The following is a 223,084-nucleotide window of genomic DNA, read 5'->3' as shown; positions in this document are numbered from 1 at the left end:
GCCACCGCCGCCGTGAGCGGCAGCGGTACCCGTTGCTGTAACCAGCAGCGGAACGCCGAGCATCACGATTCGACGAGTCGTCCGTTCGAGAGCGTTGGTGTCGTGTGTCATTGTGATCGTTTGTTGGATGGTTCGTGAGTCTGTCGTGCCGAACGAGTGTCCCGGACGGGGATCGTTAGCAACCGTGCCTCCGTCCGTACATCCCGACCGTGGTGTGATCGTCCTCCGTCATGTCCTGGGCCGTTTCATCGACAGTCACACCCATGTGCGATTCCATCTCGTCAACGGCATCCGGTCCCATGTGGTCGGTCATGTGACCGTCCATCCAGGCCGCCCAGTCCGTCGTATCACCATCGACTGGCATCCCTTCAGCTGCCGTCTCGTTCCCCTGGGCCGGGTCGTCACCGTGTGCGCTAACTACCGGGGCGGCGAACGCGAGGCCGACGATCGCGAGCGCCACCAGCAGCCATCGTCCGAGGTTTCGGTTGGTCATCGTCTTTCGCCTCAGGTAGTCATACGGTGGGTTCGGGGTTATCTCCGAGGGTGAAAACTCAACGATTAGACCGTTCTAGAACGTCTATGGCCTCTTCTAACCGTTTCGTTCCACGGAGATCGTTCATACCTCTCGAATTCGAGAGGACGGGTGTCCAACAGCTGGCGGCCGTCGTCTCGGCTACTGCTGTTGAAGGTCCTCACTCGGATACACGCGGTAGGTCCGGCCCTGTCGTTCTCGGTACAGCAGCCCACGCTTTTCGAGTGAACTCACGGTCTGACTCACCTTACTCTTCGAGAAATCGGACCGGTCCCGGAGTTCGATCTGTGTGATACCGGGGGAGTCCAGGACGGGCTCGAGGACGCGTCGTTCGTCATCCGGCAAGAGATCGAGAACGCGCGCCCGCGGGTCCGATTCGGGATCGAGCGACTTCGCTCGTGAGTCCTCGCCATCCATCGACGCAGTCGTCTCCGTCGACGTCGGATCGGGACCGATACGCTCCGCCGAGTCGGTCGCTTCCGAGTCGGTGAGCTCTCCTCGAACCGCGAGATAGACGCCGCCGATACCGCCCGCAACCAGCAGGGTTCCAACCGCGTACCAGAGTGGGTCCGGTCCGTGCATCGTCCCCATGGACGAATCCATCATCGAACCCATCGACTGCTCGAAGGCGCGACGTCGTCGATAGGCCCGCCAACCGAGCGCCCCGCCGGCCGAGAGGACGAACCCGAGGAACACGCCGACGACCGTGTCCGCGCGACGTCGATTCACGTGACGGCCCCCCGCTGCGAGATCTGACTGCTCATACCCCCGATTCGGACGCGGCGGGTGTGACGATTGCGGATCGAAACTGCGATGCGAGTCGTCCACGGCGAACGAACCGCGGGACGACATGAGCGGTCACGGTCGTGATCGCCGCGTGAATCCTGTGGATTTCGTTCGACATACCGGAGAGGGGGTCACCGAGACGTGGTATACTACTCACCTGCCGCCGCGAGCCGCGCGTCCAGCTCCGCGTCGATCCGCTCGACGAGGTCGCCCATCGGCTCGTCGAGGTACGTGACCCACTGGTCGAGAAAGCCCGAGCGTCCGAGGACGCGGACCACCCGGTAGACGGGGCGTCGCTCCGTGAACCCCTCGGGGAGGTCGCCGGCGCGGTCGCGGTACCCTCGGTACACCGCCTCGCCGAACCGTTCCGGGCCCTCGTAGTCGAAGCCGTTACAGAGCTGGTCGCGCGCGCGGACCAGGTCGCGGGCGGGGTCCCCGACGTGCGCGAGCTCCCAGTCGAGAAGGCCCACACCGGGATCGCCGGCCGCGCCGGCCGCGCCGGCCGCAGCCGCCGCACTCGCCGCGCCGCCGTCGTCCTCCGCGAGGAACGCGTTCGGCGGCGCGATATCGCCGTGGAGCAGCGCCGCGGGGGCGACGTCGAGGAGCGCCCGGTTCGACTCGACACAGTCGATGACGGCGTCGAAGTGGCGGGCGAGCCGATCGGTCGTGCCGATCTCGCGGGTGTACTCGATCGTCGAGAGCAGCGTGTCGGTCCACGAGGCCGTCGCCACGTCGAGTTCGGGAGGATCCCCGGAACCCCCCGCGTCCCCACCTCCTCCACGGATCTCGCCGTGGTTCTCGAACCGCTCCGCGTGGAGGATCGCGAGCGTCTCGCCGACGCGATACGACAGCGCCTCGCGTCGGTCGTCGTCCGCTTCCTCGAGGACCTCGTGGAGGTCACGTCCCGGGGCCGGCGCGGTCGCGAGGTACGGTACCTGCGCGTTCGGATCGGCGGCGACGACCGCTGGAACCGGGATCGGTCGTCGCGTGGAGACGTACTCCAGAACGGCGCGTTCGCGGGCGATCCGGCTCCCGTCGCCGTCGAGCGCGACCTTGAGGTACGCGCGGCCGCCGTCGGTGAAATCGACGCCGACGGTCTCGTTGCCGCCGTTCCAGGAGGGGCCGACGTCGACGAGTTCTTCGACCGATCGGTCCGGGAAGGCGGCGGCGAGGGCCGTCTCGACGGACGCGTCCATGCCATCGCTGGTCGGGCACCGAGAAAAAGCGTTCCGCCCGGGTCCGGGAGGCGAGTCCGATCGTCGCGAACTCGCGACCCCGGATCGACCGACAGCGTCATACGCGTCGCGCGAGTCTCGCGTTCGATGACTGGCTCGGACGACGGTCGGCGGGTGACCTTCGAGATGGCGGGCGAGACGCTGTACGTCCGCGACGCGCTCGAGGACGAACGGCTCGCGCTCCGGTTCGACCGGGAGCCGGACCCGCGGCCCGCGCTCGTCGACCTGTTCGCGCTCCCCGTCGACCGGGCGGTGAGCCTCGAGGCCGAGTCGGTGTCGATCCCGAAGTACGCGACGGTGAGCGTCCGCGAGTCGGGTGGGGAGTTCGTCGCCGAACTCTCCGACGACCTCACGCTTCCGCGCGGGTCCTACTGCTTCGACGTCGTCGGGGTGACGAAGGCGTTCGTCCGCGCGGTCGACGTCGAGGTCTCGGCGACCGGGATGGCCGACGGCGGGGCCGTCGAGATCGAGTTCGACGGACCGACGACCGTGACCGTCGGCGGGCGGTCGCTTCACACCCGCCCGGAGGCGACGATGACGGTCCCCGACGACCCGCACGCGCTGATGACGGCGGTGTCGGCGCTCGGCTCGTCGATCGCCGAGCCGTCGCCGGAGCGGTCCTGGCCGACGCTCCGCGGGTACCCGCCCCGAATCGCGCGCGGAGACGAACTCGAGATCCCCGCGCCCCTCGAGACGCCCGACACTGGGGTCGAGATCGCGGTTCCGGCGACGTACGCGGACGTCTACCGGGTCGCGCCGCTGGCGTACTACCTCGGCGCGACCGTCGTCGCCGGCGCGGATCCGGCGCTTCGGCTCGAGACCGGGTACGTCGAACCGCTGCCGACCGAGGGGGTCGCGCTCGAACGCCGGGTCTCGGAGATCCTCGGGACGACGCTGTTTCTGGACTCGCTGGCGCGGACGGAGGGGTACGTCCCCTCCGAGCGGTACGAGTACGAGGCGGTCGGCGGGGAGCTACCGTTCTACCCGCCGGGCCTGGCCGACCGCTCGATGAGCGACCGACTGATGGAGTACCTCGAGGTCGACCCGGAGACCGTCGATCCGTATCTCCCGGACTGGCCGACGACGGCGGTCCTCCGACCGGGACCGTCCGGGATGGAACTGCTCGGCCACCTCGCGCATCTGCTCGCGCCGATCCGGGTTCGCGGATCGCCGGCGACGACGGAACCGAGGTCGGGATCCGGCGACCGGGGACGTACGGCGGTCTCCGATTCACCGGTCGCGGTGGCGACCTCGCCGTCGCTCGCGATCGCGGAGGGAACGCCGAGCCCGGACGACGCCCCGCTCCCCTCCGGTACCGCCGCCCTGAGCGTCGCCGCGTACGAGAACGGCCTCTCCCGATCCCGACCGACGAAGGGCGACCTCCGGGTGGCGTTCGTGGCGGACTCGGACGAGCGAGCCCGAGTCATCGAGCGGGCCATGACGGAGCCGGAGCCGCCCGACGGCGTCGACGCGTGGGAGGCGGCCGTCCGCCCGACTCGCGAGGAGTTCCGCGGTCTGCTCGCCGACCCGGGCGTCGGCCTGTGTCTGTGTTCGCTCCCGACCGACGGGAGCCGCGTCGCCTGCGCCGACGGCGTCGTCGACGTCGCGGATCTCGAGACCGTGCCGACGACGACGGCGTTCGAGCACGCCGGTCGCGTCGCGCCGGCCGCCGCGTCGGTGGAGGTCGGGTCGCTCGGGTCGATCGCCGTCGACGGCGCGCTCGGAGCGACCCGGATCCGGACGCTCGTCGGGCTGCTCGCGACCGCGACGCCGCTCGCGGCGAGCGTCGCGCTCGCGCGGGTCCGCGAGATCGCGGGCGTCCGTCTCGCCGGGGATCCGTCGGCCATCGCGGTCACGCCGGAACGGGCGGGCGCACAGGGGCTGGTCCGGGTACGGTCCGTCTCCGAGACGGAACACGCCGTTTCGTGGCGGTCGCTCCCGTCGGTCGACGCTCGGGTCGGAACGGAGTACCATCCACTCTTCGAGTGGGCGGACACCGTCCCGGAGCTCATCGGCGCGGACCGCGAGGGGCCGCGACCGCTGTCGACCGCCGAGATCCTCGATCTGATCCCCGAGCCCGACAGCGTCGTCGACCTCAACGGCGCGATCGTCTTCGAGCGCGACGGGATCGGCGAGGCCGACGTGCGACGGTCTGCCCGCCGGTCGATCGCGGAGCGGTCGACGTCGCGTGACGAAGGGACGTCCGTCCGGTTCGGCGGGAAGTGACGCCGAGCGCGGAGGCGAACCGTTCGACGGTCGCGCTTCCGCCTCCGCGAACACGACCGTGCGCTTTTGAACCCGAGCGACGAACTCCCCCGACGTGCCCCAGATACACCTCGACGAGTCGACCGTCGAACGGCTCGACGCGCTCCGGCGGGACGACGAGGAGTATGACGAGATCGTGACCGAACTCATCGACGTCTACGAGGCCGAGGAGCTGACGCTGTTCCACGGCGGCGACGTGGAGTAGCGGCCCCGCTCGGAACCGACGGGCCGGGCTCGACCCTCTCCGACGCCCCGACCGTCCCCGCCGAGTCGGCCGTCCCCGACGCCTCGACCGTCGAACGCGCGGTTTAACCGTCCAGACCCACGATCCGATCGACATGAGCGGGTCCACGGAGGGCGACCTCACCAAGACGGGGATGTCGCTGAAACACGACCGAGAGTGGGACTACGAACTCGACCGGATCGTCGAGGCCATCGAGGAGCGGGACGCGAGCAAGGTCGGCCTCCAGTTCCCGGAGGGGCTCAAACGCCGCGGCCCGCAGGTCGCCGACGACCTCCGCGAGGTCGCCCCCGACGACGTGACGTTCATGCTGTCGGGGCAGCCGTGTTACGGCGCCTGCGACCTCGACACCTACCTGATGCGCCGGACGGACGTCTTCGTCCACTTCGGCCACACGCCGATGAAGGAGTCAGACAGCATCGTCTACGTGCCCCTGTTCTCCAACGTCGACCCCTTCCCGATCATGGAGGAGTCGCTCGAGGAGCTGCCCGACCCCGAGGAGGACCCCGACGTGGGGCTCGTCACGACCGCCCAGCACATGAACCGCTTCGAGGAGATGACCGACTGGCTTGAGGAGCGCGGCTACGAGGTCCACACCCGCCGCGGCGACGACCGGCTCACGAAGGAGGGGCAGGTGCTGGGCTGTAACTACGCCTCCGCGGACATCCCCGCCGACCAGGTGCTGTACGTCGGCGGCGGGAAGTTCCACCCGGTCGGTCTCGCGATGGAACACCCGGAGAAGACCGTCGTCATCGCCGATCCCGTCAATAACGCGGTGTCGATCGCCGAACACGACCAGTTCCTCAAACAGCGGTACGCCTCGGTCCACAAGGCGATGGACGCGGAGAAGTGGGGCGTCATCTTCTGTACGAAGATCGGCCAGGGACGCTGGGAGACGGCACAGGAGATCGTCGAGAACAACGAGAACGCCTACCTGATCACGATGGACGAGGTGACCCCCGACCGCCTCCGCAACTTCGACATGGACGCGTTCGTCAACACCGGCTGTCCTCGGATCACGACAGACGACGGCCCGCGGTTCCACAAGCCCATGTTGACCCCCGGCGAGTACGAGGCCGCGATCGGCGAGCGCCCGCTCGACCAGATCGAGTTCGACACGTTCCACGACACCTGGTAGGCGGCCGACCCGACCGCCCCGTCACTCGAACTCCGGCGGGTCGTGGTCGTCGTCGAGGAAGTAGCTGTCCGCGTCGGGTCGAAGTACACCTGGAGCGCCCGTATCGACCCGACGAACGCGGCGAACGAGACCAGACCGAACCCGACGAGGCCGTAGAGGAGGACGATCGCGAGCGACATCGGACCGACTTCTCGGCCGATCCGGTTACCGTTTTCGCCGATGTCGGTCAGGGACTCGAGACCGTCCCCACCGCAGCCTCGACGTGGTCGACCGCGGCGGCCGGCGACGCGACCGCCTCGACGCCGGCCACGTCGTGGGTGTCGAGCCCCGCGACCGCCCGGCCGTGCGCGAGCGCGAGTCCGATCTCCGAGAGCGTCCCCGGGCCGCCGTTCACCGCGATCGCGGCGTCGCCGTTCATCACCACGAGCGCGTTGCGGGCGTGGCCGAGCCCGGTCGCGATGGGGGTCGTGACGTACGGATTCGCATCGGCGCGCCGATCGGTCGGGAGGATCCCGATCGTCTCGGCCCCGTCCCCCGTTTCATCCCTCCTTCTCGTTTCGTCCCCGTCTCTCGCCTCGTGAGCGCCCCGACAGACCGCCTCCATCACGCCGCCGAGGCCGCCGCAGACGACGGCGTGGCCGCGCTCCGCGAGTTCGGCTCCGAGCTCCTCCGCGACCGCCGCCGTGTCCGGCGGGATCGAACCCCCGCCGATGACGCTCACGCGCATGCCGGACCTCCTCCGCGGTAGCACAAAAACCGGCGGTTTCACCGAAGCGGTTCGATCGGTGTCGGTCGCGTCGAGCCGCCCCGATCCACGTCGAATTCTCGACCGGACGCGCGCCGCGACTACGAGTCGACTTCCCTGATCTCGACGTCGTGGACGCCGTCGCGGAGCGTCGCCCGTTCGATCTCGCGGAGCTCCTCCGCGGTCGCGTCGACCGTCGCGAAGTGGTTGCCGGCGAGCTCGCCCGCGGGACTCTTGAAGCAGGTCGGTCCGCAGGGGAGGAGGATCTCCTGTTCGTTCCGATACCCCGGGTACAACAGGAGGTCGCCGCGCGACGGATAGACCGTGTGGTTCTCCCGGGGGATCTCCGGGAGGTCGATCTCGTCGATGTCGATCCAGGTGGCGATCCCGCTCCAACGAACGTGCATGAGCTCCGACTCCAGCGGCAGGAACTCGCGAACCGCCGCGACCGACTCGGGCGCTCGGTCCTCGTGGAGTTCGGCCGTGAACGTGGTTCCGTCGATGTCGATTGCTATCATGGGTAGTGTTCGCGTCGTGTGTGCCGTCATCGCCGGCGATTGTAACCGTGTCGTCGCCGTCGGTCGCGGATCGTCAGGGTCGAAGGGGTGCCGTCGCCGTCAGCGGTGGCGACGAACGTCCCGATATCGGCCCGTTTCCCGGTCGACGCGGCCTTGAACGGCACGCATCTCCGAGGTGAAACGTTTTTACGCGTCGGGCGAGGACGAATCGTATGAGATACGATACCGTCGTCTTCGACAACGACGGTGTTCTCGTCGGCCGCACGCGCTTCGACGTGCTCCGGGAGGCTACCCGGGACGCGTTCGAGGAGTGCGGCGTCGACGACCCCGACCCCGACGACGTAGAGCGGATGACGATCGGCGCTACCCCCGGCAGCGTGGGGACCGTCTGTCAAACGTACGACCTCGATCCCGGATCGTTCTGGCGGACGCGCGACGACGTGGTCTCGAGAGCACAACAGCAGGAGGCGCGCGCGGGCCGCAAGACCCCGTACAACGACCTCGACACCCTCGGCGACCTCGACGTGAAGATGGGGATCGTCTCCTCGAACCAGCAGGCGACCGTCGACTTCCTCGTCGATCACTTCGACGGCTTCGAGGAGTTCGGCGCGGCCTACGGGCGTGAGCCCACGATCCACAGCCTCCAACTCCGGAAACCCAACCCGCACTACCTCGAGCAGGCGCTCGGCGATCTGGACGCCGACTCGGCGCTCTTCGTCGGCGACAACGAGTCCGACGTGAAAGCCGCACAGAACGCGGGAGTCGACTCCGCGTTCATCCGCCGTCCGCACCGCCGCGACTGGGAACTCAACGTCTGGCCGACCTGGGAGATCGAGACGCTGGACGACCTCTTCGACGTCTGTGGCGTGTGACGGCCGAGAGGTCGTTCCGCCGGCGCTGACCGGCCCGTCCGACTGCGGGACCGCCCGACACCGACCGGTATGACCCGGCGGGCCTTCGGCACGCTCTGCGGGCTCGTCTTTCTCATCAACCTCGGACGCGTCGCGTTCGCGCCGCTCGTCCCCACGATCGGTTCCGAGTTCGGGGCGAGCCCCGCGGTCGTCGGCTCCGTCACGACGCTGGTGTGGGTGGGCTCGGCGCTCCCGCGGATCCCGGTCGGTTACCTCCTCACGCGGGTCCCCAGACACTACGTGGTGTTGGGCTCCGGGATCGCGCTCTCCGCGGCGGCGACGTTCACCGGGAGCGCCGGATCCATCCGGGCGCTCCAAGCGGGGGCGCTCTCCATCGGACTCGCCTCCGGGGCGTACTTCGTCGCCGCGGTGCCGCTCGTCGCCGAGCTGTTCCCGAGCGGTCGCGGTCGTGCCATCGGTATCCACGGGGCCGCGAGCCAGCTCGCGGCCGTTATCGCTCCCGGCGTCGTGGTCGGTATCCTCGTCGTCGCGGGGTGGAACGACGTGTTTCGAATACTCGCGACGGCGGCGATCGCCGTCACCGCCGTCCTGTTCGTCGTGCTCCGACGGGAGCCGCTCCCCGAGAGCGCGGGCGCGGACCGGGACTTCCGGTCCGCGTTGCGCCACTGGCGGGTCATCCTCCTCGTGGTCGTCGTCGTGGCCGCCCCCGGATTCGTCTGGCAGGGCGTGTTCAACTTCTACGTCACGTACCTGACCGGGACCAAGGGGCTCTCGACGGGACTCGCGAACACGCTCCTCACGGTCGTCTTCGCGGCCGGACTGCCGGCGTTCTGGTTCGGCGGCCAGCTCGCCGACAGGCTCCCGCAGATCCCGTATCTCCTCGGTATTCTCGTCTCCTTCGGCGGTTCGATCCTCGCGCTCGTCGTCGTCGAATCCGCCGTCATGCTGGTGGTCGCCACCGTCGCGATCGGCTTCGTCGCCCACGCGATGTTTCCCGCTGCCGACACGTTCCTGCTCGACTCGCTTCCCGCCGACAACCGCGCGAGCGCGTACGCCGTCTTCAGCGGGATCGCACTGCTCTTCGAATCGACGGGCAGCGGCACCCTCGGTGTCGCGGCCGAGCGGATCGGGTTCGACGCCGCGTTCGTCGCCGGCGGGGTCGGGGTCCTCGCGGTCGCCGCCGTCCTCGGCGCGCTCCACGTCGGCAGGGGGCTTCCCGGAGGGCGCGGGACCGCGACCGAGTGACCGTGGGGACGTGCCGGTGCGTGAGCGAGTGAGTGACCGTGTTGGTGCGCGGGCGAGCGGTTCCGGTCCGACCGACACGCCTCTGAAGGTTTAACCGGGATGGGGCGTAACCCCGGCGTAGTGACCGACGATCCGCGGTGGGCCGACGTCTTTGGCCACGAGGAGCCGTACCCCGAACAGGCGGACGGCATCGACGCAGCGATCGACGCCGCCGAGGACGGCGGCTTCCTCGCGCTCGAGGGCGCGTGCGGGACCGGCAAGACGATGCTGGCGCTGACCGCCGGGATCGACCGCGTCCGCGATCCGAATTCCGAGTTTGAGCGCGTGTTCGTGCTCACGAGCGTCAAACAGCAGCTCCGCCAGTTCGAGACGGATCTCGAGACGATCAACGCGAACCTCCCGGACGGCTACGACTCCGTCTCCGGGTTGACTCTCGTCGGCAAGGCGGACGTCTGTCCGTACGCCCGCGAGAACCGCGGCGGGATCGACCGCGAGAACGTCTACGAGCGCTGTGAGGGGCTCCGCGAGCGCACTCGGAACCTCGTCGGCGAGGGCGGCGAGACGACCGCCGGCGCTCTCGCGAGCGAGGCGCGGAGCCAACAGGTCGGCCTGCTGGACTCGAGGAACGGGAGCGGCGCGGCCGGAGGCGGATCGACCGACGGCCCCGCCGCCGACTACCTGACCGTCGACGGCGAGCCGACGCCGTACCCCCCGGACACCGAGACGTTCGGCGAGACCGAGTTCTGTCCCTTCTACGCGGGGTTTCTCGACGACGTCCCCGACGACGGCGGCGACCCGGCGGAGGCGGTCCCGTTCGACGCCACCGAGCTCGGCCACGTCGACGCCGAGGAACTCGTCCGCCTCTCGGCGGGCCACGGCTCGTGTCCACACTCGGTGATGGGCGCGCTCGTACCCGAGGTCGAGGTCGTGATCGGCAACTACTACCACGCGTTCGACCCGACCACGGCCGCGACGTTCACGGGCGCGCTGATGGACGACGAGACGTTCCTCGTCTGTGACGAAGCGCACATGCTGGAGCCGCGCGTGCGGGACCTCGTCAGCGACGCGGTCGCCGACGCGAGCCTCCGTGACGCGGTTTCGGAGATCACCCGCATCGTCCAGCCGCTCTCCTTCGAGCGGGAGGGCGCCGAATCCGAGGACGCGGACCTCGTCCGCGGGGAACTCGAGGAGAGCGACGTGACGATCGAGGAACTGGAGGCGGTTCGGGAGTTCTACGGTGACCTCCGGGAGGAGCTGGATCGCCGGGTCACCGCCCATCTCGACCGCGAGCGTCCGGACTGGCGGGCGTCGATGCGCGACCTCGAGGACGACGAGATCCCGCTACGGGACCCCGAGGAGCCCGCCGAGGACGAGATCACGACGTGGGCGGAGGAGGCCGGATACCGCGACCGCGTCTGGTCGCGCGCGCCCGCCGTCGGCGCGACGGTCAAGCGCGTGCTCGACACGCTCGAAGACGAGGACAAACGGCGCGCCGCACCCGGCGTCGGCCGCACCCTCAACGCGTGGTACCGCGAGGGCCACACCGACTTCTTCCGGGCCATCGACCTCGAGCGCACCCGCGACGAGACGGAGCCGCCGGACTCCTGGCGGCGCGCGTACAACGCGAGCCTCGCGCTGTACAACTGCCTCCCGAGCGGGCCGATCGGCGAGCGACTTGGGGAGTTCGGCGGTGGCGTGGTGATGAGCGCGACGCTCGAACCGATGGACGTGTTTCGAGAGGTAACGGGACTCGATCACCTCGCCGAGCGGGGCCGGCCGGTCGTCGAACGGACGTACGGGCTCTCGTTTCCCCCCGAGAACCGCGCGAGCTTCGCGGTCGACGCGCCGAAGTTCACGCACGCCAACCGCGGCGCGCCGGGCGAGCGGACCGAGACCCGGCTCGCCCACCTCGATGCGGTCGAGACGGTCGCGAGTCGCGAGGGGAACGTGCTGGTCGGCGCGCCGAACTACGCCGAGGCGGCGTGGTTCGCCGACGAGCTGGACGTCCGTCTCGAGAAATCGGTGCTGCTCGACGAGTCCTCGGGCGACCGCGAGACCGAGTCGCTCAAGCACGCCTTCTTCGAGGGCGAAGGGAAGGTCCTCGTCACCAGCCTCAGAGGAACGCTCACGGAAGGGGTCGACTACCGCGGGGACCGGCTCGCCGCGGCCGTCGTCTGCGGCGTCCCCATCATCAACACCGCCAGACCCCGAACGCGGGCGGTGATCGCGGCCTACGATAGGCGCTTCGAGTCGGGGTTCGAGACCGCACTCACCGTCCCCGCCGTCAGGAAGGCCCGACAGGCCGTCGGAAGGGTCGTTCGCGGATCCGACGAGCGCGGCCTTCGAGTCCTGCTCGATGCGCGCTACGCCCGGGAGTCCTGGAACGGCGTTCGAAAGTACCTCCCTGACCACGAGCGCGAGGAGTTCCAGCCGGTCAGCACGGACATGCTTTCGCTCGCAATCGACCGGTTCGAGACGGGGAGATAGGGTCGGTCTACCGAACCGATAACGGCCGCTTAACTAACCGCTTCGGAGCCGAGAGGAGCGTATGGCTTCACAGAATCGTTCGCGACTGTATCACGCCGTCTGCCGTGAGTGCCCGTCCGAACAGGTCTTCGAGTCCGCCGACGCGGCCGACGCGTTCGTCACTCGTCACGTCGAGGAGACCGCACACACGGCGCTCGCGGAGCGCGTCGATTGAAACCGACGGACGAGATCGAGTTCGGCGGGCGCGAGCACGGTCAGTTCTCTCGGCGAGCGAACGCGAGGTTGCCCGAGACGTTCTTGATGTACGCTCGGACGGTCTCTCCCTCCTGCGCGCCGGGAACGAAGACGGTGTACTCACCGCGCTCGGCGACGCCGTCGCCCTTGCGGCCCGTACCGACGATCTCCAGCTCGTAGGTGTTGCCCTCCTCGATGGCCTCCTCCTGGCGCTGGGTGTTCGACGTCGTCTGCTTCGCGACCGGTCGGAACGCCCCGCAGGCCTCACAGCGGAGCATGGGCGTCCGATTCTCCGTCTCCAGTCGGGTGTCGGGCAGGCCGCACTCCGAGCAGGTGACGAACGACTCGATGTACGAGTCGATCGCCGCCTGGAAGTCGCGCTCGCGGAAGTTCCCGCTGTATCGCGCGCGGCCGTCCTCGTACTGGCCGGCCGTCCCGAGTTCCTGTTGGATCTTCGAGTGGACGTGCTCGGGGTCGCGGCTCAACGCGTCGGCGATGGCCGAGAGGTTCGTCAGTCGGGTGAACGCGCCGTCCTTCTGTGCTTCGGGGTCGGGGACCGACAGCCGCTCGTCGGACCCGTCGAAGTCCGGGACCGCGTCCATCGCGCGGTCGAGGCTCGATTCGTATTCCATACCCGGACGATGGACTGGACGACGGAAATCGCTTCCGGGTTGAATCGAAACGAGACCATCGACCGTCTCCGGTCGGAACGTCGAAGAGAAGTAGCGGGAGGTAGATTTGAACTACCGATCTCCGGGTTATGAGCCCGGCGGAATCTCCTGGCTATCCCATCCCGCTATCGTGATCAAACCGCGGTGAACTGTTAAGGGTTCTGATCCCGTCGCCGGTGTGCGGTTCGCTCCCGCACACTTTATAAGCGAACGCACAGTCCCGCGAGGGGACCGGCGACCCTACTCCTCGCCGAGCAGGCTGTCGACGAGCGCCTCGGGATCGAATCGCGCCAAGTCGTCGTAGCCCTGGCCGGTCCCTAAAAAGAGGATCGGCTTGCCGGTGACGTACGCGACCGAGATCGCCGCGCCGCCGGAGGAGTCGGCGTCCGCCTTCGTCAACACCGCGCCGTCGATCTCGGCGGCCTCGTTGAACTCCTTGGCGCGGTTGACGGCGTCCTGTCCCGCGACCGCCTCGTCGACGAACAGCGTCATGTCCGGGTCGACGACGCGGTCGATCTTCTCCAGTTGCGCCATCAGGTCGTCGCTCGTGTGGAGCCGGCCCGCGGTGTCGCCGAGGACGACGTCGACGTCGTTCGCCCGCGCGTACTCGACGCCGTCGTAGATCACGGCCGCCGGGTCGCCGCCCTGGTCGTGGGAGATCAGCTCGCGGTCGAGCCGATCGGCGTGTTCCGCGATCTGCTCGTTCGCGCCCGCGCGGTAGGTGTCGCCGTTCGCCAGCACCGAGGAGTAGCCGCGATCCTCGAGCCACTCCGAGAGCTTGGCGATCGTCGTCGTCTTGCCGACGCCGTTGACGCCGGTGAAGACGATCGTCAGCGGCTTCTCGGCCTCCGCGACGCGTTCCTCGAAGTCGAACTGCCCGACCGCGATCACGTCGAGGAGGGCGTCGTGAAGCGCCCGTTCGACCAGCTCGCCGGTCGTCTCGACCTGCTTTCGCGACTCGCCGAGCATCGTCTCGCGCACCGTCTCGAGGATCCGCTCCGCGACGCTCATCTCGACGTCGCTCTCGAGCAACGCCATCTCGAGGTCCCAGAGCGGCTCCTCGAGGTCCTCCTCCTCGATGATTATGCGACCGGTCGCGAAGGCCTTCGCTCGCTGGAAGGTGCTCGGTTCCGCCGAATCGTCCGCGTCCGCCGTCTCCTCGTCGTCGGTCGAGTCCGTCGCGGGCGTCGAGTCGACGGAACCGGTCGCCTCGTCGGCGGTCGCGGACTCCGGCTCCGCGGCCGCGTCGGCTTCGGTTCCGGCCTCGCTCTCGGCAGGTTCCTCGGCGTCCGTGGACTCCTCTACGTCCTCACGGAAGCTGCTCAGCTTGTCCTTCAGTCCGTCGAACACGGTCCGTTACCTCACTCGTCGTCGGCCTGCCCTTGCATCTGCTGCATCTGCTGTTGTTGCATCTGCTGTTGCATCTGCTGGGCCTGCTGTTCGAGCTCCTGGCTCTCGTCTTCCAGCTCGTCGATCTCCGCTTCGGTCTCCTCGATGCGGTCGTCGAGCGCGTCCTGTTTGCGTCGGAGCACGTCGATGGCGTCGTCCTGCTCCTGCTCGGCCGAGTAGTTGCCGCCGAGCGAGACGACGATCTCGTCGATGTCCTGGACCTCCGCGCGGACGTACGCGCCGCCGCCGAGCGGCACCTGGACCGTCGCGCCGGTCTCGAGCGTCTCGATCGCCTCGACGGCGTCGTCGATGTCGCTCTTCTCCTGACGGTACTCCTCGACTTCCGTCTCGAGTACCTCGATCTCCTCGTCGAGCGCCTGAAGCTCCTGGGAGAGCTGCTGGAGCTGCTGTTGTCCGCCGCCCATCATGCCGCGGACACCTCCTCGATCTCGATCTGGGTGCGCTTCCGGTTGTGCTGGCTGCCCACCTGCGTGTAGATGCGCTCGCGCGCGAGGTCCTCGTTCTCCGCGTCGACGTCCTTGGTGAACGGCTGGAAGCCGTCTCTGCTCTGGAACCGTCCGCTCACGGTGTAAGTACTCATGTCCCGTCATGCGATAGGGACAGGGAAGTATCTTCCTAAAAACGGACGACGGAACGGAACCGGAAGAAGCGTCGAAAACGAAGGGAGAGAGCGGGTCCGTCCGCGATCAGTCGATGAACCCGAGCGTCTCCTCGATGCGCCCCAACTCGGGGCCGGTCGTGTCCTCGCCGACGACGTAGCCGTCGTCGCTCGCGACGAGGCCGGATCCGACGAGCGGCGCACCGTAGTTGACCGTCCCGAGGTCCGCCCGGACGTCGAGGGCCTCCTCGACGGCCTGGAGCTCCGACTCGCGGGACTTCGGGTGACAGAGCACGCCGGTGTCGTTCGCGACCGCCGCCGTGCCGACGGTCCGCACGTCCGCGAGGTCGCCGCGCTCGACCGGGACCGAGAGCGTCTCCTTGATCGTCGTGATCGCCTCGCGCGGCAGGTCCGGGTGGACGTACGCGCCGTAGTCGTTGGCTAACACGACGTTGCCGGCGGCGTTGATCCGGCCGGGCAGCTCGTTCACCTCGCGGTCGGCGGCCTCGGCGATCCGCTCCCTCTCCCGATCGGTCGCGCGCTCGGAGACGAGCACGCCGTTCTCGTTGCCGGCCGCGAGCGACCCGACGGTGTTGGAGCCGCCGACGGTGGTCGCGAGCACGTCCGCGCCGAGCTCCGCGCCGAGGTCCTCGGCGAGGTCGTCGTCGACGTCCGGCCTGACCAGGAGGAGGTCGTCGACGACGCGGGCGAAGACCCCCACGTACGACGAGCCGGTGAAGGTCGCCCGTAACACGTTACTCGGCGTGCTCGGCTTCGACGACCGGCTCGCCGTCCTCGACGAACCGGGCCGCGCGGACGCGGAGCTTGCTCGGCGGGTTCTGCCGACCGTTCGCCCAGACGGCCTCGTTGACGGAGGCGTCGAGGATCACGTCCTCGCCGTCGACCGAGAAGTGTTTCGCGAGGTGCTCGCGGACGATCTTCACGGCGTAGTCGGCGCGCTGCTGGACCGGCTTCTCCTTGGCGTCGCGGAGCGGGACGGTGACGACGCGCTCCTCGAAATCACTCGTGCTCATTTACTCGTCGAGGTCGTTCCGGCGCCAGTTGCGCCGCTTGGGGTTTCGCGTGACGTTCATGTCGGTCTTCATCATGACCCACGCGGGGACGCGGGTGTTCTGGCGCTCCGCCTTCGCCAGACGCTTCTTTTTGGCCTTCGATTTGTCTCCCATAGTGGGCCTCACTTCCGCAGGGCCGCATAAAACCCCTTCCATACGACCCCGACGAGCGGCGCGTCGCGGCGGCCGTTCGACCGAAACGCCACGGCGACGGTCCGGTCGCTCGTCGCAGCCGCGCCGCCGTTCGATCACCACTCGCGTTCCGCGAGCGACGCGTACAGCTCCCGACAGCGCTCCAGCACGTCGATCGAGACGCTCTCCGTCTCCGTGTGCGCCTCGCCGGGTTCGGAGGGTCCACAGACGAGACACTCCGTGCCGGCCTCCGAGAGCCACCCCGCGTCCGTGGCGTGCGGTTTGATGACGTGTTCCGGGTGCTCGAGCCCGCGCTCCTCGTGGACTCCGCGTGCGACCGACAGCGCCGCGTCCGCGAACGCGTCGTCGCCACAGCCCATCGGCGGGAGGTCCTGTCCGACCGTCCACTCGACGCCGGGTACCTCCTCCGTGCGCGCGAGGTCCGCCCGCTCGCCCGGGACGGTGCGCTCGTCGATCGTCACCTCACAGCGGTCGGGGATCACGTTCCAGGTGTCGCCGCCGTGGAAGCCCGTGACGACGACGGAGCCCGTCACGTCCTCGCCGAACACCGTCGTCTCGGGCGCGTCGAGGTCGCGGACGACGTCGACCGCGTCGCAGGCGCGGTAGACCGCGTTCTCGCCCGCCTCGGGCTCGGAGGCGTGTGCCGCGTCGCCCGAGGCGACGAGCGTCGACGCCCGCCGGCCCTTGTGGGCGACGGCGACGTCGGTCACGCCCGGCTTCGAGTAGTTCGTCGACCCCTCGGCGACGAGCGCGTGGTCGGGAACGAACCCATCGTCTATCGCGTGTCGAGCGCCCTCGCCGCCCGTCTCCTCGCCGACGAGGGAGGCGACGGCGAGCTCGCGGCCGGCGGGCGGCGTCGCGTCCCGGAACGCGAGCAGGCAGGCGGCGACCGCGCCCTTCATGTCCGCGGATCCGCGGCCGTAGATCCGGCCGTCGCGGCGCTCGACGACGTACTCGCCGTCCGCCCCCTCACCGTTCGTCTGTCGTTCGGCGGGCGGGACCACGTCGTGGTGGCCGACGAGCGCGAGCGTCTCCGCGTCGGGGTCTGTTCCGGCCCCGTGGTCGGCGGGGACGTCGCTCCCGTCGGCTCGCTTGTACGCGATGGCGTTGCCGGCGGCGTCGCGCTCGACGTCGGCGTCGGTCTCCATCCGGAGCCACTCCTCGATGGCGTCGCCGGCGGCGGTCTCGTCCTCGTGGGAGGGGATCGAGACCAGCCGTTCGGTCAGGTCCGCGAGTTCGCTCATACACGCGAATCGGCGGACGGATACATAAATGCGCGCGGGACGGGGCGGTCGGCGAGCGTCACGTCGTGAGCCGGTCGGCGGGGGTCGCGGCGCTCACGTCGTGAACAGCTCGGTGTCCTCAGGGACCGCGAACAGCCCCATCCTGACGCCGGCGTCGAGCCAGCCGTAGCCGTACGAGTAGGACGCGAGCGCGTTGACCGGGTCGTCGTCCGCGCGAAAGTGACGGCCGTCCTCCAGGTACGACTTCGCCATCTCGACGATCTCCGCGGCCGCGACGCCGAGCGGCGTCTCTGCCGGCGGGCGGGGCTCCGCGGCGTCCAGCGCGTCGGCGAGCATCCGCTCGTAGCGGTCCGTCTTCTCCGCGAGGTCGGCGGGCATACCCTCCCGTCCGCGGGGACGACCAAAAGTCATCCACACTCGTTTCCTCGACACGCTCGCCTCCTCCGTCGCTTCGACACGCTCGTCTCCCTCGTCGCTTCGACGTGGAACCGAGTCCCGGTGACACGAGGATATACGCACCTCCGGCGTGTAGCCGTCCGCATGTCGGAACCCGACGACGTTCGGTGGGAGTACGAGACGCTCCGGCCGCCCCGCGACGAGACGCGAAAGGAGGCGACGGACCCGGAGGCGGAGCTGAACGAGCTGGGAGCCGAGGGGTGGGAACTCGTGACGACGATCGACTACGAGGGCGGCGGGAGCAAGTACCTCGTGTTCAAACGACCGGTCGTGCCGAACGGACGGGCATGACCGGCAGGTCGTCCCGTCCGGCGCGCTGGTTCCTGCTGGACGCGAACCGGCTGCTCGTCGCCGGCGTCTCGACGCTCGCCGTGTTCGTGGCGTTCGTCGCGGTCGCCTCCGCCGTCTCGCCGTCGTTCGTCACGCAGCTCGAGTCGGGCGACCCGATCGAGACGATGTTCGGGGCGATGATCACGGTCGTCGTGACCGGCACGACGCTCGTCGTCACGATCGGTCAGCTCGTGCTCACCCAGGAGAACGGCCCGCTTGGCGACCAGCGCGACCGAATGAGCAACTCGATGGACGTTAGGGAGTTCACCGCGGACCTGACCGGCTCGCCGGCCGCGACCGACCCGGCCGCCTTCCTCGACGACCTCGTCCGGACCGCGGCGGACCGAGCCGAGGCCCTTCGCGAATCCGTCTCCGGAAGCGCGGACGCGTCGCTCGAGTCCGACGTGGAGGAGCTCACCGGGGACGTCCGTCGGAACGCCGAACCCGTGAGCGAGCGGCTCGACGGGGCGCGGTTCGGGTCCTTTTCCGTCGTCTCCGCCGCGCTCGGGTTCGAGTACGGGCGACTGATCGGGCGAGTCGAACGGGTGTCGTCGGTACACGCGGCGTCGCTCTCCGATCGCGACCGGGAACTCCTCGGGGAGCTGAAGGGGTCGCTGTCGCTCTTCGGCCCGGCCCGCGAACACGTGAAGACGCTCTACTTCCAGTGGGCGCTCATCGAGCTCTCCCAGCTGATCCTCTACGCGGCGGTGCCCGCGCTGGTCGTCGCGGGCGTCACGCTCGCGGTCGTCGACGCCGCGGCGGTTCCCGGCGCGACGCTCGGGGTCGCCAACGTCGTGCTCGTCGTCGGCGGCGCGTTCGCGGTGACGGTCCTGCCGTTCATGCTGTTCGTCTCGTACGTCCTCCGGATCCTGACGGTCGCGAAGCGGACGCTCGCCATCGAACCGCTGGTCTTGCGCGGGGAGTGACTGGCGGTCGACGCCCGCTTCGGAGGGTCGGCGCCCGCTCCGGACGGTCGCCGTTCCGATCCCGACTCGAAAGCCGACGTTTTATATCCCGGCTGAGCGATGGCTCTCGCATGAGCATCGGCAAGATCCTCAGCGGGGAAGAACTCACCATGCGACGCGCGGGGATCATCATGGTCGGCTGGATCGCGTTCGTCTGTATCGTCTCGGTTCTGCTCCTCCTCTTTACCGCGTTCCGGATCTGAGACGCCGCGGTGCCCGCGTTCGGACACCTCGACCGACGGGAGACACGTCGAGGGGCCGGAGACGTCGTCTATTTGTTTCCCGCGCCCGTACCGTTCCCATGAGCACCGGATCGACGGCGGCGCTTCACACGGCCCCGCGATCGACGGTCGAACAGGATCAGGGGTCGTTCCGAACGCGGTTCAACTTCCCCGGCCGGCTCCGTCCCGACCACGACGACCACGGGTACGGTCCCCTCTCGACCGTCGTCGAGTCGTTCATGGACCCCGGCACCCTGATCCCGATGCACCAGCATCGAAACGAGGAGATCGTCTCGTGGGTGCCCGCGGGCGTGATGCGCCACGACGACCGCGAGGGCAACGAGCTCGTCACCGACGCCGACCACCTCATGGTCATGAACGCCGGCGAGGGGTTCTGGCACGCGGAACGCACCCTCGCCGACGACCCGCCCCTCCGCATGCTCCAGATCTTCGTCCGCCCGCGCGAACTCGACCTCCCCTCCGGGATCCAACACGAACCGCTCCCCGAACCGGTCGCGGGCGAGTGGCGACACCTGTTCGGTCCCGAAAGTTCCGACGCGCCCCTCTCGGTCCGAAACCGTGTCCACCTCCACGACGTCCGCCTCGAGGCGGGCCAACGGGTCGACGTTCCGGCCGGGGACGGTCTCGACACGTACTTCTACGCGTTCGACGGGACCGTCTCCGGCGGCGGGGAGACGTTCGAACCGACCGAGAGCGGCCTGCTCGTCGGCGAAGGGGCCGATCTCACGCTGGTCGCCGACACCGACGCGACCCTGGTCGCGTTCCGCATCGACCCCGACGCACCGGTCACCCGCCAGGGGACGATCGGCCGCTGAACTGGCACGGGACGATCGACGGATCGGGGAGCGGTACGGTTTTGTCGATCCGCCGGTTCGACCGACCATGGATACGGGCGCCGTCCGCTCCGTGCTCGTCGGATCGAAGGTCAGGATCGCGCTCCTCGGGCTGCTGGTCGTCGTCGGGAGCGTCGGCGGGGCGTTCGCGCTCGGGGTACTCGGAACGCCGAGCGTCGCGGCCGTCGACAACACCTTCGGCGAGGTAACGAACGAGACGACGACGGTCGAGACGGACATCGTCGTCGCCAACCCGAACCCGATCGGGGTCGGGCTCGACGGCGTGGCCGTGAACTACACCGTCTCGATGAATGACGTCGAGATGGCACGGGGCGGTCGTGAAGGGATCCGGATCGGGACCGGGAACTCCACGCTCGGGTTCGAAACCCGGATGCGAAACGACGCGATCCCGCCGTGGTGGACCAGTCACGTTCGAAACGACGAGCAAACGGACGTCGTCATCGACGCGACCGTCACCTCCGACCGCCTCGGGCGGGGCGTGGAGTTCAGCCGGACGCGCGAGATAGAGACGGACCTCCTCGGCGCGTTCAACTCGGGGGAGACGCGGCCGGTCAACGCCGACAGCGCCCTCGTCGACGACCCGGTGTTGTACGTCAACGAGACCCGCGGGCAGTGGGGATCGGTCTCGGAGACCGAAACGCCGATCGACATGGCGTTCGTTGTCTACAACCCGAACCTCGAGCCGTACGCGGTCACCGAGATCGGGTACGACGTCACGATGAACGGCGTCGAGATGGCGTCCGGTCGGACCGACGAGGGGTACGTGATCCCCTCGCGGGCCTCCGAGACCGTCGAATTCACCACGGCGCTCGATAACCGGCGGCTCGACGAGTGGTGGGTCACCCACCTCGACGAGGAGGTCAACGGCCATCAGGTGAGCGACCTCCGGATCGAGTTCTACGCCGTGATCGAGTTCCCCTCCGGCGAGGAGGTCACCGTCCCCTTAGACCAACTCACCTACGAGGAGACGATAGAGACCGATATCTTCGGCGAGGGCGAGGACGTCCGCGACTCCTCCGGGAGCGACGGAGGGACCGAAGCCGACCGCGACGACTCCGACTCCACCGACGGGTCTTCCGACGGTGACACCGACGGCGGCACCGACGACACGACCGACGGTGGAACTGACGACACGACCGATGGCGGCACCGACGACACGACCGACGGTGGAACTGACGACACGACCGACGGTGGAACTGACGACACGACCGATGGCGGCACCGACGACACGACCGACGGCACAACTGATGACGGCGTTCTCCCGCTGTGACGAGCGCGGGACCTCGTCGATTCAGTCTCGGTCGCTCCGTCCCAAGAGAAGCGTCGCGACGCCGAAAGCGAGGCCGCCGAACGTCCCCGTGACGACCGCGTCGACCGGGCGCCCGCCGGCGACCGTGAACTCGACGACGCCGGTGACGACGATCCAGACGGCGACGGTCGCGAAGAGGTACCTCAGCGGGTTCGAGCGGTCGAGATCGATCGAGGGGGTCATCCCGAGAATTCCGCCTCGCTCACCCGGACCACGAGCGTCTCCTCGACGTCGCGGAGGTCGTACTCGGGGACCTCTCCCTGCGTCCGCCGGACGAAGAGCGGCTCGACCGGCTCGCCGTCGACGAGTCCGAACACCTTGAGCCGCTGGTCGGTCTCCTCGGGTGGGACCTCGCCGTCGCGGACCTCGCGTGCGAGGTCACGGGAGAGCCACTCGGTTCGGGAGACGGACGGTTCCAGGACGATCGCCTCGGCGACGAAGCGGACGAGGTACCACTCGAGGTCGTTGAGAAGCGACACCGCCGTCCCGAGGCTCACGGTGTCGACGGCGACGCTGTTCGCGAACGGCTCGGCGATCTCGTAGGTCGCGAGCGCCTCCCGCGCGGTCTCGCGGGACAGCAGCTCGTAGCTCAGGTTCGCGTCGGACTCGCCGAGGAGACACACCCGCGTCACGGTCGGTGAGTCGCGGGGACCCGCCAAATCGGTTCCGGTCGACGCACCCAACTGATTTATGCCCCTCTTCGGATGGTTACCCGTGTCGTCCCCACGCGAGCAGCTCCGTCCACAGCACGCCGTCTACCTGTTGGGAATCCTCGCCCTCGGGCTCGGGATCCTCCACCTCCTCACGGAGGGCGAGGGACTCGGGACCGTCCTCGAGGCGTTCGTGATCTGTAGCCTCTCGTCGCTCGTTCTCTTGACGGGGTACGAGTTTCCGGATCGGGAGATCTCCGAGTCCGGCCGGTGGCGTGCGGTTCGGTTGGCGGCCGGCGTGACGGTGTCGTTCGCACTGTTGGCGCTCGCCGTCTGGACGATCTGGTTGCTGGAGGGCCACCCGAACCAGTTCTCGTTTCTCCTCTCGTTCGCGACCGCCCTCGGGACGATGGTCGGGATCCGGGGCGGGATCCACGCGGTCGAGTCCGAAGAGCGGCTCGAGGAGGCCGAGGACCTGACGAAGCTCCTGACCATCAATCAGCGCGTCCTCCGGCACAACCTCCGAAACGAGCTCTCGATCGCGCTCGGACACCTGGACAACGTCGAGTCCGCCGACCACTCGGCCGACACGAGCGAGGACGTCCGCGTCATTCGGGATCACCTGGAGCGGCTGCTCGAGACGACCGATCGAACCCGGGAGATCGTGTCGATATGGAACGCCCATCGGACGGTGGAACACCGCCTCACGTCGCTGGTCGAGGAACGGATCGCTCGGGTTCGGGAGACGCACCCGGACGTCGAGATCGCGACGCGCTTCGAGGCCGACCCCCGCGTTCGCTCGCATCCCGCGCTCGGAAGGGCGGTCGAGGAGGCGCTGCGGAACGCGATCGAGCACACGCCCCCTGAGGCGTCGATCTCCGTCACCGTCCGTACGGACTCGAACGGGGCGGCAGTCCTGGAGGTCGCCGACACGGGCGAGGGCATCCCGAGATACGACCTCGACGCGATCGGGAGCCCGGGCGAGACGCCGCTCGTCCACACCCGAGGACTCGGCCTCTGGATACTCTACTGGACCCTGAAAACGTCCGACGGGACGCTCGAGCTGGTTGAGAACCGGCCCACCGGAACGATCGTCCGGATGACGTTCCCGAGGAAGGGATAGACGGTGGAGGAGCGGAAGGGCGGAGAGGAAGGCGTACGGCGGAAGGAGAGGGCGGGCGGCGGCCGAATCTCGCAAAGCAGCGACGGAAGCGCGAACCGCGAACTCAGAAGGTCGAGACGTCGCCGTCGATGACCCGGCGGGTGACGCCGGTCACGTCCGCCAGCTCGTCGTCGACGATCGCGACGACGTCCTCCTCTATCGCCGACAGCTCGACACCCTCCTCGGTGACGATCTGCGCGTCGGCGACGTGCGGCTCGTCGATCGGGCGACCGATCTGCGAGAGCAACCGGACCTGGAGGTCTCGGATCCCGTCCACCTCGTCGGTGACCTTCTCCGCGATGTGCGTCGACAGCAGGTTGTAGATCTTTCCGATGTGGTTGACCGGGTTCTTCCCGGAGGTGGCTTCCATCGACATGGGACGGTTGGGAGTGATGAGCCCGTTCGCGCGGTTTCCGCGGCCGACGGAGCCGTCGTCACCCTGTTCGGCGGAGGTGCCGGTGACGGTGAGGTAGATGGAACCCTCCTCGTAGTCGTCGGCCGTGTTGACGTCGACGTTGACCTCCCGGTCCGTGTAGTCCTCGGCGAGGTCGGTCACGAACTCTCGAACGCCGCTCACGGCGGCGTCGTACTCCTCGAGGTCCGCGACGTGGGCGTCGACCATCGCGGCCGCGACCGTGATGTCGATGCGGTCGCCCTCGCGTTTTCCCATCACCTTCACGTCGGGGCCGAGTTCCGGGTGATCGGCGAAGTAGGTCGTGTTGAGCTCGCGTTCGGTCTCGTGGACGATCGTCTCGGTCTCGGTCAGCGGGGCGTGACCCACGCCGAAGGAGGTGTCGTTGGCCATCGGGACCTCCTGGGTCTCCTCGCCGAAGACGTCCTGGAGGTCGCCGGACCCCTCGCCGAGTCTGACGTCGACGATGACGTCCGTGCCGTACTCGAGCTCCGGGAGCGCCTCCGCGAGGTACTCGCGGGCGGCCGCGAGCGCGGTGGAGTCGACCGGGAGCTGTCGCCCCTCGTACTCCTTCGTGGCGCGGCCGACGATCAGGACGTAGATCGGCTCGATCACCTCTCCGCCGCCGAACGCGGGGGCGGCGCGACCGGCGACCAGTTGGGTCTCGTCCGTGTTGTAGTGGAGGACCTTTCCGACGCGGTCGAGGTAGAGCTGCGAGAGCGCGCGAGAGACCGACTCCGCGAGGCCGTCACAGATCGAGTCCGGGTGTCCGATACCCTTCCGCTCGACGATCTCGACCTCCTGGTCCTCGACGGCCCGTCGGTCGAGGCGGCTGACTTGGATGTTCCGGCTCATGTCGACACCGTCGTATCCCGGCCGCAGTATAACTTGCGGAAACCACTCGAGGCCGAATAATGTCTCCAGGTAATCCCTACGAGACCGCCTCGTACGCCTCCGCCATGACCGAGATCGCCTCCCGGAGGTCCTCCTCGTCGGTCGCGTACGAGATGCGCGCGTGGCCTCGTCCGCCCTCGCCGAACGCCTCGCCGGGGACGACGATCACGCCGCGCTCGAGACACTCCTCGACGAATCCCTCGGGAACCCGCGGCATCGCGTAGAAGGCACCCTGCGGGACCGGACACTCGATGCCGGCGTCCGTGAACCCCTCGAGGAGGATATCGCGGCGGCGCTCGAAGGAATCGGTCATCTCCTCGACGACGTCGCGGTCGCCCCGAAGCGCGGCCTCGGCCGCGTACTGGGCGGGCGCCGAGGCGCACGCCTGCGCGTACTGGTGGACGCGGACCATGCGGTCGATCCGCGCCTCGGAGCCGTACACCCAGCCCAGCCGCCAGCCGGTCATCGAGAACAGCTTCGAAGCGGAGTTCACGACGACGACGCTGTCGGTCTCGGCGAACTCCATCGGCGAGCGATGTTCGCCGTCGAAGACGGTGTACTCGTACACCTCGTCGGAGACGCAGAGCACGTCGTGCTCGTCGGCGATCCGCGCGAACTCCCGAATATCGGCCTCGGGGGAAACCGCTCCGGTCGGGTTGCCGGGCGAGTTGACGACGAACGCGACGGTGTCGTCGGTGATCGCGTCCTCGACCGCGGCGGGATCGAGCGTGAGGTCCTCCCGGAGCGACACCGGGACCGGATCTCCGCCCGCCAGTTTCGTCAAGGCGTCGTACGAGACGAAGCCCGGATCCGGGATTATCACCTCGTCGCCGGCGCTCACGTGCGCCTCCATCACGAGATGGAGCGCCTCGCTGCCGCCCGCGGTGGCGATCACGTTCGCCGGATCGAGATCGATGCCCTGGTCCGCGCGGTGCTTCTCGGCTATCGCCTCCCGGAGCGGGGCGATCCCCTTGTTCCCGGTGTAGGCGTCGGCCTTCCCCGCCTCGATGGCGTCGACGGCCGCCCGCCGGGCGTGTTCCGGCGTCGGGAAGTCCGGCTGGCCGATCCCGAGGTTGATCGCGTCGTCGCCGGCCGCCTCGAACACCTCGCGGATCCCGCTCACCGCGACCCGCTCGATCCTGTCGGAGAATGTCGGCATGGCGTACCGAGGGATCCGCCCGGAGTTAGTTCTTGCCACGTCGCTCGCGGCCGCCGGCGGAGCGTCCCGGACCACCGACAGTTCCTTGCCGTCCGGTCGTGATCGACTCCCATGGACACGCTCGTCACGGACACGCTGCTCGTCACCATGGACCCGGACGTACCGGGGGCGACGGGCGACCTCGGGATCGTCGACGACGGCGCGGTCGGCTGGACCGACGGGGAGCTGACCTACGTCGGCCCCGCCGACGGCGTCGAGACCGAGGACGCGGAACGCACCGTCGACGGGGGCGGCTGCCTCACGCTTCCGGGGCTCGTGAACGCCCACGTCCACGGCCACCACACCGTGTTGCGGGGAGCCGCCCAGGACGTCCCGGAGATCGAGTGGATGACCCGCTCGCTGGGACCGATCTCCGCGCACGCGACGCCCGAGGATGGGATCGTCGGCGCGAAACTCACCGCGATCGAGGCGCTCGCGTCCGGCACGACGACCGTCGGCGAGTACGCCCGCGGCGTCGGCGACCTCGTGAGCGAGGTGTACCGGCCGCTGGGACTTCGGGTCGTCGCCACCGAGATGATAAACGAAGTCCCCGAGGACCGCTCCGACGTCGGGCCGGACGAGCCCTACCCGTTCGACCGCGACGGCGGCGAGGCCGGACTCGCGCGCGCGAACGACCTCGTCGCGGAGTTCGACGACGACCCGCTCGTCGAGCCGGCGTACGGCCCGCAGGCGCTCGACATGGTCTCCCTCGACCTCCTCGAGACGATCACCGAGCGGGCCCGCGCGGCGGACCGAACCGTCCACATGCACGTCGCGCAGGGGGACCGGGAGCGGAGACAGATCGCCGCCCGGTACGGCGAGGGCGAGACCACCGTCGGGGTTCTCGACCGCGAGGGGCTGCTCGGCGACCACCTGCTCGCGGCGCACCTCCACGGTGCGACCCCGGCGGAACGCGGCCGGCTCGCAGACGCCGGCGTCCGGATGGTTGGCTGTCCCTCCTCCATCACCGCGATCGACGGGATCGTCCCGCCGGTCGTCGAGTACCTCGAACACGGGGGTTGCGTGGGGATCGGCACCGACCAGGCGCCCGGTCCCGGCGGACACGACGCGCTTCGGGAGGCCCGCACGGCGGCGATGCTTGCGAAGGCCGATCGGACCGACCCGACCGCGCTCGACGCGAGCGGCGTCCTCGAACTGCTGACGGTCGGCGGCGCTCGCGCGCTCGGGATCGCCGACAGCGTCGGGTCGCTCTCGCCCGGCAAACGCGCGGACGTGGTCGTCTGCGACCTGGAACGCCCCGAGATCGCGCCGACCGTCACGGAACCGTTCCACACCGCGATCCCGAACCTCGTGTACGGCGGCGGCAGCGACGTCGTTCGCGACGTGTTCGTCGACGGGGTCCAGCTCGTCTCTGCGGGCGGGATCGTCGGCGTCGACGTCGACGCGGTCATCACGGAGGCGGTCGAGCGTGCCGAGCGGATCTTCGGCGAGTCCGAGGACGACTGGCGCGCCGCCGGATCCGCCCTCGTCGACGCCGTCGACGAGGGACGGCTCTAGGTCCCGAGCCGGTGAGGGTCTCGGGGTGCTCGGGAGTTCAGGGGACTCGCCGGCTACCGGCGCCTGTCCCACACCGGCCGGTCGTCGATCCGTGCGCCCCCGGCGCCGGCCGCGCCGGCTCCCGCCGCCTCGAACAGCTCGCGGATCGCGGGCAGGAACCGCTCGGCGTCGACGCGGTAGATCGTCTCGTCGACGGCGCGGAGCCGGTAGTTCGGTCTACCGATCCCCATCGGGACCTTGATCGACTCGATCAGCCCGCGCTTTTCGAGCGCGCGTCGCGCGGCCGAGAACGTCTGTTTCGGCGCGATCTCGACGTCGTCGGCCCACTCGCGCACGTCGGCGAAGAGGTGGTCGTGCCGGGCCGCCAGCGCGACGAGCAGCGCCCGGTCGTCGAGCGGTCCGGACCGGTCGAGCGTCGTCGGATCCGCGTCGAGCGTGGAGAGGACGACCGCCAGGTCGTCCGCGAACCGGTCGTCGAGCGTCTCGCGGGCCGCGGACAGCAACCGCGTCCGCGAGGGCATTCGGACCGAGATCGGATCGGCCGCCTCGAACCGCGCCCGGACGGCTTCCGCGGCAGCGGGGACGCGGTCCGGATCGGCGTCGGTCAGGATCGTTCGGTCGTCCGCGGGCCCCACGACGGCGTCGATCCGATCGGGACTCGCGAACAGCGGTCGGTCCGGTCGCGGACCGGTGCCGGTGCGCAACGCGAGCGTTTCACGCGCGCAGGCCTCGGCCGCGGCGCTTCCGAGTACGAACGTTCGACCGAGATCGTCGACGACCTCCGGCGGACACGCCACTCGCCAGCGACCCCCCTCGTGTGCGCGACGCGCCGAGAGGATCGCGGCGAGGAGTTCGACCCCGACGCCGACGGCGACCACGTCGTCCCGCCCGGCGAGCGCGGTCTCCACGTCGTCGACGAGGGACATACCCGTTCTGGCGTTCGCGGTGGAATGAAGCTTCCCCCGATCTCGAGGGCGACACGGCTGAACCGCTGGCGGCGGGTACCCGTTGGTTCACGTGTCCGTTCGGTTCGGACGTCCGCTCGGGTGTCCGTTCGCTCAGGGTGCCCTGGCGATCACCAGGTAGCCGGTGTGGCCGACGCCGCGGGTGGAGGGGCGGGAGCCGCGGTCGGAGAAGTCCATCTCGCGCTGGATCGTCTCCAGCGTCTCGATCTCCGCGAGTCCGGCCTCCCGCGCGGCCGTCACCGCCTCGCGGGTCCCCTCGACGAACGGGGAGTAGACCGCGAGGAAGCCGCCGGAGACGAGCAGGTCGGGCGCGTGGGAGACGATCGCCGGGGCATCGCCGGTGTCGAGCGTGAGCACGTCGAAGGGGCGGTGCGTGGTTCCGGTCGCCTCGTCGCTCTCGTCGCCCCCGTCGAGGAGCGCGTCGACTTCCTCGACGAGGTCGCCGGTCCGGACCTCGACGCGCTCCTCGACGCCCGCGACGCGCATGTTCTCGCGCGCCACGTCGGCGAACTCCGGGTCGACCTCGTAGGTGGTCACGTCCGCGCCGACCCGGCCGAGGTGCGCCGCGAGGATGCCGGTTCCCGTGCCGGCGTCGAGGACGCGGTCGCCCGCGGCGACGCCGGTCAGCCCCATGACGAGCCCCACGTCCCGGGGCATCATCGGCGCGCCGGTGCGCTCGAGGTGGTCGAACAGGTCCGGGCCGCGAAGCTCGCGGACCTCGAAGGCGGTACCGAGGTGGCTCTCGACCGTGTCGCCGGCGGCGACGTTCTCGGGGACCTCGAGCACGCCGAGGTCGGTCCCGAACTCCTCGCCGGGTTCGAGCAGGTACTCGCGGTCCTCGTGAACCAAGAGGTACGCGGCGTCGGTCACTCGAGCTCGGCGATCGCGGCCGCGAGGTCGCCGTCGTGTGCCTCCAGCGTCTCGCGGGCGAGCGACTCGGGGACGCCAGCGCGCTCCGCGACGAGGGCAACGTCGTCGTCGGGGATTCCGCCCGCGTCTCCGGCGTCCTCGTCGGTATCGGCGGCCTCGACCGCTCCCGCGCTCCCCGCGCCTGCGTCGGCGACCTCGTCGGGATCGCCGACGATCTGGTAGGTCTGTTGGCCCTGCGCGTCCATGCGCGTGACCTGCGGGTCCTCGAAGACGAGGTCGCCGTCGGCCGTCTCCACGACGACCCGCTCGGCGTCGAGCTCCTCGACGTCGATCCCCATCTGTTTCATCATCTGTTTCATCTTCCGCGGGTTCATGCCGCCTCCTCCGAACATGTCGCGGAGTTCGGCCGGGCGGCACAAAAAGGGTGACGAAGGGTTTCGACGGAGCCACCGCCACCGTCAGTTTCCCCCGGTCGTCTGCCTCCTCACGGGGTTTGATACGGACCGAGATCCAGGGAACGGTATGTACCTCGCGGACCACACCTGGCCGGAACTCGGCGATCGACTCGAGGGCTCCTCCACCGCGATCGTGCCGCTCGGCTCGACCGAACAGCACGGGCCGCACCTCCCGCTCGCGACCGACCACCTCATCGCGGAGGGGCTCGCGACCGCGGCCGCCGAGGAGACCGGCTTCCCTCGCACGCCCACCGTCGACATCGGCGTCAGCCCGCACCACCGCCAGTTCCCCGGCACGCTGTGGGTCGACCCGCCGGAGTTCCGCGACTACGTCGAGAGTTTCACTCGCAACCTCGCGTACCACGGGATCGACCGCGTCGTCTACGTCAACGCTCACGGCGGCAACGTCGACCACCTCCGGGAGGTCGGCCGCCGGCTCCATGAGGACGGGACGATGTACGCGATCGAGTGGATGTGGGACGAGTCGATCCCGGAGCTCGTCGATGACCTGTTCGAACGGAACGGTCCCCACGCCGGCCCGAAGGAGACCGCCATGATCACCCATCTCGCGCCCGATCTCGTCCACCCCGAGGAGTTCGAGGCCGCCCGCGACGGCGGGCTCCCGGACATGGGGGACGCGGAGACGATGGTCCACGGCGCGCGAACCTTCTACGACGCGGTCGACAACTCCGCGAACGGTGCCTTCGGCGACCCGACCGACGTCACGCCGGAGAAGGCCGAACGGCTGTTCGAGGCCGCCGCCGACCAGCTCGTCCGGTTGCTGGAGTGGCTCGACGCCCGCGAGTTCGAGGCCCTGATGCCGGAGCCGCGGGTGGTGTGATCGTCCGAGGGCACTCCGGACAGCACGGACGAAACAACCGAGAGAGGGAGTCGTTTCAACCGCAAGGGATGTTTCCTCGATTTCGCCGACGCAGCGGCGTATTTCGCTTCCAGACGGTCACGTAGTTCCGCTTTCAGGCGGCCGTCTCCTCCTCCTCGCGCATGTCCGGCGGGAGGAGGTTCGGGATCCCGTCCTCGATCGGGTAGACCTCCCCGCACTCCGTACACGTGAGCGTCCCCTCCAGGATCTCTCCGTCGTCCCGCTCGTCGACGTCGAGTTCGAGGTCGGCCTTGTCGAGCGGACAGCAGATCACGTCCATCAGGGATTCCTTCATGGAGGCGGGTTGGCGTGGACCGTTCAAAAAGGATGCGGGTCGGTGGGGCGGCTCGGTGGGGCGGCTCGGGAGGACGACCCGACCGAGGACGACAACGCCTTTGGGACGGGGAGTCACCGAGAGCGCATGGGGATTCCCGAGGAGCGGATCGAGCGGTTGTTCGGGCTCGCCCGCGAGGCGGTCGTCGACGACGAGTACGACCGGGCGCGGGAGTACGTCCGCCTCGCGAGGCGGATCGCCGAGCGGAACCGCTGTGGCGTCCCCCGCGAGTTCGAGCGGAAGACCTGCGACGACTGCGACGTGTACCTCCGACCGGGCAAGACCAGCCGGGTCCGGCTCGGTCCCGGTCGGGTGGTCGTCCGGTGTCGAGAGTGCGGCGGGACCGGGCGATACCCCTACCGCTGACCGGAAGTCACGGCTCCCGACCGGCCCGCAACGCCTCCAGCACCGCCGCGGTACCGTCCATGTACGCCGCCTCGAGGACGACGTCGGCCGCCGCCGTCGCCGCCCCGTCCGCGTTGGCGACGGCGTAGGAGTCCCCGGCGGCCTCGAACGTCGAGACGTCGTTCTCGCTGTCGCCGACCGCGACGAATTCGGCCGCGTCGACGCCAAGCGCGTCGGCGACTCGCGCGAGCCCGTCCCCCTTGTTCACGTCCGGCGACTTGACGTGGAACGCGTAGCCGGTGTCGACGACCTCCACGCCCTCGGCGGTCGCGGCGACCTCGCGCAACAGCGCCTCGTCCGCGTCGACGGAGACGGCCACTTCCGTCTCGCGCCACCGGTTCACCGTCTCGTCTCCCCCCCAACCGAGGTCGCCGCCGCGCTCGAGGAACGTCTCGACCACGGCGCGCGCGGCCGCGGGGTCCCCGAGGATCGTCGTCTCGTCGTCGACGTGGACGACCCCGCCGTTCTCCGCGATCACGGTGGCGTCGCGGCCGAGGAACCCCGCGAGCGCCACGGGGTACGGGAACGCCTTGCCGGTCGCGAGCGCCACGGGGGCCTCCCAGTCGGGCAACAGCTCGAAGACGCGAGGGTCGAGCCGGCCGTCCGGGGTCGTCAACGTCCCGTCGATGTCCAACGCGAGGGGTGGAACCATGTGGACACGCCGGGTCGCCGACGGCAACTGTCTTCCGTTCGACGGGGGAGACCCGTCGATCGGCACGACGAGCGCGTCGACTCAGGCGCGGGCCGACCGGTCGAACAGCTCGCGGTAGACGAGCGTCGGGAACCGCGGGACGAGTCGGCTCGGCGGTCGCCCCTTGCCGCCGTCCCGCTGTACGGTCACCCGATCGAGCAGGCCCGCGTCCGCGAGTTCGTAGAGCACGCGACGCACGGTGGACGCCGACAGGTCGACGCGCCGCCGAGAGGCGATCGTCTCCGTCGCGACGCTCACTGAGGACCGGTCCGATTCGGGCAGCGTCACGAGCTCGTAGAGCAGTCGACGGCGGCTCTCCGAGAGCGAGAGGACGCGTCCCAGCGTGACGCAGGGCTTCGGGACCTCCTCGATCCCCGCGTCGACGTCCTCGGGTCGGATCGTCGAGACGCCCGCGCGCTCGGCGCGGATGGCCGCGCCCGCGATCGCGGCGAGCGCGTCGTGGGCGTCGCCGGAGGCCCACTCGCCGATCTCGCGGACCTGATCGTGGCTGAGCGCGTCTCGGCCGAGCCCCGTCGAACACCGGCTGGTCAGGAGCTCGACGAGGACGTGTCGACGGTACCGCGAGAGCGCCACCGCCTCGTCGGGGTCCCACTCGATCTCCTCCGGCGGCTCCCGGCCGAGACACACCGGCACGACGTGACCGCTCACGTCGGTGAGCCACTCGACGACGGTCGACGCGCTCGGCGTCTCCGGCTCGTTGGTGTGATCGACCGCGACCACGACGTCCGGGCCCGTCCGGACCGCGTCACGGAGCGACTCGGCGAGGTCGTCGGTCCCGATACCGTGGTCGGGGACGGTCTCGTCGCTGACGGCGGCGAGCGCGTCGTGATAGAGCCGGAACCGCGTCGAGGCCCGTCTGGCGTCCACGTAGACGAACCCCGGGAGGGTCGGCTCGACGGCTCGCGTCGACGTCTGGATCGCCTGCGGCGGCCCGCTGTGGGTCGCGAGTCGGGCGAACAGCGCGGAGACGACTGCGGACTTGCCGCTCCCCTTCGGACCGTGGACGTAGGTGCTCGGGGGCAGCGCGCCGGAGAAGGCCGGGCTGAACGCGTCGAGCAGGCGTTCGAGCGCCGGGCCTCGACCGATCGGCGACTCGAGGTGGAACACCGGAGAGACGGCGTCGAAGTCGACGAAGACGCCCGCCCCGGTGTCGTATCCGAGTCGTCGCTCGATCCGGTCGTCGATGTTCACGCTCCCACCTCCCCGGTACGGGAATAAAACCGATACGAACCGCGACGGGAGCGGCGCGAATCCCGGTGCGCTCGACCGGATCGACGCGAACCGCGGTCGACTCGTCGACCCGTCCCTACCAGTGGTCCGGTTTGTACCGGTTGATGAGAAGCGTCGAGACCATGAAGACGCCGGCGCTTATCGCGCCGGCTATCGCGCCGGCCACGACGCGGACGCCGAGCGGCCCCTCGGCCGATCCGGCGATGACGAGCGTCACCACGGCGGCGACGACGACCATGTTCCGCCAGTCGCGCCTCTCGAGACCCAGCGTGTTCATGCCGCTCGCTCTCCCCGCTCGCGGTTAAATCCACCCCGCCGGGATCGACTCCGCGGCGCTCGATCTCGGCGGCGACGAGGAGAGATCCGCCCGCACGTTCGACCACACACTTAACCCGAACGGCCGCTTCCCCGCGAGCATGTCCGAAGGGTCGTTCCACGAGTCGGTGGTCGCCGCCGACAGGTGGAGCAAGGTGCTCGCGCTGGTCGTCGCGATCGGCGTCTTCCTGGCCGTTCGAGAGCTGGTCGGCGACGTACAGTTCTCCTCGATCGTCGCGGCGACGGCCGGGATCGGCGCGCGGCTGTACGTTCCGTACCACGCCAGCGTCCGTGTCCCGGAGCCGGAGCGGCGGCCGCTTAGCGAGCACCCGACCGCCGGGAACTACCACCACGGTGCGGCCGGGCTGGCGCTGATCGCGACCTCGGTCGTCGCGGTGGGCGTGTTCGAGTTCGGTCACGGCGTCGTCACCGCGGTTGGTGTCGGGGTCATCTGCGGGAGTGGTGCGTATCTGCTGTGTGCCTCGGCGCTTCCGACGGCGTAAAAATCGGTTCCGGTGGCGGCTCAGATGGCTCCGGGAACCCACACGGCGGACCCGAGTATCCCCGCGATGGAGAGGATCGCGATGAGCGTGTGCGTGATCGCGATGGAGGCCGCGGGCGGGTCGACGTGCGTGTCCCCGTGCGCGTAGAAGACGCGCTGGAACGCCTCGCCGACGACCGCGCCGAGCAGCCCGAAGAGCCCGGCGATGAGCAGCGCCACGATCGGGCTGTAGCCCGTCCCGGCCGTGGCGAGATACGCCGTCGCCCCCGGCAGGGTCATGTGGTGTGTGACCGGGATCCGATCCACCCCGAGGTTCAAGAACAGGAGCGTCGCCGCGCTGATCCCGAACCCGAGGAACGGGCTGCCGGTCTGGATCGCGGCGTAGGCGGCCGCGAGTCCCGCGGTCAGCCCGATCGCCGCGACGTGCGACCACTTGTACATGTTCGGCAGCCACGGCTCGACGGCGAGGCGGTCCTCCGAGGACTTCTCGCCGTCGCCGGGCATCTCGCCCGGTTCGCGCATCTCGCCCCGCTCGAAGGGCCCCATGTCCATGAACCCGTTCGCCTTGTCGCTGACGACGCCGATCACGGAATAGCCGAACACCGCCCGGTGTAACAGGGCGCTGGCGACGACGGTGAAGGCGATCGGGTCCGTCGGGACCGCGAGGTTCCGGAACGTCTGTTCGAGCACGATGCCGAACACGCCGAAGACGGCACCCACGGCGAGGATGTCCGGCTTGCTGCCGAGCGCGAAGCCGATGTCCTTCGCGTTGTGGTAGTCGAAGCCGGACTCCATCTCGCCGTTCTTGGCGGCGTACGCCGCCGCGGCCGCGCCGCCGGCGAAGGAGATGTGCGGGCCGAAGACGGGACCGAAGCCGACGCCGACGCCGGCCCCTGAGGCCGCGTCGCCGCCGAAGACGCCGGCGATCACGAGGAAGCCGGTGAAGATGAAGGCGGGGAGCGCGCCGAGCGCGGCGCCGAACGCGCCGCCTGCGGCCGCGCCGAGCCAGATGGTCGGATCGAGTAAGATCTCGAGCACCGCGTCGACGGAGCCCGCGTTCCAGCCGCTGGCCTGCGCGAGGACTCCCGTCGCGACTGCGGAGTTCATCTACTCGTCCCCCTCGTCGTCTCTCGCCCAGTCGAGGGACTTCTCGACCGCGTCGCCCCAGCGGTCGTACAGCTTGTCGACCTCCGCCTGCTCCTTCTCGGGCGTGAACTCGCGGTCGACCTGCCAGTTGTCGCGCAGCTCGTCGACGGTGTCCCAGTAGCCGACCGCGAGCCCGGCGGCGTACGCGGAGCCGAGCGCGGTCGTCTCGTCCACCTCCGGTCGCGCGATCTCCGTCTGGATGATGTCGGACTGGAGCTGACAGAGGAAGTTGTTCTTCACCGCGCCGCCGTCGACGCGGAGGCTCGTCGTCTCCACGCCGGAGTCGGCCTCCATCGCCTCCGCCACGTCGCGCGTCTGGTAGGCGATCGACTCGAGCGTCGCCCGCACGATGTGCTCCTTGCTCGTGCCGCGGGTCATCCCGACGATGGTGCCGCGGGCGCGGCCGTCCCAGTGGGGCGCGCCGAGGCCCGTGAACGCCGGGACCATGTAGACGCCGTCGGTCGATTCGACCGACCGCGCGAGTTCGGCGGTCTGGGCCGCGTTGTTGATCAGGTCGACGTCCTCGAGCCACTCGATCGCCGCGCCGGTGATGAAGATCGAGCCTTCCAGCGCGTACTGGACGGGCTCGCCGGACATCTGGAAGCCGATGGTCGTCAGGAGTCCGTGATCGGACTCGACGGCCTCGGTGCCCGTGTTCATCAGGTAGAAGGAGCCGGTGCCGTAGGTGTTCTTCGCGTCGCCCTCGTCGAAGCAGGTCTGTCCGAACAGCGCGGCCTGCTGGTCGCCGAGCGCGCCCGCGACCGGGATCTCCTCGCCGAGGAAGCCGTCAGCGTCCGTGTGGCCGTAGTACTCCTCGTCGGAGGAGGGTCGTACCTCCGGTACCATCTCCTTCGGCACGCCGAACTCCTCGAGCAGCTCGTCGTCCCACTCCAGCTCCCGGATGTTGTACAGCATCGTCCGGGACGCGTTCGTCACGTCCGTGATGTGGTTACCCGTGAGGTTGTAGATGAGCCACGAGTCGATCGTGCCCATGACGAGCTCGCCCTCGCGGGCGCGGTCTCGGAGGTCGCCGCCGCGGGAACTCTGCATCTTGAGCGGCTCGGCGTTGTCGAGGATCCACTCGGTCTTGGTCGCCGAGAAGTACGCGTCGGCCTCGAGGCCGGTCTTCTCGCGGATCTCCTCGACCATCTCCGCCTCCTGAAGCTCCTCGACCCGGTCGGTCGTCCGGCGGTCCTGCCAGACCAACGCGTTGTGGACCGGCCGGCCGGTCTCGCGATCCCACACGATCGTGGTCTCGCGCTGATTCGTGATCCCGATCGCGTCGAGCTGGTTCGCCTCCAATCCGGCGTCAGCGAGCCCGTCGAGGACGACCTGTTGAGTGTTCTCCCAGATCTCTATCGGGTCGTGTTCGACCCAGCCCGGATTGGGGTAGATCTGTTCGTGTTGTTCGTAAGCGTTCGCGACGACCTGCCCGCCGTGGTCGAACACCATGAAGCGGGTTCCGGTCGTCCCTTGGTCTATCGCACCGACGTACTGTGTCATGTTCTGGATCCCTCCTGCGGCGCTGGCCCGGCCGAAACGACGACGCCACCGTCCGTGTCCCGGCCGAATCCGGGACCGAACCCGTCACACACCCCGCCCCGAAACGTCGATTCGGGCCTCACGCCGGCCCGAACATCGGGGACGCGGGGTCGCCGTCGTCGCCGCCACGGCATATCTTCACGAAAGCTACCACGCCATTCGTGAACATAATGTACTACCATAATAATCTTCCCGTTAAAATCCGCAAGTTGCCCCGTATAAAAAAGAACCATATATAAATTTGTGGGTTAGCGATCCAACAAGATCCAATGAATATCCCTGATAGTTATGATCGGGTGCGTACGGGAGATAAAGTAAAGTGATCCCGGTCCAAGCGCTATGACATGGACGATCAAGTGGACGTCGTCGTCGTCGGTGGGGGGTCGACCGGCTGCGGCGTGATACGGGACCTCGCGCGACGGGGGCTCGACGCGGTCCTCGTCGAGAAGGGGAACCTCACGCACGGGACCACGGGTCGCATGCACGGGCTCCTCCACAGCGGCGGCCGGTACGCCGTCTCGGACCAGAAGAGCGCGCGCGAGTGTATCGAGGAGAACCGGGTGCTCCGCGACATCGCCGCCCACTGCGTCGAGGAGACGGGCGGGATGTTCGTCAAGCGGCCCGAGGACTCCGAGGAGTACTTTCGGGAGAAACTGGAGGGGTGTCGCGCGTGCGACATCCCTGCCGAGGTGATCGACGGCGAGGAGGCGCGCAGGCGTGAGCCGTACCTCGCGCGCGACGTGGAGAAGGCCATCGTCGTCCCCGACGGGGCGGTCGACCCGTTCCGGCTCTGCGTCGCCAACGCCGCCGACGCCCGCGAGCACGGCGCGCGCGTCGAGACCCACGCCGAGGTGACGGACGTGCTCGTCGAGGACGACGAGGTCGTCGGCGTCGAGATCGAACACGACACCGGGCCGGGCAAGCGCGTCCACCGCGAGCCGGGGACGACCGAGGAGATCCGCGCGCGCTACGTCGTCAACGCGACCGGCGCGTGGGCCGGGCAGCTCGGCGAGATGGCCGGCGTCGACGTGGAGGTCCGCCCGTCGAAGGGCGTGATGACCGTGATGAACACCCGACAGGTCGACACCGTGATCAACCGCTGTCGACCCAAGGGCGACGCCGACATCGTCGTCCCCCACGAGACCGCCTGTATCCTGGGGACGACCGACGAGGAGGTCGACGACCCCGAGGATTACCCCGAGGAGGAGTGGGAGGTCGACCTGATGATCGAGACGCTCTCGGAGCTGGTTCCCGCGCTCAAGGACGCCCGCACGCTCCGCTCGTTCTGGGGCGTTCGTCCCCTCTACGAGCCGCCCGGAACCGGCACCGACGACCCCACCGACATCACGCGCGACTACTTCCTCTTAGACCACGCCGAGCGCGACGACCTTCCCGGCATGACGAGCATCGTCGGCGGGAAGCTCACCACCTACCGGATGATGGCCGAGTCGATCACCGACCACGTCTGTGAGAAGCTCGAGTACGACGCCGACTGCGACACCGCCGACGCGCCGCTGCCCGGATCCGAGGACTTCAGCGTCCTCCGCGACTACATGGAGGAGTTCGGGATCCGGTCGCCGATCGGCCGCCGCTCCGCCCAGCGGCTCGGCTCGCGGACCGACGACGTGTTGGGGGGGACGGACCCCAACCCCGTCGTCTGCGAGTGCGAGGGCGTCACCCGCGCGGAGGTTCGAGACGGGATCGAACAGGCCGGCTCCGACCTGAACGCGGTCCGGCTGCGCACTCGCGCCTCGATGGGGAACTGTCAGGGCGGCTTCTGTACCCACCGCATCGCCTCGGAACTGGCACGGGAGTACCCCGAGCCCGTCGCGCGCGACGCCGAGGACGAGCTGTATCAGGAGCGCTGGAAGGGCCAGCGACACGCGCTGTGGGGCCGCCAGCTCTCGCAGGCGATGTTGAACCACCTCCTCCACGCCACCACGATGAACCGCGACGGCGACCCGGCGACGACCGACGCCGACGTCGACTTCGGCGCGTTCGACGCGGGGGCGGAGCCGGGGACCGACGGGTCCGCCGGCGCCGACGACTCCGGGTCGGACGGCTCAGCCGCGGGCGTCACGGCGACCGACGGCGGGCTCGACGCGACCGGGAGCCCCGACGCGACCGACGGGGGCACGCATGGCGATCGATAGCGAGGTCCTCGTCGTCGGCGGCGGGATGGCCGGGATCACGGCTGCGATCGCGGCCGCCCGCGAGGGCGCCGACACCCGGCTCGTCTCGCACAAGGCGAGCACGCTGCGGCAGGCCTCCGGGCTGATCGACGCGCTCGGTTACCTCCCCGCGACCGAGCCGGCGAAGCCCTTACGCGAGGGGCCGCCGACCGCGGGCCGGAATCTCGACCCCGACGAGTGGCCCGACCCGGAGGGACCGCTGACCGACCCCTTCGAGGCGATCGACCGGCTCCCTGAGGACCACCCGTACCGGCTCGTCGGCGCGGACGCGCTGCGGGAGGGGCTCGAACTGTTCGACGACCTCGTCGGCGACGCGTACCTCGGCGGTCACACCGACCGGAACGCCCTCGTCCCGACGTTCGGGGGCAGCGTGAAGCCGACCGCCCGCTACCCCGCGTCGGCGGCGGCGGGGCTGGCGAGCGACGACCGCCCGACGCTGATCGTGGGGTTCCGGTCGCTCACGGAGTACGACGCGCGGGCGTTCGCCGACCGGCTCGCGGCGGCGGACGTCCCCTTCGACGTCGCCGGCGCGGAGGTCGAGTTCGCGGAGGCGTTCCGCGCGGACGCGAAGATCACGCGACTCGCGAAGGCGCTCGACCGCGACGAGCCGATCGACGGCACGCCCGCTCGCGAGGCGCTGGCGAAGGCGGTGGGACCGCACCTCCACGACGTCGTCGACGAGGAGGGCGGCGTCGACCGCGTCGAACGGGTCGGCTTCCCGGCGTTCCTCGGAGACGACCACCCGGCCGAAGTCCGCGCGGACCTCGGAGACCGGCTCGGCGCGGACGTCTTCGAGATCCCGATGGGGCCGCCGAGCCTGCCGGGGCTCCGGCTCGAGGACCTGCTGTACGACGCGCTCGACGACGCGGGGGTCAGGTTCGAGACGGGGACGCCCGCGGTGGGGTACGCCGTCACCGACGCGGGCGACCGGATCGACCACCTCGTGATGGACCGGAAGGGCAGCGAGGTGCCCTACGGCGCGGAGGCGGTCGTGCTCGCGACGGGCGGGCTGGTCGGGAAGGGGCTCGACTCGGATCGCGACGGCGTCCGCGAGCCCGTCCTCGACTTACACGTCCCGCAGCCGGCGGACCGCTACGAGTGGTTCGTCGACGACGCGTTCGGCGAGCAGCCGTACGCGCGGTTCGGGGTGCGACCGGACGAGCGGCTGCGTCCGCTCGACGAGACGGGGGAGGTGGCGTACGGGAACATCCGGGTCGCCGGCGCGGTCGTCGGCGGCGCGGACGTGGCGCGGGAGAAGTCCGCGAGCGGCGTCTCGCTCGCGACCGGCCTCGTGGCGGGCCGGGAGGCGGCACGGGAGGTTCAGCAATGACACGACACACAGGGAGCGACGACGGGGACGAGACGAGTGGTACCGACGAATCACACGGCATCGACGGGACGAGCGACGACGAACCACGGGGGCGGACCGACGACGAACCGCGGGGGTCGGCCGACGGCGACCGCTGCGGCTGTGGGAGCGCGGACGGGACGCCCCAGCCGAACGTCCCCGAGATCGGTCGCGACGAGCGTCCGGCGATATTCGTCCCCGACGAGGAGTCGGAGGAGCGGGGAGGACCCGCGGACGCCCCCCGAACGGCGACCGACGGGGGCGTCGAGAGCGCGACCGGCGGCAGCGACTCGACCGAGCTCGACCCCGACGCCTACGACCCGATCGACGTGTTCCCCGAGGGCGACCTCGACCTGCGTGACGGGGCCGACTCCTGTTATAAATGTACGTCGTGTGATACGTCGTGTCCGGTCGCGGAGGTCGACGACGAGTTCCCCGGCCCGAAGTTCCAGGGGCCCGAGCAGTGGCGGCTCAAGCGGAAGGACGACCACGACATCGACGAGTCGATCACCTCCTGTTCGAACTGTATGCGGTGTGACGACGCCTGCCCCTCCTCCGTGCCACTCTCGCAGATGCACAACGAGGCGCGCGGCCAGTTCGTCGAAGAGCAGATGGAGAAGCTCTCGCTGGAGTACGTCCGCAATCGCATCCTCGCGAACTACCGGACCTCCGCGCGGCTGGCCAGCGTGGTCCCGCGGCTCTCCTCGTTCGCGATGAACTTCGGGCCGGCGCGCTGGGCGATGGACAAGGTGCTCGGGATCCCGAAGGAGCGAGAGTTCCCCGAGTTCGCGACGACGACGTTCCGCGAGTGGTGGCGCGACCGCGGCGGCGCGCAGGTCGAGAACCCCGACAAGCGCGTGGCGTACTTCCACGGCTGTTACTCCAACTACAACACGCCGGAGGTCGGCAAGGCGATGGTGCGGGTGTACGAACACTTCGGCTACGAGGTGTTGGTGCCGCCCCAGAAGTGCTCGGGGACGCCGATGTTCGCCAACGGGATGTTGAAGGACGCCCGCCGGCACGCCGAGACCAACGTCGAGAACCTGATCGAGGCGATCGGCGACGGCGCGGACGTGATCGCGTCGTGTACCTCCTGTTCGATGTCGCTGCGCCAGGAGTACCCCGAGCTGTTCGACATCCACGGCATCGAGGACGTCTCGAATCACACCTTCGAGGCGCTCGAGTACCTCCGGATCCACGAGGACCTGGACGGCGCGCTCGCCGAGAGCGACGGCCCCGGCGACGAGCAGTCGTTCGCGTACCACGCGCCGTGTCACGCCCGCAACCAGGGGCTCGCCCGGCAGGCCGTCGAGACGTTCCGCGACGTCGACGGCGTCGAGATGGAGGACGTAGGCGACTCCTGTTCGGGGATCTCGGGCACCTACGGCTGGAAGAGCGAGAAGTACGAGAAGTCGATGCAGATCGGCGAGGAGATGTTCGACCACATGGAAGAGGCCGAGGGCAAGGTGGGGATGACGGAGTGTCCGACCTGCGCGATGCAGATGGAACACGGCACCGGCTACGAGATCGAACACCCGCTCCAGCTGCTCGAGGAGACGGTCGTGGCGTAGGCCGGTCGTCGTCACTCGTTTTCAGACGCGATAACGGAAGACGAACGTTTATTTTCGGTAGCCGGCTGGTTCGGGTATCGTGACGCTGGAACAGCTCGTCGATCGGTTCGAGAGCGCGGAGCGGTCGATCGTCGTCGTCAATCGGAGCGATCCGGACCCGGTTCGGGACATGCTCGTCGAGACGTTCGGCGACGACGCCGTCCGCGTGACCGAGCGGAGAGTCGGCGAGAGGGGGATCGCTGAATGGAGCGGAGCCGGCGCGAGCGGGTTCGTCGACGTCGCCGACGGCGTCCTCGACGTCGATACCCTTCGTGACCACGACGGAGTACCGTTCGAGGGCGATCGCGTCGCGGACGCAGAAAACCTCGTCCTACTCGTCGACGACAACGAAGTGATCGCGGGCTCGACGCTCGAGGCGCTCAGCGACGCGATCCTGTTCGTGAACTCGGATCTGTACATCACCAACGCACGCTCGCCGGAGGACCTCGAGTTGCCGTCGGTGATAACCGGACTCGACGACACGGTGTTCACCCTGCGCGGGTATCCCGAGTCGAACCGACAGAAACTGCTTTTGATCACCATCTCGCGGTTCATCGAGCGTGCCGCGCTGACGGCCGGCGGCGGGACGCTCCGGTCGTCGTTCCAGCGGCTCTCACGGCTGGAAGACGAGCTCGGAACCCGGCGCGTGTACGAACGCGTCGCCGACGGCGGGGTGGATGCCCACCTCTACGGCGTGCCCGACGACCCGCCGACGGGTCTCGAGGCGACCATCCACGGCGGGCGCTCGAGCGACTTCACCGACAGCTGGTTCGTCGTGTTCGAACCGCCGGGCGGGCCGGCCTCCGTGGACGCGGAGACCGACCTCGCCCGGGGGGTCAACGGCGGGGTCGGTCTGCTGGCGGTGGAGACGAAGCCGCGGATCTGGCATGGCGTCTGGACGTTCGATCCGGACCGTCTCCGTGCCATCAGCCGGTACATCAGAAGAAACCTGTCGACCGCGGGCGGGTGACGGCACGACGGAAGCGAACGATCCGTCACCGTGTGACCCGCCGCTCTACCTTCGAAAGCCGTTCCCGTGACGATGACGGTCCGCTCAGTGCTTGATGACCGAACCCGTGGACTCGGCAGAAGGTACGAAACTGAGGAAACCGGGTTAGCTACCCGTCCTCAGGAGTTTCCGGCTGCTCCTCGTCGCCATCGTCTTCACCGGAATCGTCGCCGTCGCCAGCATCGCCGTCGTCGGCACTTCCGTCTTCACCGGAATCGTCGCCGTCGTCAGCGTCGCCGTCGTCGGCACTTCCGTCTTCACCGGAATCGCCGTCGTCAGCGTCACCGTCGCTGCTCCCGCCATCATCAGCATCTTCACTGGAATCATCGCCGTCATCGATGTCGCCGTCATCGGCATCACCGTCGTCGGCACTTCCGTCTTCACCGGAATCGTCACCATCGCCAGCATCGTCGTCGCCAGCATCGTCGTCGCCAGCATCGTCGTCATCGGCGTCTCCATCGTCAGCGTTGCCGTCGTCACTCTCGCCATCGTCAGCATCGTCGTCGCCAGCATCGCCGTCATCAGCGTCGCCGTCATCAGCGTCGCCGTCATCGGCGTCGCCGTCATCGGCGTCGTCGCCAGCATCGCCGTCATCGACATCTCCATCGTCAGCGTCGCCGTCGTCAGCATCGTCGTCGTCGTCGGGGGCTTCGATCGTGATGATCGCGTCTTGCCCGAAGTCGTTCGAGAAGACGCTGTGGATGTACATGCCTGCTGGAGTCCCGTCGGTGGGTATCTCGAACTGGACGGTCGTCGAGTTCGACGCTTCGAGTTCGACGCTTCGAGTCTCCACGAGGTCGCCGTCGAACCGGAACTGGACCGGCTGTTCGTGGGCGAACTCGTTGGGGTTCGAGACCGTGGCATTCACGCTGACGGTGTCGCCCGCGGTCACGGATTCGGGCGCGGTGAGGTCCGTGACTCCGAAGGAGACGATCTCGTCGACGATCAGGACTTGGGCCGGCTGGCCGTCCTCGCGCGTGTACACGCCGTGGATGTACGCGTCGGAAGCGATCTCCGACGTGTCGACCGTGGTCGTGAAGTCAGTCGATTCGCCGGCATCGAGGCTGACCTCTTCGCGGGCCGACACGTTGCCGTCGAACCGGTACTCCACGGTCTGTGTGTCCGCTTCGTCGTTGGGGTTCTCGACGGTCGCAGTGACGTCCAGGGCGTCGCCCCGTTCGACGACCGCGGGCGCGGTCAGATTGTCGACGACGAACGATTCACCGGTGGTCTCCGAGGCCTCCACGGTGACGTTCGCCGCGTCGGTGACCGCCGACCCGTTGGCGACGTACGGACCGTCATCCGACCCGTCGGTCGCGACGAAGTCGTAGGTCTCGTTCGCGTTCGTGTCGCGATGCGGCATCGCGATCAGCGTCTCGTTCTCGGTGAGCTCCGTTCGGTCGAACGTCGCTCCCGGAACGTCATCGAACAGCGTGACGGTGACGTTCTCGTTTTCCCCGGGCTCGAGGTACTCCGAGACGCCGATCACGCTCCCGGTGACCTCCCCGTCAAGCAGGCTGTCGTCGTGGATCACCACGAACCCGCCGTCGGGCGTGTTCACCGAATCGACTGTCACCGACGTGCCGTCCGTCGTCTGGTCGGAGAACGCCACCGTGGCGTCGTTGCCTGCCGGAGCCTCGACCTGTGGCCGTAGTTCTTGTGCTCCGACCATCCCCGCGACGGAGCTCATCATCACCGTCGCCAGTACGATCGCCATAAGTTTCTTCGTTGAATCTTCCATGTGCGTTGTAACTCAGCTCAACCGTCGCGTTTCGTTCGTCGAACTGTCCTCCGCTCGCTCGTCTACAACCCTCGTGTGAACCACAGCGCACATCACGACCCGGCCTAGCTTTGTTATGCGTCGCCGTGGTTCGATTTCGCTCGACTTACTCTCGACCGGTGTTCTCCGATAATCGACGGGCCTCTGTCGTGACCGATAAGGGCGGCTTAGTAGCGAATCCCGACAGCATCGCCCGAATCGTCCCGGAGGATCACCGGGATTCCGGAACGCTGACACGGAGAGTAATCCCGACCAACCGACGCGGGACCCCTGTCACGCGTCGGCGACACCGATGTCGCGGGTGAATTCCAGAGGGGAATTCCGTCGGGAAGTGGTCCGATCCCGACCGACTCACGGCGGCTACCCGGCACGTCAGGCGGGATCTGCGGTCCGCGGGTGAGGGATCCAACCCGTGCGTTCATTACCCCTGGGCGGTGACGGGCGGCCATGTTCGCGGACCGTTCCGATCTGCTCGCCGACGCCGACCCGGTCCGCGGGTACGGCGTCGCCGTGACGCCCGGACGGGACGGTCCGCTGGTCTTCGTCGCCGGGTACGGCGAACCGAACCGGTTGTACGCCCGAGAGAAGGGCGACTCCGGGACGTTCGTCGACACCGCCTGTGGGATCGTCGCCGATGGCGACAGACACGCGATGGGAGTCTGTGCGGCCGACGTCGACGCGGACGGCTGTGAGGAGATCTACGTCCACAACTGCGCCAACAGCGTCGGGGTCGCCGGCGACTCAGATCTCCTCTTGGACCGACTGGAGGCGGACACGTACCGATGGACGGACACCTTCGCCCTGCGCGTCAACGCCGACCGGCTCAACTTCAGGGCCGGCCGCTCGGTCGCCGCGCTTGACCGCCTCGGTACCGGGCGGTACGGGGTCGCCGTCGCGAGCTACGGCGCGCCGTTGGCGTTCTACGAACTCGGCGACGACGGCGAGGCTTCGGACATGGCCGGCGCGGTCGGGCTGGCGGTCGAGGATGGCTGCCGGTCGCTGCTCCCCGGTCCTCTGTGTTCGGAGGGGACCGACCTGTTCGTCGGCGTCGAGACCGGGGCGAACCGGCTGTTTCGCAACGACGGCGGTCACTACGAGGAGGTCGACGGCGGGCCCGACCTCGCCGACCCCGCGGGCGACGCCCGGGGGGTCGCGCTGGTCGACGAGAACGGGTCGTTCGCCCTCGCGGTCGGCAACTGGGAGGGACGCAGCCGGCTCCTCAGGCCGGACTCCTCGGGCCGGTACCGCGACGTCGCCCCGTCGGCGCTTCGCGCGGCCGAGGGCGTTCGCTCCGTGGTCGCCGCCGACTTCGACAACGACGGGCGACAGGAGCTGTTCTGTAACGGGTTCGGCGAGGCGAACCGTCTGTTCGAACGGACCGATCCCGCGGGGGACGAGGACGACGACTCCGCCGAACTGCGGTGGGCCTCCACGGCGATCGGAGCGGCGGCCGAGTCGAGGGGGTTCGGAACGGGCGCGGTCGCCGCGGACGTCGACGGCGACGGAACCCTGGAACTCGTCGTGGTTCACGGCGAAGTGGCCGCCCAGCCGATCTCGGTGTACGCCGCGCCCGAGGCGGCCGAGAACGACTGGCTTCGGATCCGCCCGACGACGCCCCAGGGGGCGCCTGCTCGGGGGGCGACCGTGAAACTCCGCGACGCGGGCGGTGGGATCCAACGTCGGGTGATCGACGCCGGCGGCGGGTACCTCTGTCAGACCGAGCCGGTCGCCCACTTCGGGCTGGGGGACGGGGAGCCGGAACGGGTCGTCGTGCGCTGGCCGGACGGCCGCGAGTGGGCGATCACTGATCCTGACGCGAACGTCGAGCTCGACGTCGCTCACCCGACCGCGCGCGTCGAGTGACCGGGCGAGGAGTTCGGGCGATGAACCAGCAGATCGGCGGACTGGAGGACGGACGTCGCCCGGCCAGAACTGCCGCGCTTCGCGGGTTCAAGTGGCCGCGAGTCCACGGGCGGGTATGGTGGATCCGACATCCGACCTCGGCGAGGAGGGCGAGGCGTCCGCGCCGCGATGTGCGTCCTGTGAGGAGCCGGCCCTCGGCGTCGAGAGACGGACGGTGACGTGGGTGGCGGACGGATCGGTCGAACGACGGCACTTCTGCGGGGAGGCGTGCCGCGAGGAGTGGGGTCGGTAGCGCGGGAGGCTTTTTACCGCGGGGCGAGAAGTCTCACACATGATCTCACTCGACGAGGCGGTGACCGCCAGACTGGAGTCACACGGGGAGCGATTCGAGGTCCTCATCGACCCGGACGCCGCGCTGGCGATGAAACGCGGAGAGTTCGAGGGCGAACTGGAGGAGGTGATCGCCGCGGAGGACGTCTTCGAGAACGCCTCACGTGGCGATAGACCTGCCGAGGAGGACTTAGAGACGGTCTTCGGAACGACCGACCCGCTGGAGATCATCCCGCAGGTGGTCGAGCGCGGCGAGATCCAGATCACCGCCGAGCAGCGCGAGGAGATGCAAGCTCGGAAACACAAACAGCTCGTGAACACGATCACGCGCAACGCCGTGAACCCGCAGATGGACGACTCGCCGCACCCGCCCGAGCGGATCGAGCGCGCGCTCGAGGAGGCGGGCTTCCAGATCGACCCGATGGAGCCGGTCGAAAACCAGGTCGACGACGCGCTCGAGGCGCTCCGTCCGGTCATCCCGATCCGCTTCGAGGAGGTGACGATGGCGGTCCAACTGCCCGCGGACTACGCCGGGTCCGGACAGGCGAAGGTCCGAGAGTTCGGCGATCTCGAGCGCGAGGAGTGGCAGAACGACGGCTCGTGGGTCGGCGTGCTCACCTTCCCCGCCGGGCTACAGAACGACCTCTATGACCTCGTCAACGAGGTCACTTCCGGGGAGGGCGACGCCCGCGTCATCAAGGACAAGGACGAGTTGCGGACGCGGTGAGCACCCGGCGACGCGGGCGCAGTGAACCCTTCGGGATCCACCGACCTTCGGGATCGTCCGACGTTCACCGCATCCCGAGGGTTGATACCGCGCGACCGCGCGGGATCCGGCATGCATCAGCGAGCCTCGGAGTTCGCGGAGCGGGCGCGCGATCGGTACGGCGTCGATCTCGAGGTCCTAGAGTTCGACGCCGGCACGAAGACGGCGGCGGCCGCGGCGGACGCGGTCGGCTGTGAGACCGCGGCCATCGCCTCCACCATCGTCGTCTCGCTGTCGGGCGGGGACGACCTCGTCGCCGCGATCACGAGCGGGGCGAACCGCCTCGACCTGGACGCCGTCGCCGAGCACTTCGGCGCGTCGTCCGCCTCGATGGGCGACCCCGAACGGATCCGCGAGGTCGTCGGCTGGAGCATCGGCGGCGTCCCGCCGATCTGCCACGACGAGGCGGTCCCGACGGTGATGGACCCGACGCTCGAGGCGTTCGAGACGGTGTACGGGGCCGCAGGGACCCCGAGCGCGGTGTTCGCGATCGAACCCGGTCGGCTCGCCGACCTGGCGGACGCGACGGCCGTCGACCTGACGGAGTCGTAGACCGCGGAGTCGTTCCCGCCCGAATCGTGACGCGACCGAGCCGTAGCGGTGACGCGACCGAGCCGTAGCGGTGACGTACCCGATCGATCCTGACGTTTATCGCATCAGCGAGCCAATCGGTACCATGGCACGAGACCTACCACCGATGGACCCGGAGCTGTCGGCCGCCCTCGAGGAAATTCCGGACGAGTTCCTGCTCGCGAACGTCGTGGACTTCGACGACCTGCCCGGCACGCGCGATCGGATGACGCAGCTGATGGAGACGATGCTGGCGGAGGCACCGGAGCGCCCCGGAGTCGAGTCCGAGGACGTCGTGGTTCCCGGACCGACGGGCGACGAGGACCTCCCGCTCCGCGTCTATCGCCCCGTCGACGCGGAGGGGCTCCTACCGTGTCTCTACTGGATCCACGGCGGCGGCATGGTGTTGGGCGATCTCGACCAGGACGATCCCACCTGCGAGCGGCTCGTCGACGAGGTCGGCTGCGTCGTGGTCTCGGTCGACTACCGGCTCGCGCCCGAACACCCCTACCCCGCCCCCGTCGACGACTGCTACGCGGGACTGGAGTGGGTCGCCGGAAACGCCGTGGACTTCGACGTGGACCCCTCCCGGATCGCGATCGGCGGCCAGAGCGCCGGCGGCGGTCTCTCGGCCGCGGTAGCGCTCCGCGCGCGCGACGAGGACGACGGCCCCGAGTTGTGTCACCAGCACCTGATCTACCCGATGCTCGACGACCGGAACGCCACCGAGTCGAGCCGGCAGGTGACCGACGTCGGCATCTGGGACCGCGAGATGAACGTCCGGGCCTGGGAGGCGTACCTCGGAGACCTGAGCGGGGCGGACGACCTTCCGCCCTACGCCGCGCCCGGACGGCTCGAGGACCTCTCGGGGCTGCCGCCGACGTACCTCGACATCGGGACCCACGACGTCTTCCGCGACGAGACGCGAGCATATGCCGAACGACTGCTCGGCGGCGGAGTGGAGACCGAGTTCCACCTCTGGCCCGGCGCGTACCACGCCTACGAGACGTTTGCCCCCGAGGCACGGATCTCACGGGAGACGTGGGACGCCCGCGTTAACGCCCTGGAACGGGCCTTCGACGAGTAGTCATGGGAGATCCGGCGGGCGTTGTTGATCCGAGTGACCATATCCGATCCAGATTATTAAGATCGACTTATGAAATAACAACACTTTTGTATTAATCTGGCATAGCGATCGGTATGGGTGACACACGCAGATCGGTGCTGCGGCGGAGCGCGGGACTTATCGGCGTCGGTGCTGCCGGATCCCTCGCAGGGTGTGCCGGCGCTGGCGGCGGATCGGGTGCCGGCGGTGAGTCGGGTGGGAGCGGAAGCGCCGCCGGGATCGACTCCGGGTACGCGATGTTCTTTCCCCTCCACGACTGGACGAATCGGATCGTCGGCGACCGCGCGACGTTCACGAACCCGGTCGACGTGGGGCAGCTCGGCCACGGCTGGGAGCCGAGCGGAACGCTCGCGACCGACGTAGCCGCGAGCGACGCGTTCGTCTACTTCGATACGCCCGAGTTCACCTGGGCACAGGACGTCGCGTCGACGCTCGAGTCGGATTACGAGGGGGTGGCGGTTATCGACGGCCTGGACGGCCTCGACGATCGGCTGCTCGCGTGGGATCACGGCCGGGAGTCACACGACGAGGAGGGAAGCCACGACGAGGAGGGAAGCCACGACGAGGAGGAAGACGACCATGGCCACGAGGAGGAAGACGACCACGGCCACGAAGGCGAGATCGATCCGCACGTCTGGGTCGACCCGGTCCTCGCGAAGGACGTCGTCGACACGATCGCGGCCGGACTGGGCGAGGCGGACCCCGATAACGCCGACCACTACGCCGAAAACGCCGAGGCGTACAACGCGGAACTCGACGAGATCGACGAGGCGTTCGCCTCCACCGTCGACGCCGCCGAGCGCGACGTCGCCGTCCTCGCCGGACACGACTCGTTTCAGTACCTCTCCGAACGGTACGGCTTCGAGATCCACTCGCCGGTCGGCGTGTCACCGCAGAACGAGCCGAGCGGGAGCGACATCGCCGACACGATCGCGGTCGTCGACGAGAACGACATCGACGTGGTGTTGTACGACCGCTTCGAGTCGCCGAACCTCGCGGAGACGGTCGTCGAGAACAGTAACGCGACGGAGACGGTGGCGGTGACGCCCGCGGGCGGGTCGACCCGGGAGTGGAACGAGGCGGGGTACGGCTACCGCGAGCAGATGCTCGAGGTCAACGTCCCCGCATTCGGGCGTGCGCTCGGCGCGGAGTGATGGGCGCGATCGACGCCCATGCCGACCGCGTCGTCGAAGCGAATGGAAGAGCTAAACCTTCGGAGGACGCAACGTCGAGACACACAGTGGATCCGGTCATCGAACTCGAGGACGTGACGTTCGCGTACGGCGACACCGTCGCCGTGAGAGACGTCTCGCTCACGGTCGAGGCCGGCGACTTCCTGGGGCTCGTCGGCCCGAACGGCTCCGGGAAGACCACCCTCCTCCACCTCATGTTGGGGCTTCACACCCCCGACGAGGGGACGGTCAGGCTGTTCGACCGACCGATCGGCGCGGTCGACGACGGGAGCCGGATCGGCTACGTCTCACAGCAGGCGACGAACCGGGGCGGAGCGATGCCGGTCACCGTCCGCGAGTGCGTCACGATGGGACGGTTCGCCCACGTCGGCCACGGTCGACTCGGTCGGGAGGACCGGGAGGCGGTCACGACCGCGATGGAGACGGTCGACATCGCCGACCTCGCGGACCGGCTGATGAACGAGCTCTCCGGCGGACAGCGACAGCGCGCGTACATCGCCCGCGCGCTGGCGAGCGAGGCGGACCTGCTCGCGCTCGACGAGCCGACCGTCGGCGTCGATGCCGAGTCGCGTGACGCCTTCTACGCGCTCCTCGACCGGCTCAACGACGACGGCATCACGATCGTGTTGATCGAACACGACATCGGCGTCGTCACCGACCGCGCCGACCACGTGGCGTGTATCAACACCGAACTGTACCACCACGGCGACACCGAGTCGTTCGTCGAGAGCGACGCGCTCGAGGACGCCTACGGCGCGACCGGACAGGTCGTCCACCACCACCATCCATGAGCGGCGAGGGATCGAGCCCGGAGACCCCGACCAACCCGACGACCGCCCCGACGCGTGGTCGACGCCGGATCGTCGAACTCGCGGGGGTAGCCGTCACCGCCGTCCTCGCCGTCGCCATGATCGGGTTCGTGCTGCTGTACTGGGCGCAGGAACTTCCGGTCGCGAGCGACCTGTACGCCGGCTTCCGCTCGGTCGGTCGCGCGATGGACGCCGCGTTCGGGACCAACGTGTTCAGGCACCCCTTCATGTGGCAGTCGATGGCGACCGGCGTGCTCGTCGGCGTCGTTGCCCCGCTCGTCGGGACGTTCTTAGTCCACCGCGAGATGGCGCTCATCGGCGAGACGCTCGCACACACCGCCTTCGCCGGCGTCGCGCTCGGCTTCCTCCTGAACGCCGTCACCGGGTGGGACGGCCCGATGCTCCTCGTCGCGCTCGTCGTCGGCATCCTCGGCGCGCTCGGCGTCCAGTGGCTCACGGAGCGCACGGACGCCTACGGCGACGTGCCCATCGCGATCATGCTCTCCGGGAGCTTCGCGGTCGGGACGCTGATCGTCAGCTACGGCCGCGGGCTCACCGGGATCGCCATCGAGGGGTACCTCTTCGGCAACCTCGGGGTGGTGACCGTCGAGGGCGCGCGCCTGATGGCCGCCCTCTCCGTCGTCGTCGTCGCCGCGGTCGCGGCCACGTACAAGCAGCTGCTCTTCATCACCTTCGACGAGCAGGCGGCCCGCGTCGCCCGATTGAACGTGACGGGCTACAACACGCTCCTCGTGGTGTTGACCGCCGTGGTCGTCGTGGGCGCGATGCAGGTGCTCGGCGTAATCTTAGTCGCCGCGATGCTCGTCGTCCCCGTCGCCGCGGCCTCCCAGGTCGCCCGGAGCTTCCGGGAGACGACGTACCTCTCCGTGATCTTCGGTCAGCTGTCGGTGATCGGCGGGTTCGCGGTCGCGATCGGCGGGGAGCTCCCTTCCGGGGGGTCGATCGTGGTCGTCGCGATCGGTATCTACCTCCTCGCGGTCGCCGCCTCCGGCTTCTCCGTCCGGGCGATCTCCGCACACGGCTGATCGCCGGGTCATCGCTGTCACGGGTCGACGGCCCGCGTGTCGTCCGGTCGGCCGTGCGCGCACCGAGCACTGTTTCCACAGACCCTTATGTCCCGACCGCGACTCGGAGGTATGGGAGAGACAGAGACCTACACCGTCACCGGACCCGACGGCGAGGAGGAGTCGTTCGAGCTACCAGCCGGCCTCGTCGACGTGCTCAGCGAGCAGGGCGAGCCATCGACGCGCGTCGTCACCGACGTCATCGTCCAGGCGATGGCCCAGCAGGCGCACGTCATCGCCCACCACAGCGAGGGCGGCGTCCCCGACGACATCGCCGAGATGAACGAGACCGCGGAGGAGCTCTTCGAGGAGCGGTTCGGCCAGTCGCTCGAGGACGCGCTCGGTCATTCGCACTGATCGGAACCGGGATCTGCGCGATCCCTCCCGTCGACGACACGCTTTTCTCGACCGCCTGCCGTGAAGAGTCGATCCGTTCCCCGTGAGCGACGCCAACGCGCCGCTCCACGATCACTGCGGAGCCTGTGGTTCGGCGGTCGTTTCGTCCCGTCTGGGAGACGAAAATCGGGATTTCGGCCGTATAACGGCGTTTGAGTGCCGAACTCGCGTCCGACGGACACGGATATACTCGTTTACATCACCCGTTGTAAATACCCACACTTATATTAATGATCGTTCCTTACTGTGGACGTATGTCAGACGACAGCACTGGAAGTGGTGTCTCGAGACGACGCTATCTCACGACCGCCGGCGCGGTGGGGGCCGCCGGCCTGGCGGGCTGTGCCGGGGGTGGCGGTGGCGGCGGATCGGACGGGTCGACTACCGGATCGTCGGGCGACGAGATCGGGGGGACGGTCACGGTCTTCTCCGGATCGGCGTTCGTCGACTCCGGCATCGTGGATGCGCTCCACGAGGCGGGCGTTCCCGACTCGGTCACGATCGAGATGACCGTGCCGCCACAGGACACCGGCAGCAAGCAACAACAGCTCCGGACCGCGATCAACGCCGAGGAGTCCGACCCTGACCTGGTGTTGACGGACAACGGGTGGACGATCCCGTTCATCGTCCGCGACGACCTGGTCAACCTCGAGGAGGAGATGGACGAGGAGTTCATCTCCCGCGTCAGAGAGGAGGGCGTCCAGTCGATGATCGACACGGGGACGCACCCCGAGACGGGCGACCTGTACTCGATCCCGGTGTTCCCGGACTACCCGGTCATCACCTACCGGAAGGACCTGCTACGGAACGCGGGCTACGGCGACTCGGACTTCGAGACGTGGCGGAGCGACCCGCCGACGTGGGCGGAGTTCTCGACGATCGTCTCCGAGGCGATGGGAGGATCGGACGTTCAGTACGGCCATCTCTGGCAGGGGAACAACTACGCCGGACTGGCGTGTTGTACGTTCAACGAGTTCCTCACGAGCATGGGCGGCGCGTTCTTCGGCGGCCAGGACAACCTCTTCGGGCCGGTCGGTGACCGCCCCGTCACCCTCGACTCGGAGGAGTCGATCGACGGGATCGAAGCCGCGGTGGACATCATCCACGGCACGGGCAGCGCTCCGATGGACATCTCGGGCGTCTCGCCGCAGGAGGTCGCCGGCTGGATCGAACCCGACACGAAGTCCACCTTCGAGAACGGAAGCGCGGTCACGCAGCGCAACTGGACCTACTCCATCGGGGGTGCGGTGAGCGCCTTCGAGGGGACGGACATGGAGCTCGGCGTGATGCCGCTGCCCGCGGGTCCGAACGGATCCTGGCACGCGCAGGGGGGATGGATCATGTCGATGAACCCCTACACCGACAACATGGCCTCCGCGAAGGAAGTGATCAAGGCGTGGTGGGAGGACTCCGTCCTCCAGCACCAGTTCGACGCGGCGAACTACATGCCGCCGAAGCCGGAACTGTTCGGCTACGTCGAAGAGAGCGACACGTACGGCCCGTACTTCGAGGCGCTCCAGTATTCGGCGGAGAACCTGATCCCGCGGCCGACGACGTCGGTGTGGCCGAATCAGCGGACCATCATTGCCAGCGAAGTCAACTCGGCGCTCCGCCAGGAACAGTCGCCCCAGGAGGCGGCGACGGCGATGCAAGAGCAGATCTCCGCGATCGAAGAACAGTCGTGACGGAGACGGCCGGCTGACCGGCTCTCCGCCGTTCGGTTCCGGGGTCGCGAACGTCGAATCACATGTTAAACAGACAATAATGATAAATATTCGCACGAAAAACAGGTGGGCGATGCTCGTACGACAACGGCGGGCAGTAACCGGAGGTGTCGAACGGCGTGGCAGTTGAACAGGGCAGGTCGGAGATGTCGAGCGGAGGGGACGGGATCCTGTCGAGACTCGCGACGTGGACGGAGAACCTGAGCGAACAGGCGTACGCGTACCTGTTGTTGGTTCCGGGGTTCCTCGTGCTGCTGCTGTTCGCGTTCTGGCCGCTGGCCTCGGCGATCAGGATGTCGTTTTTCGCCGACGTGATCACCAGCGCTAGCCTCGGGGAGTTCGTCGGATTCCAGAACTACGTCCGGCTGCTCACGAACACCAACGCGCTGGCTCCGGCGGCGTTCGTCGATCCCTCCTTCGAGACGCCGATCTTGGAACAGGCGCTGTTCATGACGGTCCTGTTCGCCGTCTTGAGCGTCACCGGCGAGACGCTTCTCGGGTTCCTCTACGCCATGCTGATGAAAGCCGAGTACAAGGGACGGCGGCTCGTCCGGCTTCTCATCATCCTGCCGTGGGCGATCCCCATCGTCATCCAGGGGATGATCTTCTTCCTGCTGTTCCGGCCCGGTTACGGCCTGTTGACCGAGCCGCTCCAGCAGCTCGGGATATTCTCGAGTCTTCCCCTCAACACGACCTTCGACGGCTTCGTCATCGTGACCGTGGCGGACATCTGGAAGACCTCGGCGTTCATGGCGCTCCTGATCCTGGCCGGGTTGGAGAGCGTCAATCAGGACCTGTACGAGGTGGCCGACGTGATGGGTGCCTCGCGGTGGCAGCGGTTCCGTTACATCACGTTCCCGCTCGTGTTCCCGGTGTTGATGGTCGCGATGCTGTTCCGGACGATGGGCGCACTCCGTGTGTACGGCATCATCGAGTCGACCACCGTCGGCTGTTCGACCGTCCCGTCGATGACGTGTCTCGTCACCCAGATGATGTTCGGCTCCGCGACGCAGTACGGCTCCGCGGCCGCCGTGAGCGTACTGATAGCCATCGTCGTGGGGCTGTTCATCATGGTGTACCTCGGATTCATCCGGCGGAGCAACCAGAGCCTGGGGTTGGCATAACATGAGCATCGACGCACGCAACCACGAGGACGCGGAAACGTTCGACGGCACGGGAGACGAATCGGGCGGCGAGCCGGGCGACGACGAGAACAGATCGCCCATCCAGCGATGGGCCGACGACTGGATCCGGAACCCGGAGAAGGCGTACGCCGTCATGTTGGTGTTCCTCGGCGGCGTCCTGTTGACGACCTCGCTGTTCCCGCTGTACTGGCTGTTCAACGTCGCGATGGCCCCGCCGGGTCAGACCGACATCCCGCTGATTCCGGCGACGATCGACCTGTCGGCGTTCGTTCAGGTCTTCCAACAGGTCCCGTTCGCGCGGTTCATGTTCAACAGCCTCTTTTACGCGTTCACGGTGACGGTGTTCGTGCTCCTCGTCGCGAGCCTCGCCGGGTACGCGTTCGGTCGCCTGGAGTTCCGCGGGAAGACGCCGCTGCTTTTCGCCCTGTTGGTGCTCAGCTTCTTCCCGCCGGCGACGCTCTTCATCCCGCTGTTCCGGGCGTTCAACCAGCAAGTGCCGATGCTCGGACTCTTCACCCTCCCGGTGGAGATATACGGGACGCCCGGTGCGGTCGTCGCACCGCTCAGCGCGTTCACGATGCCGCTCGCGATCTTCATCTTGACGACCTTCTACGGCCAGATCCCGGACGGGCTCGAGGAGGCCGCCAGGGTCGAGGGCACGACACGGCTCGGCGCGCTGTTCCGCGTGATCATGCCGCTTTCGGCGCCCGGCGTCGCGACCGCCGGCATCCTCACCTTCATCACGGTGTACACCGAGTTCTTCTTCTCGTTTTTGATGACCGGCAACAGCGCCGCGGAGTGGGCGCCGGTGGTCGACGGCGTCATCGCGTTTCAGACGCAGTACACCGTTCGCTACGACCTCCAGGCGGCGGCGAGCCTGATCGCGATCATCCCGGTGGCGATCCTCGTCGTCGTCGCACAGGACAAGATCATAAGCGGCCTCACGCAGGGGGCACTCAAGGAGTAACCCACCATGGCACGAGTCAAACTCACGGACGTCACGAAACAGTACGACGACGTAACGGCGGTCGACGAAATGAATCTCGACCTGAAAGACGGCGAGTTCATCTGTCTCGTCGGGCCGTCGGGCTGCGGGAAGTCCACGACCCTCGAGACGGTCGCCGGGCTCACGAAGCCCACGTCGGGAACCATCACGATCGGCGACCGCGAGGTGACGAACCTCCCGCCGAAGGACCGCGGCATCGCGATGGTGTTCCAGAACATCGCGCTGTTCCCGCACATGGACGTGTACGACAACATCTCCTTCGGGCTTCGGCTGCGGAACTTCCCGCAGGACGAGATGGACGAGCGCGTCGATGAGGCGGCACGCGTCGTCCGGCTTCAAGGAATGTTGGACCGGATGCCGAGCGAGATGTCCGGCGGACAGCGACAGCGCGTCGCGATCGCACGCGCCATCGTCCGTGACCCGGACGTGTTCCTGATGGACGAGCCGCTGGCGAACCTGGACGCCAAGCTCCGCGTCAACATGCGAACCGAACTCCAGCGGCTCCACAAGCAGCTGGACACGACGATCATCTACGTCACGCACAACCAGGCGGAGGCGATGACGATGTCCGACCGGATCGCCGTCCTCAACAAGGGCGAACTCCAGCAGATCGCCCCGCCGTTGACCTGTTACAACCAGCCGGCAAACCGGTTCGTCGCCGGCTTCATCGGGTCGCCGTCGATGAACTTCGTCGACGCGACCGTCGGCGACGGCACTCTCGACGCCGACGGCTACTCCGTCTCCTTCGACACGACGGCGATCGACGGCGTGGCAGAAGGCGACGCGGTGGAGTTCGGCATCCGCCCGGAGGACCTCTACCTCGCCGACAACAGCGGCGAGGCCGAGGATCCGAGCAGGACGTTCTCCGTCACGACCGACGTGCTCGAACCGATGGGCGACGAGATCTTCGTCTATCTCAAACCGATCCTCGACACGACTGACGACGGCGGCATGACCGACTTCGAGGAGCGGCAGGGGCTGTTGATGAGCGTCGATCCCGCGACCGACATCAGAGAGGAGGAGGACGTCGAGGTCGCCCTCGACCGCGCGCGGATCCACCTGTTCGACTCGGACACGGGCGATGCGATCTCCCACGGCGTCGTGGCGGACGCCGACATCGAGGCCGAGGCGGAACGGGACGGCGCACAGGCCGACTGAGCGACTCGCGGGGAGGTCCTCCGAGCCGATCCGCCGTCGACGCGGCTCGGAAGGCTGGCCGCTTAAGTTCGCCCCGACCGTACGATAGGACATGACCGACGTGGCCGGCTCGCCGGTGTTGATCTTCGACGGCGACTGTCCGTACTGTTCGATCGCGGCGGTCGCGCTCCGCCGGCTCGACGACGTGGAGGCGGTGCCGTGGGAGGCCGATCCCGTCGGGCTGTTCCTCGACGCGCAGTTCGGCGCTCGACCGTTCGCGATGGTGCTCGTCGACCCCGACGAGAAACGAGTGTACGCGGGCCGTTCGGCCGCCGAGGAGCTCGCCGAACGAGCGGGGACGCCGGGGATCGTCGGCGGGCTCGTTCGCGACAACTACGACCGGATCGCCGGCGTCGTCGGCGCGCTGTCGGGCCGCGACCGCGACCCCGACGACTTCCACGACGCGTACGACTTGACCGACGAGGCCGCCGAATTGGTCGAGACGCTCCGACCGGCCGCGAGCGAGCCGCCAGAACCGACCGCCTGAGACGATGTCCGAACCGAGTGCGGCCGCGTCACCGCGGGCGAAGCCGAACAGGACGGAATCCGATCGCGACCTTCCGCCCGGAGCGGCGGGCGGAACATACACGCTCCTCGTCGACCTCCCGGCCTCCGCGACCGTCTCCGTCGGCGCGCTCGGCGATCAGCGGTTTCCCGCCGGTGCGTACGCGTACACCGGCAGCGCGCTCGGATCCGGCGGATTCTCGCGCGTTCGCCGGCACCGACGCACCGCTCGCGGCGACCACGACGTTCGTCACTGGCACGTCGACTACCTGCTCGGCGAGACGAACGCCCGGATCGACCGCGTCGTCCACGCGCCCGGCGTCGACGCCGAGTGCGCGGTGGCCGACCGGCTCCCGGCCGGTCCGATCGACGGCTTCGGCGCGTCCGACTGCGGGTGTTCGAGCCACCTCTCGGCGGCGGTGAGCCTCGAGGACCTGATCGACCGCGTGGCTCGCGCGTACGACGCGGAGGGGGCGACGGCCCGGACCGGTGACCCCGGTCCCACCGGTTAGAGGTCGTATCGCTCGACGACCTCGCGGAGCTGTTCGCGGCGTCCCTCGACGGCCCGCGTCCGGAGGGCCTCCTCCGCGTCCGTCGGGCACGCGAGGTCGGGCACCTCGGTCGGACGTCCCTCCTCGTCGAGCGCGACGAACGTGAAGTACGACGCCGTCGTGCGGCGCTCCTCGCCGGTCCGCGGGTTCTCCGCGTGGACCTCGACTTTCACGTCGAGACTCGTCCGCCCGGTGTTGAACACGTACCCTTCGATCACAACGACCTCGCCCATCTCGATCGGTGCGATGAAGTCGACGTGGTCCATCGACGCGGTGACCACCTGCCGGCTCGAGAAGCGCATGCCCGCTATCGCGCCGCAGACGTCCATCCAGTGTAACACCGCCCCGCCGAGCGCCCGCCCGAGGTTGTTGGTGTCGTTCGGCAGGAGCATCTCGGTCATCTCGGTGTGGGAGTCGGCCAGCGTCGCGTCGCTCGCGCCGACCGCCGGCTCCGTTCCGTCCTCCGCTGATTCGCCGTCCGGGTCGCTCATACCCTCGCTCGGTCGGGCGGTCACTTGAACCCGCGGCTACGAGTCCTCGCGGCGACCGTCGCCGAAGCGGATCGAGTCGGGCGGGCGACCCGCCTCGTCTATCACCTCCTCGGAGACGACGATCGGGCACTCGACGCGGACGGCGAGCGCCAGCGCGTCGGAGGGTCGCGCGTCGAAGACGAACCGCTCGGGTTCGCCCGACTCGTAGCGCTCGGCGTCGACCTTCGCGTAGAAGGTTCCGTCCGCGAGGTCGTCGATCCGAACCCGGTCTATCGCCCCGCCGAACTCGGTGAGGATCTCCACGAGCAGGTCGTGCGTGAGCGGCCGGTCGAACGGTTCGCCCTCCAAGACGGTCCCGATCGATCGGGCTTGGTCGCCGCTGACGAAGATGGGGACGTACTCGCCGCGGACGCTGAGGACCACCGCCGGGACGTCGCCGCCGGGTGCCGAGCCGGCTCCGACCCCGACGACCTCGGCTTCGTGTTCCATACCGATGGATGGTGACAGCGACATGAATAGCTGTCCCCGGACGTTCCGAGCGCTCGCCGCCCCGCTGCTCGCCGCCCGAGCGCTCGCCGCCCCGCTGCTCGCCGCCCGAGCGCTCGCTGCCCCGCTGCTCGCCGCCCAACCGTTCGTGGTTACGGAGCGATCCGGGTTCGGCGGTACCAGTACAGCACCCCGATCGAGAGCACGAGCGCGGCGCCGAGGAAGAAGACGACGCCGGGCTCCGCGAGCGCCGCGGCGGGATCGACGAGGACATCTGTCGCCGCGTCGACGGCGACGTCGACGACCCCGTCGCTCCCCTCCGAATCCACGGTCGACTCCGTCGAGGGGGCGTCCGGTTCGGTGGTCGCGATCCCCACGTCACCGCCGTTTCCGCCGCCGTCGGTCCCGGCGTCTCCCGCGGCGTCACCGGAAGCGGTGTATCGCTCGGCCGCGTCCGGAGTCGCCGTCGCCGCGAGCCGCTGGACGGCGAATGCCGCGATCCCGAGGAGCGCGTAGCCGCCGAGCAGCCGCTTCAGCGCCGTCTTGATCCCGGAGGACTGCTCCTGGCTTCCCGCGAACAACACCAAGGGTTCGTCCGCCGGGGCGTACACGTTCATCTCGCGCCCCTTCTCCGAGTAGGTCGTGTCGATGACGTCGACGACCTCCGCGTCGGTCAGCTTCGAGAGGTGGTACTGGACGTTCTGGAGCGACGTGTCGAGCTCGTCGGCGAGCTCGGAGGTCGTCGCCGGTTCCTCGTGAAGGGTCGAGAGGACGTTCCGGGCGGTCTGGGAGCCGAGCGCCGCGAGCAGATCTTCGGCTTCGTCGTCGTCGACGCCGACGACGCGGGGGTCTCGGTCGGCGGGTTCGGCGTCCGGCAGGGAGGGCAACAGCCGCGACATACGGGGACATGCGCGGGGTGTGGATACAAATCTGTTGGGAGCGACGCGTCGACGTCGCGTCGACCTCGAGGCGGTCCCGCCGCGGCTCGGTACATCGATCCAACGGGTCCGACCGGTCGCGGACGCTCGAGATCGACTCACAAACCCTAAACGACGTGACGCAGTACGTCGGGGTGATGACAGAGACGCCCGAGGGGCCCGCCGACGTCGCGTCGGCCCCCTCCGAGAGCACCCCCGTTACCGAGGGCCGCGAGTCCGGGTCGGTGACGGTCGTCGGCACCGCCCACGTCTCGGAGCGTTCCGTCGAGGAGGTCGAGGAGGCGATCGAACGCGAGCGCCCCGACGTCGTCGCCGTCGAACTGGACGAGGGTCGCTACCGACAGATGCAGGGGGAGACTCCGGACGACCTCGACGCGAGCGACCTGCTTCAGGGGAACACGGTCTTTCAGTTCCTCGCCTACTGGATGCTCTCGTACGTCCAGACCCAACTGGGCGAGCGGTTCGACATCGAGCCCGGCGCGGACATGAAGGCCGCCGTCGACGTCGCAGAGCGCACGGGGATCGACGTCGCCCTCGTCGATCGCGACATCCAGACCACGATCCAGCGGTTCTGGGCGCGCATGACCCTTATCGAGAAGCTCCGGATGGTCGGCGGGCTCGCGTTCGGGGTCACCGACTCCCGCGTCGTCGGCGTGGTCGCCGGGATCCTGATCGGCGTGATCGCCGGTCCCGCGATCGGTCTCTTCGGCGGTTCCTTCGGCGTCACCGAACCGCTCCTGACGAGCGTGACCGCGGGGATGCTGGCGGCGGTGGCCGCCGCGATCGTCGTCGACCAAGTCGGGAAGGCCGGGCTCTCGCCCGACGCCCGGCTGTACGCCGCGGCCGCGATCGGGCCGCTCGCGGGGATCGGGGTGGCGGCCTCCGGCGTCGCCGACGGGCTCGTCGGGGCGTACCTCGGCGGGCTCACGGTCCGGGCGATCGGCAGTCTCGGGCTGGGGCTCGCGCTCGGGCTGTCCGTCGGCGTCGTCGGCGCAACGCTGCTCGGGCTGTTCGGACTCGCGAGATCCGGCGACGACGCGGAGTACGGCGGGATCGAGGATATCGACATCGAGGAGCTCACCGACACCGACGTGGTGACGATGATGATGGAGGAGTTCAGACAGTTCTCCCCGGGCGGCGCGGAGGCGCTCATCGACGAGCGCGACGCGTTCATCGCCCACCGGCTCGTCGCCTTACGGGAGGCCGGCCGCGACGTGGTCGCCGTCGTCGGCGCGGGCCACCGCGCGGGGATCGAGGGGTATCTCGCGAACCCCGACACCCTCCCGCCGATGGCGGACCTGGTCGGCGAGGAGTCCGGGCGCGGGTTCCCCTGGAAGAAGCTGGTCGGCTACGGGATCACGGTCGGGTTCGTCGCCTTCTTCGTCCTGCTCGCGATGGCGGGCGTCCGGAACGGGTTCCTGCTCCGGCTGTTCGGCGCGTGGTTCCTCATCAACGCCGCCTTCGCGTTCGGGTTCGCGAAGCTCGCCGGCGCGCGGTGGTCCTCCGCCGGCGTCGGCGGCGCGGTCGCGTGGATGACCTCGATCAACCCGCTTCTCGCACCCGGCTGGTTCACGGGCTACGTGGAGTTGCGTCACTTGACGGTGAACGTCGGCGACATCGGCACACTCAACGAGCTGTTGGCCGACGAGACGCGCCCGCCCGGCGAGCTCGTCTCCGAGATGCTCGACGTGCCGCTTTTCAAGCTCATCGTGGTCGTCGCGATGACGAACGTCGGCAGCATCGTCGCGAGCTTCCTCTTCGCCGTCTACGTCCTGCCCGCGATGTTCGGCGACATCGGCGGCGTCGAGGAGGTCTCCCGACTGATGATCCAGGGCGCGCGTAACAGCGCCGAACTGCTCCGCGGACTGCTGGCTCCCTGACACACACCATGGCAACGAACATCGCCGGCCGCCGGATCGGCGGCCTCTACTTCAGCGGTACCGAGCTCAAGGACCTCCTCGTCGCGTGGCTCGCGCTGGGCGTGGCGTTCACGCTCTTCTTCGTCGGCGGGAGCGCCGGCGTCTCGCGGATCGTCGCCGCCGGCGTGGTTCTTCCGCTCGTCGTCGGTCTCCTGACCGCGGGCGTCGGCTTCCTCCTCCACGAGATCGCCCACAAGGTCGTCGCCGTCCGCTACGACCAGGTGGCGGAGTTCCGCGCGGACAACGGCATGCTGTTCCTCGCGGTGGCGAGCGCCCTGCTCGGGTTCATCTTCGCCGCGCCCGGCGCGGTCCACCACCGCGGGCGGCTGACCGCGGGCGAACACGGGCGGATCGCGCTCGCCGGCCCCGTCGTCAACCTGCTTCTCATGGTCGTCTTCCTCCCGGTGTTGTACGCGGGAACCCTGCTTGGCGGCGAGGTCCTGACACTGATCGGCGAGCGCGGGATCGCGATCAACGTCTTCCTCGCCGCGTTCAACCTGGTGCCGTACGGGCCGCTCGACGGGAAGACGGTGATGGACTGGAGCCGCGTCGTCTGGGCGGTCGCGTTCGTTCCCTCGGTCCTGCTCACGGTGCTTCTCGTGTTCGTGCTCGGCCTCGGGTTCGGCGGGCCGTTCTGAGAGGGCACCGCGTCCGTCGTTCGCGTCGGCCCCCGCCGTTCGCGGACAAGCGGTGTCCTTTTGCTCCGGCGCGCTACGAAACGCGTATGACCGAGAACGGCGGCGACGGCCACGGTGGCGGTGACGGCGGCGACGACGAGGAACTCACGTACGCCGACGCGGGCGTCGACATCGACGCGAGCGAGGCCGCGACCGCCGCGCTGGTCGGGATGGTGGGCGAGGGCGAGGGCGACTACGCCGGGCTGCTCGACATCGGCGACCGCTACCTCGCGCTGGCGACCGACGGCGTCGGGACGAAGCTGCTCGTCGCCGAGGCGCTGGCCGACTACTCGACGGTCGGCATAGACTGTATCGCGATGAACGTCAACGACCTCGTCGCCGCCGGCGTCCGCCCGGTGGCGTTCGTCGACTACCTCGCGGTCGACGAGCCGAACGAGGCGTTCGCGGAGCAGGTCGGCGAGGGGCTCGCCCGCGGTGCGGAGCGGTCCGGGATCGAGCTCGTCGGCGGCGAGACGGCGGTGATGCCGGAGGTCGTCCGCGGGCTCGATCTGGCGGGAACCTGCGCCGGCCTCGCCGCGAAGGACGGCGTGTTCGACGGCGAGGCGCAGGCGAGAGACGCGCTCGTCGGCTGGGAGTCGTCGGGGATCCACTCGAACGGGCTGACGCTCGCGCGCGAGGCGGTCACGCGCGCACACGAGTACACGGATCCGGCGCCCTTCGAGGGGTACGACACCCTCGGCGAGGCGCTGTTGGAGCCCACCCGGATCTACACCGACCTGCTCGACCCGATGCGCGAGCACGGAGTGCGGGCTGCGGCCCACGTCACCGGCGGCGGCTGGACGAACCTGACGCGGCTGGGAGCGTACCGCTACGTCGTCGACGAGCCCTACGACGCCCAACCCGTCTTCGGGTTCGTCCAGTCGGAGGGGAACGTCTCCGACGAGGAGATGCACCGTACGTTCAACATGGGAACCGGCTTCGTCGCCGCAGTCGACCCCGACGCCGCCGAATCGCTTGCGGCGGCGACGGGCGGTCGCGTGATCGGACGGGTGGAGGAAGGTGACGGCGAGGAGGAAGATGGAGACGAGGGGGGCGTCGCGATCCGCGGACTGGAGCTATAAGCAGCGGTCGTCGTTCGGTAGTACGTCATCGACGCAGTGAACACGACCGCAGCGAACACCGCCAAAGCCCCACCCCGCACAGCCCCGCACCTCACACCTCCCCAGCCTCGTTGCTCGCGCGTTCGCGCTCGCAACTCCCTCGCGGGCTCCTCGCGGCCGACGGCCGCTCGGAGGCGCGCCGCCGAGTCCGTGAATAAGTGATGCCGCCGCCGCGACTCACTCGCCGTCGGCGTCGCCCTGCGCGGCCTCGACGCGGTCCGCGGCCGACTCCAGCGCCTCGGCGAGGGTCCGCGCCTGCGCCGCCGAGAGAGTGACCTCGTCGGCGTGGGCGGGGAGGTCGTCGATCGCCGTGTCGTCGAGTTCGACCTGGAGGCCGACGCGGTCGGGATCCTCCCGCGGCGCGGTGACGTTCACGACACCGGGCGCGTCCGCCTCGAAGTCGTGGCCTCGTACTTTCGCCTCGACGAAATCGAGCGTCGTGTAGGCGTTCACGCGGAGCAGGCGATCGCTCATCTCTCTGTACCCTTCATCTCAGTCGTCCGCCGGAACCGGCGGGGCGTCCTCAAGCCCGTCGTTCTCGGCGTACGGGTACCAGGTGCGCTTCGTGTTGTGCATCATCGGGTCCTCGTAGTCGGTCTCCTCCGGATCGACGAGCGCGTCGAGTTCCTCGTCGTCGTGGCGGGCGACGAACGCGCGGAACGACTCGTCCTCCTCGCGCCGGTCCGCGAAGCTCTCGAGCAGGTTGGCGATCGCGCCCGGCACCTCGTCGGCGGGCACGCGCTGGGTCACCCAGCGGGCGAATCCCGGCTCCTCTCCGAGCCCGCCGCCGAGCCCCACGTCGAGCGCCTCCACCGGCTCGCCGTCCTTTCGGGTCTTCATTCCTCGGAGGCTCACGTCGGCGATCTGCGGCTGCGCGCAGGAGGCGGTACAGCCCGAGAGGTGGACGTGGAACTCCTCGACGCCGTCGGGGAGCTCCGCGTTCTCCTTGAGCCACCGGGCGAACCGCACCTGCCGGTTCTTCGTCTCGACGATGGAGAGCGAGCAGAACTCGGTGCCCGTACACGCGACGGAGCCGCGCATGAACGGCGACGGCTCCGGCGAGTAGTGTTCGAGCAGGTCCTCGGCGAGGAAGTCGTCCAACTCCCCGTCGGGCACGTCGGTCACGATCACGTTCTGTCGCTGCGAGAGCCGAACCTCGCCGGAGCCGTACTCCTCGGCGAAGTCGGCGAGGTCGAGCACGTCGGCCGCGCCCATCCGCCCGACCAGGACGTTGAGGCCGACGAAGTTCCTCCCGTCCTTCTGGTCGTGAATGCCGATCAGGTCGTTTCGCTCGCCCTCGCCCGCGTTGTAGGTGTACTCCTCGCGGACGTCCCGGCCGGCGGTCTCGAGGTCGAAGTCGACGTACTCCGTCTGGAGCGTCTCGCGGACCTCCTCGGGCCCCCACTCGTCGACGAGGAACTTGATACGGGCGTTGTAGCGGTCCTCGCGGTCGCCGTGGTCGCGGAACAGCGCGGAGAGTCCGCCGGCCACGTCGGACACCCGCTCGGGAGGCACCCAGACGTCGATGTCGCGGGCGAACCGCGGCTCGTTGCGCGCGAGCCCGCCGCCGACGCGGACGTTGAATCCGACGATCCTCTCGCCCCCTTCGGCGCCGTCTCCGCCTCCCTCGCCGTCGTCTCCGCCCACGTCCTTGTACGCCGGCTCGAACGCGAGGTCGTTGATGTCGCCCTGCCCGGAGCCGTCCGCGGAGCCGGTCACGGACACCTTCCACTTCCGCGGGAGGTTCGCGTGGTCGTCGTCGCCTTTGAACGTCTCGTTGAGGTCGCGGATGACCGGCCACGCGTCGATCACCTCCTGGCCGTCCTTGCCCGCGACGGGGTTGCCGACGATGTTCCGCCAGGAGTCCCCGCAGGCCTGTTGGGTGGAGAGTCCGTTCTCCTCCAGTTTCTCGAATATCGCGGGCACGTCCGACAGCTCGATCCAGTGGAGCTGGATCGACTGGCGGGTCGTGAAGTCGGCGTAGGCGTCGCCGAAGATCGGGTTCGTCCCCGGCCCGCGGGCGTACTCGTCGGCGATCTCGCCGACGACGCGGAGCTGTCCGGGTTTCAACACGCCGTTCGGCGTCCCGATGCGCATCATGAAGTACCCCTCCTGGCCGTTCCGCTGGTGGTACAACCCCCACCACTTGAACCGCTCGAACCACGCGTCCCGCTCGTCGTCGGGGATCGAGTCGAACCCCCGCTCGGCGAACTCGAACAGGTGCTCGCGGATCTCGTTCCCGTACACCTCCGACTTCCAGTTCTCTACGTCCGTGGGCATCGTGTTCCGAGACATGCCCCCCGGCCACATAGGGCGACCCGTGGAGTCAACGTTGCCCGGTGCCCCCTCGAAGGGGCAACACCTGCCGGATAGGTCGCCACGCTCGTCTCCGCTCTCTCCGGACGCCCCACTTACTCCCGTCGCGTCCGGCGGACGCATGAACGGTCGAGTTCGACGAACTCGCCGCCGCGAACCCGACCGACCGGGAGCCAGTCCGTGATTCCGGCCCCGCCGCACGCGATACACTGTCCGTAGACGCGGGCCTCCACACGCGACCCGTCGACGCCGACCTCCTGGAAGTTCTCGACGACGAGGTCGGCCAGATCGCAGCTACAGAAACCGGGCGCGTCGAGCCGCCAGAGTTCGCTCACGCGTATCTCCCGGTGGTCGTCGACCGAAATCCATGCGCCGTCATCGAGCACGCGAAGGCGGGTCGTCACACCCCTTCTTTGGACCGTTCCGACCCAATGGGTGTCGGTGCTCGCAAGCCGGGTCGCCGTCGAGGACGACGCGAGACGAGAGGATCGCCCGAGTGCGGACCGATCGAGGGTGAGAGCCGCGTCACGGATACCGGAGGTCGGATCCGGTATCGGAGAGTAGTGGTTCGATTTACTCCTGTGGCGTCCCTTATGATCGGGACGGCCATAGACGGGATCGATGACCGAGACGACACCCGAGGCCGCGATCGATCGTCGCGGTGGGGGGGACGACGATCGACCGCACCGCCAGCACACGTCCGCCGACGTCGCGCCCGAACTGTTCGATACGGTCCGGAGTCAGGCATGACGGGAACGGGCGAATCGCGACGACTGACCGCCGAAGACGAGCGAACGACCGGCTCGGCCGAGAATGACGACGCGGACGACGCGGACGAGACCAACGGATTCGCGCCGAGCGAGTCCCCAAGCGGGGAGGACGACCACCTCGAGGACCTGAAGGACGGGGCGGGCTGTACGGAGATCTGGGAGCACCTCTCGGAGAACCGCGACGGCTGATCGGTTGCGGTTCCGAGCCCCTGCCTCTCGAAGCTCGCTACGACAGGTGCGCGGCGATGTCGGCCTCGGTGATGATCCCGACCGTCTCGCCGCCGTCGGTCACCATCACGGCCTTGTAGTGGTCCAAGAGGTTCCGCACCTCGTCGACGGTCGCACCCGGCGCGACCGTGGGGAACGACTCGCTCATCACCTCGCTGACCGGGTGATCCCCGACGTTCTCGCCGGCGTGGATCACGTCCCCCTGGCTGATCGAGCCGACGGGGACTCCGTTCTGGAGGACGGGGAGCTGGGAGTACGCCTCCCGCTCCATCAGCTCGACCGCGTCGCTCACGGCGTCGTCGGGGGCGACGCTGATCACGGTCTCGTTCATCAGATCCGTCGCGCGCACGACCTCCCCTTCCGCCTCCTGGAGGGCGTTCACGATCCGGCGCAGCGTCGAGAGCCGCGGGTCGACGTCGCCGCCTTCGATCCGGGCGATGAGCGGCTGTGAGACGCCCGCGGCGTCCGCGAGTGCGCTCTGGGTCAGTTCGAGTGAAGTCCGCCGTTCGCGCAGGTCCTGCGGCGTCGGGAGTTCCATACGTCTAATAACCCTTGGTTATTAGAAAAGGTTTCGCCGGCCGGCCGCTCAGCGCGCGCTGCCGTCCGACTCTTCGTCGTCGTCGGCCTCGGTCTCCATCACGTCGATGACCTCGAGCGGGACGTCGCGGAGCGCACCGCCGACCTCGCTTTTCGCGATCCGCTCCGCGTGCTCCTCGCTGTCGGCGTTGAACACGTCGATCTCCAAGAGGAGCCCGACGAGCGCCGTGTTCGCGGCGAGGAAGGCCGCGTCGAACGGCTCGCCGCAGGCGGGACAGCCGGTGACGCCGGGTTCGACCTCGACGTACTGCTTGTCCGTCTCGTTGAGTCGCTTTCCGGCCTCGCTGACCGCGACGCCGATGGCGTCGTCGGTCTCCTCGACGTCACGGACCAACCAGGCTGCTTCCATCGCGACCGCGTAGTTGCTCATACCGCTCCGAGGTGCCGCAGGGTTTCGTCTCTTGTGGTTCGTCGGCGGCGTCTCGGAAAGCGGTGGAGAAGGGAAACGACCTACAACCGGTCGACGATCGCCGCGGTGACTTCCTCGGTCGTCGCGTCCCCGCCGAGATCTCCCGTCCGGGGGCCCTCCGAGAGCACGGACTCGACCGCGGTCCGAACCCGTTGACCCTCCTCGACGTGCCCGAGGTACTCCAACAGCATCGCGGCCGAGAGCACCGCCGCCGTCGGGTTCGCGATCCCCTCGCCGGCGATGTCGGGTGCGGTGCCGTGGACCGGCTCGAACAGGGCGTTGTCGTGGCCGACGTTCGCCGAGGGGAGCAGGCCGAGCCCGCCGACGAGCCCGGCGGCCAGGTCCGAAAGCACGTCGCCCGCGAGGTTCGGACAGACGACGACGCCGTACTGTGAGGGGTCGAGCGGGAGCTTCGTCGCGAACGCGTCCATCAGCTCCTCGTCGACGTCGACGCCGCGCTCCTCGGCGACCGCGAGCACCGCCTCGCGGAACCGACCGTCGGTCTCGCGCATCACGTTCGACTTGTGTGCGACCGTGAACCCCTCCTCGGAGTCGCCCGCGGGCCCGCGACCGTCCGCGACGAACTCGCAAGCGTACTCGGCCAGCTCACGGGAGGCCGAGGACGTGACCACGCGCGTCAGCGTCGAGAGGTCGTCGCTGAGCCGGTCCTCGTGGCCGGCGTAGACGCCCTCGGTGTTCTCACGGAGGAAGACCACGTCCGTCTCCGGGCGCAGCGCGTCGACGCCGGGATACGCCTTCGCAGGCCGGACGTTCACGAAGGAGTCGACCGCCTCGCGCAGCGGGAGGATGACGTCCGCGGCGGTGTCGCCGGCCGCGCCGAACAGCGTCGCGTCGGCGTCGGCGACCAGTTCGTACGTCTCCGCCGGGAGCGCCTCGCCGGTCGCCTCCCGAACCGCGTCGCCGGCCTCGCCCTCGACGAACTCGAAGTCGACCTCGAGCGCCTCGAGCACCTCGATGGCGGCCGGGACGACTTCCTGTCCGATCCCGTCGCCCTCGATGACGGCGATATCGTGGCTCACGCGTCGCCTCCCGGGATGTCCTCCTCGGGGACGTACGGCAGCGATCGGGCGGTCTCACGGACCGCTCCCGCGTTCGCACCCATCAGCGCCGTGGTGTCCCAGACGCCCTCGACGAGCGCCTTCCGCTGGGCGTCGTGGACCGTCGCGTCGATCACGGTGTCGTCGTAGGTGATCGTCTCCGCGGCCACGTCGATGTCGATCTCGGCGTCGGGATTCGCCTCGACGTAGTTCTGGAGCGCCTCGATGGACTCCTGGTCGGCGGTGACGGTCGGGATCCCGAGCGCGAGACAGTTGCCCGCGAAGATCTCCGCGAACGACTCGCCGACGACGGCGTCGATCCCCCAGCGCATCAGCGCCTGCGGGGCGTGCTCGCGCGAGGAGCCGCAGCCGAAGTTCGCGTTGACGACGAGCACGTTCGCGCCCCGATACTTCTCCTCGTTGAACGGGTGGTCCTTCTCGTTGTCGTCGTCGTCGAAGCGCTGGTCGAAAAAGGAGAACTGTCCCAGCCCGTCGAAGGTGACGACCTTCATGAAGCGGGCGGGGATGATCTGATCGGTGTCGATGTCGTTCCCACGGACGGGGATCCCCGTCCCGGTGACCTCCGTCACCTTCTCGGCCGGGGCCTCGCCGGCGCTGAACTCGGGCGAACTCATACGGTCGCCACCTCCTCCATCTCTCGCACGTCGGTGACCTCGCCGGTCACCGCCGCGGCCGCGACCATGATCGGACTCATCAACACGGTCCGGCCGTCCTTCGAGCCCTGTCGGCCGACGAAGTTCCGGTTCGAGGAGGACGCGCTCGCCTCGTCGCCCACCAGTTGGTCGTCGTTCATCCCGAGACACATCGAACAGCCGGGTTCGCGCCAGTCGAAGCCGGCGTCCTTGAAGACCTCGTCGAGGCCCTCGGCCTCCGCGGCGTCGCGGACGCGCTGGCTGCCGGGGACGACCATCGCGCGCACGTCGTCGTCGACCTCGCGGCCCTCGACGAACGCCGCGGCCTCGCGGAGGTCCTTCAGCCGCGCGTTGGTACAGGAGCCGAGGAACGCCACGTCGATCTCGTAGCCCTCCATCGTGTCGCCCGGCTCGACGCGCATGTGTTTCTGTGCGCGACGGGCGGTGTCGCGGTCCTCCTCGGGCAGGTCCTCGGGATCCGGGATCGGCTCCGTGATGCCCGCGGTCTGTCCGGGCGTGGTCCCCCACGTGACGGTCGGCTCGATCGCCGACCCGTCGATGGTGACCACGTCGTCGTACTCGGCGTCGTCGTCGGTCCGGACTGACTCCCAGTACGGCTTCAGCCGCTCGAACTTCTCGGGATCGTCGGCGAAGGCGTCCGTCCCCTCCAGCCACTCGTAGGTGGTCTCGTCCGGGTTGACGTACCCCGCGCGAGCGCCGCCCTCGATGGACATGTTACAGATGGACATCCGACCCTCCATGCCCAGCTTCTCGATGGCCTCGCCGGCGTACTCGTACACGTAACCGACGCCGCCGTCGGTCCCGAGCTTCCCGATGATCGTCAGGATGACGTCCTTGGCGGTGACGCCCTCGCCGAGCTCGCCCGTGACCTCGATCCGACGGACCTTCTGTTTCTCCATGGCGACACAGCCCGTCGCCAGCACGTCGCGGATCTGCGAGGTGCCGATCCCGAACGCCAGCGCGCCGAACGCGCCGTGTGTCGACGTGTGCGAGTCGCCACAGACGATGGTCATGCCGGGCTGGGTGAGCCCCTGCTCCGGGCCGATGACGTGGACGATCCCCTGATCGCCCGAGTCGGGATCGGAGAAGTCGATGCCGGACCCGCGGACGTTCTCCTCGAGTTCCGCCATCATCTCCTCCGCGGCCTCGTCGCGGTACGGCCGGTCGCGGTTGCCGGTCGGCACGATGTGGTCGACCGTCGCGTGGGTGCGCTCGGGGAACGCGACCTCCTGATCGCGTTCCTTCAGCATGCCGAACGCCTGCGGACTGGTGACCTCGTGAACGAGGTGGAGCCCGACGAACAGCTGGTCCTGCCCGGTCGGCAACCCCGTCACCTTGTGACGGTCCCACACCTTGTCGTACAGCGTCCCCTCGCTCATCGGGGATCACTCCGTGAATCCGCGGGTTCGTGGGAGCGGTTCACGTCGCCGCGTCCGCCCATCAGGCCTTCACCTCTGCCGACTCCTCCTCGTCCTCCTCCTCCTGCCAGGCGAACAGCCCGCGCAGCTCCTCGCCGACCTCCTCGATCTCGTGGTTCTTCTCGGCGTGACGGAGCTGGGTGTAGGAGGGTCGACCGGCCTGGTTCTCCGCGATCCACTCGCGGGCGAACTGGCCGTTCTGGACCTTCTCTAAGATCTCCTCCATGTTCTCGCGGGCGTGCTCGTCGACGACGACGTCACCCTGCGTGAGCCCGCCGTACTCGGCGGTGTCCGAGACCGAATCCCACATGCCGCCGAGCCCGTCCTCGTACATCAGGTCGACGATGAGCTTCAGCTCGTTGAGACACTCGAAGTACGCCATCTCCGGGGAGTAGCCCGCGTCGACGAGCGTCTCGTACCCCTGTTTCACGAGCGAGGTGACGCCGCCGCAAAGCACCGCCTGCTCGCCGAACAGGTCCGTCTCGGTCTCCTCGCGGAACGACGTCTCGACGACGCCGGCGCGGGTACAGCCGATCGCGGCCGCGTACGCGAGCCCCTCGTCGTGGGCGTCACCGGTGGCGTCCTGATAGACCGCCAGCAGGCCGGGCGTCCCCTCGTCGTTCTCGTAGTTCCGGCGCACGAGGTGGCCCGGAGACTTCGGCGCGACCATCGTCACGTCGACGTCCTCGGGCGGCTGGATCTGGTTGTAGTGGATGTTGAACCCGTGTGCGAACTGGAGCGTGTCGCCCGCCTCCAGGTTCGGCTCGATGGCGTTCTCGTACACGTCCGGCTGGACGGTGTCGGGAACGAGCACGCTCACGATGTCCGCCTCCGCGACCGCGTCCGCGGGGGTCGCGACGCGGAGCCCGTCGCCCTCGGCGGCCTCCCGCGAGGAGCTGCTCTCGCGCAGGCCGACGACCACGTCGACCCCGCTGTCCGCGAGGTTCTGCGCGTGCGCGTGCCCCTGTGAGCCGTATCCGAGCACGGCTACCGTCTTCTGGACGATCGCCTCGCTGTCGGCGTCGTCGTCGTAGTACACTGTCGAATCGAACGTCTGGGTGTCGTCTTCTGTCATTGTCGGTTACTGGGTGTTCGGCGTCGTCGGTTCGCCGGCCGTTCCGGGTTTCTCTCCTGGCGCGGTGGGGATGTTCCCCCGTGCGAGCGCGGTCTGACCGGTCCGGGCGATCTCGATGATCCCGAACTGGTCGAACGCGTCGATCGCGTCGTCGATCTTCGACTCGTCGCCGGTGAGCTGCACCGTGATCGTCTCCGGTCCCGCGTCGAGCGTCTGGCCGTCGTACATCTCCGAGACGGCGTGGACCTTGTCCGGTTCCTCGCCGTGGACCTTCAACAGGACGAGTTCGGACGTGACGGCGCTGCCGGAGACTTCGCCCACGGAGATAACGGGCTTCAGCTTCGCCATTTGCTTTTCGATCTGGTCGATGCCCGGGTCGGTCTCCTCGACCACCATCGTGATGCGGGAGTGGCCCTCGACGGTGGTCGGCCCGACGGTCAGGCTCTCGATGTTGAACTGCCGCCGGGAGACGAGCCCGGAGACGCGCGCGAGCACGCCCGGCTCGTCCTCGACGAGCGCCGAGATGACCGCGCGTCGCGAGTCGTGTTCCGCCTCCACGACGGGGTCGATCCGGTGGCCCTCCAGGTTTCGACGCCCCTCCGGTTGGGGCCGCTCGTCCGGTGCCGGTCCGGGCATGCCGGCCGCTTCCTCGCCGCTCATAGCTGGTCCTCCGTGAGCGCGAACCGGCCGTTCGCTCCGCCGCTCGGCACCATCGGCAGCACGTTCTCCTCGGGGTCGACGTGGAAGTCGATCACCGCGGGACCGTCGTACTCGAGCGCCTCCTCGACCGCGGGAGCGACCTCGTCGTAGCCGTCGACGCGGATCCCGAGCGCGCCGAACGCCTCGGCGAGCTTGTCGAACTCCGGCATCCAGTTGTAGTCGGACGCCATGTGTCGCCCCTCGAAGAACGCGTCCTGCCACTGACGAACCATTCCGATGTACTCGTTGTTGAGCACCGCGAACGTGACGTCGAGGTCCTCGCGGACCGCGACGGACAGCTCCTGCATCGTCATCAGGAAGGAGCCGTCGCCGTCGAAACAGACCACGTCGCGGTCGGTGTCGCCCATCGCGTCGGCGGCGACGCGCGCGCCGATCGCGGCCGGAACGCCGTACCCCATCGTCCCGAGGCCGTGCGAGGAGACCCACGTCCGGGGCTCCGTGTACGTCCAGAACTGGGAGGCCCACATCTGGTGTTGGCCGACGCCGGTCGTGACGATGGTGTCGTCGTCGGTCGCCTCGTCGAACGCCTCGACGACGAACTGCGGTTTGAGCGGCTCGTCGTCCGGCGTCGCGTACGTCATCGGGTACGTCTCCTTCCACTCTTGACACTGCTCGCGCCACTCGTCGGCGTCCGGCTCCTCGACGATGGCATCGAGCAGCTGTTCGAGGACGGTTCCGGCGTCGCCGACGAGCGGATAGTCGGCGTACACGTTCTTCGATATCTCGGCCGGGTCGATGTCGACGTGAACGACCTCCGCTTCCGGCGCGAACGTGTCGATGCCGCCGGTCAACCGGTCGTCGAACCGGGTCCCGACCGCGATCAGGCAGTCGGTGTGGGTGATCGCCATGTTGGCGTACCCGGTCCCGTGCATCCCCGCCCACGACAGCGACAGCTCGTCGTCCTCAGGGAACGAGCCGATCCCCGGCATCGTCGTCGTCACGGGGATCTCGTGGGTGCGCGCGAACTTCCGGGCCGCGTCGCTCGCCTCGCCCTTGATCACGCCGCCGCCGAACAGACACAGCGGTCGGTCGGCCTCCTCGATCGCGCGGGCCGCGGCCGCGACCGCGTCCTCGCGGGCTCGGGGGTTCGGGTCCGTTCCCGCCGGTGCCTCCGCGGGACCGGGCGACTCCTCGGTGTCGTCGAGCGTGACGTCCTTCGGCAGGTCGACGAGCGTCGGGCCGGGCCGGCCGACCCGCGAGAGCTCGAACGCCTCGCCGACGACGTCGCCGACGGAGTCCGCGTCGCCCGCGAAGTAGTTGTGCTTCGTGATCGGGCGTGTGACGCCGACCGTGTCGGTCTCCTGGAACGCGTCGTTACCGACGAACTCCGTGGGGACCTGCCCGGTCAACGCCAGCATCGCGTCGCTGTCCATGTCGGCGTCGGCGATCCCGGTGACGAGGTTCGTCGCGCCGGGGCCGGAGGTGGCCAGACAGAGGCCGGGCTCGCCGGAGACGACGCCGTACGCGTCGGCGGCGTGGGCCGCCCCCTGTTCGTGAGCCATCGTCAGGTGGTGGATCGACGAACCGTACAGCGCGTCGTACACCGGCATGATCGCCCCGCCTTGAACGCCGAAGGCGGTCTCCGCCCCCGCGGCCTCGAGGGCGGCGACGACCGACTCCGCGCCGGTCGACACCGCCGTCGGCGTCTCGCCGTCTGGTCGGTTCTCCTCGCCGGTCGGGTCGGCCGTGCCCGGGTCGTCCGCGTCGGCCCGGTCGGACGCCGGATCGGCGTCGGGGTCGTCCTCTCGTGGGTGTGCTGCTGAATCGCTCATCGTGTGTGGTGTGTTGGTGTCTCTCGGGTTCGAGCGTCGGTCGATCCGGACGGGGATCGCGCCGACGAGTCGCCGTCGCGGTGGGCGATCGGCGAACGGTCGACGACGCGTCCGCGTCCGTCGGTACGTCGGGTCGGTGAGGAAGGAATGTGGTAGGGGATCAAACCCCTACGATCGCTACGGCGACGGCTCCCGTCCGGGCGTCGTCCGCGCGGGAGTACCGTGACCGTCGCATTCGATCCGAACTCACGCGGGCCGCCTATAAATTCCTGTCGACGGGAGCGATCCACACGCCGACCCGTCGGCACACACCGTGGTTCCGACGTGGATCCGTCAGGCTCGGAGTCGTCGAGCGCGGAGCCGTCGAGCGCGGAGCCGTCGAGCGCGGACCCGCCGGGAGCGGACCCGCCGTCGACGAACCCGTCGGCGGGACGTCGCGGCGCGTTCGGCAGTCGCTGGCGAATCGTTGCGACCACGGGGGAGGCCATCAGATCCGGACCTCCTCCTCGCGCTCGACGCCGGCCTCGCGGGCGAACCGCTCGACGTCGCCGGCGGTCACCTGCCGCTTGCCCGCGCCGTACTCCTTGACCCGCTTCGTGATCTCGCGGACTTCCCCGTCGGTGGGATCGAAGCCGGCCTCGGTCAGGTGCTTTCGAACGCTGTGGGTGCCCGTGTGCTTGCCGAGCACGAACTCGCGTTCCGCGCCGACCATCTCGGGCGTCATCACGCCCGTCTCGAACGTGTCGGCGTTCTCGATCACGCCCGCGGCGTGGATACCCGACTCGTGGGCGAACGCGTTCCGCCCGGTGACGGGCTTGTTTGCCGGCACCGGGATGTCCGAAGCGTCCTCGACGATCCGGGCCAGCTTCGTGATCTGGGTCGTGTCGATGCCGGTGTCGACGCCGTACACCGATTCGACCGCCATCACGACCTCCTCGTAGGCCGCGTTGCCGGCGCGCTCGCCGATCCCGTTGACCGACACCTGCGCCTGCTCCGCGCCGTTCTCGAAGCCCATGACCGCGTTGGCCGCGGCCATCCCGAAGTCGTCGTGAGTGTGGACGTCGACGCGAGCGTCCGTCGCCTCGACGACCGCTTTCACCGTCTTGCCGAAGCTCGTCGGCATCGCGACGCCGCACGTGTCCGGGATGTTGATCCAGTCGGTGCCGGCGTCGCTGACCGCCTCGACTATCTCCGTCAGGTAGTCGGGGTCGGTCCGAGTGGCGTCCATCGGTGAGAACATACACTCGACGCCGGCGTCTTTCACCTGCTCGACGGCGTCGACCGCGCGTTCCTTCGCCTCCATGCGCGTCGCGTGCATGGAGTCCTCGAGTTGGACGTCGCTCGTCGAGACGAACACGTGGATCATCTCCACGCCCGAGTCGATGGCGGCCTCGATGTCGCCGTCGACGACGCGGGCGAGCCCACAGACCGTCGTGTCCGTCGCGGCTGCGATATCGCTCACGGCCTCGAACTCCGCGTCGGAGTTCACCGGGAACCCGGCCTCGATGACGTGGGTCCCCATGTCGTCCAGCGTCGCCGCTATCTCGCGTTTCTCGTCGTAGCTGAACGAAGTGCGTGGTGACTGTTCACCGTCTCGTAACGTCGTGTCGAAGATCCGTACAGGACCGATTTCGATGTTAGAAGCTATCGTGCCCTGGAAGAACTCGATCCGCCGGGGTGTCCGACGAAGCCTCCGTGATGTCTGTCATCGACTGACAGCAGAACGTTTGTCTACTTAAGCATTACGTCCCGAAGGAGATCCGATCGTTCGATCAGTCTCGTTCGCTCGTGAGAGAAGTAATCGAGAAACAGCGGCGATAACCGGCGAGCGGTGGCGAAATCTCGGAGATAGCTCGTGGCGGAAAGTTGCGCGGTGGGGAGTCGCGTGGCGGAGAGATGGGTGGGGAGTCGCGTGACGGAGAGATGGGTGGGGAGTCGCGTGGCGGTGCGGGATCCGCCGTCTCCGTCGTCCACCGGACGAGGATCCGACCGACCTCCCGCGCTCGCCTACATGCCCATGTCGGCCGCGGCCTCCGGCACGGGGAGGTCGCGGGGCGACACCGCGAGCAGCTCGGCGGCGTGATCGAGCGCCATGTCGAACCCGTAGTATCGCTCCAGTTCGTCGCCGTCCGGACCGGTTCGGACCTTGAGCATGGCGTATCCCTCCCGGTTCTGCGCGATCGTCGCCGTCCGTCCGTCCGACGAGAACGTGAGCAGTCGCTCCGCGTCCGTCTCCTCGTAGCGGGCCGCGATGTCCGCCGCTCCGGCGGTCGCCGTCGACTCCGTCGTATCCGTCATACTCGGCGTTGGGTCCGAACCCTGTCGTATCTGTCGGTCCGGATCGTTTCGATTCGGACGGTTCCGTCGGATCCTACACCTGTCCGGTCTCCTCGTCGCCCGCCGGGAACCACATCGAAACGAGCGTTCCGGTGGGTTCGCGGGTCTCGATCGCCAACTCGCCGCCGGATCCCGTGACGATCCAGTGGACGAGCCAGAGCCCGAGCCCGCTCGCGTGCTCGAGGGGCGTCTCGCGCCCCTCCGAGAACACCGTCTGCTCGACGGGCGGGATGCCCGGACCGTCGTCGGCGATCTCGACGCGATACCCGTCGCGATCGGCCGCGACCCACACGTCGATGTTCGCGACGGCCCCGTCGTGGTGGACCACCGCGTTCTCCAGCACGTTCCGTACCGCCGACTCGAGGAGCTCGTCGGCCGACACCACCGCCCTCTCGGGCGTCGAGAGCGACACCGACGCGTCGGGGAACGCCGCCTCAAGCGAGTCGCACAGTCGCGGGAGCAGCGCCGCGAGGTCGATCTCGGCGCGGTCGGACTCGTCGTGGAGCGCCACGTCGATCTCACGGGCCTGATCGCTGAGGTGCGTCAGCGTCCGCACCTTTCGGTCGATCACGTCGAGATGCGCTTCGCCCTCCCCGTCGACGTGGTTTCGAAGGAGGTCCGCGTACCCGCCGATCACGTTCACGTCGTTCTTCAGATCGTGTCTGAGAACGCGGTTGAGTACCTGGAGACGCTGCTCGTGTCGTCGCCCCTCGGTCACGTCGGTCGCGGTGATGACCACCTCGTCCGCGGCGTTCTCGAAGAGCGGCTCGATGGTCGTCTCGAAGGTCCGCCAATCGCCGTTCTCGCGGGCGATCCGATGTTCGAACACCTGTGGATCGCCGGTCTCCAGCGCGGCCTCGAAGCGACGTTGACACTCCTCGCGGTCCGCCGGGTGGATCAGGTCGAGGACCGGCCATCCCTCGATCCTCGCGGCGTCGTGGCCGAGCAGCCGGTCGACCGAGGGGCTCACGTACCGAAGCAGGCCGTCGGTTCCGCAGACGGCGATGACGTTCGGCGACTTCTCGATGAGCGCCCGGTATCGGCGCTGGAGCGTCTCACGTTCGGTGACGTCGCGGAACAGGAGGACGCTTCCGCCGCGTTCGTCTCCCGATCCGGCCGAGGAGAGGGCACGTTCGGTGACGGTGAGGAACCGCGGCCCGTCATCCGTCTCGATCGCCGCACGTCCACCCTCTCCGGTCTCACCGCTCCGAACCGCGTCGACGATCGCCGGCGCGTTCGAGAACGCCGCCCCGACCGGGCGGCCCAACTCGAGGGAGTCGAACAGCCCGCGGGCCCTGTCGTTCGCGTCGACGACCCGATCGTCGTCGTCGAGGACGATCACGCCGTCGGAGAGGTTCGCGAACACGGCCTTCCGAGCGACCGGCGAGAGGTCGAGGAGCCGGTACCGAAACACCACCCAGGCGACGATCGCCGCTGTCACCGAAAAGGAGATCGGCGTGAGATCCACGAACACCGGCCCCAGAGACGACCACGCGCCGACGACGCCGATGGTCATCGGAAGCGTGCCGGCGAGAAACAGGAGACCGGCCTGCCGTCGAAAGATCCCGGTCCGGTCGACCGCGGCGTATCCGAGGACGAGGAAGGACATCAGGTTCACGACGTACGTGTACGCGGTGAACGCCAGAAGCGCGATCGTGGATGAATACGTCAACGCCAGATATGCCCCGTCAGCGATCGTGATCGAGGGATAGCGATAGAACAGCGGAACGGAACCGAGAGACCACACCGCGACGACGACCGATGCGGGGATCAGACAGATCGCCGACAGCCGACGGGGACGGAACCACTCCAACCGACCGGTGTACGCCAGCACGAACGCCGGCCACGCGGCCGCCAGCGTTCCGATGCCGAGCCAGACGAACCGATTCCAGAACAGCACCGCGGACAGCGTGGTCGCCGACAGCTGGACCGCGTACGCCGTGGCCCACACCCCTGCGCCGACGGTGACGCCGAGAAACGACCTGACGAGCCACTTCGATCCGCGGAACCGACGGGCGAAGGCGTAGGCCGCGAAGACGAACGACGCCGACCCGGCCACGAGGAGGGGGACCGTGTACGGCGTCGTCTGCCAGGCCATCGATACCGGGGGGACGTGAGTCGGCGGTAAAAATCGAACGGAGAACGCGAACGCTTCGGATCCGTCGTTTCGATCGTTTTGGTCGTCCGATCGTTCCGACCGTTTCGATCGGAGATCGATCGGGGATCGATCGGAGCGGATAAGCGAGCGTCGGCCCCAGGAACGGTATGCTCGACTCCGGCGAAAACGCGCCGACGTTCACGCTCGAGAACCAGCACGGCGAGCCGATCTCGCTCGGCGACGGCGACGCGACGTACACGGTCGTCTACTTCTATCCACGGGCGGACACCCCCGGCTGTACGACCGAGGCGTGCGGCTTCCGAGACGGGTGGGACGCCTTCGAGGCGGCCGGCGTCGCGGTGCTCGGGATCAGCGACGACCCGGTCGACGACCTCGCCGACTTCGCGGCGAAACACGACCTCCCCTTCCAACTCCTCTCCGATCCGGACGGCGAGGTGGCGAGCGCGTACGACTCCTACGGCGAAAAGGAGACGTTCGGGGACGTCTTCGACGGCGTCTTCCGGAACACGTACGTCGTCGACGACGACGGAACGGTCGTCCTCGCGTACGAGGGCGTCTCCCCGGAGGGTCACGCCGATCGGATCCTCGAGGACGTCGCGGCGCTCGAGGACTGATCGAGCGCGTTCGACGCGGAGGCTCTCTCGACCCTTTCTCAGAAGAACCCGCCGACTCGCGAGACGAGCTTCGGCACCTCCTCCGCGATCGCGTGCCGTTTGACCAGCCCGAAGCCGCCGAGGATGGTGACGAACCCGGCGACGGTCGTCGGAGTCACCGGCTCCGCGAGCAGGACCGCGCCGGCGACCGTGGCGACGACGGGGACGACGTAGGAGACGAGGTTGATCTCGAACGCGCCGAGCCGGTCGAGAAGCGTGAAGTAGATCGTGTACGCGACCGCCGAGGACAACACGCCGAGGAAGGCCAACGCGACGAGCGCCGGGAGTTCGGTCGCGGGGAGCCGCTGTCCCTCGCCGAGCCCGAGGCTGAACCCGTGCATCAGGAGGCCGCCGAACAGCATCGCCCACGCGGTGAGCGCGACGCTCGAGAACGACGTCCGGACGACTCGGAGCCCGACGCTGCTGAACGAGACGGAGACCACGCCGACGAAGATCAGCGCGACCCCGATCGTCACGCCGCCGGTCAGGTTCGCGGGGTCGGGCTGGGCGACGAGGCCGACGCCGACGAACGCCAGGACGACGCCGAGGCTTCCGCGTGCGTCGAGACTCGACTCGCCGATCCACAGCGCCGCGACGGCCGCGGTGACGATGGGGACGAGGCTGTAGGTGATCGAGGCGATCCCGCTCGTCGTGTACTGCTGGCCGGTGAAGAGCAGCGAGTTGTTGACGGCCACGTTGAACCCGCCGCTGAGCCCGATCGCGGCGAAGTCGCCGCGGGTCCGCGGGAGCGGGCTCGACTCGGTCAGGAGGACGTACGTGACGAGGACCAACGCGGCGATGTCGAACCGGTAGGCCGCGTACAACACGGGAGGATAGTACGCCAAGCCGACCTCGATGGCGACGAACGAGCCGCCCCAGAGGGCAGCGAGGAGGAAGAACAGGAGGACGTCGCGATACCTGGACACGACGGTTCGGACGGCGGCCTCCCGTATATCGGTGTTCGTTCCGGTCAGCTAGCGGGGGAACCGACGCCGCGCGGATCGTCGACGGACCGGGTCGAACGGACGTCGAAGGGGTACGATCGATCCGGTTTGTGGAGTTATTTACGCCGCTCGCTCGTGAGCGTGAGCCATGGAACCAGACCTCGACCGGTTCACGTCTCGGCGCTCGACCGTCTACGGGCAGGGTGGCGTCGTCGCCGCGAGCCAGCCGCTCGCGAGCGAGGCGGGGATCGGCGTCCTTCGTGACGGGGGGAACGCCTTCGACGCCGCGGTGGCGACGGCGGCCGCGCTCAACGTCGTGGAACCGACCTCGACCGGACTGGGCGGCGACGTGTTCGCGCTGTACCGGACCGCCGACGGCGACGTGGGCGCGATGCGCGCCTGCGGTGGCGCGCCGGCCGACGCGACGATCGAGAACGCTCGGGAGGCGATCGCCGACGACGAGGAGAGCGACGTCGACGACCCGGCTGACGCCGAGATGCCGACGACCGGCCCGCACGCGGTCACCGTCCCCGGCACCGCCCGCGGCTGGGAGGCGACCGCCGAGACGCTCGGGACGATGGACCTCGGCGAGCTGCTCCGCCCCGCGATCCGGCTGGCGACGGATGGGTACCCCGTCTCGGAGGTCGTCTCCGCCCAGTGGGAACACGGCGAGGAGCTCTTCGAAACCGACCACGCCCGCGAGGCGTTCCTCTTCGACGGGGAGTCGCCGTCGGTCGGCCAGCGCGTGACGCTCCCGAAGCTCGGGGAGTCCATGGAGCGGATCGCCGAGGAGGGCGCCGACGTGGTCTACGAGGGCGAGATCGGTGAGGCGATCGCGAACGAAGTCCAGCGGGCGGGCGGGTTCATGACCGTCGACGACCTCGCGGACTTCGAGGTGGAGTGGCCCGAGCCGGTCTCGACGACGTACAACGGCGCGGAGGTGTACGAACTGCCGCCGAACAACCAGGGACTCATCGCGCTTGAGGCGCTCAACGTCGCCGAGGAACTGGGCGCGGGCGAGTACGACTACGACTCCGCGGAGCGCGTCCACTACTTCTCGGAGGCGCTGAAGGTCGCCTTCCACGACGGGCACCGCTACATCACCGACCCCGAGTACGAGGACCACCCCCCGCTGGGGTCGAAGTCGTGGGCGAAGAAACGCGCCGCGGCGGTCGGCGAGACCGCGAACCACGACGTGAGCTTCGGCGTGCCCGACGCGAACGCCGAGGACGCCGACACCGTCCTCCTCACCGTCGCCGACGACGAGGGGAACGTGGTGTCGTACATCAACTCGCGGTTCGCCGGCTTCGGCTCCGGACTCGTCGCCGGCGACACCGGGATCGCTCTCCAGAACCGGGGGTCGTCGTTCTCGCTCGATCCCGAGCACCCGAACAGCCTCGAGCCCGGTAAGCGGCCGTTTCACACCCTCATTCCGGGGCTCATCCGGCTCGACGAGGACGACTGGGCGGCCTTCGGCGTGATGGGCGGATACATGCAGCCACAGGGACACGTTCAGACCCTCTCGAACGTCATCGATTACGGGATGCCGATCCAGCGCGCGCTCGACGAGCCGCGGTGGCGGTACCGCGAGGACGGGACCCTCGCGCTGGAGCCGCACTTCGACGACGACGTGGCCGCCAAACTCGTCCGGAAGGACCACGACGTGCGGACGATGTCACCGGGGGTGTTCGGCGGCGCGCAGATGGCGCGCAACGAGGGTGGCGTCCTCTCGGCGGCGACGGAGCCGCGAAAGGACGGGAACGCGCAGGGGTATTAAGCGACTTCAGTCCCCGCCGGCCGCCCGCGCCCGTCGCCTGGCGTCTTCGGGGGACTGCCCCTCGCGCACGAGCGCGTCGACGAACAGCTCGCCGGCCTTGTACGACGACCGGACCATCGGGCCGGACGCACAGTAGAGGAAGTCGAACTCCGTTTCGGCCACCCGGCGCCACGTCTCGAAGACGTCCGGGTGGACGTACTCGAAGACGTCGAGGTGCGAACGCGACGGCTGGAGGTACTGCCCGAACGTGACGACGTCGACGCCGACCTCACGGAGGTCGCCGAGCGTCCGGTACACCTCGTGGTCGTACTCGCCGACGCCGAGCATGAGGCTCGTCTTGGTGTGGATCTCGGACTCGCGGTCGACTCGATCGAGCACGGCGAGCGACTGCTCGTAGTTCGCGCGACGGTCGCGCACGGGCCACTGGAGGCGCTCGACCGTCTCCACGTTGTGAGCGATCACGTCGGGACCGGCGTCGACGATCCGGTCGACCGCTTCGGGGTCGCCGCCGAAGTCGGGGATCAGCGTCTCGACGAGGATCCCCGGATCCCGCCGCTTGATCGCGCGTATCGTCTCGGCGAAGTGTGCGGACCCGCCGTCCGCGAGGTCGTCGCGGTCGACGGAGGTGAGAACGACGTACTCCAGGCCGATCTCCGCGACCGCGTCGGCGACGTTCTCCGGCTCGTCGGGGTCGAGCGGGTCCATCCCGCCGGTCTCGACGTCACAGAAGTTACACCCGCGCGAGCAGCGGTCACCCATGAGCATGAACGTCGCGGTGCCCGGTCCGTTCGGACCGCTCTCGGCGGCGTCCGCCGCCTCGTCGTTCGGAGGCGCGTTCGCGCCTCCTGACCAGCACTCGCCCATGTTCGGGCAGTTGGCCTCCTCACAGACGGTGTGGAGGTCGCGATCGCGGAGGCTCGCCTTGATCTCCGTGAACCGGCTCCCCGAGGGGGGACGCGACTTCAGCCAGTCCGGTTTCCGCCGGCCGCGTTGCATACCCGATCCCTCGGGGGGCGAGTGGAAAAACGTGCGGGTCGACCGGGGTCGCCGAAGCCGTCGGAACGCGTTCGTCCGCGACGAGAGAACCTATATCAAATCCCTCCTCGGTGTGGACGTATGGAAGGCCCCTCGGAACGTTCGAATCACACCTTCGAGACGGAAGCGATCCACGCCGGCGAGGAGCCGGACCTTGATCCCGGCGGCACCGGCGACCTCGTGTCGCCGATCCACCTGTCGTCGACGTTCGCGATGGACGAGACGGGGAACCCGAGCCACGGGTACAAGTACTCGCGGCTGGGGAACCCGACCCGCGAGGCCCTCGACCGTCGCGTGGCGACGCTGAGCGGCGCGGATCACGCGATGACGTTCGCGTCCGGCATGGCCGCCATCGCGACGACGTGTCTGACCGCGCTCGAGTCGGGCGACCACGTCGTGGCGTTCGACGGTATCTACGGCGGAACGAAGGTGTTCTTCGACGAGTACCTCGCCGACCACTTCGACGTGACCGTCGAGTACGTCGACGCGACCGACCCGGAGGCCGTCGCCGACGCGGTCGTTCCCGAGACTGCGCTGTTCTGGATGGAGTCGCCGACGAATCCGCTCTTGAAGCTGTGCGACATCGAGGCCATCGCCGCGATCGCCGACGGCCACGACGTCCTCCTCGCCGTGGACAACACCTTTGCGACGCCGTACTTCCAGCGGCCGCTCGCGCTCGGGGCGGACGTGTCGGTTCACAGCACGACCAAGTACCTCAACGGCCACACCGACTCGATAGGCGGCGCGATCGTGACCGACGACGACGCGTTCGCCGACCGGGTCCGGTTCGTCCAGGAGTACGCCCTCGGCGCGATGATGCCGCCGTTCGACTGTTATCTGGTCCTCCGCGGGAGCAAGACCCTCCCGCTCCGGATGCGCCAGCACGAGGCGAACGCGACGCGCGTCGCGAGATATCTATCGGAACACGAGAAGGTCACCGCGGTCCACTATCCCGGTCTCGAAACCCACCCCCAACACGACCTCGCCGCGCGCCAGATGGACGGGTTCGGGGGAATCGTCTCGTTCGAGATCGACGGCGGGGCCGCGGAGGCGCGGGCGTTCGTGGAGTCGCTCGACCTGTTCACGCTGGCCGTCAGCCTTGGCAGCGTCGAGTCGCTGATCGAACACCCGGTGAGCATGTCCGCCTCGTACGTTCCGGAGGAGGAGCGACTGGCGTCCGGGATCACGGACTCGCTGATCCGAGCGCCCATCGGCGTCGAGAGCGCCGACGACCTGATCGCCGACCTCGAGCGGGGGTTAGAACACCTCTGAGACCGGATACGACGCCGCCACCGTCGCAACGAGGAGGCTCTGGCGGGTCACCCGAGGTCGTCCGCCTCGACGACCGTCGCGAACTCCCTCGAGAGGTGTGCGAGCGCGACCCGGTGGGAGGTCTCGGGATCGATCCGCTCCCCGTCCGGCCCCTCGCGCTCGTGGGTCGCGGTCGCGTCGGCGACGAGGTACACGTCGTAGCCGCGGTTCTCGGCCATCCGGACCGTCGTCGAGACGCAGTGGTCGGTGGTGAGCCCGCAGACGACGAGGGTGTCGCGGCCGCGCTCTCGCAGCCAGTCGTCGAGGTCGGTCCCGAGGAACGCGCCGTTGACCGACTTCACGAAGGTCGCCTCGCCGTCGGCCGGGGCCGTCTCCGCCTTCCAAGCGAACCCCGGCGCGTCGCCCCGGAGCGGCGACTCCGGCTCCGTCGAGTCGTGTCGCACGTGCGCGACCGGGCGGCCCCGCGCGCGCCAACGCGCGAGGAGGTCGGCGGCGACCGCCTCCGCCTCGGGGTTGTTTCGCTCGCCCCACCCCGGCTCGTCGAAGCCGGTCTGGAAGTCGACGAGGAGCAGGACCGCGTCGTCGGGGAGCGATGAGTCGTCGGAGGGATCGATATCAGTCATCGCCGACCCCCAGAACGGTCGCCGGCGACCCGTCCGGATCCTCGGAGCCGCCATCCGCGTCCGCGAACCGCCGCCACGCGCCGCGCTCGAGCAGTTCTTCGGATGCTTTCGGGTGCTCGCGGGTCGGCTCAAGCGGGCACTCGTCGGGGCTCTCCGCGTCGTCCTCGCGGAAGAGGTACTGTCTCCACTCGCGGTCGCCCGCCGCGCCCCAGTCGCCGAGGTCGGCGTGCGGGCAGACCCCGTCGTACGCCTCCATCCGGGAGCGGATGGCGTCGCGGGCGCGCTCACCCGCCTCCGTATCCGCCGTGATCCCCTCGAAGACCGCCCGCGGCTGGAAGGTGACCTCCAGGCCGACCGGCGAGTAGCGGCTCTTGCGGTCGTCATAGAAGGGCGCACGCGAGGTCGGGAAAAGCGGCTCGCCGCCGAAACAGAACTCCCAGTAGGGGTCGTCGGGGTCGATCGGGATCTCCTCGGGCCACGGTTCGGGGTCGTGGACGTGGAGGAACTCGAGGACGTGCCAGAGCGCCTCGTGGTAGTCGGCCTCGGTCGAGTCCGTCGTATCCGTCTCGTCCCCGTCGGGTGGACGGAAGAACACTGCGAGCGGTGCCCGCTCCGCGTGGTCCGGGTAGGTCTCGAGGTACTCGAGGAGGAGGTCTCGCAGCCGGAGGAGCGCGGCGGGGTCGCTCGTTGACTCGCACGCCGCGTACAGCAGGTCGCCCTCGCGCTCGACCTCGATCCCGAAGTAACACGGGAACGGCGACCCGTCGCGCTCGCCCAGCATCGACTCGCGGAACGTGCGGTAGTGCTCGGCGAGCCAGCCGGGCGCGTCCCCGAGCCGACCGTGGAGCGTCTCCTGGTCCAACAGCACGCCCTCGGTTCCGGGCTCGTTCATGTGCCCAATCCGCGGGCGACCGGCTTTTGGCTTTCGGCGAGGTCCGCGCGGGCCTCCCCGTCTCCGGTGCGTGCCGCCGTGCCGCCGTCCCGCCGGGGCGTTTATCCCGACGGCCGCGAGTGACGACGTATGCTCATGACGCCGGGGCCGACCGCGGTCCCAGAACCCGTCCGCGAGGCGATGAGTCGCGAGCTGATCAACCCGGACGTCGACCCCGTGTTTCAGGGGATCTACGCCGACCTCGTCGACCGGCTCGAGTCGGTGTACGGCCTCGAAACGGATGACTCACACGACGTCGTCGTCCCCGGCGGCGAGGGGATCTTGGGGCTGGAGGCCGCGATCGCCTCGCTCGTCGAGCCCGGCACCGAGGTGCTGTGTCTGTCCAACGGGCTCTACGGCGACGGGTTCGCCGACTTCGTCGAGTCGTACGGCGGCGAGGCGACCGTGGTCGACGCCCCCTACGACGACCCGCTTCCGCTCGAGGACCTCGAGGACGCGCTCGCGGCCGACGACGCCGACTACGACCTCGCGACGATGGTCCACTGTGAGACCCCCACGGGAACGCTCAACGACCTCGCCCCCGCGCTCGACCTGCTGGAGGCGGCGGACGGGGAGGTCCTCACCGTCGTCGACGCCGTCTCCTCGCTCGGCGGCACGCCGGTTCCGACGGAGCGGATCGACGTCTGTCTGGGGGCCTCCCAGAAGTGTTTCAGCGCGCCACCGGGGCTCACCACCGCCGCGATCAGCGAACGAGCGTGGACGGCGATGGAGGAACACGACCCGCACTCGCTGTACACGAACTTCCTGCCGTGGCGCGACACCGACGGGGGGTTCCCGTACACCCACCTCACGACGAACGTCGTGGCGCTCGACGAGGCACTCTCGCTCCTCCTCGAGGAGGGCCTCGACGACGTCTACGCCCGACACGAGGCGGCCGCGGCGCGCTGTCGCGAACGGGGCGCGGAGTTGGGTCTGGAGCCGTTCGCCGACCTCGAGCGGTGTTCGCCGACGGTGACGGCCTTCGAGGTCCCCGGTCGGGCGGAAGAGCTACAGAATCGGCTCCACGAGGAACACGACGTGCTCGTCGCGACCGGGCTCGGCGACCTCGCCGACGACCTGTTGCGGGTCGGACACATGGGCCACGCCGCGCGCGTCGAGCGCGTGGACGAGACGATGGACGCGCTGGAGGCCGTGCTGTGAGGGCGATCGCGACGCCGGCCGCCGACGCGGCCGACCGCTACCGCCGCGCCCACTCGAGCATCCGCCCGTAGAAGGGATCGGAACCGAGCGCCCTCGCGTCGCCGACGAGCGTCAACTGCTTTTTCGCGCGAGTGAGCGCGACGTTCACCCGGCGGTGGTCCTCGAAGATCGGGCCGTCGAGGTCGCCGGTCGCGACGAAGGAGACCACGATCACCTCCTTCGAGGAGCCCTGGAACCGGTCGACGGTGTCGACGGTCACGTCCGTGCGGCGGCCGATCTCCGCGACCTGCGCGCGGAAGGGCGCGATGACGCCGACGTCGTCGGGGTCGGCCCCGGCCGCGAGGTAGGCGTCGACGACCCCCGCGACGCGTTCGGCCTCCCGGACGTTGCGGTTACCGTCGCGCTCGCCGCCGGGGTCGACGAACCCCACGCCGCCGGTCAGTTCGGGCGCGAGGTCGGCGGGGTCGACGCCGAGGTCGCTCAGCCGCTGGCCGGCGACCTCGGGGGTTGCGGGCCGGAGCGCACCGTCGTAGAACTCCGCGGACGCGAACGCCTGGATCCGCTGGCTCATCCGGTACTGCCGGTCGAGCATCACGCTCGCGTCGGGGTACGCCTCGATGAGTCGCTGAAACAGCGAGGTCTTCAGGTCGTTCTCGGCGCGGACCACGGGGGGGAGCTGCTCGTGGTCGCCGACGAGGACGAACCGGTCGGCGAGCGTGATCGCGGCGTGGGTGCTCGGCTCCGTGAGCTGTGAGGCCTCGTCGACGAGCGCCACGTCGAACTCGCACTCGCGCATGACGCGGGAGCCGCAGGCGGCGGTCGTGGCCGCGACGACGGGGGCGTCCCGAAGCTCCGCCGCCTTCTCGTTCGGGTCGCCGCGCTCGACCAGTCGAACGTCCTGCATGTCGGCGCGGACGCCGGTCTCGCTGCCGACCCGGAGCACGTCGTTGAATCCCTGATCACGAAGCGCCTCGAGGGCGTTGTCGACGGCGCGGTTCGTGAACGCCGAGAGCAACACGCGGTTCCCGTCGGCGACGAGCGCGCGGATCGTCCGCGCGATGGTGTACGTCTTTCCCGTCCCGGGCGGGCCGTGGATCAGCGCGCAGTCCTCGGCGTCGACCGCGAGCGAGACCGCCTCGTTCTGGGCGGCGTTGTTGTCGATGTACGTCGAGGAGTCGCCGTCAGTGGCGAATTCCGGCTCGCGACGGCCGAAGACCACGTCTTTCCGTCGCTCGCTCCCCTTCAACACCGCATCGTGGAGGGCGGTGAGCATCCGGTCGACGGAGATCTCCGAGGGGTAGACGTCGAGCCGTCCGAGGTCGACCGGCTCGTCGGTCTCGACGACGACCTCCTCGCCCAACTCGCGGATCCGACCGAGCTCGGCGTGGCCGGTCACGGGGTCGCCGTCGCTCGCGAGCGCCACGTCGCCCTCGCGCAGCTTCGAGACCGCGTCGTCCGGCTTCCGGGCGCGCAGTTCCCAGCGGTTGTCGTCGATCTCGGTCCGCGAAACGGGTTCGAGACCGATCAGCGCCCGGTCGTCGGCCGCGCGCTCCTCGGGGGTCTGCTCCCAGAGCTTCCGGTACTCCGCGTGCGTCTCGCGGCGCTCCTCCTCGATGGCGGTGTAAAAGCGGTCGAAGTAGTCGCGTTCCTCGTCGGGGACGGGGCTCCCTACCTGTCCCGCCTTCGACTCCTGGTCGAGGCGACCGGAGACGACCATACAGGCGTCCTGCTCGAAACAGTAGCTACAGTTCGCGTCCGCCTCGTACCCCGTGGGCACCGTCGGGCGCTCGCCGGGGTCGTCCAGCGCGCGCCACTCCATCGCGGCGAGCGCGTTGCGCTCGCGCACGACGAACTTCAACAGGCCGTCGCCGACGGCGAACTCCTTGGCGGGCGCGAGGTCGCCGCTCTCCTCGTTGCGCTCGAGCGCGGTGTTCTTGGTGTACAGGAGCGTCCCGATGTCCGGGTCGACGCCGCGTTCCTCGAGCATGAGCGCGTAGCAGGCCGCCTGTATCTTGTCCTGGAACCTGGGCTCGCGGTTGGTGTTCTTGCCCGTCTTGAGTTCAACCGGGGTCCCGCGCCGGAGCGCGTCGGCGCGTCCCTTCAGCCCGAACGTCGGCGAGAGGAGCGTGAACTCCGAGCGCCACGTGTCCTCGTCCGTGAGAGTGCCCTGCGCGAGCCACCCCTCGATCGCGGCCGCGTTGCGCCGCACCTCATCCTCCACCTCCGACGGCTCGTAGCCGAGCAGGCCGAGCTCGAGCCCCGCCTCCTCGACGCGGTCGCTCACGGACGCCTCGAGGTCCATCCCCCGCAACAGGTCGCCGAACACCTCGTGGACGATCGTCCCCTTGACGACCGGGTAGTTCAGCGGGATCCCCGAGAGCTTGTTCAGGTAGTACATCCGGGGACACTGGACCCACGACCGGATCCCGGTCACGTCGACGAGGAAGTCGGGCTCGAGCACGACCCACGAGTCGCCGGTCGTCGCGTACCCCGTCTCTCCCCCGTAGTCGTCCTCCTCCGCTCCCGTGACGAGCAGTTCCATGCCGGGTTCGGCGTGCTCGCCGGTCTCGGTCCAGTCGCCCCACAGCGTCACGTCGACCGGCTCGGCCGCGCCGCGCTCCGGGCGGACCCGTAGCTCGCGGAGGTCGCGCTCGCCGTACGACGTCGACACCGTTCGCGTCTCTCCTACGGAGACGATCGGACCCCGAACGTTCACGCCTCCCATCCTCGTCGGCGGCGAAAAACGCTGTCGGTGCGGGGGGACGGATTCGGACTCCGACGGGGCGAACCCGAGGGTTCCTTACCGTCCGGCGCGTGGGGCCGGTCATGAGCGACTCGCCGTACGACCGCTACGGGCGGCCCGTCGTCGTCGGATTCGTCGTCGTGCTGGCGGCGCTGTCCGTCGCGAGCGCGTACCTCCGCGTCTCGAGCGCCGGGCTCGCCGCCGCCGGCGACGCGCTCGTCAGCCTCTACATCGCGGCGGTCGTCGTCTGGGGGACGTTTCGCGAGGGGTACGACACCACTCGCTTCCGGATCGCGCTGTACGGCGTGCTCGTGCTCTGGGGATCGGCCGACCTGATCGCCGGGGCGGACGCGCCGCTGGCTTACCTCTTTCTCGTCGGCGGGTCGCTTCTGATCGCGTGGGAGTCGTACTCCGCGCGCGCCGAGCGGAAGCCGGTGTACGAGCGGTGAGACGTCGGAGGAGTCCCTCTCCGTGGTCCATCTTCGCGACTCGATCCACCGACTTCCGTCGCCGCGACCGACACGCTCATGCGGACTCCGGCGCAACGTGACGCCGACATGCGCGTACGCGACTGGCAGGAGATCCTCGCGGACGTCGCGAGCGACTCGACCGATCCGGACGGCTGGCGCGCCGTCGCCGGCTCCCGCCGCGGGGGGCTCGGCGAGGACCTCTACTTCGGGCACCCGAGCGTCGGCGTCTACCACCTGAAGACGTACGCGAAGAACCCGCGTGACCTCCGCGGGGTGGGCACGCGGGTCGCCCGCCGGGTCGACGACGAACTCGACCCGCTCCTCCCCACCGAGGGGTCGCCGGGGCGGTTCGCGGTGCGGTCGCCCCCCGAGAGCAAGGACGAGGCGAAGGACGTGGCGACCCGACTTGAGGAGACGCTGAAGGTCCACGCCGAGGCACCCACGGACCCCGATCACCTCTTCGAGGACGTGATGGAGGCGATCGACTCCCCGGCGTTCGGTCCCATGGACTACGAGTTCGACGGGCGTCCCGACGAGCTCGACGAGCTGGGTGACACCTTCGAGGAGGCGGAGGAGCTGCTCTCGGCGGAGCTCGAGGACCTGATCGACGAGGACGACGTGGACCGCGGGTTCCACTGAGAGCCCGCCGACGGAATCGGGTCACACCAGCCCGTCGAACGCGCCGCCCTTGATCCCCGGTCCGTCGGGCACCTCGATCCGGCCGTCGACGACCGGACAGGGGTCCGGCGCGAGGTCCTCGACGAGCAGGTCACCCGTCGCGAGCCCGCAGGGGGGGACGTCGGGGACCGCGCCCGCGACGTGGACGGCCGCAGTCCGGGCGACGACGGCGTCGATCGTCGTCGTGATAACTGGCTCGACGCCGACTTCGCGAGCCCGGAGCGCCGCGTCGAGCGCGCGATCCGGCCCGCCGAGCGCCATCGGCTTGATGACGAGCGCGTCGGCCGCGTCGGCCGCCAACACGTCCGCGACGGAGTGCGCCGCGAGCGACTCGTCGAGCGCGATCGGGACCTCGCTCTCCGCGCGCAACCGGGCGGTCGCGTCGAGGGCCGCCGCCGGAAGCGGCTGTTCGACGTACCCGAGACCGAGCGACTCCAGCCGGTCGAGCATCCAGCGCGCGCTCGATCGGTCCCACGCGCCGTTCGCGTCCGCGCGGAGGTCGACCGCTGCCCCCACGGTCTCGCGGACCGCGCGGACGCGGTCGAGGTCTTCCTCGAGCGAGCGCGCGCCCGCCTTCACCTTCAGACAGCGGTGGCCGTCGTCGACCGCGCGCTCCGCGGCCGCCGCCGTCGACTCCGGAGTCCCGTCCCCGATCGTGGCGTTGACCGGGACGGAGTCAGCGGGTTTCGGCGGGTCGAACCGGTCGCCGGAGTGGGCCGCTCGGTCGGCGAGGTGGGCGGAAAGCGACCGGTCCGCGTCGCGGGCGGCCGCGTCGGCGAGCGCGAGCGCGAGGCCGTGGCGGGCGGCGGGGGTCTCCCGGGCGTCGAGGTCGGCGAGGACGGTCGCCGGACCGGCCGGCTCCGCGGCCGCCTCGCGGAGCGCGCGCTCACACGCCGAGCGCGACTCGGTCCACCCGGGCAGCGGAGCGGCCTCGCCGACGCCGGGGGCGGGGGCGGGAGAATCGGTGTCGGAGGGATCCGCGTCACCGCCGACGCCGACGAGGAACCCCCGCCGCTCGGTCATCTCCTCGCGGGCGGTCCGTAGCGGAGTCGCGAGCGCGACGGAGAACGGACGGAGCCGCATCAGACCGCGAGGCCGACGGCGAACGCGATCGCGTACGCCGCGAGCAGCTTGCCGGTCGATTCGAGCGCGGGATTGAGCGCGTCGCCGGACGTCTCGGTCAGGACGGTCCGGGTGACGCCGGCCGCGAGCGGGAGGGTCGAGAGCGGGAGGAGGGGAGCGAGCCCGTCCCCGGTCGCGACGAACCAGAACGGAGTGACGTACGCGAGCCCGAGGAGGCCGACGTACTGGACCCGCGAGAACCGGTAGCCGAAGCGGACGGCGAGGGTCCGTTTGCCCGTCTCCGCGTCCTCCTCGCGGTCGCGGACGTTGTTGACGACGAGGATGTTCGTCGAGAGCGCGGCCACCGGCAGGCTGGCGACGACGGCCGCGAGCGTGACGGTGCCGTCGGGGAGCCACAGCGGGAACGTCTCGCCCACGAGGGCGGCCGCCTGAACGTAGTAGGTTCCGGCAACCGCGATCAGCCCGAAGAAGACGAAGACGAACACGTCGCCGAGCCCGTGGTAGCCGAGGGGGTAGGGGCCGCCGGTGTAGGCGATGCCGGCGGCGACTGAGGCGAGTCCGATCACGAGTATCGGGACGCCGCCGACGGAGACGAGGTAGGTGCCGACGCCGATCGCGGCCGCGAACGTCAGCCACATGGCCCGTTTGACCTCCGCGGGTTCGATGAGGCCGCTGGCGACGACGCGGGTGAACCCCTCGCGGTCGTCGGTGTCGGCGCCCTGGATCGCGTCGTAGTAGTCGTTCGCGAAGTTGGTCCCGATCTGGATCAGCGCCGCGCCGACGAGCGCCGCGACCGCCGGGAGCGGCGCGAACGTGCCGGCTCCGAGAGCGAGTCCGACGCCGACGATCACGGGTGCGGCCGCCGCCGGGAGCGTCTGCGGTCGCGCGGCGATCACCCACGCCCGCCGACGCGACACCTCCGTAGCCATTACCGACGCTTGGGGGGTGTCTCCCCTTAAGCTTCCCATCGACGGCGGGTTCGCCGGCATCGACGGGGGGACTCGACGTCCGCGGTCTCGCACGTCGACGACCGGTCGAGTCGGGTCGCGGTGAAGACGGCCGGCTCACGTACACCTAACAGCCGTGCGACCGCGTCGGGCGTATGGCGCGTGTCCCATACGCTGAGCCGGCGGACGTTCCGGACGAACACGAGGAGCTACTGGAGTCCGTCCTCCAAGGGAAGCCGCTCAACGTGTACCGATCGCTCGGCAATAACCCCGCGGTCCTCGCGGGGATGCGGGCGTTCCTGCGTTCGCTGTGGCACGACAGCGGGCTCACGGACAGGGAACGGGAGTTCGTCATCCTCGCGACGGCGGCGACGATCGACAACCGCTACGAGTGGCACCAGCACGTCAACATCGCGCGCGACGTCGGCATCGACGACGCCGTCATCGCCGGGGTCGGAACCGGGGATCTGACCGCGCTCGACGACGGCGAACGGACGCTCGTGGAGTACGTCCGCGCCGTCGTTCGGGAGTCGGTCGACGCCGTCACCCACGAGTCGATCGCCGCGCTGTACGACGAGTCCGAGATCGTCGGGATCGCTGCCACCGCGCAGGGGTACGCCGCGCTCGGCGGGCTCATCCGCGCGTTCGACCTGGAGTTGGAGTCGGGAACGGCGTTCCACGGGTGGGACCCGCGGTGAGCGGGAAGGCGGGGCGGTGCGGGTCGGTGCGGTTCGCCGCGGCGGGCCGGGCCGGTCAGCGTGGTCGACGCGCCGACCGATCCGCTCCCGCAACCTCTTTGCGGCCCCTCGACGAACCCGAGGGCATGAGCCACGGATCCCTCGACGACGACGCGGTCGAGAGCTATCGGGAGGCCGGCGCGGTGCTGGTCGAGGCGGTGAACGAGGCCAAGTCGATGGTCGAACCGGGCCGAACGCAACTCGAGGTCGCCGAGTGGGTGGAGGACTTCGTCCGCGAGGAGGGCGCGGGACTGGCGTTCCCCGTCAACCTCAGCATCGACTCCGAGGCCTCGCACGCGACCCCGTCCCGTGACGACGAGACGGAGTTCGGCGAGGAGATGGTGTGTCTCGACGTGGGCGTCCACGTGGACGGCTACATCGCCGACGCCGCGGTCACCGTCGATCACACCGGCAACGTCGAACTCGTCGAGGCCGCGGAGATGGCGCTGGAGGCCGCCGTCGACGAGGCGGGTCCCGGCGTCGAGGTCGGCGTGGTCGGGAAGGCGATCGAGGACGTGATCCGCGGGTACGGCTACACGCCGGTTCTGAACCTCTCCGGGCACGGCGTCGAGCGGTACGACGCCCACACCGGTCCGAACGTCCCGAACCGCGGGGTCGACCGCTCCGTCGAGTTGGAGCCCGGGCAGGCGGTGGCCATCGAGCCGTTCGCGACCGACGGCCGCGGCAAGGTCGGCGAGGGGACCGACGAGGAGATATTCGAGCTCGAACGCGAGAAGAGCGTCCGGGATCGCAGGGCGCGGCAGGCGCTCGAGGAGATCGCCGAATTCGACGGGCTCCCCTTCGCCGCCCGGTGGCTCTCCGACGACCGCGCCGGCATGGCGCTTCGCCGCCTGAAGCAGGCGAACGTGATCAAGGGCTACCCCGTACTCAAGGAGGCCGACGACGCGCTCGTGAGCCAGGCGGAACACACCCTGTTGATCACCGACGACGGCGTCGAGGTGACAACGGCGGGCATCCACGGCTTCGACGACTAGCTCGCCGCCGGATCTCTCGCCGCGGGACTCGGTCAGACGATCTTCATCATCCGCGTCTCGAACTTCCCGACGCGGACGCGCACCCACCCCGACAGCTCGGCGTCGAGCTCGGGGTCGTCCGTGTCGACACGGAGCGCTCGCACGTCGTCGAGCTTCGTGCGTGACGCGACGATCCGCACGTCGCACTCGCGGATCACGGCCGGCGAGAGCTGCGGGTTCCCCCGCCCGAAGACGAACCCCTGTCCGCCGATCGGCGAGACGACGATCTCGTTCTCCTCGCCGAGTGCCGCCAGGATCTCCGACTCCGTCGCGTCCAGGGCAACCACCTCGCCGTCGCGCCAGACGTCGACGCCGATCGGGGAGGGCGAGAAGCCGAGTTCGGCCTTGATCGCGCCCACCGTCGACCCGGGGCCGAGGACGTAGGTGACGCCCTCCCCCTCGCGCGCTCGAATGTCGTCCGCGACCCCCTCCGCGAGCGACTCGACGGTCCCGCTCGCCGTCTGTTTCGACGACTGAAGGTCGTCGGCGACGGGGACGTGTGCGACCCCGCGAAGCTCCGGGTGGACCTCCCCCTCCCGGTAGGCGTCCTCGTCGATGTCCATCACCTCGCGCCGCTCGGTCCGCGAGAAGGTCGCCGCCACCTCCGCGGCGTCCTCTGGGGAGACCGCGAACACAGAGGAATACACCTTCACGCCCGCGGGAACGCCGAGCATCGGCGTGCCCGTGCCCTCTAGGGCGGTCGCCACGTCCGCCGCGGTGCCGTCGCCGCCGACGAACAACACGAGGTCGACGCCCGCCTCCAGAAAGGCCTCCACCGCGCGACGGGTGTGCTCGGCGGTCGTCTCGATGGGCGCGTCGTCGGTCCCCCGCCGCTCTTCGCTCTCGAACGGGTCGACGACCCGGACCGGCTCGAAGCCGGCCTCGCGGACGATCCGCTCGCCCATCGGGTCGGCCGCCGTCGAGACGGCGGTCTCGGGTGCGACCGCGGCGAGCCGATCCATCGCCCGCCTCGCCCGGTCGGGAGCGCGCGGCTTCGCCCCGCGCTCGCGAGCCTCCTCGACCTTCCCGTCGGTCCCTTTCAGCCCCACGCGACCGCCCATCCCGGCGATCGGGTTCATCACGACGCCGACGTGCATACCCGACGTTTCGGCGGCGGCCACTTAACGGATCGCGGACGGGGAGACGGTCCGAATTCCTCTGCGCCGGTGTACAACGAAACTCGGTTGAAACGAAACAGGATCGGATTCAAACGGGAATTATACGTATATCTATCGATTACATACGGATTCTGAGATAGATTTATATTCACTGGTTCTCTCGGCTCGAAGCGTATGAGGGATCACGCCGGACACGACGAGGCCCGAACCGACCCGGAACGCTCCGCGAAAGAACGATCGGCGGGAGGACGATGAGCGAGGCCTTCCGGAGCTTCACCGAGGAGCTGCTGTCACACCGCACGACGTCGGGTAACGAGGGATCCGCTCAGGAGTGGCTCGAGGGTCGGCTCGACGCCTTCGGCTTCGAGACGTACCGGTGGACCGCGGACGCCGCCGAGCTCGCGGAACACCCCTCGTTCCCGTCGGACCCCGACGCGATCGACGTGGAGGGTCGACCGTCCGTCGCGGGCGTCCTCGAGTTCGGCGACCCCGAAAGGGGCCCGACCGTGGTCCTCAACGGACACGTCGACGTCGTTCCGGTCGAGGACGAGGCGTGGGAGACGGACCCGTTCTCGCCGACGTGGGACGGCGACCGGCTCGTCGCGCGCGGCGCGGTCGACATGAAGTCCGGACTCGCGGCCTGCGTGTTCGCCGCGAGGGAACTCGCCGACTGCGACCCGTCCGGTCTCGACGGGCGCGTCGTGGTCGAGAGCGTCGTCGGCGAGGAGGAGGGCGGGATCGGCGCGGCCGCGGCCGCCGTCTCCAACCCCTATCCGTTCGACCGTGACGCCGCGATCGTCGCCGAGCCGACGGAGCTGAAGCCGGTGACGGCGGTCGAGGGATCCGTGATGCTCCGAGTGGGTCTCGAGGGGCGGTCCGCACACGCGGCGACGCGATGGAACGGGGAGTCGGTGCTGCCCCACTTCGAACGGATCCGCACCGCGCTCCGTGAGCTCGAGTCGACTCGCGCCGACCGGGTCACACACCCGCGGTACGAGGCGTACGACAACCCGTGGCCGATATCGATAGGAACCGTCGAAGCGGGCGCGTGGGCGTCCTCCGTCGCGGCGTCGCTCACCGCCGAGATCCGCGTCGGCGTCGCGCCGGGCGAGACCGTCGACGAGGTCGAGTCGGCGGTGAGGTCGACGATCGACGCCGTCGCGGCCGAGAGCGACTGGCTCGCCGAACACCCGCCGTCGATCGAACGCTTCTCGATCCAGTTCGAACCGGCGGCGGTGGACGTCGACGAACCGGTCGTCCGGTCGGTTCGGGGCGCGATGTCGCGCAACGGCCTCTCCGACGCGTCTCCGGTCGGAGCCACCTACGGGGCCGACTCGCGGCACTATCAGGCGGCGGGGATCCCGACGGTGCTCTTCGGGCCCGGAAACATCGAGCGGGGACACTTCCCGAACGAGTCGGTCCGCTGGTCCGACGTCGAGACGAGTCGGAACGTGATCGCCGACGCCGTCTCGTCGTTCCTGCGTTCCGAGACGAAGATCAACATTTAAGCCGGGACCCGGACAACCTGCGGGCATGATCCTGTCCGCCGTCCAGCCCGAGCCGCTCCCGATCGAGGCGACCGCGCTCGCCGTGCTCGCCGTCAGCCTGATCGTCACCGCCGTGTGGGTCGCCTACCTCGCGCGCTGACCGCGGCGACCGCGATCCCCTGTCCCCCTCACGGCCCGTTCGTCACTCGACCAACTCCGCCCGGTACCGCAGCCACGCGGCGGCCCGTTCGGCCTCCGCCGCGTCGTCCGCCGTTATCTTCACCCTGACGCTCTCGCCCGGGTAGGACCCCACGCTCACGTCGAACCGTTCTCTGAGTTCCGAAAACCGACCGATGAGCGTGCTCTCGGGCTCGTCGACGGCGACGACGACCGCGTGGGTCGGAACGCCGTCGAACGCCGACTCGACGCGCCCGAACATCGCTCTCATCTCCGCCGGGACGCCCGGAAGGACGTACGTCGACTCGACGACCGCGCCCGGAGCGACGCCCTCGTCGTTGGGGAGCGGCCGGCAGCCCGCGGGCAGGTGGGTCGTCTCCGCGGCGAGGTCGTCGGCGCTGTACCCCCGCTCCTCGAGCCACGCGGCCGCCTCCGCGTTCTCGACGACCTCCCGGCCGAACGCGGCGGCGACCGCCTCCATCGTCACGTCGTCGTGGGTCGGCCCGAGCCCGCCGGTGACGATCACGGCGTCGTACTCGGCGTGGTACTCGTTGACGACGCGGGCGATCTCCGCGACCTCGTCCGGGACGACCGTCACCCGACGGACCGCGACGCCCCGGTCGGCGAGGCGGCCGCAGAGCCACGTCGCGTTCGTGTTCTCGGTGTCCCCGACGAGGAGCTCGTCCCCGACGGTGACGATCGCGGCGTTCATGGACGGACCCACGCGCGGCGAGTAAAAAAGGTCGCCGGCGGTCGGATCGAGTACGGGTCGTCGTTGATCGGACGGGCCGTCGGCGCGACGATCCGGCTCGGCCGCCGTTTCAGAGGAACCCGTCGTCGTCCTCGTCGTCGTACACGCCGACGCCCATCTCGCGGCGTCGCTCGCGGAGCTCCTCGAGCTGGCGTTTGAACCGGAGCGTCCCCACGACCGCGACGAGGACCGCGACGGCGAGGATCCCGCCGAAGACGGTGAGGTCCGTCTCGCGGTACGCCTGGACGACGATCGACCCCGTCACCTCCTCCCAGACGATCCGGTCGCGGTCGCCGACCGTCTCCACCTCGTAGCTCCGCGGCGAGACGTGCCCGACGAGCGGGAAGTCCGTGCTGAATCCGGGCGGGAGCGTCACGGCGTAGGAGCCCTCGACGTACGCCAGCGACGTGAAGCGCCGGGGGGAGCCGGCACCCGAGAAGGCGACCTTTCCGCCCTCCATGTCGTCGGCGAGGCGGATCCACGTCTCGTCGGGAGTCCGATCGACCTCGCCGCCGCGGGCGCGGAACTCGCTCCCGGTCACCACCTCGCCGTCGGGGTAGCGGTACCGGAACGCCTCGAACTCCAGGGGTTGATCGCCCGCGTACGGCGTCTGTCGGTACAGACGGAGTTCGTCGCGACCGGAGAGGTCGTAGACGACCGTGTATCGGGCGTCGGTCGAGAGCTCGAAGACGGCGTCGCGGTCGGCGTCGAAGTCGTACTCGCGCGGCGGCTCGGCGTCGAGGGTCTCGTTCGTGACCTCGCCGCCGCCGGTGGCGTACCCGAGACAGCCGGCGCCGGCGGCGAGCAACGCGACCAGCGCCACCGCGAGCGCGAAGCGTCGGTTCACGTGTTCAGCTCACCTCAGACGACACAGCGCATCTCCGCCGGGAGATACGAACCGATCGCGGCGAGCAACCCCGGCGGGTCCGTGTTCTCGGTACAGACGATGCTCTGTTCGAGGAGGCCGAGCCGCTCGACGGTGACGATGTCCCGCGCGTGGCCCGCGCGGTTCACGGTCGCGCGCACCTCCCCGCGCGTCGCGGAGTTGACGTTCAGCCGCCCTGGCCCACGCTGCCAGTCGTAGAGGCGGTCGCGCTCGGCGTCGGAGAGCCGGTGGGGCTCGGCGTCCGGACCGCCGCTTTCCCCGCCGTAGACGAACTCCATCGGCAGGTGCTGGACGAGGCCGAACCGCTCGACGACCTGTTCGGGGGATCCGACGCCGAGGCCCAGCTCCTCGGCCGGAACGTGGACCTCCTCGCCCGCGTCGAGGACGAACCCCTCGTCGTCCCACGACTCGAGGGTGCCGACGTACGTCTCGCCGGGAGAGAGCCCCGCGTCGTGGGCGACTATCTCGCCCCACGTCTCCGCGAGGACGTTCCGGGCGACCGTGGCGTCCTCGCCGGTCACGTCCACCTGGACGAAGCCGTCGTCGCGGACGCCGATCGTCCAGTCGACGGCGAGTTCCCCGACGTCGTTGTCGACGAGCGAGGACATCCCGTCGAGCGCGCGGTCGCGGGCGTCGCCCTCGACGTAGCACTTGGTCGCGAGAACGACCATCAGCCGGTCACGTCCGCGTTGAGTTCGTCTCGAAGCTCGTCGAGACGCATCGACAGCGCCTCCTGGAGCCGGTCGTTCTCCATCGCGTCGAGCGGCGAGCCGCACTCGGGACACTCGAAGCCGTAGTCCATCGCCTCGCCGAACTCGAAGCGGAGCGAGCACACCTCACAGAGGTAGAACTCGTGGGTTCGCTCGTACTCCTCGCGGTCGTCCAACGCGTCGAGCAGCCGGTACATCTCCTCCTGGAGGTTCTCCGGGATGTTGTCGTAGTGGAACGTCCAGAGGTACGTGAGCCAGCCGGAGTCCTCGTCGCGGACCCGCCGGTAGGTGGCGAGGTCGTTCTCGTAGAGGATGAAGAGGGCGCGGCGGACGTCGTTGAGTTCCAGTCCGAGCTCCTCGGCCAACTCCTCGTCGGTCACCTCGCCGTCGGGTGGTGCGGCCGCGACCGGCATCCCCGTCGGCCCCACGAGCTCGTGGAGGTACTTCTGGATGACGGGGTCGTTCAACAGGTCCTCAAAAGCCATTACCGTGATCTGGCGGCGGAGCGAGGTTAAAAGCTCCGGAAGGCGGAGCCGACGGCTCCGGCCGGGCCGCCCCCGACGGGACCGACGGCTTCCCGGACGATCCGGTCCGACGGCCCCGTCGGCTCCGGCAGAGCTATACGCCGCCCGACTCACGGGTCTCGCGTATGAGTTCCGGTCCGATCGAACGGGCGTTCACGGCCGTCGGCGCGCTCGCGCTCGCGACCGTCCCGGTCGTCCTCGCGGCGATCCCGATCGTTCCCCTCGCGTGGCTCCTCGGCGTCGCGGGCGGCGTCGACCTCGGCCCCGGGGCCGTCGCGCTCGCGACCGTCGTCGTCGGGCTCGGGACCGCCGCTGTCCTCGGCCCGGTCCTCGTCGATCGACGGATCGCGCGGCTCCCGGCGGCCGACCTCGACGACCGCCCCGCGGCGTTCATCGACTCGCGGGTCGAGGCGGTCGCGAAGGCGGTCGGCGTCGATCCGCCGCCGGTCACGGCCGTGCGGGCGGAGGCGGCCAACGTCGCCGTCGCCGACGGCCACCGGGGACCGCGGCTCGTCGTCTCCACGCGGCTCCTCTCGCTGCCGGCGGCGGACCGCGACGCCGCCTTGCGCCACGCGATGGTCCGGCTTCGGACCCGGGAGGCCGCGTTCACGACGGCGGCGTTGCCCGGGCTCGTCGTCGTCGAGTGGGTGACGCTGTTCGCGACGCTACTCGTCGGACGGCGATCGGACCGCAGTCCATCCGACCGCCGCGTCAACCGGATCCACGGCTACGAGCCCGACCGCGAGCGGATCCCGGCGCCCGCGTACGCCGCCGCCGGCCTGTTCGTCTGGCTGGTCGCGCTCCCGGCGTGGATCCCGGCGGTCGTCGGCGACCGGCTGTTCGTCGGCGACCGTCGACGCGCCGCCGACGCCGCGGTGTCTCGGACCGGCGAGGCGGAACGCGACGGACTCGCGAACGCGATCGCGTTCGCGGGAGAGGCCGCCGGGTCGGCCGACTGGCCGCCGCTTTTCGACCGGCTCTCGCTCGTCTCGATGGCGGACGACGAGACAGGTCGAGTGCGCGGGACGAGCCGACAGGAGGCGCGCGTTCGGCTCGCGAGGCTCCGAACGAAACGGGCGTTGTAGGGGGTTGAGGAGGACATCGACCGCTCCGCCGCACCGGGGGCTCTCGGCTCTCACGACTCGGTCGGGACGGACAGCTAGGCTCTCACGGCTCGGTCGGGACGGACAGCCGAAGGGTCGTTCCCTCCCCCTCGACGGTCCTCACGGAGAAGTCGCCACCGGCTTTGCTCACGACCCAGTACATCAGCCAGAGACCCAGCCGATCCGCGTGCTTCAGCGACGTCTCGCCGCGCTCGAGCACGTACGTCTCGTGGTCCGGTATCCCGGGTCCGTCGTCCTCGATCTCGATCGCGAGCCACCCCGGATCCGTGCGGTCGACCCGGATCGAGACCGACGGGTGCGCGTCGTCGTTGTGCTTGACCGCGTTCTCGATCCCCTCCTCGAGCGCCGTCAGCAGGCCGACCGCGACGATCTCGAGGGGGTCGCCCTCCGGAACGGACAGCTCGAAGGTCGCGTTCGGATACCGCCCCTCGAACCTGCTCACCAGTTCGGAGAGCCGGTCACGTAACGCGACTCGAGTTTCGGCCGAATCGGTCGACGACAGCGTGTGATCGATCTTCCGGACCGCCTCCGCGATCCGCATGAGGTCGTTCGTCGTTTCCTCGATCACCTCGATCGGTTTTCGGTGCTCGTCGTCGAGTTCCTCGCGTAAGAGCTCCGTGTAGCCGTCGATGAGGTTCATCTTGTTCCGGAGGTTGTGATTGAGCACTCGGTTCATCACCTCCAGTCTTCGCTCGCGGATCTTGCGATCCGTGATGTCCACTTGGAACCCGACGTAGTTCGTGACGGTCCCGTCGTCTCCGCGTATCGGCGCGACCGTGAGCCGGTTCCAGAACTTCCGGCCGTTCGCCCGGTAGTTCAGGACGTCCACGGCGATCGGCTCCTCGGCGCGTATCGCCTCCCGGATCCGCGCCGTCGTCTCCGCGTCGGTCTCCTCGCCCTGAAGGAACCGACAGTCCTCGCCGAGCATCTCAGAGCCGTAGCCGGTGAGTTCCTCGAACTGCGCGTTCACGTAGGTCATGGGGTTCTCGTCGGCTCCCGGCTCCGCGAGGGCGATCCCGACCGGCGCTTCGTCCATCACCCGCTCTTTCAGCCGCAGTTCATCGACGGTCTCCTCGAGCCGTCGCTCGCGCTCGGCGAGCCGCAGGGAGGTCTCGCGCCGCTCGATCAGGTTCGAGATCCGGGCGGCCAGCTCGGCGCGTTTCACCGGGAGGTCGATCACGTCGTCGACGCGGTCCCACGCGTTCTCGACGGCCGAGTCGCTCTTTCTCTCCGGGATCAACAGGACGAACGGGAGAAACACGGGGTCCGACCGCTGCCGTCTGGATTCGGCGATCTCGGCCGTCCGCTCGAACCCGTCGACGTCGAGGAGACAACAGTCGAACGTCGACTCGAGCGCCGCCGGGTCGGTCGCCGTTTCGATCCGGTATCGATCACGCAGCGCCTCCGCCAGCAGCTCTCGGTCGCGCCCCGGCCGCATGAACAACAACAGCGTGGGCTGACGCTCGGGTTCGGGGGTGCCGCGGCTCGTCCCCGACTGGGCGTCCTCGAAACCCGAGACCATCTCCAGTAATGAGAGCACGCACGTCCACTAAGTGTTATCCATTTATATTATCAGTCACCGAACGTTCGACGAGATGTCACCAGCACTGTCCGAGCGACTCTCTACCGGCGTCGTCGGTCTCGACGAGATCCTCGCCGGCGGACTCGTTCCGGAGCGGAGCTACATGATCAGCGGGCGGGCGGGGAGCGGGAAGACGATACTCGGACTCCACTTCCTCGCGGAGGGCGTCGAGCGAGGCGAGAGAGTGCTCTTCATCAACCTCGAGGAGGACATCGAGGACCTGAAGGCGAACGCCGAAGCGCTCGGATTCGACACCGACGCGATCGATTTCCTCGATCTGAGCCCGAACGCTGACGTATTCACCGAGGGCCGGTCCTACGAGGTGTTCGCCCCCTCGGAGGTCGAACGCGAGTCGCTCACGGAACGGATCGTCGACGGGGTCATCGAGGCCGATCCGGACCGCGTCGTCGTCGACCCCCTGACGCAGTTACGGTTCCTGACCGACGACGACTACCAGTTCCGCAAGCAGGTCGTCGGGTTCATGCGCTTTCTCAAGGGACGGAACGCGACCGTGCTGTTCACCGTACAGGACACGCAGTCGCTGCCGACCGACGACCTCGAGTTCATCACTGACGGGACGATCGTGTTGGGAAGCGAGGCCCACGGGAAGTCGATCCGCGTGCCGAAGTTCCGCGGTTCCTCGACGCAGAGCGGCGAACACGCCTACCGGATCACCGACCGGGGGATCGAGGTCTACCCGGCGCTCCAGCCGGGCGAGCACGTCGGCGAGTACGAGTCCGAGCAGATCTCTTCCGGGATCCCCGAGGTCGACGAGCTGCTCGGCGGCGGGCTCAAGCGCGGGACCGTGAGCATCGTCAGCGGACCGACGGGGGTCGGCAAGACGACGCTGTCCACGCAGTTCATGAAGGAGGCGGCCGGCCGCGGGGAGCGTTCGGTGATCTACCTCTTCGAGGAGACCGAGGAGACGTTTCTTAAGCGGTCGCGGGCGATCAACATCCCCGTCGACCGGATGATCGAGAAGGGAACGCTCCGGGTGAACGAGGTCGAGGCTCTCGAACGGTCGCCCCAGGAGTTCGCCCGGATGGTCCGCGAGGAGGTCGAAGAGCGGGACGCCGACATCGTGATGGTCGACGGCATCTCGGGCTACCGGCTCACCCTCCGGGGCGAGGGAGGAACGATGCTCCAACAGATGCACGCGCTCGGCCGGTACCTCAAGAACATGGGCGCGACCGCCATCTTCGTCGACGAGACGCGAAACGTCACGGGCGAGTTCCAGGCGACGATGGAGAACATCAGCTACCTCGCCGACAACATCGTCTTCTTGCGGCACTTGGAGTTACACGGCGAGATGCGGAAGGCGATCGGCGTGTTGAAAAAGCGAACCAGCGACTTCGAGCGGACGATCCGCGAGTTCGAGATCACGGAACACGGGATCAAGGTCGGCGAGCCGATGTCGGGAATGCGTGGGATCCTGAGCGGGACCCCGGAGATCGTCGATCGCCGGAACGAACGGGGAGACGCCGAGGACGGGTGAGCGGTCCGACTCCGAAATCGAGCGAGCGATCGGACTCCGAGGGATCCCGAACTACCCGTCGTCGTCCGCGTCGACTACCGTCTTGCCGGTCGCCTCGGGCACCACACGGCGGTCGGCGTCGCTCCACTCGCGGTCGAGTTCCGCGCCCTCGAAGAGGCGGTCGAGGAAGACCGCGAGGCCGGCGACCTCCGAGTGCGGCTGGTTCGTCACGCCCACGTTGAAGTCGGCCCGCTCGTAGAGCGCCCACGGAACCTTCTCGCCGCCGACGACGACGAGCAGGTCCCGGCCCTCCTCGCCGTCATCGTCGCCGTCGATCACTTCCTCGCCGTCGGTGGCCTCGTCGCCGGCTCGCCCGTCACCGGCGACCGCCTCGCGGATCTCGGTTTCGACGTCCTGGATCCGCTCGCCGTACATGGTGAGATGGACGACGACTCCCTCCCAGTTCCGGACGATCGCCTTCTGGTCGTCGCGCAACTCGACGTCGAAGGGACCGCCGAACCGGTCCGTGATGTCCCGCACCGTCTCCGCCGACTGCCCGGCGTTGTCCGGGAGAATCACCCGATCCGCACCGAGCGCCCGGGCAGTCAGACCCACGTGCGTCGTCATGCGGTCGTCCCGTCCGGGACGGTGGCCGTACCGGAGGACGGCGACCTCGCGTTTCTCGGTCATACGCCCACCTGCGACGGGGAGGCGTGAGGGCCTTTCGATGGCGTCGGCCCGCCGATCGCCGTCACCTCACGAGTACGATCCACGAAACTGGATCGATCCGGTTGCCGACGCGTCGAGGTGACCACGTAACTGAAAGATTCATTTGGGAGGCGGTCGCGGATCCGGTATGACGAGCGTCAAGGAGTTCCGCGTCGTCGAGCCCGCGACCGCCGAGGCCCTCGGCCGCGGCCGGTTCGCGTTCACCGACGCCTATTCCGTGTTCGACTGGGGGCAGATGCCCGACGCGATCCCGCTCAAGGGCGCGAGCCTCTGCGTGATGGGCGCGTTCAACTTCGAGCGGCTGGCCGACGCCGGCGTCCCGACCCACTACCGCGGCGTCGTCGACCCCGTCGCGGTCGAGTCCGGGACCGATCCCGAGGACGCGGTCGTCCCCCTCGCCGAGGCCGACGCGCCGCCGACCGAGATGGCGATCGCGTTGACGCAGGTGCCCGACCTCCCGTATGACGGTCCCGACGCGGGGTACGACTACGACGCGTTCCACGCCGCGGGCGGGGCGAACTACCTCGTCCCCCTCGAGGTCGTCTTCCGGAACACGGTCCCCGTGGGCTCCAGCCTCCGGAGCCGGCGCGACCCCGCCGACTTCGACCTGCCCTTCGAGGAGTGGCCGGACGAGTCGGTCGACCTGCCCGACCCCGTCGTGGAGTTCTCGACGAAGTACGAGGAGCAGGACCGCTACCTCTCCCGCGAGGAGGCCGACCGGATCGCCGGTCGTGCCGACGTCGACGCGCTCGCGGACCTCGCCCGCGACGTGAACCGCGTCGTCACCGACCGCGCCGAGGAGACCGGGTTCGTCCACGAGGACGGCAAGATCGAGTGTCTGTACGTCGACGGGGAACTCCGCGTCGCCGACGTGGTCGGCACCTTCGACGAGAACCGGTTCTCCTACGGCGGCCAGCAGGTCTCGAAGGAGGTCGTCCGCCAGTGGTACAAGCGCGCCGACCCCGAGTGGGTCGCGGCGGTCGGCGAGGCGAAGGCGGCGGTCGCCGACCGCGACCTCGCCGATTGGCGCGAACTCTGCGAGGAGGAGCCGATCGAGCTTCCAGACGAGGTCCTCGAGGCGGTCTCGGCGATGTACGCCGCCGGCGCGAACGCCTACACCGGGACCGACTGGTTCGACGCGCCCCCCGTCGACGAGGCGGTCTCGGCCGTCCGATCGTTGGGGGAGTAGAGTCGGTTCGTCGCGGTGAGTTCGTCCCCCGATCGTTCAGTACAGATGGAGGAGTGATCGGTTGCGGTGGCGCGCCTGCGAGCGCCCGGCAGGGCGCGAGCAGCACGCGAGGGACGCGGCGAGCGGTGAAACCGCGAGCCGCGAGGTTGGGGAGGCGTGAGGTACGGGGCGGTTGCGGGGCGAGGTGGGACTCAACGGGGCAGTCGCGAGGGCGACGCCCAGCGACGTAAGCACCGCAGGAACGAGCGAAGCGAGCGAGGAGGCGCGCAAGGAGCCGCGCGAGCCGTCGCGACTGGGGCTTTGGAGGAGTTCACCGCGGTCGTGTTCACCGCCCCAGCAACGATCTTCTTCGTATCGCGTCGATCACTCCCCCGGTCGTTCGAAGACCTCCTCCAAACGCTCAGCCGCGAGCCCGACGATCGTCCGGATCCGCGTCTTCTGGAGGTTCAGGTCGCTGTAGTGACACCCGAGATCCTGAAGGGTCTGCTCGCTTCCGCGGAAGCCGTAGGTGTCCCGCGCGAGACGACCCTCCGGACACCGCGTGGTCGCGACGATCGGGACGCCGTTTTCCGCGATGGACTCCAACTCGGGGATGATCGTCGGGGGGATGTGGCCGGCGCCCGTCGCCGCGAGACAGAGCGCATCGCTCTCGCGGGCGGGAGCGAGCTGTGCCGGCGGCATGTCCGCGGTCACGAAGGCAGCGTGGACGTCGTTCGTGAGGTCGTCGTACGCCACGTCGAGGTCCGGATCGGGCGACTCGGGCGTCCGCCGCCACGTGACGCGCGACTCGTCGACGACGGCGAGCGGGCCGAACTCCGGCGACCGGAACGTGTCGAGGTTCATCGAGTTCGTCTTCGTCACCTCCCGGGCCGCGTGGATCCGGTCGTTGAACGCGACGAGCACGCGGCCGGACGCGCGCTCGCTCGTCGCCGCTCTCACGCTCGCGAGGAGGTTAGCGGGGCCGTCCGGGCTCGGGAGCGAGGGGTTCCGCATCGCGCCCGTGAAGACGACCGGCGTCTCGCCGCGATAACAGAGGTCGACGAAGTACGCCGACTCCTCGAGCACGTCCGTTCCCTGCGTGACGACGATCCCCTCGACGTCCTCGTCGGCGTCGAGTTCCGCGAGGAACCGCGCGAGGTCTCCCATCTGTTCGATCGTGAAGTGCGGGCTCGGGACGTTTGAGAACTCCCGCGTGTCGACGTCCGCGACGCCGTCCAGCTCGGGAACGGCGGAGACGAGGTCCTCGCCGGTGAGCTCCGGGCTCGCGTCCCCGCCGGTGTCCGGCGTCGAGGCGATCGTGCCGCCGGTCGAGACGACAGTGACTGTCATGCCACCTCCTGTCCGGCGGACTCGCATAAGCGTTCTCCCCTCCGCGGGAGCGTCAGCCGTGGCGAGAATAAACGGTTTCCGTAGTTCTGATACACGAAATATTTTACATCCGTGCGAGAGACGACCGGTAGAGCCCGGACCATGCCACAAGATGTCTTCCCACGGTCGGAGTACGAATCGCGGGTCGAACGCACCAAGGAGCGCCTCCACGAGCGCGACCTCGACGCCATCGTCGTCTCGGACCCGGCGAACATGAACTACCTCGCGGGCTACGACGGCTGGTCCTTCTACGTCCACCAGGCCGTCGTCGTCACGCGCGACTACCCCGAGCCGGTGTGGGTCGGGCGGGACATGGACCGCAACGGGGCGCGCGCCACGACGTGGCTCGCCGAGGAGAACATGCGCGCGTACAGCGACGACCACGTCCACTCCCCGTACGACCTCCACCCGATGGACTTCCTCGCCGACGTGCTCGAGGACCTGGAGGTTGACGGCGGCCGGATCGGCCTCGAGATGGACGCCTCCTACTTCACGGCGAAGTCGTACACCCGACTCCAGTCGCAACTCCCGAACGCGGAGTTCGTCGACGCCGACCTCCTCGTGAACTGGCTTCGGATACACAAATCCGACCGCGAGATCGCCTACATGGAGGAGGCCGCCCGCATCTCCGAGGAGGCGATGTTAGCGGGGCTCGACGCCATCGAAGCGGGCGTCCCGGAGTACGAGGCCGCCGCCGCGATCTACGACCGGCTGGTCCGTGGCACCGACGAGTACGGCGGCGACTACCCCGCGATCGTCCCGCTCATGCCCTCCGGCGACCACACGGGCACGCCACACCTCACCTGGACCGACCGCGAGTTCGAGGAGGGCGATCCCGTCCTCATCGAACTGTCGGGCTGTCGCCACCGCTACCACTCGCCGCTCGCGCGGACGACGTTCGTCGGCGACCCGCCGGACGCCGTTCAGGAGACCGCGGACATCGTCGTCGAGGGGATCGAGGCCGCTCTCGACGTCGTCGAACCCGGCGTCACCTGCGAGCGCGTCGAGCGGGAGTGGCGCGAGACGATAGCGAAGTACGGCGTGGAAAAGGAGGACCGGATCGGCTACTCGATGGGGCTCGGCTACCCGCCGGACTGGGGTGAACACACCGCCAGCATCCGTCCCGGCGACGAGACCGTCATGGAGGAGGGGATGACCTTCCACATGATCCCGGGGCTGTGGGAGGACGAGTTCGGCGTCGAACTCAGCGAGACGTTCCGAGTCACCTCGACGGGCGCGGAGACCCTCGCGGACTTCCCGCGCCGGCTGTTCACGGCATAGAGGGCGGACGGCGGCGAGGACTCACTCGTCGACGGTCGCGTACGACCGGGCGTACGAGCCCACGAGCGGCACCGCGTACTCCTCGCCGATGTAGGCCTTGTACAGCAGGAACGCCCACGCGAGGAGCGCGACCGGCGTGAGGAGCAGGCCTCCGATCCCCAACACCGCCGCCGCGATCCACCCGACACCGGGCAGGAACGAGAGCAGTGTGAGACCGACCGAAAGCACCAGCGAGGCCGCGAACAGCCCGCCGAAGACGAGCGTGCTCTGGACCGCGTGGAACCGGACGAACGCGTCCTCGGGTTCCAGGACGTAGAACAGCACGCCCGTGATCGGCCCGAGCAGGTAGCTGAGCGCGCCCGCGACGTTGGATTCGAGCCCGGTACCCGTCGCCGTGTCGGCGGGCGTCGCGGCCGCTTCCGACTCCGTCGTCTGCGGATCAACCGCCTCCGCACCCATCGATTTCTCTCCCGCGAGCGGGTCGCTCGTCGATTCCTCGACGGCGGCGTCGACGGCGTCTCCGGCGGTTGACCGATCGGTTACCATTGATAGTACACCGAGAACACATACGCTCGCTGAGGTATTAAAGACGGATGACGAATTACAGACGGACGACGCTCGGCGGCTCCGCCCCCTCGGTGTCGCCGGCGACGTCACCGCACGGTAACTCAGTTCCCGTCGTCGGGCGCGGCGACGAGGTTCCGGAGGTCGGCGGGGTCGCCGCCGGAATCGAGCGCGGCGACGTTGTCGGCGACGATGTCGGCGAGCCGGTCCCAGTGTTTCGGGGTGTGGCCGCCGGTGTGGGGCGTGATCAGGCAGTTCTCGAGGTCCCACAGCGGGTGGTCCGCGGGCAGCGGCTCCGGGTCCGTGACGTCGAGGGCGGCCCCGCGGAGTCCGCTGGATCGGAGCGCGGACACCAGGGCGTCGGTGTCGACGATCCCGCCGCGGGCGGCGTTGACGACGACCGCGTGCGGCGGCAGCGTCGCCAGCTCCGCCTCGCCGATCAGCCCGCGGGTGAGGTCGTTGAGCGGGCACGCGATCACGACGTAGTCGCTGCGGGAGAGCGCGTCGTGGATCGCGTCCTCCTCGAAGCCGACCACCTCGTCCGTCGGGCCGCCCTTCGAGGGGGTGTAGCGGACCCCGATCGTCTCCACGTCGAACCCCTCGAGGCGGTCGACGACGTGCTGGCCGATGGAGCCGAGGCCGATCACGGTGACGGTGCTGCCCGTGAACTCGTACGACTGGAAGTGCCGCCACTCCGCGTTCGACTTGCGCCGCCACCCCTCGTGGAGCCGGCGGGCGAACACGAGCATGTTGGCGATCGACTGCTCCGCGATCCCCGGCGCGTGGATCCCGCCGGCGTTGGTGACGGCCACGCCGCGGTCCGCGAGCGCCTCGACGGGCACGTGATCGGTGCCGGCGAAGGTACACGCGAACAGCTCCAGGTGGTCCGCGTCGGCGATCTGCGCCTCGTCGACCGTGATCCCGGTAACGACTCGCGCCCGCGGGACGAGTTCGCGCTCCTCCGCGGGCGTCCGCGCCAGCGCGACCTCGCGGTCGGGCAGGCGCTCGCGGAGCGTCTCGGCGTACGATCCCATCGACAGTCCCTCGGTCCCCTGACGGAGGACGACGATATCTGGCTGGTCGCTCATGGTGGATCCGCCGCCGTGCGGCGGTGACGTCCGCGGATTCGACGGTACGCTACTTACCTTTTTTGTAGTTCTTGTAGCTCTCGTACACGATCATCGTGTATGCTTAAGTGGGTTCGGGCGCCACGGACACACATGACAGGGTCCGTCGCCGAGCGGCTCGTCGAGACGCGCCGAGAGTTCCACGAACACCCCGAGCCCGGCTGGCGCGAGTTCTACACGACGAGCCGACTGGTCGAGGAGATAGAGCGGATCGGCGTCGACGAGCTCGCGGTCGGCCGCGAGGCGTACGATCCCGACGATCGGATGGGCGTCCTCGAGGACGACGCCTACGACGAGTGGGTCGAACGCGCCCGCGACCTCGGCGCGCGCGAGGACGTGCTCGAACGAACCGCCGGCGGCGTCACCGGCTGCGTGGCCGTCCTCGAGCGCGGTGAGGGACCGACCGTCGGGCTCCGCGTCGACATCGACGGCCTGTTCATCGAGGAGTCGACCGACGACGACCACGCCCCCGTCCGCGAGGGCTTCCGGTCGGAGACGGACGGCGTGATGCACGCCTGCGGCCACGACGCCCACATGACCATGGGGCTCGCGACGCTCGAGGCCGTGAAGGAGAGCGACTTCTCCGGGCGGTTCGTCGCCTTCTTCCAGCCCGCGGAGGAGCTCGGCGGCGGCGGCCATCCGATGGCCGAGAGCCGGTTCATCGACGGGATCGACTACCTGTTCGCGGTCCACGTCGGTCTCGGCCACCCCACCGGTCGGGTCGTCGCCGGGATCGAGCGGGCGCTCGCGATCGCCCACGTCGAGGCCACCTTCCACGGCACGTCGGCGCACGCCGGGAAGTCCCCGGAGGAGGGCGACAACGCGATGCAGGCGCTCGGTACCGCCATCTCGAACGCGTATGGGATCCCCAGACACAGCGAGGGAATGACCCGCGTGAACGTGGGACGTGCGGAGGCCGGGACCGCGAGCAACGTGATCGCCGACCGCGCGCGCGTCGAGGCGGAGGCCCGCGGCGAGACGACGGCGCTCAAGGAGTACGGCAAATCGCGGCTGAAGCGGGCGTTCCGCGGGGCCGCCGAGTCGCACGGCTGCGAGCTCGAGTTCGAGGTCACGACCGAGTGTCCGCGGGCGGACAGCGATCCGGAACTCGCAGACCACGTCGCCTCCGTCGCCGAGGGGGTCGAGGGCGTGACCGAGGTGCTGCCGGTCGCGGACTTCGGCGCGAGCGAGGACGCGACGTACCTGATGGACCGCGTCCAGTCGAACGGCGGACTCGCGACGTACATGATCGTCGGCACCGACCACCCCACCGGCCACCACTCACCGACGTTTGACGTCGACGAGGAGAGCCTTCCCATCGGCGTCGAGGTATTGACCGAGGCGGTCCTCGGCGTCGGCGACGCGGGGCGATAACGGGCCTTCGTCGGGAGAGGGTCGGCTCCGGACTCAGGCGGTCGTCGGCGTCGGACCCGCGGCCGCGACCGCATCGAGGAAGATCGAGATCCCCAGGTCGATCTCGCGTTCGGTCGAATCGAGCGGGGGCAACAGTCGGATCGTCTTCTTGCCGCAGCCGAGCGTGAGCAGGCCGCGCTCCAGCGCCTCCGCGACCACGTCGTCGCGGCGGTCGGGCGTGTCGAACTCGACGGCGAGCATGAGGCCCTTGCCGCGCACGTCGACGACGTGGTCGCCCGCGTCGTCCGCGAGCAGTTCCTTCGCCTGCCGCCCGCGCGTCCGCGCGTTCGCGAGCAGGTCGTGCTCCTCGATTGCCTCGATCGTGAGCGCGCCGGTCATCGACCCGAGGAGGTCGCCGCCGCCGAACGTGGAGCCGAGCCGGTTCTTCTCGTCGGGAAACAGCTCCGAGCGCCCGACCGTCGCGCCGACGCGGAGCGCCTTCGCGGCCCCGATCACGTCGGGCTCGAGGTCGTAGTGTTCCGACGCCCAGAACCTCCCGGTGCGACCGACGCCGGACTGGATCTCGTCGACGATCAGGGGGATGTCGTACTCGTCGGCCACCGTGCCGACCTCCGCCATGAACGGCTCGCTCGGGAAGCGGTAGCCGCCGACGCCCTGGATCGGCTCGAGAACGACGAACGCGACCTCGGCGGGGTCGACGTGGCCGCCCTCCGGCGAGAGCGAGTTCCGCAGCTGTGAGCCGCCGCCGGCGAAGAAGCCACAGTCGCACGTCTCGGGGGTACACTCGCGGTCCGCACAGAACGGGACCGTCTCGATCCCGGCGATCTCGGGATAGTGACGGGTATACACGTCCTTGGAGTTGGTGAGAGAGAGCGTCCCGAGGGTGCGGCCGTGGAAGCTTCCGCCGAACGCGAAGCCGTACTTCGCGGCCGGCTTGTGGTCGTGTGCGACCTTCATCGCGTTCTCGATCGCCTCGGCCCCGGAGTTCGAGAGGAAGACCGTGTCGAGCCCGAACGACGCGGAGACCTCCGTGAGCTTCTCCATCAGCTGTGTCGAGCCCGGGAAGGGCGCGTCGTCGGGGTCCGGTCCGGAGCCGAAGTACATGTCCTGGCCCGCGATCTTCATCGGCTCGACGAGGTCGAACTCCCGGAGCGTGCCGAGCACCTTCTCGTTGTTGTAGCCGAGCGGCGCGGCCCCGATGTGACACGTGAAGTCCATGAGGACGTTGCCGTCGACGTCGGTGACGAAGGGGCCGTCCGCCTCCTCCGTGACGTCCCAGACGAACTCGTGGGAGTACTCGCTGGGCGCGGCGTGCTCGCCGTAGTGTTCGACCCACTTCTCGGCGTTCGGTCCCGGCAATCCGCCGGTGTCCGGCTCCGCGGTGTCCCTGTCCATACACAGTAAGTGTGTATAGTGTCCATTAAAATCTTCTCCCGATGCGTGAGACGGGTGAGAGCGGAGACGTGAACGCGAAAACGAGATCCCGATCCGCAATCGGATTCGATCGATCGATTCGGCCGGAACTGATTCGGCCGGTAACCGATTCAGTCGTCGTCGGATTCGACGGCGGATCCGGTCCGCGATCCGGTCTGTGATCCGGAGTCGTCCCGTGATCCGTACAGCGTGGTCTCGTTCTGGAAGAGCACCTGGTCGTAGTTCTCACCGAAGTCCTTGATCAGCGCCAGCATCGCGAGGAAGCAGACGAAGGCGAACGGGGTCCCGGTGATGATCGCCGCCTGCTGGAGCGTGTTCGCGCTGCCGGTGCCGCCGAGGATCATCAGGATCGCCGCGGTCATCCCGAGGACGACGCCCCAGAAGATCCGGTTGATGTTCGACGGCTCCGCCTTCCCGCCGGTCGTCATCATCGAGACGGCGAGCGTCGAGGAGTCCGCGGACGTGACGAAGAAGGTCGTCACGAGGATCATGAACACGTAGATCAGCACGGATCCGATCGGGATCGTCATCGACGCTCCGCCGAGGTTCAACGTGAAGTTTAGCGCCTCGAAGAGGATGAAGCCGGACACCTCCGGGCCGGCCTCGCCGGCGATCACCGCGCCGAAATCGGCGATGCCGTTGTGTTGTGCCCAGACCGCGGTGCCGCCGACGAACGTGAACCACGGGATGGTCGCACCGGAGGTCGCGACGATCCCCGTGAACGCGACCTCACGGACGGTCCGTCCCTTGGAGATCCGCGCGATGAACAGCCCCGCGAAGGGCGACCACGAGAGCGCCCACGCCCAGTAGAACACCGTCCACGCGTTCACCCACCCGGTCGCACCGCTGTCGCCCGCACCCATCGGTCCGGCACCGGTGAAGAGGCTCATCGAGACGAACTCGGATATCATCCCGCCGAACGCCTGCGTCCCGAGCAGCACGAGGAACAGCGACGGGCCGACGACGAACGTCACGAGCATGAGCGCGACGAAGAGGACCATGTTGAAATTCGAGAGCCGGCGGATCCCCTTGTCGACCCCGAGCACCATCGAGGTCGTGAAAAGCAGGGTCATCATGGTGACCACGAGCAGGATGCCGAGATCGCCCATGTTGATCCCCCACTGGTAGTCGAGCCCGGTGACGAACTGGCTCCCGATGAAGCCGAGCGACGTGGCGACGCCGCCGATCGTCGCGAAGACGGCGAGGATATCGACGACCTTCGCGGCCGGGCCGTCGAGGTTGTCCGCACCGAGGATCGGCGTGAGCGCGGAGGAGACGCGCAGCGGGACGTTCTCGTAGTTGTACGCGAAGTAGCCGATCGCGACGCCCATGATGGTGAACACCGCGAGCTGCGGCAGCGCCCAGTGGAACAGCGTCTGTTGGACGGCGATCGTCATCGCCTCGGCCGTTCCGCCCTCGACGGTACTGAAAAGCGGCGAGGGGTTATCGTAGTAGAACAGCGCCTCGGTCGGCCCCCAGAACACGACGCCGGCCGCGAATCCCGCCGAGTACAGCATCGCGAAGAAGGAGAGGAAGCTGTACTCCGGGGGCTCGTCGCCGAGCTTGATCCCTCCCCACGGTCCAACGATCAGGAACAGCAGGAACAACACGATCAGGAAGACGATCAGCATCAGCGCCCAGTTGAACGCGCCGAGAAGCTGGTCGTTCAGCGACGAGATGCCGTCCTCGACGGCGGACGGACTGATGAAGAACGCGACGATCACGCCCAGGGTTATCAGCGCGCCGAACGCGAAGACGACCGGATCGATCTCCTCGCGGAACCTCGCGACCGGACCCTCGGCGTCCTCCGCGTCGCTCACGCGGAGTCACCTCCCTCGAATCGCTTCAACGATTTCGAGCGCACGCGACGGACGTCGTCCGATCCCCCTCGCCGGCCGACTGCCGTGATACGTGATAGCACAGTCCGCTTGTTGAATGGAACTTACATAAATGTTGTTCTTTTTCGTACCCGTAGTACACGGTTGTTGTGTACGTCTGCGCAAGCGGGCGGGAAAGCCGGCACACAGTGCCGGAAACTCCCGAACGCCGATCCGACGCCGTGATTTTTTCACACCTCCCGCGAAAGCGAGACCGTGCGACACGCGACACACCTATCGTCCGAACGGACGACCGCCGACGCGGAGACGAACCGAACGGAACCGGATCCGACCGGATCGAGCGCAGGCGACTCGACTCACGGAGGTGCGAGACGGTGACGGCTGAATCGACGGGGCGCTCCGAGGACGCCGATCTCACGGTCTACTGGCACGAGCGCATGCTGGATCACGAACAGCCGGCGGGAGCGTTCAAACACCCGTCGACGCCGATCGTCGCCGCCGACGAGACGCACCCGGACCGCCGCGAGCGCGTCGAGAACATCGTGGCGACGGTGGAGCACGGCTTCCCCGAGGAGAGTCGCTTCCTCGAGCCGGAACGGGCAACGATGGAGGCCATCGAGCGCGTTCACGACGCCGACTACGTCGACTGGCTGGAGGAGTTCTGTGCCGACGGCGGCGGGCGGATCGGCCGAACCACCACCGGCGCGAACGAGGCGACGTACGACGCGGCGCGCGTCGCGGCCGGGGCCGCGGTCGCCGCCGCCGACCACGCGCTGTCGGGACGACCGGGGCTTCCGTACGCGCTCTGTCGCCCGAGCGGCCACCACGCGCAGCCGACGCAGGCGGACGGGTTCTGCTTCCTCAACAACGCGGCGATCGCCGCCGAAGACGCGATCGCGTCGGGCGCGGATCGGGTCGCGATCGTCGACTGGGACGTCCACCACGGCAACGGAACCCAGGAGGCCTTCTACGACCGCGACGACGCGCTCCTCGTGAGCGCCCACCACGACCACGGCTCGTGGTCCGAGTACCATCCCCAGGAGGGGTCGCTCGCGGAGGTCGGCGAGGGGGACGGAACGGGGTACACCCTCAACGTCCCGCTCCCGCCGGGCACCGGCGACCGCGGGTACGAGCGCCTGTTCGAGGACGTCGTCGAGCCGGTCGTCCGGTCGTACGACCCCGACCTCGTCCTCGTGAGCGCCGGGCAGGACGCGGGGACGGTCGACCCCAACGGCCGCAATCTCGTCACCCGCGGCGGGTTCCGAACGCTCGGCTCGCGGGTCCGGACGCTCGCAGACGACGTCGCCGACGGCCGCCTGGCGCTGATCCAGGAGGGCGGCTACCAGCCGTCGCACCTCTCTTTCGCAACCCTCGGCGTCCTCGAGGGCGTCCTCGACCGGCTCGTCGACCTGGAGGGGTACGGCCACGACGACCCGATGGCGTGGCTCGACGAGCCGACCGAACTCGTCGACGCGTGGCTCGATGAGGCGATCGATCACCACCGCGCACACTGGCCGGTCCTGGCGGAGTCCGACGACGGGTGACGCCACGACGGCGGCTCTCGCCGTTTTCCGTTACCGCCCGCCGCGTTCCTCCCGTAGCGCCGTGAACCGCTCGAACGCCGCGTCGCCGACCGCCGCGACCGCGTCGCCCGCGTCGCCGCCATTCTCCGCGCGCGTCGCGAACGCCGCGAACACGAGCGCCGGCGTCTCGCCGTCGTCGGCCCGAACGATCCCGGCGTCCAGCGCCGCCGTCGGGAGACCGCCGGTCTTGTGTGCGATCGGCGTCCCGTACGGGAGATAACGGGCAAAGAGCGACGTGTCCTTCTGCTCGTCGAGCGGCACGCGGAGCCGATCGTACGCCGCCGGCGACAGCGTCGTCTCGTGAATCAGGTCGGCGAAGAAGCGGGCGCAGTCGGCCGGCGTGGTGGCGTTCGCCGGCTCCCCTTCGGGCTGCTCGCCGAGCGGCTCGAAATCGCGTCCCTCGAGCGTCGACATCATCTTCCGCCGGAGCCGCGTGTCGTTCATGCCGAGTCGGCTCGCGGCCGCCTCGACTCGCTCCGCGCCGACCTCGTCGATCAGCTGGTTGGTGGCGGCGTTGTCGCTGATCGCGATCATCGCCCGCGCGAGGTCCTCCAGCGACGGCGTCGGGTCCTCGAGCAGGTGAAACATCCCGCTTCCCCCCACGCGATTCTCCGGGGCTATCGAGCGGGGCTCCGCGAGGTCGTCGAGCCGCCCGTCGTACTCCTCGTAGAGGGCGTAGAGGATCGGGAGCTTGATGGTGCTCGCGGCGACGAACGTCTCGTCCGCGTTGCGGCGATGGAGGACGTCGAACGCGTTCGACTCCCGCGGCACGCCGAGGAAAACGCCGAGGTGGCCGTCGAACCGCTCGGCGATCGCGTCGATCGCTTCCGCGAGGTCGGCGTCGGTCTCGACGGGCGGCCGAGCGTCCCTCATCCGCGTCGTGCCTCCTCGTCGACAGTCTGTTCGGACATGTCGCGACGCTCCCGGCGGAGCGGCATAACGCCTCGGGAAGGGGCCGCGCAGTGCCGGCTCCCGACCCTAGCTTCGGCCGGCGGCTCCCGTTCCGCCGCCTCAGCGGTCCAGCCGGTGATGCGTCACGGCCGCGGCACCCGGCTCCGTCGTATCGAGCGTCGCGACGTGGAAGGAGTCGTCCGCGCCCGCGACCGGGATCGGGAGGCCGCCGGGGTTCACCCGCACGGTGCCGTCCCGCTCCTCGACCCCGCTCGCGTGGGTGTGGCCGTGGAGGACGTAATCGTAGTCGCCGCAGTCGACGAGCGCGTCGACGACGACCTCGCTCGTCCCGTGGGTGACGGCCACCTCGACCGTGCCGAACGAGAGCGTCCCCGCCTCGCCGAGGTAGGTTCCGAACGAGTTCACCGTGGATTCCACCGCCCACTCGCCGTCGTTGTTGCCGCGGACGGCGTGGAAGTCGAACCCGGCGTCGAAGGGGGTCACGGAGAAGGGGGCGACGAAGTCGCCGCAGTGGACCACCGCGTCGACGCCCCGCGATTCGAACAGGTCGACCGCCGCCTCGACGACGTCGAGGTCGTCGTGGGTGTCGGAGACGATGCCGACGAGCATGGTCGTCGGGGAGTACGCGCGGATCGTAGAAAAACCACCGGAGCCGCCGGGCGCGACGCGGCCCAGCCGGCGTTACCGCACCCGCACTACTCCTCGTCGAGTGCCTGCCAGGAGAGCCGCGGATTCCGCGCGGCCCCGACCTGGTCGATCCGGGCGGCGGCGGTGCGGTTCGGCGCGGTCTCGAGCGCCTCGTCGACGTCGGCGTACGCGAGGTCGAAGGCCTCCGCGAGGTCGTCGAGCGAGGACCGATTCTCGATCTCCGTCGGCTCGGTCAACATCGCCTCCGGCACCATCTCGGGCCACTTCGTCGTCGGCGGATGGACGCCGAAATCCAGCATGCGCTTGGCGACGTCGGCCGCGTCGCGGTCGCCCGCGGTCGCCGCGAATTCGTGGTGGAACGGCCCGTAGGGGACCTCGAGGTCGATCCGCTCGGCGAGGTAGTTGGCGTTGAGTACGGCCTTGGCCGCGGCGTCCGAGAGCCCCCCGTCGCCGAGGCGGGCAATGTACGCGTACGTCTTGATCAACACGAGCCAGTTGCCCTCGAAGCCGTGGACCTTCCCGATCGACTCGGCGGGCTCGAAGCGCTCGTACCCCTTCTCTCCGTTCGTCTCGCGGACCCGCGGGCTCGGGAGGAACTCGGCCAGCTCCTCGGTGACACCGACCGGTCCCGCGCCGGGACCGCCGCCGCCGTGGGGCGTCGCGAACGTCTTGTGGACGTTGTAGTGCATCACGTCGAACCCCATGTCGCCGGGGCGGCCGCGGCCGAGCAGCGCGTTGAGGTTCGCCCCGTCGTAGTAGAGCAGTCCGCCCGCATCGTGGACGATCTCGGCGATCTCCGTGATGTCGCGCTCGAAGAGCCCGACCGTGTTCGGGTTCGTTAACATCAGGGCGGCGGTGTCGTCGCCGACGGCGGCCTCGAGCGCCTCCAGGTCGACGCGGCCGTCCTCCCCGGAGGGGAGTTCGACCACGTCGTATCCGGCGGTCGCGGCGGTCGCGAAGTTGGTCCCGTGTGCGGACGCCGGGATCACCACCTCCGAGCGGTCGTTGCCGTGGTGCTCGTGGTACGCCTTCGCGATCAGGATCCCCGTGAGTTCGCCGGCCGCGCCCGCGGGCGGCTGGAGCGTGACGGCGTCCATCCCGCCGATGTCAGCGAGGAACTCCTGGAGCCGGTACTGTAACTCGAGATTCCCCTGGATCGACCGGTCCGGGCGGTCCGGGTGGACCGCCGCGTTCGGGTCCGCGGCCACATCCTCGGTGAACTTGGGATTGTACTTCATCGTACAGCTCCCGAGCGGGTACGGGCCGGAGTCGATCGCCCAGTTCATCTGCGAGAGCCGGGTGTAGTGGCGGGCTATCTCCGGCTCCGACGGGACGGGAAGCGCGAGCTCCTCGCGGGTCAGATCGTCGGGCAGGGGCGACTCCTCGCGCACGTCGACCGTCTCCTCGCCCTTCTCGGAGAGCAGCGGCTCGTGAACGCCCTCTCCCTCACGCGTGTAGTCGGCCTGATCGTGGATCACGTCAGATCACCTCCTCGAACGCCGCGACGAGGTCGTCGGTCCGTCCTGCGGTGAGGTCGGACACGCACACCTGAAGCAGGTGCTCGCCGACGACATGGACGAGGAACCCCGCGTCCGCGAGGTCGTCCGCGATCGGAACCGCCGGCTGGTCGGTTCGGACCGCGAACTCCCGGACGTGGTGGCGGTCGTGGACCGGCGCGGCCGCCCCCGAGAGGTCGTCGAGGCGGCCGGCGAGCGCGGCCGCCTCGCGCACGCAATCGTTCGCGAGGTCGACGAGCCCGTCCGGCCCGAGCCACGCGGCGTGGATCGCCGCGCGCAGCGCCACCCACGCCTGGTTCGTACAGATGTTCGAGGTCGCCCGCTCCTTGCGGATGTGCTGTTCGCGCGTCTGGAGCGTGAGCGTGAACGCCCGGTCGCCCGCGGCGTCCTCGCTCGCGCCCACGAGCCGGCCGGGTACCTGCCGGAGATGCTCCTCGCGGCAGGCGAAGATCCCCAGTCCCATGCCGTAGGACGTCGGGAGCCCGAGCGCGCCGGCCTCACCGACGACGACGTCGGCCCCGACGCTCGCGGGCTCCTCGAGCACCGACAGCGCGACGACGTCAGACCCCAGCGTGAACAGCGCGTCGTCGTCCTCGGCGAGCTCGCCGATCGCGGCGAGGTTCTCCTCGATACAGCCGCGCAGCGTGGGGTTCTCCGCGTACACCATGACGACGTCGTCGCCGACGCGGTCGGCGAGGGCGTCGACGTCGGCGATCCCGTCGTCCATCGGGTACGACTCGACGGTCAGGTCCGCGCCGGCACAGTAGTTCTCGAGGACCGCCCGCTTCCCCTCCCGCAGGTGTTCGGGGACGAGGACGACGTCGCCGGACGTCGAGCGCGTTCGATCGGCGAGCGTCGCGGCCTCCGCGAGCGCAGTCGCGGCGTCGTACATCGAGCAGTTCGCGATCGGGAGGCCCGTCAGCTCCACGAGCATCGACTGGTACTCGAAGAGCGCCTGGAGGAACCCCTGTGAGATCTCCGGCTGGTACTGGGTGTAGCTCGTGAGGAACTCCGCTCGGTCGGCGAGGTGGTCGACGACGCTCGGCACGTAGTGGCCGTAGTGGCCGCGGCCGAGGAACTCGGTCGCGTCGTCGTTACGCGCGAAGATCCGGGCGCACTCGTCGCGGATGCCGCGTTCGGTCCGGGCGTCGATCCCGAACTCACCGTCGAAGGCGACGTCCCCGGGGATGTCGAAGAGCGACTCCTCGTCGGCGACGCCGATCGTCTCGAGCATCGCCGCGGTCTCGGCGTCGGTGTGGGGTGCGTACGGACTCCCGCTCATTGGTTCTCCGGGTCGGTGTCGACCGTGACGTGCGGTCGGGGTCGTTCGTTCTGTCCGAGTGACTCCGGTTGGGTTTGGTGGCTCGTCATGTGGTGTCGGTTCGGTGTTTCGGAGCGGTCTTCAGGCGATCTGCGCGTCGTACTCGTCGGCATCGAGCAGCTCGTCGTGTCCGACGCCGTCACTCGGGGCGACCTCGATCAGCCAGCCGTCGCCGTAGGGGTCCTCGTTGACCAGTTCGGGTCGGTCGAAGAGCTCCTCGTTGACTGCGAGAACCTCGCCGGAGACCGGCGAATACACGTCCGAGACCGCCTTGATCGACTCCACCACGCCGAACGCCTCGCCGGCGACGACCTCGTCGCCGGCGTCGGGAAGCTCGACGAAGACCACGTCACCGAGCTCGTCCTGTGCGAAGTCGGAGATTCCGACGCGGACGGTTTCGTCGTCGACGGTGGTCCACTCGTGCGATTCCAGGTATCGTAACTCGTCGGGAACTTCGAAGCTCATTGTGGGATCGATCGCGGCACACGTCGACCCGACGGCGCTCGAATCGAGCGTCTGGGCTCGGTTCAAACGTCGGCTCGGCCGCGTCGTGTCCGCGATTCGCGTGCGTGTCCCTACCGAGGACGGGGAAATAAAAGGTGTGTTCCCGGCGGCCGATCGGCGTGAGTGCGGGACGGTTCCATCCCGAATCTGACTCCGCCGATCGGATTTCGAATCCCACAGATCGAGTCTCGAACCCCACCGATCGAATCCCGACGCTTTATTCTCCCGGCGGGTCGGAGCGCGACCATGCTGATCACGCTGGAGGGGCTGGACGGGAGCGGGAAGACGACCGTGTGGGAGGCGCTCCAGGACGTCCACCCGGAGGCGGTCTTCACTCGCGAGCCGACCGACAGCTGGTACGGCGACGCGGTGTACCGATCCATGGGGGACGAGGAGGCCGACCCGCTCGCGGAGCTCTTCTTGTACACCGCCGACCACGCCGACCACCTCTCGGGGACGGTTCGGCCCGCGCTCGCCGAGGGCAACCTCGTCGTCTCGGACCGGTACTCCGACTCCCGGTTCGCCTACCAGGGGGCGACGCTCGCCGAGAGCGACCTCGACGTCGATAGTCCGATGGAGTACGTCCGGGAGATCCACACCGCCTTCTCGCGCCCGCCCGACGCGACGATCTACCTCGATCTCGACGCGGCCGCCGCCGCCGAGCGCGCCGGTCGCACCGACAAGTTCGAGCGCGACGGCTACCTCGCCGCAGTCAGGGAGAACTACGAGCGGCTGATCGACGACGAACCGGAGCGATTCGTCCGCGTCGACGCCACGCGACCCCTCGAGGACGTGATCGCCCGCGTCGAGGACGTCGTCGCCGGCCTCCTCGCGGACGCGGAGTAAGGGGCTCGCCTCGCCGCCGACCGCTCTGTATCTCCTCTCTCTCTTCTTTCCCTTCTCTCCCTTCTCACCGCGTGTCCGGAAGCTCGTACTCCTCCGGCGGCGGCACGTAGAGGTAGTCGATCGCGACGCCGAGAACGATCGGGAGCCCGACGAGCGCCGAGACGACGATCGTCGGGCTCACGAGGTCGACGCCCGCGCCGACCCCGATGCCGGTGAAAAACAGCGTCGAGACGAAAAGCAGCATCGGCGTCAGGACGACCGTGTACACCACCCACCCCCACGACGTGGCCAGCCGGAGCCTGAAAAAGCGTGTCGTCACGCCGGCGACCAGCGTGTGGAGGACGACGAGTCCGACGAGGCTCGCGAACCCGAAGAGCGCGATCATATCCACGCTACGGGCCCCGCGCTTTTGCGCCTATCGCTGCGCGTCCGGCGCACGTCCGGGTCACCTCTCAGAACATCCCTCCGTCACCCTGCCGTCTGGCCGAGGAGATCAGCCCCTCGACGGGATCGGTGTACTCGTAGCCGGGGATCACGCCCTGGACGTAGGTCCCTTCGACGAAATCGACCAGCGCGCCCGCGTCGTCAACGCCGCGTCGCTCGTTGACGTCGGTGAGCGCGAACTCCACGACGATCTCGTCGCCGTCGAGTTCGACCCGCGGGTCGAACTCGTGGTTCCCGCGGGTGACGCCGCCGACGTCGACGACGCGCCGCTCGAACGTCTCGCACCAGCCCGTCTCGACCACGTCGGCCACGTCGTCGACGGCCACCGCCGACAGCCTCGGAACGCGGACGCTGACCGAAAAGCGGATCCGACCGTCCTCGGAGGCGGGTTCGGCCTCGACCTCGGCGTCGAAGGCCGTCGTCGTCGCGGTCCAGACGCCCTCGTCGGCGGGTTCGAACGAGCCGTGGTCGCGGAAGGCCCGCCGGACGCGCCCCGGAATCTCGTCAGTGTCGTCCTCGCGTTCGCTCTCGCTCATACCTCGGGAAGGGCCCGCGTCCTCAAAAGGACCGCGTCGGCGGCGGACCGGTCGTCGTCGAGGGCACCACCTGGGCGACGGCTGCCGGGCGTCACCGATGGGGGCACGTCGAACCGGTACTGGTGTGCCTTTGTATCCGGCCGCGTGAGGGGCCGTATGGCAGACCGATTCCGCTCGACGGAGGGGTTGATCGACGCGCTCGCGGACGCGTCGTTCGACCGGCCGCCCGCGCTCGTCAGCAACGCCCACGTCACCGGCCTCGGCGTCGCCCGCGCGCTCGATGCCCACGGCGTGCCCGTGATCGCGCTCGACCGCGCGGCCGGCGACGGGACGGAACCGGTGGTCCACGACGGGCTCGCGCCCCCGTCCGACGCCGTCGACTTCGCCGGCGCGGTCACCTACCCGCTCGAGGACCTCGACGGCTTCCGCGAGGACGTGGAGGCGATCGTCGACGCCGCCGGGACCGAGGCGGTCGCGTTCGGCTGTATGGACGAGTGGGCGCTCGCGTACGCCGAGGCCGACCCCGACGGCGTCCGGCTCCCCTACTCGGGGATCGACACGATCGACGACGTGTTGAACAAGTCGCGGCTGTACGCCACCTGCGAGGACCTCGGGATTCCCTACCCGGAGACGCACCGCCTCGGGGGCGGGGCGGGCGAGACGGACGGAGAGGCCGGCGATACCGGGGAGATCGACGAAGACGCGCTCGAGGAGGCGGCCGACTCGCTCGGCTTCCCGCTCGTGGTGAAGCCCGCCCGAAAACGCGAGTTCGAGGAAGCGTTCGGCACGAACGTGCTGATCGTCGCGGACCGCGGGGAGTTCGAGGAGGTCGTCGCGAGCGCGGCCGCCGAGGGCGTCGAGGTGATGGCCCAGAAGCGCGTCGACGTCGCGACCGGGAGGGATCACTCGCTGGCGTCGTACGTCCCGCCCTCGGGCGTCGACGATGCCCTCGCGGTCGTCGGCAACGCCGCGGTTCGCTACCCGCTCCAGTTCGGGACCTCCTGTCTCGTCGAGACGGCGGACGAGCCCGCGATCGAGGAGCGCGCGCTCGCCGTGCTCGAGAACGCCGGCTACCACGGGATCAGCGAGGCGGAGTTCGTCTACGACGACGAGCGCGAGGAGTTCCTGTTGCTCGACGTCAACACCCGGCCGTGGAAGTGGATCTCGCTGCCGGTCGCCGCCGGCGCGAACCTCCCGATGGCGGCGTACGCCGCCGTCACCGACGCGGAGTACGAGTCCGAGGGCGTGGACCCGGCCGAGACGACCCGCTGGGTGTACCTGCGCGACTATCTCTCGCTTCTCGCCGGCGACGACGCCTTCTGGGACCTGCTTTCGGGCGACGACTGGCGGCGGCTCGTCGCCGGCTCCTTCGAGCGCGAGGGCGACCTGACCACCGGGGTCTACCGCCCGTCCGACCCGGCCCCGGCCGCGAAGCTGTTCGAGACGGAGTTCGTCGACCGCGAGTACTACTGCTCCTGTTGAGGGGCCGGTTCGGCGTGAAACCCTTCCGCGACGGGATCGGTGTGGAATTCCGTCGTTGGTGTGCTACGTCCCGACGGGTGCTTCGAAGCCGCCTCGACCGCTGGTGATCGGTGCCGGTTTAGCTTGTTCCGTGAGGTTCTGGGCGGTTTCGGATGGTATTCGGTCGGTCGATCCGTTTTGTGTACCACCGTTGTATCACAGAACATAGGTGGCGACGAGCCCGTGACCGACGAAGGGGTTCCTCGAGGAGATCGGCGTCGACCCCGACGAGATCGAGGACGCCGGCGAGCGGTACGTCGCTTTGAGTCCCGAATTTTGTGACGCGCTGGATGGCTACCTCAAGTACAACCGCGATAAGGCCGACGACGATTACGACCGGAAATCGTTGTTCACATCCCAACAGGGACGCCCGGCCAAGTCTTCGCTTCGAGATAGCATCTATCGGATCACCCGTCCCTGCCAGTACACAGGTGAATGTCCACACGACCGCGAGATAGACTCCTGTGAGGCGATGGAAAATAACAAGGCGAGTACCTGCCCATCGAGTGTGAGTCCACACGCGATACGTCGTGGGTCAATCACGCACCACTTGTCTGAAGACGTGCCAGAGAAAGTCGTTAGTGACCGGATGAATGTGAGTCTGGATGTCCTTGAGAAGCACTACGACCGGCGGGGTGAGCAAAAGAAAGCAGAGCAACGACGCGATTATATAGATGATTTATAATCAGGTTTAATTCAAATAGATAATAAAATATAGTTGCTGAACCCAGAAATTCCAAATCACGTTATATGATGACATCCTCATTTTTATTTATCTTTACCTGTCATCTATTCGTATAGGAGTAACATGGACATTGACTTGCCCTCTGGTAGCAATTCGTCAACAGAAGATTCCATCTTCGGCGGCCGAATTGACCTGTATGAAGCATATTGGTTATACGTCGATGGAGTTCGATTCGTAGGTCCCGTATTAGAACAGTCATCAGCAACAGCGGATGATACAGATAGGTCTCCGCTTGCTCGTCACTACAACCATTTCTACGAAAAGAAAGAGAAACATAAGGAGAAGTGCGCTGACCTTCCCGGAACCCTTCCTAAATACAAGGACTATTTTGAAGAACCTCGTGGAAATGTCCGGAAAGTACCTCGAAAAACCCTTGAGGAACTTGGAATTAAATGGAAGGAAACAGATGACCCAATCTGGCTTCCTCCGGAGTATGAACTACCTGAAGTTTGGGAGGAGGATCTAACGACCCTGGATACAGCCGAATTACGAGATCTTGTCCGTGAACTTCGCGCCGAGAATGAAAAGCTACGTGGTGAGCGTGATGAACTAAAAAATAAACTGGCCAAAGTTGGCAACTCGTTATCTAATTTCCTTGATTCGAGAGGGAAGAGTAAATCTCAGAAAACAGGCGATGAGGACAAACCTACCCATATCTGTGGGAAATGTGGTGCGTCGTTCGACTCAAAGGCAGCAAAGAACGGACATTCTGCTCACTGCGATAGATCTAATTCAACGCCGAAAGAGCTGGAGGATCTCGCGAATGAATTACCGGAATTGAATGACCAACAAGCAGAGGAAGGGCATGGTAATGCCTCCGCTGAAGAAGAACTGGAAAACCTGAACCATCTACTCAAGGGAAGTTTGTGAGTGATTCTTTGAAATGATGTTTCTTTTCGCTTGAAATCAGCGATAAGGGTGGGGAGCTAATCGATAGTCCACGAAGTAGGGAAGGTGCGTGGAAGCTACGGTTGAACTCTACTGCTACAGAGGGTTCTAACTATTGAGAGTTAGGACGGAATTAGGTGGCTGGGGAGTTCCCGGCCCCTAACACGCCACGGCCAAAGACCGTGGACGTTGTAGGTGGGCCAACACGGATTTGAACCGTGGACCTCCCGGTTATCAGCCGAGCGCTCAACCTGACTGAGCTATTGGCCCAGGTGAGCGCATTAGATGAATTTGTGGGTAGGATTTTAAGGGTTTCCTTTCAGTAGCGCGCCGCCGTCACGCGGTTTGTGACGGGATCGCGAGACTGAACGGAGTCGGGGCTCACCCGGAGTGCTCCTCGCGCTCCGGATCGTCGTCCTCGACCGTGTACTCCACGTCGACGACGTCGTCTCGATCGTCGTCGGATCCGCGTCCCTCCGATCCGGAGCCACCGGAGCCACCGACACCACCGACGCCGCCCGCGGGGTCGCCGTCGTTTCCGTCGTCTTCGGGCGGACCGGGAAATCCGCCGGGAAAGTCCTCTGGGTCGCCGGAGAAGTCGCCCTGGCCTCCGAACCCCTCCCCGCCGGGGAAGCCGCCGATGTACACGTTACCGGTGGCGAAGCCGCCGGTCTCGCTGTCGATGTAGGGCACGACGACGTACCGCTTGACCGCCATCCGGATCGGGACCCGCGTGATCGGCAGCGCGAGGAGGAACCCTAGCGCGTCGGTGACGAGTCCCGGCGTGAGCAGGAACGCGCCCGCGGCGATGAGGAGCCCGCCGTCGAGCAGCTCATCCGTCGGCGGCTCCCCGCGGGCCAGTTTCCGTTGGACCCGCGCGAGCGTCGCGCGTCCCTCCGCACGGAGGAGCAGCATCCCGAGGATCGCCGTCAACACGACGAGTCCGACCGTCATCACCCACCCGAGTCGCGTCGCGACGAAGACGAGGAACAGGGCGTCGGCGAGGGGGACGACGAGGAGCAACGCGAGCAGCGTTCGCGGGCGCATGCCCCTGGGTTCCGTCCCGGCCCCCATAGCCCTTTTCGTCGCGGTCGGGGTCACCAGCCGGCGCGACCCCTCGTCACTCAACGGGTTTCCCGTCGCTCCCGTCCGCGACCGCCACGGCTTTGAACCGGCGGGCCGAGCCACGGTCATGGACATCGTCGGCGCGCTCGGCCGCGACCCGCCCGAGCGCGGACCCGCGGAGGACGGCCGGCTCCCCCGGTGGGTCGCGCCGCTGCCGGCGGCGCTGGAGGACGTCGCCTACCGGTTCGTCTGGGTCGTCGTCGCGATCAACCTCCTCGGGACCGCCTTCGGCTTCTGGTACTACCGCTTCCAGTTCGCGCGGGTGCCCGTCGAGATGTGGGCGTTCGTCCCGGACAGTCCGGGGGCGACGCTGCTCATCGCGCTGGCGCTCGCCTCGTGGGCGGTCGGCCGCTCCAGCGACACCCTCGCGGCGCTCGCCTTCTTCGGAAACATCAAACTCGGGCTGTGGACGCCGTACGTGCTCGTCGTCTTCTACCCGGAGTTCCTCGCGAACGCGGGGCCGCCGCTGTACGCGTTCCTGTTCGTGAGCCACCTCGGGATGGTGCTTCAGGCGTTCGTGCTCCACCGGATGACCGACTTCCCGGTTCGGGCGGTCGCCGTCGCGACCGCGTGGTACACCGTCGACCTGCTGATGGACTACTTCGTCCCGGTGATCGGCGGGGTCACCCACACGTCGCTGCCGTATCCGGACCCTCAACCCTGGTTCACGACGACCGTCCTCCAGGTCGCCGCCGCGGGCGCGGTCGTACTCACCGTCGTGCCGCTGTTTCTCGCGCTCGCGACCCGCGTCGAGACGCTTCGGGCTCGGGAGTGAGCGGTCGAGGGTCGCGCGGACCCCACCCCACGACACCCGTTTAAGTCCCCGGCCGGCGTCGAACGACCCATGAGCGCGTACGAGCGGATCGCGGACCTCTCCGTCACGATCGAGTCGGTCGGGAGACGACGGTACACCGCGGACACGACGAGCGGGTTCGAGCGGACGACGACCGAGTTCCGGCTCGCCGGCGACGGTCTCGTCGGCCGCGGCGAGGACGTCACCTACGACACGCCCGACCACGACGCGTTGGCCGGGACCGACCCGATCGACCTCGAGGGCGAGTGGACGATCGACGAGCTCTCGGCCGCGCTCGACGAGGTCGACCTGTTCGCGGCGAAACCGCCCGAACGGGAGACCTCCCGACACTATCGACGGTGGGCGGTCGAGAGCGCGGCGCTGGATCTGGGCCTTCGACAGGCCGACGAGAGCCTCGGGGAGTTCCTCGGGATCGAGCCCGAACCTGTCGAGTTCGTCGTCTCGACGCGGCTCGGCGATCCGCCCTCCGCCGATCGCGTCGAGGAACTGCTCGCGCTCGACGACGACCTGGAGTTCAAACTCGACCCGACCCCCGACTGGCCCGACTCGGTCTTCGAGCGGCTGCGCGAGACCGGCGCGGTCCGCATCGCCGACCTCAAGGGCTGGTACGAGGGGACCGACGTGGACGTGCCCGCCGACCCCGAACTGTACCGCGACGTCCTCGCCGCGTTCCCCGCCGCCGTGATCGAGGACGCGGCGTTCACGACCGAGACCCGGCCCCTCCTCGAACCGCAAGCCGACCGGCTCTCCTTCGACTACCCGATCGACGGGGTCGACGCGCTCGAGTCGCTGCCCGTCGAGCCGGGGTGGTGTAACGTCAAGCCCTCCCGGTTCGGGACGCTCGAGTCGCTGTTCGAGACGATCGCCTACTGTCGCGAGGAGGGGATCGAGCTGTACGGCGGCGGCCAGTTCGAACTGGCGAGCGGGCGGACCGCGATCCAGACGCTCGCGGCGCTGTTCTACCCGGACGGCCCCAACGACGTCGCGCCCGGCGCGTTCAACGACCCCGACGCGTCGCCGCCGTACCCGAGGAGCCCGCTGAGACCCGACGTCGACGCCGTCGGCTTCGAGTTCTAGACCGCAGTGCGGTCGGCGCGCCTTCGAGCGAGCCGTCGGCTCGCGAGGAGCCCGCGAGGGAGTCGGCCGCTCGGAGCGACGCGGAGGGCGGCCGACGAGGCTGGGGAGGGGTGAGGCTGCGGTTGCGGTCGGGTGGGACTCAAAGGGGCAGCCGTCTCCGGGAAGACGGCCGACGTAAGCACCGCAGGGAGGGAGCGAACGAAGTGAGTGACCGACCAAGGAGCGCAGCGAGGCCCTCAACCGGAGCCGGCTGGGGCTTTGGAGGTGTCCTCCGCGATCGTCATTCCCGCTTCGTATTGCCGATCGGCTGAGGTGTTGATGCCGGCCCGTTTTCGATCTAGGAGACGAACTTCAGCAGGTCGTCGCGGTTGTGGTCGTGAAAGCGGTCGCGCAGGCACTCCTCGAGCGCGTCGATATCGCCGCGCTTCGCGCAGATCGGCGCGACCGTGTCGGACCACTGCTGCCACGGTGGGTACAGCCCGAGCCGGTCGCAGATCTCGTCGAGCCGCTCGTCGAGGTCGTCGATCTTGTCGGTCTTGTTCACGGCAACGATCGGGTCGACGCCGACGTCCTCGAGGAACGCGAACATCTCCACGTCGTGCGGGACGTTCCCGCGCTCGCGGTGGCGGTCGATGATGTCGACCGCACTCTTGCCGTCGAGAACGACCACGCCCGCGAGGATCCGCTCCGCGTTCTCCTCGACGTACCGTATCACGTCCGTCTTGATCTGCTCGCGGCGGTCCTCCTCGACGCCGGACATGAATCCGAAGCCGGGCAGGTCCGTGAACATGAACGACTCGCTCGCCCAGTCGAAGTGGTTCGGCTGGCGAGTCACGCCGGGTTTCCCCCCGACGGAGACGTCGTGGCCCGTCAGTTCGCGCATGATGGTGGACTTCCCGACGTTCGACCGTCCGACGAGGACGACCTCCGCGTCGCGGTCCGGCCGGTCTTCGAACATACCCGCACTCGACCGCCGAACGGGTTAAAGGACGCGTCGCGGAGGCGACCCCTCTGGCCGCGAGTCGTGCTCAGTTCGCCGCGGGCTCGGCCGGGTCCGCGGGTCCGGGTGCGTCGTCGGATCCCGCGGAGCCGGCGTCGATCTCGTCGCTCTGACTCGAGAACGCGGACCCGAACATCCGGAACACCGCAACCTGCCCGTAGAACTGGAGGAAGGGAACGAGGAGCAGGCCGACGACCGTGACTGCGAGGATCCCGGTCGCGATCCAGAGGACGAACGTCACGACGAGCGGCATGAGGATCGCGACGAGGTAGTCGGTGCTCAACAGGGTGGGCTTCAGGAGGTCGACGTCGAAGGCCGCGCCGATCTCGCCGCGGGCCGCGTAGGCGGTCAGCGCCGCGGGCACCGCGTAGTAGACCAACAGCAACACCGGGAGGAACGCGAGCGCGAGCAGGACGCCGAACACGCCCACTATCGCGCCCGCGTCGCCGCCGATCGCCCCGCCCGTGCCGATGACCAGGAAGACCAGGATCCCGTACGCGAGTACCGGAACGAACGTGTACGCGACCGTTATCACGGTCCCGATGATCCCCTTCACGAGGAGGTCGCCCCAGTCTTCGAACTCCGGTGGGTCCTCGGCCCCCTCCACCGTGGTTTCGAGCACCCGGACCAGGTAGCCGAGGATGACGAACGCCGGGAGGAGGAGCACCGAGAGGAACCCCAACACCCCGCCGATGAGGATGCGTCCTATCCAGTCGCCGCGCACCGGGTACGAGAGTCCGTCTTCGAGCATACCCGACGGATCTCACAGGAAGTATATAAATTTGCGTCGACAATCCGCGGCGAATCGCCCGGACGGATGGGATCCCCCGGGCCGAGTGGGATCGTCCGGACGGATGGGATCAGCGTGGGAGCGGACGAGGCGGTGCCGAGCCGATCTCGATTCGCTCTCCGCCGAATCGCTTAATCGCCCGCCGGTCCCACGCTCGGTATGGACAAACAGGCGGTCCGGCAGGCGCTCTGGGACGCTCTGGAGGAGCGTGGAATCGCCCGGTTTCCGTTCCCGCCGCACGACCGGATCCCCAACTTCGCGGGCGCGAACGAAGCCCGTGATCGACTGACCGAGACGTCGGAGTGGAGGTCGGCGGAGACGGTGAAGGCCAACCCCGACGCCCCGCAACTCCCGGTCCGGCGGGCCGCCCTCCGCGCCGGCAAGACCGTCTACGTGGCCCAGCCGCGGCTCCGGGACCCGGACCCGTTCCTCCGGCTCGACCCCGCCGAGATCGACGACGTCGACGCGGCCACGACCGTTTCGGGCATCTCCGAGCACGGCGTCCCGACCGCCCCCGAGGACGTCGCCGGGATCGACCTGATCGTCTCCGGCTCCGTCGCGGTGCGGACGGACGGGGCTCGGATCGGCAAGGGCGAGGGGTACAGCGACCTGGAATGGGCCGTCCTCCGCGAACTCGACGCCGTCGACGACGAGACGACGGTGGCGACGACGGTCCACGAGCTACAGGTCGTCGACGAGCCGCCGTCGCCGGTCGACGGCATCGCCCCCGACGCCGACGCTCCCGCCGGCCGCCTTCCCGACCCCGACCGCCACGACGTGCCGCTCGACCTCGTCGTGACCCCCGAACGCACGGTCCGAACGGGGTCCGACGCCGAGCGCCCCCCGGGCGTCGACTGGGACGCGATCGACGAGGAGCGCGTGGCCGACATTCCGGTGTTGGCGGAGCGGGCGCCGGACTGATCGGCGATCGCGGTCGCCGATCGCATGACGTTCCAGTCGCGGTTGATGCCGGCGCTTGAACGAGTCTGAGTGCCCTGGCGACTGCGATTCCAGATTTCTTGGAATCGTCGTGGCGTTTTGTACCTATTCCGGCAAATATTGACTCGCACATGCCCTCCAGTGATCGACGCACGTTCCTCGGAGCGAGCACGGCAGTGGGCCTCGGAGCCCTCTTCGGGGTCGACGCCGTTCGAAACGTACGCGCAGGATCGGAGGCGAGCGACCACGACGAAGCGCTCGATGCCGACGAGTCGCTCGACGATTGGCTCGCGACCGCTAACGATCCGCGGACGCCGCAGGTCCGCGACTTCCGGTTCGACGACCCGCCGACGGTGTACCTCGACGTCTCCGACTCGAAGTCGTTCTCACCGCCCGCGATCAAGGTGGAACCGGGAACGACGGTGACGTGGGAGTGGACCGACGACGACGAACACAACGTCGTCGCCGTCGACGGTGAATTCGACAGCGGCCCCGCCGAGTCCGAGGCGGGGACGACGTTCGAACACGCCGTCGAGGAGGCCGGTACCTACCGCTACGTGAGCGAGCCGCAGGCCGACGCGGGGATGAAGGGCGTCGTCGTCGCCGAACCCGCCCCTTCCAGCGAGTACCCGGCGGTCGACGAGTGGCTGGTCGATACGAACGGGTACGACGGGACGATCGCCGACCGGACTGACGAGGACCTCGTCGAGGTCGTCACCGGGGCCGACGGCAACGGCGGCCACCTCGCCTTCGAGCCGCACGCGGTGAAGATCTCGGCCGGCACGACCGTCCGCTGGGCGTGGACCGGCGAGGGCGGCGGCCACGACGTCGTCTTCGAGGACGTGGACGTCGGAAGCGAGGGGATAGCCGTCGAACCAGGGATCCACTTCGAGCACACGTTCAACGAGACCGGCGTGTTCCGGTACGCCTGTCGGCCCCATCGTGCCCTCGGCCACCGCGGCGCGATCGTCGTCGAGTGAGGTCGTCGCCGGCGGTGCGGGTCGTCGTCTGTGACGTCGAGACGGGTCCCAACCCCTTCGAACGCCTCGAGACGGAGCCCGGTCGATACGGACGTGACTCGTGGCGGCCACCGACCGAGTCGGTCGGTTCGATCCGGATCGGACCGCCTCATCCGTCACGGGTTTGTCGGTGCGGAGAGAAGTATCGACACGGATGGCCCTTCTCGAGAACCTCACATTCGTCTTCCTCGCGGGACTCGTCACGGCGCTCGCGACCGGGCTCGGCGCGCTCCCGTTCTTCTTCTTCGAGTCCATCAGCGACCGCGGAAACGTGATTCTCTGGGGACTCTCCTCCGGAATCATGGTGACCGCGTCGCTGTTCGGGCTGATCGACGAGGGATTGGCCGAGGGGACGATCACGGAGGTCGCGGTCGGGATGGCGGTCGGCGTCGTCCTCGTGGTCGTGGCACACCGCGTCCTCGCGGACGCGGAGGTCGACCCGCACGAGTACGAGGAGGCGGACTTCCGCAAGCTCGTATTGATCCTCGGCGTCCTCACGGTCCACAGCTTCCCCGAGGGCGTCGCCGTGGGCGTCTCGTTCGCCGACCTCGGACTGGATGGAGGCGTCTCCGTCCTGGGATTCACCGTGCCCGCGCTCGCGGTGTTCATGACCGTCGCGATCTCGATCCACAACGTCCCCGAGGGGACCGCCATCTCGATCCCGCTGCGCGCGATGGACGTCCCCGAGTGGAGGATGGTGTGGTGGGCGGTGTTCTCGAGTCTCCCGCAGCCGATCGGCGCGGTGATCGCGTTCGCGTTCGTCCGGGTCGCCAGGGAGTTCCTCCCGTACGGGTTCGGCTTTGCGGCCGGCGCGATGATATACCTCGTCCTCACGGAGTTCGTGCCGGAAGCGCTCGAGGCCGGCGAGGGGCTCCCCCACGGCGGCAAGCGCGAACTGGTCGGCGGGGTCCTCCTCGGCGCGGCGGTGATGGTCCCGCTGGCGTATATCTAGCTCGCTTATTTCCGTCACTCCGCGAGTTCGTGGATCCGGACGCGGACCGGTCCCGCCGGGCGCGTGTTCGCGCTGGCGCGGAGTTCGATCTCCTCGTCCACCGCCTCCAGTCGGACCCGCCGGAGGAGCGTCGCCGTCGCGAGCCGTAGCTCCTGGCGGGCGAACCGCATGCCGATACAGTGGCGCGGCCCGCCGCCGAAGGGGAAGTACGCGTACTCCGGCCGCTCGCCGACGGCCGGGCCGGGCGCGTCGTCGCCGACCGCGACCTCTCCCGACGCGGACCCGTCTCCCGACGGGGCGCTCCCCGACGGCGACTCGTGAAGCCACCGCTCCGGCCGGTACGTCTCCGGGTCGTCCCACCACCGGTCGTCGCGGTGGACCACCCACGGCGAGAGCGACACCACCACGCCGGCGGGGATCCGATACCCACCGAGCGTCACCGGTTCGGTCGGCTCCCGGAAGAACGTGTGAACCGGCGGGTATAGCCTGAGCGCCTCGTCGACCGCGGCGGTCAGCGCCGGGCAGCCTCGGACCTCGGCCGGGGAAGGGTCGTCGTCGAACGCCGCGACCTCCCGGCGGACCCGTTCCTGGATGTCGGGGTGCGTCGCGAGCGCGTGGAGCGTGTAGGTCAGTCCGAGCGCGCTCGTCTCGTGGCCGGCGAACAGGAACGTCACCGCGTTGTCGACGAGCTCGTCGTCGTTGAGCGCGCCCAGCTCCGCGGCGGCCACGAGCGTTCCGAGCAGGTCGTCCGCCGATCCGGGATCGGCGGGCGGCCCCGCCGCGCGTCGCTCGGCGACGAGGTCCGCGATCGCTCCCCGTAGCGCGTCGAGACGCCGGCGATACCGTCGGTTCGTCGGCGTCGGAACCCATTCCGGCAGAAAGGAGGCCAGCCGCCGCATGTCGAATCGCTCGGTGATGCTCTCCGCGGCCGCGCGCACCGTTTCGCGTTCGCGCTCGATATCGTCGCCGAGGAGACTCTCTGCGAGGACCGAGAACGCGTACCCCGTGGCCGTCTCGTGGAGGTCGACCGCGTCGCCGTCGTCCCACCCGTCGACCGTCCGCCGGGCGTGTTCGACCATGGCGTCGCCGTACTCGTCGACGCGCTCGCGGAAGAACGCCGACCGCATCGCGGTCCGCTGTTCGTGCCACCGCTCCCCCTCCGCGAGGAAGAGCCCGTCGCCGAGGAGGTTCCCGAGCTGCTCGCGGGGCATCTCCCCTTTGACGTAGGTCGCGTGGTCCTCGACGAGGACCCGCCGGATCGCGTCCGGATCGGTGAGGAGGTAGCTCTCCGTACCGAACACGTCGTATCGCGCGACGCCGCCGCGTTCGGCGGCCCGACGCTCGTAGAAGTCGAGCCCGTCGGCGGCGATGGAGTGGACGTTTCCGAGGACCGGGAGCCCGTCCGGCTCCGGCGGGCGAACGGGCGTCTCACTCCCCTCGTCGTCGCGACTCGCCGCGCCGGTCGCGGGTCGATCGCTTCCGCCATCGTGTCGCCGAACGGAATCGCTCATGTGTCAGGATCGATCCGCCCGCGTGCTGACGCTTGGGGCGGACACGTCCGCGTGTTTTTATTGAGTTGACGCGTGCGGATCGGCTCGTACCTTCAAGTCGCCGGCGGCCGATGACCCCCGCATGCGGTACGTCCACGTCGAGTTCCGGTTCCCGCCGTCGATCCGACATCCGATGCACGACTTCCTCGACGGCGGGGAAGGGTGGCGTTCGGAGCTTCTGACCTGGCGACGGCTCGACGACGGGACGCTCGCGACGCTGTTCCGGATCACCGCGCCGCGAGAGCCGTACCTCGAACGGCTGCGGGCGGTCGACTCGATCGAGCGGTTCGAGGTCGGACCGACGAGCGGACCCGCTTCCACCGACGGGACGTTCTACCTCAGGGCACACGAGACGCTCGACGGTCCCCTCGACGCGTTCCTCGGCGCGTTCCTCGAGACCGAGTTCCTCTCCGTTCCACCCGTCGTGTACCGTTCCGAGGGTCGGCTCTCGCTCGGCGTCGTCGGCCCGCCCGACCAACTGCGCGGCGCGCTCTCGGCGCTCCCGGACGCGATCGACGTCGACGTCGACCGGATCGGCTCGTACGACGGCGGGAGCCGGCTCGCCGGCGTCGAAGTGACCGACCGGCAGGCCGAGGCGCTCCGCGCGGCGCGACGGACGGGGTACTACGACGTGCCGCGGACCGGGTCAGTCGCCGACGTCGCCGACGCGCTCGACTGCTCCTCCTCGACGGCGGGCACACACCTCCGGAAGGCGGAGGCGGCGCTCGTCGACGCGTATCTGGACGGGTGAGCCGAGAGAGGAACGCCGGACGTGCGGATCCCTACGTCCGCTTGCCGATCTCCTCGCGGAGGGCGTCGGAGACGACCTCGCCGTCCGCCTTCCCGCGGAGCGCCCCCATCGCCTCGCCCATCAGTCCGGAGAACGCGCCCATCCCCTCGGCTTCGACCTGGTCGGCGTTGCGATCGACGACCTCGCGGACCGCCTCACGGACCGCCTCGTCGCTCACGCCCGAGAGTCCCGCGGCCTCGACGGCTTCCGCCGCCGTCAGGTCGGGATCCTCGGCGAGCGTCGCGAGCACCTCCGGAACGCCCTCCTTCGCGAGGTCGTCCGACTCGACGAGCTCGAAGATCGCGAGGAAGTGGTCGTCCGTGAGGTTCTCGACGGGTGCGCCGTCGCGTCTGATCTCCGTCGTCGTCGACTCCAGCGTGGAAGCGGCGAAGGTGGGGTCGACGCCGCGCTCGACGGCGGTCTCGAACAGCGGGAACCGCCGGCCGAACGCCACCTGTTCGGCGAGCCCGCGGTCCAGACCGAACGACTCGACGTAGCGGTCGGTCTTCTCGTCGAGCAGTTCGGGCCGGTCGACGTCCGACGGGTCGGGCTCGACCGGCGGCACGTCGGTCTCGGGGTACATCCGCGCCGCGCCCGGCAGCGGCCGGAGGTATCGGGTCGTCCCGTCGTCGTTCGCGCCGCGGGTCTCCTCGGGGACGCCCTCGATGGCGGCGGCCGCGCGGTCCGCGGCGGCCTCGATCGCGAGGTCGGCCGTCTCCGGGTCGGCGGCGACGATCGCCACGGCGTCGTCCTCGCCCGCGCCGACCGCCTCGCGGAGGGCCTCGACTTCCCCCTCCGTCACGCCGTAGGCGGGCAGCTCGTCGGTGTGGAAGATCCCGCCCGCGCCGTGGCGTTTCGCGTGGTCCGACAGTTCCGTGCCGAGCCGGCGGTCCGGCTGGATCTCCCGGCCCACGAGTCCGTCGAACCCGTACAGCGGGACCGCGGTCACCTTTCCGCCCGAATCGAGCGCACCCCGGATCACGCCGGAGTCGGTGTCGGAGAAGACCTCGGTGGCGTCGCGGACGTCCCCGACCACGGCGTCACGATCGCGGAGTTCGTCGCGGATCGCGAGCAGTTCCGCCTGTCGTCCCACCTCGCCGCGGACGATGTCCTCGATCCCCTGGAGGTCCTGGACGCCCTTCACCTCGACGCGCGCCCCCTCGGCGATCGAGACGTTGACGTCCTGGCGGATGGTGCCGAGTCCGCGTTTCACCGCCCCCGTCGAGCGGAGCAGCATGCCGATGCGTTCGGCGGCCTCCTTCGCCTGTTCGGGGCTCCGGACGTCCGGGCCGGTCCCGATCTCGACGAGCGGGACGCCGAGGCGGTCGAGCGAGTAGACGACGCCGTCGTCCGTCTCCTCGACGCGCTTTGCGGACTCCTCCTCGAGCATGAGGTCATCGATGGAGACGGTCCCCTCGCTCGTCTCGATCTCGCCGCCCTGTCCGAGCAGGATCGACCGCTGGAAGCCGGAGGTGTTCGAGCCGTCGATCACGAGCTTTCGCATCACGTGCGCCTGGTCGACGACGCTCACGTCGAGTAAGTCGGCGATCTGGAGCGCCACCGACAGCGCCTCGTCGTCGACGCGGCGGGGCGGCTCGTCGTCCTCCTCGACCAGACAGGTCGTGTCGTACGCGAGGTAGGTGAACTCGCGGTCGACCCGGCTCTCCTCTACGGCGGCCTGGTCGAGTTCGCCGAGTTCGCTCTTCGTCGGGTGGAGCCGCCGGGTGAGCTCCCGGTCGGCCTCGTCGGGGTCGCGCTCGACGGTCGGGGAGTCACAGAACAGCTTCGTCGCCGTGTCGAGCTGCTGATGGATCTCCAGCCCGGCGACGAGGCCCAACTCCTCGTGATCGTACTCGGGGGTCGCGTCCGTACTCATTACGCCCCACTCCGACGGCGTGCGACTAAAAGGGTGGCAGTTCGCGGGTGACGGCGATCGATCGCGGGTGCGAGGGTCACGAACTGCCGCCGGCGACGTGGCATATAATTCAGTGGCGGTGGCGCGCCGGTGAGTGCCGCGAAGCGGCACGAACCGTCCGCGAGGGAGTCGCTGGCGCGGAACCGCGCCAGCGACGAGGTTGGGGAGGCATGAGGTGCGGGGCTGTGCGTTGCGGGGTGAGACACAAAGGGGCAGTCGCCGGCGGCTCCGCCGCCGGCTGCCAGAGGAGCGGAGCGCCTCGCTGTCGCGAGGGCGAAGCACGCTGTAGCAAGCAACCGCAGGGAGCGAGTGGAACGAGCGACCGAGGAGCACAGCAAAGCGCGCGAGTCCTCGCGACTGGGGCTTTGGCGGTGATCACCGATCACTACGTCAGAAACGATACATGAACGCCCGAGGACCGGTGACGGACTTCCGCGCTAGCAACCAAAAGTCGATCGCCAGCGACGCCGCTCGCTTCTTTATACATACCCGGAGAAACTGACGGCGTCGGCACTACTCACGTAGCGTCCGTAGGAATTGTGCGTGGGTGCTGTCGTAGAGACAACACCGTGCATCGGTGTGGCGGGTGTGCCGCCGTGCGATGCGTGGGACCGGATTTGAACCGGCGGACCTCTACAGGACAGCGCCCTCAACGCTGCGCCGTTGGCCTGGCTTGGCTACCCACGCTCGCTGCGTTCTGTCGCGTTTCGTCGTACCCCGTCCCAGATTAAAAGCCCTTCCATTCGATACCGGCGTGCCGACCGATGACACCGGCGGACGCGGGCCGAATCGACGGCGGTTCTCCGCGCCGCGACCGGCAGCGGTTTGCCGCTCCGGACCGATCCGCGATCCATGCGAGAGTGGGCCCGCGAGAACGTCCCGGCACTGACCGCCGCCGCCTCCGTCGTCTCGCTCGCGCTCGTCTTCGGAGCCGTCGGCGGGGTCATCCCGAGCAGCCTCCTCCCCCGCGCGAGCGACGCCGCCCTCGCCGCGATCCCGCACCTGAACGCCGCGATCTCCGCGACCGCGATCGGCACGATCCTCCTCGGCTGGCGGGCGATCTCCCGTGAGAACGTCCGGAGACACCGGGCGTTCATGCTGGCGTCGTTCGCGCTCTTCTCGGCGTTCCTCGCCGGCTACCTCTACCGACTGATACTCGTCGGGACCGCGACGTTCCCCGGCCCGGAGACCGTCTACACCTACCTCTACCTCCCGTTTCTCGCGATCCATATCCTGTTCGCGATCGTCTGTCTCCCCTTCGTCTTCTACGCGCTGCTCCTCGGGGCCACTCGTCCGTACGCCGAACTGTACCACACCCGCCACGCGCAGGTCGGCTCCATCGCCGCCGTCCTCTGGCTCGTCTCCTTCGCGATGGGGATCGGCGTCTACGTCATGTTGTATCACGCGTTCTGACGGCGCGATCGAGACAGGACCATGCGTTCGGTCCGACGGCGACGAGGTCGTGACCGCGGGCGGTTCCGTCGCTACCGGTTCTTCTCCGCCTTTCGGTGGGCCGCGTAGAACAGCGGCACGAGGAGGGAGCCGGCGACGCCGAGGCCGAGCGCGAGCGCGCCGACGTCGCTCGAGGAGAGCTCGCGGCCGCCCCCGCCGGTCGTCGACTCGTTACCGTCGCCTCCATCGCCGCCGCTTCCATCACCCTCGCCGCCTCCACCGTCGCCCTCACTCACGAGGTCGTCGTCGACGCTCCCGATCGCGACCGAGCCCTTCATCCCGACCGCCTCGTGGGGCACACAGAGGTAGTTGAAGACGTCCCCCTCGCTCGCGTCCTCGAAGGTGTACTCGAAGGTCGTCCCCTCCGAGTCGACCGGCTCGCCGCTGTCGAACGTTCCGCCGTCGGCGACCACGTTGTGCGCGCCGCCCTGGCCGGTCCACTCCCAGACCACGGTCGTTCCGGGGTCGATCAGGATCGCGGCCGGGGCGAAAAGCAGGCCCGTGTCGCCCGCGCCGACCTCGATGGTGACCTCGCTTTCCCCGCGGTAGTCGTGGGTGCCGTCGTAGTTGCTCACGTCGTCCAGCCAGCCGTCGTACTGGGCGGCCGCGGACCCCGTTCCGGCGGCGAGCCCCGCCGCCGCCGCGGCGCTCGCTCCTCCCGTCCGCAGGAGCCGGCGACGACTCATCGACGCCTCGTCGACGTTCGCTGTCATACGTACACGTCGGACGGTCGTCGTATTTAAGCTCCCGATACGTTCCGTCCGCCTGGGAACGCGAACTGGAGCCGTTCGGGACGGATCCTCTCGGTCGGCTCCGAGAGACGCGGATCGCTCGCAGGTGGCTCCGGGGTGGTTTCATACCGGAGCACGCGTAACTCCCGACACATGGTTCCGGGGATCGCGCCGCTCTCGACCGCCACGTGGGGCGTCGAAGGGTCACTGCCGATACTGGCCGTCGTCGTCGTGGCGGGGATCGGGACCGGCCTCCTGTTTCTCGTGAGCCTCGTCGCGTACCGCCGTCGCCGAACCGGTCGGCACTTCCTGATAAGCGTCGCGGTCGGGGCGCTGTTGGCTCGTTCCGTCGTCGGCGCGGGAACCGTTCTCGGCTACGTGCCGATGCCGATCCATCACTTCCTCTCACACAGTCTCGACTTCCTGATCGCCGCGACCGTGCTCTACGCGGTGTACGCGTACGCGCCGGGGTCGATCCCGAGCGCGTCGGAGTAACGCCGGGCGCGGATCACGGGGACGGGAGTCGCGCCCGGACCCCCTCGAAGAGGACGCCGATCCGGTCGCCGTACGCGAGCGACATGGTCGAGACGACGAGGCCACCGACGGTCCAGCCGAGAAGCGCCCCGACCGCCCGACCGACGTCGACGAACTCCCCCGCCGGCGCGAACGAAACGCCGATCACTCCCTCGAAGACGAGTCCGCGGAACGCCCCGTTCGGGGCGGAAGCGAGCAGTCCGGGGATCGCCGACGGCGGCGTCCCGCTCGCCAGCGACCGAAGGAGCGCGAGGTCACCGCCGAGGACGCCGGCGACGAGCGCGAGGACCGCGATCGCGACCGCGCCGCGCCGGCTCGAGGCCACCGCCGAGACGGCGGTCGCGAGCGAGAGGTACGCCGCGCCGAACGGGACGAGCAGACCGAGAAATCGGAGGTACAGGAGCGGGGAGTCGACCCCGGAGTGGGTCGCGAAGATCCCCGTGTCGGGGGCGGCGGTCGCCCAGACTACCCCGCCGATCAGTGCGTACGGGACGACGACGATCGCCAGGAACGCGAGGGTGCGCGCGAGAACCACGCCGGCGACGTAGCCGGCGACGCTCACTGGGTACGTTCGGATCACCGCGAGCTCGCCGCTCTCCGCGTCGACGAGCAGCGCGCGGTACCCGACCACGAACGCCGCGAGCGGCACCACGACCTCGGTCACGGAAAGCAGGTCGACGACCGCGGGGACGAACCCGGTACGCCCCCCGCCGCCGACGGCGAGGGTCCCCCCGAGGACGACGAACAGCCCGAGCGCGAGGACGCCGTATCCCGGCGTCCGGAGAACGGTCGCCAGCTCGCGGCGGAACACCGTGGCGACGGGAGCAGTCCGATCGCCCGTCTTCCCGATCCCCCTCATCGCTCCGACACCCCCGTCACGTGGACCGCGCTCGGCTCGTCGCCGTCGGTGTCATCGGAACGGGCGTCGGGCGCGTCGCCGGCGACGACCGCCCGATAGAGTCCTGCCACGTCGCCGACGCCGCGTTCCGAGCACAGCCTCTCTCGGAGTCCCGCCGCGGCGACACGCCCGCGGTCGAGGATCGCGACCCGGTCCGCGTGTCGGTCCACGAGGTCGAGATCGTGGGAACTGACGACGACGGCGGTGTCGGTTCCGGACGCGTCGACCGCGGTCCCGAACGCCCGCTCACGCATCCCCGGATCGAGCCCGCTCGTCGGCTCGTCGAGCACGACGAGCGGCGGATCGCCGACTGTGGCCTGAGCGATCCCGAGCAACCGGCGCATGCCGCCGGAGAGCGCACCGACCCGTCGATCGGCCGCGTCGGAGAGCCCAACCCGAGCGAGCGCGTCGTCGGGATCGCCGCCCGCGAGCCGGGCGTAGAACGCGAGCGTCTCGCGCGCCGTGAACTCCTCGCGGAACGGGACGCGCTGGGGGAGGTACCCGATCGGCCTGTCGGCGTCCGGCCCGACGTACCGCGCGCCTCCGTCGGTCGGCTCGACCGCGCCGGCGAGGACGCCGAGCAGGGTCGACTTCCCCGACCCGTTCGGCCCGATCACGGCGGTCACGCCGGGCGGGACCGAAAGCGAGACGTCCTCGAGGACTGCGACGCCGCCGTAGGTCCGAGCGACGTCCGACAGCTCCGCGATCGGGTCGTCAGTCATCGGCGGCCCTCCGCGTCGGCGGGGCGTCGCGGTCCCGCGGTCGCTACCTGGCTCACGGTCTCGTTCGTCGCGTTCCGATCGTGTGTGTTCATTCCGTTGGTGGCTGCGGTCGTCGCGGGGTCGAGTTCCTCTCGCCAGTCGGGACGGATCGGCGCGGAGTCCGGATCCGATGCAGCCGCGACACGCTCGGGAGCGTACGGCTCCGGAGCCGGCGAGGGGTCGACGATGCTCCCGGACCGCGCGCCGGGGACTGTCCCGTAGAGCCGGTCGAGGAGGGCCGCCGCGGGCGACTCCCGCACCGCCGCCGCGGCGGGCTCGCGGTGGAGCGCGGCGTCGACCGGGGCGGTCGGCCGGTACGCCCGCTCGCCGGGCTCGTGGAGCCCGACGTTCGCGCCCTCCCAGTAGTTCCCGCGGTCGCCGGCGGCCCAGACCCGCAGCGCGCCGGGGCCGGCCTCCGCGTGACGGTCGTTGCCGACGAAGTCGTTCGCCACGACCCGGCTCGAGGGAACCACCGTGGTCGCGTGCGCGCCCACCTCGTTGTCGACGGCGACGTTGCGCTCGTACAGCGACCCGCGCGCGCTGGTCGAGAACCCGAGCCCGTTGTCCGCGAGCGTGTTGTAGCCGACGTACGACCGCGTGCCGGACGCCTGGATCCCCGCGCCGGAGTCGCGGACGTCGTTGCCGACGATCGCGTTCCCGGACGGCCGGGTCATCACCGTGATCCCGCCGAACTCGGCGTTCCGGAAGGCGTTGTCCGCGATCAGGGCGTCGCCGGTGTACATGAGGTGGGTGCCGTACCGATTGCCGACGAACGTCGAGTTCCGGATCACGGAGCCGTCGGCGCGGTGGAGGTAGACCCCGTCGCGGCCGCCCTCGAACCGGCTGTCGGTCACGGTCACCCGCGACTCCATCCCGGTGACGCCCATGAACCCGTCGCGCCAGTCGTCGCTGCCGTCGACGCGGAGGTCGCGGATCACCGCGTCGGAACCCTCCCGCAGGAGCACGCCGCTCGCGTTCGTCTCGACCGCGACGTCGTCGACGAGGAGTCCGGGCGCGTCGACGGCGAGGATCCCTGCGTCGCCGTGGCCGTACCCGAGCTGGATGTTCGTGTCCCAGGTCCCGTCCTCCTCGGCCGCCTCGCGTGCGGCCTCGGGGTCGCGCGTCCGGTTCCCCACGCCGTCTATCGACAGCCCGGAGAGGGTCACGTTCGGCGCACGGACCGCGATCACCGAGCCGTTCCCGTCGCCGCGGACCCGCGCGTCCTCGCCCGCGATCGTCACCGACTCGTTCACCGTGACCGTCTCCTCGTAGGTGCCCGGCGGGACGACCACGGTCGCGTTCGGCGGCGCGGCGCGAGCCGCCGCGTCGATCGTCGGCGCGTCCTCGCCGACGACGATCACGTCGCCGACGCGGTCGCCGCCGCCGTCCTCGCCGGAACGCTCCTTCGCGGTCGCGTCCGCGATCCGCTCGTCGGCCTCGACCCAGCGGGCGGGAGCCATCGATCGAACGGTCGCCGCCGAGTCGACGTCGAACGACCGGTCCCGGACGGCCCTCCAGTCGACGACGCGCCCGCCGTGTTCGGCCGCGAACCGCTCGGCGTTCGCGCGCTCCGAGAAGGGGACGACGGTCTCACCCGCCGGACTGCTGGCCGCGCTCCCGACGACGTAGGCCGCGTCGTCTGCGGGGACCCACTCAGTCGCCCGCTCGGCCTCGAAGAGTCCCCCGTCGGTCACGCCGGGGTTCCCGTCGTCGAACGTCTCGACGTAGACGACGAGCGGGTAGCCGAACTGGCGCTCGGTCCGGTCGCCGTCGAGCGTCGTCGCGAACGACTCGATCCCGTTGTAGCCGACCACGTACTGGAGCTGCGAGTAGAAGACCTGGACGCGGGGGATCCGCGCCGATCCGGCCATCAGCTCGTCGGTCTCCGAGGAGAGCCCGAGCTCGACGGCGTCGTCGTAGGCGACGGGATCGGGAGTCGCCGTCGAGGGGTCAGCCGCGTACGCGCCGGCGGTCGCGACCCCGGCGAGGACCGCGAGGACCGCGACCACGAGGAAGGCCCGTCCGAACCGCTCGCCGTAGGGGTCGATGATCGCCACGTTGAGGGTTCGATCCCCCGGCGTATAGCCGATCTGGTTCGTTCCTCGAACGAGCGTGCGGATCCGTTCCGAGGGGCTAAGGCGCCCGGATTCGAAGGTTCGGCCGATGAAGGAACGTACCGGTTCGGCGGCGTCGGCTCCGCGGTCGCGGCGACGGGTGTTGGGCGGTGTCGCGAGCGCGGTCCCGCTGGCGCTGGCCGGCTGTCTCGGCGGCGGTTCGGGCGGGGACGGCGGGGCGTCGATCTCGCCGGTGTCACTCGACGGCGAACGGGCCTGCGACCAGTGCGGGATGATCGTCCGCGACCACCCCGGTCCGGTCGGGCAGGTCCACTTCGCGGACGACGAGCCCGAGGGCGGCAGGCCGGCACAGTTCTGTAGCAGCGTCTGTACGTACACCTACCGGTTCGACGCCGAGGACGGCGGGCGTGACCCCCTCGCGACCTTCCTCACGGACTACTCGACCGTCGACCAGGAAGTCTTCGAGGAGGGCGGAGACGTCATGTTCTCCTCGCACGTCGAGTCGTCGGCGTTCGCGCGAACGACCGAACTCACGGTGGTCGCCGGCAGCGACGTGGTCGGATCGATGGGACCGGATCCGATCCCCTTCAGCGAGGAGTCGGACGTCGAGGCGTTCGTCGCCGAGTACGGCGGCCAGCCGATGGACGCGGAGGCGGTCGATCGGGGCACGCTCGAGGGGTTGTAGCCGGGACCCGCGCCCCGGTAGCGATTCACTCCATAAGCCGGTCGAGAGACGCCTCTACGTCCCGAAGCAGGTCGTCGCGCGCCTCGGTGCCGACGCTCAGCCGGACGAGCCCCGGCGGGATCCCGGCCCGTTCCAGCTGCTCCCGCGAGAAGTCCTGGTGAGTCATCGTCGCCGGGTGCTCCGCGAGGCTCTCGACGCCGCCGAGGCTCTCCGCGAGGACGAACACGTCGAGGTCGGCGGCGAAGGCCGCGGCCGCCTCCCGGCCGCCCGAGAACTCGACGCTCACCATGCCGCCGAAGTCGGCCATCTGTTCGCGGGCGACCGCGTGGTTCGGGTGCGACTCCAGGCCCGGATAGTACACTCGCTCGACGGCCTCGTGGCCGTCACAGAGCGCCGCGATCGCCGTCGCGTTCCGGCAGTGCCGCTCCATCCGCGCGGAGAGCGTCTTGATCCCGCGGAGCGCGAGAAAGGAGGCGAACGGGCCGGGCGTGCCGCCGCGGAGGTACTGGTAGTAGGCGATCTCCTCGGCGAGGTCGGAATCGCGGGTGGCGACCGCGCCGGCGACGAGGTCGGAGTGGCCGCCGACGTACTTCGTGAGCGACTCGACCACCAGGTCGGCCCCGTACTCGATCGGGCGCTGGAGGTACGGCGACGCGAAGGTGTTGTCGACGACGAGCAGGGGATCCTCCTCGTGAGCGTCGACGACGGCGGCGGTCGCCTCGAGGTCGACGACTCGGAGCGTCGGGTTCGTCGGCGTCTCGGCGTACACCATCGCGGTCTCCGGGCGCATGGCGTCGGCGATCGCGTCGGGGTCGGTCGAGTCGACGACCGTCGTCTCGATCCCGTAGTCGGCGTACACGCGGGTCAAAAGCTCGTGGGTCTCGGCGTAGACGCTCTCGCCGACGACGACGTGGTCGCCGGCGGTCAGGAGCGAGCACACCGCGTCGATGGCGGCCATGCCGCTGGCGAACGCGCTCGCGTGGCTCGCACTCTCGAGGTCGGCGAACGCCACCTCGAGTTCTCCCCGCGTCGGCCCCGAGATCCGCGAGTAGCGGTGGTCTCCGCGGGGGCCGTCCATCGCGTCGTACTCGTACGTCGAGTTGGCGTATATCGGCGTCGCGAGCGCGCCGTACTGGTCGGTCCGCGCGCTCGCGTGAACCTCCCGCGTCTCGAAGTCCCGCCCGTCGGATCTCCGGTCGCGGTCCGGCCCGTCTCCTCGCTCGTCGGTCATGGATCCGACTGTCGCCGCGGCGGCATAAACTCCCGCGACGGATGACATCGACTCGTCCGGCTCTCCGGTGGGTATTTCGGTCCGAGTCGATCGATCGACGAGACGTGCGTATTGCCGTCGAGAGCTTCGCCAGGTGGAGCGATCGGATAGCCGTGTGAGACGTACCGCGCGACTCCTGTTGCCGGTTCCCGTAGTAATCCCCGTAGTCGGCCCATACCGATCGAAGATCTCCGAGAATCCCAGACGGACGTACGGTCACTCAAATAATCGCGTCGTACTGGAAAATGACGCTCAATAACTAACCGTGCTCCTGTCTCATGTAGACGTGGATATGCCACTCTATATGGACGTTCACAGGGATGTCGATGCAAGCGTCGAGGACGTTGTGGAAGCCCACAAAAAGGACGTCGAGACGCAGGAAAAACACGGCGTGAAATACCTGAACTACTGGGTGGATCCTGACGAAGGGGCCGTTTTCTGCCTCTTTGAGGGTCCGAACAAAGAAGCAGGAGAACTGGTCCACAAGGAGGCCCACGGCCTCACCGCGGACGAGATCTTCGAGGTCGAACAGGGTGAGTGAAGTCGGCCCGCCGAGACACCGCAGCGTGTGCGGCTGATCGCGCATCTGCTCACTCGACCGCACACCGTCGTGTGGTCGAGTGAGCGACGGACGTGGGTCACACTGTGCTTCGGGCGACTCGTACGATTCGAACGCTGTACCGAACGGATCTCCGGTGCGGTGCCAGTGGGGCGGTGCTCTACGGTACGTGATTCTCCGTACTGATCGAAGGAAGTGACGAAGACGTCACCCTCAACGGCTCTCGACGGAGTCTCCGTTCCTCGGCGTTCGGCCGGCTCTACTCCTCGGGGTCCTCGCCGCGGGCGCGCTTGTACATCGCGAGCGCTTCCTCGCGGCGCGCCGAGTGGTCGACGATCGGATCGGGATAGTCTGGCGCGGCGTTTGTCCGTTGGGTCGGCGAGCATTCGTGCCAGCCGTGGACGACCTCGCTTGCGACGCCGCGAAGCTCGGGGACGTATCTCGCGATGTACTCGGCGTCCGGGTCGTAGCGTTCGCCCTGCGTCATCGGGTTGAAGATCCGGAAGTACGGCTGTGCGTCGGTCCCGGTCGAGGCCGCCCACTGCCACCCGCCGTTGTCGTTGGCCGTGTCGTGGTCGGCCAACGTCTCGCGGAAGTGGTCGTAGCCGTGTCGCCAGTCTGCGAGCAGGTCCTTCGTCAGGAAGGAGGCCACGATCATCCGGACGCGGTTATGGACGTACGCCTCCTCGCGGAGCTGGCGCATTCCCGCGTCGACGATCGGATACCCCGTCTCACCGCGCTTCCACGCCGCGATCTCCTCGGGATCGTCGCGCCAGTCGATCCCCGCCTCGTACTCCTTGTAGTTCTTCGTGACTACCGACGGGTTGTGAAACAGCACCTGCGCGTAGAACTCGCCCCACGCGAGCTGCGCCCGGAACTCCTCGACGCTCCCCGCGGCGTCGTCCTCGGGTCGATCGCCGGACTCCGCGGCCGCCATCGACTCCTCCGTGGCGGCGTACACTTCCCGGATCCCGATCTCGCCGTACTTCAGGAACGTCGAGAGCCGGGAGGTCCCCTCGCGGGTCGGGTGGTCGCGGTCGTCCTCGTAGGAGAACACGTCCTCGGCGAGGAACGCCTCGAGCCGCTCTCTGGCCGCCTCGGTTCCGGCCGGGCCGACGGCGGCCTCTGGCTCCGCGAACCCCAAATCGGCGGGCGTCGGGAGGTCGCCGACGGCGACGTTCGCGTCGTCCGCTTCGAGGACGCCCGTCACCCTCTCCGCGAGACCGCTTCCTGCGAGCTCTTTCTCGTCGAGCAGATCCGGCTCCTCGGGCGTCGGAACCGGCGCGTCCTTCTCACGATCCCGCCACTTCTTCCGGTAGTAGGAGTAGACGGAGTAGGGGTCGCCGGCGTTCGTCCGGATCGAGTCGGGTTCGTGTAACACCCTGTCGTGGTGCGCCTCGCGGGCGATCCCGGCCGCGTCGAGTGCCCGCCGCACCGCCGCGTCGCGGTCGCGGGCCAGCCCCGAGTAGTCCCGGTTCCACACCACGCGCTCCGCGTCGAGGTCGGCGGCGACCGCCGGGAGAACGGTTTCCGGGTCGCCGCGGGCGACGAGGAGGTCGCTCCCGCGGTCGCGGTAGGCGTCGAGAAGCGCCCGCAAGCCGTCGAGCAGGCGCCGAACGCGGACGTCGCTCGCGTGTGCGAGCACGTCGGGATCGAAGACGAAGACGGGCGCGACCGCGTCGCGGTCGGCCGCGGCCGCGAGCCCGACGTTGTCCGCGACCCGGAGATCGCGTCGATGCCAGAACAGTTCCATGGAGGTCCCACGGCGGCCGGGACCGTGAAACCACCGTCACGTCGCTCGCGCGGTGGCGGTCCCCGCGCGGTGGCGGTCCCCGCGCGGCGACCTCGACCCTCGACCCTCGAGCGTCGCCCGTCGATCAGAGCTGTCGCCCGCGAGTGTACCGAACGTGTGCGACCGCCGCGACGAGAAGCAGGGCCGTCATCGCGGCCATCACGACGGCCGGACCGAGCGCGGCGAACGGCGGCGTTCCGGTGGCGTACGCGAGGGTAATCGCGACGAAGAGCGCGGTCAATCCGAGATAGAACTCGGACCAGGTGAACTCGTTCTCGCCGACGACCTCGAGATACGCCTCGAAGTCGTCCGCCGCCGGCGCGAGCGACACCAACCCCGAGTTCCGGTCGTACTCGACCACGCCGCTGCGCTCCATCCGCGGGAGGTGTGACTGATACAAGGACGTGTAGAGCCGTTTCCGCTGCGTGTACGTCACTTCGACGGGGTCGAGACCGTTCTCCTCGGCGGCGATCGCCGTCGCCAGTTCGCGGAGCTTGATCTCGCCGTCGTTTCGCCGGAGGAACCGCAGCACGTGTCTGCGGCGTCCGTTGCTCAACAGCGCGAACACCTCGTCGGTCGGAATGTGGTTCGGATCGCCGCCGTCGCCGGCCGCGTCCCCGCCGGTCGGGTCTTCGTCGTCGGGCACCCTCTCATCGTCCGCTGCCTCGTCTTCGGCCGCCACGGGATCCATCGACTCGCTGGGATCGCCGTCCGATACGTCGTCTCGTTCCGATGATATCTGATCCATTTGGGTAGTCGTCTCCTGTTCGCCCGTAGGTTCCGATCGGACCGGTTCGGCCGTGGTTCGACCGCGTTCGGAGGCCGAACGACCGAACGGTCGCGAGCGGCGGCCGCTCCCGCGGGAGGAGGTCGTTTCCGGGAAATTTCCGCCTCCGATGGCACATGCCGGCCGAGCGCGGGCGAGCGCGGATCCGCCGCGTATCGTCACGCTGTCAGACACATCGTCACATATTAACCGTTCCCATATTTTTTTATCCATACATTAATACGCCGAAATCGAACATTTCGCCACCGATCCGTTCGCCCCTGTCGGCGCTTGAGCACTCGATGTGGCCGAAAGCGGCCGCGCTCGCGTCGCACTGACTCCGACCGGCTCCCCGTCGTCAGATTCATAGACTATTTAATGTGAAATTAATTAATTATTAGTGATTGCTTTCTGTAGTCCCCGGGATGATGGGGGGACACACCGACCTCAAGACGACCGAGGAGGCGGCGGACCTCTCAGACATCGGCTCGGCGGGGACGGCCGGATCGGAGGGTCCGACGCGCGACGAGATCTTCGACGTCCTCTGTAACGAGCGACGACGCTACGTGCTCGAGTACCTCCGGGAGTCTCCGGAGGATCGGCTCCAACTCCGGGACATGGTCGAGACGATCGCCGCCTGGGAGAACGACAAGCGGGTCGTTGACGTCGAGTACGCGGACCGGAAGCGGGTGTACACGGCGCTCCGACAGACGCACCTCCCGAAGCTCGACGAGACCGGCGTGATCGAGTACGACAGTCGGCGCGGGGAGCTCCGACCGACCGACGGCATGGCCGACGTCGAGTTCTATCTCGATTACGTCCCCGAAAACGAGATATCCTGGGCGCAGTACTACCTCGGGCTCTCGCTCCTCGCGGTCCTGCTCCTTCTCGGAGCGGTGGTCGTCGGGACGGCCTTCGGCGTCGTCTCGTTCACCACCGCGGCGCTCGTCGTCACGGCGTTTCTCGTCTCCTCGAGCGTTCACATGTATCGCACCCGCCGAAACGCGCTTCACCGACGACCCTTCGGGAGAACCTGAGTGATCGACGATGCCCTCACCGCTCCGCCGGACGCTTCGATCCGCGGCCGCGAAGGAGTCGGTTCCTCGCGAGACGGTCTTCGAGATCCTCCGCAACGAGCGGCGGCGACACGTGCTCAGGTATCTGAAGGCGCACGCCGACCGCCCGGTCGCGTTCGACGACCTCGTCGAGTACGTGGCCGCCCGCGAGAACGACGTTCCGCCCGCAGAACTCACCGCGACGCAGCGCAAACGCGTCTACTCCGGACTGACGCAGACGCACCTCCCCATGCTGGAGGAGTGCGGCGTGATCCGATACGACCCCGGGACGGGACGCGTCGCCCTCACGGGCAAGGTCCGCCGGGTGGAGTTCTACCTCGAACCCGTCCCCGAGAGCCGGCTTCCGTGGAGCTACTACTTCCTCGGGCTCTCGCTCGTCGGCGTCGCCCTCCTCGGGATGAAGGCGCTCGGCGTCCCGCCGTTCGGTTCGGTCTCCGTGGCCGTCCTCCTCGGACTCATCGTCCTCGCGTTCCTGCTCTCGTCCACGGTCTACGTCCGGGCGACGAACCGGAACCGCCTGGGGGCCGGTCTCGAGGAGGAGTGACGGCGATCCAAGCGAGACGTCACACCGATCGAACGCCCGGATCTCGACCTTACAGGCTCCAGAGGTAATCGACGATGGGGATCAGGATCAACAACAGGATCAGAAGCCGCAGCACGTTCCGTTTCGTCACGAGCCGGTAGCCGCCGATCCGGCCGCCGTCGACGCGAAGGCGTCCGGTCCCGGCACGGCGCGGACCGTCCGACGGGTCGTTCGGTTTCATCGCTTGTCTTCACCTATCCTCGAAGCCGCCCCGCGTCCCCTCGACGCGGGAAGTCGGGGTCCGGCGGATGGACATCCCGACTGGTCAGGCGGACCCGGAGCCGTCGTCGGTTCCGTTACCGCCTCCGAGCGTCGATCCGGGAGCGTCGTTGTGGCGACACTGCTCGGTGTAGAAGCCGAGATCGAAGCTCGCCGAATCGCTCTGGACCTCGTTGCCGACGTGATCGGGGATCCACCACTCGAAGCCGAGACAGAACGTCCACTCGGCCGGGAAACACACCGGTTCGCCCTCGTTCGGGTCACAGTAGGAGAAACGGGCGGAGACGAAGGTCCCCCCGCCGTTCCCGTTCGGCGTGACGACGTTGTTCTCCCCGGTCGAACAGCTCGCCCCTTCCAGATCCGCTCGGATGTCACCGTCAGTGTCCTCCAACACCAACTCGCACATCCCGAGGTCGTCCGATCTGTAGGTCTGCCCGTCGTCACCCTCGACTTCGTCGACCCGCGTCCAGTCGAACTGGATGACGTCCTCGAGGTCGCTCTCGGCGTTCGGACGGAGCATGCCGGACACGTACATGTCGTCGAATTTGACGATCAGCCCGTCGATCAGGTCGTTGTCGGGATCCTCCAACCGGACCCACACGACGAGGTTGTCCTCGTCGTCGCCGGCGGTCCCCTCCTCCACCCTGACGACGTCGCCGGCACCGTCGACTGTCAGGCCGTCGGACGTGAACTCGATCGGAGCGAGCTGACGACACCCCGTGGTGGGTTCGATCCCCGGGTAAACGCCCGGGTTCAACATCCGACAGTTCTCCGGAACCTCCTCGAACTCGTCCAGAAACGAACGGAGCGTCGTCGGGGAGCCGGCGAGTACGCCTTGTTCGTCCGTCTCGTCGAACTCGTTGTCGCAGTCCACGTCGTACCAGGCCTGGACGTGGATCGCGTCCAGCAGCTCGACGACGCCGTCCTCCTCGTCCTCGGCGTTCGCCTCCGGCTCAGTCAGGCCGTTCTCGCTGGCGTCGACGAGGTCCCCGCAGAGCCAGACGTACCCCGGATTGTCACACAGGTGATAGCTGAACGTTATCTCCCCCGAATCACCGGGTTTGACGTCGTCGAGTTCCACGAGCGCCTCGCGGTCGCCGAACTCGTATTCGTGGGTGAGCGTCTCGCAGGTGAGGTACCGCTGGATGTTCGCCCCCTGATCTTCGTAGGTGACCACCTCGTCACCGCCGAGGGAGTCGTACTCGCCCAAGTCGAGCGACTGGATCCCGTCGTCGTCGTGATCGGGGTGGGCGTTGACCCACGGCCGTCCGGCGTCGCCGTACATCGAGAGGTCGCCGCTCTCGGGGCCGTGGTACCGTTGCTGCCAGTCGATCTTCAGATCGAGTTGCCCGGCCGTCAGCGAGTTGCCCTCGAACGACTCCTCGTCGCTGAAGTAGGCGCTCGTGCCGAGTCCAGCGCCGGCGCTCGCGACGCCGACCGCACCGAGGCTCGCGAGCGCCTTCCGACGCGAGAGTTCGAATTTGTCGTGGTTGCTCATTCGTGCTCATCCCCCTCGGGGGAAACCCGCCGGCGGAGTCGAACCGCCGCGTCCGGGTTCGACCCCGGACGCACACCCGTGTCGGGCGATGGTTTCGTCGACGATAGTCTACGATGCCGTCGTGTTACCCGATCCGCCGTCGGAATCGGTGCCGTTCATCGTCTGCCCGCTGCCGTCGTTATGGCGGCACTGTTCGGTGTAGAAACCGAGATCGAACTCGACGGAGTCGCCCTGGATCACGTTGCCGACCTCGGTCGGCACCCACCACTTCATGCCGATACACTTCTGGGCACCCGCCGGGAAGCAGTCGCGCTCCGGCGAGGTGGCTCCGTCGCCGTATCCCATGTCCCCGGTCCCGTCGAGCGGGATCCGGCCGTCGTTGCGGTCCATGATCGCCATGGCCTCCGCGAGCGTCACGGGGGAATCGTGCTCGCCGTCGCCCTCGCCGAGGATCAGCTGCTCGCTGCCGCCGACGACACCGCCGATGTCCTGGAAGACCGAGACGACGTTCGAGACGTCCGCGTCGAACGCGAACTGATCGATGTCGGGGTAGTTCGCGGGATCGCTCGCCATGTCGCCGAGGATGCCGCTCGGACTTCCGCTACCGTAGGCGATGGTGAAGATCTCGATGTCGTCGTTCTTCGCGTTGGTGGCCTCCTCGGTCGGATCCGTGTTTCCGATCGGATCGGTCACGGCCGTACCCTCATTCGGCGAGCCGTCGCCGAGGACGACCATGATCTTCCGCGCGCCGGAACGTGCGTTCCCGCTCTCGCTGTATTCTGGATCGAACGTGTCTCCAACCGTGAGTTCCTCGTGAGCTCGCTCAACAGCGGCCTCCATGTTCGTCCGTCCGCCGGCCGTGAGGTTGTTCACCTCCGTCTGGACCGAGCCGTGATCGGTGGTCAGGTCCGCGTCAAGCGTCGAGTCGTTCGTGCCGCCGCTACCGTCCTGTCCGCCCGTCGAGAACGAGACGAGACCGACCTGATCGTCCGGGCTGAGCGCGGAGATGAGTGCGTTCGCGCCCTGCTGTGCCTCGTTGAGCGAGCCGCTCATCGATCCGGACCGGTCCATGACGATGACGACGTCGGCGGCCTCGCCTTCGCCCTCGCCGCCGCCCGTGTCGCGGATGTTGTCGCAGTCGTCGTCGTACCAGAGTTCGACGTACGTGTTGTCGGCGAGGTCGCCCGTGTCGTCGCTCTCCGTGACGGAGCCCGGATCCGACGAGTTCATCGACACCTGTTCCGGTTCGGTCAGCGTCCCGCCGCTCTGACTGTAGTTGTCGGCGGTGAGCCAGACGTAGCCCGGATTGTCACAGAGGTGGAGACTGAACGTGATCTCTCCCCAGTCGCCGGGTTTCACGTCGTCGAGCGCCACGAGCGAGTCCTGGTCGATCGGCCCGCCGTTGTCTGCCGACCGATCCGGAGAGGAGAAGACATTCTCTGGAAGGTCCGCACCGCTCTCGAGGTCTTCACACGTGAGCTCGATCGGGTCGTTTCCACCGTCCTCGTTGTCGAGCACGTACTCCGTGTTGTCGTCGATCGATTGGAGCCCGTCTCCGTCGTGGTCCGGGTACGCGTTGACGGGGACGATCGTCTCCGCCGCGCCGTAGTACGACTGCTGCCAATCGACCTTCAGGTCCAGTTCACCCGCGGTGATCGAGTTGTTCTCGAACGATTCCGTGTCACTGAAGTAGGCACTCGTGCCGAGGCCCGCTCCCGCGCTCGCGACGCCGATGCCGCCGAGCCCGGCGAGCGCCTTCCGCCGCGATATCTTGAATCCGTTGTTGTCGCTCATTTGCGTTCACCCCCCAAGGGGGAAACCCACCGTCGGAGTCGAACCGCCGCGGACACGACCGAGCGGTCGCGTCCGGCACCTGCGGAGGCGTAATTAATTATCGGACTATACCACGTCGAACCGGATCCAGTCGATGTAGTAATTTTGCTCGGCACCCACGCGAGCACCGAGTTCGACCCCGTCGAAGGCGGTCAGCGTCACTGTCTCGCTCCCTCCGGAGGAGACCACGACCCAATTGTATCTTTTCCCGAAGTCTTGCCCGGCAAGAGGGCCAGATCCGATTGTTTGGCCTGTATATTGGCTGTCGTCACCAGATTCGCCGTCGACTCGGTAATCGAAGACCATGGTCCCGTTAGCGGGATTATTGAACGTGACCTCCATCTGGTTATCCTCAAGTGAGTCCGTGGCGGAGTCCGTCCCGAGCGTCCACTCGATGTACGGTTCCGTGCCTTCCGGTCCGTTATCCTCGAGTCCGGGCGAGTCCTCGTTGTTCTCGAGGAGGACGAGATCGCCAATACACGGGTTCGTGGTACCGTCGTTGTGCCGGGACTGGATCGCGTGGAAGGATAGGTCGAACTCGAGGGAATCGCCCTGGATCACGTTGCCGACCGTGGTTGGGAGTTCCCAGTCGAAACAGAGGCAGGCGTTCTCGGCATCGTCCGTGCCCGTACCGGCGAAGGGAGCCTGATCGCCCGCAGCTGCGTCGCCGTCTCCGCTACCATCGAGCGGGACTCCCGCCTGAAGCAGTTCGAGCACCTCTCGGAGCGTACCGGAGAAGATCATCTCGCCAGTGTCCGTCTGCTCTCCCTGATCGTCGAGGGTACAGTACGTGACGTCGACCTCGATGTGCTCTTCCAGTTCTCCCTCGCCGTTGTCGTCTTCCGGCTCCGGTTCGGTATAACCGTTCTCGCTCGTGTCCGTTAGCTCCCCGCACGCCCAGATGTACGCCGGGTTGTCGTCGATGGTGAAACAGAAGTACGAGTGGCCGTGATCGCCGGGCTTGACGTCGTCGAGCGTCTGGCTCATCGCCGTTCCGTCACCGTTGACCGTCAGATCGTCGCCCGGATCGGTGCCGTTCACCTCGTTCGTGAAGCTGTTGATCGTGTACGTTCCCGCGGAGCCTTGGTCCTCGTGAACGACGAAATCGACGGCGAGGTCGAGCTCGCCGGCGGTCATCATGTTCCCGGTGAACTCCTCCTCGTCGCTGAAGTACGCGCTCGTTCCCAGCCCGGCTCCCGCGGAGGCGGCCCCCACGGTTCCGAGCCCGATCAGTGCGTTCCGCCGTGACAGTTCGATTTTCTTGTCTGACATCGTGGATCGACCCCGACTCGTTCGCCGGGCGTGGTAGATGGCCACGATACCCACCCCCTTAGCCAATCACACCATTTCTGCTGAAACGTCGCCGTTGAAGGCTTGAACGTCGGATTCTCTCCCGATAACGTGCCGTTTTTCAGAGTGAAACGATCGTTTTGGCTTCCGATCCGAGCGATCCGCTCCGTCGGATCGGAACGTCGAGAGGGTCGGCAAAAATCGCCGATGGCGGTGGGAGCGATCGAAGGTTTCCCTCCGAGTACGCACACGCTACTCGCGACGAGCGGCCCTAACGGACGATTACGTCCCGGTCGTGAGTCGGGCGAACGGAGGGGTGGATCGCGTCCGCGGTCGCGTCGTTCCGGATGGACCCGACACGCGTTGCCTGTCGTCTTTCGGGCTGGGTCTGTCGAGAACCGACTCGCCGTAGGTAACGCGTACTTACTTGGGGGGCTAGTGTGGGTATTGATGACTCGGACCGAACACGAGTCGGATCACGAGACATGGCGATAACCGATCGATACGGCGGGCTTCCCGAAACGGAGATCCACGACCTGCTGCGCAACGAGCGCAGGTGTCAAACGATCAAGCATCTACAGGACACCGTCGGAACGACCACCTTGCGGGAGCTCGCGGAGACCATCGCCGAACACGAGACCGGCGAGTCACCCCCGCCGAAGAACGTCCGCAACAGCGTCTACAACTCGCTTCACCAAACGCATCTCCCGAAACTCGACAGACGCGGGATCGTCGAGTACGAGTCGGACCGGAAGACGATCCGGCTCGCCGAGGAGGCCCGCTGCGTCGACGTGTACATGGAGGTCGTGACGCCCTACGGGATCACCTGGAGCGAGTACTACAGCCTGCTCGGGACGCTCTCGCTTTTCGTCGTCCTCGCCGCGCTGATCGGCGTCCCGGTGATCTCGGCGCTCGACCCCGTACTCTGGGTCAGCGTCTTCCTGGCCTCGTTCGCGGCCTCGCTCGGCTACCAGCTGTGGACGGACCGGTGGGTGTACCTCAACGCGCTCTTCGGGTGAGTCGTTCCCGCGACCGTGATTTTTCGGCGTTCGAATTCGACCTTTTCGCGTTCGAACCCGACCCGATCGCTGATAAACCTCCGTGAACATCCGATTAACCACCGATCGATCACCGATCAATCACCGATTATGCGCGATCCGGTCGACGAACCTCGCCGACGGCGGCGGCGTCTCCGACTCCCGTCGGGACCGACCCCGCGGGTTCGGTCCGTGACGGGTCCGCGTCGGTAGGGGTGTCATACCTATGTCCCGTCGTCGCCTCCCTATGAGGCATGGACGCGTTATCTCGCCTCCCGATCTGGCTTCGGGACCCGCGGTACACCGGGTCGAACCGCTGTCTCCCGTGTACGATAGTCAACCTCGTCATCGCCGTCGGACTCGCCATCGCCGTCGCGACCGTCTCGGTCGGCTGGGCGGTCGCCGTCCTCGCCGTCGCCGCCGCGACGATCGGGGTCCGCGGCTACCTCGTTCCCGGGACGCCGGCGCTGACGAAGCGGTACCTCCCCGACCGGGTGCTCGCGCTGTTCGACAAGGGCCCGGAGCGGGACGGCTTCGCGAGCGGGACGCCCGCCGAGTCGGTCGCCGAGTCGACGGAGTCAGGACCGTTCGACCCCGCAACCGCCCTCGTCGAGGCCGGCGTCCTCCTCGAGGATCCGGCGATCGACGACTTCGTCCTCGAGGAGCGGTTCCACGACGCGTGGCGGCGGGAGGCTCGGAACCTCGCCGACGCCGACGAGGACGAGGCCGCGCTCGCGGCGTTCCTGGATCTCGACGCGGCGGCGGACTCCGAGACGGAGACCGTCGCCCTGACGGACCACGGTCACGCCTACGTCGCGTCCATCGAGAACGAGCCCGCGGGTCGCTGGGAGTCCCGACAGGCGTTCCTCGCCGACCTCGCCGCCGCGTCGACGCTCGCGGACCGATGGGACGGGTGGGAGAGTCTCTCGACGGCCAGGCGCAGCGAACTGCTCGGGAGCCTCCGGCTGTTCGTGGAGGCGTGCCCGACGTGTGACGGGGTCGTGACGCTCGACGCGACCGTCGTGGAGTCCTGCTGCCGGCGGTACGACGTGCTCGCGGCGACGTGTGAGGCCTGCGGCGCGCGGCTCTTCGAGGCCGACGTCGACCCCGCGGCGCTCGAACGCGCCGCGGCCGGGGCGTGATCGACCCAACGGCGTCGAGGAACCCGCACCGCCGTCGATCCTACAGCGTCGAGGAACCCGCGCCCCCGTCGATCGTCACGGCCTGCCCGTTGAGGAAGCTCGACCGCGGCGAGGAGAGGTACGCCACGAGATCGCCGAGTTCCTTCGGATCGCCCAGACGGTCGAGCGGAACGCCCTCCGTCCGCGCCTCGACGCCGGCCTCGTAGCTCTCGAGTTCGCCGCGGTCGACGGCGTACTCGATCAGCTCCTCGATCCGCGGCGTCTCGTGTGAACCGGGCAGGACGGCGTTCGTGCGCACCTCCGGTGCCAGCTCCGTCGAGAGGGTCTTCTCCAACCCGATGACGCCCATGCGAACGGAACTCGAGAGGACGTTGCTCGGTGCGGCCTCCTTGACCGTTCTGGAGGCGATGTTCACGATCGTGCCGCCGCCGTCCGCGCGGAGGTGCGGGGCCGCCGCCCGGACTGCTCGGACGACGCTCATCACGAGCAGGTCGTACGCGCGGTACCACTCCTCGTCGTCCGTCTCCAGGGGTCGAAACGGGGGCGGCCCGCCCGCGCTCGTGACGAGGTGATCGAGGCGGCCGAACTCGTCGATCGCCCGCGTCACGAGTCCCTCGACCTCGTCTTTCTCGGTGATGTCGGCCGTTTGCCCGACGACGTCGCCCGTCGCGACCGACTCGACCTCCTCGACGGCCCGCGCCAGACGCTCGGGGTCGCGGCCGTTGACGAGCACGTCCGCCCCCTCGCGGGCGAGCGCCTTCGCCGAGGCCCGTCCCAGGCCGCTGCTCGATGCCGTGACCAACGCCGCGTCGCCGTCGAGGTTCAGATCCATGGCGTGTCCCTCTCCGTCCGGAGGCACAAAAGGGTGCGTCGACACGTCGGCCCGAGGGCCGGACGGAGCGGCCGGAGCGAAGTGTTCGGAGAACGCTCCGCGACTCACTCCGCCGGGTCGGCCGCGCTCGCGTCCGCCTCGTCGGTCTTCCCCCCGTCCGTCAGCGACTCCAGCAGGCGGACCGCGGGGGCCTTCGCGAGCGGCTCGTTGGCGTTGCCGCAGTGGGGCGACTGGACGCAGGAGGGGCAGCCGTCCGCGCAGTCGCAGCCGTCGATCAGTCGGGCGGTCCGCTCCATCAGCTCCTCGATCCGGGCGTGACCCCGCCGCGTGAGGCCGACGCCGCCGGGGTAGCCGTCGTAGACGAACACCGCCGGAGCGTCGGTGTGCGGGTGGTACGGGGTCGAGATCCCGCCGACGTCGCCGCGATCACACAGCAGGTGGAACGGAAACAGCGAGATGATCCCGTGTTCGGCCGCGTGGATCCCGCCGTTGAACGCGTGTTCGCCGCCGGGGGCCGCGTCGTCGTTCGGGACCGCGTCGTCGCCCTCACCGCCGGTGTCGCCGGCGTCTCCGTCATCGCTCCCGCCGGCCGCCCCGATCGTCCGCATCGCCGACTCCAGGTCCTCGGGCACCGGGAAGTACAGCGCCCGCGTCCGGAGCGTCGTCTCGGGCAGGTCGAGCGCGGACTCGCCGAGCGACTCGCCGGTCGCCGCGTCCTTGCGGACGAATCCGGTGACCCGCTCCGTGACGGTCACATCGGCGAAGCGGACCGGCACGTCCGGGCGCGCGGACAGCGTCCGCTCCCCGAGGTCCTCCTCGACGGTGATCGACTTCTCGGTGAGCGGCTGGGTGTAGTAGTCCGCCCACGACGACCGAAGCTCCGCGACGTTCCGGTCGAGATCGAGGTCGGCGACCTCGTAGGTGCGTCCCTGCTGGTGGTAGATCGCTCCCGGATGGGCGTCCCGGAGTGCGTCGACGAAGCCGAGCGTGGCGATCGACTCCCCGTTCGAGCCGTCGACCAATTCGACCTCGCGTTCCTCGGTGGTCCGGAAGCTCATCGCGTGCTGGGGGCTCTGAGAGGCCGCGTACGTCCAGCGCATCCCGTCCGCGGTCTCCCGCCGATCCAGCGTTCCCTCCGCCGTGAGGTCGGCGACGACCTCCGGAAACGACCCGCCGAAGTGCGCCTCGTCGGCCGGCGAGAGCCAGGACTCGTCGGCGGCACACGCCACGTGTCGGGGGAGGAGCCGGTCGTTCTCGGGGTCGCAGATCGCGTCCTCCGGCGGGGCCTCGAAGAAGTCCTCCGGGTGGGTCATCAGGTACTGGTCCAGCTGGTCCTCCCCACCGACCATCACCACCAGGGCCGGGTCCGACCCCCGCCCGGCACGGCCGGCCCGCTGTCGGGCGGACATCCGCGTTCCGGGGTAGCCGTCGAGGACCACGACGTCGAGCCCGCCCACGTCCACGCCGAGCTCGAGCGCGTTCGTCGACCAGACGCCCCGGAGGTCGCCCGCGTGGAGGTTAGCCTCGATCTCGCGGCGGCGGTCGTCCTTCAGGGCCGCCTGGTACGCGCCGACCTTTCCGGCGAGGTCGCGCTCGCCGCGCTCTCGGAGGTCGCTCGCGCTGTCGGTGGCGTACTGCTCGGCGGTCTGTCTCGCCCGCGTGAACGCCAGCGTCTGGCGGCCGCTCGCGACGAGGTCGACGAACAGCCGCTTGCTCTCCGTATGGCTCGACTTGCGGCGGCCGCTGCCGCGCTCCGCCCAGTCGTCGTCGTACTCCGGCGGGTTCCACAACACCCAGTCGCGCGGTCCCCGGCCGGAGGCGTCCTCGTCTACGAGGGTGATCCCGTCGGGATCGCGGCCCGTGACCGTCGCGGCGTGTTCGACCGGGTTGTCGATCGTCGCCGAACAGCAGACGAACGTCGGGTCCGCCCCGAACCGCTCGCAGGTTCGCGCGAGCCGACGCATCGCGAGCGCGACGCCCGTCCCGAAGACGCCGCGGTAGTTGTGGACCTCATCGATCACGACGTGCTCCAGCGAGGAGAAGAACCACTCCCAGAGACGCCCGGCGTACGGGAGAAGCGCGTAGTGGAGCATGTCCGGGTTCGACAGGAGGACGGTCGGGCGGGCGTCGCGCACGTCCCGTTTCTCGGCCCGCGAGAGCCGCCCGGTGTACGACGCGACGGAGACCCGGCTGCCGAAGCCGAGCCCGCGCGCGAGCTCCGAGAGCGACTCCTCCTGGTCGGCGATCAGCGCGTTCTGCGGGCCGACGTACAGCGTCCGCCCGCCGTCCTCCATCGCGGCCTCGAAGGCGGGGACGGTGTACGCGAGCGACTTCCCGCTCGCGGTCTCGGTGGCTAAGACGACGTCGTCGCCGTCGCGGACGGCCTCGATCGCCTCGGCCTGGTGGCGGTAGAGGCGGTCGACGCCTCGGTCCGCGAGCGCGTCCGCGAGCCGCGGCTCGAGGTCGACGTCGGCGTACTCGGGCTCGCGGGCGGGGAGTCGGCGGTGCTCGGCGATCTGTCCCTCGTAATAGGGCCGGCTCCGCAGCCACTCGATGGCGTCACCCACGGGTACGGGTCCGTCGGGACCGGGCGGGCCTAACCGTTGTGGTCGGGGTGAAGCGGAGTGTCGTGACGGTCCGAGTCGTCTCTCGGGGGGGCGGTCGGGCCGTCGCGGACGACCGGCGGCCAGCGCACCTCGGTCGCGATGGGGTCCTCGAGCGAGAGCGCCATGTGGATGTCGCCGTCGCGCTCGACGGTCTCGAAACCGAGCGCCTGATACACGTGCCGGGCGGCCTTGTTGTCGAACGTCACGTACAGGTCGAGCGCCTCGCGCCCGCCGGCCGCGGCGTCGGCGATCAGGTGTCGACAGAGCTCCGTTCCCACCCCGCGACCCTGTGCGTCCGGGTGGACGAAGACGGCGATCTCGGGGCGGGCGGCGTCCGTCGGGGTGTACACCGCGTGTCCGAGGAGCCGGTCGCCGCGCTCGGCGACGACGTTGCTTCCCTCCTCGAAGAGCGACTCGATCCACTCGATGCGGCGCTCGCGTCCGGCCGGCGGGAGCCCCTGCGCGCGGTGTTCGATCGTGAACGCCTCGTACATCCCGACGAGTCGGTCCGCGTCCCCGGAGTCGGCGGGTCGAACCGTCCACCGGTCCCCGAGCTTGTCGACGAACCGCGGACAGCGGGGGGGACAGTGGACGGTCCCCTCGCACTCGCTGCCGTCCCACCCGCCGCAGGCGACACCCGTCTCGTCCGCGACGTCGGCGGCGTCAGCGTCGTCGGAGTCGGCGCTCATACGCGTCTCTCGGTGCTCCGCCCGCATAAGCGTGCCAACGACTTTCACGGCGTGAGAATCCGGGCGAACGAGAGGTTCACTCCCGGATCAACACGATCCCCTCGCGGAAGACCGCGTGATTCGGGAGGACGTGCTCGCCGTCGTCGGTCTCGACGTGGGTCACGAAGAGGTCGACCTCCTGGACGATCCCGCGCTGCCCGGCGACGCGGATCTCGTCGCCGATCCCGTACGGCTGGCGCAACAGGAGGAATATCCCCGCCGCGCCCGCCGCGAGGAGGTCCTTCGTCGCGAGCGCGGTCAGGAGGACGACCGCGAACGAGTACGCCGCGAGCAACACGACGAGCGCGAGCGTCTGGACGCCGACCTGGCCGAGCGCGATGAGCGCGGCGACGTAGACGATGCTGTATTTCACGAGCGTCGGAAGCACGCCCACCTCGGGGAGCTTGATCCCGCGAAGCCGCTCGGCGACGAGCAGTTCGGCCTTGTCCCCGACGACGACCCCGACGATCACCACGAGGACGGCGACGAACAGCCGCGGGACGAACGCGGCCACGTCCGACCAGAAGAGGTCGACGTAGCGCACCTCCGCGACCGTGAACGCGACGAGGACGGTGACGGCGACGATGAAGTACGTCGACAGCTTGGCGACGATCCGAACGGTCGAGGTGTCGAACTCGCGGGCGGTGCGCTCGAAGGTCGTTCCCTCGATGGCCTCCGGGACGCCGGCGCGGACCAGCAGCCGGCGGTTGATCACCCCGACGAGGATCGCCAGCGCGAGCCCGAGCACGAGGACGAACAGCGCGAGCCACACCCGATCGGGGACGACGCCGAGCAGTTCGCCCGCGGTTCGGGCCGGGTCCGCCCCCGTCATCAGTACTCCTCCGGATCGACCTCTAAGACGAGTCGTCCGCCCTTGAACGCCCGGACGAGGCCGTCGGACTCGGAGAGGACGATCGCGGTCGCGTTCGTGTCCTGGGTGATCGCGCCGCCGGCCATGTGCCGGGCCCCGAGCCCCTTCGGGATGTCGACGCCCTCGGCGGCGGGTTCGAGGTAGCGGTACGCCGAGGCGATCTTCCCCGAGTCGGAGATCACGAACGCGCCGTCGAGCCGGGAGAACTCCTTCAACATGACGTTCACGATGGGGTCGCCGACGTGGACGTGTGACTTCTCGAAGGGGTTGTACGAGAGCGATCGGGACTTGTTCATCACCTTGCCCGCGTCGCCGACGACGAACAGCGCGCCGACGGGTTTCCCCTTCTGACCCTTCTTGCCGAGCTCGATGGCGACCTCGAGGACGTCGCGGATGACGCCCGGATCGGCGCGGGACTCGACGAAGAGGTCGTAGATGCCGGTGTGGACGTTCTCGTCGACGGTGACGCGGATCACCGCGTCGGACTCGCCCTCGAAGACGGAGACGACGCAGACGACCTCGTCGCCCTCGGCCACGAGGTCGGACTCCATCGCCCCCTCGATCCCGAACCGGATCCGGTCGCGCACGTCGCGGAAGGGGATGGGAAGCTCGACGAACGGGTCCGCGTCGACGTCGTTGTCGGGGGCGACGACGACGATCTCCGCCCGCTCGTCGCTCCGATCGCCCGCCTCGTCGGCGACGAATCGGTCGTGAAACGAGGCGGTCGGCGAGAAGAGGAGCACCGCGTCGGCGTCCTCGACGAGCTCGGCCAGGTGGTCGGTGAGTGACGCCATCGTCCTGTCACGACTTCGGGAGGACGTAAAACCGTTGTGTCGGCGTCGTACGGGCGTCAGACGCTCGAAGCGTCGATCGCGATGTCACGTCGATTTGTCGATGGGCGTCGCCGGTGGGCGTCGACGGCCGTCGACGGCCGTCGATCGGCCGGCTGCGGTCCGGTCGCGCACGTTTTATGCCTCACGCGCGTCGGTCCGGACGATCATGGCCACCCGAGACGCCCTCTGGGGCTACCGCGACGCGTTCGGCGACGCCTTCGGACGGACCCACTTCAGACGGTTCGGACCGGGCGTCGCCTCGAGCGTCGGTCTGGGGACGTACCTCGGCGAGCCGACCGACGCCGTCGACGACGCCCTCCGGGAGACGCTCCGACTCGGGATCGAGTCGGGAGTCAACCACGTCGACACCGCCGCGAACTACCGGTGCGGGCGGTCGGAGCGAGTGGTCGGTGAGGCGCTCCGGGACGCGACGGTCGACCGCGAGGCGGTCGTGGTGGCGACGAAGGGCGGGTTCCTCCCGTTCGACGGCGAGCGCCCCGACGACCCGGCCGCGTACCTCCGGGAGCGGTTCGTCGACCCGGGGATCGTCGATCCGGGCGATCTCGCCGGCGCGCACTCGCTCGCGCCGGGGTACCTGGAGTGGTCGCTCGACCGCTCGCTCGACCGGCTCGGCCTCGAGACGGTCGACTGCTACTACGTCCACAACCCGGAGACGCAACTCGCCCAGCGGTCGCGGGAGGCGGTGTACGAGGCCCTGGAAGTCGCCTTCGAGGCGCTCGAACGCCGACGAATCGCGGGCGACGTCGGGGCGTACGGGGTCGCGACGTGGGACGCGTTCCGCGTCGCCGAGGACGCGGACGCGTACCTCTCGATTCGGGAGGTTCTCTCCCGGGCGGAGGCGGCCGGCGAGTCGGTCGGTCCCGACGACGACCACGGCTTCGCGGCGATACAGCTCCCCTTCAACGTCCGCATGGCCGACGCGTTCACGCGGGCGAATCAGTTTCTCCCCGACGACCCCGACGGCGAGCCGATCTCGACGCTCGAGTTCGCCCACGAGGCCGGGCTCTCGGTGGTCACGAGCGCGAGCGTCGGGCAGGGGGATCTGACGGCGGACGGGGCCATCCCGACGGGCGTCGACGCGCGGCTCTCGGGCGACACGCCGGCCCAGCGCGCGCTCAATTTCGCGCGCAGCGCGCCGGGCGTGACCTGTTCGCTCGTCGGGACGACGGACCCAGACCACCTGCGGGAGAACGTCGCCGCGGGGACGTTCGACCCGCTCGGCGCGTCGGCGTTCGACGCGGTCTTCGAGTAGGCGTCGACGGGGCGACGACGGGGCGACGACGAGAAACGAATGGAGGACGGAACCGCGCGACCGCGGCTACCGGAGTTCCTTGAACTCGGCGCCGCACTCCGGACAGATGCGGACCGAGAACACTTCGTCGGGGTCGTTCTGCTTTTTCAGTACCTTCTCGCACGCCGCGCAGTTGAGCCGCTCGTAGGTGTCCTTGAACAGGTCACCGTCCCGTAGCGCCTTGCGCGTGGATTTCATGTGCCGACGTTCGTCGTCGGTGGGTATAAAAACCCCGCACGGCGGACGACGAGCGTCAGACGGCCGAGGAGTCCCGCCGATGGCGGGGCGGAGCGGGGAGGTTCACGAGCGTGACCGAGGTCGAAACCGCGCCACGGGTGCCGCTTAAACCGCGACGAACCACGGCCGAATCGGGGCTGAATCGCAGCCGAACCGCGATCGAACCGAGAACCGGCGACGGGATCGGGGGAGAGCGGCCGGTTCCGCAACGTTTGTACTGGCTCCCCGGAAACGGCGACCGTGTCTCGGAACCGGCTGTTCGGCTCGCTGTGTGCGATGGTCTTCCTCGCGAACTTCGCGCGGGTGGTGTTCGCGCCGCTCGTCGGGGAGTTCATCGACGAGTTCACGATCCGCGAGGGGACGGCGGGACTCATCGTCACGCTCGCGTGGCTCGGCTCCGCATCGCCGCGGATCCCGACAGGCTGGGTTCTCACCCGGACCTCCCGCGTGGGCGTCGTCCTCGCCTCGGGCGTGATGCTCGCACTCGGTGCGCTCGGCGTCGCGCTCGCGCCCGGCGTCCCGACGCTGATGCTCGCCGCGTTCGTCGTCGGGAGCGCCTCCGGCGTCTACTTCGTCGCCGCGAACCCGTTCGTCTCGGAGCTGTTCCCCGAGCGCGTCGGGCGCGTGATGGGGATCCACGGCATGGCGAGCCAGCTGTCGGCCGTCATCGCCGCGCCCGTGGTCACGGTCACGCTGTGGTACGACTGGCGGTACGCGTTCTACGGCCTCGCGGTCGCGGCCGCGCTCACGACCGTCCTCATCGTCGCCTTGGCCCGCCGGACCGACCTCCCGGACGCGGGCCGCAGCGACACGGACTTCTTCGGGGGCGCACGCTCGGAGTGGAAGCTCATCGTCGCGGGCGTCGTGCTCGTCGGGCTGGCGAGCTTCGTCTGGCAGGGGCTGTTCAACTTCTACGAGCTGTACATGATCGACAAGGGGCTCCCGCCGGCGACCGCCCGAAACCTCCTCACCGTGATCTTCGCGGCCGGCGTCCCCGCCTTCATCGTCTCCGGCGAGATCGCGGACCGGCTCCCGAACGTCCCGTACATCCTCGGGATCGTGACCGCCTTCCTCGTCAGCGTCGTGCTCGCGGTCCTCGCGTCGGGGCTCGTCGCGATCGTCCTCGCCAGCGTGCTCGTCGGCTTCTCCGTCCACATGCTGTTTCCGGCCGGCGACACGTACCTGCTCGGCTCCCTGCCCGACGAGTCGCGGGCGTCGGCGTACGCCGTCTACTCCGCCGGCATGATGACGACGCAGGCCGCCGGCTCGTGGGTCGTCGGCGAGGCGATCGAGGCCGGCGCGAGCTACGACGCCGTCTTCCTCGCGTCCGCCGCCGGACTCGCCGTCCTCGTGGTCGTCTACGCCGTGTTGAACGCCGTCGGCCGAGTCCCCGGCGGGGCCGCGCACACCTGAGCCGGCCTCTCATCGAGGAACGCTTCGCGCTCGCCGAGCCGAACGCGTCTCGCTCGCGGATCCCGGGTATCGTGCGTATTTAGGGGCTCGTCCCCCTCCGATCGGGTAATGGAGTACGTACAAGAGCGCGTGACCACGCTCCACGCGCTGACGGACCACCGCCCCGACGCGCCGACCGGGCGCGCGGCCGTCGTGGTGCCGATGACGGAACGCGAGTACGGGACGCTCGCGGCCGAACGGGTCCTCACCGCCCTCGAGAGCGTCGACCCCGCGCGAGTGATCGTCCCCCTTCGCGCCACGCCGGACCGGGCCGGGTCGTTCGCGGCCTGGCTCGACGGGTTCGACCTCGACGTGGAGACGCTGTGGTGTGACGGGCCGCGGCTCGCCGACCTGCTCGCCGAGCACGGCCTCGACGGCGACCGCGGCAAGGGACGGGACGTGTGGCTCGCGCTCGGCCGGGCGCTGCGAGAGGAGTTCGTCGTCGTCCACGACGCCGACACGGCGACGTACTCCCCTACGTTCGTGAACCGCCTCCTGTTCCCGCTCGCCCACGGTCACGAGTTCTCGAAGGGGTACTACGCCCGCGTCGAGGACGGCGCGCTGTACGGGCGGCTGTTCCGGCTCTTCTTCCGGCCGCTCGTTCGCGCGCTGGCGGACGCCCACGACGCGGACGTGTTGGCGTACCTCGAATCGTTCCGCTACGCGCTCGCCGGCGAGTTCGCGGCGACGGCCGACCTCGTCTCGAAGCTCCGAGTCCAGCGCGGGTGGGGTCTCGAGATCGGCACGCTCGGGGAGGCGTTCCGGAACGCCGGGTTCGCGGGGAGCGCGCAGGTCGACCTCGGCCGGTACGAACACGATCACCGCTCCGTCGACGGTCCGACCGGCCTCGCCGACATGAGCCGGGCGGTCGGCGCGGCGACCCTTCGCGCCGTCGACGACGCGGGCGTCGACGTCGCGTACGACACGCTATCCGACCGCTACCGCGAAGCTGCCGAGGAACTGATCGGTCGGTATGCGACCGACGCCGCGTTCAACGGGCTCGGGTACGACCGCACCGACGAACGCGATCAGGTCGCGACGTACGTCGACGCCGTCGCCGAGCCGGGACCTGACTCTCGGCTTCCGGCGTGGGAGGACGCGTCCCTCTCTCCCGCGGCGGTCGCCGAGGCGGCACGGGCGGACCTGGAGGCCGTCGCGAGTGCGGAGGCGGTCGCGGAGACGGACCCCGCGAGTCCGCCCCGTCGAGACGGATCGCCGACCGGAGGTGGCGACCGGTGAGCGAGGGATCCGGGCCGAGCGTCGCCGCCCGCGACGACCTCGCCGGCGTCGTCGACCTCTTCGAGTGGCTCACCCGCGAGGAGCTCTCGCGGGCGGTCTCGGAGCTCGCGTTCAAGCGGCGAGCCGAGGTCGACCCGGACGCGATCGACGCCGCCATCGACGCCGCAGTCGCGGAGTACGCGCTGGTTCGCGTGCCGCCGGAGGCGGTCTCGACCGACGAGGGCGCTCCCGAGGAGGCGGCCGATCCGCTCGCGGTCGGCCCGGCCGCGTTCCCGTCGCTGCCGGAGAACGCGGCGGACCTCCCGCACATCCTCGACGTCCCGGACCGCGCGGTCGACCGGGGAACCCTCTCGGAAGCGGTCCACGACCGGCTCTCGGCGGACGCCGTCTCGGCGATGAACGAGGGCGACGCGGACCGACTGGAGACGCTCGTCGACGTGACGTACGACGTCGAGGCGTGGACCCCGGTGGACGCGAGCCCGATCCGCGAGCGGATCGTGGCCGAGCTGGACGGCGAGTGAGACGGCGTTCGGTGGATGCGCCGCGGAGGGCCACGCGATCGCGGCCGATCACACCTCCTCGCGGCCGACATCGCGAACGCTCGCGGCGACCACGACCGCCGCGTCCCGCAGCTGGTCGAGCGCGAGGTTCTCGTCCGGGCCGTGGACGTTCGAATCCCGGCCGCCGGGGCCGAACTTGACGGCCTTCGTCCCGCCGGCGTGGAAGTGGCCGGCGTCGGAGCCGCCGCGGGTGCCGCGCACGGGCACATCGCCGACCACCCGGTCCGCGTTGGCCGCGACCGCGCGGACGTGCGGGTCCTCGGGGTCCGACAGGAACGCCTTCGTCCGGCTCAACGCGGTCACCGTCGCCGACGTGCCCGCCGGAAGGTCCGTGTCGGCGACGACGTCGCGGACCTCCCGCTCGGCGGCCGCGGCGTCGTGGTCCGGCGGCACCCGTCGGTCGACCGTGAACGAGCAGGTCGGCGGGACGACGTTGCTCGCGTCGCCGCCCTCGATCGTCGCGGGCGTACAGGTGGCGCTCCCGACGCCGGGAACCGCGCTCTCGCGGGTCGCGAGGTCGTCGCCGTGCGCGTCGAGGCGTTCGACGAGCCGCGCAGCCGCGACCACCGCGTTCGCGCCCTCCTCGGGTTCGAGTCCCGCGTGCGCGGACGCGCCCTCGACGTCGACCCGGAGCGTGAGCACGCCCGAGGAGGCGTACTCGACCGCGTAGGTGCTCCCCTCGACGATCGCGTAGTCGGCCTCGATCGCGCCGCTCTCGACGACGTGGCCCGCGCCCGCCTCCCCGCCCGTCTCCTCGTCGGCGGTCAGCGCCAGCACGAGCGTGGCGTCCTCGGGGAGGAGCCCGCTCTCCTCCAGCGCGCGCGTCGCCAGCGTGTAGGCGGCGATGCGGCCCTTCGAGTCGCGCGCCCCGCGGCCGTACAGCCGGCCGTCCTCGACCGCGCCGCCGAAGGGCTCGTGGGTCCAGTTCGACTCCTCGACCGGGACCGTGTCGACGTGGGCGTTGAGCGCGATCGTCGGGCCGTCGCCGCGGGTCGCGTACGCGAGGACGTTCGGTCGCGGGTGCGGTAGGTCGAGTTCCGCCACGAGCGTCTCGGGCGCGTACTCGACCTCGACGTCCCAGCCGTACTCCTCGTAGCGCGCCGAGAGCAGGTCGACGATCGCGGCGTAGTCGCCCGGCGGGTTCACGCTCGGCGTCCGGACCATCTCCCGGAGGAACTCGACCGCCTCGTCCTCGAGATCCGCGACCGTCTCTCCTATCGCCTCCAGTTCCGCGTCGGAAACCATGTCATCAACTCCCATCCACCGAAGGTAAACCTACGGCTCGCGTCCGAGGCTGCCGGATTCGGATCGAATGCGCACCCGAGAGCGAAACCCGGCTGTGGCGCGCCGGTGAGCGCCCGAAGGGCGCGAACCGCCCGCGAGGGACGCGGCGAGCGGAGCGAGCCGCGAGGCTGGGGAGGCGTGAGGTGCGGGACGGTGCGGGTGGGTGGGACTCAAAGGGGCAGTCGCGAGGACGAAGCCCGGCGACGTAAGCACCGCAGCGAAGGAGCGGAAGCGACTGAGCGAGGAGCACAGCGAGCCGCGCGAGTCATGCGAGGGCGACCGGAGGGAGCCCTCGACCGGCGAACGGCGAAGCCGTGAGCCCTCGCGACTGGGGCTTTGGACGTGTTCACCGCACCAGCAACTACGTATTCTCGATCTCTTTAAACAATTCAGCTGCGGAGAGAAGATAGCTAGTTGAACGTGATGCTGCCGCCGTCGATACTATTGATATCTTCGACCTCGATCGTCTGATCAACGAGGATCGACTCGCTTGGCTGGTGGATGATCCGGATGCGGAGTTCCTCAGTATCTCCAGGAGAGTCTGTAGCATCAAATGATCCTGACTCAACATCTCCGACGGAGAACCGATCCGAGAACTCTCCGGATGCCGTAGCTTCGTTTCCATCCTCATCGGTGACGATGATCTCGAGTGTCTCCGAGTCGATGGGGTCGCCGCCGCCGTGTTCGATGGTGACGTTCTTCTCGTCACTAGCACCGTCCTCGATACTCACGTCTAACTGCGCCGTCGGCTGATTGTCTCCGAGCGAGTCGCCGAGACCGAGAACGAAAGTGCCGATCACGGCCGCGAGGATGACCGTGATGGCGACCATCAGGATGACCCCGATAACGGGGCTTACCGCACGGTCGTCCGAGTCGAAGGGATTGGGTACGTACATGATTGAATGCGCCGTCGATCGCCCGGGAGTCGCTCGATCGTGTGTCAGTCGATATCGCACGTTCGAGGCGTTCTCCCCGCCGATCGTCGGTTATACCAACGTTCGTCCGTCACGTACAAGTACTTATTGACATCTCCCTCGTTTTTGGAACTTGAAACGAATCGGAGACGTTCGTGAGAACGCCCGATCGTTCCGAGTATCGACAGCGTATTTACGTGACGAACGCGTCGATATCGACATGACTCTGGTCGTGGTGCCGGTCCGGTATCCCGTGACGGCCCACTCGGAGGCGACGCTCCGGGAGGGAATTCGCGTGGCCGAGGAGCGCGACGCCGAACTCACCGTTCTCCACGTCGACCTGTATCAGAACAGCGGCGGCGTCTCCCGAAGCGAACTCAAACGCGCCGTCGAGGGCCGGGTCGGCCGGGTCGAGCGCGCCCGATTCGTCATTCGGCGCGGCTTCCTCGTCGAGGAGACCATCCTCGAGGAGATCGTCGCCGAGGACGCCGACGTCGTCGTCATCGGCTCGAAGCAGGCGGGCCGCTGGCGGCGCATGGTCCAGAAGCTCCTCTCGGATCCCGACATCGACTCCTACCTCCGCGACCAACTCGACTGTACGGTGATCACGGTCGACGGCTCCGGGGAAGTCGTTTCGAGCGTCGACGGGTGACCACCTCCTCCTCTCCTCCACACCCCTCGAGATCCCTCGAGGTCTCCCTCTAGCCCCTCAAAACCCCTCACTCGCGGCCGGCGACCTCGTACCGACGCTCGTACTCGATCACGGTCGCGACTCGGTCGGCGATCGCCTCGCCGAACTCCAGTTCGACGACGTACAGCGCCAGATCCAGCCCCGAGGTGACCCCGCCCGCGGTCAGGAGGTCGCCGTCGTCGACGACCCGGGCGTCGACCACGTTCGCGCCCGACTCGCGGAGCTCGTCGACCGCGCCCGCGTGGGTGACCGCCCGGCGGCCGTCCGTGATCCCCGACTCGGCGAGAAGCATCGACCCGGTACAGACGCTCGCGATCCGGGTTCCCGCCTCGTGGTGGTCGGCGAGCGCGGCCGGGATCGCCCCGCGGTTCGCCTCCGCCCACGCGCTCGCGGTCTCGTCGCGTGCGTTCCACCCCCCGCCCGGAACGACGAGCAGGTCGGGCGCGTCGTCGTCGCCGGGCTCGGGGAGGACGCCGTCGACGCCGACGCGGGTCCCGTGGCTCGCTGTCACCGTCTCGCGCTCCTCGAGGGTGACGTAGCGGACGCGACCGCCGCCGTCGCTCGGGTCGTCGCCGGCCTCCTCCCCGGCGTAGCCGATCGCGTAGTCGAACACCTCGTACGGGCCGATCCCGTCGAGTTCGTCGAACCCGTCGTACAACAGCACGTCGACGTTCATACGGGTGGAAGGCAGCCGCGGACCATGTGAGTTCCCCCTGCGGCAGTCCCGGTGCTCGACCGATCCGTCCCGGATCGCGGGGACCGCTCACTCGGCCGGGAACGCGTCGACCACCGCGGCGACGTCGTCGGCGACGCGGTCCCGGTCGATGGTCTCACCGCGATAGGCCCGTTCGACGACCCCGTCCGGGTTGACGAGCAGCGTCACCACGGCGTGCGTGAAGTCGTACCCCTCGATCCGTTCGCTTTCCGTCGTCCGCTCGAAGCCGATCCCCAGCCGGTCTTCGACCACCGCCTCCGCGTCCGCGGGCGATTCCGGCCGTAGGTAGTGCCAGTTTCCCGCCTCCAGATCCACGCCGAGCGACTCGGCGTTCTCGCGGAGCGCCCGCGCGTCGTCGCGCTCGGGATCGAACGTGATCGGGAGGAAGACGACCGAGTCGGTCAGCCCCGCCTCGTCGACGCGGCGTTGGACTCCGACGAGGCGGTGGAGAAGTACCCCGCACTCCGCGGGACACGAGGTGAATATCGCCGTGACGACCGCGGTCCGATCGAGGTCTTCGCTGGCTATCGTCTCCCCGGCGAGCGGCGCGCGAAGCTCGAACTCGGGCAGCGGCTGGCCGTGGGCGGGATACGAGAGGTCCTCGGCGTCCGCGATCTGGTCCTCTTGGGGTTCGAGGACGACTCCCTCCGGCTCGTCGTTCAGCAGTCTCGTCGTACAGCCGGCGACGGTTCCGGTCGCGGCCGCGCCCATCCCCCCGAGCAGCGCTCGGCGTCTCATGTCGGATCCGACGGACTTCCGGGCCATAGTCGGTCTGGTGCGGTCGTCGAACGAGCCACCGATCGCCGACCCCTCGGCAGGATCCACCTCACTCGAAGAGGCTGTCGACCGTCCGGACGAACCGGTCGACGATCCGGTCCGGCAGCGACGGCGAGACGGCGTCGAGCAGCTCGGCGGTCCGTTCGGGTCGAGCCAGTTCGACGGTCATCGGTCGGTCCGCGGACTTCTCGATCACCCCAGCGTCGACGAGGTTCGAGACGTGCCAGGAGATGGTGCTCCGAGCGAGATCGAGGTCGGCGGCGAGCGCCGACGGTCGCGTCGTGCCCTCGGCGTGGAGCCGGAGAAGGACGGCTCTCGCCGTCTCGCGCCGGAGGAACGCGATCGTACGACGCTCCCAGGGGTCGAAGGTCGGATCGAAGTAGTGGGCGCGCCCGGCGACGCGTTCGACGGCTATCTCGTCGTCGCGGACGAGCCGGCGGAGGTGGTACTGCGCCTGCCCGGTGGCGATGTCGAGCTCCCGGCTCACCCGGTTGAAGTGGACGCCCGGCGTCTCGCGAACGTGACTACGTATCCGGGCTCTGGTGTCCACCATGATCCTTGGCGAGGCTACCGGACCGCTGCGTAAAAACCGATCGTGCGTTCCCTCTCGCCGGGAGGGGAGGTGAGATGAGGTGAAGCGAGAGGAGGTGAAGAGAGGAGAGGGAGGAAGAGGAGAGAGGAGAAGGAGGAGAAGGAGGAGAAGGGGAGAAGGAGGAGAAGGGGAGAGAGGAGAAGGAGGAGAAGGGGAGAGAGGAGAAGGAGGAGAAGGGGAGAGAGGAGAAGGAGGAGAAGGGGAGAGAGGAGAAGGAGGAGAAGGGGAGAGAGGAGAAGGAGGAGAAGGGGAGAGAGGAGAAGGAGGAGAAGGGGAGAGAGGAGAAGGAGGAGAAGGGGAGAGAGGAGAGGGAGATCGTGACCGATCGACGGCAGTCAGTCGTCGGCCGGGGGCGCGTCAGTCGACGGGCTCTCGACGGGCCTGTCGGTCGCCTCGCCCTCGACGTCGAAGGGGTACTCGCCGGTCACACAGCCGAGACAGAGGTCCGCCCGACTCGCGTCGAGCGCCTCCGCGACGGCGTCGATCGAGAGGTACGACAGCGAGTCGGCCTCGATCTTCTCACGGATCTCCTCCGTCGACTTGTCCGAGGCGATGAGTTCCTCTCGGGTCGCCATGTCGATGCCGAAGTAACACGGCGCGACGATCGGCGGCGCGCCGATCCGGAGATGGACCTCCTCGGCACCGGCCTCGCGCACCAGTTCGACGAGCTGTGTCGACGTCGTCCCGCGGACGATGGAGTCGTCGATGATGGTGACAGATTTCCCCTCGACGGTCGACCGGATCGGATTGAGCTTCAGCCGGACGGCGCGTTCGCGTTCGTCCTGCGTCGGCATGATGAACGTTCGACCGACGTACCGGTTCTTCATCAGCCCCTCGGCGAACTCGATGCCATCGTCCTCCTCGGGTCGCGGGTCGCCGTCGGCGGTCGTCTCCGCGGCGGCGTCGGCGTAGCCGGTGGCGAACGCTCGCCCGGAGTCGGGGACCGGCATCACCACGTCCGACTCGACACCGGACTCCTCCCACAGCTTGCGACCGAGCTTCCGGCGGACTTCGTAGACGAGTTCGTCGTCGATCACGGAATCGGGGCGCGCGAAGTAGACGTGCTCGAAGAAGCAGTGCGCCGTCGAGTCGGACTCGACGAGCTGATAGGTGTCGTAGCCGGACCCGTCGGGCTCGAGCACGACGAGCTCGCCGGGGCGGACGTCGCGGATCAGCTCCCCGTCGAGGGTGTCGATGGCGGCCGACTCGCTCGCGAGCACGTAGCCGTCCTCGAGTTCCCCGATACACAGCGGGCGGTTCCCCATCGGGTCGCGCACGCCGAGGACGGTGTCGTCGTGGGTGATCGCGAGCGAGTAGGAGCCGTGGATCCGGTTCATCGTGTGTTTGACCGCCCGGACGAGGTCCTCCTCCAGCAGGTTCCGCGCGAGGTCGTGCGCGATGACCTCCGTGTCGCCGTCGGAGGTGAACGCGTGGCCGGCGGCCGCCAGTTCCTCGCGGACCTCGTCGGCGTTCACGAGGTTCCCGTTGTGTGAGAGCCCCAGCGATCCCGACTTGAACGACACCGAGAAGGGCTGCGCACAGCTCTTGTCGAGGCTACCGGCGGTCGGATACCGGACGTGGCCGATGCCGGTCGAGCCGGCCAGCGACTCCAGATCGCCCGGGTCGAAGGCGTCGCCGACGAGGCCCCGCTCGACGTGGCTGTGCTGCTGGAACCCGTCGTGCGTGACGATCCCAGCGGACTCCTGTCCGCGGTGTTGGAGCGCGTACAGCGCGTAGTACAACGGCCGCGCGGCGTCCCTCTCCGCGAGCGAGACGCCGACGACGCCGCACTTCTCCCGCGGCTCGTCGTCGGCGTGGTCCCCACCGGCGTTCATGTACGCGACCCTGGGACGGGAACCGATAAAAACCCTCGTGTTCGTGGTTTTCGAGCCCACATGTACTCCCGGTATTATCCACGAGTATGGATCATCACGCGTGAAACGGGAGACCGCGGGAGCGTCCGGTCCCGGCCGGATCACCCCCCGCCGACGAGCTCGTCGAGCCGATCGAAGTACGTCTCTCGCGGGACCTGATAGGCCGCCCGGTAGTCCACGTCGCCGGCGGCGAACCGCGCCGCGAGGTCGACGGCGGCGGCCGCACCGGCCTCGCGCGACCCGTGCGTCTCCGCGACCGCCTCGATCTCGGGTTCTAAAAAGAGGACCACGTGCCACTCGTCGGTCGCGTACTGGCCCGATCCCGGACGGGCGTTCCGCGCCCCGTTGGTCAGGTAGATCGTCGGCAGACACTCGGCCGGGATCTCGTCGCCGTCGAAGACGTCCGGGCGGTAGACGAGGATCGCCCGTCCGCTCGGCTCCTCGTTCCACACCCGCCAGCCGTCCGGCAGCGCCTCGAAGCTCATGGATCGATTCCGACCGTCGAGGAGTTAAAACGTCGCGCTCGCGTCGCCGGAACGAGACCGTTGGGATCAGTCGACGACGTCGGAGCCGCCCGGCGGCAGGAACTCCTGGAGCCGGTCCGCGCTCGCGACCTTCCGCACGAACGACTGGTCGGCGAACCGCTCTTTGAGGGTCCGATACACCATCATCGCGGCGTCGTTCTGGGCGTACATCCCCGGCTCCAGCGTGACGCTCGTCGCCGCCCGTCCCTCGATCGCCGAGGGCGGCCCGCCGATCGCCCGGGTGACCGGCTCGCACTGGACGCCGACGGCGACCCGGCAGGGCACGTCCTCGAAGTAGGTGCGGTCGCCGCGGATCACGAAGCTCCCCTTCTCGATGTACTCGCCGCTCTCGGGCGTCTTCGACACCTGGTCGGGCTCGACCATGTACGCGTCGCCCGCACCGCGGCCGTCCTTCCAGTCCGAGGAGTACGAGACCGCGAACTGCGCGGCCTCCCGCAGCGTCTCCTCGGAGAAGTCCACGGGGTCCGCCGACTCGGAGGGGCCCGCCGCCTTCAGAAGCGTGACCGGCCCGCCGTGGGCCTGCGTGTGGAAGAAGCGGTCGTGGTTGCCCATGTATTTTTTCACCAATTCCTCGTTCTGGTCGGCGTTGCGCCCGCCGATGACGAGGTAGCCCGACGACGTGTGGAACCACCGGAACCGCTCGTACCAGTCGTCGGGGCTCCGGATCGGGATCGACGACCGCGAGAGCCAGTCGACCTCGTACTCCTCGTCCTCGCCGTCGCCCTCTCCGTCCTCGCCGTCACTCGCCGGGCCGCCGTCCTCGTCTGCCGCCTCCCACTCGGCTTTGCGCTCCTTGACCGCCTCCAGCTCCCGCCGGGTCGACTCGATCGCCTCCTCGGCTCCCGCCTTCTTCTCCTCGATCCGTTTCGCCTCCCGGTAGAGCCGGTCGGCGTTCACCTCGACGCCGTCGTCGGCCTCCAGTTCGACCGTCACGGTTCCGCCGGCGTCGTCGCCCTCGCCGCTTTCGCGGTCGAGCTCGACCGTCACCGTCCCCGCGCTCCCGTCGACGTCGACGACCGCCTCCGCGGCCGCGATCCCGCGTTCCGCGCCCGCCGCGAGAGTCTCCTCGATCTCCTCCCACGAGACCTCGTTCTCGCGGGCCTCCCGGACCGTCGAGAGCACCTCGTCGACGAGGTCGTAATGGGCGTACACGAGCTCCGCGCGCTCGCGCTCCGTCTCCGCCTGCTCCTCGAACCCCTCGATCGCGCCGCGCTGCTGTTCGATGATCCGCTCCTGTTTGGCGATCTCCTCCTCGAAGTCCGGCCGGGACGGCGAGGCGTCGGCGGGGGCGTCGGCCTCCTCCGCGTCGTCGCGCGCCAGCCGATAGAAGTACTCGTCGACGGCGGCGTTGAAGGAGTCGAACCCGACGCTCGGGAGCCCCTCGCGTTCCGACAGCGGGAATGGCGTGACATCGACGACGGGGCGGTCGCCCGACTCCGCGTCCGCGTCGTCGAGCTCCGCGTCCCCGAGCGGCTCCTCGTAGACGCGCGGGTCGATGTCGCCGGAGCGGAGCCGCTCGGCGATGCGCTCGAGCGCGCCGTGGAGCGCCCGGTAGACCTCCTCGTCCGCCTCGTCGATCGGGATCTCCTTCTCGACGCCGGCGCGGGAACACACTTCCTCGGCGTAGAGCCCGCCGAGGTTGAGCTGGGTGGCGAGCGTCCGGACCACGTCGGTGTCGGACTCGTCCATGTGGCGGGCGAACGCGTCGAGGCTCACGTCGAGCGGGTTGAGCCGGGAGGCGGGGTACTCGTACTGCGCGCCGGGCGCGACCGTGCGGGACTTGAGCCGGACGGTCGACAGCGAGCCGACGACCTCGCCGGTCTCGTCGAGCGCGGCCACGTTGCCCTGCCCGAACAGCTCCGCGACGAGCGTCGTGTTCTCGTCCTCGCGCTCGAACTCGAAGGTGAGGATGCGGTCGAACTCGTACTGGGTGACGCCCGCGAAGTCCGCGCCCGACAGGCGGTTCCGCAGCATCTTCGCGAAGTTCGGCGGTCGTCCGGGCGCGTCGGCGACGTGGGCGGGGTCCGCGACGTGCGCGCGCTTCACGTCGCCGACCTCGATCATGAGCTCGACGCGGCCGTGGTCGAAGTCGCGTAGCTTCAGCCGGAGCAGGTCGTCGTCGTAGAGGTACGCCTTGTCGACCTTCGCGCCCTCGTACCGGCCGAGCTCGGTGACGAGCGCGCTCAGGTCGATGCTCGATAGCTCCCGCTTCGGGTCCATACGGGCCCCACACGCGGGCCGGGAAAAGGCGTGTCGTTGTGCGGGCGGAACGGTAGGACGGAACGGTAGGACGGAACGTGCGGAAACGGAACCGGCGACGCGGGCGAACGACGGCTACAGCAACCGGATCGCGATCGCGCCCACGACGAGGAGCGCGACGTGGAAGGCGGCGTGTGCGACCATCGCGGTCTCGAGCGAGCGACGCCAGAACAGCCAACCGAGCGCGACGCCGACGATCGCGTTCAACAGGACGGTCCTGACGATAAGCGCCGGCGTCAGTCCGATCGAGGACGCCAGCACGGGGAGGTGTCCGAGCCCGAAGAGGACGGCGCTTGCGAGGATCGCGACCCACATCGTCGCCGCGGATGGCGTCTCGGTCCCGGCCTCAGCGCCGCCCCCGGTTCCGCCGCCGACCGCCCTCCCTACCCGCCACAGGACGAACGCGATCGGAGCCATGATCCCCCACCGGAGCAGGATCTCCTCCGTGATCCCGCCGTAGAGGAGTCGAACAGGGATCGACGGCGCGAGGGCGCCGAGATCGTCCGCGTCGGCGACCACCTCGCCGGCGGGCAACCTGACGAACGGCGCGGACGCGACGTCGAGGACCGCGACGACGGCGAACAGCGACGCGCCCGTCACGACCGCGAGCGGGATCGACCGCCGGAGGGCCGCCCAGTCCAGGGTCCCGCCCGACGCCCACGCGAAGACGTGGGACGTGAGTCCGATCCGGGGCGCGGCGGCCGAACCGAGGGTCGTGAACACGATCAACAGCAGCGTCGAGTTCACGGCCGCGAGGAGCACGAGCGCGAGGAACGGCAGCGACTCCAGTTCCGGGATCGCCCGGAGGACCGGGACGCTGTCGACCGCGACCGCGACGACGCCGAGCGTCCCGAGTACGAACAGCGCCGTCGCGCCGCGGACGGACGCCCGCCACCCTCGCGGGCGGTCTCCCGTCGTTCGTGGGCGGTCGGCCGTCGTTCGGGAACGATCAGCCATCGTTCTCGGGCGTTTCGTCGTCGAGATCGGACACTCCGTCGTCGAGATCGGATGCGCCCTCGTCGCGATCTGGTCCTCGATCGGGTTCGTCGGCCGCCTCCCGGCGGTCCGAAACGAGGTCGAAGGACGCCTCGATGTCTCCGAGAACGAGGAGCGCGTAGTACCGGAGGTACGTCACGACGGGGACCTGTGCGAGCGCCCAGATGATGATCATCAGCAGGCCGAACACGACGGCGAGGCCGACGAGGGCCGCGAACCCGACCGTCGACGAGAGCGAGACGGAGACGTGGACGATCCCGGCGACGACGACGAACGGAACGGCGAGTAGGATCGCGACGATCCCAACCGCGATCGACGCGATCAGTCCCACCGCGACCGTCAACAGAAAGGCGATCACGGCGTAGGCGAGGTACTGCTTCCACTCCGCCCTGATCGACCCCCAGAGCCGACGCCACGCCGCGAGGACCCCCGAATCGAAGCGGATCATGACGGGGACGGCGAATACGGTCGTGAACCCCGAGACCAGCCCGTAGCCGACGCCGACGACGAACAGCACCGGGATGCCGGCGAGGAACGCCACGAACGGGACCGCGAGTCCGCGTCCGGTGAGAAGCGGGACGAAGAGCAGCGCGAGCCAGCCGAGAACCAGCGCGAGCATCGGGAGCCCGATGGCGATCCGGAAGCCGAACAGGCGGAGCCCCTGTCGCCAGCGGCGACGCCAGTGGTGCCGGATCGACACCTCGCCGGTCCGGAGCGACTCGATCAGGACGAACTCCATGACTGCGCCGACGAACGCGAACAGCGCGCCGAGGAGGACGACCGCGCCGACGAGCGCCGCGACGATCACCAGGGGATCGGCGGGGAGGGCGTCCGCGAGGCCGTTCGGGAGCGACCCGGGAACGTCGCCCGCGGGGATCTCCTCGGACGGGGCGGAGGCGTTGAACTGCGCCGACGGGAGGCTCACGCCGCCGCCGACGAAGAAGACGACGAACGCGAGTTTCAGCCAGCGACGAACGTCGATCGGGGTCAGGAACTCGCGGGTGACGCCGAAGGCTCGCTCGATCTCGTCGACCGCGTGGAGGGACATACCGGACCGATCGCCAAGCGTCGAGTTAGCCGTTTCGGTGGCTCAAACGCCCGGTTCACAGTCGCTTCGACACGTACGGCCCGTCCTGATGGTACCCCAGCTTGTTCCGGTAGTACTCTCGCGCGCCGATCCCCGAGATGACGGCCGCCTTCCGGTAACCCGCCTCGCGGGCGAGCTCCTCGGCGCGCTCGATGAGCTTCCGGCCGTACCCCTGATGCTGCCAGTCGCCGTCGCCGCCGATCGCGACCTCGCTGCCGTACACGTGAAGCTCGCGGATCAGGGCCGCGTCCTCGAGCTCGCGGCGGATCGCGTCGCCCTCGGTGCCGGGCGCGCCGGGCTGGTCGGGCGCAAAGGAGGGGAACCGCAGCCGACAGAACCCGACGAGCAGGTCGCGGACGGGGTCCTCGAAGGAGACGAAATGCTCCGTCCCGCCGCCCGCCTCGTAGGTCGTGACGTCGAGTTCGACGTCGTCCGGGTCGGGGTCGGCGTCGTTGTGGCCGACCTCGCGGGCGCGGATGTCCCGCTGGACGATCCCCTTCTCCTCCGCCCGCCGGTCGGCGAGCTGCCGGAGGTTCGACTTCCAGACGCCGCCCTCGATGAAGTCCGCGGGAATGTCCCGTTGAACGCGCTGGAGGCGGGTGTACTTCGGGATGACGTCCATGACCTCGGCGACGAGGTCGGCGGCCTCCTCGTTCGAGAGCGGCTCGAACTCGTCCCGCTTCCAGCGGTCGTACACGCGGGTCCCGCCGACGACCAGCGTCGGGTAGATCTTGAGGTAGTCTGGCCGCCACGCGGGGTTCTCGAACAGCTGGCGGAAGTCCTCGAGACACATCTCTCTCGTCATCCCCGGCTGGCCCGGCATCATGTGGAAGCCGACCTTGAACGCGGCGTCGCGGAGGCGGCGGTTGGCGTTGCGGGAGGCCTCGTTGCCGTGCCCGCGGTGCATCTCGCGGTTGATCCGTTCGTAGGTGGTCTGGACACCGACCTCGACCTTGGTGCCCCCGAGATCGAGCATGCGGTCGATCTGTTCGGGGTCACACCAGTCGGGCTTCGTCTCGAAGGTCGTCCCGATGTTGCGGATCGCGTTCGTCTCGTTCTCCGCGATCACGTCCTCCAGGTACGCGAACTCGGTCTCCTCGGGGTCGGGCGCGAACGACTCACCCTCGGCGGGCTCGGGCTCCTTCTCGAGGTCGTAGTCGTTCATCGCCTGGAGCGCGCGCTTCACGAACCACTCCTGGTAGTCGTGCGAGCGCGCCGTCATCGTCCCGCCCATCAGGATCAGCTCCACCTTGTCGACGGGGTGGCCGATCTTCCGGAGCTGTTCGAGCCGGAGGGTGACCTGCCCGTACGGGTCGTAGTCGTTCTGCTCGCCGCGGGCGGCGGCCGGTTCGTGGCCGGTGTAGGACTGCGCGGAGGAGAACTCCGAGGCCGGCCCGCCGGGACAGTAGAGGCACTTCCCGTGGGGACACAGCTTCGGCGAGGTCATGATCGCCACGGGCGAGACTCCGGAGGCGGTCCGGACCGGCTTGCGGCGGACCACCTCGATCACGTCGTCGCGGGCCTCCGCAGGAGCGTGATCGAGGATCTCGGTGTTCTTCGGCACCTTCGGCGAGGAGAACGCCGAGCAGGCGTCGAGCTTCGCGGACTCGAGGTTCTCCCGGTCCACGTCGCCCGCGAGGATCCGGTCGACGAGGTGCTCGCAGGTCTCGACGAACGCCTCGGGCTCGGCGTCGTCGGAGTCGTCGGAACCACCGGAGCCGGAACCCGCGTCGCTCGGCGCGTCGGTACTCATTGCCCCATTTCGACGGGTTTCGGAGTTAAGCGTGTCGGGCCGGAACGACCCCGCCCACCTCAGCGGTCGAGGAACGGGGGCGCGACGACCTCGGCGCGCTTCTCGTCGCCGCGCACGACGACGCTCACCTCGGTTCCGGGCTCGGCGTGCTCCTCGCGGAGGTAGCCGAGTCCGATCGGCTCGCCCAGCGTCGGGCTCATCGTGCCCGAGGTGAGGTGACCGATCCTGGTCAGGTCGCCGTCGGTGACGGCGTAGCCGCTTCGGGGCACCCCACGCTCGAGAAGCTTGACGCCGGTGAACGTCTCGTCGGGACCGCCCGCGTCGCGCTCCGCCGCCAGCGCGTCGCGGCCGACGAACTCCGTGTCGAGGTCGACGACGAACCCGATCCCCGCCTCGTAGGGGGTCCGCGGCTCCTCATCGGGGTCGAAGTCCTGTCCCGACAGCAGAAAGCCCATCTCCATCCGGAGGGTGTCGCGAGCGCCGAGTCCGCACGGCTGGACGTCGAAGGCCGACCAGACCGCCTCGGCGTCGCCCGCCGGACACATCACCTCGAAGCCGTCCTCCCCGGTGTAGCCGGTTCGCGCGGTCCAGCTCGTGACGTCGGCGATCGTCGCAAGCGTTGCCCGGAACTTCGACAGATCCGTGACCGCCTCTCCCGAGGCGGACGTGCCGTCACCGAGTGGCCCCTCCATCGCGTCGACCGCCTCCGGCCCCTGGACCGCGAACATCGCCCACTCGTCGGTCGCGTTCGCGACGGCGGCATCGAGGTCGTGCTCGTCGCGGTAGTCGACCCAGCGCTCGGCCGCCTCCTCGTCGTGGCCCGCGTTGGGGACGAGGAGGTACGCGGGATCGCCGCTCGTCGCGTCCAGGTCGCCGTCGGTTTCGACGACGAGGTCCGACAGCGACGCGGTCGCCGACCCGGCCTCGACGCCGTCGGGAAGCCGATAGACGACCGTGTCGTCGAGCATGACCCCCTCCTCGTCCGTGATCGCGGCGTACTGGGAGTCGCCCGGGTCGAGCGCCGCCGCGTCGTTCGTGGTCAGCCGGTTCATCAGCGTCGTCGCGTCCGGTCCGGACACCTCGAGTTCGCCCATGTGCGAGACGTCGAACGCGCCGACGGCCTCGCGCACGGCCGCGTGCTCCTCGCGGATCGAGTCGAACTCGACGGGCATCTGCCACCCGCCGAAGTCGGTGAACGTCGCGCCGCGCGCCTCGTGAACGCCGTGAAGCGGAGGAGTCCGTTCGCTCATACCGGCACCACTCCGGGACGTACCTAATGTCTTGTCATCGGAGAGATTCCGTCTTCCACCGTCGACGGTCCCGCCGGTACCCGCGGCCCGCCCGGCGACAGCCTCAAGTCCGATCCGGCCCCGATACGACACGTGATCCGCGGTCCGAGAGAGCGGTTCGGGCCCGCCGTCGCCGTCGTCGCCGTCGCCCTTCTCCTCGTGACGGTCGTCGGCGCGTGGCCCCCGCTCGTCGCCGTCGAGAGCGGGAGCATGGAGCCCGCGGTCGAGCGGGGCGACCTCGTCGTCGTGACGGCGGTCGACCGGTTCCCGTGGAGCGAGCCCGTCGGGAGCGACGCGGACGACCCACCGACGCGACTGGACGGGGCCGGCGACGTCGTCGTCTTCACCTCTCCGGTCGATCCGCGTCGACCGATCCTCCACCGGGTCGCGTTCCGCGTGACCGCCGGGGAGGACTGGACCGACCGGGCGGATCCGGACCTCCTCGACGGGGCCGACTGTACCGACATCGCGACGTGTCCGGCCCCCTACGACGGCTACGTGACCTACGGCGACGCGAACGGCGAGTACGACCAGAGCGCCGGGATCGCGCCGGTCGTCCACGAGCGACTCATCCACGCGAAGGCGCTCGTCGCGATCCCCCATCTCGGACACTTCCAGCTCGCCGTCGACGCGGCGGTCGCCCGGTTCGGGGTCGTACCGGCCGGCGTCGGGATCCTCGTCGCCGTCTCGCTCGTCAGCGGGACCGGCGCGTTCCTGGTCGGCCGTGTCCGCGAGGGCTGGCGCACCCGGAACGACCGGAAGGGCGGGCGCCGGCCGCCTCGATAGCGAGCGCGGCCGGTTCGGGACCGTCGAAGCCGATCACCTACTCCGCGTCGCCGGAATCGTCGCCATCATCGCCACCAACGCCGCCGTTCCCGTTTCCCTCGGGATCCTCGGTTCCCTCCGGATCTCCGTTTCCCTCTCGACCCTCCGTTCTCTCCGGGTCGCCCGACCCGTCGCTGCCGGCCGTCTCCGACAGGTCCCCGTCGAGCGTCACCGAGTCGCTGGCGGCGTTGCGGAGGGCGTCCGACCGACCGAACTCGCCGGGCGCGATCGCCAGCGTCCGGATGCCGTACCCGTTGGCCGTCTCGAGTACGGGCTTGAAGTCGGTGTCCCGCGAGGCGATGGCGAGCGTCTCCATCCGCTCCTCGGCGGCGAAGCGGGCGGCGTCGACCGCGAGCTTCACGTCCACGTCGCCGCTCGTCACGACGACCTCGAACCCGCGCGCCTCGGCCGCCTGGATCAGTCCGGGCGTGGCGTGTTCGTCCAGGTAGAGCCGGGTCGTCACGAGCCGTCCCTCCGCCTCCGCCGCCTCGCGGACGTCGTCGAGGTCGACGTCGAACTCCTCGCGCAACACGTTCGGCCCGTCGACGAATAGCGCGACGCCGGCTCGTTCCGAACCGTCACGTTCCGCGTCGCCCGGACTGCTGGTCTCCATGGTCGCTCTCGGCGGCCGCCGGAAAAAGGCGTGCTGATCCGCGGTCGCCCCGCTTGCTCCGCCCGCCCTGGTCGCTTCTGCCGTCCGGAAGCTAACAGACCGGCTTCGGGTTGACGCCCATCGACTCGAGGCCGTCGGTGTACTCCTCGTAGGCCGCACCGATCGCGCCGCTCGCGGCCTCGCGAGCGCGCTCCCACGCTTCCTCGTCGTCGCCGCACTCGGCTTCGAGGAGGTCGCTCGCCCGTTCGAGTTGCGCGTCGAGGTCGTCGCCCATCGAGCGGAACAGCCCCGCGGTCTGCGGGTCCGCGTTGCCGACGAAGAAACCCGTCACCTGCGTCTTCGACTTCTCGGCCGCGAGCGTCCGGCCGACGAACCCGCCGAGCCGTTCGACGGTGTCGTCGAGCCCGCGGAGGTACGACTGGATCGCGGGCGTCTCGCCGGGCTCGTGGCCGTCGAGTTCGCCGGCGACCGTGTCGTAGTGGGCGCGCTCCTCGCGGGCCGTCTCCGCGAACGCCTCGGCGACGTCGCCGTCCTCGCTCTCCGCCCATGACTCGTACGTCTCGGCCGCGTGGTGTTCGGCGGTCGCGGCGGCGGAGAGGACGGCGTCGGGCTCCATCTCGCCTTCCGTGTCCGCGAACAGCGACTTCGACGAGCCGAGCCGAGAGAGGGCGGTCTCGTTGTCGTCGCGCACGGCGTCGATGAATTCCTCGGGAGTCATGCTACTCGGTACCGTCTCCGAGTAGTTGTATGCGACGGTCGGCGTCGAAAACGGGTGCGCGTTCGGTTCGATCGGTCGTCGGTTTCGCCACGAGACCGACTCCTTCGTTACGCTCAGTCGTCGACTTCGCCCTGCTTCGCGGGTCGCTACGCTCCCCGTTCGATCTTCCGAAATCCACTCCTTCGCTGCGCTCAGTCGTCGACTTCGCCCTGCTTCGCGGGTCGCTACGCTCCCCGTTCGATCTTCCGAAATCCACTCCTTCGCTGCGCTCAGTCGTCGACTTCGCCCTGCTTCGCGGGTCGCTACGCTCCCCGTTCGATCTTCCGAAATCCACTCCTTCGCTGCGCTCAGTCGTCGACTTCGCCCTTCTCTACCGGCGCGCCGACCAGATTGCCCCACTCGGTCCAGGAGCCGTCGTAGTTGACGGTGTCGTCGTAGCCGAGCAGTTCGTGGAGCGCGAACCACGCGACCGAGGAGCGCTCCCCGATCCGGCAGTACGCGACCGTCGTCTCGTCGCCGTCGATGTCGTACTCCGCGTACAGCTCCTCGAGCTCCGCCGCGGTCTTGAACGTGCCGTCGTCGTTCGTGACGACGGACCAAGAGACGTTCCGCGCGCCGGGGATGTGGCCGCCGCGCTGGGCGGTCTCGTTGAGTCCGGGCGGGGCGAGCACCTCGCCGCTGAACTCCTCGGGCGAGCGGACGTCGACGAGCGGAAGCCCGCGGTCGATGGCGTTCTCGACGTCCTCGCGGTACGCGCGGATGGACTCGCGCGGGCCGGACGCCTCGTACTCCACGGCCGAGAACTCGAGAACCTCATCGGTCGTCGGGTAGTCGTTCTCGAGCCAGTACTCGCGGCCGCCGTCGAGCAGCTTCACGTCGTCGTGGCCGTAGTACTTGAACTGCCAGTAGGTGTACGCCGCGAACCAGTTGGCGTTGTCGCCGTACAGCACGACCGTCGACTCCTCGGAGATCCCGTGGTCGCCGAGCAGCGCCTCGAAGTCCTCCTTCTCGAGGACGTCGCGGGTGGTCTGGTCCTGGAGGTCGGTCTCCCAGTTGAAGCCGATCGCTCCGGGGGCGTGGCTCTCGTCGTACGCCTCGGTGTCGACGTCGACCTCCACCAGCCGGAGGTCGGGGTCGTCGCTCTCGAACTCGTCGAGTCGCTGTTCGACCCAGTCGGCCGAGACCAGCACGTCGTTCGCGTAATCGGAATCGCTCATTACGTCCACACGTACGAACGGGACACGTATATCCCCCATCGTCACGGCACGCTCGGCCGCTCCTCGGCGATCGCGGCAACATATTCCCCTTGGCTCCGAGCGAGGAAGGGATCGCCCGGAAGGGAGGCGTTAAACCGACGGCTCCGAACGACGAGACATGAACGACCGGATCGTCGACGTGGGGTGGCTCGCCGAGCGGCTCGACGCCCCGAACGTCGTCGTGATCGACGTGCGCGACGCCTGGGAGTACGAGGGGATCGGCCACGTCCCGGGCGCGGTCTCCGTCCCGTTCGACGCGTTCCGGGCCGACGAACACGGCGCGGCCGAGGCCGGCATGCTCCCCGGCGCGGACGCCTTCACCGCGATCGCCGAGGACGCGGGAGTCGATCCCGACGACGAGATCGTCGCCTACGACGACACTCACGGCGTCTTCGCGGCGCGCTTCCTCGTCACCGCCGAACTGTACGGCCACGACCCCGCGAGACTCCACCTGCTCGACGGCGATTACTCCGTCTGGAACCGCTCGCAGCCGACGACGACCGACGAGCCGGACGTGACGTCATCGACGTACCCGGCCGCCTTCCGCGCCGACGGCCCGCTCATCGACCGCGAAGCGATGGCGGCCGCGGTCGACGACCCCGACGCGACGATCGTCGACACCCGCGAGGCGTGGGAGTACGAGGAGGGTCACGTCCCCGGCGCGGTCCGGCTGGACTGGCGCGAGCTCGTCGACACCGACGCTCGAACGGTCCGACCCGAGACGGAACTGCGGGAGCTGTTGGCGTCCCGCGGGATCGACCCCGACGACCGGGTCGTGCTCTACTGTAACACCGCGCGCCGCATCAGCCACACCTACACCGTCCTTCGCGCGCTCGACTACCCCGATATCGCGTTCTACGAGGGCAGCTTGGCCGAGTGGAAACGCGAGGGCGGTCGACTGGAGACGGGCGACCTGGAGCCAGGCGAGAACGATCCGTGAGGATTCGTCGGAGTCCGTGGTGAGTTCGCTTTTTGCTCCGTGGTCGTCACGGGTCCGAACGGTTCCGCATCTCCGCCGTGTCGTCCCGTCCACTACGCCGGCCAACCAGTCCGTTCCCGCGCCGAACGCGGCGACCGCCGCCGAGATCGGAACCTGCTTTTATACGTATCCGGTAAACCCGGCGTGAACTGGCGGTACGCACACACGGCACTCGGGCTCTGTACTCTCGCGTTCACCGCGACGATGGTGGCGCGGCTGGCGATCAGCCCGCTCGTCCCGGAGATCACCGCGGCGTTCGAGGTCACGAACGCGACGGTCGGGCTCGCGCTGTCGGGGATGTGGCTCGCGTACGCGCTCTCGCAGTTCCCCTCGGGGATCCTCGGCGACCGCTACGGCGAACGGACCGTGATCCTCGTCGCCGTCGGATCGACCGCGGTCGCCTCGCTGCTCATCGCCGCCTCGCCGTCGATCCTCTCGTTCATGCTGTTCACCGTCGTCCTCGGCGCGGGCGCCGGACTCCACTACTCGGTCGCCACCACGTTCCTGACCCGACAGTTCGACGACATCGGGCGAGCGATCGGCGTCCACGTCGCCGGCGGCCCGATCGCCGGGCTCGCCGCCCCGCCCGCGGCCGCGTTGGTCGGGGCGCGTTACGGATGGCGCGCGGGCGTCCTGCTCGGGGTCGTCGTCGCCGTCCCCGTGTTCGGGCTGTTCGCGTGGCGGATCCGCCCGACCGAGCCGCGTCGGCCCGACCAGCCCATGCGCGAGCGGTTCGCGGTCGGCCCGCTCGCCGAGTTGCTCTCGCGGCCGTCGATCCTCTACACCACCGGGCTGGCGACGCTCGGCGCGTTCACCTGGCAGGCCACCGCCTCGTTCCTGCCGACGTTCCTCGAGATCGGCGGCGGGCTCTCCGGCGCGCTGTCGGCGCTGCTGTTCTCGCTGTACTTCCTGATCCACGGCGGCACCCAGCCGCTGACCGGGTCGTTCTCCGACCGGATCGGCCGGGACGAGACGGTGATCCTCACGATGGCGTCCGGCGTCGTCGGGTACGCGCTCCTCGTCGTCTCGACCCGCGACGGGACCGGACTCGCACCGATCGTCCTCGGCGTCCTCTTCGTCGGGCTGGCGATGTCGTGGGGGGCCCCGGTCCAGTCGCGGTTCATGGACCTGCTCTCGGACGCCGAGCGGGGGGCCGGTTTCGGGCTCGTCCGAACCGTCTACATGGTGTTCGGCGCGTCCGGCAGCGTCGTGGTCGGTGCCGTCTCCGACGTCGCGGGATGGGCGGTCGCGTTCGGCTTACTCGCGGCCGTGATGGCGGTCGGGCTCGTCACCCTGTTGACGAACCGTTGGCTCGGGTTGGGGTACTGAGAAAGCGAGGAGGTCGGGGGTGACTACAGCCGGTCGTCCTCGAGGCTGCCCGGGTCCTGTGCGGTGTCGAACATGTTGTTCTCCGCCCCGTCCAGCATCTCGTCGCGGGGATCGTCGTCGACGACGCTGACGTTGTACGCCTCGATCCCGGAGGCGATCAGTTCCTCTGCGGCCTGTTCCTCGGTGACGAACTCGGAGTCGGCGAGCTGCTGGAAATCGGCGTACACGTCGTCCGAGAGGTTCAGTTCGAAGGTCGGCATGACTCACCGTTTCGGGCGGATGCTTTTAAACTCGATGGCCGGGACGTGATCCGCACAAGCGCTAAGCCCGCGTGAGCCGATCGGTCGCTCATGACCGACGTGAAAAAGGTCGCCGTCGAGGAGCTACCGGACGCACCGAACCACACCAGCCACAAGAAGGAGGTCGACGAGGCCCTCGGCGCGACCGAGTTCGGGTTCAACTACTACGTCGCCGAACCCGGCCAGCGGCTCCCGTGGGCGACCCACAGACATCCGAATCACGAGGAGCTGTTCTACGTCCTCGAGGGCGAACTCGAGATCGAACTGGCCGACGGCGTTCTCCCCGTGGCGGCCGGCGAGGCAGTCTTCGTCCCGCCGGAAACGACGAACCTGGCGCGCGCCGTCGGGGGGACGCCCGCACGCGTCATCGCAGTCGGCGCGCCGAAGGACGACGACGGTGCGGTCATCGAGGAGGAGTGTCCCGCCTGCGGCGCGGAGAGCGACCGGACCTACGCGGTCGACGGCGACGACTACGTGCTCTCGTGTGCGGCCTGCGGGGCGGCGGTGGACCGGCTCACGCCCGGCCCGGAGTGAGTTGAACCCGCGTCGACGACGCGACCGCCGGTCACAGGTCTCCCCACGCGCCGAGGAACCGCTGGAGCGCGGTCAGGTGGCCGACGGCGGCAAACAGCGCCAACAACAGCCCGACGACGTTCAGCCCGGCGACGATCGGGTCGGAGTAGGCGGCGGCGACGACGCCGACGATCCCCATCAGCGCGAGCCGGTCGGCGCGCCCGAGCAGCCCGCCGTACTCGCGGCCGATCCCGACCGCCTGTATCTGTGTGCCCATGTACGACGTCATCAACACGCCGGTCACCGCGAGGAAGCCCAGCGCGTACGCGTCGATCCCGGCGGTGAACCCCGCGATGACGGCGATGTCGGCGTAGCGGTCGAGGACGTGATCCAGCAGGTCGCCCCCGTCGGAGGCGACCGCCTGCTCGCGGGCGAGCGCGCCGTCGACGAGGTCGAGCCAGCCGTTGAGCAACACGAGGAGCGACCCGAGGACGTAGAACGCGGGGTCCGCGACCGCGAACGCGCCGGCGGCGAGGAGGGCCGCGCCGAACGCGATCACGCTCACCTGATCCGGCGAGAGCCCGAGCCGTGCCGCGGCCGCCACCCACGGACCGAGCAGCCGGTCCGCGACCGACCGGAACCGGTCCAGTGTCACGCGGGTACCTCCTCCGTGGACGGACACATCGTTCGACCGTCCGCAACGCCCGCCCGGTTCATAAGTAGTCGGTGAAGTCGACCCTTCCCGCACTGGGTTCGACCGCACCCTCGATCGCTGCCCGAATCGCGTCGGCGACGGCCTCCGGCTCCCGGTCGGTCGTGTCCACCTCGTAGACGTTCTCCATGCCGTGGGCCGCGACGGCCTCCGAGAGGATCACGTCGAGCGCCTCCGACTCGGCGTTCTCCGCCGCGGTCGACGCCGGTTCGCCGCGGTCGCGGAGCCGGTCCTCGACCGTCTCGGGACGACACCGGAGGACGATCACGCGGTCGACCTCGAAGTGATGGGCCAGGTGCGAGTCGAGCACGCCGGTCCAGTCGCCGAGGTGGTCGGCCACCGCGTCGAGGTCGGCAACGAGGGTGTCGCGCTCGGCGTCGCGCTCGGTCCAGAGGTCGTCGTTCCCCTTGATCCGGTCGTTGAGGTGGATAACGTCGTACTCTCCCTCGAGCAGCGCGGTCGCGGTCGACTTTCCCGTTCCCGGCGTGCCGGTGACGGCGACGCGGTCGGGGTGATCCGAATGGTCGGCGGCGCGGTCGTCGACCTCCACGTCTCCCTCCGTTCCGGTCACGCTTCCGCCTCGAGTTCGAGCTCTGCTAGAACCTCGTTGAGCCGCTTGACCGCCTCGCGCGTGTCCTCGCGGGTTCCGGTGGAGATCCGCACGCAGCCGGGGAGGCCGAAGGAGGTACAGTCCCTGATGATGACGCCGCGCTCCCTGGCGGCCTCGGCGACCGCGCTCCCGTCGCCGACCCGCGCGAGCACGAAGTTTCCAGCCGATTCGAACGTATCGGCGTCGAGTTCCGCGTCGATGTACTCGCGAGCCCATCGCGCGGTCTCGACGGACTCCTCGACGTGTGACGGGTCCTCTAACGCGGCCAGCGCGGCCCGGCACGCCAGCTCGCTCGCCGCGAACGGGGTGTTGACGCGGGCGTACGCCTCGCCCCACGCCTCGGGGACGACGCTGTAGCCGATCCGGAGGCCGGCGAGTCCGTAGGCCTTCGAGAACGTCCGGAGGACGGCCACGTCGTCCCGGTCGTTCACGAGCGGGATCGCGCTGTCGACGTCCGCGAACTCGCCGTAGGCCTCGTCGACGACGACGAGGGTCTCCTCGGCGGTCGCGTCGGCGATCGTCTCGACCGCCTCCAGGGGGATCACGGACCCCGACGGGTTGTGTGGCGAGGTGAGGTAGACGATCCGCTCGCCGCCGTAGGCGCTCAGGACGTTCTCGGCGGTCTGCGTGAACCCGTCGTCGATCGAGAGGTCGTACGTCTCGACGTCCGCGTGGTGGTATCGGGCGGACATCGCGTAGTAGGCGAAGCCGGGATCGGGGACCAACACACGGTCGTCGGGTTCCAAGGCGGCCCGCGAGAGGTAGTCGATCGAGCCGTCCGCTCCCGGCGACACCCACACCTGCTCGGGTGACACGCCCCACTCCTCGGCGATCCGGTCGGTGAGGTCCGCGTGCGAGGACTTCGGGTAGACGTTCACCCGCTCGGCGTGTTCGCGGATCGCTTCGATGGCCGCCGGACTCGGGCCGTGGGGGTTCTCGTTCGAGGAGAGTTTGATCAGGTCCGATCGGTCGATCCCGAGCTCGCGGGCGACCTCCTCGACGCCCCTGCCGGGAACGTACGGGGAGTGATCCGAGAGATCCCGTGGTTGCATGCTCGTGGGTCGGCGGCGGCCGGACTTAAGCGTGACCGAACCGTCCCTCGACCGACGAACGGGACGTCCGATTCACCGGAAACGTGGTGTGCGATCGGTCCGCATCGTGGGCCATCGATCGAATGGACGTCCGACCCCGGACCGGGATCCCTCTCAGGGGATCTTGACGTCGTGTTCGAGCGTCCCGACGCCCTCGACGGTGACCTCGACCGTGTCGCCGTCCGAGAGCGGACCGACGCCGTCGGGGGTGCCCGTGGCGATCACGTCGCCCTCCTCCAAGGACAGGTACGTCGTGATCTCCTCGATCAGCGTCGGCACGTCGAAGATCAGTTGGCCGAGGTGGCCGTCCTGTTTCTGCTCGCCGTTCACGTGGAGTTCGACGCTCGCCTCGTCGGGCACCTCGTCCGGCGTCGCGACGACGGGGCCGAGCGGGGCCGAGTTGTCGAACGCCTTCCCGCGGACCCAGTTCTGCTCGCGGTTCTGGTCGTCCCGGTTCGAGACGTCGTTCATACAGGTGAACCCCTCGACGACGTCCATCGCGTCCTCGGCGGCGACGTCCTTACAGGACTCGCCGATCACGACGACGAACTCCGCCTCCCAGTCGATCCGATCTTTCCCCTCCGGGGCGGTGACGGTGTCGCCGTGGCCCGCGAGCGCGTTCGGTCCCTTCAAGAAGAGCAGCGGTCGGTCCGGCACGTCGTTGCCGAGTTCGGCGGCGTGTTCGGCGTAGTTTCGGCCGATACAGACGATCTTCGAGGGATCGACCGGCGGCAGTACGTCGATGTCGGGATCGTCGAAGTCGTACACGTCGTCGCCGAACGCGACCGTCTCGGTCTCGGGGTCGTAGCGTCCTTTCCGGACCGATCCGGCCGGGTCGCGGAACCGTGCGTAGTACATACCTCCGAATCGAACGTGATGGTTAAAGTCTTCGTGAATGGCTCCGTTGTTGCCGGCAGGGAATCCACCCGCGACCGAGGCCGTCCTCAACGCTCACGCGCCGCTCCCGTCGTCTCCTCACCCGTCTCCCCGTCCTTCCGGTCTCGATCCACTCCCGTCGCGTCGTCCGACTCGGCGTCTTCCTCCCCGACCTGGTCCACTTCGATGTCGTCCACCTCGACGTCGTCAGTCCCGAACAGTTCCCGTCGGGCGCAGTCGGCACAGTAGTGGTTGTACCGCTCGTCGTGAGTCAGGACCGGAACGCCCGCGAGGACGGTCTCGTCGCGCCGCCGCCGGACGAGCCCACGGTCGAACGTCTCCCCACAGACGACGCAGGGTTCCTCGATCCGCTCGGGCGGTCGAACTACTCGGTGGTCGACGCTCCGGAGCCGGCCGAAGTCCGTGACGCCGTGTCGGCGGTCGATCCGCCGTCGGACCGGTGGTGCCATGCCGGCACCGAGCAGGGCGAACCCGACGCCGATCGCCGCGAACGCCGGCGATCCGCCGGTCGCCGCCACCGCCGCGATCCAGCCACCGATCAGCAACAACAGCCCGCTCAACAGATAGGTGGAAACGGTCTCGGCCGTCCCTTCGTCGACGTTCGACGGGGGACGAGGCGTCGTCGAGTCGCCCCGCACGAGCCGGAGCCGTTCGGCCAGTTCGGCGTAATGCCACCAGCCGTACAGGAGGTTTCCGATGCCGCCGGTGGTCAGAAACAGGAGGACGTGGATCCCCGTGGAACCGATCCCCCTGTCGACGAGAAGGACGCGATCGCCGTCGTCCCGCTCGATCTCCCAGCCCGCGTCGAGGTGCTCTTGAACCCGCCGGCGGAAGGCGCGCTGGCTCTCGCGTTCGTTCGAGGACGGATTCGAGTCACCTCTCGACCGCGCCGCGCCGCAGTTCGAGCAGAACCGGTCGTCGTCGTCGAACCGCTCGCCGCAGTCGGGGCAGTGTGCGGGGACGGACCGGTCTTCGAGGTCGACGCCGCAGTCGGGACAGAAACTCGCGTCGGCCGGCACCGGCTCGCCGCAAGCCGGACACGCGGACGGCGCGCCGGGGCCGCTGGTCTCGGAGGGCATCCGCTCGACGTTCGCGCTCGCGTCGGTTAATCGCTTTCGTCGGATCAGACGTTCGGTGGGGCCTGATGGAGCGCATCCCGGGGAACCGGTGGGTTCGTATCCCGAGGATCCCCCCGGTTTCGCGTCCCGCGTGCCGGGCCGCGGATCCGTCTTCCGCGGCGTCGAGGTTTATTACCCTTCGTTGAGATGTACCGACCGTATCATGGAGCTCACTTGGCACGGCCACTCGACGTGGCACGTCGTCGTCGACGAGACCGAACTACTGATCGACCCGCACTTCGACAACCCGAAGACGGACGTCGACCCCGAGGAGCTCGACCCGGACTACCTCCTCTTGACGCACGGACACACCGACCACATCTCCGACGCCGATCGGTACGAGGGCGCGACGGTGGTCGCGACCCCCGAGCTGACGGGGTACGTCCAGGACACCTTCGGACACGAACACGCCGTCGGCGGCATGGGGATGAACATCGGCGGTACCGTCGAGTGCGGCGACGCGTGGGTGACGATGGTGCGCGCGGACCACTCGAACGGGATCGACACGGGATACGGCACCTCCGCGGGGATGCCCGCCGGTTTCGTGATCGGCGACAAGAAGCCGACTCAGGAGTCCGATCCCGACTGTACGACGTTCTACCATGCCGGCGATACCGGTCTCATGTCCGAGATGGTCGACGTGATCGCCCCGTATCTCGAGCCGGACGCCGCGGCGCTGCCCGCCGGCGACCACTTCACGATGGGTCCGGCCGGGGCGGGCATCGCGGCCGACTGGGTGGGCGCGGACGTGGTGTTCCCGATGCACTACGACACGTTCCCGCCGATCGAGATCGACACCCGCGAGTTCGTCAACGAGGTGAGGGCTGCCGGTGCGGCCGCCGAACCCGTGGTACTGGAGGGCGACGAGACGTACGTTCTCGACCCCTGAACCCGGCACGGCTCGGCCTTCGAGACGGACGGGATAGGAACCTTTAGGCCCGCGCGAGCCCACCTCGGAGACGACATGTCCGACATCGAGACCACCACCGTCTGTGAGGAGGGCTACGCGTGTACGAGCCAGGTCGGCGACTTCGACCTTCAGATCGACGCGACCGACGAGACCGGCCCGAACCCGAACGCCGCGCTCGTCGCGACGTACGCCTCCTGTTTCATCCCGGCGTTCCGCGTCGGCGGCGGCCAGCGCGGCGAGGACGACCTCGGCAAGGTACAGATCGACGCGAGCGCGGAGCTCGATGACGACGACGACCTCGCGTCCATCGCCTTCGACCTCCACGTCGAGGCCGACCTCGACGACGACACCGCCGCGGAGCTCGTCGAGCGCGGGGAGGACATCTGTCACGTCCACTCCGCGGTCCGCGAGGAACTCCAGGCCGACATCGCGGTCCACTCGGACGCGTTCTGAGACGAACCGACCGCTCGAGCACCCCGATCGATCTTTTATATGCAGTCCGACCCGATCAGCCGCCCGCTCGTCCGTCCGATCCGCCGACCGCGTAGTCGACGACGACGCTCGAAGCGACGTAGCCGATGACGCCGATCACGACCGCGGCGGCGACCGCCACCCCGGGCTCGCGGGCGACGACGTACGCCGCGAGGAACGCGACCATCGCGACCGTGTTCGCACACAGGAGCCGCAGGGTCCGGTAACTCGGTTCGACGATCGACATGCCCGAGAGAACGGTCGACCGCGGGATAAATCCCGGACCGACGCCGACGGCGGCCGCCACGCGACGCGTCACGGCCGTCTCGCTCGGATCGTCCGCTCGTCCGCCCGGAGCCACACGTTTATGTGCGATATCGCGGCCACCGGGCGTATGCCATCGAACGGATACGACGCGGAGTCTCGCAGGGGAAGGAGCGAGGGGGACCCGTCCGGTACCGGGGCGTCCGGCGATCGACCGGTGAGGGCTGCCGAGCGCGTGACCGGCACGGTGGATGCGATGGATACGATCGACCCGGTCGGTATCGCCGACCCCGACGGGGGCGCTCGGCACGGCTCCCGCGACCGCTCGGGTCTCGGCGCGTACGGTTCCGACCGCTGGGCGCGCGTCCTCTCGACGATCACGCCGGCCGCGATGGTCGCGGCCGTCGGGATCCGGATCGGGTCGGCGGGACGCCGGTTCGCGCCCGACGTGGCTGCGCGCTTCGCCGGCGTCCCGATCGGCGTCGACGCCGCCGCGCTCTCGTCGGTCGCGGGGATCGTTCACGGCCTCTCGGTTCTCCTCGCCGTCGGCGTCGCCTGTGCGGTCGGCTGGCTCGCGCTGTCGGCGGCGGTGCGTCTCGCGGCGGACGGGATCCGGTAGGGGAACTCCCGGGATCGACGCCGGACCCCGCCGGAACGGCTTTGGATCCGGCGCGATAAGCCCCCGCATGGTCGCGATGGAATCCGACTCCGAGCTCGAACGCGGCGACGCGGCACCCGACTTCGAGCTACCCGGAACCGACGGCGAGGCGTACTCGGCCGACTCCTTCGAGACGGACGCGCTGCTCGTGGTGTTCACCTGTAACCACTGTCCGTACGCGAAGGCGAAGTTCGGTCTTCTCAACGAGTTGGCCACCGAGTACGACGACCTCGCGGTGGTCGGTATCAATCCGAACGACGCCGAGGAGTACCCCGACGACTCCTTCGAGGCCATGCGCGAACGGGTCGCGGACGGTACGGTCGCCTACGACGCGTACCTCCGCGACGAAACGGGTGAGACCACCGCGGCCTACGGCGCGGTGTGTACGCCCGACCCGTTCCTGTTCGGTCGCGAGGGCGGCGAGTGGCGGCTCCGATACCACGGCCGAGTCGACGACGCGTTGAACCCCGACGACGAGCCGACGGAGTTCTACATCCGGGACGCGGTCGACGCCGTTCTCGCCGGTGAGGAGGTCCCGCATCCGGACCGGCCCTCGCGCGGCTGCTCGATCAAGTGGCCCGGCGAGTGAGGAGATCGGAAGGGCGGGACGAGGTCCGGAGAGGCCGTTCAGGCCCGACGCCCTCGCAACGCCGATCGACCGCCCAGTAGCGCCAAGACCGCGCCGATCACGACCGCGAGGAACGGGGCGTTCGACCGTTGCCTCCTGAGGAACGCGTCGCCCGGCGAGTCGGGTGTCACGTACGCCGTGACCGTCTCGCCGGCCTCGTACTCGTCTACCACGTCCCTCGCGGCCGATCGCGTGTCGTACGACCGCTGAACCGACGCCGGGTACACGCCGGTCGCGGCGTACGTCTCTCCGCGGTACGCGTACTCGTAGCGGACGAACGGGTAGTAGTCCGCGTCCGGGCTCGAGGTCGAACTCGTGGAGTCGACGTCGGTCTCGAGGACGGCCGCCTCGACGGGTTCCGCGGTCTCGATCGCCTGCTGCTGCTGGAGGTAGTCGTACCCGCCGTAGCCGGCGATCGCCAGCCCGACGACGAGGAACAACAGGCCGCCGCGGACGGGGTCGACCTCCCGCCCGGCGACGGTGATGTCGGTGTCCGGGGACATGCCGAGCGCTCCTTCGTCTCGATCCAAAGGGCTGTCGGAACTCCGGCGCGGCGTGGGTTGAAATGGCTCCCGCCCGAAGGGATCGTATGGGAATGAAGGAGGACGGCGAGCCGGAACTCCACGAGATCGACCGATTCGACCGCGGCGTGGGATGGATCGCGTACCCCGGCGAGACGATGGAACGGGCGAGCCACGCGCTCGCGGTTCCGAACGAGGAGAGCGACGACGACGTGTGGGTGATCGACCCGGTCGACGCCCCCGGGCTCGACGATCTTCTGGCGGAGTTCGGCTCGGTCGCCGGCGTCGTCGTCGGTCTCGATCGCCACAAGCGCGACGCCGCGACCCTGGCGACTCGCCACGACGTCCCCGTCTACGTCCCCGAGTGGATGACTGGCGTCGCCGAGGAGATCGACGCCCCGGTGGAGCAGTTCGGCCGCCGGCTTGCCGACTCAGGCTTCGAGTCGATCCGGATCCGCGACTCCACGCTGCCGCCGTGGCAGGAGGTCGGGCTCTTCGACGGGGAGACGCTCGTCGTCCCCGAGTCGCTCGGATCGGCGTCGTACTTCCGGGGCGACCGCGAGCGGCTCGGCGTCCACCCGATGCTCCGGCTCACACCGCCGCGGACGTCGCTTTCGGGACTCGATCCCGATCGCGTTCTCGTCGGCCACGGCGTCGGCGTCCTCGAGGACGCCGGCGCGGCGATCGAGGACGCGCTCGCGGGGTCCCGCCGGAAGGCGCCCGGACTCTACGCGAAGACGCTCCGGTCCGCGCTCGGTATCTGAGTGGCCCGTGACCGACGCCACCCTCCCGTGATCCACGTCACCCGCGACCTGCTGACGGTGCTTCTCGATCGTGCCGCCGAGCGCGACCCGGCCGCGGTGAACCTCCGGCTGTCGGCCACTCGAGCGGGGGAGTTCGAGGCGGATCTCGGAATTGACCCGGAGACGCCCGTGCTGACGCACTTCACGTTGGACGGGGTCGGCGGGTCGGTGAACGCGGTGTTCGGCGTCGACCTCGGGACGCCGGCGGGCCGGGGCGGGGCGCGGTTCCTCTCGCACCCGACCGGTCGTCTCGAACTCTCGAAGACCGACGACCTCGCGGCCGTCGTGATCGTCGCGGTCCCGCCGTACGACGACGACTTCGTCGCCGCGTTCGACCGCGCCGGCGACGGGATCGAGTTGGTCGTCCTCGACGCGACGCCGCCGGCGGAGTCGCTTCCCGAGTGACCTCGATTCGGCCCGAAACCCGAGTTTAAAGACGGCCGAGCGGTTACGACGGGGTGATGGCAGCACGCCCACCAGGCGGCGGCGGGTCCGCGGAACCGGAGGCTATCGAGTTCGGCATCGCCGCGCTCGACGCCCGGTTGGAGGAGTCGGACCTCACGTTTCCCGCGACGAGTCAGGAGATCCTTCGGGCGCTGGACCACCCGGAGATACCCTACGACTCGAAGGGACGAACGATCGAACTGGCGGCCGGGTTGGAGGAGGTATCCCAGTCGGAGTTCGAGAACGAGACGGAGCTGCTCGACGCGCTGTACCCCGTCTTCGACGAGGCGCGGCGGGGTGGCGGTGGGTTCCTCGACGGGCTCCGAGACGCCCTTCCGTTCTGAGTCGGTTCTCGAGAGTCGGTCTAGGTGGCCTGCTGTTCCGTCTCGGCTTCCGGCTCGTCGGTTCCGGTCTCGAGCCGCTCGATGACGTCGTTGATGAGCACCACGTCGCCGACCGCGCGCACCCAGCGGTAGGGGACGATCACGCCGGTGTTGCCGTCGACGCGCCCGGCGAACAGCTCGCGGTTGAGTTCGGCGAGCGCCAGCCCGGTCACCGATTGCGTGTCGAGATCGAGGCGGACGTCCTCCACCTCGCCGACGAAGACGCCGTTGTTCGAGTACACCTCTCTGCCGACAAGCGACGTGATCTCCTCGGGAGCAGCGTTCATGTCAGATACGGTCACGAGCGCGCCTATTAAGCGTTCGTTGTCGAACGACGCCCGTCTGACGCGGAACCCCTCCGCGTCTCGTCGAGCCGAGCACGGGTCACGCCGGGAGGATCCGCGTCACGCCGGCGGTCTCGGCGACGACCCACGCGACGAAGAGCAGGTACGTGACGAGCAGCGCGTACGCCTCGACCGTCGTCAGGGCCAGGTCCGTCCGGAGCGTTCCGAAGAGCAGGACCGTCGCGAGCGTGAGGACGGCGAACATCGGCACGGCCGTCGAGAAGTTCACCGGGACCGCGCCCACGATGAGCACGCCGACGGGAATGACCACGAGCAGGTCGAAGGTGTTCGACCCGAGGACGTTCCCGAGGCTGGTCGCGCTGTTGTCGTCGCGGGCGGACCGGACGCTGACGAGCGTGTCCGGGAGGCTCGTCGCCGCCGCGACGATCGTCATGCCGGCGAGGAACTCGGGGATCCCGAAGGTGTGACCGAGCGACTCGATGGCCGACACCATCACCTCGACGCTCACGAGGATGAGGAGCAGGCCGGCGGCGAGTCTCCCCCACTCGCGGCCGACGGCGACGTTCGTCCCGTCGGGTTCGGCCTCGTAGTCACCGGTGTCCTGCCACTGGATGAATAGGTACAGCCCGTAGACGAAAAGCGGGACCACGGCGAGTGGGCGGGTGATGGAGCCCTTCAGAGCCGCTCCGGTCGTTCCCGAGCCCGCGGCCGCGACCGGCTCGTAGATGATCGCGAGCGCGAAGGTGATGACGAGCACGGAGACCGCGAGCATGTAGAACTGCGCTTCCTTGTAGACGATCGTCCGGCTCGAGTCGAGGTCCGCGTCGGTCGCGAGCCCCGAGAGCGCGGGAACGACGAGGACGTTGAAGATCGCGGAGCCGACGATCGCGCCGACCCCCATGTCGAAGACGCCGGCAAGCGCGGTGACGACCACGCTCGCGAATTCGGGGAAGCTCGACCCGACCGCGACGACGACCGTTCCCTGGACGACCGGCGGGAGCCCGTAGTGCGCCGAGAGGCCGTCCGCGGCCTCCTCGAGCAACCCGCTTCCGAGCCAGATCACTCCGCTCGCGACGACGACCACCAGGACGTTCACGGCCGCGGTGTCGGGGAGGACGCCTCCGAGGACCATCGTTTCCCCCACCATAGAGGGGTGTTCGGATGAAACCATCGGTGTCGGCCGTTCTATCGTCGCGTCCGGCGACTCGGCGATCCGCCGACTCGGCGATCTACCGACTCGACGATCCGTCGGACGCGAGTCGGGCGAGTTCGCCGACCCCGGGGGACTTTTGTCGATCCGAGCGCGAGGGGGTCGCATGGCAACACACTCGAGCGGGTCGGAGATCGACCCGCGGGAGGGGGGTAACTTCGAGTACACCGGCGGGGAGGTCGAACGCCCCGACCTCGTCGACGCGCTCGACCGACGCGTCGAGGGGGACGTGCGGTTCGACGACTACTCGCGCCGGCTGTACGCGACCGACGCCTCGGCCTACGAAGTGACGCCGATCGGCGTCGTCTTCCCCGAGTCGACGGCGGACGTGGCCGCGGTTCAGGAGTACTGCTTCGAGGAAGGGGTTCCGGTGTTGCCCCGTGGCGGCGGTACTTCGCTCGCCGGCCAAACCGTGAACGAGGCCGTCGTCCTCGACTTCTCCAAGGCGCTGGACTCGGTGCTCGAGGCCGACCCCGAGGCGCGAACCGCCCGCGTCGAGGCCGGCGCGTACGTCGGCGACCTCAACGCGGCGGTCGAGCCGCACGGCCTGAAGTTCGCGCCCGACCCCGCCTGGCGCGACAAGTCGGCGGTCGGCGGCGCGATCGGCAACAACTCCACCGGGTCGCACTCGCTCAAGTACGGCAAGACCGACCACTACGTCGAGGAGCTGGAGGTCGTGCTCGCGGACGGGACCGTCGCCACCTTCGGCGAGGAGCGGGTCGAGGACCTCCGCGAGTCCGCCGACTCGGAGAGCGACGACCTCCTCGCCCGGATCCACGCCGAGATCGTCCGGGTCATCGACGAGGAGGCCGACGAGATCGACGAGCGATTCCCGGAGATGAAACGTAACGTCTCCGGCTACAACCTCGACCGGCTACTCGCCGAGTACCGGGGCGAGTACGGCGAGGAGGGCGTCGTCAACCTCGGACGGCTCATGGCGGGCAGCGAGGGGACGCTCGCGACGGTGACGGAGGCGACCGTCTCGCTCGTCGAGATCCCGGAGACGAAGGCGGTGGCGCTTCTCACCTACGACGACCTGCTGGACGCGATGGAGGACGTCGCCCCGGTCCTCGAACACGACCCCGCCGCCGTCGAGGTGATGGACGACGTGCTTCTCGGGCTGGCGGCGGACACCCCGGAGTTCGCGGAGGTCGTCGGCATGCTCCCCGACGGGACCGACTCCGTCCTCCTCGTCGAGTTCTACGCCGAGGACGACGAGGCGGGCCGGCGGAAGGTCGCCGACCTCGTCGCCGATCGCGTCGACGGCGCGGAGACCGTCGCCGACCCGGCTCCGGGCGCGGCGGAGACGACCGCCCAACCCCGACGGGCTCAGGCGGCCATGGAGGCGCACGACGCCGACGAGCGCGACCGCTTCTGGAAGATGCGCAAGTCGGGGCTCCCGATCCTGCTGTCGCGGACCTCCGACGCCAAGCACATCTCCTTCATCGAGGACTGTGCGATCCCTCCCGAACACCTCCCCGAGTACACCCGCGAGTTCCAGAAGATCCTCGAGGACACGGGGACGTTCGCGACGTTCTACGCGCACGCCGGCCCGGGCGTGCTCCACGTCCGACCGCTGATCGACACGAAGCAGGTCGACGACGTGGAGACGATGGTCGAGATCGCGGACCGGGTGACCGACGCGGTCGTCCGTCTCGGCGGGTCCGTCTCCGGCGAACACGGCGACGGGCGCGCGCGGACCCAGTGGAACCGGAAGCTGTACGGCGACGACCTCTGGGAGGCGTTCCGCGGCCTCAAGACCGCCTTCGACCCGGACTGGCTGCTCAACCCCGGCAACGTCTGCGGGGACTTCGACATGAGTGAGAACCTCCGGTTCGACGCAGACTACGAGTTCGACGCCGGCTTCGACGCCGCGATGCAGTGGGACAACGAGAACGGGATGCAGGGGATGGTCGAACTCTGTCACGGCTGCGGCGGCTGTCGCGGCCCGCAGGAGACGACGGGCGGCGTGATGTGTCCGACCTTCCGCGCCGCCGAGGAGGAGATCCAGTCGACGCGGGGCCGGGCGAACATGCTCCGCGGCGCGATGAACGGGGAACTGCCCGACGACCCCACCGGCGACGAGTTCGTCACCGAGGTGATGGACCTCTGTGTGGGGTGTAAGGGCTGTAAGGTGGACTGTCCGAGCGGCGTCGACATGGCGAAGCTGAAAGCCGAGGTCGAACACGCCCACCACGAGGAGCACGGCGCGAGCCTCAGGACCCGGCTGCTCGGGAAGTTCGAGGACCTCGCGCCGCTCGGCTCCCGGTTCGCCCCGCTGTCGAACCTGCCGGGGAAGCTCCCCGGCGCGGGGCTCGTCCTCGAGAAGACGCTCGGCATCGCGAGCGAGCGCGACCTCCCGACGTTCCGCTCGGAGAGCCTGATCGACTGGTTCGAGGCCCGCGGCGGCGCGGGCGTTCCACGCGAGGCGGCCGACCGCGAGGTGTTACTGTTCCCCGACGTGTACACCACCTACACGAGCCCGAGCGCGGGCAAGGCCGCGGTGCGCGTGCTTGAGGCCACGAACTGCCACGTGGAGATCCCGGACGTGAAGGGGAGCGGGCGGCCGCCCCACTCGAAGGGCCTCATAGACGAGTCGCGCGCGACCGCCCGCGACACCGTGGAGACGCTCGCACCCGAGGTCGAGGCGGGCCGGGACGTGGTCGTCGTCGAGCCCACCGACGCGGTCATGCTCCAGTCGGACTACGCGGACCTGCTCGGCGGTGACGCCAGCGACGTGCCCGACGAGGACGTCGCGGCGCTCTCGGGAGCCACCTTCGGCGTCATGGAGTACGTCGATTCCTTCCGGCTCGACGAGGGACTTTCCTTCGACGCGCCCGGCGAGCGGCTCGCCTACCACGGCCACTGCCACCAGAAGGCGACGAAGAAGGACCACCACGCGGTCGGCGTGCTCCGGCGGGCCGGCTACGGAGTCGAGCCGCTCGACACCACCTGCTGTGGGATGGCCGGCTCGTTCGGCTACGAGGCCGAGCACTACTCGATGAGCAAGGCGATCGGCGAGGACCTCTTCGCGCAGGTCGACGGGAGCGGCGCGGACGAGGTGGTCGCGCCCGGCGCGTCCTGTAGCACGCAGCTGAAGGAGCGCGACGAGGCGGCCCCGGAGCCGCCGCACCCGGTGGAGAAGCTGGCGGCGGCGCTCGTCTGAGTCTGAGTCCCGTCGCTCCTCGTCGCTTCTCGTCACTTCTCGTCATTCCTCGGGCTCGATCCGATCGCGGACGCGCTCGCGACGCCGCGACAGGAGCCCCTGAATCCCCTTTCCCGGCCCGCCCTCGATCGGCCACCCCTTCGTCCGCCACGCGGGGGGTTCCGGCGAGAACTCCGGACACGACCCCGAACACTCCCGGTCGGTGGGACAACGGTCCTTGGCCCCGCAGCGCGGAACGAGCGCCCGGCCGGCGCGCCGAAGCTCGAAGTGCCGACAGTCCGGCCGCATCGTGTCGTGATAGGAACGCCACCCCTTGCCGTAGGCCCGCTCGGCAATCTCCAGCCGGCGGGTGACCGTCCCGGGATCGCGCTCGCTCGGGTCGTTCGGCGCGAGGTCGCTCGGGAGCCAGTCCACGGTCGCGGCGGCCGGATCGACGGCGACGCCCTCGATTCCGGGATCGTCGTCGCTCTCGGGGTCTCCGGCGGCGAACGAGGTGGTCAGGATTCCCGCCTCCACGGGCATCTCCCGGAGGAGCGCGGGCTCGACGCGATCGCCCGTCGTCTCCGTCGCGAGCCAGACCTCGTCGGCGAGGGCGGTCTCGACGTCGTGGGCGAGCTGGTCGGCGAGCGCGTCCGCCGCCGATCGGTCGAGGTCCGGCTTGTTTTCGATCGCGACGATCCGTTCGACCCAGTCCGGATACGGCCGATGACGTCGGATCTCGATCCGGTTTCCGCGCCGTCGTTTCTCGATCAACTCCCGGCCCCCGGCGCGGTGGACCGCCCGCCGGACGTACCGCCACGGGTACCCCGGGTCGGGGAGCGCGTCGCGGTACCACGTCCACGTCGCCGGCGCGTCCCGGACGACGTGGAGGAGATCGGAGTCGAGAGCGCGGTCGCCGAAGGCTCGCCGCGCGGCGAACGCCTCCGGATCGACCTCGATCACGACGGTGTCCCAGCGCCGCCGCTTCGTACCGAGCTGTCTGGAGACGATCGCCGGGCGTGGATCGTCGCCGGGGTACCACGCCAACTCGGCGTACCGGCAGACGAGCAGCTCGTAGCCGAACTCGGCGTCGGGGATCACTTGCGTCGCCGTCGGCGACGCATTCTTCCGGATCGAGTCGATGCCACCGTCACGGCCGTCTCAGACGTAGCCGTCGTCGGCCTCCTCCCGCAGCTCGTCGAGGTACTCGTGGGCCTCCTCGAGGATCTCCCGCGGACCGTCCTGGGTGATCGTGTTGATGGCCTGATCGTAATCGCGCCACTGGAGGTCGCGGTGCTCCTTCGAGAGCTCCGCGCTCGCCTCGAAGGAGCGCGCGATGAACAGGTGGACCGTCTTGTGGATCGTCTCCCCGCCGGCCTCGAACACGTAGTCGTACTCCCGACGGAAGCCGTCGATGAGGCGGAAATCGTCGATTCCGGCCTCCTCGGACACCTCCCGTATCGCCGTCTGCTGGAGCTCCTCGTCGCCTTCGATCCCGCCTTTGGGGAACTCCCAGTCCCCCGGTCGGCTCTTCAGGAGCAAGTACTCCCGTTCGCCGCGGGTATCGCGGAAGAGGATGGCTCCGGAACTGGTCGCTTCGACCGTCATTAGCCTCAGGTAAGCAACCACCAGTAAAGAGGGTGTCGGAATTGCCGGTTCCGCGACCCTTTCGAGCGCTCTCGGTCGATCTGTGTGGGTCCGCGAAAGCCGGCACGCTCGACCTCCTCCGAGTGGATCCGCCAGTAGATGTGTTTTTACGCCTCGGGGGACCATTCATCCACGACCCCCAGCCATGACCTTCGTCACGAAACTCTCCTTCGCCTCCGGCGACCGCGACGTGCTCGCCGAGACCGTCCAGGAACTCAAAGACACCCTCGAGCGAAAGGGCGCGGAGTGTAAGGGGCCGCACGCCTCCTCGCCCGAGACCGTCAGCGTCCCTCAGTACAAACGCCTCCGCGCCGGCGACGAGTTCTCGCCGTGGCGCTACGACGTGTACAAGCGATCGATGGAGATCCACGGCGCGGACGACATCGCCCGCGACGTCGTCGCCCGCGACTTCCCGGACTCGATCCACGTCGAGGTCGAGGTCGACCGGAAGAAGCCGCTCGGACACCGGCGCGACTGAGTCGTCGATCGTCACGGCCGCCGAATCGCCGTCCGTGCGGCCGAGATCCGAGTCCGACGTTCGCTCGTTCCGCCGAAGGAGGAGACGCCGACCGCCACTCGACCTTTTAAGATATCCGGCGGCCTTCGGAGCGTATGAGCGTCCAAACCGACGACGAGTACAGCGAGTTCCGACGCGACCTCCACCGCCACCCCGAGCCGGCGTGGTGTGAGTTCTACACGACCGCCCGCATCGTCGAGGCGCTCCGCGAGCGCGACCTCGACGCGCTCCACGTCGGTCCCGACGCCCTCGACGAGGACTCCCGCCGGAACGTGCCGGACGACGACGAGTTGACGAAGTGGGCCGACCGCGCCCGCGAGGCCGGCGCGGACCCCGAGATACTCGAGGAGCTCGAGGGAGGGTACACCGGCTGCGTCGCCGTCGTGGATCGCGGCGAGGGGCCGGTCGTCGGCCTCCGCGTCGACATCGACGGGCTGCCGATCCTCGAATCCGAGGAGGGCGACCACGCCCCGGCCGCCGGGGGGTTCCGCTCGGAGAACGAGGGGTACATGCACGCCTGCGGGCACGATTCGCACGCGACGATCGGTCTCGGCGTGGTCGACGCGATCCTCGATTCGGACTTCTCGGGCACGCTCAAGGTGTTCTTCCAGCCAGGGGAGGAGAAGATCGTGGGCGGAAAGCCGATGGCCGAGTCCGGCCTCCTCGACGACGTCGACTACTTCTACGCGGTCCACATCGGGCTCGATCACCCCTCGGGCGAGGTCGTGAGCGGCATCGACGGCTTCCTCGCGGTGAACCACTTCCTCGCCGAGTTCGAGGGTGAGCCCTCCCACGCGGGCGCGCGACCCGAACAGGGGCGGAACACGGTTCAGGCGATGGCGGCCGCGATACAGAACCTCTATTCGATCCCGCGACACGCCGACGGCGCGACCCGCGTGAACGCCGGGCTCGTCGGGGGCGGTACGGCGACGAACATCATCCCCGAGGAGTCCCACATCGAGGGCGAGGTCCGCGGCGAGAGCACGGAGCTCGCCGACTACATGTTCGATCACGCGGAGCGGGTCCTCCACTCGGCTGCGGAGATGCACGACTGCGAGGTCGACGTCACCACGATGGGGGCCGCGCCGAGCGCGACGAGCGACGCCGCGCTCTCCGACGTCATCGGCGAGGTCGCCCGCGACGTGGAAGGCGTGACGAGCGTGGTCGAGAGCGCCGACCTCGGCGGCAGCGAGGACGCCACGTTCATGATGGAGCGCGTACAGGAGCGCGGCGGACTCGCCTGCTACGTCGGCGTCGGCACCGACCACCCCGGCGGCCACCACACCTCGACGTTCGACGTCGTCGAGAGCGACATCGGCCTCGGGGTCGACGTGCTCTCGCGGGCGATCCGGCACGTCGCCGAGACCCGTCCCTGATCCGATCCCGGTCCGATCCCGGCCAACCTCGAGCCGGCTCGACGCGACCCGTCACGCCGGCAGGACCCTCGGGCGACGGTAGGTTTAGGCGGCCGCAGCCCGTGATATGAGGCATGGAGGCCGTCCTCTGGTACGTCCTCACCGGCACCCGAGGCGGCCCGAATCGGGTCCGGATCCTGCGGGCGATAGACGACCGTCCACGGAACGCCAACCAACTCGCCGATCGGCTCGATCTGGACTACACGACGGTCCGACATCACCTCGACGTGTTGCGCGACCACGACGTGGTCGAGCGCACCGGCGACGGCTACGGAACGGTGTACTATCCGACGGAGGGAACCAGAAACCACTGGGAGGTCGTCGAGGAGATCGCGGACGCGTCCCCGGTGTAGTTTCAGTACTTCGCGTCCGCGCCGGTCGTCTCGTAGATGCGGTCCATGATCGCGTCGCGCTCGCGGGTCCAGTTGGCCATCGCGGCGGGGCTCGTCGGGTACGACTCGTAGTGGGCGAGTAACTCGTCCGCCAGCGACTTGGTCTGATAGAAGTTCCGGATCGTCCCCCAGTAGCCGAAGCTCTTGACGGCGGCCTTCAGTTTCAGGCCGAACGACATCGAAGTGGAGCCCTCGTACAGGGCCTCGGCGAGCTTCTCGCCCGGCAGCGACGCGAGAAGCCCCATCAGGTCGTCGACGTCGACGGCGGTCGAGAGGACGTTGTACACGTCGAGGCCGGCGTACCGACCGCCGAAGTGGTCCATCACGCGCGCGTTGTACCGCCAGAGGTTCTCCTCGCTCACGTCGCCGTCGGAGACGGCCTTGACCGCCTGTTCGCCCGCGTACTTCCCGGCGTAGGCCGCACCCGCGATCCCGCCGCCCGTCGTCGGGTTCACGTGGCCGGCCGCGTCGCCGACGGCCATGTAACCGGGCGCGACCGCCGAGTCGTACGGCCGCCGCGTGGGCAGCGCCGCGCCGAGCTTGTCGCGCACCTCCGCGCCCTCGAACTCGGGACGGTTCCGGAGGTCGCGTTTCAGCGCCTCGACGAGCTGCATCGGCTCCTCGTTCATCTGGAAGCCCAGTCCGGCGTTGATCTCCGTCGCCGTCCGCGGGAAGTACCAGAGGTATCCCGCGGCGCGGTCGGTGGCCTTGAACACGAGCGCGTCGTCCCACTCGACGGGTTCGGGGACCTCGACGATCTCGCGGTAGGCCGAACAGAACTGTGAGTAGCGGACGTTAGTGTCGAAGGTGGTCCCCTCGAAGTCGGCCTTGTCCTGAAGCAGCGACAGCGAGCCGGCGCCGTCGATGACGAGGTCGCCCTCGTAGGTGACCGGGTCGCCCCCGCGGTTGGCTCGCAGGCCCGTGACCCGCCCGTCGTCGGTCTGGATCACGTCGTTGATGACGGTGTCGTAGTGGAAGTCGACGCCGGCGTCCTCGGCGCCCGCGATGATCCGGCGACCGTACTCCCAGCGGTCGATGACGGCGAGCTCGCCGGGGACCGGGATCTCGAGGACCGTGTCCTCCTGTGGGATCTCGAACCGTCCGTGGTCGACGCCGGTGTTCGTGAACGCCGGTTCGAGCCGTTCCTTCGGGATGGCCTCCGGGAAGGCGTCGGCGCCCTTCAGCGCGTCGCCGCAGGCGATGTGGCCCGCCTCCTCCTCGTCCTTCCGCTCGACGATGACGACGTCGAGCCCCTCGTTCGCGATCGTCGCGGCGGCGTAACACCCGGCGGTCCCCGCGCCCGCCACGACGACGTCGTACTCGTCGATGCTCATTACCGTGTCCTGTCCCGCCGCCGGCAAAACTCTTTACTCCCGTTTCGGTCCCGACGGGACCGACGGAATCGCCACGGAGGAGTTCATTCCTCGGTCTCGTAGTGGTCGCCCGCGGCCGCGGGGATCCGGGTCCGCCCGACCAACGCGAGCACCACGATCACGACGACGTAGGGGATCGTCTGAACCAGCGTGTCGGGGACCGCGTACCCGAGCTGCTGGAGCCGGATCTGCGTCGCGTCGAGCCCCGCGAACAGCACGCCGGCCCCGAGCGTTCCGAGGGGGTTGTAGTTGCCGAACAGGTACGCCACGATGGCGATGAACCCCTTCCCCTGGACCATCGTCTCGCCGGATCCGACGAACTGGCCGATCGAGAGCGCGAGCGCCGAGCCGCCGACGCCCGAGAGGACGCCCGACAGCAACACGCCCGCGTACCGGACCCGCGAGACCGAGACGCCGACCGTGTCGAGCGCCTTCGGGTTCTCGCCGGACGCCCGGAGGTGTTTCCCGAACGCGGTGCGGTTCAGCGTCCACCAGGAGGCGGCGGTCGCGATGACGACCATCGTCGCGGAGTAGCGCCATCCGACGCTCGCGCCGAGGTTCGGCGTGTTGACGCCGCCGAAGAAGACGGTCGACATGAACGGCGCGAGCCCCAAGGCGATCAGCCACACCGCCAGCCCGGCGATGATCTGGTCCGCTTTGAACTCGATACAGACGACCGCGAACACCCCGGCGAGTAGCGTCGAGGCGACGATCCCGGCGAGGAATCCGATCCAGATCGCCGGAACGCCGAGGACCGCGTTCCCGATCCCGATCACCGACGCGATGTAGACGGAGGCGAACGCGGAGATGATGAGGAGTCCCTCCAGTCCGATGTTGATCACGCCCGACTTCTCGGCGAAGATGCCGCCGAGCCCGGCGAGCACGATGGGCGCGGCGAGCCGCGCCGTCGACTCGGCGGTGCCCGCCGAGAAGACGATGCCGGCGAGGTCGCCGGCGACGGAGTCGGGGAACAACAGCCCGAGCAGTCCCAGCGTCCCCAGCGTTCCGACGACGCCCACGACGAGCGAGCGCACGTAGTCGTCGTCGATCAGGTCGTCGAGAAGCGGGACGGGCACGTCCGCGAGCGGGTTACGCATCGGCCTCACCTCCTCGGGTCGCCGCGCCGGCATCGCCGGTCGTCCCGTCGCCGCCGGATCCGTCGTCGCCGGTCGAGTCGTCCGCGGTCGTCTCCGGCCCGCCCGGCCCGCTCGAACCCAGGCCGGCGTATCGGCCGGCCATCCGGAAGAACTCCGGCATGGCCACGAAGAGGATTATCAGCCCGCGCAACACGCCGACGAGCTCGGTCGGCACGTCCGTCCGGAACCCGATCTCGAGTGCGCCGCCCTTCAGGACGCCGAACAGGAACGCGGCGGGCAACACGCCGAGCGGGTTGTTCCCCGCCAGGATCGAGACGGTGATCCCGTCAAAGCCGAGGTCGGGCACCGACTCGATCCACCGGCCCTCGGACATCAGCACCCACACCGCGCCGCCGACGCCGCCGAGCGCGCCCGAGAGCGTCATCGCCCGCACGGTCGTCAGCTTCGCGTTCACGCCGCCGTACTCCGCGGCGGCCGCCTGTACCCCGCTCGTGCGCAGGTCGTAGCCGAACGGCGTGTGCTCGACGAGGTAGTAGAGCGCACCGATGAACGCGACCCCCACGGCCAACGCGAGCAGCGCGAAGTCGCTGGAGTCCGGGAACAGCCAGGGAGAGAACTGCGCGTACTCCGGAACGTACCGCGTCGCGACGACGGAGGAGCCCTCGGCTCGGAACACCTCCAACACCAGTACGTACGCGACGTTCGCGGCGACGAAGTTGAGCATGATCGTCGTGATGACCTCGTTGGCGTCGGCGTACGCCTTCAACGCGCCGGGTATCGCGCCCCAGAGGCCGCCGCCGACCGCGCCCGCGAGGGTGCCGACGACGACGAGGGCGATCCCGGAGATCGGCCCGGGCGGAAGCAGCGGTGCGAGCGCGAGCACCGTCAGCGCGGTCGCGAGCGCGCCGACGACGAGCTGGCCCTGCGTCCCGATGTTGAAGAGTCCGGCGCGGAACGCGACCGCGACCGAGAGCCCGGTGAAGATCAAAAGCGTCGTCTCCGAGAGCGTGAGCCCGAACGAGAGGTTGAACGGCGTCCACGATGGGTTGAACAGCCCCGGCTCGCCGATCGCGAGCGGGTAGCCGAGCGCCCCGTTGAACAACACGGCGTACACCTCGAAGGGGTCATAACAGAACCCCAGACCGGTGACCGGCATCGTCCACGCGGCGGTGCTACACTCCGCGATCCGCCCCGAGACGAGCACGATGGCGAAGCCGACGGCGATCGACAGCAGGATCGCCGCGACGCTGATGAGGATCCGCTCGGCGACGCTGCGGTCGACGAACGGCTCGATCACGCGGCGAGCGGCCGTCGGAAGCCGCCCGCCGTCGCGTCGGCTCACGCCTCCACACCCCCATCAGCGGCGGGTTCGCGGTTCGGACCGGATTCGTCGTCGGCGTCTCCGTCGCCTGCGCCATCTCCGTCGCCTGCGCCATCTCCGTCGCCCGCACCATCGCCGTCGAGCCCGTCGTCGACCGCGTCGTGGATCGCCGCGCCCGAGACGCTTTCGTCGTCGAGCGTCTCGCCGGCCATCAGCAGGCCGATCTCCTCTTCGGTCACCGTGGCGGGATCGACGACGCCGGTGAACGCACCCTCGTGGATCACGGCGAGGCGGTCGGAGAGCCCCTGGACCTCGTCGAGCTTCGAGGAGACGAGCAGTATCGCCTTCCCCTCGGCGCGTAGCTCGAGCAGCCGGTCGTGGAGGAACTCCGTGGAGCCGATGTCGACGCCGCGGGTGGGGTGGGTCGCGACGACCAGGTCCGGGTCGCGCTCGAACTCCCGGCCGACGATGAACTTCTGCTGGTTGCCCCCCGAGAAGGACTCCGCGTCCGCGTCGGGGTTCGGCGGCCGGACGTCGTACGCCTCGATCACCGACTCGGCGTGGTCCGTCGACGCGTTCCAGTCGATCCGTCCCCCGGCGGCGAACGGCGGCTCGTGTTGGCTCCCTAAGATCCCGTTTTGAACCAGGTCGTAGGACATCACCAGCCCCTTCTCGTGGCGGTCCTCCGGGATGAACGCCATCCCGCGGTCGATGTGCTCCCGACGGGTCGCGCCCGCCATCGGCTCGCCGAGGTACTCGACGGAGCCCGATTCCGGCTCGCGCATCCCCGTGATCGCCTCGACCAACTGCGACTGACCGTTCCCGTCGACGCCGGCGATCCCGAGCACCTCGCCCGCACGGAGTTCGAAGGAGACTCCCGAGACCGCCTCGACGCCGCGGTCGTCCTCGACCCGGAGATCCGTCACGCCGAGCACGCGATCGCCGGGTTCCTGTGGCGTCGTCGCCGGCTCCATCAGCACCTCCCGCCCGACCATCATCTCCGCGAGGTCCTCACGAGTCACGTCCTCCGAGGCGACGGTGCCGACGTTGACGCCGTCGCGCAGGACGGTGATCTCGTCGGCGGCCGACAGCGCCTCGCCGAGCTTGTGCGAGATGAAGATTATCGTCTTGCCCTGCTCGGTCAGCTCCTCGAAGACGCCGTACAGCTCCTCGACCTCCTGGGGGGTCAACACCGCGGTCGGCTCGTCCATGATCAGGACCTCCGCGCCCCGGTACAGCGCCTTCAGGATCTCGACGCGCTGTTGAACCCCGACCGAGACGTCCTCGATCCGGGCGTCCGGATCGACGTCGAAGCCGTAGCGCTCGCTCAACTCGATCACCGCCTCTCGCGCGGCCTTCTCGTCGACGCGGAGCCCGCCCCACGTCCTCGGTTCGTTGCCCAAGACGACGTTCTCCCACACCGTCATGGGGTCGACGAGCATGAAGTGCTGGTGGATCATGCCGATCCCGGCGTCGATCGCGTCGCGCGGGGACGCGAACGAGCGAGGTTCGCCCTCGACGACGACCGTGCCCTCAGTCGGCCGGTAGAGGCCGTATAACACGTTCATCAGCGTGGTCTTGCCGGCCCCGTTCTCACCGAGTAGGGCGTGGACGCTCCCCCGCTCTATCGCGAGGTCCACGTCGTCGTTGGCGACGACCCCGGGGAACCGCTTCGTGATACCGTCAAGGTGGACCGCCGGGTTCATTCACCCGTATCTCCGTGTGCGAGGCAAAAAGACCGCGGGTTCGTCGTCGAACGGATCACGCGTCGCCGCCACACGTAGCGTTATCCATCCGGCAGCCGAGGCCGCCGTATGGTCTCGCGATTCTGGCGTATCGTGGCGGCCGTGACGGTCTGGCACGTCGCCGCCAGCGTCTGCTACTACACGGTGTACGCCGGGACGCCGCTCTTTCGGGACGCGTTCGATCTGACCGGTCTGGAGGTGGGGATCGTGATCGCCGCGTTGACGCTCGGGTACGCCGTCTCGCTTCTCCCCTTCGGCATCGCGACGGACCGGTTCGGCGAGAGACGTACGCTGACGGTCGGTCTCGTCGGACTCTCCGTCGGCGTCTTCGGGGTCGCGATCGCGCCGACGTACCCGCTGTTGCTGATCGCCGCCTTCCTCCTCGGCTCGATGTACGGAAGCGCCACGCCGGGGACGAACAAGGCGATCTTCGACCGGATCGATCCGGGGAAACAACACCGCGCGATCGGGATCAAGCAGATCGGTCCGACGATCGGGAGCGCGGTCGGCGCCCTGCTGGTGACCGGGACCGCCGGCGTCCTCTTCCCGCGGTTCGGCTTCCTGATCGCCGCCGCGGTCGGGTCCCTGGTCGCCGTCGCCTTCTTCGGGACGTATCGCCGCGCGAGTCCGGGCGAGGCGACGTCGCCCGACTTCCGCGCGCTGTCGTCGAATTCGACCTACCTGGTCCTGCTGCTCTCGGGGGTGTGTCTCGGGGCCGCGTTCTACACGACGACCGGCTACGTCACCCTCTTCGTCGGCGAGTCGATCGGCGCGTCGGTCGCGGTCGCCGGCGCGGTCCTCGCGTCCATGCAGGTCGTCAGCAGCGTCGGAAAGGTCGCCGTGGGGACGTTGGCGGACGTGCTTCCCGGGTCGCCTCGGACGCGGACCGGCGGAATACTCGCCGTCCAGGCGGCCGGCGGCGGGGTCCTTTACTTCGTGCTTCCGGCCTCGAGTTCGACGCTGACCGCCGCCGTCGTCCTCGCCGGGATCGGGGCGCTCGTCCTCGGATCGACCGGTCTCTACTACTCCTGTCTCTCCACGCTCGTCGACGACGACGAGCTCGGAGCCGCCTCGGCCGCCGGCCAGCTCGCGGTCACCGCGAGCGGGCTGTTCGCGCCGCCGACGTTCGGCTACCTCGTCGACACGAGCGGGTACGCGGCCGCCTGGTCCTTTCTCGGCGTCCTCTCGCTCGCAGCGGCCGCGCTCGCGCTCGTCGTCGTCGCCGACGCGGTGTGATCCACGCTGACGGCCGGATATCAGTCGTCGCCGTCTCCGCGTTCAGTTCCCGTCCGTCTCGGTCGGGACGTCGATGTCGCCGGCGATGATCGCGTCGCGGGCCTCGGAGACCGCGGTCACGATGTCGTCGGGGACCTCGCCGCCGATCTCGTCGCCGTAGACGCACTCGACCCCGTTGGACTCGAGTCCGAGCGCGATCGACTCGCCGCCCTGGTGGTCGTCGTCGATCACGTTCGAGACGGACTCGTAGACCGCGGTGTCGACGCGTTTCACCATCGACGCCAGGATCACGTCGGAGAACTCGGGCTCGGTGATCGACTGGTCGAGGTCGACGCCGAAGGCGAATCGACCCTCCTCCTGTGCCGCCTGGAACACGCCGACGCCGGTCGCGCCCGAGGCGTGATAGACGATGTCCGCGCCGCTCTGGTACATCGAGAGCGCCGCCTCCTGTCCGCCCGAGGGGTCGGCGTAGCTGCCGACGTAGCTCGTGGTGACGTCGACGTCGTCGGCCGCATAGTCGACGCCGGCCTCGAAGCCGGCCTGGAACCGACGGATGACCGGGCTGTCGACGCCGCCGACGAACCCGAGGTTCGTCGAGTCGGGGTCCGTCGAGCCGGCCCCGGCCGAGAAGTCGGTCTCGGTCAGCCGCGCGGCGAGCACGCCCATCAGGAACGACCCCTCGTGCTCGCGGAAGACGTAGCTCGCGACGTTGTCCTCCTCGACGACGGAGTCGACGAGCATGAAGTCCTGGTCGGGGAACTGCGGCGCGTTCTCCGCGAGCGCGTCGGTCTGGTTGAATCCGATACACGACACCAGGTCGTAGTCGGGGTCCGTCGAACTGGCGTACCGCTGCTGGAAGTCCCCGAACTCGCCGGTCCCCTCCGGTTGGGACTCGTCGTACTGGATGCCGAATTCCTCCTCGGCCTGGATGAGACCCTGCTGGGCCGCGTCGTTGAACGAGTTGTCTCCGAGTCCGCCGTCGGAGTAGACGATGCCCACGGTCGCCGGGACATCGTCGGACCCATCCGAGCCGTCGTCGCCGGAGCTGCCGTCTCCCGAACCGCCGTCGCCCGAGCCGTCGTCGCCGTTCGATCCGTCGTCTCCCGAGCCGCCGTCGCTCGGTCCGCCGCTACAACCCGCGAGACCGACGAGGCCCGCCGCGCTCGCCGCCTTCAGGAACCGCCGCCGTTCGATGTCGGACGTCATAATCACCTACATACCCGGGCGAGCGGGGCATAAACGCGTCGCTCTCCGTTCCGACGTGTCCTCCCGAGGTCGACGGCCGGTCGCCGAGCCGGGAGTCAGCTCTCGGCTTCGGCGACCGCGGCCTCGACGACCTCGCGGACCGATTCGACCAGCTCGTCGACCGCGTCGCTCTCGGCGTACACCCTGACGTACGGCTCGGTTCCGGAGGGACGGACGAGCGTCCACGACGCGTCGGGGAACTCCAGGCGAACGCCGTGGTCGGTGTCGACGGTCGCGTCCTCGAACGCCGCCGGGAGCCGTTCGGTCAACCGAGCCATGACCCGCTCTTTCCGGTCGTCGGGACAGTCGACGCTGACCTTCCGGTACGGGCGCTCCGTGACCGGATCTCGGAGCGACTCCAGCCCCTCGGTCGCGACGAGTACGGCCATCACCGCCGCCGAGCAGACGCCGTCGATCCAGCCGCCGAAGGCCGTGTGGACGTGTTTCCACGGCTCGGCGGCGAAGACGACCTCCGTATCCTTGGCGTCCGCCTCCGCCCGCACCGCCGCGATCCCCTCGTGGAGCGCGCCGAGACGGACGCGCTCGACTCGCCCGCCGGCCTCGCGGACGCGTTCGTCGATCCGACCGGAGGCGTTCGGGGTCGTCACCACGACCGGGTCGTCGGCGGCGCTGGTCCGGACGTACCGCTCGGCGAGGATCGCGAGGACGGTGTCCTCGTGGACAACCTCGCCGTTCGCGTCGACGACGACGATCCGGTCCGCGTCGCCGTCGTGGCCGATCCCGAAGGCGTACCCCTCTCCGTCGCGACCCGGATCGTCGACACCCTCGTTCGCGTCGGCCACGAACGCCCGGAGGTCGCGAAGCGTCTCCGGCGTGGGCTTGCTCCCGCGACCGGGGAAGTGGCCGTCGACGTTGCCGTTGAGCGTGACGACCGTCGCGCCGAGCTCTCGCAGGACCGTCGGCGTCGCCGGGGCGGACATCCCGTTGCCGCAGTCGACGGCGATTCGGAGCCCGTCGAGGGAGTCGCCGTCGTCGGCATCGCCGGCGTCATCGGCGTCGGCCTCGAACTCCGTCGCGTACTCGCGAACGTCCGCGAGATATCCGTCGAGGGTGTCGACCCGATCGGGTTCGGTCCACGCGTCCCACGCCGCCGGCGGCTCCTCAGCCTCGACGCGCGCCTCGACGGCGAGTTCCAGCTCGCGGTCGAACTCGACCCCGTCGCGGAAGAGCTTGATCCCGTTGTCCGACGGCGGGTTGTGCGAGGCGGTGAGCATGACTCCGTACCGCCCCCGCGAGGCGTGTGCCAGCGCCGGCGTCGGGAGTCGTCCAGCCCGCGAGACCTTCGCGCCGCCGGAGGCGAGCCCCGCCTCCGTCGCGGCCGCGATCGCCGGCCCGCTCACCCGCCCGTCGCGTGCGAGGACGATTTCGGGCGGACCGGTCGGTTCGTCAGTCCCGCCCCCGGCCTCCAGTTCCCGCGCTTCCGCCGCCACCGCGCGGCCGACCGCGAGCGCGAGTTCCGGCGTCACGCGCTCCTCGACGCGACCGCGAACTCCCGCGGTTCCGAACAGTTCCATGTCGCCCCGATCGACCGCCGCTCGTTAGTACCCGTCGGTCGGTGGTCCGCGTGCGGCGGTCGGCGGTCCGCGTCCGGCGAATCGAGTCGTCGCGGGGATCCGTGTCGTCGTGAATATCCGAGTCGTTAGGGGTCGAGAAGCTTTGATTCGGCCTTCCGGAGGTGTTCGAGCATCGTCGTCTTCGAGACGTCCAGGTCGTCGGCGAGCTCGCGCGTGGACGTCCCACGGGGCCACTCGTAGTAGCCCTGCTCCCGGGCGTGTTCGTACACCTCCCGCTGAGTCGTGGTGAGCGTGTCGAGACGGTGTTCGCGGGCGGTCTTCTGGCCGGTTCCCGACGACGACATCGACTCGATGCTCACCTCGGCGCCGGACGCCTCGCGGACCGCGTCGAGCGACTCGCGGATCCCGGTGCGCTCGCCGACGAAACACACCTGCCACTCCTCGTGGCCGTCCTCGATCCGGACCGGGGCGCTGTGGACGAACCCGTTCTCGAGGAGGGTCGGACACACCATGTCGGTCGGGTCGTACTCCACGAAGAACTCGCGGACCACGTTGCCGGGGGCGTCGCGGGCGCGACCGAACCGCTGTTGTAGCTCCATGAGGTCCCCGGAGTGCTCGGAGGCGCGGATCGCGTCGAGCAGCGCCTCCACCTCCTCGTTCGTGTCCGCGAACGCGGTGAACAGACCGTTCACCGTGTTCGGCGTCTCGCCGTTCGTCTTCGGCGAGTTGTAGATGGCGTGAGCGAGGACTCCGCCGTCGGTTCGGCTCGTCGCCTCGATCGCCCAGCAGTTCGGGTGCCACAGATCGAGCGTCAGTCGGGTTCCCGACCACCCGTCGGCCTCGTTCGCCTCGAGCGAAGACATGATCCGATCTAGATCACCGCGCGGTAAAGAATCTCCCGACCATGGTAGGGTGGGGAGTTTGAAGTCCGGGGAGAAAACGAGCGCACATGGCAGACGCCTACAACCACTACATCGACGGCGAGTGGGTCGACGGCGAGGGAACGGAGACGTTCGAGAGCGAGAACCCGGCCACCGGGGAGACGCTCGGCGAGTTTCAGAAGGGAACGCCGGCGGACGTCGACCGCGCGGTCGACGCCGCGGACGAGGCGTTCGAGGAGTGGCGCGAGCTCTCCCGGATCGACCGAGCGGAGTACCTCTGGGACGTGTACCACGAGCTCCGCGAGCGCACCGACGAGCTCGGCGAGGTCGTCACGAAGGAGTGCGGCAAGGAGATAAGCGAGGGGAAAGCCGACGTGGTCGAGGCCGCCCACATGGTCGAGTGGGCCGCCGGCGACGCGCGCCACCCCAAGGGCGACATCGTGCCCTCCGAGATCCCCGCGAAGGACGCCTACATGCGCCGGAAGCCCCGCGGCGTCACCGGCTGTATCACGCCGTGGAACTTCCCGGTCGCCATCCCGTACTGGCACATGGCCATCGCGCTGGTCGAGGGGAACACCGTCGTGTTCAAGCCCGCCGAGCAGACCCCGTGGTGTGCGCAGATCATCGCGGAGATGTTCGAGGACGCGGGCATCCCCAACGGCGTCTTCAACATGGTCCAGGGGTACGGCGACGCCGGCAACGCGATCGTCGAGAACGACGACGTCGACACCGTGATCTTCACGGGGTCGGCCGAGGTCGGCCACCACATCCAGGACAAGCTCGGCGGCGTCGCCGGCAAGCGCGCGGCCTGCGAGATGGGCGGCAAGAACGCCATCGTGATCACCGAGGAGGCGGACCTTGACATCGCGGTCCACTCCGCGGTCATGTCCTCCTTTAAGACCACCGGCCAGCGCTGCGTCTCCTCCGAGCGACTGATCGTCCACTCGGACGTGTACGACGAGTTCAAGGAGCGCTTCGTCGAGGTCGCGGAGAACGTCTCCGTCGGCGACCCGCTCGACGAGAACACGTTCATGGGGCCGCTCATCGAGGAGGAGCACCACGAGAAGGTCACGCGGAACAACGAGCAGGCCCGCGAGGAGGGCGTCAACGTACTCGTCGACCGGACCGAACTCGACGCCGAGGAGATCCCGGACGGCCACGAGGACGGCTACTGGGTCGGCCCGTTCGTCTACGAGGCGGACGCACACGCCGACCTGACGTGTACCCACGAGGAGGTCTTCGGCCCCCACGTCGCGCTCATGGAGTACGACGGCGACGTCGAGGAGGCCGTCGAGATCCAGAACGACACGGAGTACGGACTCGCCGGGGCCATCATCTCGGAGGACTATCGCCAGATCAATTACTACCGCGACCGCGCCGAGATCGGCTTGGCGTACGGCAACCTGCCGTGTATCGGCGCGGAGGTCCAGCTGCCCTTCGGCGGCGTCAAGAAGTCCGGCAACGGCTACCCCTCCGCGCGTGAGGCCATCGAGGCCGTCACCGACCGCACCGCCTGGACGCTGAACAACTCCAAGGAGATCGAGATGGCACAGGGCCTCTCGGCGGACATCAAAACCAGCGACTGAGAGGTCGGTGAGACGACAACGCTGTGGTCTCCGTCGCTGAGGAGACCCGTGAACGTGAGGTAGTCCGCCTCTGCGTTCCGCACGTGAGAACGACTTCTTCGGCGTCACGACCGTAGTGCTCGGCGATGTCCGCTCGGAGCGTCGGAGGTTCACCAGTTGAACGACGTAGCCGAGTTCATCGACGGCGAGGTCGAAGCGATCGACGGAGAGGCTCCGAACCCTGCTCTCGGCGAGCGTCAGGTCGACGTCTGGTTCGTACTCGTCGAATCTGCTGTGTTGAATAGATGCTGAGTCACGGTTACAGCGGCTCACACAGTGGTTCTATGTTGGTGATGGCGAACATCAAGACGATTTCACGGAAC

The 223,084-nt window shown here is 68.9% G+C and carries 224 protein-coding genes and 3 tRNA genes (1 of these 227 cut by a window edge); 96 read left to right on the top strand and 131 right to left on the bottom strand.

Features of this window, described 5'->3' with window-relative positions:
- The 4 genes from FN829_RS05470 to FN829_RS05455 form a co-directional block, all read right to left on the bottom strand.
- Positions 1-111, bottom strand: partial view of an SHOCT domain-containing protein gene (locus FN829_RS05470; protein WP_142985987.1) — the start only. The gene continues 243 nt to the left of window position 1, outside the view; only the first 111 of its 354 coding nucleotides appear in the window; it begins with the start codon at positions 109-111; its stop codon lies off the left edge, out of view.
- Positions 112-175: 64 nt separating this feature from the next.
- The gene (locus FN829_RS05465; protein WP_142985986.1) at positions 176-493 is read right to left on the bottom strand and encodes a hypothetical protein; all 318 of its coding nucleotides are present in this window, start codon (positions 491-493) and stop codon (positions 176-178) included.
- Positions 494-673: 180 nt separating this feature from the next.
- On the bottom strand, positions 674-1,261 hold the full coding sequence (locus FN829_RS05460; protein ID WP_142985985.1) for a helix-turn-helix transcriptional regulator: 588 nt from the start codon (positions 1,259-1,261) through the stop codon (positions 674-676).
- Between the two features lie 206 nt (positions 1,262-1,467).
- Positions 1,468-2,514 carry a phosphotransferase family protein gene (locus FN829_RS05455; protein ID WP_142985984.1) on the bottom strand — a complete coding sequence of 349 codons (1,047 nt, stop codon included), beginning with the start codon at positions 2,512-2,514 and terminating at the stop codon, positions 1,468-1,470.
- A gap of 126 nt (positions 2,515-2,640) precedes the next feature.
- Here FN829_RS05455 and FN829_RS05450 point away from each other — a divergent pair, with 126 nt between their 5' ends.
- The 3 genes from FN829_RS05450 to dph2 all read left to right on the top strand — a co-directional run bounded on the left by FN829_RS05450 (position 2,641) and on the right by dph2 (position 6,197).
- The gene (locus tag FN829_RS05450) at positions 2,641-4,779 is read left to right on the top strand and encodes a hypothetical protein (protein ID WP_142985983.1); all 2,139 of its coding nucleotides are present in this window, start codon (positions 2,641-2,643) and stop codon (positions 4,777-4,779) included.
- Between the two features lie 94 nt (positions 4,780-4,873).
- Entirely contained in the window at positions 4,874-5,023 is a 150-nt protein-coding gene (locus tag FN829_RS15845; RefSeq protein WP_185955692.1) for a DUF7557 family protein, read from the top strand.
- 133 nt (positions 5,024-5,156) lie between these two features.
- Entirely contained in the window at positions 5,157-6,197 is a 1,041-nt protein-coding gene (gene dph2 / locus FN829_RS05445) for a diphthamide biosynthesis enzyme Dph2 (protein WP_142985982.1), read from the top strand.
- 226 nt (positions 6,198-6,423) lie between these two features.
- Here dph2 and FN829_RS05440 read toward each other — a convergent pair whose 3' ends face one another.
- Both FN829_RS05440 and FN829_RS05435 read right to left on the bottom strand, forming a co-directional pair.
- On the bottom strand, positions 6,424-6,924 hold the full coding sequence (locus FN829_RS05440) for an SLOG cluster 4 domain-containing protein (RefSeq protein WP_142985981.1): 501 nt from the start codon (positions 6,922-6,924) through the stop codon (positions 6,424-6,426).
- 119 nt (positions 6,925-7,043) lie between these two features.
- Positions 7,044-7,460 carry a DUF3830 family protein gene (locus tag FN829_RS05435; RefSeq protein WP_142985980.1) on the bottom strand — a complete coding sequence of 139 codons (417 nt, stop codon included), beginning with the start codon at positions 7,458-7,460 and terminating at the stop codon, positions 7,044-7,046.
- A gap of 212 nt (positions 7,461-7,672) precedes the next feature.
- Between FN829_RS05435 and FN829_RS05430 the strand changes: the two genes are divergently transcribed.
- From FN829_RS05430 to FN829_RS15840, 4 genes are all read left to right on the top strand, one after another.
- Complete coding sequence (locus FN829_RS05430; protein ID WP_142985979.1) at positions 7,673-8,332, top strand: HAD family hydrolase; 660 nt, start codon at positions 7,673-7,675, stop codon at positions 8,330-8,332.
- A gap of 69 nt (positions 8,333-8,401) precedes the next feature.
- The gene (locus FN829_RS05425; protein WP_142985978.1) at positions 8,402-9,577 is read left to right on the top strand and encodes an MFS transporter; all 1,176 of its coding nucleotides are present in this window, start codon (positions 8,402-8,404) and stop codon (positions 9,575-9,577) included.
- A 120-nt stretch (positions 9,578-9,697) separates the two neighbouring features.
- Positions 9,698-12,064, top strand: coding sequence for an ATP-dependent DNA helicase (locus FN829_RS05420; RefSeq protein ID WP_142985977.1), 2,367 nt, complete (start codon positions 9,698-9,700; stop codon positions 12,062-12,064).
- Positions 12,065-12,125: 61 nt separating this feature from the next.
- On the top strand, positions 12,126-12,278 hold the full coding sequence (locus FN829_RS15840; protein ID WP_185955691.1) for a hypothetical protein: 153 nt from the start codon (positions 12,126-12,128) through the stop codon (positions 12,276-12,278).
- Positions 12,279-12,318: 40 nt separating this feature from the next.
- On the opposite strand, the gene FN829_RS05415 is transcribed toward FN829_RS15840, so the two are convergent.
- From FN829_RS05415 to FN829_RS05370, 10 genes are all read right to left on the bottom strand, one after another.
- Positions 12,319-12,930, bottom strand: a complete 612-nt coding sequence (locus FN829_RS05415; protein ID WP_142985976.1) for a translation initiation factor IF-2 subunit beta — start codon at positions 12,928-12,930, stop codon at positions 12,319-12,321.
- Between the two features lie 91 nt (positions 12,931-13,021).
- A tRNA-Met gene (locus FN829_RS05410) sits at positions 13,022-13,096 on the bottom strand.
- A gap of 113 nt (positions 13,097-13,209) precedes the next feature.
- Entirely contained in the window at positions 13,210-14,319 is a 1,110-nt protein-coding gene (ftsY, locus tag FN829_RS05405; RefSeq protein WP_142985975.1) for a signal recognition particle-docking protein FtsY, read from the bottom strand.
- A gap of 11 nt (positions 14,320-14,330) precedes the next feature.
- Positions 14,331-14,783: a prefoldin subunit alpha gene (pfdA, locus tag FN829_RS05400; protein ID WP_142985974.1), complete on the bottom strand. Its 453-nt coding sequence runs from the start codon at positions 14,781-14,783 to the stop codon at positions 14,331-14,333.
- Positions 14,783-14,959 carry a 50S ribosomal protein L18Ae gene (rpl18a, locus tag FN829_RS05395; protein ID WP_142985973.1) on the bottom strand — a complete coding sequence of 59 codons (177 nt, stop codon included), beginning with the start codon at positions 14,957-14,959 and terminating at the stop codon, positions 14,783-14,785. Before rpl18a ends, pfdA begins: the two co-directional genes overlap by 1 nt.
- Positions 14,960-15,065: 106 nt before the next feature.
- Complete coding sequence (locus FN829_RS05390; protein ID WP_142985972.1) at positions 15,066-15,731, bottom strand: translation initiation factor IF-6; 666 nt, start codon at positions 15,729-15,731, stop codon at positions 15,066-15,068.
- A gap of 1 nt (position 15,732) precedes the next feature.
- The gene (locus FN829_RS05385; protein ID WP_066415670.1) at positions 15,733-16,011 is read right to left on the bottom strand and encodes a 50S ribosomal protein L31e; all 279 of its coding nucleotides are present in this window, start codon (positions 16,009-16,011) and stop codon (positions 15,733-15,735) included.
- The gene (locus FN829_RS05380; RefSeq protein WP_023498294.1) at positions 16,012-16,164 is read right to left on the bottom strand and encodes a 50S ribosomal protein L39e; all 153 of its coding nucleotides are present in this window, start codon (positions 16,162-16,164) and stop codon (positions 16,012-16,014) included.
- 134 nt (positions 16,165-16,298) lie between these two features.
- Complete coding sequence (locus FN829_RS05375) at positions 16,299-17,447, bottom strand: M20 family metallopeptidase (RefSeq protein ID WP_142985971.1); 1,149 nt, start codon at positions 17,445-17,447, stop codon at positions 16,299-16,301.
- A 93-nt stretch (positions 17,448-17,540) separates the two neighbouring features.
- A complete protein-coding gene (locus FN829_RS05370; RefSeq protein WP_142985970.1) occupies positions 17,541-17,825 on the bottom strand; it encodes a DUF357 domain-containing protein in 285 nt (94 codons plus the stop codon).
- A 162-nt stretch (positions 17,826-17,987) separates the two neighbouring features.
- Here FN829_RS05370 and FN829_RS05365 point away from each other — a divergent pair, with 162 nt between their 5' ends.
- From FN829_RS05365 to FN829_RS05350, 5 genes are all read left to right on the top strand, one after another.
- Positions 17,988-18,194 carry a DUF4177 domain-containing protein gene (locus FN829_RS05365; protein WP_142985969.1) on the top strand — a complete coding sequence of 69 codons (207 nt, stop codon included), beginning with the start codon at positions 17,988-17,990 and terminating at the stop codon, positions 18,192-18,194.
- Positions 18,104-19,159 carry a hypothetical protein gene (locus tag FN829_RS05360; protein WP_394348702.1) on the top strand — a complete coding sequence of 352 codons (1,056 nt, stop codon included), beginning with the start codon at positions 18,104-18,106 and terminating at the stop codon, positions 19,157-19,159. The genes FN829_RS05365 and FN829_RS05360 overlap by 91 nt, the downstream gene beginning before the upstream one ends.
- Before the next feature lie 110 nt (positions 19,160-19,269).
- Complete coding sequence (locus tag FN829_RS16365) at positions 19,270-19,401, top strand: hypothetical protein (RefSeq protein WP_275542341.1); 132 nt, start codon at positions 19,270-19,272, stop codon at positions 19,399-19,401.
- Positions 19,402-19,499: 98 nt separating this feature from the next.
- Positions 19,500-20,255, top strand: a complete 756-nt coding sequence (locus FN829_RS05355; protein WP_142985967.1) for a pirin family protein — start codon at positions 19,500-19,502, stop codon at positions 20,253-20,255.
- A 67-nt stretch (positions 20,256-20,322) separates the two neighbouring features.
- The gene (locus FN829_RS05350; protein ID WP_142985966.1) at positions 20,323-21,564 is read left to right on the top strand and encodes an LEA type 2 family protein; all 1,242 of its coding nucleotides are present in this window, start codon (positions 20,323-20,325) and stop codon (positions 21,562-21,564) included.
- Positions 21,565-21,585: 21 nt separating this feature from the next.
- Here FN829_RS05350 and FN829_RS05345 read toward each other — a convergent pair whose 3' ends face one another.
- Both FN829_RS05345 and FN829_RS05340 read right to left on the bottom strand, forming a co-directional pair.
- On the bottom strand, positions 21,586-21,786 hold the full coding sequence (locus tag FN829_RS05345) for a hypothetical protein (protein WP_142985965.1): 201 nt from the start codon (positions 21,784-21,786) through the stop codon (positions 21,586-21,588).
- Positions 21,783-22,235 carry a DUF5804 family protein gene (locus FN829_RS05340; protein WP_142985964.1) on the bottom strand — a complete coding sequence of 151 codons (453 nt, stop codon included), beginning with the start codon at positions 22,233-22,235 and terminating at the stop codon, positions 21,783-21,785. Before FN829_RS05340 ends, FN829_RS05345 begins: the two co-directional genes overlap by 4 nt.
- Positions 22,236-22,317: 82 nt before the next feature.
- Here FN829_RS05340 and FN829_RS05335 point away from each other — a divergent pair, with 82 nt between their 5' ends.
- A complete protein-coding gene (locus FN829_RS05335) occupies positions 22,318-23,376 on the top strand; it encodes a sensor histidine kinase (protein WP_185955690.1) in 1,059 nt (352 codons plus the stop codon).
- Positions 23,377-23,479: 103 nt separating this feature from the next.
- On the opposite strand, the gene FN829_RS05330 is transcribed toward FN829_RS05335, so the two are convergent.
- Entirely contained in the window at positions 23,480-24,682 is a 1,203-nt protein-coding gene (locus FN829_RS05330; protein WP_142985962.1) for a methionine adenosyltransferase, read from the bottom strand.
- A 76-nt stretch (positions 24,683-24,758) separates the two neighbouring features.
- The gene (locus tag FN829_RS05325) at positions 24,759-25,880 is read right to left on the bottom strand and encodes a pyridoxal phosphate-dependent aminotransferase (protein WP_142985961.1); all 1,122 of its coding nucleotides are present in this window, start codon (positions 25,878-25,880) and stop codon (positions 24,759-24,761) included.
- A 111-nt stretch (positions 25,881-25,991) separates the two neighbouring features.
- On the opposite strand from FN829_RS05325, the gene FN829_RS05320 reads away from it, so the two are divergent.
- Complete coding sequence (locus FN829_RS05320) at positions 25,992-27,437, top strand: amidohydrolase family protein (RefSeq protein ID WP_142985960.1); 1,446 nt, start codon at positions 25,992-25,994, stop codon at positions 27,435-27,437.
- A 53-nt stretch (positions 27,438-27,490) separates the two neighbouring features.
- Here FN829_RS05320 and FN829_RS05315 read toward each other — a convergent pair whose 3' ends face one another.
- From FN829_RS05315 to FN829_RS05305, 3 genes are all read right to left on the bottom strand, one after another.
- A complete protein-coding gene (locus FN829_RS05315) occupies positions 27,491-28,363 on the bottom strand; it encodes a transcriptional regulator TbsP domain-containing protein (protein WP_142985959.1) in 873 nt (290 codons plus the stop codon).
- Between the two features lie 132 nt (positions 28,364-28,495).
- The gene (locus FN829_RS05310) at positions 28,496-29,272 is read right to left on the bottom strand and encodes a methyltransferase domain-containing protein (RefSeq protein WP_142985958.1); all 777 of its coding nucleotides are present in this window, start codon (positions 29,270-29,272) and stop codon (positions 28,496-28,498) included.
- A complete protein-coding gene (locus tag FN829_RS05305) occupies positions 29,269-29,664 on the bottom strand; it encodes a nascent polypeptide-associated complex protein (protein WP_142985957.1) in 396 nt (131 codons plus the stop codon). Before FN829_RS05305 ends, FN829_RS05310 begins: the two co-directional genes overlap by 4 nt.
- A 130-nt stretch (positions 29,665-29,794) precedes the next feature.
- Here FN829_RS05305 and FN829_RS05300 point away from each other — a divergent pair, with 130 nt between their 5' ends.
- Positions 29,795-30,568, top strand: a complete 774-nt coding sequence (locus FN829_RS05300; protein WP_142985956.1) for a creatininase family protein — start codon at positions 29,795-29,797, stop codon at positions 30,566-30,568.
- A 133-nt stretch (positions 30,569-30,701) separates the two neighbouring features.
- Here FN829_RS05300 and FN829_RS05295 read toward each other — a convergent pair whose 3' ends face one another.
- Entirely contained in the window at positions 30,702-30,902 is a 201-nt protein-coding gene (locus tag FN829_RS05295; protein WP_185955689.1) for a methytransferase partner Trm112, read from the bottom strand.
- Positions 30,903-31,028: 126 nt separating this feature from the next.
- Here FN829_RS05295 and FN829_RS05290 point away from each other — a divergent pair, with 126 nt between their 5' ends.
- A complete protein-coding gene (locus FN829_RS05290; RefSeq protein WP_142985955.1) occupies positions 31,029-31,307 on the top strand; it encodes a ribonuclease P protein component 4 in 279 nt (92 codons plus the stop codon).
- A gap of 7 nt (positions 31,308-31,314) precedes the next feature.
- Here the strand turns inward: FN829_RS05290 and FN829_RS05285 are convergent, their stop codons facing one another.
- The 3 genes from FN829_RS05285 to FN829_RS05275 all read right to left on the bottom strand — a co-directional run bounded on the left by FN829_RS05285 (position 31,315) and on the right by FN829_RS05275 (position 33,565).
- Complete coding sequence (locus tag FN829_RS05285; protein WP_142985954.1) at positions 31,315-31,998, bottom strand: HAD-IIB family hydrolase; 684 nt, start codon at positions 31,996-31,998, stop codon at positions 31,315-31,317.
- 81 nt (positions 31,999-32,079) lie between these two features.
- Positions 32,080-33,249 carry a Cdc6/Cdc18 family protein gene (locus FN829_RS05280; RefSeq protein WP_142985953.1) on the bottom strand — a complete coding sequence of 390 codons (1,170 nt, stop codon included), beginning with the start codon at positions 33,247-33,249 and terminating at the stop codon, positions 32,080-32,082.
- Positions 33,250-33,364: 115 nt separating this feature from the next.
- Complete coding sequence (locus tag FN829_RS05275) at positions 33,365-33,565, bottom strand: hypothetical protein (protein ID WP_142985952.1); 201 nt, start codon at positions 33,563-33,565, stop codon at positions 33,365-33,367.
- Between the two features lie 139 nt (positions 33,566-33,704).
- Here FN829_RS05275 and FN829_RS05270 point away from each other — a divergent pair, with 139 nt between their 5' ends.
- Entirely contained in the window at positions 33,705-34,106 is a 402-nt protein-coding gene (locus FN829_RS05270; RefSeq protein WP_142985951.1) for a hypothetical protein, read from the top strand.
- Positions 34,107-34,126: 20 nt separating this feature from the next.
- Here the strand turns inward: FN829_RS05270 and FN829_RS05265 are convergent, their stop codons facing one another.
- Complete coding sequence (locus tag FN829_RS05265) at positions 34,127-35,212, bottom strand: hypothetical protein (protein ID WP_185955688.1); 1,086 nt, start codon at positions 35,210-35,212, stop codon at positions 34,127-34,129.
- Positions 35,213-36,754, bottom strand: a complete 1,542-nt coding sequence (gene glpK, locus FN829_RS05260; RefSeq protein WP_142985950.1) for a glycerol kinase GlpK — start codon at positions 36,752-36,754, stop codon at positions 35,213-35,215.
- Positions 36,755-37,137: 383 nt separating this feature from the next.
- On the opposite strand from glpK, the gene glpA reads away from it, so the two are divergent.
- From glpA to FN829_RS05240, 4 genes are all read left to right on the top strand, one after another.
- The gene (gene glpA, locus FN829_RS05255; RefSeq protein ID WP_142985949.1) at positions 37,138-38,946 is read left to right on the top strand and encodes an anaerobic glycerol-3-phosphate dehydrogenase subunit GlpA; all 1,809 of its coding nucleotides are present in this window, start codon (positions 37,138-37,140) and stop codon (positions 38,944-38,946) included.
- Positions 38,933-40,315 (top strand): glycerol-3-phosphate dehydrogenase subunit GlpB, encoded by a 1,383-nt coding sequence (gene glpB, locus FN829_RS05250; protein WP_142985948.1) that lies wholly within the window; start codon positions 38,933-38,935, stop codon positions 40,313-40,315. Before glpA ends, glpB begins: the two co-directional genes overlap by 14 nt.
- Entirely contained in the window at positions 40,312-41,904 is a 1,593-nt protein-coding gene (locus FN829_RS05245; RefSeq protein WP_142985947.1) for an anaerobic glycerol-3-phosphate dehydrogenase subunit C, read from the top strand. Before glpB ends, FN829_RS05245 begins: the two co-directional genes overlap by 4 nt.
- A gap of 79 nt (positions 41,905-41,983) precedes the next feature.
- A complete protein-coding gene (locus tag FN829_RS05240; protein WP_142985946.1) occupies positions 41,984-42,913 on the top strand; it encodes a hypothetical protein in 930 nt (309 codons plus the stop codon).
- A 148-nt stretch (positions 42,914-43,061) separates the two neighbouring features.
- On the opposite strand, the gene FN829_RS05235 is transcribed toward FN829_RS05240, so the two are convergent.
- Positions 43,062-44,642, bottom strand: coding sequence for a DUF7282 domain-containing protein (locus FN829_RS05235; RefSeq protein WP_185955687.1), 1,581 nt, complete (start codon positions 44,640-44,642; stop codon positions 43,062-43,064).
- A 537-nt stretch (positions 44,643-45,179) separates the two neighbouring features.
- On the opposite strand from FN829_RS05235, the gene FN829_RS05230 reads away from it, so the two are divergent.
- The 15 genes from FN829_RS05230 to FN829_RS05165 all read left to right on the top strand — a co-directional run bounded on the left by FN829_RS05230 (position 45,180) and on the right by FN829_RS05165 (position 58,958).
- Positions 45,180-46,595 (top strand): CRTAC1 family protein, encoded by a 1,416-nt coding sequence (locus FN829_RS05230; RefSeq protein WP_142985944.1) that lies wholly within the window; start codon positions 45,180-45,182, stop codon positions 46,593-46,595.
- A gap of 115 nt (positions 46,596-46,710) precedes the next feature.
- Positions 46,711-46,887 (top strand): DUF7576 family protein, encoded by a 177-nt coding sequence (locus FN829_RS15835; protein ID WP_185955686.1) that lies wholly within the window; start codon positions 46,711-46,713, stop codon positions 46,885-46,887.
- Between the two features lie 39 nt (positions 46,888-46,926).
- Complete coding sequence (locus FN829_RS05225) at positions 46,927-47,652, top strand: ribosome assembly factor SBDS (RefSeq protein WP_142985943.1); 726 nt, start codon at positions 46,927-46,929, stop codon at positions 47,650-47,652.
- 111 nt (positions 47,653-47,763) lie between these two features.
- Positions 47,764-48,243 (top strand): YbaK/EbsC family protein, encoded by a 480-nt coding sequence (locus FN829_RS05220; protein ID WP_142985942.1) that lies wholly within the window; start codon positions 47,764-47,766, stop codon positions 48,241-48,243.
- 124 nt (positions 48,244-48,367) lie between these two features.
- A complete protein-coding gene (locus FN829_RS05215; RefSeq protein ID WP_142985941.1) occupies positions 48,368-49,348 on the top strand; it encodes an alpha/beta hydrolase in 981 nt (326 codons plus the stop codon).
- A 113-nt stretch (positions 49,349-49,461) separates the two neighbouring features.
- Positions 49,462-50,541 carry a metal ABC transporter substrate-binding protein gene (locus FN829_RS05210; protein ID WP_142985940.1) on the top strand — a complete coding sequence of 360 codons (1,080 nt, stop codon included), beginning with the start codon at positions 49,462-49,464 and terminating at the stop codon, positions 50,539-50,541.
- 86 nt (positions 50,542-50,627) lie between these two features.
- A complete protein-coding gene (locus tag FN829_RS05205; protein WP_142985939.1) occupies positions 50,628-51,371 on the top strand; it encodes a metal ABC transporter ATP-binding protein in 744 nt (247 codons plus the stop codon).
- A complete protein-coding gene (locus FN829_RS05200) occupies positions 51,368-52,435 on the top strand; it encodes a metal ABC transporter permease (protein ID WP_142985938.1) in 1,068 nt (355 codons plus the stop codon). The genes FN829_RS05205 and FN829_RS05200 overlap by 4 nt, the downstream gene beginning before the upstream one ends.
- 111 nt (positions 52,436-52,546) lie before the next feature.
- Entirely contained in the window at positions 52,547-52,831 is a 285-nt protein-coding gene (locus FN829_RS05195) for a DUF7545 family protein (protein WP_142985937.1), read from the top strand.
- A 293-nt stretch (positions 52,832-53,124) separates the two neighbouring features.
- Positions 53,125-54,555 (top strand): extracellular solute-binding protein, encoded by a 1,431-nt coding sequence (locus FN829_RS05190; RefSeq protein ID WP_142985936.1) that lies wholly within the window; start codon positions 53,125-53,127, stop codon positions 54,553-54,555.
- A gap of 185 nt (positions 54,556-54,740) precedes the next feature.
- Positions 54,741-55,718, top strand: a complete 978-nt coding sequence (locus tag FN829_RS05185) for a carbohydrate ABC transporter permease (RefSeq protein ID WP_142986077.1) — start codon at positions 54,741-54,743, stop codon at positions 55,716-55,718.
- Position 55,719: 1 nt separating this feature from the next.
- Entirely contained in the window at positions 55,720-56,706 is a 987-nt protein-coding gene (locus FN829_RS05180; protein WP_142985935.1) for a carbohydrate ABC transporter permease, read from the top strand.
- 6 nt (positions 56,707-56,712) lie between these two features.
- Positions 56,713-57,903: an ABC transporter ATP-binding protein gene (locus FN829_RS05175; RefSeq protein WP_142985934.1), complete on the top strand. Its 1,191-nt coding sequence runs from the start codon at positions 56,713-56,715 to the stop codon at positions 57,901-57,903.
- A gap of 91 nt (positions 57,904-57,994) precedes the next feature.
- The gene (locus FN829_RS05170; protein ID WP_142985933.1) at positions 57,995-58,429 is read left to right on the top strand and encodes a conjugal transfer protein TraF; all 435 of its coding nucleotides are present in this window, start codon (positions 57,995-57,997) and stop codon (positions 58,427-58,429) included.
- 4 nt (positions 58,430-58,433) lie between these two features.
- Entirely contained in the window at positions 58,434-58,958 is a 525-nt protein-coding gene (locus FN829_RS05165; RefSeq protein ID WP_142985932.1) for a GIY-YIG nuclease family protein, read from the top strand.
- Here FN829_RS05165 and FN829_RS05160 read toward each other — a convergent pair.
- The 3 genes from FN829_RS05160 to FN829_RS05150 form a co-directional block, all read right to left on the bottom strand.
- Positions 58,955-59,398, bottom strand: coding sequence for an acyl-CoA thioesterase (locus FN829_RS05160; RefSeq protein WP_066418542.1), 444 nt, complete (start codon positions 59,396-59,398; stop codon positions 58,955-58,957). The two genes, FN829_RS05165 and FN829_RS05160, sit on opposite strands and share 4 nt — an antisense overlap.
- A gap of 126 nt (positions 59,399-59,524) precedes the next feature.
- Complete coding sequence (locus FN829_RS05155) at positions 59,525-59,977, bottom strand: bifunctional nuclease family protein (protein ID WP_142985930.1); 453 nt, start codon at positions 59,975-59,977, stop codon at positions 59,525-59,527.
- Positions 59,978-60,126: 149 nt separating this feature from the next.
- Positions 60,127-60,873: an ArsR/SmtB family transcription factor gene (locus FN829_RS05150; protein ID WP_142985929.1), complete on the bottom strand. Its 747-nt coding sequence runs from the start codon at positions 60,871-60,873 to the stop codon at positions 60,127-60,129.
- Positions 60,874-61,049: 176 nt separating this feature from the next.
- Here FN829_RS05150 and FN829_RS05145 point away from each other — a divergent pair, with 176 nt between their 5' ends.
- From FN829_RS05145 to purM, 3 genes are all read left to right on the top strand, one after another.
- Positions 61,050-62,792, top strand: a complete 1,743-nt coding sequence (locus FN829_RS05145) for a TraB/GumN family protein (protein ID WP_142985928.1) — start codon at positions 61,050-61,052, stop codon at positions 62,790-62,792.
- An 8-nt stretch (positions 62,793-62,800) separates the two neighbouring features.
- Complete coding sequence (locus FN829_RS05140) at positions 62,801-63,469, top strand: metalloprotease (protein ID WP_142985927.1); 669 nt, start codon at positions 62,801-62,803, stop codon at positions 63,467-63,469.
- An 86-nt stretch (positions 63,470-63,555) separates the two neighbouring features.
- A complete protein-coding gene (gene purM, locus FN829_RS05135; protein ID WP_142985926.1) occupies positions 63,556-64,590 on the top strand; it encodes a phosphoribosylformylglycinamidine cyclo-ligase in 1,035 nt (344 codons plus the stop codon).
- A gap of 216 nt (positions 64,591-64,806) precedes the next feature.
- Here purM and FN829_RS05130 read toward each other — a convergent pair whose 3' ends face one another.
- From FN829_RS05130 to FN829_RS05120, 3 genes are all read right to left on the bottom strand, one after another.
- A complete protein-coding gene (locus FN829_RS05130) occupies positions 64,807-65,103 on the bottom strand; it encodes a DUF6360 family protein (protein WP_142985925.1) in 297 nt (98 codons plus the stop codon).
- A gap of 18 nt (positions 65,104-65,121) precedes the next feature.
- Positions 65,122-66,909, bottom strand: a complete 1,788-nt coding sequence (locus FN829_RS05125) for a nitrite/sulfite reductase (RefSeq protein WP_142985924.1) — start codon at positions 66,907-66,909, stop codon at positions 65,122-65,124.
- Positions 66,910-67,040: 131 nt separating this feature from the next.
- A complete protein-coding gene (locus FN829_RS05120) occupies positions 67,041-67,349 on the bottom strand; it encodes a hypothetical protein (RefSeq protein WP_142985923.1) in 309 nt (102 codons plus the stop codon).
- Positions 67,350-67,566: 217 nt separating this feature from the next.
- Between FN829_RS05120 and FN829_RS16360 the strand changes: the two genes are divergently transcribed.
- Entirely contained in the window at positions 67,567-67,695 is a 129-nt protein-coding gene (locus FN829_RS16360; protein ID WP_281286034.1) for a hypothetical protein, read from the top strand.
- Positions 67,692-67,904, top strand: a complete 213-nt coding sequence (locus tag FN829_RS05115) for a hypothetical protein (protein WP_142985922.1) — start codon at positions 67,692-67,694, stop codon at positions 67,902-67,904. The genes FN829_RS16360 and FN829_RS05115 overlap by 4 nt, the downstream gene beginning before the upstream one ends.
- 37 nt (positions 67,905-67,941) lie before the next feature.
- Here FN829_RS05115 and FN829_RS05110 read toward each other — a convergent pair whose 3' ends face one another.
- The 11 genes from FN829_RS05110 to FN829_RS05060 all read right to left on the bottom strand — a co-directional run bounded on the left by FN829_RS05110 (position 67,942) and on the right by FN829_RS05060 (position 80,101).
- On the bottom strand, positions 67,942-68,481 hold the full coding sequence (locus tag FN829_RS05110; RefSeq protein ID WP_142985921.1) for a CBS domain-containing protein: 540 nt from the start codon (positions 68,479-68,481) through the stop codon (positions 67,942-67,944).
- Between the two features lie 48 nt (positions 68,482-68,529).
- Complete coding sequence (locus FN829_RS05105) at positions 68,530-68,910, bottom strand: DUF555 domain-containing protein (protein ID WP_142985920.1); 381 nt, start codon at positions 68,908-68,910, stop codon at positions 68,530-68,532.
- Between the two features lie 80 nt (positions 68,911-68,990).
- Entirely contained in the window at positions 68,991-69,989 is a 999-nt protein-coding gene (locus FN829_RS05100) for an isocitrate/isopropylmalate dehydrogenase family protein (RefSeq protein WP_142985919.1), read from the bottom strand.
- Complete coding sequence (gene leuD / locus FN829_RS05095; protein ID WP_142985918.1) at positions 69,986-70,642, bottom strand: 3-isopropylmalate dehydratase small subunit; 657 nt, start codon at positions 70,640-70,642, stop codon at positions 69,986-69,988. The genes FN829_RS05100 and leuD overlap by 4 nt, the downstream gene beginning before the upstream one ends.
- Entirely contained in the window at positions 70,639-72,060 is a 1,422-nt protein-coding gene (gene leuC, locus FN829_RS05090) for a 3-isopropylmalate dehydratase large subunit (protein WP_142985917.1), read from the bottom strand. Before leuC ends, leuD begins: the two co-directional genes overlap by 4 nt.
- Positions 72,061-72,121: 61 nt before the next feature.
- Positions 72,122-73,174, bottom strand: a complete 1,053-nt coding sequence (gene ilvC, locus FN829_RS05085) for a ketol-acid reductoisomerase (protein ID WP_142985916.1) — start codon at positions 73,172-73,174, stop codon at positions 72,122-72,124.
- A gap of 6 nt (positions 73,175-73,180) precedes the next feature.
- Positions 73,181-73,834: an acetolactate synthase small subunit gene (gene ilvN / locus FN829_RS05080; RefSeq protein ID WP_142985915.1), complete on the bottom strand. Its 654-nt coding sequence runs from the start codon at positions 73,832-73,834 to the stop codon at positions 73,181-73,183.
- On the bottom strand, positions 73,831-75,666 hold the full coding sequence (gene ilvB, locus FN829_RS05075) for a biosynthetic-type acetolactate synthase large subunit (protein WP_142985914.1): 1,836 nt from the start codon (positions 75,664-75,666) through the stop codon (positions 73,831-73,833). The genes ilvN and ilvB overlap by 4 nt, the downstream gene beginning before the upstream one ends.
- 487 nt (positions 75,667-76,153) lie before the next feature.
- Positions 76,154-77,335, bottom strand: coding sequence for a homocitrate synthase/isopropylmalate synthase family protein (locus FN829_RS05070; protein ID WP_142985913.1), 1,182 nt, complete (start codon positions 77,333-77,335; stop codon positions 76,154-76,156).
- 338 nt (positions 77,336-77,673) lie between these two features.
- On the bottom strand, positions 77,674-77,964 hold the full coding sequence (locus FN829_RS05065) for a DUF7111 family protein (protein WP_142985912.1): 291 nt from the start codon (positions 77,962-77,964) through the stop codon (positions 77,674-77,676).
- 73 nt (positions 77,965-78,037) lie between these two features.
- Positions 78,038-80,101 (bottom strand): histidine kinase N-terminal 7TM domain-containing protein, encoded by a 2,064-nt coding sequence (locus FN829_RS05060; RefSeq protein WP_142985911.1) that lies wholly within the window; start codon positions 80,099-80,101, stop codon positions 78,038-78,040.
- Positions 80,102-80,268: 167 nt separating this feature from the next.
- Here FN829_RS05060 and bcp point away from each other — a divergent pair, with 167 nt between their 5' ends.
- A complete protein-coding gene (bcp, locus tag FN829_RS05055) occupies positions 80,269-80,736 on the top strand; it encodes a thioredoxin-dependent thiol peroxidase (RefSeq protein ID WP_142985910.1) in 468 nt (155 codons plus the stop codon).
- A gap of 38 nt (positions 80,737-80,774) precedes the next feature.
- Here bcp and FN829_RS05050 read toward each other — a convergent pair whose 3' ends face one another.
- Positions 80,775-81,701 carry a DMT family transporter gene (locus FN829_RS05050; protein ID WP_142985909.1) on the bottom strand — a complete coding sequence of 309 codons (927 nt, stop codon included), beginning with the start codon at positions 81,699-81,701 and terminating at the stop codon, positions 80,775-80,777.
- Positions 81,702-81,867: 166 nt separating this feature from the next.
- Here FN829_RS05050 and ggt point away from each other — a divergent pair, with 166 nt between their 5' ends.
- Entirely contained in the window at positions 81,868-83,496 is a 1,629-nt protein-coding gene (gene ggt / locus FN829_RS05045; protein ID WP_142985908.1) for a gamma-glutamyltransferase, read from the top strand.
- Between the two features lie 6 nt (positions 83,497-83,502).
- Here the strand turns inward: ggt and lipA are convergent, their stop codons facing one another.
- On the bottom strand, positions 83,503-84,492 hold the full coding sequence (gene lipA / locus FN829_RS05040; protein WP_142985907.1) for a lipoyl synthase: 990 nt from the start codon (positions 84,490-84,492) through the stop codon (positions 83,503-83,505).
- Between the two features lie 120 nt (positions 84,493-84,612).
- Between lipA and FN829_RS05035 the strand changes: the two genes are divergently transcribed.
- Positions 84,613-85,803, top strand: a complete 1,191-nt coding sequence (locus FN829_RS05035; RefSeq protein WP_142985906.1) for a trans-sulfuration enzyme family protein — start codon at positions 84,613-84,615, stop codon at positions 85,801-85,803.
- A 47-nt stretch (positions 85,804-85,850) separates the two neighbouring features.
- On the opposite strand, the gene FN829_RS05030 is transcribed toward FN829_RS05035, so the two are convergent.
- Complete coding sequence (locus tag FN829_RS05030; RefSeq protein WP_142985905.1) at positions 85,851-86,426, bottom strand: cysteine hydrolase family protein; 576 nt, start codon at positions 86,424-86,426, stop codon at positions 85,851-85,853.
- Positions 86,419-87,318 (bottom strand): YqcI/YcgG family protein, encoded by a 900-nt coding sequence (locus FN829_RS05025; RefSeq protein ID WP_142985904.1) that lies wholly within the window; start codon positions 87,316-87,318, stop codon positions 86,419-86,421. The genes FN829_RS05030 and FN829_RS05025 overlap by 8 nt, the downstream gene beginning before the upstream one ends.
- A 129-nt stretch (positions 87,319-87,447) precedes the next feature.
- On the opposite strand from FN829_RS05025, the gene FN829_RS05020 reads away from it, so the two are divergent.
- Positions 87,448-88,518, top strand: coding sequence for a pyridoxal-phosphate-dependent aminotransferase family protein (locus tag FN829_RS05020; protein WP_142985903.1), 1,071 nt, complete (start codon positions 87,448-87,450; stop codon positions 88,516-88,518).
- Between the two features lie 37 nt (positions 88,519-88,555).
- Here the strand turns inward: FN829_RS05020 and FN829_RS05015 are convergent, their stop codons facing one another.
- Positions 88,556-91,234 (bottom strand): AAA domain-containing protein, encoded by a 2,679-nt coding sequence (locus FN829_RS05015; protein ID WP_142985902.1) that lies wholly within the window; start codon positions 91,232-91,234, stop codon positions 88,556-88,558.
- A 110-nt stretch (positions 91,235-91,344) separates the two neighbouring features.
- Here FN829_RS05015 and FN829_RS05010 point away from each other — a divergent pair, with 110 nt between their 5' ends.
- Together FN829_RS05010 and FN829_RS05005 are read left to right on the top strand one after the other, a co-directional pair.
- A complete protein-coding gene (locus FN829_RS05010) occupies positions 91,345-91,710 on the top strand; it encodes a hypothetical protein (RefSeq protein WP_142985901.1) in 366 nt (121 codons plus the stop codon).
- A 108-nt stretch (positions 91,711-91,818) separates the two neighbouring features.
- The gene (locus tag FN829_RS05005) at positions 91,819-92,370 is read left to right on the top strand and encodes a hypothetical protein (RefSeq protein ID WP_142985900.1); all 552 of its coding nucleotides are present in this window, start codon (positions 91,819-91,821) and stop codon (positions 92,368-92,370) included.
- 21 nt (positions 92,371-92,391) lie between these two features.
- Here the strand turns inward: FN829_RS05005 and FN829_RS05000 are convergent, their stop codons facing one another.
- Both FN829_RS05000 and FN829_RS04995 read right to left on the bottom strand, forming a co-directional pair.
- The gene (locus FN829_RS05000) at positions 92,392-93,492 is read right to left on the bottom strand and encodes a mandelate racemase/muconate lactonizing enzyme family protein (protein WP_142985899.1); all 1,101 of its coding nucleotides are present in this window, start codon (positions 93,490-93,492) and stop codon (positions 92,392-92,394) included.
- Positions 93,492-94,421, bottom strand: coding sequence for a 1,4-dihydroxy-2-naphthoate polyprenyltransferase (locus tag FN829_RS04995; RefSeq protein ID WP_142985898.1), 930 nt, complete (start codon positions 94,419-94,421; stop codon positions 93,492-93,494). The genes FN829_RS05000 and FN829_RS04995 overlap by 1 nt, the downstream gene beginning before the upstream one ends.
- A gap of 173 nt (positions 94,422-94,594) precedes the next feature.
- Here FN829_RS04995 and FN829_RS04990 point away from each other — a divergent pair, with 173 nt between their 5' ends.
- Positions 94,595-95,137: a carboxymuconolactone decarboxylase family protein gene (locus FN829_RS04990; protein WP_142985897.1), complete on the top strand. Its 543-nt coding sequence runs from the start codon at positions 94,595-94,597 to the stop codon at positions 95,135-95,137.
- 125 nt (positions 95,138-95,262) lie between these two features.
- A complete protein-coding gene (gene map / locus FN829_RS04985; protein WP_142985896.1) occupies positions 95,263-96,171 on the top strand; it encodes a type II methionyl aminopeptidase in 909 nt (302 codons plus the stop codon).
- A gap of 32 nt (positions 96,172-96,203) precedes the next feature.
- Here map and FN829_RS04980 read toward each other — a convergent pair whose 3' ends face one another.
- Positions 96,204-97,307, bottom strand: coding sequence for an ATP-NAD kinase family protein (locus FN829_RS04980; protein WP_142985895.1), 1,104 nt, complete (start codon positions 97,305-97,307; stop codon positions 96,204-96,206).
- 272 nt (positions 97,308-97,579) lie between these two features.
- On the opposite strand from FN829_RS04980, the gene FN829_RS04975 reads away from it, so the two are divergent.
- The gene (locus FN829_RS04975; RefSeq protein ID WP_142985894.1) at positions 97,580-98,836 is read left to right on the top strand and encodes an ArgE/DapE family deacylase; all 1,257 of its coding nucleotides are present in this window, start codon (positions 97,580-97,582) and stop codon (positions 98,834-98,836) included.
- Between the two features lie 181 nt (positions 98,837-99,017).
- Here the strand turns inward: FN829_RS04975 and FN829_RS04970 are convergent, their stop codons facing one another.
- The 4 genes from FN829_RS04970 to FN829_RS04955 form a co-directional block, all read right to left on the bottom strand.
- Positions 99,018-99,704, bottom strand: coding sequence for a competence/damage-inducible protein A (locus tag FN829_RS04970; protein WP_142985893.1), 687 nt, complete (start codon positions 99,702-99,704; stop codon positions 99,018-99,020).
- A 109-nt stretch (positions 99,705-99,813) separates the two neighbouring features.
- Complete coding sequence (locus tag FN829_RS04965; RefSeq protein ID WP_142985892.1) at positions 99,814-100,590, bottom strand: DUF5803 family protein; 777 nt, start codon at positions 100,588-100,590, stop codon at positions 99,814-99,816.
- Between the two features lie 14 nt (positions 100,591-100,604).
- Positions 100,605-101,300, bottom strand: coding sequence for a DUF2110 family protein (locus tag FN829_RS04960; protein ID WP_142985891.1), 696 nt, complete (start codon positions 101,298-101,300; stop codon positions 100,605-100,607).
- A complete protein-coding gene (locus FN829_RS04955) occupies positions 101,300-101,824 on the bottom strand; it encodes a transcription factor (protein ID WP_142985890.1) in 525 nt (174 codons plus the stop codon). The genes FN829_RS04960 and FN829_RS04955 overlap by 1 nt, the downstream gene beginning before the upstream one ends.
- Positions 101,825-101,988: 164 nt before the next feature.
- On the opposite strand from FN829_RS04955, the gene FN829_RS04950 reads away from it, so the two are divergent.
- Positions 101,989-102,948 carry a hypothetical protein gene (locus FN829_RS04950; RefSeq protein ID WP_142985889.1) on the top strand — a complete coding sequence of 320 codons (960 nt, stop codon included), beginning with the start codon at positions 101,989-101,991 and terminating at the stop codon, positions 102,946-102,948.
- Positions 102,949-103,030: 82 nt separating this feature from the next.
- On the opposite strand, the gene FN829_RS04945 is transcribed toward FN829_RS04950, so the two are convergent.
- Positions 103,031-104,509 carry a PAS domain-containing protein gene (locus FN829_RS04945; RefSeq protein ID WP_142986076.1) on the bottom strand — a complete coding sequence of 493 codons (1,479 nt, stop codon included), beginning with the start codon at positions 104,507-104,509 and terminating at the stop codon, positions 103,031-103,033.
- 73 nt (positions 104,510-104,582) lie between these two features.
- Here FN829_RS04945 and FN829_RS04940 point away from each other — a divergent pair, with 73 nt between their 5' ends.
- Positions 104,583-106,064 (top strand): ATPase domain-containing protein, encoded by a 1,482-nt coding sequence (locus FN829_RS04940; protein ID WP_142985888.1) that lies wholly within the window; start codon positions 104,583-104,585, stop codon positions 106,062-106,064.
- 51 nt (positions 106,065-106,115) lie between these two features.
- Here the strand turns inward: FN829_RS04940 and FN829_RS04935 are convergent, their stop codons facing one another.
- The gene (locus tag FN829_RS04935; RefSeq protein WP_142985887.1) at positions 106,116-106,733 is read right to left on the bottom strand and encodes a tRNA (cytidine(56)-2'-O)-methyltransferase; all 618 of its coding nucleotides are present in this window, start codon (positions 106,731-106,733) and stop codon (positions 106,116-106,118) included.
- A gap of 166 nt (positions 106,734-106,899) precedes the next feature.
- Between FN829_RS04935 and FN829_RS04930 the strand changes: the two genes are divergently transcribed.
- Complete coding sequence (locus FN829_RS04930; RefSeq protein WP_142985886.1) at positions 106,900-107,961, top strand: phosphoribosylaminoimidazolesuccinocarboxamide synthase; 1,062 nt, start codon at positions 106,900-106,902, stop codon at positions 107,959-107,961.
- 363 nt (positions 107,962-108,324) lie between these two features.
- Here the strand turns inward: FN829_RS04930 and FN829_RS04925 are convergent, their stop codons facing one another.
- Positions 108,325-109,290, bottom strand: a complete 966-nt coding sequence (locus FN829_RS04925) for an asparaginase (RefSeq protein WP_142985885.1) — start codon at positions 109,288-109,290, stop codon at positions 108,325-108,327.
- A 141-nt stretch (positions 109,291-109,431) separates the two neighbouring features.
- Between FN829_RS04925 and FN829_RS04920 the strand changes: the two genes are divergently transcribed.
- Positions 109,432-110,610 carry a M24 family metallopeptidase gene (locus tag FN829_RS04920; protein WP_142985884.1) on the top strand — a complete coding sequence of 393 codons (1,179 nt, stop codon included), beginning with the start codon at positions 109,432-109,434 and terminating at the stop codon, positions 110,608-110,610.
- 21 nt (positions 110,611-110,631) lie between these two features.
- Here the strand turns inward: FN829_RS04920 and FN829_RS04915 are convergent, their stop codons facing one another.
- Together FN829_RS04915 and FN829_RS04910 are read right to left on the bottom strand one after the other, a co-directional pair.
- Complete coding sequence (locus FN829_RS04915) at positions 110,632-111,156, bottom strand: DUF4870 domain-containing protein (RefSeq protein ID WP_185955685.1); 525 nt, start codon at positions 111,154-111,156, stop codon at positions 110,632-110,634.
- Positions 111,157-111,278: 122 nt separating this feature from the next.
- Complete coding sequence (locus FN829_RS04910; protein ID WP_142985883.1) at positions 111,279-112,262, bottom strand: NAD(P)-dependent oxidoreductase; 984 nt, start codon at positions 112,260-112,262, stop codon at positions 111,279-111,281.
- A 132-nt stretch (positions 112,263-112,394) separates the two neighbouring features.
- On the opposite strand from FN829_RS04910, the gene FN829_RS04905 reads away from it, so the two are divergent.
- Positions 112,395-113,675, top strand: a complete 1,281-nt coding sequence (locus tag FN829_RS04905) for an amidohydrolase (RefSeq protein ID WP_142985882.1) — start codon at positions 112,395-112,397, stop codon at positions 113,673-113,675.
- Between the two features lie 33 nt (positions 113,676-113,708).
- Here the strand turns inward: FN829_RS04905 and FN829_RS04900 are convergent, their stop codons facing one another.
- Both FN829_RS04900 and FN829_RS04895 read right to left on the bottom strand, forming a co-directional pair.
- On the bottom strand, positions 113,709-115,070 hold the full coding sequence (locus FN829_RS04900; RefSeq protein ID WP_142985881.1) for an aminotransferase class III-fold pyridoxal phosphate-dependent enzyme: 1,362 nt from the start codon (positions 115,068-115,070) through the stop codon (positions 113,709-113,711).
- Positions 115,071-115,219: 149 nt separating this feature from the next.
- Entirely contained in the window at positions 115,220-116,929 is a 1,710-nt protein-coding gene (locus FN829_RS04895) for a BCCT family transporter (protein WP_221929819.1), read from the bottom strand.
- Positions 116,930-117,384: 455 nt separating this feature from the next.
- Here FN829_RS04895 and FN829_RS04890 point away from each other — a divergent pair, with 455 nt between their 5' ends.
- Entirely contained in the window at positions 117,385-118,491 is a 1,107-nt protein-coding gene (locus FN829_RS04890) for a class II histone deacetylase (RefSeq protein ID WP_142986075.1), read from the top strand.
- A 30-nt stretch (positions 118,492-118,521) separates the two neighbouring features.
- On the opposite strand, the gene FN829_RS04885 is transcribed toward FN829_RS04890, so the two are convergent.
- The 5 genes from FN829_RS04885 to gcvH all read right to left on the bottom strand — a co-directional run bounded on the left by FN829_RS04885 (position 118,522) and on the right by gcvH (position 123,393).
- The gene (locus FN829_RS04885; protein ID WP_142985880.1) at positions 118,522-119,403 is read right to left on the bottom strand and encodes a serine hydrolase; all 882 of its coding nucleotides are present in this window, start codon (positions 119,401-119,403) and stop codon (positions 118,522-118,524) included.
- A 138-nt stretch (positions 119,404-119,541) separates the two neighbouring features.
- Entirely contained in the window at positions 119,542-120,051 is a 510-nt protein-coding gene (locus tag FN829_RS04880; protein WP_142985879.1) for a metallophosphoesterase, read from the bottom strand.
- Positions 120,052-120,137: 86 nt separating this feature from the next.
- On the bottom strand, positions 120,138-121,568 hold the full coding sequence (gene gcvPB / locus FN829_RS04875; protein WP_142985878.1) for an aminomethyl-transferring glycine dehydrogenase subunit GcvPB: 1,431 nt from the start codon (positions 121,566-121,568) through the stop codon (positions 120,138-120,140).
- Position 121,569: 1 nt separating this feature from the next.
- The gene (gene gcvPA / locus FN829_RS04870; RefSeq protein WP_142985877.1) at positions 121,570-122,889 is read right to left on the bottom strand and encodes an aminomethyl-transferring glycine dehydrogenase subunit GcvPA; all 1,320 of its coding nucleotides are present in this window, start codon (positions 122,887-122,889) and stop codon (positions 121,570-121,572) included.
- A 120-nt stretch (positions 122,890-123,009) separates the two neighbouring features.
- Positions 123,010-123,393: a glycine cleavage system protein GcvH gene (gene gcvH, locus FN829_RS04865; protein ID WP_142985876.1), complete on the bottom strand. Its 384-nt coding sequence runs from the start codon at positions 123,391-123,393 to the stop codon at positions 123,010-123,012.
- 285 nt (positions 123,394-123,678) lie between these two features.
- Here gcvH and tmk point away from each other — a divergent pair, with 285 nt between their 5' ends.
- Positions 123,679-124,278: a dTMP kinase gene (gene tmk / locus FN829_RS04860; protein ID WP_142985875.1), complete on the top strand. Its 600-nt coding sequence runs from the start codon at positions 123,679-123,681 to the stop codon at positions 124,276-124,278.
- Between the two features lie 64 nt (positions 124,279-124,342).
- Here tmk and FN829_RS04855 read toward each other — a convergent pair whose 3' ends face one another.
- Together FN829_RS04855 and FN829_RS04850 are read right to left on the bottom strand one after the other, a co-directional pair.
- Positions 124,343-124,663 (bottom strand): hypothetical protein, encoded by a 321-nt coding sequence (locus FN829_RS04855; RefSeq protein WP_142985874.1) that lies wholly within the window; start codon positions 124,661-124,663, stop codon positions 124,343-124,345.
- Positions 124,664-124,730: 67 nt separating this feature from the next.
- Positions 124,731-125,258, bottom strand: coding sequence for a DUF5813 family protein (locus FN829_RS04850; RefSeq protein WP_142985873.1), 528 nt, complete (start codon positions 125,256-125,258; stop codon positions 124,731-124,733).
- A 156-nt stretch (positions 125,259-125,414) separates the two neighbouring features.
- Here FN829_RS04850 and FN829_RS04845 point away from each other — a divergent pair, with 156 nt between their 5' ends.
- Together FN829_RS04845 and FN829_RS04840 are read left to right on the top strand one after the other, a co-directional pair.
- A complete protein-coding gene (locus FN829_RS04845; protein WP_142985872.1) occupies positions 125,415-126,740 on the top strand; it encodes a carboxylate--amine ligase in 1,326 nt (441 codons plus the stop codon).
- An 847-nt stretch (positions 126,741-127,587) separates the two neighbouring features.
- The gene (locus tag FN829_RS04840) at positions 127,588-128,394 is read left to right on the top strand and encodes a hypothetical protein (RefSeq protein ID WP_142985871.1); all 807 of its coding nucleotides are present in this window, start codon (positions 127,588-127,590) and stop codon (positions 128,392-128,394) included.
- Between the two features lie 214 nt (positions 128,395-128,608).
- Here FN829_RS04840 and FN829_RS04835 read toward each other — a convergent pair.
- Together FN829_RS04835 and FN829_RS04830 are read right to left on the bottom strand one after the other, a co-directional pair.
- Positions 128,609-128,682: transfer RNA gene (locus tag FN829_RS04835), tRNA-Ile, on the bottom strand.
- 111 nt (positions 128,683-128,793) lie between these two features.
- Positions 128,794-129,459, bottom strand: coding sequence for an FxsA family protein (locus tag FN829_RS04830; RefSeq protein WP_142985870.1), 666 nt, complete (start codon positions 129,457-129,459; stop codon positions 128,794-128,796).
- Positions 129,460-129,604: 145 nt separating this feature from the next.
- On the opposite strand from FN829_RS04830, the gene FN829_RS04825 reads away from it, so the two are divergent.
- Both FN829_RS04825 and FN829_RS04820 read left to right on the top strand, forming a co-directional pair.
- Positions 129,605-130,312: a DUF1405 domain-containing protein gene (locus tag FN829_RS04825; protein ID WP_142985869.1), complete on the top strand. Its 708-nt coding sequence runs from the start codon at positions 129,605-129,607 to the stop codon at positions 130,310-130,312.
- Between the two features lie 69 nt (positions 130,313-130,381).
- Positions 130,382-131,428, top strand: a complete 1,047-nt coding sequence (locus FN829_RS04820) for a hypothetical protein (protein WP_142985868.1) — start codon at positions 130,382-130,384, stop codon at positions 131,426-131,428.
- Between the two features lie 337 nt (positions 131,429-131,765).
- On the opposite strand, the gene engB is transcribed toward FN829_RS04820, so the two are convergent.
- Positions 131,766-132,386: a GTP-binding protein EngB gene (gene engB / locus FN829_RS04815; protein WP_142985867.1), complete on the bottom strand. Its 621-nt coding sequence runs from the start codon at positions 132,384-132,386 to the stop codon at positions 131,766-131,768.
- A 70-nt stretch (positions 132,387-132,456) separates the two neighbouring features.
- On the bottom strand, positions 132,457-133,179 hold the full coding sequence (locus tag FN829_RS04810) for a DUF4013 domain-containing protein (RefSeq protein ID WP_142985866.1): 723 nt from the start codon (positions 133,177-133,179) through the stop codon (positions 132,457-132,459).
- 198 nt (positions 133,180-133,377) lie between these two features.
- On the opposite strand from FN829_RS04810, the gene FN829_RS04805 reads away from it, so the two are divergent.
- From FN829_RS04805 to FN829_RS04795, 3 genes are all read left to right on the top strand, one after another.
- Positions 133,378-134,139 (top strand): 5-formyltetrahydrofolate cyclo-ligase, encoded by a 762-nt coding sequence (locus tag FN829_RS04805; RefSeq protein WP_142985865.1) that lies wholly within the window; start codon positions 133,378-133,380, stop codon positions 134,137-134,139.
- Between the two features lie 149 nt (positions 134,140-134,288).
- Positions 134,289-135,137 (top strand): halocyanin domain-containing protein, encoded by an 849-nt coding sequence (locus FN829_RS04800; protein WP_185955684.1) that lies wholly within the window; start codon positions 134,289-134,291, stop codon positions 135,135-135,137.
- Positions 135,138-135,330: 193 nt separating this feature from the next.
- Positions 135,331-136,128, top strand: a complete 798-nt coding sequence (locus FN829_RS04795; protein WP_142985864.1) for a ZIP family metal transporter — start codon at positions 135,331-135,333, stop codon at positions 136,126-136,128.
- Between the two features lie 14 nt (positions 136,129-136,142).
- Here the strand turns inward: FN829_RS04795 and FN829_RS04790 are convergent, their stop codons facing one another.
- Positions 136,143-137,639 (bottom strand): cytochrome P450, encoded by a 1,497-nt coding sequence (locus FN829_RS04790; RefSeq protein ID WP_142985863.1) that lies wholly within the window; start codon positions 137,637-137,639, stop codon positions 136,143-136,145.
- A 121-nt stretch (positions 137,640-137,760) separates the two neighbouring features.
- Between FN829_RS04790 and FN829_RS04785 the strand changes: the two genes are divergently transcribed.
- Positions 137,761-138,429: a helix-turn-helix domain-containing protein gene (locus FN829_RS04785; protein ID WP_142985862.1), complete on the top strand. Its 669-nt coding sequence runs from the start codon at positions 137,761-137,763 to the stop codon at positions 138,427-138,429.
- A gap of 31 nt (positions 138,430-138,460) precedes the next feature.
- On the opposite strand, the gene gatE is transcribed toward FN829_RS04785, so the two are convergent.
- Together gatE and FN829_RS04775 are read right to left on the bottom strand one after the other, a co-directional pair.
- Positions 138,461-140,344: a Glu-tRNA(Gln) amidotransferase subunit GatE gene (gene gatE / locus FN829_RS04780; RefSeq protein WP_142985861.1), complete on the bottom strand. Its 1,884-nt coding sequence runs from the start codon at positions 140,342-140,344 to the stop codon at positions 138,461-138,463.
- Between the two features lie 641 nt (positions 140,345-140,985).
- Positions 140,986-141,070: transfer RNA gene (locus tag FN829_RS04775), tRNA-Leu, on the bottom strand.
- Positions 141,071-141,235: 165 nt separating this feature from the next.
- On the opposite strand from FN829_RS04775, the gene FN829_RS04770 reads away from it, so the two are divergent.
- Entirely contained in the window at positions 141,236-141,796 is a 561-nt protein-coding gene (locus tag FN829_RS04770; RefSeq protein ID WP_142985860.1) for a DUF420 domain-containing protein, read from the top strand.
- Positions 141,797-141,867: 71 nt separating this feature from the next.
- Here the strand turns inward: FN829_RS04770 and FN829_RS04765 are convergent, their stop codons facing one another.
- Positions 141,868-142,548, bottom strand: a complete 681-nt coding sequence (locus FN829_RS04765) for a halocyanin domain-containing protein (RefSeq protein WP_142985859.1) — start codon at positions 142,546-142,548, stop codon at positions 141,868-141,870.
- A gap of 171 nt (positions 142,549-142,719) precedes the next feature.
- Here FN829_RS04765 and FN829_RS04760 point away from each other — a divergent pair, with 171 nt between their 5' ends.
- Positions 142,720-143,061, top strand: coding sequence for a DUF7471 family protein (locus tag FN829_RS04760; RefSeq protein WP_142985858.1), 342 nt, complete (start codon positions 142,720-142,722; stop codon positions 143,059-143,061).
- Positions 143,062-143,074: 13 nt separating this feature from the next.
- Here the strand turns inward: FN829_RS04760 and FN829_RS04755 are convergent, their stop codons facing one another.
- Genes FN829_RS04755 through FN829_RS04745 form a run of 3 tightly spaced genes read right to left on the bottom strand, consistent with a single transcriptional unit; the run spans position 143,075 to position 146,816 of the window.
- Positions 143,075-143,959, bottom strand: a complete 885-nt coding sequence (locus FN829_RS04755; protein WP_142985857.1) for an ABC transporter permease — start codon at positions 143,957-143,959, stop codon at positions 143,075-143,077.
- A complete protein-coding gene (locus FN829_RS04750) occupies positions 143,956-144,720 on the bottom strand; it encodes an ABC transporter ATP-binding protein (RefSeq protein ID WP_142985856.1) in 765 nt (254 codons plus the stop codon). Before FN829_RS04750 ends, FN829_RS04755 begins: the two co-directional genes overlap by 4 nt.
- A complete protein-coding gene (locus FN829_RS04745; RefSeq protein ID WP_142985855.1) occupies positions 144,717-146,816 on the bottom strand; it encodes a NosD domain-containing protein in 2,100 nt (699 codons plus the stop codon). The genes FN829_RS04750 and FN829_RS04745 overlap by 4 nt, the downstream gene beginning before the upstream one ends.
- A gap of 106 nt (positions 146,817-146,922) precedes the next feature.
- Between FN829_RS04745 and FN829_RS04740 the strand changes: the two genes are divergently transcribed.
- Positions 146,923-147,519 carry a nitrous oxide reductase accessory protein NosL gene (locus tag FN829_RS04740; RefSeq protein ID WP_142985854.1) on the top strand — a complete coding sequence of 199 codons (597 nt, stop codon included), beginning with the start codon at positions 146,923-146,925 and terminating at the stop codon, positions 147,517-147,519.
- Positions 147,520-147,544: 25 nt separating this feature from the next.
- Here FN829_RS04740 and FN829_RS04735 read toward each other — a convergent pair whose 3' ends face one another.
- Positions 147,545-148,750, bottom strand: a complete 1,206-nt coding sequence (locus tag FN829_RS04735; RefSeq protein WP_142985853.1) for a trans-sulfuration enzyme family protein — start codon at positions 148,748-148,750, stop codon at positions 147,545-147,547.
- A gap of 343 nt (positions 148,751-149,093) precedes the next feature.
- Between FN829_RS04735 and FN829_RS04730 the strand changes: the two genes are divergently transcribed.
- Entirely contained in the window at positions 149,094-149,330 is a 237-nt protein-coding gene (locus FN829_RS04730) for a DUF4242 domain-containing protein (RefSeq protein ID WP_246066446.1), read from the top strand.
- Between the two features lie 277 nt (positions 149,331-149,607).
- Here FN829_RS04730 and FN829_RS04725 read toward each other — a convergent pair whose 3' ends face one another.
- Together FN829_RS04725 and FN829_RS04720 are read right to left on the bottom strand one after the other, a co-directional pair.
- Positions 149,608-151,101 (bottom strand): cryptochrome/photolyase family protein, encoded by a 1,494-nt coding sequence (locus FN829_RS04725; protein ID WP_142985852.1) that lies wholly within the window; start codon positions 151,099-151,101, stop codon positions 149,608-149,610.
- Between the two features lie 124 nt (positions 151,102-151,225).
- Positions 151,226-151,888 carry a DUF7344 domain-containing protein gene (locus tag FN829_RS04720; protein WP_142985851.1) on the bottom strand — a complete coding sequence of 221 codons (663 nt, stop codon included), beginning with the start codon at positions 151,886-151,888 and terminating at the stop codon, positions 151,226-151,228.
- 446 nt (positions 151,889-152,334) lie between these two features.
- Here FN829_RS04720 and FN829_RS04715 point away from each other — a divergent pair, with 446 nt between their 5' ends.
- Both FN829_RS04715 and FN829_RS04710 read left to right on the top strand, forming a co-directional pair.
- Positions 152,335-152,943: a DUF7344 domain-containing protein gene (locus FN829_RS04715; protein ID WP_142985850.1), complete on the top strand. Its 609-nt coding sequence runs from the start codon at positions 152,335-152,337 to the stop codon at positions 152,941-152,943.
- Positions 152,944-152,953: 10 nt separating this feature from the next.
- Positions 152,954-153,526, top strand: a complete 573-nt coding sequence (locus tag FN829_RS04710) for a DUF7344 domain-containing protein (RefSeq protein WP_142985849.1) — start codon at positions 152,954-152,956, stop codon at positions 153,524-153,526.
- Between the two features lie 49 nt (positions 153,527-153,575).
- Here the strand turns inward: FN829_RS04710 and FN829_RS15830 are convergent, their stop codons facing one another.
- The 4 genes from FN829_RS15830 to FN829_RS04695 form a co-directional block, all read right to left on the bottom strand.
- Positions 153,576-153,746: a hypothetical protein gene (locus FN829_RS15830; protein WP_185955683.1), complete on the bottom strand. Its 171-nt coding sequence runs from the start codon at positions 153,744-153,746 to the stop codon at positions 153,576-153,578.
- 84 nt (positions 153,747-153,830) lie between these two features.
- Positions 153,831-155,282, bottom strand: coding sequence for a SipW-dependent-type signal peptide-containing protein (locus tag FN829_RS16140; RefSeq protein WP_246066445.1), 1,452 nt, complete (start codon positions 155,280-155,282; stop codon positions 153,831-153,833).
- Positions 155,283-155,390: 108 nt separating this feature from the next.
- Positions 155,391-157,076 carry a vWA domain-containing protein gene (locus tag FN829_RS04700; protein WP_142985848.1) on the bottom strand — a complete coding sequence of 562 codons (1,686 nt, stop codon included), beginning with the start codon at positions 157,074-157,076 and terminating at the stop codon, positions 155,391-155,393.
- Between the two features lie 105 nt (positions 157,077-157,181).
- Complete coding sequence (locus FN829_RS04695; protein ID WP_142985847.1) at positions 157,182-158,387, bottom strand: SipW-dependent-type signal peptide-containing protein; 1,206 nt, start codon at positions 158,385-158,387, stop codon at positions 157,182-157,184.
- A 503-nt stretch (positions 158,388-158,890) separates the two neighbouring features.
- Here FN829_RS04695 and FN829_RS04690 point away from each other — a divergent pair.
- Positions 158,891-159,424, top strand: a complete 534-nt coding sequence (locus FN829_RS04690) for a DUF7344 domain-containing protein (RefSeq protein ID WP_142985846.1) — start codon at positions 158,891-158,893, stop codon at positions 159,422-159,424.
- Between the two features lie 272 nt (positions 159,425-159,696).
- Positions 159,697-160,584, top strand: a complete 888-nt coding sequence (locus tag FN829_RS04685) for a hypothetical protein (RefSeq protein WP_142985845.1) — start codon at positions 159,697-159,699, stop codon at positions 160,582-160,584.
- A gap of 40 nt (positions 160,585-160,624) precedes the next feature.
- On the opposite strand, the gene FN829_RS04680 is transcribed toward FN829_RS04685, so the two are convergent.
- The 5 genes from FN829_RS04680 to dacZ form a co-directional block, all read right to left on the bottom strand.
- The gene (locus tag FN829_RS04680) at positions 160,625-161,416 is read right to left on the bottom strand and encodes an SDR family oxidoreductase (protein ID WP_142985844.1); all 792 of its coding nucleotides are present in this window, start codon (positions 161,414-161,416) and stop codon (positions 160,625-160,627) included.
- A 104-nt stretch (positions 161,417-161,520) separates the two neighbouring features.
- A complete protein-coding gene (locus tag FN829_RS04675) occupies positions 161,521-163,983 on the bottom strand; it encodes a DEAD/DEAH box helicase (protein ID WP_142985843.1) in 2,463 nt (820 codons plus the stop codon).
- 29 nt (positions 163,984-164,012) lie between these two features.
- Positions 164,013-164,711 carry a GNAT family N-acetyltransferase gene (locus FN829_RS04670; protein ID WP_142985842.1) on the bottom strand — a complete coding sequence of 233 codons (699 nt, stop codon included), beginning with the start codon at positions 164,709-164,711 and terminating at the stop codon, positions 164,013-164,015.
- A 76-nt stretch (positions 164,712-164,787) separates the two neighbouring features.
- Entirely contained in the window at positions 164,788-165,582 is a 795-nt protein-coding gene (locus FN829_RS04665; RefSeq protein ID WP_142985841.1) for a mechanosensitive ion channel domain-containing protein, read from the bottom strand.
- Positions 165,582-166,415 (bottom strand): diadenylate cyclase DacZ, encoded by an 834-nt coding sequence (dacZ, locus tag FN829_RS04660; protein WP_142985840.1) that lies wholly within the window; start codon positions 166,413-166,415, stop codon positions 165,582-165,584. Before dacZ ends, FN829_RS04665 begins: the two co-directional genes overlap by 1 nt.
- 205 nt (positions 166,416-166,620) lie before the next feature.
- Here dacZ and FN829_RS04655 point away from each other — a divergent pair, with 205 nt between their 5' ends.
- The gene (locus FN829_RS04655; RefSeq protein WP_142985839.1) at positions 166,621-167,727 is read left to right on the top strand and encodes an aldo/keto reductase; all 1,107 of its coding nucleotides are present in this window, start codon (positions 166,621-166,623) and stop codon (positions 167,725-167,727) included.
- A gap of 66 nt (positions 167,728-167,793) precedes the next feature.
- On the opposite strand, the gene FN829_RS15825 is transcribed toward FN829_RS04655, so the two are convergent.
- On the bottom strand, positions 167,794-167,964 hold the full coding sequence (locus tag FN829_RS15825; protein WP_185955682.1) for an HVO_0758 family zinc finger protein: 171 nt from the start codon (positions 167,962-167,964) through the stop codon (positions 167,794-167,796).
- A gap of 279 nt (positions 167,965-168,243) precedes the next feature.
- On the opposite strand from FN829_RS15825, the gene FN829_RS04650 reads away from it, so the two are divergent.
- From FN829_RS04650 to FN829_RS04640, 3 genes are all read left to right on the top strand, one after another.
- Complete coding sequence (locus tag FN829_RS04650; RefSeq protein ID WP_142985838.1) at positions 168,244-169,416, top strand: MFS transporter; 1,173 nt, start codon at positions 168,244-168,246, stop codon at positions 169,414-169,416.
- A 108-nt stretch (positions 169,417-169,524) separates the two neighbouring features.
- Positions 169,525-170,694 carry a glycosyl transferase family 2 gene (locus FN829_RS04645; protein ID WP_246066444.1) on the top strand — a complete coding sequence of 390 codons (1,170 nt, stop codon included), beginning with the start codon at positions 169,525-169,527 and terminating at the stop codon, positions 170,692-170,694.
- Positions 170,691-171,215 (top strand): DUF7109 family protein, encoded by a 525-nt coding sequence (locus FN829_RS04640; protein ID WP_142985837.1) that lies wholly within the window; start codon positions 170,691-170,693, stop codon positions 171,213-171,215. Before FN829_RS04645 ends, FN829_RS04640 begins: the two co-directional genes overlap by 4 nt.
- A 48-nt stretch (positions 171,216-171,263) precedes the next feature.
- Here the strand turns inward: FN829_RS04640 and FN829_RS04635 are convergent, their stop codons facing one another.
- Both FN829_RS04635 and FN829_RS04630 read right to left on the bottom strand, forming a co-directional pair.
- Entirely contained in the window at positions 171,264-172,499 is a 1,236-nt protein-coding gene (locus tag FN829_RS04635) for a M20 family metallopeptidase (protein WP_185955681.1), read from the bottom strand.
- Positions 172,500-172,948: 449 nt separating this feature from the next.
- Complete coding sequence (locus tag FN829_RS04630) at positions 172,949-173,368, bottom strand: type IV pilin (protein ID WP_449272320.1); 420 nt, start codon at positions 173,366-173,368, stop codon at positions 172,949-172,951.
- Between the two features lie 304 nt (positions 173,369-173,672).
- Between FN829_RS04630 and FN829_RS04625 the strand changes: the two genes are divergently transcribed.
- Positions 173,673-174,104 (top strand): universal stress protein, encoded by a 432-nt coding sequence (locus FN829_RS04625; RefSeq protein ID WP_142985834.1) that lies wholly within the window; start codon positions 173,673-173,675, stop codon positions 174,102-174,104.
- 67 nt (positions 174,105-174,171) lie between these two features.
- On the opposite strand, the gene FN829_RS04620 is transcribed toward FN829_RS04625, so the two are convergent.
- The 10 genes from FN829_RS04620 to FN829_RS04570 all read right to left on the bottom strand — a co-directional run bounded on the left by FN829_RS04620 (position 174,172) and on the right by FN829_RS04570 (position 185,991).
- On the bottom strand, positions 174,172-174,819 hold the full coding sequence (locus FN829_RS04620; protein ID WP_142985833.1) for a DJ-1/PfpI family protein: 648 nt from the start codon (positions 174,817-174,819) through the stop codon (positions 174,172-174,174).
- A gap of 87 nt (positions 174,820-174,906) precedes the next feature.
- The gene (locus FN829_RS04615) at positions 174,907-175,596 is read right to left on the bottom strand and encodes an SCO family protein (RefSeq protein WP_142985832.1); all 690 of its coding nucleotides are present in this window, start codon (positions 175,594-175,596) and stop codon (positions 174,907-174,909) included.
- Between the two features lie 88 nt (positions 175,597-175,684).
- Positions 175,685-176,188 carry a winged helix-turn-helix transcriptional regulator gene (locus FN829_RS04610; RefSeq protein ID WP_142985831.1) on the bottom strand — a complete coding sequence of 168 codons (504 nt, stop codon included), beginning with the start codon at positions 176,186-176,188 and terminating at the stop codon, positions 175,685-175,687.
- Between the two features lie 374 nt (positions 176,189-176,562).
- Entirely contained in the window at positions 176,563-178,062 is a 1,500-nt protein-coding gene (gene purF, locus FN829_RS04600) for an amidophosphoribosyltransferase (RefSeq protein ID WP_142985830.1), read from the bottom strand.
- Positions 178,063-178,202: 140 nt separating this feature from the next.
- Positions 178,203-178,586 (bottom strand): DUF5820 family protein, encoded by a 384-nt coding sequence (locus FN829_RS04595; RefSeq protein ID WP_142985829.1) that lies wholly within the window; start codon positions 178,584-178,586, stop codon positions 178,203-178,205.
- A gap of 66 nt (positions 178,587-178,652) precedes the next feature.
- Entirely contained in the window at positions 178,653-180,866 is a 2,214-nt protein-coding gene (gene rqcH, locus FN829_RS04590; protein WP_142985828.1) for a ribosome rescue protein RqcH, read from the bottom strand.
- Positions 180,867-180,980: 114 nt separating this feature from the next.
- Positions 180,981-181,862, bottom strand: a complete 882-nt coding sequence (locus tag FN829_RS04585; protein WP_142985827.1) for a CPBP family intramembrane glutamic endopeptidase — start codon at positions 181,860-181,862, stop codon at positions 180,981-180,983.
- Positions 181,855-182,949: a DUF7544 domain-containing protein gene (locus FN829_RS04580; protein ID WP_246066443.1), complete on the bottom strand. Its 1,095-nt coding sequence runs from the start codon at positions 182,947-182,949 to the stop codon at positions 181,855-181,857. The genes FN829_RS04585 and FN829_RS04580 overlap by 8 nt, the downstream gene beginning before the upstream one ends.
- A 55-nt stretch (positions 182,950-183,004) precedes the next feature.
- A complete protein-coding gene (locus FN829_RS04575) occupies positions 183,005-184,741 on the bottom strand; it encodes a tRNA uridine(34) 5-carboxymethylaminomethyl modification radical SAM/GNAT enzyme Elp3 (RefSeq protein ID WP_142985826.1) in 1,737 nt (578 codons plus the stop codon).
- 59 nt (positions 184,742-184,800) lie between these two features.
- Positions 184,801-185,991: a glycine cleavage system aminomethyltransferase GcvT gene (locus FN829_RS04570; RefSeq protein WP_142985825.1), complete on the bottom strand. Its 1,191-nt coding sequence runs from the start codon at positions 185,989-185,991 to the stop codon at positions 184,801-184,803.
- 132 nt (positions 185,992-186,123) lie between these two features.
- Here FN829_RS04570 and FN829_RS04565 point away from each other — a divergent pair, with 132 nt between their 5' ends.
- Positions 186,124-186,816, top strand: a complete 693-nt coding sequence (locus tag FN829_RS04565; RefSeq protein WP_142985824.1) for a S26 family signal peptidase — start codon at positions 186,124-186,126, stop codon at positions 186,814-186,816.
- Positions 186,817-186,853: 37 nt separating this feature from the next.
- Here the strand turns inward: FN829_RS04565 and FN829_RS04555 are convergent, their stop codons facing one another.
- The 3 genes from FN829_RS04555 to FN829_RS04545 form a co-directional block, all read right to left on the bottom strand.
- Positions 186,854-187,468 (bottom strand): NYN domain-containing protein, encoded by a 615-nt coding sequence (locus FN829_RS04555; RefSeq protein ID WP_246066442.1) that lies wholly within the window; start codon positions 187,466-187,468, stop codon positions 186,854-186,856.
- A 91-nt stretch (positions 187,469-187,559) separates the two neighbouring features.
- Complete coding sequence (locus tag FN829_RS04550; RefSeq protein WP_142985823.1) at positions 187,560-188,186, bottom strand: rubrerythrin family protein; 627 nt, start codon at positions 188,184-188,186, stop codon at positions 187,560-187,562.
- Between the two features lie 347 nt (positions 188,187-188,533).
- Entirely contained in the window at positions 188,534-189,403 is an 870-nt protein-coding gene (locus tag FN829_RS04545) for a sulfurtransferase (protein WP_142985822.1), read from the bottom strand.
- Positions 189,404-189,560: 157 nt separating this feature from the next.
- Here FN829_RS04545 and FN829_RS04540 point away from each other — a divergent pair, with 157 nt between their 5' ends.
- Both FN829_RS04540 and FN829_RS04535 read left to right on the top strand, forming a co-directional pair.
- A complete protein-coding gene (locus FN829_RS04540) occupies positions 189,561-190,382 on the top strand; it encodes a sulfurtransferase (protein WP_142985821.1) in 822 nt (273 codons plus the stop codon).
- Positions 190,383-190,565: 183 nt separating this feature from the next.
- Positions 190,566-191,750, top strand: coding sequence for an MFS transporter (locus tag FN829_RS04535; RefSeq protein ID WP_142985820.1), 1,185 nt, complete (start codon positions 190,566-190,568; stop codon positions 191,748-191,750).
- Positions 191,751-191,773: 23 nt separating this feature from the next.
- On the opposite strand, the gene FN829_RS04530 is transcribed toward FN829_RS04535, so the two are convergent.
- Complete coding sequence (locus tag FN829_RS04530) at positions 191,774-192,010, bottom strand: hypothetical protein (protein ID WP_122104569.1); 237 nt, start codon at positions 192,008-192,010, stop codon at positions 191,774-191,776.
- A gap of 90 nt (positions 192,011-192,100) precedes the next feature.
- On the opposite strand from FN829_RS04530, the gene FN829_RS04525 reads away from it, so the two are divergent.
- Positions 192,101-192,583, top strand: a complete 483-nt coding sequence (locus FN829_RS04525) for a cupin domain-containing protein (RefSeq protein ID WP_142985819.1) — start codon at positions 192,101-192,103, stop codon at positions 192,581-192,583.
- Positions 192,584-192,614: 31 nt separating this feature from the next.
- Here the strand turns inward: FN829_RS04525 and FN829_RS04520 are convergent, their stop codons facing one another.
- From FN829_RS04520 to FN829_RS04500, 5 genes are all read right to left on the bottom strand, one after another.
- Positions 192,615-193,217, bottom strand: a complete 603-nt coding sequence (locus tag FN829_RS04520) for a CDP-alcohol phosphatidyltransferase family protein (RefSeq protein ID WP_142985818.1) — start codon at positions 193,215-193,217, stop codon at positions 192,615-192,617.
- Between the two features lie 58 nt (positions 193,218-193,275).
- Positions 193,276-193,845, bottom strand: a complete 570-nt coding sequence (locus FN829_RS04515; RefSeq protein ID WP_142985817.1) for an adenylate kinase family protein — start codon at positions 193,843-193,845, stop codon at positions 193,276-193,278.
- Positions 193,842-194,936, bottom strand: a complete 1,095-nt coding sequence (gene hisC / locus FN829_RS04510; protein WP_142985816.1) for a histidinol-phosphate transaminase — start codon at positions 194,934-194,936, stop codon at positions 193,842-193,844. The genes FN829_RS04515 and hisC overlap by 4 nt, the downstream gene beginning before the upstream one ends.
- Positions 194,937-195,089: 153 nt before the next feature.
- Positions 195,090-195,833 carry a fumarylacetoacetate hydrolase family protein gene (locus FN829_RS04505; protein WP_142985815.1) on the bottom strand — a complete coding sequence of 248 codons (744 nt, stop codon included), beginning with the start codon at positions 195,831-195,833 and terminating at the stop codon, positions 195,090-195,092.
- Positions 195,834-195,919: 86 nt separating this feature from the next.
- Entirely contained in the window at positions 195,920-196,951 is a 1,032-nt protein-coding gene (locus FN829_RS04500; protein ID WP_142985814.1) for a zinc ribbon domain-containing protein, read from the bottom strand.
- A 202-nt stretch (positions 196,952-197,153) separates the two neighbouring features.
- Between FN829_RS04500 and FN829_RS04495 the strand changes: the two genes are divergently transcribed.
- Entirely contained in the window at positions 197,154-197,879 is a 726-nt protein-coding gene (locus FN829_RS04495; RefSeq protein WP_142985813.1) for a metal-dependent hydrolase, read from the top strand.
- A 75-nt stretch (positions 197,880-197,954) separates the two neighbouring features.
- Positions 197,955-198,353 (top strand): OsmC family protein, encoded by a 399-nt coding sequence (locus FN829_RS04490; RefSeq protein WP_142985812.1) that lies wholly within the window; start codon positions 197,955-197,957, stop codon positions 198,351-198,353.
- Positions 198,354-198,408: 55 nt separating this feature from the next.
- Here FN829_RS04490 and FN829_RS04485 read toward each other — a convergent pair whose 3' ends face one another.
- Positions 198,409-198,618 (bottom strand): hypothetical protein, encoded by a 210-nt coding sequence (locus FN829_RS04485; RefSeq protein ID WP_142985811.1) that lies wholly within the window; start codon positions 198,616-198,618, stop codon positions 198,409-198,411.
- Positions 198,619-198,765: 147 nt separating this feature from the next.
- On the opposite strand from FN829_RS04485, the gene FN829_RS04480 reads away from it, so the two are divergent.
- A complete protein-coding gene (locus tag FN829_RS04480) occupies positions 198,766-199,254 on the top strand; it encodes a hypothetical protein (RefSeq protein ID WP_142985810.1) in 489 nt (162 codons plus the stop codon).
- A 67-nt stretch (positions 199,255-199,321) separates the two neighbouring features.
- The gene (locus tag FN829_RS04475; RefSeq protein WP_142985809.1) at positions 199,322-199,882 is read left to right on the top strand and encodes a thioredoxin family protein; all 561 of its coding nucleotides are present in this window, start codon (positions 199,322-199,324) and stop codon (positions 199,880-199,882) included.
- Positions 199,883-199,920: 38 nt separating this feature from the next.
- Here FN829_RS04475 and FN829_RS04470 read toward each other — a convergent pair whose 3' ends face one another.
- Complete coding sequence (locus tag FN829_RS04470) at positions 199,921-200,424, bottom strand: DUF3592 domain-containing protein (RefSeq protein WP_142985808.1); 504 nt, start codon at positions 200,422-200,424, stop codon at positions 199,921-199,923.
- Positions 200,425-200,516: 92 nt separating this feature from the next.
- On the opposite strand from FN829_RS04470, the gene FN829_RS04465 reads away from it, so the two are divergent.
- The 3 genes from FN829_RS04465 to FN829_RS04455 are packed head-to-tail and all read left to right on the top strand — an operon-like array spanning position 200,517 to position 202,033.
- Positions 200,517-201,206, top strand: coding sequence for a hypothetical protein (locus FN829_RS04465; protein ID WP_142986072.1), 690 nt, complete (start codon positions 200,517-200,519; stop codon positions 201,204-201,206).
- A 27-nt stretch (positions 201,207-201,233) separates the two neighbouring features.
- Complete coding sequence (locus FN829_RS04460; RefSeq protein ID WP_142985807.1) at positions 201,234-201,650, top strand: hypothetical protein; 417 nt, start codon at positions 201,234-201,236, stop codon at positions 201,648-201,650.
- 56 nt (positions 201,651-201,706) lie between these two features.
- The gene (locus tag FN829_RS04455; RefSeq protein ID WP_142985806.1) at positions 201,707-202,033 is read left to right on the top strand and encodes a hypothetical protein; all 327 of its coding nucleotides are present in this window, start codon (positions 201,707-201,709) and stop codon (positions 202,031-202,033) included.
- A gap of 20 nt (positions 202,034-202,053) precedes the next feature.
- Here FN829_RS04455 and FN829_RS04450 read toward each other — a convergent pair whose 3' ends face one another.
- Positions 202,054-202,359, bottom strand: a complete 306-nt coding sequence (locus tag FN829_RS04450) for a PRC-barrel domain-containing protein (protein ID WP_142985805.1) — start codon at positions 202,357-202,359, stop codon at positions 202,054-202,056.
- A gap of 97 nt (positions 202,360-202,456) precedes the next feature.
- Positions 202,457-203,509, bottom strand: coding sequence for a sodium:calcium antiporter (locus FN829_RS04445; RefSeq protein ID WP_142985804.1), 1,053 nt, complete (start codon positions 203,507-203,509; stop codon positions 202,457-202,459).
- A gap of 184 nt (positions 203,510-203,693) precedes the next feature.
- Here FN829_RS04445 and FN829_RS04440 point away from each other — a divergent pair, with 184 nt between their 5' ends.
- Positions 203,694-206,753, top strand: a complete 3,060-nt coding sequence (locus tag FN829_RS04440) for an FAD-binding and (Fe-S)-binding domain-containing protein (RefSeq protein WP_142985803.1) — start codon at positions 203,694-203,696, stop codon at positions 206,751-206,753.
- Between the two features lie 42 nt (positions 206,754-206,795).
- Here FN829_RS04440 and FN829_RS04435 read toward each other — a convergent pair whose 3' ends face one another.
- Both FN829_RS04435 and FN829_RS04430 read right to left on the bottom strand, forming a co-directional pair.
- Complete coding sequence (locus FN829_RS04435; protein WP_142985802.1) at positions 206,796-207,833, bottom strand: DUF5787 family protein; 1,038 nt, start codon at positions 207,831-207,833, stop codon at positions 206,796-206,798.
- A gap of 60 nt (positions 207,834-207,893) precedes the next feature.
- Positions 207,894-208,340, bottom strand: coding sequence for a bis(5'-nucleosyl)-tetraphosphatase (locus FN829_RS04430; RefSeq protein ID WP_142985801.1), 447 nt, complete (start codon positions 208,338-208,340; stop codon positions 207,894-207,896).
- Positions 208,341-208,524: 184 nt separating this feature from the next.
- On the opposite strand from FN829_RS04430, the gene FN829_RS04425 reads away from it, so the two are divergent.
- The 3 genes from FN829_RS04425 to FN829_RS04415 all read left to right on the top strand — a co-directional run bounded on the left by FN829_RS04425 (position 208,525) and on the right by FN829_RS04415 (position 210,664).
- Positions 208,525-208,857: an uS10/mL48 family ribosomal protein gene (locus tag FN829_RS04425; RefSeq protein WP_142985800.1), complete on the top strand. Its 333-nt coding sequence runs from the start codon at positions 208,525-208,527 to the stop codon at positions 208,855-208,857.
- Between the two features lie 134 nt (positions 208,858-208,991).
- Complete coding sequence (locus FN829_RS04420; RefSeq protein WP_142985799.1) at positions 208,992-210,272, top strand: amidohydrolase; 1,281 nt, start codon at positions 208,992-208,994, stop codon at positions 210,270-210,272.
- 113 nt (positions 210,273-210,385) lie between these two features.
- Positions 210,386-210,664, top strand: a complete 279-nt coding sequence (locus FN829_RS04415; protein ID WP_142985798.1) for a winged helix-turn-helix domain-containing protein — start codon at positions 210,386-210,388, stop codon at positions 210,662-210,664.
- Between the two features lie 2 nt (positions 210,665-210,666).
- On the opposite strand, the gene FN829_RS04410 is transcribed toward FN829_RS04415, so the two are convergent.
- The 4 genes from FN829_RS04410 to FN829_RS04395 all read right to left on the bottom strand — a co-directional run bounded on the left by FN829_RS04410 (position 210,667) and on the right by FN829_RS04395 (position 216,200).
- Positions 210,667-212,037: a geranylgeranyl reductase family protein gene (locus FN829_RS04410; protein WP_142985797.1), complete on the bottom strand. Its 1,371-nt coding sequence runs from the start codon at positions 212,035-212,037 to the stop codon at positions 210,667-210,669.
- Positions 212,038-212,120: 83 nt separating this feature from the next.
- Entirely contained in the window at positions 212,121-213,173 is a 1,053-nt protein-coding gene (locus tag FN829_RS04405) for an ABC transporter permease (RefSeq protein WP_142985796.1), read from the bottom strand.
- The gene (locus FN829_RS04400; protein WP_142985795.1) at positions 213,166-214,515 is read right to left on the bottom strand and encodes an ABC transporter permease; all 1,350 of its coding nucleotides are present in this window, start codon (positions 214,513-214,515) and stop codon (positions 213,166-213,168) included. The genes FN829_RS04405 and FN829_RS04400 overlap by 8 nt, the downstream gene beginning before the upstream one ends.
- On the bottom strand, positions 214,512-216,200 hold the full coding sequence (locus FN829_RS04395; RefSeq protein WP_142985794.1) for an ABC transporter ATP-binding protein: 1,689 nt from the start codon (positions 216,198-216,200) through the stop codon (positions 214,512-214,514). The genes FN829_RS04400 and FN829_RS04395 overlap by 4 nt, the downstream gene beginning before the upstream one ends.
- Positions 216,201-216,308: 108 nt before the next feature.
- Between FN829_RS04395 and FN829_RS04390 the strand changes: the two genes are divergently transcribed.
- Positions 216,309-217,475 (top strand): MFS transporter, encoded by a 1,167-nt coding sequence (locus FN829_RS04390; RefSeq protein WP_142985793.1) that lies wholly within the window; start codon positions 216,309-216,311, stop codon positions 217,473-217,475.
- Between the two features lie 42 nt (positions 217,476-217,517).
- On the opposite strand, the gene FN829_RS04385 is transcribed toward FN829_RS04390, so the two are convergent.
- From FN829_RS04385 to FN829_RS04375, 3 genes are all read right to left on the bottom strand, one after another.
- On the bottom strand, positions 217,518-218,681 hold the full coding sequence (locus FN829_RS04385; protein WP_142985792.1) for a BMP family lipoprotein: 1,164 nt from the start codon (positions 218,679-218,681) through the stop codon (positions 217,518-217,520).
- 95 nt (positions 218,682-218,776) lie between these two features.
- Complete coding sequence (locus FN829_RS04380; RefSeq protein ID WP_142985791.1) at positions 218,777-220,255, bottom strand: phosphomannomutase; 1,479 nt, start codon at positions 220,253-220,255, stop codon at positions 218,777-218,779.
- Between the two features lie 125 nt (positions 220,256-220,380).
- Positions 220,381-221,118, bottom strand: coding sequence for a helix-turn-helix domain-containing protein (locus FN829_RS04375; RefSeq protein ID WP_142985790.1), 738 nt, complete (start codon positions 221,116-221,118; stop codon positions 220,381-220,383).
- Between the two features lie 86 nt (positions 221,119-221,204).
- Here FN829_RS04375 and FN829_RS04370 point away from each other — a divergent pair, with 86 nt between their 5' ends.
- Together FN829_RS04370 and FN829_RS16355 are read left to right on the top strand one after the other, a co-directional pair.
- Positions 221,205-222,722, top strand: a complete 1,518-nt coding sequence (locus FN829_RS04370) for an aldehyde dehydrogenase family protein (protein ID WP_142985789.1) — start codon at positions 221,205-221,207, stop codon at positions 222,720-222,722.
- Between the two features lie 156 nt (positions 222,723-222,878).
- Complete coding sequence (locus FN829_RS16355) at positions 222,879-223,013, top strand: hypothetical protein (protein ID WP_281286032.1); 135 nt, start codon at positions 222,879-222,881, stop codon at positions 223,011-223,013.
- Positions 223,014-223,084: the final 71 nt, after the last annotated feature.

The organism is Halorubrum cibi, assembly GCF_900182635.1.
GTDB lineage: Archaea > Halobacteriota > Halobacteria > Halobacteriales > Haloferacaceae > Halorubrum > Halorubrum cibi.
The sequence above is the reverse complement of the archived record's forward strand: the minus strand, read 5'-3'. Positions and strand labels throughout refer to the sequence as shown.

Coding starts and splice junctions, on each gene's coding strand:
- FN829_RS05345 (WP_142985965.1), bottom strand. CDS start 21,786: ATGACCCCCTCGATCGATCTCGACCGCTCGAACCCGCTGAGGTACCTC.
- purF (WP_142985830.1), bottom strand. CDS start 178,062: ATGAACGCCGGTGGGGACCACGCCGACGACGAGCCGCGGGAGAAGTGC.
- FN829_RS04885 (WP_142985880.1), bottom strand. CDS start 119,403: ATGAGGGACGCTCGGCCGCCCGTCGAGACCGACGCCGACCTCGCGGAA.
- FN829_RS05450 (WP_142985983.1), top strand. CDS start 2,641: ATGACTGGCTCGGACGACGGTCGGCGGGTGACCTTCGAGATGGCGGGC.
- FN829_RS05235 (WP_185955687.1), bottom strand. CDS start 44,642: ATGAGCTCCGTCGCGGGGATGGTCGGAGCACAAGAACTACGGCCACAG.
- FN829_RS05195 (WP_142985937.1), top strand. CDS start 52,547: ATGGGAGAGACAGAGACCTACACCGTCACCGGACCCGACGGCGAGGAG.
- FN829_RS05425 (WP_142985978.1), top strand. CDS start 8,402: ATGACCCGGCGGGCCTTCGGCACGCTCTGCGGGCTCGTCTTTCTCATC.
- FN829_RS05005 (WP_142985900.1), top strand. CDS start 91,819: ATGCGCGTACGCGACTGGCAGGAGATCCTCGCGGACGTCGCGAGCGAC.
- FN829_RS04655 (WP_142985839.1), top strand. CDS start 166,621: ATGGCCACCCGAGACGCCCTCTGGGGCTACCGCGACGCGTTCGGCGAC.
- FN829_RS04585 (WP_142985827.1), bottom strand. CDS start 181,862: ATGGCTGATCGTTCCCGAACGACGGCCGACCGCCCACGAACGACGGGA.
- FN829_RS04430 (WP_142985801.1), bottom strand. CDS start 208,340: ATGACGGTCGAAGCGACCAGTTCCGGAGCCATCCTCTTCCGCGATACC.
- FN829_RS05220 (WP_142985942.1), top strand. CDS start 47,764: ATGCATCAGCGAGCCTCGGAGTTCGCGGAGCGGGCGCGCGATCGGTAC.
- FN829_RS05375 (WP_142985971.1), bottom strand. CDS start 17,447: ATGAGCGAACTCGCGGACCTGACCGAACGGCTGGTCTCGATCCCCTCC.
- FN829_RS04670 (WP_142985842.1), bottom strand. CDS start 164,711: ATGAGCGCCGACTCCGACGACGCTGACGCCGCCGACGTCGCGGACGAG.
- FN829_RS04470 (WP_142985808.1), bottom strand. CDS start 200,424: ATGTCCCCGGACACCGACATCACCGTCGCCGGGCGGGAGGTCGACCCC.
- ilvB (WP_142985914.1), bottom strand. CDS start 75,666: ATGAGCGATTCAGCAGCACACCCACGAGAGGACGACCCCGACGCCGAT.
- FN829_RS04790 (WP_142985863.1), bottom strand. CDS start 137,639: ATGAGCGATTCCGTTCGGCGACACGATGGCGGAAGCGATCGACCCGCG.
- gcvPA (WP_142985877.1), bottom strand. CDS start 122,889: ATGAGCGGGAGTCCGTACGCACCCCACACCGACGCCGAGACCGCGGCG.
- FN829_RS05435 (WP_142985980.1), bottom strand. CDS start 7,460: ATGATAGCAATCGACATCGACGGAACCACGTTCACGGCCGAACTCCAC.
- FN829_RS05130 (WP_142985925.1), bottom strand. CDS start 65,103: ATGAGCGATCGCCTGCTCCGCGTGAACGCCTACACGACGCTCGATTTC.
- FN829_RS04990 (WP_142985897.1), top strand. CDS start 94,595: ATGGCGCGTGTCCCATACGCTGAGCCGGCGGACGTTCCGGACGAACAC.
- FN829_RS05200 (WP_142985938.1), top strand. CDS start 51,368: ATGAGCGGCGAGGGATCGAGCCCGGAGACCCCGACCAACCCGACGACC.
- FN829_RS04420 (WP_142985799.1), top strand. CDS start 208,992: ATGAGCGTCCAAACCGACGACGAGTACAGCGAGTTCCGACGCGACCTC.
- FN829_RS04715 (WP_142985850.1), top strand. CDS start 152,335: ATGGGGGGACACACCGACCTCAAGACGACCGAGGAGGCGGCGGACCTC.
- FN829_RS04735 (WP_142985853.1), bottom strand. CDS start 148,750: ATGACCGACGAGCGAGGAGACGGGCCGGACCGCGACCGGAGATCCGAC.
- FN829_RS04575 (WP_142985826.1), bottom strand. CDS start 184,741: ATGAGTACCGACGCGCCGAGCGACGCGGGTTCCGGCTCCGGTGGTTCC.
- FN829_RS05300 (WP_142985956.1), top strand. CDS start 29,795: ATGTACCTCGCGGACCACACCTGGCCGGAACTCGGCGATCGACTCGAG.
- rqcH (WP_142985828.1), bottom strand. CDS start 180,866: ATGGACCCGAAGCGGGAGCTATCGAGCATCGACCTGAGCGCGCTCGTC.
- FN829_RS04980 (WP_142985895.1), bottom strand. CDS start 97,307: ATGCACGTCGGCGTCGTGATGAACCCGATCGCCGGGATGGGCGGTCGC.
- FN829_RS04630 (WP_449272320.1), bottom strand. CDS start 173,368: ATGGTCGCCATCACGGTCATCCTCGCGGCCGTGATCGGCACTTTCGTT.
- FN829_RS04800 (WP_185955684.1), top strand. CDS start 134,289: ATGCCCTCCAGTGATCGACGCACGTTCCTCGGAGCGAGCACGGCAGTG.
- FN829_RS04850 (WP_142985873.1), bottom strand. CDS start 125,258: ATGAGCGAGAGCGAACGCGAGGACGACACTGACGAGATTCCGGGGCGC.
- FN829_RS04995 (WP_142985898.1), bottom strand. CDS start 94,421: ATGGCTACGGAGGTGTCGCGTCGGCGGGCGTGGGTGATCGCCGCGCGA.
- FN829_RS04680 (WP_142985844.1), bottom strand. CDS start 161,416: ATGGATCTGAACCTCGACGGCGACGCGGCGTTGGTCACGGCATCGAGC.
- FN829_RS05230 (WP_142985944.1), top strand. CDS start 45,180: ATGTTCGCGGACCGTTCCGATCTGCTCGCCGACGCCGACCCGGTCCGC.
- FN829_RS05440 (WP_142985981.1), bottom strand. CDS start 6,924: ATGCGCGTGAGCGTCATCGGCGGGGGTTCGATCCCGCCGGACACGGCG.
- FN829_RS04765 (WP_142985859.1), bottom strand. CDS start 142,548: ATGACAGCGAACGTCGACGAGGCGTCGATGAGTCGTCGCCGGCTCCTG.
- FN829_RS04755 (WP_142985857.1), bottom strand. CDS start 143,959: ATGAGGGGGATCGGGAAGACGGGCGATCGGACTGCTCCCGTCGCCACG.
- FN829_RS04910 (WP_142985883.1), bottom strand. CDS start 112,262: ATGAGCGACCAGCCAGATATCGTCGTCCTCCGTCAGGGGACCGAGGGA.
- FN829_RS16365 (WP_275542341.1), top strand. CDS start 19,270: ATGAGCATCGGCAAGATCCTCAGCGGGGAAGAACTCACCATGCGACGC.
- pfdA (WP_142985974.1), bottom strand. CDS start 14,783: ATGGGCGGCGGACAACAGCAGCTCCAGCAGCTCTCCCAGGAGCTTCAG.
- FN829_RS04625 (WP_142985834.1), top strand. CDS start 173,673: ATGACTCTGGTCGTGGTGCCGGTCCGGTATCCCGTGACGGCCCACTCG.
- FN829_RS04530 (WP_122104569.1), bottom strand. CDS start 192,010: ATGCCGACCTTCGAACTGAACCTCTCGGACGACGTGTACGCCGATTTC.
- FN829_RS04690 (WP_142985846.1), top strand. CDS start 158,891: ATGGCGATAACCGATCGATACGGCGGGCTTCCCGAAACGGAGATCCAC.
- FN829_RS04375 (WP_142985790.1), bottom strand. CDS start 221,118: ATGTCTTCGCTCGAGGCGAACGAGGCCGACGGGTGGTCGGGAACCCGA.
- FN829_RS04415 (WP_142985798.1), top strand. CDS start 210,386: ATGGAGGCCGTCCTCTGGTACGTCCTCACCGGCACCCGAGGCGGCCCG.
- gatE (WP_142985861.1), bottom strand. CDS start 140,344: ATGAGTACGGACGCGACCCCCGAGTACGATCACGAGGAGTTGGGCCTC.
- FN829_RS04500 (WP_142985814.1), bottom strand. CDS start 196,951: ATGCCCTCCGAGACCAGCGGCCCCGGCGCGCCGTCCGCGTGTCCGGCT.
- FN829_RS04370 (WP_142985789.1), top strand. CDS start 221,205: ATGGCAGACGCCTACAACCACTACATCGACGGCGAGTGGGTCGACGGC.
- hisC (WP_142985816.1), bottom strand. CDS start 194,936: ATGCAACCACGGGATCTCTCGGATCACTCCCCGTACGTTCCCGGCAGG.
- FN829_RS04380 (WP_142985791.1), bottom strand. CDS start 220,255: ATGGAACTGTTCGGAACCGCGGGAGTTCGCGGTCGCGTCGAGGAGCGC.
- FN829_RS04900 (WP_142985881.1), bottom strand. CDS start 115,070: ATGGACAGGGACACCGCGGAGCCGGACACCGGCGGATTGCCGGGACCG.
- purM (WP_142985926.1), top strand. CDS start 63,556: ATGACCGAGAACGGCGGCGACGGCCACGGTGGCGGTGACGGCGGCGAC.
- FN829_RS05150 (WP_142985929.1), bottom strand. CDS start 60,873: ATGTCGCGGCTGTTGCCCTCCCTGCCGGACGCCGAACCCGCCGACCGA.
- FN829_RS05275 (WP_142985952.1), bottom strand. CDS start 33,565: ATGAACACGCTGGGTCTCGAGAGGCGCGACTGGCGGAACATGGTCGTC.
- FN829_RS05295 (WP_185955689.1), bottom strand. CDS start 30,902: ATGAAGGAATCCCTGATGGACGTGATCTGCTGTCCGCTCGACAAGGCC.
- FN829_RS04935 (WP_142985887.1), bottom strand. CDS start 106,733: ATGACCGAGAAACGCGAGGTCGCCGTCCTCCGGTACGGCCACCGTCCC.
- leuD (WP_142985918.1), bottom strand. CDS start 70,642: ATGAGTTCGCCCGAGTTCAGCGCCGGCGAGGCCCCGGCCGAGAAGGTG.
- FN829_RS05140 (WP_142985927.1), top strand. CDS start 62,801: ATGGCAACGAACATCGCCGGCCGCCGGATCGGCGGCCTCTACTTCAGC.
- tmk (WP_142985875.1), top strand. CDS start 123,679: ATGCTGATCACGCTGGAGGGGCTGGACGGGAGCGGGAAGACGACCGTG.
- FN829_RS04610 (WP_142985831.1), bottom strand. CDS start 176,188: ATGGTGGACACCAGAGCCCGGATACGTAGTCACGTTCGCGAGACGCCG.
- FN829_RS05185 (WP_142986077.1), top strand. CDS start 54,741: ATGTCGAGCGGAGGGGACGGGATCCTGTCGAGACTCGCGACGTGGACG.
- FN829_RS04475 (WP_142985809.1), top strand. CDS start 199,322: ATGGTCGCGATGGAATCCGACTCCGAGCTCGAACGCGGCGACGCGGCA.
- FN829_RS04695 (WP_142985847.1), bottom strand. CDS start 158,387: ATGTCAGACAAGAAAATCGAACTGTCACGGCGGAACGCACTGATCGGG.
- FN829_RS04405 (WP_142985796.1), bottom strand. CDS start 213,173: ATGCGTAACCCGCTCGCGGACGTGCCCGTCCCGCTTCTCGACGACCTG.
- FN829_RS04970 (WP_142985893.1), bottom strand. CDS start 99,704: ATGAACGCCGCGATCGTCACCGTCGGGGACGAGCTCCTCGTCGGGGAC.
- FN829_RS04795 (WP_142985864.1), top strand. CDS start 135,331: ATGGCCCTTCTCGAGAACCTCACATTCGTCTTCCTCGCGGGACTCGTC.
- FN829_RS05305 (WP_142985957.1), bottom strand. CDS start 29,664: ATGTTCGGAGGAGGCGGCATGAACCCGCGGAAGATGAAACAGATGATG.
- FN829_RS05160 (WP_066418542.1), bottom strand. CDS start 59,398: ATGACCGAGATGCTCCTGCCGAACGACACCAACAACCTCGGGCGGGCG.
- FN829_RS04445 (WP_142985804.1), bottom strand. CDS start 203,509: ATGGTCCTCGGAGGCGTCCTCCCCGACACCGCGGCCGTGAACGTCCTG.
- FN829_RS04955 (WP_142985890.1), bottom strand. CDS start 101,824: ATGGCTTTTGAGGACCTGTTGAACGACCCCGTCATCCAGAAGTACCTC.
- FN829_RS04615 (WP_142985832.1), bottom strand. CDS start 175,596: ATGAGACGCCGAGCGCTGCTCGGGGGGATGGGCGCGGCCGCGACCGGA.
- FN829_RS04555 (WP_246066442.1), bottom strand. CDS start 187,468: ATGGAGACCAGCAGTCCGGGCGACGCGGAACGTGACGGTTCGGAACGA.
- FN829_RS04490 (WP_142985812.1), top strand. CDS start 197,955: ATGTCCGACATCGAGACCACCACCGTCTGTGAGGAGGGCTACGCGTGT.
- FN829_RS04665 (WP_142985841.1), bottom strand. CDS start 165,582: ATGACGGGGGCGGACCCGGCCCGAACCGCGGGCGAACTGCTCGGCGTC.
- FN829_RS04450 (WP_142985805.1), bottom strand. CDS start 202,359: ATGAACGCTGCTCCCGAGGAGATCACGTCGCTTGTCGGCAGAGAGGTG.
- FN829_RS05355 (WP_142985967.1), top strand. CDS start 19,500: ATGAGCACCGGATCGACGGCGGCGCTTCACACGGCCCCGCGATCGACG.
- FN829_RS15840 (WP_185955691.1), top strand. CDS start 12,126: ATGGCTTCACAGAATCGTTCGCGACTGTATCACGCCGTCTGCCGTGAG.
- FN829_RS04750 (WP_142985856.1), bottom strand. CDS start 144,720: ATGACTGACGACCCGATCGCGGAGCTGTCGGACGTCGCTCGGACCTAC.
- ilvC (WP_142985916.1), bottom strand. CDS start 73,174: ATGACAGAAGACGACACCCAGACGTTCGATTCGACAGTGTACTACGAC.
- glpA (WP_142985949.1), top strand. CDS start 37,138: ATGGACGATCAAGTGGACGTCGTCGTCGTCGGTGGGGGGTCGACCGGC.
- FN829_RS04945 (WP_142986076.1), bottom strand. CDS start 104,509: ATGGTCTCGGGTTTCGAGGACGCCCAGTCGGGGACGAGCCGCGGCACC.
- FN829_RS04805 (WP_142985865.1), top strand. CDS start 133,378: ATGGACAAACAGGCGGTCCGGCAGGCGCTCTGGGACGCTCTGGAGGAG.
- FN829_RS04740 (WP_142985854.1), top strand. CDS start 146,923: ATGAAGGAACGTACCGGTTCGGCGGCGTCGGCTCCGCGGTCGCGGCGA.
- FN829_RS05180 (WP_142985935.1), top strand. CDS start 55,720: ATGAGCATCGACGCACGCAACCACGAGGACGCGGAAACGTTCGACGGC.
- FN829_RS04950 (WP_142985889.1), top strand. CDS start 101,989: ATGAGTTCCGGTCCGATCGAACGGGCGTTCACGGCCGTCGGCGCGCTC.
- dph2 (WP_142985982.1), top strand. CDS start 5,157: ATGAGCGGGTCCACGGAGGGCGACCTCACCAAGACGGGGATGTCGCTG.
- FN829_RS04760 (WP_142985858.1), top strand. CDS start 142,720: ATGGTTCCGGGGATCGCGCCGCTCTCGACCGCCACGTGGGGCGTCGAA.
- FN829_RS04580 (WP_246066443.1), bottom strand. CDS start 182,949: ATGTCCCTCCACGCGGTCGACGAGATCGAGCGAGCCTTCGGCGTCACC.
- FN829_RS04725 (WP_142985852.1), bottom strand. CDS start 151,101: ATGGAACTGTTCTGGCATCGACGCGATCTCCGGGTCGCGGACAACGTC.
- FN829_RS05370 (WP_142985970.1), bottom strand. CDS start 17,825: ATGCCCGCCGACCTCGCGGAGAAGACGGACCGCTACGAGCGGATGCTC.
- FN829_RS04425 (WP_142985800.1), top strand. CDS start 208,525: ATGACCTTCGTCACGAAACTCTCCTTCGCCTCCGGCGACCGCGACGTG.
- FN829_RS04930 (WP_142985886.1), top strand. CDS start 106,900: ATGACGAGCGTCAAGGAGTTCCGCGTCGTCGAGCCCGCGACCGCCGAG.
- FN829_RS04820 (WP_142985868.1), top strand. CDS start 130,382: ATGAGCGCGTACGAGCGGATCGCGGACCTCTCCGTCACGATCGAGTCG.
- FN829_RS05350 (WP_142985966.1), top strand. CDS start 20,323: ATGGATACGGGCGCCGTCCGCTCCGTGCTCGTCGGATCGAAGGTCAGG.
- FN829_RS05065 (WP_142985912.1), bottom strand. CDS start 77,964: ATGACGGATACGACGGAGTCGACGGCGACCGCCGGAGCGGCGGACATC.
- FN829_RS05330 (WP_142985962.1), bottom strand. CDS start 24,682: ATGAGCCGGAACATCCAAGTCAGCCGCCTCGACCGACGGGCCGTCGAG.
- FN829_RS05020 (WP_142985903.1), top strand. CDS start 87,448: ATGCTCATGACGCCGGGGCCGACCGCGGTCCCAGAACCCGTCCGCGAG.
- FN829_RS16360 (WP_281286034.1), top strand. CDS start 67,567: ATGACCGAGACGACACCCGAGGCCGCGATCGATCGTCGCGGTGGGGGG.
- FN829_RS15825 (WP_185955682.1), bottom strand. CDS start 167,964: ATGAAATCCACGCGCAAGGCGCTACGGGACGGTGACCTGTTCAAGGAC.
- FN829_RS04685 (WP_142985845.1), top strand. CDS start 159,697: ATGGACGCGTTATCTCGCCTCCCGATCTGGCTTCGGGACCCGCGGTAC.
- FN829_RS05190 (WP_142985936.1), top strand. CDS start 53,125: ATGTCAGACGACAGCACTGGAAGTGGTGTCTCGAGACGACGCTATCTC.
- FN829_RS05060 (WP_142985911.1), bottom strand. CDS start 80,101: ATGGCCTGGCAGACGACGCCGTACACGGTCCCCCTCCTCGTGGCCGGG.
- FN829_RS04915 (WP_185955685.1), bottom strand. CDS start 111,156: ATGGTAACCGATCGGTCAACCGCCGGAGACGCCGTCGACGCCGCCGTC.
- FN829_RS04720 (WP_142985851.1), bottom strand. CDS start 151,888: ATGGATCAGATATCATCGGAACGAGACGACGTATCGGACGGCGATCCC.
- FN829_RS04960 (WP_142985891.1), bottom strand. CDS start 101,300: ATGGTCGTTCTCGCGACCAAGTGCTACGTCGAGGGCGACGCCCGCGAC.
- rpl18a (WP_142985973.1), bottom strand. CDS start 14,959: ATGAGTACTTACACCGTGAGCGGACGGTTCCAGAGCAGAGACGGCTTC.
- FN829_RS05225 (WP_142985943.1), top strand. CDS start 46,927: ATGATCTCACTCGACGAGGCGGTGACCGCCAGACTGGAGTCACACGGG.
- FN829_RS04845 (WP_142985872.1), top strand. CDS start 125,415: ATGGCAGACCGATTCCGCTCGACGGAGGGGTTGATCGACGCGCTCGCG.
- FN829_RS05175 (WP_142985934.1), top strand. CDS start 56,713: ATGGCACGAGTCAAACTCACGGACGTCACGAAACAGTACGACGACGTA.
- FN829_RS04545 (WP_142985822.1), bottom strand. CDS start 189,403: ATGAGCGATTCCGATTACGCGAACGACGTGCTGGTCTCGGCCGACTGG.
- FN829_RS04525 (WP_142985819.1), top strand. CDS start 192,101: ATGACCGACGTGAAAAAGGTCGCCGTCGAGGAGCTACCGGACGCACCG.
- FN829_RS04390 (WP_142985793.1), top strand. CDS start 216,309: ATGGTCTCGCGATTCTGGCGTATCGTGGCGGCCGTGACGGTCTGGCAC.
- FN829_RS04730 (WP_246066446.1), top strand. CDS start 149,094: ATGGACGTTCACAGGGATGTCGATGCAAGCGTCGAGGACGTTGTGGAA.
- glpK (WP_142985950.1), bottom strand. CDS start 36,754: ATGACACAGTACGTCGGTGCGATAGACCAAGGGACGACCGGAACCCGC.
- FN829_RS04550 (WP_142985823.1), bottom strand. CDS start 188,186: ATGACTCCCGAGGAATTCATCGACGCCGTGCGCGACGACAACGAGACC.
- FN829_RS04825 (WP_142985869.1), top strand. CDS start 129,605: ATGGACATCGTCGGCGCGCTCGGCCGCGACCCGCCCGAGCGCGGACCC.
- FN829_RS04880 (WP_142985879.1), bottom strand. CDS start 120,051: ATGCTCGTCGGCATCGTCTCCGACACCCACGACGACCTCGACGTCGTC.
- FN829_RS15835 (WP_185955686.1), top strand. CDS start 46,711: ATGGTGGATCCGACATCCGACCTCGGCGAGGAGGGCGAGGCGTCCGCG.
- FN829_RS05155 (WP_142985930.1), bottom strand. CDS start 59,977: ATGGAACACGAAGCCGAGGTCGTCGGGGTCGGAGCCGGCTCGGCACCC.
- FN829_RS05365 (WP_142985969.1), top strand. CDS start 17,988: ATGTCGGAACCCGACGACGTTCGGTGGGAGTACGAGACGCTCCGGCCG.
- FN829_RS04855 (WP_142985874.1), bottom strand. CDS start 124,663: ATGATCGCGCTCTTCGGGTTCGCGAGCCTCGTCGGACTCGTCGTCCTC.
- FN829_RS05380 (WP_023498294.1), bottom strand. CDS start 16,164: ATGGGAGACAAATCGAAGGCCAAAAAGAAGCGTCTGGCGAAGGCGGAG.
- FN829_RS04700 (WP_142985848.1), bottom strand. CDS start 157,076: ATGAGCGACAACAACGGATTCAAGATATCGCGGCGGAAGGCGCTCGCC.
- FN829_RS05415 (WP_142985976.1), bottom strand. CDS start 12,930: ATGGAATACGAATCGAGCCTCGACCGCGCGATGGACGCGGTCCCGGAC.
- FN829_RS05270 (WP_142985951.1), top strand. CDS start 33,705: ATGTCCGAAGGGTCGTTCCACGAGTCGGTGGTCGCCGCCGACAGGTGG.
- bcp (WP_142985910.1), top strand. CDS start 80,269: ATGCTCGACTCCGGCGAAAACGCGCCGACGTTCACGCTCGAGAACCAG.
- FN829_RS05315 (WP_142985959.1), bottom strand. CDS start 28,363: ATGTCCCTCGTCGACGACGTGGAGACCGCGCTCGCCGGGCGGGACGAC.
- FN829_RS05115 (WP_142985922.1), top strand. CDS start 67,692: ATGACGGGAACGGGCGAATCGCGACGACTGACCGCCGAAGACGAGCGA.
- FN829_RS04440 (WP_142985803.1), top strand. CDS start 203,694: ATGGCAACACACTCGAGCGGGTCGGAGATCGACCCGCGGGAGGGGGGT.
- FN829_RS04595 (WP_142985829.1), bottom strand. CDS start 178,586: ATGAGCTTCGAGGCGCTGCCGGACGGCTGGCGGGTGTGGAACGAGGAG.
- FN829_RS05210 (WP_142985940.1), top strand. CDS start 49,462: ATGGGTGACACACGCAGATCGGTGCTGCGGCGGAGCGCGGGACTTATC.
- FN829_RS05110 (WP_142985921.1), bottom strand. CDS start 68,481: ATGGAACTCCCGACGCCGCAGGACCTGCGCGAACGGCGGACTTCACTC.
- glpB (WP_142985948.1), top strand. CDS start 38,933: ATGGCGATCGATAGCGAGGTCCTCGTCGTCGGCGGCGGGATGGCCGGG.
- FN829_RS04480 (WP_142985810.1), top strand. CDS start 198,766: ATGCCATCGAACGGATACGACGCGGAGTCTCGCAGGGGAAGGAGCGAG.
- FN829_RS05265 (WP_185955688.1), bottom strand. CDS start 35,212: ATGAACTCCGCAGTCGCGACGGGAGTCCTCGCGCAGGCCAGCGGCTGG.
- FN829_RS05285 (WP_142985954.1), bottom strand. CDS start 31,998: ATGGTTCCACCCCTCGCGTTGGACATCGACGGGACGTTGACGACCCCG.
- map (WP_142985896.1), top strand. CDS start 95,263: ATGAGCCACGGATCCCTCGACGACGACGCGGTCGAGAGCTATCGGGAG.
- FN829_RS05010 (WP_142985901.1), top strand. CDS start 91,345: ATGAGCGACTCGCCGTACGACCGCTACGGGCGGCCCGTCGTCGTCGGA.
- FN829_RS15830 (WP_185955683.1), bottom strand. CDS start 153,746: ATGAAACCGAACGACCCGTCGGACGGTCCGCGCCGTGCCGGGACCGGA.
- FN829_RS04455 (WP_142985806.1), top strand. CDS start 201,707: ATGGCAGCACGCCCACCAGGCGGCGGCGGGTCCGCGGAACCGGAGGCT.
- gcvH (WP_142985876.1), bottom strand. CDS start 123,393: ATGAGCTTCGAAGTTCCCGACGAGTTACGATACCTGGAATCGCACGAG.
- ilvN (WP_142985915.1), bottom strand. CDS start 73,834: ATGAGCGGCGAGGAAGCGGCCGGCATGCCCGGACCGGCACCGGACGAG.
- FN829_RS16140 (WP_246066445.1), bottom strand. CDS start 155,282: ATGAGCAACCACGACAAATTCGAACTCTCGCGTCGGAAGGCGCTCGCG.
- FN829_RS04785 (WP_142985862.1), top strand. CDS start 137,761: ATGCGGTACGTCCACGTCGAGTTCCGGTTCCCGCCGTCGATCCGACAT.
- FN829_RS04890 (WP_142986075.1), top strand. CDS start 117,385: ATGCTGGATCACGAACAGCCGGCGGGAGCGTTCAAACACCCGTCGACG.
- FN829_RS05035 (WP_142985906.1), top strand. CDS start 84,613: ATGGAAGGCCCCTCGGAACGTTCGAATCACACCTTCGAGACGGAAGCG.
- FN829_RS05320 (WP_142985960.1), top strand. CDS start 25,992: ATGGACACGCTCGTCACGGACACGCTGCTCGTCACCATGGACCCGGAC.
- FN829_RS04505 (WP_142985815.1), bottom strand. CDS start 195,833: ATGTACTACGCACGGTTCCGCGACCCGGCCGGATCGGTCCGGAAAGGA.
- ggt (WP_142985908.1), top strand. CDS start 81,868: ATGGAACCAGACCTCGACCGGTTCACGTCTCGGCGCTCGACCGTCTAC.
- FN829_RS04645 (WP_246066444.1), top strand. CDS start 169,525: ATGGAGTACGTACAAGAGCGCGTGACCACGCTCCACGCGCTGACGGAC.
- FN829_RS04920 (WP_142985884.1), top strand. CDS start 109,432: ATGCCACAAGATGTCTTCCCACGGTCGGAGTACGAATCGCGGGTCGAA.
- FN829_RS04410 (WP_142985797.1), bottom strand. CDS start 212,037: ATGAGCATCGACGAGTACGACGTCGTCGTGGCGGGCGCGGGGACCGCC.
- FN829_RS04485 (WP_142985811.1), bottom strand. CDS start 198,618: ATGTCGATCGTCGAACCGAGTTACCGGACCCTGCGGCTCCTGTGTGCG.
- FN829_RS05215 (WP_142985941.1), top strand. CDS start 48,368: ATGGCACGAGACCTACCACCGATGGACCCGGAGCTGTCGGCCGCCCTC.
- FN829_RS05145 (WP_142985928.1), top strand. CDS start 61,050: ATGACAGAGACGCCCGAGGGGCCCGCCGACGTCGCGTCGGCCCCCTCC.
- FN829_RS04635 (WP_185955681.1), bottom strand. CDS start 172,499: ATGGTTTCCGACGCGGAACTGGAGGCGATAGGAGAGACGGTCGCGGAT.
- FN829_RS05125 (WP_142985924.1), bottom strand. CDS start 66,909: ATGCCCACGGACGTAGAGAACTGGAAGTCGGAGGTGTACGGGAACGAG.
- FN829_RS04395 (WP_142985794.1), bottom strand. CDS start 216,200: ATGAACCCGGCGGTCCACCTTGACGGTATCACGAAGCGGTTCCCCGGG.
- FN829_RS04710 (WP_142985849.1), top strand. CDS start 152,954: ATGCCCTCACCGCTCCGCCGGACGCTTCGATCCGCGGCCGCGAAGGAG.
- dacZ (WP_142985840.1), bottom strand. CDS start 166,415: ATGGCGTCACTCACCGACCACCTGGCCGAGCTCGTCGAGGACGCCGAC.
- FN829_RS05325 (WP_142985961.1), bottom strand. CDS start 25,880: ATGCCGACATTCTCCGACAGGATCGAGCGGGTCGCGGTGAGCGGGATC.
- FN829_RS04570 (WP_142985825.1), bottom strand. CDS start 185,991: ATGAGCGAACGGACTCCTCCGCTTCACGGCGTTCACGAGGCGCGCGGC.
- lipA (WP_142985907.1), bottom strand. CDS start 84,492: ATGCAACGCGGCCGGCGGAAACCGGACTGGCTGAAGTCGCGTCCCCCC.
- FN829_RS04385 (WP_142985792.1), bottom strand. CDS start 218,681: ATGACGTCCGACATCGAACGGCGGCGGTTCCTGAAGGCGGCGAGCGCG.
- leuC (WP_142985917.1), bottom strand. CDS start 72,060: ATGAGCGAGGGGACGCTGTACGACAAGGTGTGGGACCGTCACAAGGTG.
- FN829_RS04810 (WP_142985866.1), bottom strand. CDS start 133,179: ATGCTCGAAGACGGACTCTCGTACCCGGTGCGCGGCGACTGGATAGGA.
- FN829_RS05455 (WP_142985984.1), bottom strand. CDS start 2,514: ATGGACGCGTCCGTCGAGACGGCCCTCGCCGCCGCCTTCCCGGACCGA.
- FN829_RS05000 (WP_142985899.1), bottom strand. CDS start 93,492: ATGCGGCTCCGTCCGTTCTCCGTCGCGCTCGCGACTCCGCTACGGACC.
- FN829_RS04495 (WP_142985813.1), top strand. CDS start 197,154: ATGGAGCTCACTTGGCACGGCCACTCGACGTGGCACGTCGTCGTCGAC.
- FN829_RS05290 (WP_142985955.1), top strand. CDS start 31,029: ATGGGGATTCCCGAGGAGCGGATCGAGCGGTTGTTCGGGCTCGCCCGC.
- FN829_RS05385 (WP_066415670.1), bottom strand. CDS start 16,011: ATGAGCACGAGTGATTTCGAGGAGCGCGTCGTCACCGTCCCGCTCCGC.
- FN829_RS04830 (WP_142985870.1), bottom strand. CDS start 129,459: ATGCGCCCGCGAACGCTGCTCGCGTTGCTCCTCGTCGTCCCCCTCGCC.
- engB (WP_142985867.1), bottom strand. CDS start 132,386: ATGTTCGAAGACCGGCCGGACCGCGACGCGGAGGTCGTCCTCGTCGGA.
- FN829_RS05030 (WP_142985905.1), bottom strand. CDS start 86,426: ATGACTGATATCGATCCCTCCGACGACTCATCGCTCCCCGACGACGCG.
- FN829_RS04940 (WP_142985888.1), top strand. CDS start 104,583: ATGTCACCAGCACTGTCCGAGCGACTCTCTACCGGCGTCGTCGGTCTC.
- FN829_RS04620 (WP_142985833.1), bottom strand. CDS start 174,819: ATGAACGTCGACGTGCTGTTGTACGACGGGTTCGACGAACTCGACGGG.
- FN829_RS05245 (WP_142985947.1), top strand. CDS start 40,312: ATGACACGACACACAGGGAGCGACGACGGGGACGAGACGAGTGGTACC.
- FN829_RS04905 (WP_142985882.1), top strand. CDS start 112,395: ATGACAGGGTCCGTCGCCGAGCGGCTCGTCGAGACGCGCCGAGAGTTC.
- FN829_RS05430 (WP_142985979.1), top strand. CDS start 7,673: ATGAGATACGATACCGTCGTCTTCGACAACGACGGTGTTCTCGTCGGC.
- FN829_RS05170 (WP_142985933.1), top strand. CDS start 57,995: ATGACCGACGTGGCCGGCTCGCCGGTGTTGATCTTCGACGGCGACTGT.
- FN829_RS04540 (WP_142985821.1), top strand. CDS start 189,561: ATGAACGACCGGATCGTCGACGTGGGGTGGCTCGCCGAGCGGCTCGAC.
- FN829_RS04925 (WP_142985885.1), bottom strand. CDS start 109,290: ATGACAGTCACTGTCGTCTCGACCGGCGGCACGATCGCCTCGACGCCG.
- FN829_RS05025 (WP_142985904.1), bottom strand. CDS start 87,318: ATGAACGAGCCCGGAACCGAGGGCGTGCTGTTGGACCAGGAGACGCTC.
- FN829_RS05465 (WP_142985986.1), bottom strand. CDS start 493: ATGACCAACCGAAACCTCGGACGATGGCTGCTGGTGGCGCTCGCGATC.
- FN829_RS04975 (WP_142985894.1), top strand. CDS start 97,580: ATGAGCGAGGCCTTCCGGAGCTTCACCGAGGAGCTGCTGTCACACCGC.
- FN829_RS04770 (WP_142985860.1), top strand. CDS start 141,236: ATGCGAGAGTGGGCCCGCGAGAACGTCCCGGCACTGACCGCCGCCGCC.
- FN829_RS05105 (WP_142985920.1), bottom strand. CDS start 68,910: ATGAGCAACTACGCGGTCGCGATGGAAGCAGCCTGGTTGGTCCGTGAC.
- FN829_RS04840 (WP_142985871.1), top strand. CDS start 127,588: ATGGACATTGACTTGCCCTCTGGTAGCAATTCGTCAACAGAAGATTCC.
- FN829_RS04465 (WP_142986072.1), top strand. CDS start 200,517: ATGAAGGAGGACGGCGAGCCGGAACTCCACGAGATCGACCGATTCGAC.
- FN829_RS05165 (WP_142985932.1), top strand. CDS start 58,434: ATGTCCGAACCGAGTGCGGCCGCGTCACCGCGGGCGAAGCCGAACAGG.